A 230,686-nucleotide genomic window follows, 5' to 3' on the forward strand; every position below is an offset into this window, starting at 1 on the left:
AATTTTAAAATCAAACCAGTCTTGAAGAGGTAAATCAAACCCAATACCGTGCATGAAATTAAACAAGGATTTTTTTAATCCGAAACTAAACATGTTGTGGTCTATGCCTGTGTTATCGGAAAAATCGATATCGTTGTGCGCAAAGCTTATGTTTTTATAATGCGGGGTAATGTTATAAGCGTCTGGATTTTGACCAATAGGGCTATGAGCGGTAAGAGCAAACTGATGCCAGAAGCCAGATTGAATAATGCCAAGTTTAAACAATTGACGTACCATTTCTAAACTATCAATAGTTTCTTGAATGGTTTGTGTTGGGTAGCCGTACATGAGGTAACTGTGTACCATGATGTTTGCTTCGGTGAAGTTGCGTGTCACCTGGGCAACTTGCTCTACTGTAACTCCTTTGTCTATTAATTTTAATAGGCGATCGGATGCTACTTCCAAACCTCCCGATACAGCAATACAGCCAGAAGCTTTTAAAAGCTGACATAAATCGTGGGTGAAATTTTTCTCAAAACGAATATTAGCCCACCAAGTCACGGTCATTTTTCGTTTTAAAATTTCAAGTGCTAGAGCTTTCATGAGCGAAGGTGGAGCCGCTTCATCTACAAAATGGAATCCGTTTTCTCCAGTTTGATCAATGATTTGTGCCATTCGATCCACCAATAATTTAGCCGTGATAGGTTCGTAGATTTTAATGTAATCTAATGATATGTCACAAAAAGTACATTTCCCCCAGTAGCAACCATGTGCCATGGTAAGTTTGTTCCATCGGCCATCACTCCATAAACTGTGCATGGGGTTGGCGATTTCAATTACCGAAATGTATTGGTCTAGGTTTAAATCGGAATAATCGGGAGTCCCTATTTCAAGCTGTTTATAATCAGGTTTGGGGCTGTTGTTTTGATATGAAACCTTACCGTTTTCTAGTAAGAAGGTGCGTTTGTAAAGTTGGGGAGAATCGTTTCCAATGAGGTTGTGGTGTAATAATTCGATGGGTAATTCTCCATCATCCAGAGTGATGAAATCGAAAAACTCAAAAACACGAACATCGGTTAACGACCGTAATTCGGTGTTTGGAAATCCGCCTCCCATGGCAATCTTAATTTCAGGAAAATGAGTTTTAATATATTGAGCACAACGAAAAGCACTGTACAAATTTCCTGGAAAGGGAACCGAAAAACAAATTAACTTGGGTTGTGTAGCTTTTATGCAAGTTTTAAGAATGTCAAGTGTAATTTGATCGATGTAAGTAGGCTGCGCTTCTAAATTCGAATAGAGTTCATTAAAACTATGAGCACTCTGACCTAAGCGTTCGGCATATCGGCTAAATCCAAAATTATCATCGATGCATTCAATAATGAAATCGGATAAATCTTCGAGATACAAAGTAGCCAGATGTTTGGCTTTGTCTTGAAATCCCATGGAGCCAAAAGCCCAGTCCATATCATCTAACTGATTGAAACGTGAGGCACGAGGTAAATAATGATCGGTACAAATTTGTCGAGCTAAACTCTGGTTTTTGCCTTGAAGAAATTGGATGATATCTTCTAAAGGCTCTAAATAAGCCTCTCTTAGGGCGTAAATACGCTGACAGTTATCTGATACAATGCGTTGGTTTTCGGCAGCTAAATCAAATAATTCCGCGAAGGTTTTTTTATTGAATAATTCTAAAATAACTTCAATCCCTAAATCCATTTGAAAAGCACTAATGTTTTTCGTATTAAGGAAGCCTTTCAAGTATGCCGTAGCGGGGTAGGGCGTATTGAGTTGTGTAAAAGGCGGGGTAATAAGTAAGAGGTCTTTCAAAATTTATGCAATATATGGGCACAAAGATAATTGAAAAGGAATTAGGGATGTAGTTTTAAAAATAACAATAGATAGTTTCAAAAAGGAACCCTAGTATTTTGAATAGGAGCTGAAAAGTAGTGTTATTCCGAAAAGGAACTTTTAGACATGAATCTTTTTAATCTTCATAGCGTTCCATGTGTTGTCTATGGCGATTAATTTAGTGGGTTTTAAACGGTAATCGCCTAAAAAATCCCAGTCTAGTTCGATATGCAATTTCGAAATTTCACTAATAGAAGTATCATTAGGATAAAATACCCAAACTACAGAATGGTCTAACAACCTAGGGAATAAGGTGAGCATTTGATTGATAAATTCATCTTTGGTTTGTGAGAACACTAAAGCGCACTCCACACAGGAGGTGGTTACAATAGATTCTGAATAAGAAATGTCTTTGAAAGTATCATCAAAAGATTCCGGTTTGTTCAGAATATAAATATCGCTATACTGCTGTAACTTTAATTTTTTTGTTGTCTTGCTCATAAACTAAAAGTACAAAAAAATGAGATACAACAAAACCTAATTTTTATAAAATAGCAAGTCTTTAATTTATAAGCTTTTTAAGATCATTTCGAAGCTTTGGAGCTAAGGCTTTGTTATTTATGGCTTTTAGAAGCAGGTCTTGGTTTTTAGTTTTGTCAAAAATTAAATGGAAGAGTTCTGAGGTCGTTAGGCTGTTTTCTGCTGGCTTAACCAAAGTAAATGTATCTCCGTTTTGCACATGGCCTTCTTCTATTACTCGAATATAGGTACCACAAAAACCATGATGTATGAACTGTTTTAAAACCTCTTGTGTTTCAAACTTAACGCCCAATTTAAAACAAGGCTCTCGGTGTTCGCTAATCTGTACTAAAGCAGTTCCCACGCGGTAAACATCTCCAACCTGAATTTTAGTTTCATCTAAACCTTCTACAGTTAGGTTTTCGCCAAACATGCCGTAGTTCCAGTCCAAATTTGGATAAAGTCCTTTCCAGTACGGATAATGATCTTTTGAGAATAAATAACATGCTTTAAATTCACCTCCATGATACTTTCTGTCGGTTACAGTATCGTTTTTAACATCGCTTTGTCCTAAAAAAATAGGTGATGAAGTTGGGGTTTTATAAATGCCGGTAGTTACCTCCTTATTATTCCAAATAATAGTAGTTGGTTTGGCCGTATTGGTGGATGTAATTTTCATGAGGTAAAAATAACGAAATATGCCGTATCTAGTACTTGTTTTATCATTAAAGGGCTAATCGGTTACTTCTTCAAGTGGAATTAAATTATCATCTGGAATCATGTCAATCATTTTATTGTAGGGGTCAATTCCTGCTTTTATAGGAAGCTTGTTTGTTGTGAAAGTCAACGTCGATTTTCCAGGTTTAACCCATAACTTTTTAATTAAAAGCGGTTTTTTAACGGTCATACCTTTTTTGTTTTTTTCATCATGATCGAAAATGGCAATATCTAAAAGATTGGGTTCACTGCTAGTGGCTAGTAACTCACCATTACCGCCAAAATATTCTTTTTTACTTTCTACCTGCAGTGTGACTTCATAAGTTTTGTCATTTATTTTTTTGTATTTGGCTTCTGTTGTTTTATTGGAGTATAAGGTTATTTTTTCAAAACTATCTTCTAAATAATAGTGAATGGAATCAGGAGTGACCGATTTGATATAATCATACCATTCTATGGAGGTTGTAAAAGGGGATTCACTAAATTTAGTAGCGTCTGCATAAGCTTTAAATCCACTATTTAACTGAGATTCTCCTATGTAATCTTGTAAAGCATACAGTATAAGTCCGCCTTTTCTGTACCATACATAGGATTGGGTATCATTGTTTAGCAGGGTTTTTTCAAATTTACTTTCGTCAGCTCGGCCTATGAGATAGCCATCTAATTCTTCTTTTAAGAATTTTTGCATGGCATCAATGCCGTACTCTTTTTTCATAACCATTAAAGAACAGAATTCTGCCATTGATTCTGAAATTTGATTGGCACCTCTTGTCATGGAAGGTGTAATTTGATGGCCCCACCATTGGTGAGCTACCTCATGAGCAGTAACAGTATAAACATAGTCTAAATCATCAGGGTCGCTAAAGTCACCAACCCAACCAAAACTCTCGGCGTAAGGCACCGTATTTGGAAATGATTGTGCAAAAGTATCGTATCGTGGGAATTCTAAAACGCGAATCTGTTTGTATTGGTATGGTCCATAATATTTTGTGAAGTAGTCTAGGGAATTTTTCACACTTTTTACAAAACGATCAATATTATAGGTGTGAGAGGGGTGATGAAAAATTTCAATATTTATTTTTTCACCAGATGCTCCGTGCCAAACGTCTTTATGGACTTTATAGGAGGCGGAAGAAATGTTGTAAAAATAATCTAGTTTTTCTTTCATTTTATATGAAAAATACCTTCTTCCATTGGCAGTCCATTCTTTTTGTAAATACCCTGGCATAATAGCTATTTGGTCGGGAGCCGTACTCACGACCCCTTCAAAATTAATATAATCGCCATCTTTATTAAAAAGTAAATTATCCTTTCCCCACGGATTATTTTGGTCTGGAAAAATGTAGTCTTTAATTGGTAAATTATGCTTTTTTCGGTCTTTGTCGCTTGTAAGCTCTTTACTAATATCGTAACCGAAGGAAGGAAAAAAATCATTATTTATAAATGTACCGTTATAAACAATTTCCGACCCGTATCCTTCATTAGGAAACCCCTTGTATGAGCCCGTGACATCTAAAATCATTTCGATAGTATCGTTTGGTTTTAAAGGTTTTTTAAAAGCGTAAATTTCATAACCAAAATCGTCATAACGCTTTCCTAAAACAGGAGTAAAGCCGCCAATGGTGAAACTGTTAATTGCTTTTTTTAACAATGCTTCTTGGCCCCAATTAAGGTGTAGGGAGTCAATAGTTACGTTTGACATGTTCACCATAAGCATGGTTGTTTTTATTTTTGAAGTTCTGTTTTCTGGAAATAAATCGGCAACAACTTTAACGTCAATAACTTTTGGTTGAGGTAATTGGTGGTATTTGCTTAGTTGTTTTTCGTAAGCTGCAGTCTGGGCAATTTGTTGTTTCTCAGTACGGTAATTATTGAGCGTTTTGGTATTGTAATTAATAAAAATTCCAGACCCCAAAAAAGCTACAAATAATACAATAAGAGCCCCAATGGTTTTAATGTTCAGTCTTTCTTTAGCAATTTGCCATCGTGCTTTTCTTCCTGAATCTGTTCCGCGTTTCCAAAACAGGTAGCCAATTAAAAGTAAGACACCACCGAAACTTAACCAGTAAAATAAAAACCAGAATAATGCAGGGCCAAAATGTCCGAAACCATTCATGTCCGAAACGATATAGCGAGGTGTATAACCGTATAAATAGAGGTTGTTGTCTATATCTGCAAAGGAATTTAAAGCAAAAAGTGTTGCCCAAATGGCAATTGTTATAACATGACCTAAAAACTTTTTAGTCACTAACGAATGAATGAAAAAGGCTAGTAACGTGTAGATAATGTATTTAGGAAATTCAATTAGGTATAAATCGGTGAAATATTTTTGAAATTCATAATTAAAATACCCTTTAGCTGTTTGGGTTATCACACCACTTATGAGAACCAAGTTAACTAATATGAAACATATCATAACTATGGCTAAAAATTTAGAGGCGTAAATGAGTCGATTCGGTATCGGAAGTGCGCCAAAAATTTGGTTGTAATGCACGGTATGTTCCCTATGAATCACTTCCCCAGTCATAAATACGATAAGAATAAAAATGAGTACAACAAAGTTAAAGTTTTTCACTTCTAGCATATAATAGGTAAGAGGTAATGAGGGGGTGCCATACAAAGGAGCTCCGTAAAAAGCATCAAAAATTAAGAATACTACAGCTGCAATTAAAATGGCCTTAAAAAAATGATCTCGTACAATATTTTTAAACTCTAAAAAAGCAAGGCTAAAAAGGAGTTTAAAATTGAGACTATTAGAAAAAACTTGAGAGACTTTAGGGATTTTGATAAGTGCGGCATTCGGATTGGCTTTATCTAAGTTGAGATCCTTTTTTTGAGCTTTAAATTTATAGTTAGCAAATTTGATGAAATCAAACTTAAACAAGGTATATAAAAATATTATTAGACCAAGGCCTACCCAAATCAAACGATTCCATATAAGTGTTTTAGTTAAAGGAATAGTTAAAGTGTTTTGTTCTACTGGGGTCCAGTATCTTGTAATATTAATTTGTGTTGCGTAGCAAAAAGGATCAAAAAGGCTTACTGTTTTTCTAAACTCAATATCATCTAATAAAGTTAAACCTACTAGGTAAATGATAAATAAGATAGCGCCACCGGCATAGGCAAGCATGATGTTTTTTGTTAAATTTACTAGGGAAAAGAAAATACATCCAGCAAAGAAAAAGTTTGTCCATCCGATAAGAAGTGTTGGTTGAATGTAATGCCAAAGATTAAGCGATGTATAGCGTTCCGGTTCTATGATTCCAACAAAAGGCCCTATTTCAAAACCTAATATAAGTCCAAGGTTAAAACCTAAACTTACCATAAACAAAATAAACATAGATCCTAAGAAGCGACCAAGTATATACCCTTTTTCAGTAATAGGGTAAGTAAAATAATAGTTCATAGTTTTATGTTCAAGGTCTCGATACACAGGAACACCCATTATAGCGCTTGCCAGCATAATTCCAAAAATGCTTACAACGTTTATCATTCTGGCAATGGATAGCGGAGAGTTTACAAAGGCTTTCTCTGAAGTGGGAACATCACCACTTATTGAAAAAATGAGTCCAAAAACTAGAAGCATACTAAAATAAGCCCAAGTCGCAGGTCGTTTTAGTCTGTACTTCAATTCAAATAAAAATATTTCTTTAAACATAAATGATCGAATTTATTAAGTAGAATAAACCATTATACAGGCATGGCTTCCATGCGTGTTGTAATTTCAGAAAAGTAAACATCCTCTAAATTTGCAACAGAAGGTTTGAACGAGAGATCTGGTTGATTGTCACTTAAAACATGAATGACGGTTTGACCACTTTTAAGATAAGTTGAGATAACTTGAAGTTCTTTTTGGTAATTAACAAGATCTGCTTTTTCAATAGTTTTCTCCCAAATACGACCTTTTACAGCTTCGGTTAGGGTTATTGGATTTCCTTTAATAACCACTTCTCCTAAACAAATGATAGCCATACTGCTACATAAGTTTGAAATGTCTTCAACAATGTGTGTGGATAATATTATAATGGTGTTTTCGCCAATTTCACTTAATAAATTGTGAAATCTAACACGTTCGGCAGGGTCTAATCCAGCTGTAGGTTCATCCACAATAATCAATTTAGGATTACCAATTAGGGCTTGGGCAATACCAAAACGTTGTTTCATACCGCCAGAGTAGCTTCCCAGGCTTTTATTTCTAAATTGCCACAAGTTGGTTTTATTAAGTAGAGATTCTACCAAATCTTTACGTTCTGCTTTGTTAGAAACTCCTTTAAGAGTTGCAATATGATCAAGCATGTTGTAAGAACTAATTTTGGGATATACGCCAAATTCCTGAGGTAAGTAACCTAATATTTTTCTAACCTTTTCTTTCTCGTTCAATACATCAATGTCGCCTAAGGTTACCGTGCCAGAATCTGCTTGTTGAAGAGTAGCCAAGGTGCGCATTAATGACGATTTTCCTGCGCCATTAGGTCCCAATAAACCAAACATACCTGCAGGAATGTCAAGAGATACATTTTTTAAGGCTTGAACTCCATTGTGATAGGTTTTACTTAAATTACTGATTTGTAAATTCATATGTAAAGAGCTTGAGTGGTTAATACATTAATGTTGGTTTTAAAGTATTGAATTGGTGTGATTTGTGAAAATAAATGGGATGATTAGCTTTATTTTGTGGTTTAGAAGTTTAAATTGAGGTTTTTTTTAATTTTTCATAAAAAAAACCACCTTGTATAAACAAGGTGGTTTATGTTGTTAAATAGTAATTTATTTAAAAAAAACTTAATTAATCTTAACAAGTTCGACATCAAAAATAAGAACGGCTCCAGGAGGAATACTTCCTTGTCCTAGGTTGCCGTAAGCTAAATGAGCAGGAATGTATAAGGTTGCATTTCCACCTTCATTAAGCATGGAAATACCTTCTGAAAACCCTTTTATGAGATTAGCTAAATCGAAAGTCACTTCAGAAGCGCTTTTGTCAAATTCTTCACCATCTATAAAGTATCCGGTGTAAGTTACTGTAACGATATCATTATCTTCTGCTTTATCACCCATTCCTTGGTTGTGAATGGTATAGTATAAACCTGAGTACGCTCTAGTCGCGTTCTCAATATTGTTTTCTTCCAGGTAGTCTTTAATCTCTTGCTCGTTTTCGGTAGTATAGTTTACGTAAATGAGTTCGACATCAAAAATAATGACAGATCCTCTTGGAATATCCCCTTTGTCCTCATCGCCATAGGCCAAATGAGCAGGGATGATTAAAGTACCTTTTCCACCTTCTTTCATATATCCAAGTCCTTCAACCCAGCCTCTAATAAGGTAGTTTAGTGGAATAGATATGCCTTCTTCATTTTCTTCGAAAACGGTACCGTCGGTAAAATATCCTTTATAGGCAACCTTTACTCGATCGTCGGCTTGTGGTACTGCTCCTGTTCCTTGGTCTTCAATAATATAATATAAACCAGTACCACTTTTTTTAGCATCTAGGTTGTTTTCGCTGAGGTAAGCTTGAATTTCTGCATCATTCTCAGCCGAATAATCTTTTGGTGCCTCGTCTTTTTCACAGGCAGTAAAAAGTACAAGGGCACAGATAAATAGGAATTGTTTCATGGGGATTATTTTGTGTTATTAATTAGGGGGTATCTTAATTGTGGAATTATTAAACGTTTTAGTCTGCTTTATTAAAACGTAGGGTTTCACGACCTTCCGAATCATAAAAATAAAGCGTTAAACCGTCTCTTTTATAGGTTGTAGAAAGGGTTAAAGCTTTGCTAAAACGATCAGGAACTTCCATATTGGGACACATTTTTCTTGTCATGGCAATAGGGCCCAACGCTATGGTGTTCGTGTTAAGTTTTTTGATGCTTCCTGAGAAATTATTACAACCATCGGTACCTGAAATCATGAGTTTTGCGATGTTGATTTCTAAATAAGGCACCTCAATGTTATCGGTTTCAATGGCGTTGCCTTCAATATGTGTTGCTGCCCAAATGTCGTTTAATATCATTCTAGGGTCTGCTTTTTTTTCTAAAATTTTTATCAGTTTATATTTAATAGATGAAGCGTCGGCAGGAACATCTTTTGCTTCTAAATGGGTTTCAGAAACTTCAATTTTTTGAAGTAAACCAGGTTCAAAGTTAAAGCCTTCAATAGTACTATAGAAGTAGGTCCATTCGGCATTTTCAATATCCTCACCTTTATAAATTTGTAGACATTGTGCTTTTCCTGCGCCAGCATCACAGTCTGCTTTCATACCGTTTACCCAAAAGCTAGTGTTTTCAGTGTCGTTAGAGCTGCAAGACGTACTTAAAATAGTCAGTAGAATGACTGCAGAAATGGTTTTAATCAATTTCATAGATACAATTTTTTATTAGATGTTATATGTTGTAAAAGGTTGCGTAAAGATTGAAAAATTATTCCTTAATAAAATCATAAAAAAACCACCTTGCATCAACAAAGTGGTTTTTAGGGTTTTTTTTCCGCGAAAGCGTTAGAATGCTATTTTTAAATATAAAGAATTCTAGCTTCACAGCGATGTTATTTAATCATTTCGTAGCTACGTTTAATGAAGTTTGTAAGCTCTTCACCTTTTAGTAGGCCTTGCGATAAACGTGCTAAATCTAAACTCTGATTAATTAGGCGTTCTTGTTTCTTTTTTGTTTTAGTTTCAAGAATTTCGCTCACCAATTCAGAATTTGTGTTAACCACCAAGTTGTACATTTCCGGCATATTACCGAACATGTTCATACCGCCTCCGCCTGTAGCTTGCATTTCTTTCATACGACGCATAAATTCTGGTTGCGTGATGGTAAAAGGTGACTCAGCGCTGTCCATAGCTTCTAATTGTACGGTAAATTTTTCAGATGGAATCACTTCTTTTAATAACTCATCTAAAGTTTTCGTTTGATCTTCATCTAATTTAGAGATGGTATTTTCATCTTTCTTAATTAGATTATTGATATGATCGCCATCAACACGAGCAAAAGTAATGTTCTCTTTCGTTCCTTCTAATTTCTGAATTAAGTGAGAAATGATTGGTGAATCTAATAACAATACTTCGTAATCTTTGGCTTTAGCCGATTCGATGTAACTGTGTTGTGCGTCTTTATCTGAAGCGTAAAGAATCACTAACTTACCATCTTTATCGGTTTGATTAGCTTTAATTTTATTGAAAAGCTCTTCGTAAGTGTAGAATTTACCATCAACTGTTGGGTATAAAGCAAAGGCTTCAGCTTTTTCAAAGAATTTCTCTTCAGAAAGCATACCGTATTCAATGACGATTTTAATATCGTTCCATTTCGCTTCAAAATCTTCACGATTAGCATTGAAAAGAGACTTTAACTTATCGGCAACTTTTCTAGTGATGTAAGATGAAATCTTTTTAACAGCACCATCCGCTTGTAAATAAGAACGCGAAACGTTTAACGGAATGTCTGGCGAATCGATAACACCACGTAACATGGTTAAAAATTCTGGAACAATACCTTCAACATTATCCGTTACAAAAACTTGGTTTTGGTACAGTTGAATTTTGTCCTTTTGCATTTGCATATCGTTCGACAATTTAGGGAAGTATAAAATCCCTGTTAAGTTGAACGGATAATCAACATTTAAATGGATGTTGAATAAAGGCTCCTCGAATTGCATTGGGTACAATTCACGGTAAAATCCAGTGTAATCTTCTTCTTTTAAATCTGCTGGCTGCTTTGTCCAAGCTGGATTTGGGTTGTTTATAATGTTGTCAACTGTAATTTTTCTGTGAGGTTCGGTAGTTTCTTTACCGTCTTCACCTTTTACAGTTTGTGGTTCGTGCTCAGGATCATTAATTTCCTTAGTTCCAAATTTAATAGGCACTGGCATGAACTTGTTATATTTTAAAAGTAACTCGCTAATCTTGCTGTCTTCTAAAAACTCGGTTGAGTCTTCAGCGATATGAAGGATGATTTCGGTACCTCTATCGGTTTTATCAGCAGGTTCTAAAGTGAATTCTGGCGATCCGTCGCAAGTCCAATGTGCTGCAGGCTCGTCTTTGAAAGATTTGGTGATGATTTCAACTTTTTCAGCCACCATAAAAGCAGAGTAGAAACCTAATCCGAAATGACCAATAATACCTGAATCTTTAGCTGAATCCTTGTATTTGTCTAGAAACTCTTCAGCTCCAGAAAAGGCTACTTGGTTAATGTATTTTTCTACTTCTTCAGCAGTCATACCTAAACCTTGATCGATAATGTGAAGTTTTTTGCCTTCTTTATCAATTTTAACTTCAATTTTAGGGTTGCCATATTCAACTTTGGCCTCACCAATATTGGTTAAGTGTTTTAATTTTAAAGTGGCATCTGTCGCATTACTAATCAGCTCACGTAAAAAGATTTCGTGATCGCTGTACAAGAATTTTTTAATGAGAGGAAAGATATTCTCTACCGATACATTAATGTTTCCTTTTGTCATGATAAATAGTTTTAATTTTTATACCCTCGGAGGAGGGAATCTTTTGATTATTTTTTATTCCCTTTAAAAAAGGAATCTAATTCATTTATAGTTTTATTACTGTACTCCAACAGACAACAAAAATGCCAATTGGATAAATATGACAAACTGACACAATTTGGAAGGAAATAATAGCTTAACTCTGGTATTATATTCGAGAATCATGTTAATATTTTGTATTTTGCTTAGCAATACTAAGATTTTCGCTTACGCGGAAATGAAAAACTTTGCTAAATATGTACAACTCTAAAATAATAGGATTAGGAAAATATTTGCCTGAAAATGTGGTGACTAATCACGATTTGTCTAAACTCATGGATACCAATGACGAATGGATTCAGGAACGAACAGGTATAAAAGAACGTCGTTGGATTCCTGAAGGAAGCGAAGACACCTCGGCCGTCATGGGGGCGAAGGCCGCTAAAATTGCTATTGAACGTGCAGGTTTAACTAAAGATGATATCGATTTTATTGTATTTGCAACCCTTAGTCCAGACTATTATTTTCCGGGTTGTGGCGTACAAATTCAAGATATGTTAGATATGCCAACCGTAGGCGCTTTAGATGTTAGAAATCAATGTTCCGGATTTGTATATGCCATATCGGTGGCCGATCAATTTATTAAAACGGGCATGTATAAAAATGTACTGGTTATAGGGGCTGAATATCATAGTAATGGTTTGGATAAAACCACTCGCGGACGTGGGGTTTCAGTAATTTTTGGTGATGGAGCAGGGGCATGTGTGTTGTCTCGAGAAGAGGATAATTCAAAAGGTATTTTATCAACACATCTGCATAGTGAAGGTAAGTACGCCGATAAACTTATTGTAGAATCGCCAAGTATTGCACATTGGGTACCTGAAATTTTAGAATCTGAAGGCGAAGATATTTCATACTTCCCGTATATGGATGGTACTTTTGTTTTTAAACATGCCGTGGTACGATTTAGCGAAGTGATTATGGAAGGCTTGATTAAAAACGGTATGAAAAAAGAGGACATCGATTTGCTTATTCCGCACCAAGCCAATTTGCGTATTGCGCAATTTATTCAAGGTAAGTTCGGATTGCGAGATGAACAGGTTTTCAATAACATCATGAAATATGGTAATACTACAGCGGCTTCTGTAATTATTGCGCTTACCGAAGCCTGGGAAGCTGGAAAAATTAAAGCAGGTGATAATGTGGTGCTTGCTGCTTTTGGTAGTGGTTTTACATGGGCGAGTGCCATAATAAAATGGGCTTAACCACCAAAAATATAAAAGCCCGAACGGTGCATTCGGGCTTCTGTAGCTATTAATCAACTTCAATTAACACTTAAAGTGAAAAATCTTATTGCTTAGACGTAGAAATTGTTTGTTCATTTCGTAACATGTTGATTTTTAACGAATTTTAACATAAAAGAAAAGCTCGGAAATTTTTTCCGAGCTTTATTATACCAATCTTTTATGACGAATTTTAATATGTGTAGATGACTAACTCTAATAATTATATTTGACTCGCTGGTTAGATTGTATGTTTTGGTAACGTTTTTACGTCTTATTTATTGTAAAAATCCCAAAAAAAATACTTTAAATTATTGTTTTCTTGATTAACGGCTGTAAAACCTGTTTAAACGTATATTTTTAATAAAAATTAATTTCAAATGATGAGTAAAAAAACACTGGTAATAGGAGCTTCATTAAAGTCGACTCGCTATTCATATTTGGCTGTACAACGTTTAGCTTCAATGCAGGTTGAGGTTGTGGCTTTTGGATTGAAAAAAGGAGTGGTTTCGGGAGTAGAAATTGATACAGAATTAATGCCATATGAAAACATTCATACAGTCACCCTCTATTTAAACCCTACCAGACAAAAACCGTTTTACGATTACATCATTTCGTTAAAGCCAAAACGGGTTGTTTTTAACCCCGGAACAGAAAATCCAGAGTTTTATAAATTACTTCATGAAGCAGGTATTTTATACGAGGTTGCCTGTACTTTGGTCTTGCTTTCTACGAATCAATATTAAACCTAGGAAGGTTAATAAACCATTAACAATTAGAATCTCAAATCCTATCTGGTAACCATTTAGAAGTTTCATAGAATAGGCATTTATAAAATAAGATACGATTGGTGCGATTAATGCCACGATCCAAACATAACGGTCTTTAAGTTGTGTTTTAGTGAAAATGCCAAGTGCAAATAAACCTAGTAAAGGTCCGTAAGTATATCCTGCCGCTTTAAAAAGTTCCCAAATTACAGAAACATCCTTAAAAATAGCATCAAACAACACAATGACAAGTACTAGAATAAAACTGATTAGGATGTGTGTGCGTTTTCTTATGCGTTTCTGAACTTCTTTTGGTTTTTTGTCTAATTCGATAATGTCTATACAAAAGGAAGTTGTTAACGAGGTTAAAGCAGAATCTGCACTAGAGTAAGCCGCAGCGATTAAACCTAAAAGGAAAAACGAGGAAGTAACAATGCCTATTTCCGGTAGCATAGCAATGGTTGGAAATAAATCATCCTTTTTGGCGGTTATGCCATTTTGATTCGCATACTGAGTAAGTAGTAATCCTAAAACTAAAAAGAGAATATTAACAAAAATTAAAATGATACTAAAGGAAATCATATTTTTTTGAGCTTCTTTGAGGTTTTTGCAGGTTAGATTCTTTTGCATCATGTCTTGATCTAGTCCTGTCATGGTAATGGTGATAAACATCCCGGCAAGAAAACTTTTTATAAAATATTGAGCGTCGTTAGGATCGTCTAAAAAGAATGTTTTACTCATTGGGCTAGTTGAAACTTGACTATAGATTTCCGAAATGCTATTTAGATCTAGAGCATTGGCAAGAAATACGATAGTAACCACTACCGAAATAAGCATGAATAGGGTTTGTAAAGTATCTGTAAATATGATGGTTTTTATACCGCCCTTAAAAGTGTATAGCCATATTAAGGCTATGGTAATCATCACGGTTACCGTAAAAGGGATGCCATACTGGTCAAACACCAATAACTGCAAAACTTTAGCAACCAAAAACAAACGAAAGGAAGCGCCAACAACTCGTGAAATTAAAAAAGCTACAGCACCCGTTTTGTAGCTTACGCGTCCGAAACGATCTCTTAAATAGGTATAAATGGAGGTTAAGTTGAGTTTATAATAAATAGGAAGCAAAACATAAGCGATAACTAAATAGCCAAAAAAGTAGCCAAAAACCACCTGTAAATAGCCAAATTGTTTAGTTTCTACAGCTCCCGGAACAGATATAAAAGTAACTCCAGACAGTGAAGCGCCAATCATTCCAAAAGCAACCAGATACCAAGGCGCCGATTTATTAGCTTTAAAAAAAGCATCATTGCTATCTTCTTTTCCTGTGAAGTAAGATATTAATATCAAAACAACAAAATAAGCAAGTATAAGTAGAAGAATTTGAGTAGGCGTCATCACTATTTATTTTGAGCCAAAGTACAAAAAAGCATCAGATTTTATTCTTTTTTGACTTTGCTTTCAAATGTTTTAAAAAATGGTAAATTCGCAAACATGGAATTTTCATCTAAAATATTAGAGCGTGCCGTAAACGAAATGTCGCAATTGCCAGGAATCGGTAAGCGAACGGCCTTGCGCTTGGTTTTGCATATGCTAAAGCAACCCAAGGAGCAAACCACCGCTCTTGTTGAGGCTTTAAAAACCATGCGTGATGATATTAAATTCTGTAAATCTTGTCATAATATAAGTGATGTCGAACTTTGTGAAATCTGTTCAAATCCCAATAGAGATACTAGTTTGATTTGTGTTGTTGAAGATGTTCGTGATGTTATGGCTATCGAGAATACAAGTTCTTTTAAAGGCTTGTACCATGTTTTAGGAGGCAAAATATCGCCTATGGATGGTATCGGTCCTCACGATTTAAATATCGAGTCTTTAGTAGATAAAGTCAAGCAAGGTGAAATAAAGGAATTGCTTTTTGCGTTAAGTTCAACCATGGAAGGCGACACCACAAATTTCTATATTTATAAGCAAATTCAAGATTACAATGTTTTTACTTCAACCATTGCAAGGGGAATTTCAGTAGGAGATGAATTGGAATATGCCGATGAGATCACCTTAAGTAGAAGTATTATTAACCGTGTGCCTTTTGAAAATTCATTAAAATCATAAATGAAAGTCATAACATTAGACCATCATTCTTTTAAAAGGAAGTGTGCTGAGTTGCAATCTAAATTAGATTTTCAACCTGATTTAGTTGTTGGAATACTTAAAGGCGGAGGTTATGTAGTTAGTCATTTTGAAGCTGAGACTTTAATCTTACTTAAGTTGCAGCGTACGAATAATTATCTTAAAAAAAGTTTGTTTGTAGGGTGTCTTTTAAAGTTTTTGCCTTATGTTTTTACCGATAAGTTGCGTATTCTTGAATCGAATCGAGCCAAACGAAGCATACGAAATTTGAATAAGGATAGGTTGAAGTTAGAGAAGCTCACGTTTCATGTTTCTTCAAAACAGAATATAAAAAAGATATTAATAGTAGACGATGCTATAGATACAGGGAGAACAATGTATATTGTGAAAAATAATTTAGAACAATTATTTCCCGGTTCAAGTGTTAAGTCTGCGGTAATATCTTGGACTATAGAGAGTTCTGTTGTGAGTCCAGATTATTATCTGTATAAAAGTATTTTAGTTAGATTTCCATGGTCCAAAGATTATAGAGGTAAAGATTTTGAAGAAGAAAGTTATAGTTGTTGATTTAGACGGTACTTTATTTAAAATAAATACATTTCATTATTTTATTAAGTTTCTTATTAAAGAAAGTTTGCTACAACTTAATCTTTTATTTTTGTTGAGATTGGTCGCAGCGGTTTTAACAAGAAGTTATTGCTCTCACGCAAAAATGAAATACAGTATTTTAGCATTGCTACAAAATCGACAAGATTTTAATTATACTAAGTTTGTAGAGTCTCTACCAAAAAATAAGCGCACCGATATTCAGTGTTTAAATAATTCAAACAGTTTAAAAATATTAGCCACAGCAGCTCCTTTATGTTATGCTAAAATTATAGCGGAGAAGGAAGGTTTTAATTATTGTATCGCAACAGAATTTACAAATGTTCCTTTTAGTGGTGATTTTGAAAATGTAAGCCTAACAAAAAAGAGAAACGTCTTAGATTTTTTAGAAGCACAAGGCTTGAAAAAAATAGATGTTTTTATAACCGATCATTTAGATGATTTACCTTTAATTAAAGTTTCAAATCAAAATGTTGTAGTTCAGCCCTATAAGGAATTTTTGGAAGTTCTAAATCAGGAAAATATTTCGTTTAGAGTAATAAGCTGAAAACTCTAAGGCGTCATTCTAATGTGAAGCCTAAAAATGAAAGTCTATGTTTATTGCAAATAATTTAAAGAAATTCATGTGTTTTCAGTAATTTTGCAACTGAAAATTAAAAATACACTATTACGTTATTGATATGGCAAAGTTCGAGCTTAAGTTACCAAAAATGGGGGAAAGTGTTGCAGAAGCAACAATAACATCTTGGTTGAAAGAGGTGGGAGACTCTATTGAAATGGACGATCCTATTTTGGAAATCGCAACAGATAAAGTGGATAGTGAGGTGCCTAGTGAGGTTGATGGTGTTATTGTGGAGCGCTTTTTCGATGTTGATGATGTTGTGCAAGTAGGTCAAGTTTTAGCAATTATTGAAACAGAAGGAGATTCTGTTTCCGACCAAGATACAAATGAAGACGATGCACCTGTTGAAATTTCAGAAGATCAAGAAAAGGCTGTTGGAGAAATCACCCAAAGCATTACAAATGTTCAAGAATCTGTAAATCCTATTGTTTCTAGTGATAATAAATTCTATTCGCCTTTAGTTAGAAATATTGCTAAGGCTGAAAATATTTCACAATCAGAGTTAGATGCTATTGTAGGGACAGGAAGTGAAGGTCGTGTTACCAAAAATGATATTTTAGATTATATAAAAAATAAAGATACTAAGTCGGTTGAAGAAAAACCTGTGGTTCAAGCACCTGCTGCTGCGCAAAGTAAACCTGCCGCTAAAGCAACTCCTAAGGTAGCTCCTGTTATTTCTAGTGGTGAAGATGAAATCATAGAAATGACTAGAATGGGCAAACTGGTAGCAAATCACATGACCGATTCGCTTCAAACGTCTGCACATGTACAAAGCTTTATCGAGGCCGATGTGACTAATGTTTGGAATTGGAGAAAGAAAGTCAAAGATAATTTCATGAAGCAAGAAGGTGAAAACTTAACTTTTACACCAATCTTTATGGAAGTTATAGCCAAAGCACTTCGCGACTATCCCATGATGAATATTTCTGTAAAAGGAGATACCATTATAAAAAAGAAAAATATCAATTTAGGTATGGCAGCAGCCTTGCCAGATGGTAATCTTATTGTTCCTGTTATTAAAAATGCCGATCAGCTTAACCTTGTAGGCATGACAAAACAAGTTAATGATTTGGCTAATCGCGCCAGAGAAAATAAACTAAAACCAGACGAAGTTCAAGATGGAACCTACACGGTTACTAATGTTGGATCTTTTGGTAGTATTATGGGTACACCTATTATAAATCAGCCGCAAGTTGGTATTTTAGCCCTAGGTGCCATTAGAAAAGTGCCAGCAGTTATCGAAACTCCTGAAGGTGATTTCATAGGGATTCGTTATAAAATGTTCCTGTCTCATTCTTACGATCATCGCGTAGTAAACGGTGCCTTAGGTGGTATGTTTGTTAAAGCTGTTAAGGATTATTTAGAAGCTTGGGATGTTAATCGAGTGTTGTAAGAACGATTATAAATAAACTATTGAAAAACCTAACCGTTAAACGGTTGGGTTTTTTTATTTTTGTAGAGTACCCAATCGTATTTAAAATTACTATAGATAATAATTCATGGAATTAAACCTTAAAAAACCCATTTGTTTTTTCGATTTAGAAACAACAGGGATTAATATAACCTCCGACCGTATTGTAGAGATTTCAGTACTTAAAGTGTTTCCTAATGGAAATAAAGAAAGTAAAACCTGGTTGGTAAACCCTGAAAGACCAATACCTGCTGAGGTGACTGCCATTCATGGGATTTCCGATGAAAAAGTGGCTAACGAACCTACTTTTAAGGAATTAGCCAAGGAAGTTTATAATATGATAAAGGATTCCGATTTAGGAGGGTTTAACTCTAATCGCTTCGATATTCCGCTTTTAGCTGAAGAAATGTTACGTGCAGAAATCGATTTTGATATGCGAAATCGTTTAGCCGTAGATGTTCAAACGATATTTCATAAAATGGAGCAGCGTACATTAAGCGCCGCTTATAAATTTTATTGCGACAAAAATTTAGATGATGCACATAGTGCTGAAGCTGATACCAATGCTACCTACGAAGTCTTAAAGGCTCAGCTGTCAAAATACGACAGCTTAGAAAATGACACCAAGTTTTTGGCAGAATTCAGCTCTAGAAAAAAGTTTGCCGATTTTGCAGGTTTTATCGCTTTTAATAAAAATGGCGAAGAGTGCTTTTCTTTCGGAAAGCATAAAGGGAAATTGGTGACTGAAGTTTTAGAAAAGGAACCTGGGTATTTTGGATGGTTATTAAATGCCGATTTTCCATTGTATACTAAAAAGGTATTAACAGCCATCAAGCTTAGAAATTTTAACAACAAGTTGGGGTAGGAAATAATTAGCAATTTGACCTACACCATTAACAATAATCAATAATCAATAATTCATAATCAATAATCTGAGTGAAACTTATCTGCATCGGACGTAATTACGCCGAACACATCAAAGAATTGCAAAATGAAAAGCCTAGTGATCCGGTTATTTTTATAAAACCAGATACCGCCATTCTACTTAAAAAACAACCATTTTTTATTCCAGATTTTTCTGATGATGTACATCATGAAGTGGAAGTGTTGGTGAAAATAAATAGGGTAGGGAAGCATATCGATAAGAAATTTGCGCATAAATATTATAACGAAATAGGCTTGGGAATTGATTTTACTGCTCGAGATTTACAGAGTCAATTAAAAGCAAAAGGTTTGCCTTGGGAGAAAGCGAAATCCTTTGACGGGGCAGCTGTAGTGGGGCGTTGGATTCCAAAAGCCGAACTTCCAGATGTGAACAATATTGCATTTTGTTTAAAAAAGAACGAAAATATTGTTCAAAATGGAAATACAAACCTCATGCTTTGGGAAATCGATGAAATCATAGAATATGTCTCTAAATATTTTACATTAAAGATAGGAGATATTATCTTTACCGGTACCCCAGCAGGCGTAGGTAAAGTTTACGCAAATGATAAGTTAATAGGATTCTTAGAAGACAAAGAAATGTTTTCAATAACAGTTAAGTAAATGGAACAGCATTACAAATTATTTAGGGTACGAGAATTAGCAGACAATGATGAAGATTTTATAGCGGCTTTGGCAGATGCCTTTTTAGGTGAAGTGCCAGAGGATGCAGAAAGATTGAAGGTTGCTGTTACTAATAAAGATTATTACAATGCCTATCAGGCAGCTCATAAAATGAAGCCAACAGTCGATTTGTTCGAATTAGGGGTTTTAGAAACACTAATTGAGGTTCAAGATTGGGGCAAGTTTGAGAAAAAAGATCAAGATATCACTGAACAATTAAATATTGTCTTAACAGCTGTGGAAAATGCTGCGGCTGAATTAAAGGCAGATTTCAATTTATAAATGAATACATGCTAGCAGAAATAATAACCATAGGTGACGAGCTTCTTATAGGTCAGGTTATCGATACAAATTCTGCTTTTATAGCCAAGCAACTTAATAAAATAGGGGTTTCGGTATATCAAATCACCTCCATTCAAGATGATAAAGGGCATATATTACAAGCTCTTGAAGATGCTGAAAACAGAGTCGATATTATTATTCTTACCGGTGGGTTAGGGCCTACAAAGGACGATATTACAAAAAAAACCATAGCAGAGTATTTCAATGATACTTTGGTTTTAAATACTTCCGTTCTCGAAAATATAGAGTTGATTTGGAAACAACACGTTAGAACACAATTGCTTCAGGTTAATCGGGACCAAGCCTTGGTGCCATCAACGTCTAAAGTTTTAATGAACACGTTGGGTACTGCGCCTGGCATGTGGATGGAAAAAGGAGAAAAGGTTTTTATTTCCCTTCCTGGTGTGCCTTATGAAATGGAGTACCTTATTGAGCATGAGGTGGTTCCTTATTTAAAAAGTAAATACAATTGCCCATATATTCTTCATAAAACCTTATTGGTTTATGGTTTAGGTGAAAGTGCTTTAGCCGAACGTATTGAGGCTTGGGAAGATGCGCTACCGTCACATATAAGGTTGGCCTATTTACCAAGTTTGGGTTTAATGCGATTACGATTATCGACCAAAGGGTTTGATAAAAAAGTATTAATTCAAGACGTTCAAAGTCAAATTGATGCTGTTATACCACTAATCCAAGAGGAGTTTGCAGGTATCGAAGATGAAGAAGGGTCGGTAGAGATTATAATCGCTAAACAACTCACCAAGCAAGGCGAAACCTTAGCTATTGCCGAAAGTTGTACTGGAGGTGCTGTGGCCGAGAGATTTACGGTAAACCCCGGTGCTTCGGCTTACTTTAAAGGGGGATTGGTGACTTATTCAACGCAATCAAAAATTAATGTGTTAAAAGTTTCTGAAGAAGAAGTTAATACACATTCTGTTGTAAGTAAACAGGTTGCAGAAAGTATGGCGAGAAATGCACGCGAATTATTTCAGTCAGATTACGCGATTGCAACTACGGGTAATGCAGGACCTAAAAAAGGCGATTCAGAGGCCGAAGTTGGTACTGTTTTTATTGCTGTGGCGACTCAAAATGCCGTTTATTCTCAGGAATTTAACTTTGGAAATTTAAGAATTAAGGTCATAAATAAGGCGGTAAATAAGGCCTTGGAAATGCTTTTAAAAGAAATTTTTAAAAATTGATTAAGTTTCTGTTGTTAGAATATAAATTAGTTGTATATTTGCACCTCGATTTTAAGCAACAAAGAAATTAAAGTTATATAGAAATGTCAAGAGTTTGTGAACTAACAGGAAAGAAGGCGATGGTTGGAAACAACGTGTCTCATGCATTAAACAGAACTAAACGCAAGTTCAATGCGAATTTACTAAAGAAACGTTTTTACATTCCAGAAGAAGACAGCTGGATAACTTTAAAGGTTTCTGCATCTGCTTTAAAAACCATTAATAAAGTTGGTATATCTGCAGCGATTAAAGATGCGAAATCTAAAGGATTTTTAAAATAATAGCTGTATTTAAAAGTAAAAAGACATGGCAAAGAAAGGCAACAGAATACAAGTAATTTTAGAGTGCACAGAGCACAAAGAGTCTGGACAACCAGGAACTTCTAGATATATTACTACGAAAAACAAAAAGAACACGCCAGATAGAATGGAGATTAAGAAATTTAATCCAATTCTTAAGCGTATGACAGTTCATAAAGAAATTAAATAATTAGACATTTTTACATTGTTAAAAATGCCAAATAAAACCAAATAGGTCATGGCAAAGAAATCAGTAGCATCATTACAAACAGGATCTAAAAGATTAACTAAAGCAATAAAGATGGTAAAGTCTCCTAAAACTGGAGCTTACATGTTTGTTGAATCTATCATGAGTCCAGAAGAAGTTAACGACTTTTTAGCTAAAAACTAAAACGTAGCGTTTCAAGATATTATAAGCTGCTTTCTTTACGAAAGCAGCTTTTTTATTTTTATATTTGAAATGATTTTCGATGTTTTCTGACATATTAACAGTTTGTTTAAAATGGTAAGGAAATTGACAAGAGTACAGCAGGTAACATCAAAAGTGGATTTTAAAATAAGCTTTTTGTAGCCATCTAATTAATCAATGAACCGCAAAGCAATATGAGTTTTTTTAAAAAAATATTTTCCTCAGAAAAAAAAGAAACCTTAGATAAAGGATTAGAAAAGTCAAAATCTAGTTTTTTTGATAAATTAGGTAAAGCTGTAGCAGGGAAGTCTAAAGTCGATGATGATGTTTTAGATAACCTTGAAGAAGTTTTAGTTTCTAGTGATGTTGGTGTAAATACGACGCTTAAAGTTATTGAGCGAATCGAAGAACGTGTTGCTCAAGATAAATATTTAGGCACCGATGAGCTTAACAAAATATTGCGTGAAGAAATTGCGGGTCTTTTAAGTGAAACCAACTCTGGTGAAGATACAGAATACACCATTCCTAATCTTCCTAAACAACCGAATGGCTCCAAAACACCATATATTTTAATGGTTGTTGGTGTTAACGGTGTTGGAAAAACGACTACTATTGGTAAGCTGGCTTATCAGTTTAAAAAACAAGGTTTAAAAGTTGTTTTAGGTGCGGCTGATACCTTTAGAGCTGCAGCTATAGATCAACTACAAGTTTGGGCAGATCGTGTCGATGTGCCTATGGTACGTCAAGATATGGGAAGTGACCCGGCTTCTGTGGCTTTTGATGCTTTACAATCTGGTGTTAATCAAGATGCCGACGTTATTATTATCGATACAGCTGGCCGTTTGCATAATAAAGTAAACTTAATGAACGAATTGTCTAAAGTGAAACGTGTCATGCAAAAAGTGATTGGCGATGCGCCTCATGATGTTTTATTGGTTTTAGATGGTTCTACAGGACAAAACGCTTTCGAGCAAGCTAAACAATTTACGGCGGCTACAGAAGTGACTTCATTAGCAGTAACCAAACTAGATGGTACTGCCAAAGGTGGTGTCGTTATCGGTATTTCTGATCAGTTTAAAGTTCCAGTTAAATATATCGGAGTAGGCGAGGGTATTGAAGATTTACAAGTTTTCAATAAATTTGAATTCGTCGATTCTTTTTTTAAGTAACAAGATTCCTGCGAAAGCAGGAATCTCATCAGTTTTAGGTTTTAACACTAAGTTACTTTAAGGAAAACAGTTGTATGCCTTTAGCTTTATGCGTTATACCTAATGCCTACAGTATTTTCAGTCCCTGCATCTTTGTAACTCTGAGTCTTTGAGACTCTGAAACTTTGGCACTTTGCCACTCAATATCCTAAATCATTCCGTATCTTTGCGCCCTCATTTATTCAAGTTATGCGTACAAAAACTCTAAAGAAAAATAAAATAAACGTGGTTACTCTAGGTTGTAGTAAAAACGTTTACGATAGTGAAGTCCTAATGGGGCAATTAAAAGCTAGCGGTAAAGATGTTGTGCATGAAGAAGAAGGCAACGTTGTTGTAATTAACACCTGTGGTTTTATAAATAATGCCAAGGAGGAAAGTGTGAACACTATTTTAGAGTACATGCAGAAGAAAGAGGATGGTGAAGTCGATAAAGTTTTTGTTACAGGCTGCTTAAGTGAGCGTTATAAACCAGATTTACAGAAGGAAATTCCTAATGTAGATCAGTATTTTGGTACTACCGAATTACCTGGACTTTTAAAAGCTTTGGGTGCCGATTATAAGCATGAGTTGATTGGTGAGCGTTTAACCACAACGCCTAAAAATTATGCTTATTTAAAAATTGCCGAAGGTTGCGATAGACCATGTTCTTTCTGTGCTATTCCAATTATGCGTGGTAAGCACAAAAGTACGCCTATTGAAGACTTGGTTATTGAAGCTGAAAAATTAGCGGCAAACGGCGTTAAAGAATTAATTTTAATTGCTCAAGATTTAACGTATTACGGATTAGACTTATATAAAAAACGTAACCTTGCCGAATTACTTGAAGCCTTGGTAAAGGTTGAAGGTATCGAATGGATTCGTTTACATTACGCGTTTCCAACGGGATTCCCTATGGATGTGTTAGATATCATGAATCGTGAACCAAAGGTTTGTAACTATTTAGATATTCCATTACAGCATATATCAGATGATATACTGAAGAGTATGCGTCGTGGAACTACTAAGGATAAAACAACAAAGTTAATTCAAGAATTTCGTGCTAAAGTGCCTGAAATGACTATAAGAACGACATTGATTGTAGGTTATCCAGGTGAAACTGAAGCGAATTTCCAAGAGTTAAAACAGTGGGTTTCTGATATGCGTTTTGAGCGTTTAGGCTGTTTTACTTATAGTCATGAAGAGAATACACATGCTTATAATTTAGAAGATGATGTTCCTGAAGAAGTGAAAATTGATCGTGCTAATCAAATCATGGAAATTCAATCTCAAATTTCATGGGAGCTGAATCAACAAAAAATAGGGCAGGAGTTTAAAGTGGTTATCGATAGAAAAGAAGGTAATTATTTTGTGGGACGTACCGAATTCGATTCGCCTGATGTAGATAATGAAGTTTTAATTGATGCGACTAAAACCTATTTGAAAACCGGTGAGTTTGCTAAGGTTAAAATTATAGAAGCTGAAGATTTCGATTTATACGGCGAGGTAATTTCTTAGTAAATGCTTATGCGCTGTCATGCAGAATGAGGTACGACTGAAGCATCTTATCCCTAGAAGTTTACAAGGTCTTCCAGCGGAGTCGAGAAGTTTTGTTAAATTGAAGCTTTAATGTTTTTTACTCCGTACGAACACCCAATTAAAGGAGATGAATTTCTATCTGCATAACTCGCGGCTACTGTCATTTCGACATTAGGAGAAATCTTCTCGTTAACGAATATCCTAGTTTTAAAAGAGATTCCTCACTGCGTATCGGAATGACAACAACACTAGAAGTGTAGAGGGGTCACTTTAAATTTTTAATGGAAAACCTTTTGAGTTAGTTGAGTTTCGGTCAATACCTATTCCAAAACATCAAAATCGTAAATATTCTTATCCAAGAGATGAGAAGGCGAAACATTCTGCAAAGCATTTAGCATTACCGAACTTCTGTCAGGAAATTCATTTTCCCATTGACTAATCATTTCTTTTACTTTTTTACGCTGCAAATTTTCTTGAGAACCACATAAATTACAAGGAATTATAGGGAAGTCCATATGCTGGGCGTAAACTTCAATGTCTGATTCTTTACAAAGGGCTAACGGACGTAAAACAATTAAATCGCCAGCATCATTTTTAAATTTCGGAGGCATGGACTCTAGTTTGCCGGCAAAAAAGAAATTCAGTAAAAACGTTTCAATAATATCATTTCTATGATGGCCTAACGCTAGTTTATTGCATCCTAAATCTTTTGCGGCTTCATATAGTGTTCCACGTCGTAATCGGGAACAGAGGCTGCAGGTGGTTTTACCTTCAGGCGTCTTTTCCATTACCACCTTATAGGTGTTTTTTTCAATGATTTTATAAGGAACACCTAAATCCGTTAAATATTCAGGAAGTACATGTTCAGGAAAACCAGGTTGTTTCTGATCTAAATTTACAGCTATAATTTCAAAAGAAATGGGAGCCACCTTTTGAAAGTGCAACAACATTTGAAGCAAGGTGTAACTGTCTTTACCGCCAGAAAGACATATCATAATACGATCGCCATCTTCAATCATTGTATATTGTTTGATGGCCTCGCCTGTAGCGCGATGTAATTTTTTAGTAACCTGTTCTATACTTTCCATCTTGCAAAAGTATTACTTTATGTCATATTCTGGAATTATAAATAACAACTAAATTTTAGTAAAATATGATGTCAGCATCATCTTAACGTAGTGCTTTGATTTATGTAGCTAACTGATGATTTCAATGTGAAAAGCAGTATTTTACTTTGCTTATTTTTACAGAACTTCGCTTAAATTATAAATGCTAAAACAAATTGTGCTATCATGGATGTAAATGTTACAGAAGATATTATTAAACGGCTAGAGCAGCCTATAAAACTTTTTGAAGCTTCTAAATATGTACCTATAGATTTGTCGGTTACTAATAGTGCGTTTTCAAAAGTCAATTTGAATTCTGTTGAGGAATTTAGTGCTTATATCGATAACTTTCTTGCCAATCAAGGGGCTGAAATCGCTTATGGAGGTTATTTGGAAGTACGCAATATTTATAAACGCAGCACCTATTTTTTAGAAGATAACCGAAAAGCTCGAAATATACACTTGGGTGTGGACTTTTGGTGTCCCGAGAATACACCCGTGTTAGCACCTATTATTGGTAAGGTTCACAGTTTTAAAAACAATACCAATTTTGGAGATTATGGTCCAACGATTATTTTAGAACATGAGGTAGAGAAACATAAGTTTTATACACTTTACGGACATTTAAGCGAGGAAAGTATTTCTCAAATTCCAATCGGACAAACTTTCAATCCAGGTGATGTTTTAGGGCGATTGGGTGCTTCAGAAGTTAATGGTAATTATCCGCCACATTTGCATTTTCAAATCATAAAAGATATTCAGGGTCTTGAAGGTGATTATCCAGGAGTTTGTAGTAAACAAACTTTAGATTTTTATGAAAAGAATTGTCCGAATCCAGAACTATTGTTAAAGTTGTAACTATAACTTTCTTCTACTAATTTATTTTGAGATTAGAATTAGGTATATGTTTTTTTCGTACATTTAATACAGAACATTAATTATAAAAAACTTATGAAACATTTTAATCCATTAAACAGTTTTGGTGCTTTTAAAACTCCCTTATTTCAAAAAATAAGCTTTAGCGTTTTGGCTATTTTATTAGCGTTTTCTAGTTTGAACGCACAAACTGCTACCATTAAAACCGAAGAGGTTCATTTTGAAAAAGGAACGTCAGGAACTTTTATAGAGTCAAGCATCAAAGGTGAACAAATTGTCGATTATAAAATCAATGTGCGAAAAGGTCAATATATGAACGTGAGTATGGTAACTGATAATACGGCGAATTATTTTAATATTATGGAGCCAGGTGAAGAGTATGTTGCTATTTATAACAGCTCTATGGATGAGAACATGTATGAAGGTGAATTGGCAGAAAGTGGGGATTATACCATTCGTGTTTACTTAATGCGTAGTGCAGCAAGACGTAATGAAAAAGCAAATTTCAAGTTAGAAATAAATGTTAGCTCTGGAGACTAACAGCTTTGCACTTTAATTTCAAAGAATATCCTTTTATTCTAAATAAAAATCCCGATAGGAAATGCCTACCGGGATTTTTTATATGGTCTGAATTTTTTACTTATATCAATTCTGTATGACTTTTATTATTGCACCAATATTTTACTTGATGACATGTTGCCGTCTGCTGTTTTTATGGTCAATATATAAAGATTCGCCTTTAAATTAGGATCTAAATTTATATCTATAATATTACTTGTCTTTTTAAAATCGTATGATTTAATTTTTTGACCAACATTATTGTAAAGTGTTATTTCAGTTATTTCATTTTCGCCAACAGCAACCTTTATTTGATGGTTGTAAGTAGGGTTAGGGAATGTTTTAAATTGAAAATCCTTACTTTTTTCGTTAACCGAAAGTGATGTCTCGGGTAAATCGAATGGATGTTGAAATCCGGTAACACCACTAAAATCAATTTTATAAAAATCATTAGGAGTTGTTACATATAAAGTATTTAAACTAGCACCGCCAAAAGTACAATTGGTTGGATTTTCTGTAAAATTAATGGTGTTAATTAGAGTACCAGATGTGTCAAAAATTTGAATCGATTTTTTTGCAGCTACGTATAAGTTACCATCTGTATCTAGCGCCATACCATCAGCAAGCGATTTTGGTTCCGAGTTATCTGTATCTGTTAATGTGGCAAAAACCGATTTGTTACTAATAAGCCCTGTGTTTAAATCGATGTCAAATTTTATAATGTCATAGTTGTTTGAGTCACTTACAAATAAAGTCTTTCCGTCATTAGAAATAATGACCCCGTTAGGGAATTCAATACTATTATCAATTAAAGTTTTTGTTTTAGTTGTGCCTGGGCTTAAATAGTAGACTTCTTTTACATTTGGGTCTGTAACATACACGCCACCTTTTTTATCTATACATAAATCATTTGGGTTTGTAAAGCCAGTTGCATAGGTGTCTTGTAATGTGCCGCTAGTAGATTTTTCGGTTATTTGTCCGCCCTGAAATTCGCAAACAACTAAATTCATATTTTTGTCAAACATAAGCCCATTTGTTCTTACATTAGAAGTAAATGCCGTAGAAAAACTTTTTGTAGAAACGGTATAAACTTCTACTTTCCTTGTGCCTACATCAGAAAAATAAATATGATCATTTCTATCCCAAACAGGGCCTTCAATAAAATTAAATTGACCAGAACTTAATTTTACAGGGGGTTGAGAAAAAGATTGAATACTGCTAAAAAGTATTGTGACTAAGAGTAATTGTAATTTCATTGTGTTAGTTTTTTTACAAAACTATCTTTTTAACACCCTTAAAACTTGTCTTAATTTACCTTCTACTAATAGTCTTTTATCTGTTACTGTGCTTCATTTTAATTATTTCTTAGCAACTTTGTTAATACAGTCTTTCGATTTTGTTTAGGGAGGTGGAGTAACTCAAAACAATGAAGACAATTTTTAGTATGGTTCAAAATCCAAAGAATAGTTGCAATGTCATTCTGAACTCGCCGAAGACTTACCTTTAGTCTTTCAAATTGATATAGTATTTCAAACAAAAAAGCGGGTCTTGAAATTAATTTCAAGACCCGCTTTTCATTTATAAACTTCCTGCCATTACAAGAAATTAATCTTCAACAATAACCCATTCACCTTTAGCTAATAAAGGTTCAGCTTGTTTGAATTTCATGGTTTTGTTTTCACCATTCATAACGTTTTTAATCGTTACGCGATCATTTCGTCCAATTTTTGGAGCCGAACGTACAACAGTTTCCACAACTTCTGGTTGACGTTGCGTGTTACTTGCCGCTCTGCTTTGAGCAGAACGCTCATCTAAATTCGGGATTTCCTCTTTTTGAGTTTGCGTGTTTTCTTTTACACGTGTTTGTCTGGCCTCTTGAATGGTATTTTGTGTTTCTTGAGGTAATTCTCCTTTAAATAAGAATGAAATCACGTCTTTATTAACTTGGTCAATCATGCTTTTAAACAATTCAAAAGCTTCAAATTTGTAAATTAATAAAGGATCTTTTTGCTCATGAACCGCTAATTGTACCGATTGCTTTAATTCGTCCATTTTACGTAAATGCGTTTTCCAAGCATCATCGATAATGGCTAGAGCGATGTTCTTTTCAAAATCGGTGATTAATTGTTTACCGTTAGTTTCATAGGCCTTTTCAAGATCGGTAACCACGTTTAGTGATTTTATCCCATCGGTAAATGGTACTACGATACGTTTAAACTTATCGCGTTGCGTTTCGTACACATTTTTAATAACAGGGAATGCCATATCGGCATTACGCGCCATCTTTTCTTTATAATGATCGAAGGCTGCATGGTAAACTTTTGAAGTAATCTCTTGAGCCGATAATTTACCAAATTCAGCTTCAGTAACTGGAGCACCCATTGAGAAATAACGAATCAACTCAAACTCAAAGTTTTTATAATCGTTAGCGATTTTATTGTTTTCAGAAATAATTTCCGAAGTATCGAAAAGCATATTTGCTAAGTCTACACGCAAACGCTCACCGTGTAAGGCATGATGACGACGCTTATAAACCACTTCACGTTGTGCATTCATCACATCATCATATTCTAACAGACGTTTACGAACACCAAAGTTATTTTCTTCAACTTTTTTCTGAGCATTTTCAATAGACTTAGAAATCCAAGAGTGTTGAATAACTTCACCTTCTTTTAAGCCCATTTTATCCATCATTTTGGCAATACGTTCACTACCAAATAAACGCATCAAGTTATCTTCTAAGGATACGTAAAATTGTGAACTTCCGGGATCACCTTGACGACCAGCACGACCACGTAACTGTCTGTCTACACGACGCGAATCGTGGCGCTCGGTACCTACAATGGCTAAACCGCCAGCTTTTTTAACTTCTTCAGATAATTTAATATCGGTACCACGACCAGCCATATTGGTGGCGATAGTTACCTGCCCAGCATTACCAGCTTCGGCAACGATATCGGCTTCTCTTTTATGTTGTTTTGCGTTAAGGACATTATGAGGTATTTTTCTAATGCTAAGCATTTTTCCTAATAACTCACTAATTTCTACAGACGTTGTACCAATTAATACAGGGCGCCCTGCTTGTGATAATTGGGTAACCTCGTCAATAACTGCATTGTATTTTTCACGCTTTGTTTTAAATACTAAATCGTCTCTATCATCACGAGCGATTGGGCGGTTAGTTGGAATTTCAACCACATCTAATTTATAGATTTCCCAGAACTCACCAGCTTCAGTAACCGCAGTACCTGTCATACCAGATAGTTTGCGGTACATTCTAAAGTAATTTTGAAGGGTTACCGTTGCAAAAGTCTGAGTAGCATCTTCAATTTTTACATTTTCTTTAGCTTCAATCGCTTGGTGTAGTCCGTCACTGTAGCGACGTCCATCCATAATACGACCAGTTTGCTCATCAACAATCATCACTTTATTATCCATCACCACATATTGTGTGTCTTTTTCAAATAAGGCGTAGGCTTTAAGTAACTGGTTTAAGGTGTGAATACGTTCAGATTTCACCCCAAAATCTTTGTATAAATCTTCTTTAAGAGTCGCTTCTTCTTCCGCAGAAAGCCCTTGACTTTCTATTTTAGCAATTTCATCACCTATTTCTGGTAAAATGAAAAAGTCTGGATTGTCTTTACCTGAAATGTAATCAACCCCTTTGTCGGTTAATTCAACTTGATTATTTTTTTCTTCGATAACATAGTAAAGTTCCGCGTCCACCTTAGGCATTTCACGGTTGTTATCTTGCATGTAGAAGTTTTCAGTTTTTTGAAGCAGTTGTTTGATACCGTCTTCAGATAAAAACTTAATAAGCGCCTTGTTTTTAGGAATTCCGCGGTAAACACGTAACAATTGAAAAGCACCTTCTTTAGTATCACCTTCTTTAATTAACTTTTTAGCTTCTGCTAAAACACCTGTTAAATATTTACGTTGTACCGAAACAATATCATCAACTTTAGGCTTTAACTCATTAAATTCGTGATGATCACCTTTAGGGATTGGTCCAGATATAATTAATGGCGTACGTGCATCATCAACTAATACAGAATCGACCTCATCAACAATAGCGTAGTTGTGTGGACGTTGCACTAAATCTTCTGGAGCATGTGCCATGTTATCACGTAAGTAATCGAAACCAAATTCGTTGTTGGTTCCGTATGTGATGTCGGCATTATAAGCTTTTCTTCTTTCTTCAGAATTTGGTCTGTGGTAGTCAATACAATCAACACTTAAGCCATGAAATTGAAAAATTGGCGCCATCCAAGCGCTATCACGTTTCGCTAAGTAATCGTTTACCGTTACTAAGTGCACTCCTTTACCAGCCAGGGCATTTAAGTAAACAGGTAGTGTTGCCACTAATGTTTTACCTTCACCCGTTTGCATTTCGGCAATTTTACCTTGGTGCATAGCAATACCACCAATAAGTTGTACATCGTAGTGAATCATATCCCAAGTGATGGCTTTACCAGCAGCATCCCAAGAGTTTGACCAAACAGCTTGATCGTTTTCCAGAACAACATAATCCTTTTCGCTTGAAATTAAGCGGTCAAATTCGTTTGCTGTAACTGAAATAGAGGTATTATGAACAAAACGTTTTGCAGTTTCTTTTACAACAGCAAAAGCTTCAGGAAGAATGTCGTTTAAAACACTTTGAGTGACTTCGTAAGCTTCATCTTTAAGCTTATCGATATCCAAGTATATATCTTCACGTTTATCAATGTCTTCGGTGTTTTCTGCCTCTAAAGTAAGATTCGCGATTTTTTCATCGATGGCTTTATTAGCTTCGGCAATTTTAGCCTTAAACTCGGCTGTTTTTGCTCTTAATTGGTCGTGAGATAATGCTTCTAGAGCAGATTCAAAAGTTTTTATTTTGGAAACTATTGGCGTAATAGCCTTGACATCTTGTTTCGATTTGTCGCCAACAAAAACTTTTAATACAGAATTTAAAAGATTCATGAGAGTTATTTTATGTGTTACACCTAGAACGTACTAGGGTTGTCTAATATATTTTAAATGGTTCTTTTCAAGCATTTTTAAGTGCTTCCAAAGATACATCTTGTTTAAAGATATGGATAAAAAAAAGCCTCAAATTGAGACTTTTTTAACTATTCTTTATGTGTTTGTTTAATATTCATCCTCATTCCAAAGGTAATCTTCATCTGTAGGATAGTCAGACCAAATTTCTTCAATAGAGTCATAAGAGTCTCCTTCATCTTCAATAGATTGTAAGTTTTCCACAACTTCTAAAGGGGCCCCTGTTCTAATGGCGTAATCTATAAGCTCATCCTTTGTTGCTGGCCAAGGTGCATCACTTAAATAAGATGCTAGTTCTAAAGTCCAATACATTTCTTACGTGTTTAATTTTGTGCAAAAATAAATTTTTAGTTTAAACAAGCAAGAAAAAAATGAATTATTTCATATTCCATGAGTTTTTTTGTTTTTAAAGCTCAGAAGAATGGTGACTTTTGAATATAAAGGGCTCAACATGAGTAAAAACCTTATTAAAAATCATCTCAAATTTTTAGTAAGATTTTTTAAAATGCATTTATCATTAATTACAAGAACGTCTTTGTGTTTTGTGCATCGCCCATTAAAAATGGACGAGCTCAATAGCGCATGAAATTAAAGTCAATTAGCTTTCCTTTTTTTGAGGAATCCACTTAATTTCTTGTGCTCTTAAATCATAGGACAACTTCCGTGCCAACACAAAAAGGTAGTCAGATAGGCGGTTAAGGTAGGTTAAAGTGTTTGCTTCAATAGGTTCTGTTTCATTAAGTTGAGAAGCTAGTCGCTCGGCTCTGCGGCACACACAACGTGCTATATGACAGAATGACACAGACTGATTTCCACCTGGTAAAATAAAGTGAGTCATTTCGGGTAGGGCTTCATTCATCATATCCATTTCATGCTCTAGTCGCTCGATATCTTCAATAGCGATTCTGGGTATATTTAGTCGCTCTTTACCATTTTTTAATGTGGCTTTTTCAGGATCTGTTGCTAATTCGGCACCTACCGTGAACAAGCGGTCTTGAATACGAATAATTAAATCAATATAATCTTGATGAATAGGTTGATCGCGTATTAAACCTAAATATGAGTTGAGCTCATCTACAGTGCCATAACTTTCAATTCTAATATGGTGTTTAGGAACTCTTGTGCCTCCAAATAAAGCTGTAGTGCCTTTATCGCCTGTTTTTGTATAAATTTTCATGTTTTATGTGTTAAGTGGTTTTAGTAAAAACCAAGCTTGTGATATAAGAAAAAAGTTTGCGTTTAATAAGGTATGAAATGAAACCGACTTCCTAAATTCAATACATATAGGAAAAGTGGCGTTTTATAGAAAATTAGCTTTTTGTTAACACAAATATCCTATTTTAGCCACAAAATAAACAACAAACAATTAAAAACTTATGAAAAAAATTACTTTGTTACTATTGACGCTTAGTGCATCTATTTACATGCATGGTCAATCTTTTAATGGGTTTCTCACCGATAACTACAGCGGTGTGAATAGTGTCATCCTCAACCCAGCTAATATTGTAGACTCTCGTTTTAAAACCGATATCAATATTGTAGGTGCCAGCACATTTGTGGGTAACGACTACACTGGGGTTAATTTTATGGATGCCGTTAAAGGGGATTTCGATTTTGATGATGACGCAAACACGTATCCATCAGATAATAACAATGCCTTATGGAATACCGATATTTTAGGGCTTGCTTTCATGTTTAATCTTAACGAAAATAGTTCTTTAGCGGTAACTACTAGAGCTAGAGCTTTTGTAACAGCTCATAACGTTAACGGAAATCTTATCAAGAACTTTGATAGTGATGATAGTGAAGATGTTTATGTGGATGCTGGAAATTTAATAACAACAGGTCACGCTTGGGGAGAACTAGGCGTTACTTATGCGCGTGTTATAATAAACGATCGTACCAAGTTTTTAAAAGGAGGTTTAACGGTTAAGTATTTACAAGGTGGTGGATCGGCTCGTATCAATGGAAACAATGTTACGGCTAATTTGGTTGCCGATGGCGCTGGTCCAAATATGCCAACTCTCGAAACTACTGGTGAACTTACATACGCGGCTTTCGATACCTCTTTTGATGAAGATGGGTACGAGTATGAATTGCCAAAAGCTTCAGGTGTTGGATTTGATTTAGGATTTGTGTACGAATGGCGAACTAATTATCCAGACTACCAAAAAACAAATGCTAAAGGTGAAACTCACTATCTAAAAGATAAAAATAAATACAAACTGAAATTAGGTTTGTCTATTACCGATATAGGAAGCATCAATTATAAAGAAGGTGTTGAAGAAACTTATGATATAACTAGGGGAGCTGTAAGTGTAGAAGACATTGAAGATGAATTTGACAATGCTGATGACATTGAAGATTTTTTAAATAACTATTATAATATAGTAAATTCTAGTACCGGTTATAAGGTTAATCTACCTACGGCTTTACATTTTAATGCGGATTGGAGTTTTACGAATCGTTTCTATTTGAATTTAAACACCGATTTATCGCTTGTGGCTAAAGAAAAAGTAAGTGCAACCCGTGTGGCTAACACCGTGTCTTTAACACCGCGTTTTGAATCTAAGTTTTTTAGTTTTTATTTACCAATGGGTATAGTGCAGTATAGCGGATTCCAGGCTGGAGCAGGATTTAGAGCAGGGCCTTTATATATTGGTTCGGGATCTGTATTATCGGCTTTAGTGAGTGATAACAGCAAGGCAGCCGATGTGTATGCTGGTGTAAAAATTCCTATTTACCAAGGTCGTTCTAAAGATAGAGATGATGATGGTGTTATTGATAAACTTGATGAATGTCCTAAAGTAGCTGGTCCAGTTGAAAACAACGGTTGCCCATGGGGTGATGCTGATGCCGATGGTGTTCTTGATAACGTTGACGCTTGTCCTAAAGAGGCTGGCCCAGAAGAAAATAAAGGTTGTCCTTGGGGAGATGCCGATAATGATGCCATTCCTGATAATGAAGATGCGTGTCCAACAGTTGCAGGTCCTATTGAAAATAAAGGATGTCCATGGCCTGATACTGATGCAGACGGTGTTTTAGACAACGTTGATAACTGTCCGGAAGTCGCTGGAACGGTAGCAAATAATGGGTGTCCTGAAGCACCTAAGGTTACAGAAGCTGTAATGAAAACCTTAAACGCTTATGCTAAAACCATCTTATTCCATAATGGAAAATCAACGGTATTAGATGAGTCTAAGCAAGTTTTAGATAATATTGTGGGTATTTTACATGAGTATCCTGATTCTCATTTCTCGATTGATGGTCATACCGATAGTTCAGGATCTGAGGCATTAAACCAGAGATTGTCTGAAGAACGCGCAAGTACTGTAATGACTTATTTCATCGAAAACGGTATTAGTTCAGATCGTTTAACAAGTAAAGGTTATGGTGAGTCTAACCCTATTGATGATAATTCGACCGCAGAAGGAAGAAGAAATAATAGAAGGGTAGAAGTAACTTTAGTTAAACAATAATCCTTTTAGAATTATATATTTTAAAAGCCTGTAACGAGACACGTTACAGGCTTTTTTTATGATTTGTGCTTTCTGAAATTTATGAGGAAGCTCTTGTGTTACTTCTTCAAATTTTGAATCCTTTGCAGTAAGGTTGGGTGTGAGTAATGCATAAAAACATATGCAGGGTGCGGTGTTAAATTGCTTAAACTGTTTTTTGATAACTTTTTTAATGAGGATATTAAAGGTTCTGCTTTGAAAGTGTTTTTAGCATAATCATCCGCTTGGTATTCGAATTTTCTTGAAAATAAATTCATAATAAGCCCTGTTACTTCTGAAATTGGTGCGTACAGCAATCCGAAGGCAATTAAACCAATATGAAAGCTTGGGGTATCTACACCTAAGGCGTTTGATAGTAAGGGATTTGAGATGAATAAAGATAAGATGTACAATGTAATTCCTGTTAAAAGGATAGAAGCAAACAAATTAAAAATGATATGTTTCTTTTTATAATGACCAACTTCGTGTGCTAAAACAGCAACAATTTCATCTTCTTCTAAATCATTAATTAAAGTGTCGTACAATGTAACGCGCTTCTCACTTCCAAACCCCGAAAAATAAGCATTAGCTTTCGTGCTTCGTTTGGAGCCGTCAATAACAAATATTTTATCGAGTTTAAAACCTACGGTTTTAGCGTATTTTGAGATGCTATTTCTTAAACTTCCAGCTTCTAAAGGTGTTTGTTTATTGAATAGTGGCACGATTAATTTTGAATAAAACATATTCATAAATAATGTGAATATGGCCATAAGTCCCCAGGCATATAACCAAAACTGTGTGCCAGTAACTTGGTAAAACCAGATGATGAGTGCTAAAATACCACCGCCTAGTATGGTCATCATTAACCAGCCCTTTAGTTTATCCAAAAAGAAAAGCTTTTTAGAGGTTTTATTGAATCCAAACTTTTCTTCAATAACAAAGGTGCTGTAGTAGGAAAACGGTGTGGTTAAAATATCGCTGCCAATCATTATAATGCCGAAGAAAACAAGCGCAATAATGATAGGGTTTTCACTAATACCACGAGCTATTTGGTCTACATATGCAAATCCGTCAAGTCCCAAAAAAGCTAAGGTTAAAACAATAGAAAATGATGAGGTTAATAAATCAAACTTATAGTTGGTGGCTTTATATTTTTGTGATTTTTTGTAGGCCTCTTCATCATAAACATCTTCCAGTTCTTTCGGGAGTTTATCATTATAATGTTTGGCATTTAGAGCATCTAATATTTTATCGACAACAAAATTGACGATAATAATTGCAATAATGATGTAAAAAAGGATTTGTGAGGTCATATACAGAAGTGATGTTAGGTGCAGATTTGTTTCAATCTTTTTTGTGTGATAGATAAACTATTAACTCTAAAAGCGAGCAATTGTTGATATGTTTAATGGTGTAATCGGGAGATTAAAGTTTCAATTTGTAGTTTTCTTTTAGCTTTTAGCTTTTAGCTTTTAACTTTTAACTGTTCACCGTTCCATCAAACCCGCGTTGGCGTTTTGCTTCAAAAATTAAAATGCCTGCAGCAACCGATACATTCATGGAATCTATAGCACCTTGCATGGGGATAATGATGTTTTGTGTTGCATTTTCTCGCCATTCTTCACTTAGGCCAGTTGCCTCGGTGCCTACAACTATAGCTGTAGGTTTTGTGAAATCCTGCTTGTGATAGGGTTCTGACGCTTGTAGTGCAGCACAATAAATGTGAATGCCTATAGTCTTTAAAAACTTAATGATTTCAGTGGTATTTCCTGTTGCAATGGTGTTGGTGAATACACAACCAACGCTAGAACGTATGATATTCGGGTTGTATAAATCGGTTTTCGGATTGGCAATAATAACAGCGTCCACGTTAGCGGCATCAGCAGTTCGTAGTATAGCACCAATATTTCCTGGTTTTTCGGGAGCTTCAGCAATTAAAATTAAAGGACTTTTTGTGTTGAACTTTAAAGCATCTAGCTGATGTGACTTGGATTTAGCCACAGCTAAAATCCCTTCCGTAGTTTCCCTATAAGCCAGTTTTTGATAGACTTCCTTTGATATTTCTATCATATCAACGCCTTCAGCGTTAAGCGCTTCTACACGTTCTAAAGGGTGTAATTCAGGGTTGAATAGGATGGTTTCAATGTCATATCCGCCTTGTATGGCTAACATAATTTCACGAGCGCCTTCTATTAAAAAAAGGCCTGTTTTACGTCGTTCACGAGACTTTTCTTTTAATTGGAAAAGTTGTTTTACAAACGAATTTTGTATGCTGGTAATGGCTTTCATAATTGAACAACAAAAGTAAAGGATTTTATGTAATTAATCGGAAATGACCGCGTCAAAACAAGAAACCTATTAAAACATAACATGAAAAAAATTATTTACTTATTTGTAGCACTTGCTTTTTGGAACTGTAAAGATGTGAAAAAAGAAACTGTAGTAACACCTGTAGAGACAGAAACTAAGGAAATAGCTGAAGAAAAGAAATATCCTGAAGCTTTAGAAAAAATATTTGAAGCTCACGGAGGCTTGGATCTTTGGAAAAGTATGCGATTTCTAGAATTCACCATGGAGAAAAATGGTGTTAATGAGGTTACTTCAACCGATTTATGGAACAGAAAGTCCTTAATTGAAACTCCAGATCATGCCTTAGGTTATGATGGGGAACAAGTTTGGTTACAGAATAAGCATGATGCCGAATACAAAGGGAAACCTAAATTTTACTATAACTTGATGTTCTACTTTTATACCATGCCTTTCATTTTATCTGATGATGGTATTATTTATGGTGATATCGAACCTTTGGTTTTTGAAGGTAAAACCTATCCAGGCATAAGAATAGGATACCAAAGTGGTGTAGGGGAGTCTCCAGAAGATGAATATGCTATTTACTACAACCCTGAAACTTATAAAATGGAATGGTTAGGTTATACCGTAACCTTCTTTACTCAAGAAAAAGCTAAAGAATGGCATTTTAGAAAATACAGTGAGTGGATGAATGTGGACGGTTTGTTATTACCTAAAACAATTGTGAGGTATGAATATGAAAACAATTTACCTACTACCGTACATAGCGAAAACCATTTTGAAAACGTGAAAGTTTCAAAAGAAAAAGCGAATCAGGAATTATTTGCAATGCCTGAAAACGCTCAAGTTATAGAGTAAATTATAAACTGTTTTTTTCAAAATAGTTAACTAAAAGCGCAACGACATAGTTATAACTTTGCATGCCTTTACTTTGTTTATTGGCTATTAAAAAACCGTTGTAAAAAGATTTAAAAAGAGGTTCGGCTGGATTTTGGTGTTTATCCCAAAACTCACGAACCTCTTTGTAGTTTTTAAGAATACCAAGATTTACAGTTTTTTCCATCTTTTCAAATAAATCAGGGTCGCGCCTGTAAATTTCATTTAAGCAAAAACGCAGTCCAAAGGTATAACCTGAATACTGAATGTATGGATCAGGGTGCTTTATAGCCGCCATACTTCCGATAAAATTGGCTTCATTTTCGGCAGCATATCCTAATTGATGGGCGATTTCATGTGTGGTAGTTGTTGAAAGTTTATAAATAGGAATGAGTCCGTCTACCTGTGCTTCATTGGTAAACGGATTTAAATACCCGCTAAACCCCATATAGGTTAGTGGATAGCTGAATAAGGATTGTTTCACGCTTCGTGGATGATAAGCTAAATGCGGAAAAGTTTCCTTTAAATACTTATACCCTTCGGGAGCCTTTTTAAATAATTCCGATTTATTATAAGGCATCTCAACTTTTAAAGTGTCATTATTCGTGATCTTTATATGGATGGCATTCGACTTTGTGATGAGTCTTTCTGTAAAAATTATTAGTTGCTCTGTGGTGTAATCATGTTCCAATTCTAAGCTTTTGTGAAGTGGTTGTCGGTAGTAGTTTAAGCCCCAAAATACATGAAAGACAAAGTAAAAAATAGAGAGCGTTGCAAAAACATCAATAAGCCAATTTTTGGTGTCCAGGCGTAAACGTCTCCTGTTTAAAACTAACCAGCGTAACGCATAAATTATAGTTAAAGCATAAACCAAATCACCAAATGAAAAAGGAATCCACCCTAAAATATAACGTGATAGTTTGGAGATTAATGGGTAGAATGCTTTGCTGTAGTAGGTCTCAACAAAATCCGGATAATTGGAAAGTATTCTAACTATGATTATTTGAGGAAATAAAGCAAGTGCTATTATTGTTTTTTTGTCTTTGAGCATCATCAAAAATAGTAAAAAAATAGAGCATATAATTTTCAATTTTCAAAGTTTTTATAAGGTTAAACTTTGTTAAATCTTAAATATTACAGTATCATTAAGATGCTGAGGTCGCCCCATTTTTCTATCTTTGACGGATAAAATAATCACAAAATGAACACAGAAATAAGACAATTAGAACCTCAAGCCCTTTGGAATAAATTTGCAGATTTAAATGCGGTACCACGACCTTCTAAAAAAGAAGAAAGGATCATCGCTTTTATGAAAGCTTTTGGTGAAAATTTAGGTCTTGAAACACTGGTTGATGCCGTTGGTAATGTGATTATTAAAAAGCCAGCAACTTCAGGTATGGAAGATCGTGTAACTGTTGTGATGCAATCGCATTTAGATATGGTGCACCAAAAAAATAATGATACTGACTTTGATTTTGATACACAAGGTATTGACATGTATGTTGATGGCGATTGGGTACGTGCTAAAGGAACTACTTTAGGTGCCGATAACGGATTAGGTGTTGCTACTATTATGGCGATTCTAGAAAGTGATTCTATTGCTCATCCAGCTATAGAAGCTCTTTTTACTATTGATGAAGAAACCGGTATGACTGGTGCCATGGGATTAAAAGGCGGGTTACTTTCAGGAGGTATATTATTGAATTTAGATACCGAAGAAGACGATGAAATTGGAGTGGGCTGTGCCGGAGGAATGGATGTTACCGCGACACGACAGTATGAAGAAGAAGAAACTTCAGAAATAAAAATTGGCTATAAAATTGAAGTGAAAGGTTTGCAGGGTGGTCATTCAGGTATGCAAATTCATGAAGGTTTAGGGAATGCCAATAAATTGATGAATCGTGTTTTACACGATAAATTCGAAGCTTTTGGGTTGCGTATTTCATCTATTGACGGTGGAAGTTTACGTAATGCGATTCCTAGAGAAAGTACTGCTATTGTGGCTATTGACGCTATGAAAGAAGATGATTTTGTTGCTGAGATTAAAAACCTAGAAGCGATTATAAAAAAGGAGCTTAAAACCATGGAGCCCGATTTAAGTATCACAGCTTCAAAATGTGAAACGCCAGAAATGGTTATGGATTTAATGACCCAAGAGGGATTCACAAGAGCTATGTATGCGGCAATAAATGGTGTGTATCGTATGAGTGCAGATATTCCAGAACTGGTTGAAACGTCTAATAATATTGCTAGAGTTATTGTTGAAGATGGTGATATGCATATTGGTTGCTTAACTCGATCTTCTGTAGAAAGTTCTAAAATTGATTTAGTAAATGCTTTACAATCAACTTTCGAATTGATGGGGTGCGAGGTTGAGGCTTCAGGTGATTATCCTGGATGGACACCCAACATGGATTCAGCCATTTTAAAGGTGATGACTAAAGTTTACGAAGACTTAAATAATGAAAAACCTCATGTTGCTGCCTGTCACGCCGGATTGGAATGTGGTATTCTTGGTCAGAATTACCCAGAAATGGATATGATTAGTTTTGGACCAACCATTAAAGGTGCGCACTCTCCAGATGAAAGAGCACAAATTTCTTCAGTTCAAAAGTATTGGAAGTTTGTTTTAGAGATTTTGAAGCAGATTCCTGTGAAATAGGTTTATTTGTTTAGCTGTGGATTTGTTTAACCGTTAAACAGTGTATTCATTGAACTATTTCTGTCATACCGACGGTAGGAGGTATCTTTTTAAGTGTAAGTTTTTATTTAAAAGATGTCTCACTGTGTTCGACATGACAAGTGACACTCACAATTAAACGATTCAACAAATAAACAACAAAATCAAGGTACAGGATCATAACCCGAACCACCCCAAGGATGACAACTTAAAATTCGCTTTATAGCCAACCAACTGCCTTTAAAAAAACCATGTTTGGTTAAAGCTTCCTTGGCATATTGAGAGCAAGTAGGGTGGAATCTGCAAGTCGCAGGGGTTAAAGGGGAAATGAAAGTTTGATACACTTTTATTAAAAGTAAAAAAGGCGCTATCAGTATTTTTTTAAGCATGCTTATTTACTTTTAATAAAGTATCTTCTATAGAGTTTCTTTTTATTGAATTGAAAAAGTAGTGCCGTCTTTGCCGTCTTTGAGCTGAATACCTACTTCAGCTAATTCATCACGGATTTTATCTGATAAAGCAAAATCTTTATTTGCTCTAGCTTCTTGCCTAAGTTTAATTAAAACATCGACAGCTCCAGAAAGTTTATCAGTTCCAGAATTGTTGCTAGCGTTGTTTTCCAAACCAAGGACATCAAAAACAAAGGTGTTTAAAGTGTCTTTTAAAATGTTTAAATCTTCAGAAGTAAGGGTTTCACTGCCTTCCTTAAGCTGATTGATATATTTTGCTGCTTCAAATAAATGAGCGATTAAAATTGGCGAATTAAAATCATCGTTCATCGCATCATAGCATTTTTGTTTCCAAGATTCAATGTCTAATGATGATACTTTTGAAGCTTGTACACCACCTAGCAAATTCATGGCTTCCATCAATCTGTTAAAGCCTTTTTCGCTTGCTAATAATCCGTCGTCTGTTAAGTCTAATACACTTCGGTAAGATGATTGTGCAATAAAGAAACGAATCACACTTGGTGCATAAGCTTTACTGAAAAATTTATTGTCTCCTGAAAGTAATTCGTGAGGATTCACGGTATTTCCAGTGGATTTAGACATACGTTGCCCGTTTAACTCTAGCATATTGGCATGCATCCAGTAATTTACAGGCGATTTTCCTAAAGCGGCTTCATTTTGAGCTATTTCGCATTCGTGGTGTGGAAATTTTAAATCCATTCCACCACCGTGAATGTCAAATTGTTCGCCTAAGTATTTGGTACTCATGGCAGTACACTCTAAGTGCCAACCAGGAAATCCATCGCTCCAAGGTGAAGGCCAACGCATAATGTGCTGGGGTTCGGCTTTTTTCCAAAGCGCAAAATCTTGAGGATTCTTTTTATCGCTTTGTCCGTCTAAGGTTCGTGTATTGTGAATTAAATCGTCAAGTTTACGTTTACTCAATTTGCCGTACTTATTAGTTTCATTAAACTTATGGACATCAAAGTACACCGAGCCGTTTACGACATAGGCAAATCCGTTGTCAATAATGTTTTTTATGAGTTCAATTTGCTCGATAATATGTCCCGTAGCAGTAGGCTCAATACTTGGCGGTAAAAAGTTAAACGTGTTTAAAATATTATGAAAATCTACGGTGTATCGTTGTACGACTTCCATAGGTTCAATTTGTTCTAAACGCGCTTTTTTGGTGATTTTATCTTCACCAACATCAGCATCATTTTCTAAATGTCCTGCATCTGTAATGTTTCTAACATAACGCACTTTGTAACCCAAATGCTTCAAATAACGAAAAATCATGTCAAAAGACATAAATGTTCTCACATTACCTAAGTGTACATTACTATAAACCGTAGGACCACAAACATACATGCCAATATGGCCTTCATTAATAGGTTTAAATGTTTCTTTTTTTCCGGATAATGAATTGTAAATCTTTAGGGATTGCGATTGGTATAACTGCATGCGGATTTAGATAACAAGTTTTTTTGATGAATGAACTAAAAAGTAGTGTCTAATTTTATATAGTCTAAAAATTCACGACGGGTACCCATATCTTTAAATTTTCCTCCAAATTCTGAAGTTACGGTACTGCTTTCAATGTCGCGAATACCTCTTGAGTTTACGCATAAATGTTTAGCATCAATCACACAAGCTACATCTTTTGTTCCTAATACTCTTTGAAGTTCTCTAACGATTTGAATGGTTAAACGCTCTTGAACTTGTGGGCGCTTTGCGAAGTAATCTACAACACGATTCATTTTAGATAAACCAACCACGGTACCATTAGAAATATAGGCGATATGTGCTCTACCAACTATAGGAAGTAAGTGGTGCTCGCAAGTTGAATAAACCGTGATGTTTTTTTCAACCAACATTTCGCCATACTTGTATTTGTTGTCGAAAGTAGAAGCACTAGGCTTTTTAGAAGGGTCTAAACCTCCAAAAATTTCTTTAACAAACATTTTTGCTACACGGTTTGGAGTTCCTTTTAGGCTGTCATCGGTTAAATCTAAACCTAAGGTTTCCATGATATGACGCACATCATCTTTAATAATGTCTATTTTTTCTTCGTTAGACAGTTTAAAAGCATCATTTCGCATTGGTGTATCTTCCGAAGTACCAATGTGTTCTTCTCCTAAGGCGTCAAAATCGTCTAAATTACTATCGAATTTCATCTGTTAAAATCTATTGTTTTTTCAACAATCATAAAAGTCATTCATTGTTACTTCTTTGTTTATAAGAGTTTTATGTTAGAATGACGAATGATTTGTATTTCAAAAATTAGTTTGCAAAGATAAGCAATTCCGTTTTGTTATACTTGGTGTTGATAAAATATTAATTATTTGCTTTAGTCTGAATATTACCCTATTCATTACAAGCCGTTTTTTATATAAATTATGACTAATTCAAAAGACCATTTAAAACTGTATGGAGCTTTCAAATGGTCTTTAAATGTTGAGGTCTTTTTATATTATTAAATACTGAATCCTAGGGATATCGTAAAGTTTTGATTTTTTCTGTCAATTGAAGCAGAAGGGGATCCACCGCCATTTAGATTGTAAAGGTTATTTTGGTATGATCTATTTGCTTGATCGTACGTGAAATCTAGTTTGGTGTTTCCAAAATTTAAGCCGATACCGAAAGAATAACCGCTTAAATCACCTACTGTAACACCGTCTTTGTACGGACTATCTTCATAACGGTAGCCACCACGTAAACTAAGTAAATCTATGACTCTGTATTCTGCACCAACTCGATAAGTTGATACGTTGGTTAAAGAATTTTGGATGAATGCATTTTGATCCATAAAATAGGGGTCATACGTTGGTCCAAATTCTGTGTTGGCTAAATTTTGATTTGAGTAATCAAAGCTGATGAGTCCGCGTTTCGCAATAATATAAGCCAAACTAGCTGTTATTTTCGATGGTGTATGAAGTTGATATCTTGGTAGCACATTAATAATTCTTGGGTCTACAATTTGTGTGGTTGGTACACCCGAAACATCTCTTTCAGTACTAATATATTGTGTTGTTTCTTCGTCTATAGAGTACCATGTTGGTGAATCGTAAATCAAACCAACTCTAAGGTCTGGCGTGATATTGTAAATGCCTCCAAGTTGAAATGAAAATCCTGCACCTGTAGTAAGTAAACTGTTTCGGAAATTAATATGATTTACCACAGACCCAGTGTTATTGTTGTCTTCTAGTAATGCAGTAGTACGTTCATAATTAATAAAATGAGAATTTAGGTTTAGTCCTAAAGATAACTTGTCTTCAAACTGTGTTGCAAAGTTAAAGGTCATTTTACCATTATAGCCAGTAGCTACGTAAGTGTAGTCGTGGTAAAAATTCCCTGCAGCTACATTTGAAAAATAAGTAGTGTTGTCTGGTGAATTAGGATCGTCTGGAATTAGGATTTTGGATTCAATACCAAGAAATGCTTGTTGATTACCAAAACCATATTCATTTCCAATCCTTCTATAAGCGTCGCTAATCCATTCTCTATTTTGTTTAGATATTTCATTAAGTGGCACTCCATCGGCATAATCATAAAAATAGCTAGCTATCGAATTACTGAAATTTCCATCGTCATTGGTATTAAGTCCTCTGGCATTCCAAAAGTTATTAAAATTACTAGTTCTTTCGTAATTAAAGGACATGGCAAATTTGTTCCATTTCGAATAACTGTTTCTATTAACAAAAATTAAAGTCGCACCGCCTTGGTTAATGCTAAAATTAGAATCACTAGTGTTTGTGTATTCATTAAAGTAAAGGGTTTCATTTTTCACATTCGCATTAGACCCTGTAACTGTAATGTTACTATGACTAAATACAACGGAACCTGCAGGATTCAAACCTACAGCGCTCATATCTCCACCAAGAGCTCCAAAAGCCCCACTTAGTGCTCTAAAGCGAGCAGTTCCTTGAGGTTCATTTTGCGAATATCTTAAAGCATCAGTAATGTCTTGAGCATAAATACCTGTAAATGTGAAAGCGCTTAAGAGTAGTAAACTAATCTTTTTCATATATGTTATTGATTTTAGAGCATGAATTAACCAAATAAACCGATTTAAATCCTGTTTATTTGGTTAATTTCTATTGTTTTTAATGTTATCGTCTTCCTCCTCTAGATGAAGAACTTCGGCTCGAACCACCAGATGATCTCATGGAGCTTCCGCTACTTCGTGAACTAGAACTAGAGTTGTAACTCGAACTTCTTGAAGTAGACCTATTATAGTTTGTAGAATTTGATGTTCTTGAAGGTTGTTTGTAAACCGTACTCGAGCTTCTTCTAGTCGTAGCATTGGAAGACCTTCTTGTTGAGTTGTTAGAAGGTGTTCGCGTTACTGTTGAAGATCGTCTTGTAACACCAGTTTGAGATGGGTTTCTGTTGGTGGTATAACTTCTTCTAGTCGTTGTTTGTGAATTACCATTTGCGGTACTACTTCTACGGGTTGTGTTGTATTTTGAAGTAACTCCTGCCGAGCTGCGTCTTGTAGTGTTAGAAGCATTGATGTTGTTTCTCGTGTAAGAGCTTCTTCTTGTAGCATTCGTACCGGCGTAGTAATTTCTTCCATAGCTGCCTCTACGTGTAGCGCCATAAGAGTAATATCTGTTATTTCTATAATAGTTACCATATCCTGGGTACCCCCAACCATAACCGGGATAACCCCAGCCGTAATTTGGGTAGCCCCAACCGTAGCCAGGATAACCCCAGCCATAACCTGGGTACCCCCAACCATAACCAGGATAACCCCAGCCACCATAGCCATAACCCCATCCAGAGTAAAAGCCAAAGCCCCATCCGGTTCCCCAGTTATTCCAGCCATTGTCGATATAGTTCACTGTAACGCTACTGTTGTTTTGTCCCCAGCCAGCATAACCTTGATAGTCATCTACTAAAGAGTCATTTTCCACATAGGCAGAATTCTCGTAGGCATCAATGTCTGTAAAAATAGCTGGATCTTCAGTAAAGTTTTCAGCTTCTATTGATTTTGTTTTGAAGTAATTTTCATAGTAATTGTTATTCGTTGGAACTTCATTGGTTTGTTGTTGCGATTGAGCAACAGTGCCACCGTAAATACCATCATTGCTTGCGCCAACATATTCGTAAGAACCGCAAGAAGCAAATACAAGGGCTAACCCTAGTAGGCTTGCTAACGGCGCTTTTCTTTTTAAGTATTTAATAAATTGCATATCTCTAAATTTTATTGTTGGACATTACAAAAATAGTTAGTTTTGCTGAACTATTTTTATATTTAACTTAGGTACAACATTTGTGCCAAAAAAAACTTATGGGTAAAAAACTTACTAGTAGAGCAGAAGATTATTCGAAATGGTATAACGAATTGGTTGTCAAGGCTGACTTAGCGGAGAACTCTGCGGTTAGAGGGTGTATGGTTATCAAACCTTACGGTTATGCAATATGGGAAAAAATGCAAGCAGAATTAGATAAAATGTTTAAGGAAACAGGACATCAAAATGCTTATTTTCCTTTGTTTGTTCCTAAGAGCTTATTTGAAGCAGAAGAAAAAAACGCTGAAGGTTTTGCTAAGGAATGTGCTGTTGTAACCCATTATAGATTACAAAATGACCCAGATAAACCAGGAAAACTACGTGTAGATCCTGAAGCTAGGCTAGAAGAGGAGCTTGTTGTTAGACCTACAAGTGAAGCTATTATATGGAATACCTTTAGAGGATGGGTACAATCGTATAGAGATTTACCTTTATTAATTAACCAATGGGCTAATGTGGTGCGTTGGGAAATGCGAACCCGTTTGTTTTTACGTACCGCAGAATTTTTATGGCAAGAAGGACATACGGCTCACGAAACTAAAAAGGAAGCCCTAGAAGAAGCTGCTTTAATGAATAATGTGTATGCTAATTTCGCCGAGAATTTTATGGCTATTCCAGTAATTCAAGGTTTGAAAACTGAAAGTGAACGTTTTGCAGGGGCTGATGAAACCTATTGTATTGAAGCGTTAATGCAGGATGGAAAAGCATTGCAGGCAGGAACATCACATTTCTTAGGACAGAATTTCGCAAAGGCCTTTGATGTGAAGTTTGCGAATAAGGAAGGAAAGCAAGATTATGTTTGGGCAACATCATGGGGTGTTTCAACTCGATTAATGGGGGCCTTAATCATGACACATAGTGATGATAACGGATTAGTTTTACCACCAAGTTTAGCGCCAAACCAAGTGGTTATTGTTCCTATATATAAGAGTGAGGAAGATTTAAACAATATCACAGAAGTTGCTAACAGTATTTTAACCGACTTAAGAGCTAAAAATATTACGGTTAAGTATGACAACAGAGATACGCACAGACCGGGAGCAAAATTTGCTCAACATGAATTGCAAGGCGTACCTATTAGAATTGCTATTGGACCAAAAGATTTAGCGAATGGCACTGTTGAAATTGCCCGTCGTGATACTTTAACTAAGGAGGTGGTTAATCTGAATGTTTTAGCTGAAAAAATAGAAAGCTTATTAAAAGAGATTCAAGATGCTTTATTTAATAAAGCTTTAGATTTTAGAAATAGTCATATCACGGAGGTTGATACATTCGAAGACTTTAAAACTGTTTTAGAAACGAAAACAGGTTTTATTTCGGCACATTGGGATGGAACTACCGAAACAGAGGATAAAATAAAAGAATTAACTAAGGCAACAATTAGGTGTGTTCCTTTAGATGCTAAGGAAGAAACTGGAGTTTGTGTTTATTCAGGGAAACCTTCGGCACGTCGCGTGTTATTTGCAAAAGCTTATTAATCAATACTAAAGCAAGTGCTTGAAAATTTTTTTTAAAAAAAAGTTATTTAGCACTTGCGAAAGTGAAAATTAGTTGTACATTTGCACCCGCAATGGAAACATTGTGACAGTTATTTGAAAAATTATTGAGGAGTAAAAAAAATAAAATTTTAGTTGCAGATTTGTAAATTAGTTTTATCTTTGCACACTCAAAAAAAACAAATGGCCCGTTCGTCTATCGGCTAGGACGCCAGGTTTTCATCCTGGTAAGAGGGGTTCGATTCCCCTACGGGCTACAATATTTTAAAGAAAAAGAAAATGGCAAATCATAAGTCAGCATTAAAAAGAATAAGAAGTAACGAAGCTAAGCGCTTAACTAATAAGTATCATCACAAGACAACTCGTAATGCTATCAAGAAATTACGTGAGTTAAGTGATAAGAATGAGGCTGAGACTTTGTATCCTTCTGTGGTTTCTATGCTAGATAAATTAGCAAAGAAAAACATTATACATGCTAACAAAGCTGCTAACCTTAAATCTGGTTTAGCAAAACACGTTGCAGCTCTATAATTCTTTCGACTTAAGATTTTAAAATATATATGAAAACTTCTCAGAAATGAGAAGTTTTTTTTTGCACCATATTGAGCTGATTTTAATATAACTATAGGTGGAAAAAAAGCAATCAAAATGGAGTGATTTTTATTTTAATACTCTAAATTTGCAGTAATAAAAGTTAATAACACTCATAATATTACCTCTTTGGAAAATTCAAAAGCAATAAAATTAATAGATAAAATTCTTGTTGATTTAGATAACACAGGAATTAATACGGATACTTTAATAAATGATATTAAAGAATTAAGAACTTACGCTATAGAAGAAGAAGCCCCTTTAGTGGTTAAAGTATTAAGATATACTTACGAGCATATTGAAGAGCATGATTCATTTCTAATTCCTATGTTAGAAGATGATGATGAGTTATTAACAGAGGATGGTGAAGTTGCAGCCGTTGAAGAAGAAGCTGCTGTTGTAGATCCTGTAGAAAGTCTTAAATATGTTATTTCTTTAACTAGAAATCTTAAAAATAAAACGAATATTGCCGATTTAAGAGCATATAAAGAGCTCTTATTAGCGTATTAATTTTGGTTTAAGTTATATAATAATATTAAAAGCCCCTTAACGATTAGCGTTGAGGGGCTTTTTTATGTTTGTACTTACCTTAGGTTATTATCAAGATAGAACTCATTAAATAGTTTACAAATGCTGTTTTAGTAACCAGGTGTAAACTGCTTCATTATTGTAAGTTTCGGTCCAACTATCGTGAGTCGCATTTGGGTATAAAGTTAGTTTTGTATTTTGGTTTAGTTTTTTTAAGGTATTATAGGCTTCTTTAGTTTGTTCTACGGGAACAACAGCATCTTTCTCGCCATGAAAAAACCACACAGGAAGGTTTTTAGCCCATTTTAAATAAATCATTGGAATATCTGCGGCACACACCGAAATCATAGCGGCATAGGTGTTAGGATTATTTACAGCGATACGCCATATACCATCACCACCACGACTAAGTCCAGCGAGATAGATGCGTTTTTTGTCAATAGGTAGCGAGTCTGCTAAATTCATAGTCATGTTATGAATAGTTCTGTCGTCCCAAAGACCTTTTTTATTGGGGTTAAGTGGCGCAAAGACGTAAAAAGGAAAATCTTTGCCCTCTGCAATACGTTTTGGTATGCCGTGAGCTTTGGCGACATTTAAATCTTTATCACTTTCTGCACCACCATGTAAAAAAACAACAAGTGGCGACTGCTCGTTATTTTGTGGTGGTGTGTATAGTAAATATTGCATTTCTACTCGGTTAACCGCTTCTTTTTTATGAGAAGATAATTGAGCGAACATGGTCGTTGCGCATGTTAAGGTTAATAATAGTAAGCGTATTTTATTGGTCATGACTGATATTTAGTTTTTAAAGGGAGCTATAACTTCTAATATGATATTAGGAGTGTAGATTACTGAGATTCATTTGGTAATTAAAAAAGTAATAAATAGGCTTTCTTCTGATTAAATATAATCTAAATGAAGAACATAAAAAAGCCCTAACAGTTTTGTTAGGGCTAAACTATTTTATGTTTTTAAAATTTATCCGTTCATAGAAATTAAAAACTCTTCATTGTTTTTAGTCTGTTTGAAGCGTTCGTTAATAAATTCCATGGCTTCAACTGGGTTCATGTCGGCAAGATACTTACGCATTACCCACATACGTTGAACTGTTGTGTCATCTAATAAAATATCGTCACGACGCGTACTTGAAGAGGTTAAATCGATAGCAGGGAAAATTCTACGGTTAGAAATCTTTCTATCCAATTGAAGTTCCATGTTACCGGTTCCTTTAAATTCTTCAAAAATAACCTCATCCATTTTAGAACCTGTTTCTGTTAGAGCGGTAGCAATAATGGTTAATGAACCACCATTCTCGATATTACGAGCAGCACCAAAGAAACGTTTTGGTTTGTGTAAAGCATTGGCATCAACACCACCACTTAATATTTTACCAGAAGCTGGTTGTACGGTATTGTAAGCACGAGCCAAACGTGTTATGGAATCTAATAAGATCACTACATCATGGCCACATTCAACTAAGCGTTTTGCTTTTTCTAGTACGATGTTTGCAATTTTTACATGCTCATGTGCTTCCTTGTCGAAAGTAGAAGCAATGACTTCACCACGAACGTTACGTTGCATATCAGTAACCTCTTCAGGACGTTCATCAATTAATAAAATCATTTGGTAAACTTCAGGATGGTTGGCAGCAATAGCATTAGCCACATCCTTCAATAACATTGTTTTACCTGTTTTTGGTTGAGAAACAATCATACCACGTTGTCCTTTTCCAATAGGCGCAAACAAATCCATGATTCGCGTAGAAATGGTACTTTGTTTTTCAGCTATATTAAATTTTTCTTGTGGGAAAAGCGGGGTTAAGTGTTCAAACGATACACGGTCTCTAACGACATTTGGATTCTGACCATTAATTTTACTTACCTTAATCAAAGGAAAATATTTTTCACCCTCTTTAGGTGGACGTACATGACCTAAAACTGTATCACCTGTTTTTAAACCAAACAATCTAATTTGTGATTGAGACACATAAATGTCATCTGGTGATGATAAATAGTTATAATCGGAAGAACGTAAAAAACCATATCCGTCTTGCATGATGTCTAAAACACCTTCACTTTCAATGATGGCATCAAATTCGAAATCAGGCTCACGGTAACGGTTTCTGTTGTCTTTATTGCCTTTTTCAACATTACCATTTTTTTGGTTTCTATGTTGATTTTTATTTTGATTGTTCTGATTTTGGTTATTTTGATTTCTTGAAGCTTGTTTATTAGCCGGCGTATCGTTTTGTTTTTTTGGTTTCGGGCTATTGTCTTGTTTTGAAGCTTCTTTTTTGGGTTTAGGAGCTGTTTCAGTTTTCACTGGTTCTGAAACTGGAGCTTCTTCTTTTTTATCGGTTGGTGCAGCAGTGTTTTCTTCTGCTTTTTGAGGGGTATTTCTAACTGGTTTTTGAACACGTTGTCTAGGTTTTCTAGTCACAGGCTTTGCTGTTTTTGTGTCCTTTTCTTCTATATTTTTAGCTGGTTCAATAGGTTCTGTTGGTGTTACAGCTGCTTTAACCGCTTTAGGGTCTGCAGCTTGCTGATCTAATATTTGGTATACAAGATCTAATTTTTTTAATGAACGAAACTTTGGAACGTTCAATTTCTTAGCAATCTCCTGTAAATCAGCGAGCTTTTTTTCTTTTAATTGTGAAATTTCAAACATTGATGTTTAATTGAATATGTTGTTACTGAACACTAACTTGAGTTATTCTGAAAAAATGAGTTTAATCTGAAGATTTAATCGCTTGTATTTGCGACTGTTGAGAATTATTAATGCAATTATACAACTTTATTTTATTTTATTGCATTAATTCTTTTATTTTTGCCTTTCAGAGTAGAAAAAGCACATGTTACAACGTATACAAACCATATATTTATTATTAGCAGCTGGAGTTTCTGGCGGACTAATTTTTGCCTTTAACCTATGGGAAACTGTCGATGGGGTAAAAGTTTACGCCGATGACACTACATACATTTACTTTATGTTTTTAACCTCAGCGCTTTTTTCTATAACCTCTATCTTGCGTTACAAAAATAGGAAGTCTCAGTTTATGTTGGGACGTCTTAACATCATATTAAACTTTTTTTTATTAGGATTTTTTGTGTATTTATCTCTAAATGTATCTGGAGAAACGGCGGTTTCTGAGAAAGGTATTGGGATGCTTCTCCCTATTGTTTCTATCGTATTTTTGGCTTTAGCCAATAAGGCCATCAAGAAGGATGAAGATCTTGTAAAATCTGTAGATCGATTACGATAAACCTAACATCTTAGTAATATTAGTGCGTGAACCCAAGGTGAAGATCTTGGGTTTTTTTGTGCGAGATATTTAATTTCAGGCTTTAATCAGATTTTTTTAACTTTCCTAAAGCCTAAAGCCTAAAGCCTAAAGCCTAAAGCCTAAAGCTAACGCATCTTTTTATTAGCCTCACAAAGATTTATAATTTCAACTATCCTTTTCTGTTTGGTGGCTTCACGTTTAGCACTTTCGAGATAAAATAAATACGATTTTTGGTAACCTTTAGCGAAGTTCTTATAATTTTTATAGGCCTGTGGATTATTATTGAATGCATCTTGAAGTTCTATTGGAATAACGCCTTTTTCAACATCGTCCATAGCTGTCCAAGCTCCCGACTCTTTAGCTATTTCAATAGCTTTATATCCAGATTCCTGCATTAAGTTAGTCTCAATGAGTTCGTTTACATATTTTTTATTGATAGCGCTCCAGCTACTTTTAGGGTTTCTCGGACAAAAATATTGACGTCTTTTACCATCTCCTAAGCTTTGTACTTTGGAGTCTATCCAACCAAAGCATAAGGCCACTTTTACAGCTTCTTCCCAGCGCATTGTGGGGATGTTGGTTTCTAGCTTGTAAAAAATTAAATAGACGCCTTTTTCTTTGTTGTGATTTTTAAGAAGCCAATCAAACCAATCTGTATCCCTTGCAAAATATGCTTCCTGAATTGCATTCAAAACTTAAAGTTTTTTTGTGTTTACGTAGAAATTGTCATCAACTTTAAATGTCGAAATCGTTTTTTCGTTGTTTAAAGTTTTCCATTCCGAGTTAGGGTATAACCATTGTTCAATATTATTTATGGTAATTTGAATAGGCATATCAAAATCTTTAACAATATTAGTCCAACGATATTTTAAGACGCTGTCGTCTATACGGTATTCTAAAGTAGGGATTTGTATGGTTCTTAAATACTGATTAAAGAATGCCGTAAGATCGATACCAGAATTTTGACTTAAATAGTTTTCAATTTGCTGGGTTGTTACTGTTTGATGGTAGAAGGTTTTATTCATTCCAACTAGGATTTTTCGCCATTTCTCATCGTCTTCAATAAGTTGTCGAAGGGTGTGTAGCATGTTAGCGCCTTTGTAATACATATCTCCTGAGCCCTCATTATTTACATGGTATTCACCAATAATGGGTTTGTCATTTGAGATATTTCTTCGTGTGCCAATCATGTATTCCGAAGCGGCTTGTTTTCCGTAGTAATAATCTAAAAATAGTGATTCAGAGTATGCGGTAAAACTTTCATGGATCCACATATCAGCAATATCCTTATTCGTAATGTTATTCGCAAACCATTCATGCCCGGATTCATGAATGATAAGAAAATCAAATTTTAAACCCCAGCCAGTTCCAGACAAATCGCTTCCTAAATAACCTTGTTTGTAGTGGTTTCCATAAGTTACAGAGCTTTGGTGTTCCATACCCAGATAAGGGACTTCCACAAGTTTATAGCCGTCTTCATAAAACGGATAAGGGCCAAACCAATGTTCGAAAGCTTTCATCATTTTTGGTGCATCTTTAAAATGTACTTTGGCTTTTTCAAGGTTGTCTTTAAGCACGTAATAATCCATATCCAATTTTCCCTTTAGACCGTTATAAACTTCCGAAAAGTGCGCATAATCACCAATATTCACATTAACCCCGTAATTGTTAATTGGGTTTTTTACAAACCAAGTATATGTTTTTGTGTGGTCGAACTCTTTTACGCTTCTCAGTCTACCATTAGATACATCCATAAGGTGTTTTGGAACATTTACACTAATGAGCATGCTGTCTACCTCATCGTACATGTGGTCTTTGCATGGCCACCAAACGCTTGCACCCAATCCTTGGCAGGACGTCGCAATAAAATCATTACCATTTGTGTCTTTTTTCCATGAAAAACCACCATCCCAAGGTGCATTTTTTGCAGCCTTAGGGTGTCCCTCATAAAACACATCTACACTTTGTATACTGCCTATTTTTTGTTGGTCTTTTAAAGTAATAAAATGAGCGTTACCGTCATGTTTTATATTTAACTCTTTGTTGTTTTGAGTCGCTTTCGTGATTTTTAGAGGTTGTTGTAAATCAATTTGTAATACTTGATTTTCTTTTAAAACCTTATATTGAATGGTGTTTTTTCCAGAAATGAATTTATTATTTGGCTCTACTTTAATATCAAGATGGTAGTATGTTAAATCCCACCAAGCACGTTCGGGAGTAATGCTTCCCCTAAGGGTGTCTTGCCGTGTGAAGTTTTTGCTGTTAGAAAATAAATGCTGCGCTTCCGCGGAATAACAAGATAGGTATAAGCAGAGTATGAGCCAAGGTAAGCGTTGTTTCATTATAAATAAATTAGAATGTAAAATTATTAAATTTTAATGGTTTAAGATTGTGTTTTGAAACTAATACGACTTAATAATAACGAAAACAAAAAACGCCTCGAAATGAATTTTCGAAGCGTTTTTATAATTTGAGTTAGTCACTAAGAACTCATCTTTACTTTTTATTAGTAATTCGGAATAAATTTCAGAAGTACTTTTCTGGATAAATGTCATCTTATTTTCAGTTAAATAACAAAAGTAAAGATGAGTCTTAAATTAAAAATACTGATTATTTTTTTAAAAACAATATTTATTTTCCTTAATTACTTTTTCAGCAATAATATTTCTTAATTCAATGATGTTAGGCATGTTTACGTATTTGATGTAGCGTTTTAGTCCCATGAGCATCATGCGTTGTTCGTCACCAGACGAGAAAGATATGATAGAATGCTTACCAGCGGTTTCAATCACATCGATAGCGTGAAATAAGTTAAGTTTTGCCATAGCAATTTGTTCTTTGACTTTTTCTTCCCCATCCTTTTTGGCCATTTTTTCAGCACGTAGAATGGCTGATTCAGCTAGATAAATTTGAATTAAAATATCGGAAGCTGCTAGCATGAGTTGCTGTTGGTGCTCTATTTCTTCACCGTACTTTTGAAGTGTAGCGCCAGCAACCATTAAAAATAATTTTTTAAGATTTTTGACGATGTTTTTTTCTTCCGAAAATAACTCAGAATAATCGGGTGTTTCAAAAGAAGGTATTCCCATTAATTCTTCTTTTACAGCCATGGCAGGGGTGAGGACATCAACATGACCTTTCATAGCTTTTTTGATAAGCATACCTATAGAAAGCATACGGTTAATCTCATTGGTGCCTTCGTAAATTCGAGAAATTCGTGCGTCTCTCCAAGCCGATTCAATTGGGGTGTCTTCGGAAAAGCCCATACCTCCAAATATTTGAATGCCCTCATCGGTACATTTTTGGATAAATTCTGAAACAGCTACTTTTAAGATAGAACATTCAATAGCATATTCTTCAACACCTTTTAATTCGGCTTCCTGCTCAGAGTCCTTTCCATTACTTTTTCTAAGCTCAATGCGATCTTCGATGTCTTTTGCTGCTCTATAACTTGCTGCTTCACCTACCCAACAATTGGTTGCCATTTCAGCAATTTTTTGTCTCATGGCACCAAAACTTGAAATAGGCACTTTAAACTGAATGCGTTCGTTAGCATATTTTACAGACTCTGTAATAACACGGCGCTGGGCATCTAAACAAGCAGCTGCAAGTTTAATACGGCCTACATTTAAAGCATTCATCGCAATTTTGAATCCGTTTCCACGAGTGGATAACATGTTTTCTGTAGGAACAACGGTATCATTAAAAAATACTTGTCTTGTAGAAGAAGCACGAATACCAAGTTTGTGTTCCTCTTCACCTAAAGTAATGCCGTTAGGGTTTTCTGGATCGTATTCTACTATAAAACCTGTGATGTTTTTGTCGTCTTCAATACGTGCAAAAACAATCATTAAACTACAGAACCCTGCGTTAGAAATCCACATCTTTTGTCCTGTAATTTTATAGGATTTACCATCCTCAGAAAGTACGGCTTTAGTTTTTCCAGAATTAGCATCACTTCCTGCACTAGGTTCTGTTAAACAATAGGCTCCAAACCATTCGCCAGAGGCTAATTTAGGTACATATTTTTGCTTTTGTTCTTCAGTGCCGTAAAGGGTGATTGGCATAGTTCCAATACCGGTATGGGCACCAAAAGCGGTGCTAAAAGAGCCTGTTGCCCCAGAAATATAGTCACACACTAACATGGTGTCAACAAAGCCCATGCCCATACCTCCATAAGCTTCAGGTACAGAAATGCTTAAAAAACCTAAGTCTGCAGCTTTTCGCATACAGGATTCGGTAAGTGCATAATCTTTTTGTTCAAATTGTGCCTTTTTTGGCCAAACTTCACGATCTATAAATTCGGTTACAGCCTCTTTCATCATCAGCTGGTCTTCATTAAAATCTTCAGGTGTGAATATGTCTTCGCAGTTAATCTCTTTTACTAGAAATTGCCCGCCACGTAAAATGTCTTTTTCCATTTCTCTCATTTGTTTAGTGGTTTTATAGATTCAAGGTTCAAGACCCAAGAATCAAGATGCTTGTAGTCTAGATTTAAAACTTGAAATCATTTTTTGTATTTCCTTTATTTTTTGTTCCAATTCTTTAAACTTCTCTTCTGATATATAATTTTCATTAAATGCTACATTCAACTGGGTTTCCCATTCGAAAGCAGAGCCCAAACTATGTTCTAAAAAATTAGCAAAATATTTATTTGAGCTTTTGCTCGTCCCTTCTGAAATGTTCGAGGGTATTGAAACAGCGCATCTATTCATCTGACTCATTAACCCATAAGTTTCAAACTTTGGAAATGTTCTCGTTATTTTATAAGATTCTGAAACGAGCATCATACTTACATTCCAGATTTTTAATTTCTTGAAATTATGCATAGTCTTGTTTCTTGGTTCTTTCAATCTGTTTTCTTACTTCAAAAACTCAAAAACCCCACAAGCGCCTTGACCAGTTCCTACGCACATGGTGACGGCACCGTATTTTCCTGTCATATTTCTTTTGCGCATTTCGTCAAATAACTGAACAGAAAGCTTTGCACCTGTACAACCTAGCGGATGACCTAAAGCAATAGCACCGCCATTTACATTGACCAAATCTGGGTTAAGGTCTAGTTCACGAATTACAGCAAGGGCTTGCGATGCAAAGGCTTCGTTAAGTTCTATAAGCTCTAAATCTTTTTGTTGTAATCCCGCTTGTTTGAGTGCTTTTGGTATCGCTTTTACTGGTCCGATACCCATAATGCGTGGTTCAACACCTGCAGCGGCATAATTCACCAATCTAGCAATAGGTTCAAGGTTAAGTTCTTTTACCATGTCTTCACTCATAATCATAACAAAAGCAGCACCATCACTCATCTGCGACGAGTTTCCTGCTGTTACACTTCCGCCTTGAGCGAAAACAGGATGAAGTTTAGCAAGTGCTTCTAGACTTGTTCCGGCACGAGGCCCTTCATCTTTAGTAACTGAATATGATTTATTTGCTTTTTTCCCGTTGGCATCAATATACGTTTCATTAACTTCAATGGGCACTATCTGATCTTGAAAACGGTTCTCAGCTTGAGCTTTTAAAGCTTTCATATGTGAATGATAAGCGAATTCATCTTGGTCTTCACGAGACACATTAAATTGATTAGCCACAGCTTCAGCGGTATTTCCCATACCCCAGTAATAATCTTCGTGACCAGCTTTAACTATATCGTAATTCAATTCTGGTTTGTAGCCTGTCATTGGAACAGCACTCATACTTTCAGCGCCACCAGCAATGATACAATCGGCCATTCCAGCTTGAATTTTAGCGGTTGCAATACCAATGGTTTCGATACCTGAAGAACAAAAACGATTGACCGTAACACCAGGAACTTCAACAGAGTTTAATCCCATTAAGGAAATTAAACGTGCCATGTTTAAACCTTGTGAACCTTCAGGCATAGCATTACCTACAATAACATCGTCTATGCGATCTTTATCCAATTGAGGTAAGGCTTTCATCATGTACTGAATGGTTTCAGCAGCCAATTCATCGGTGCGTTTGAACCGGAAAACACCTTTCGGCGCTTTTCCAACGGCTGTTCTATATGCTTTTACTATATATGCTTGTTTCATATTAGCCCCCTAGCCCCCGAAGGGGGAATACCTATTAGGGGTCAATAGGATTTTATTAGTTATTTCTGATTATATTTTTCATGGTTACAAATTTTCATGCACCAGTTTTTAAGTTCCCCCATTTGGGGGTTAGGGGGCTCTTCTAATTTCTAAGAGGTTTCCCTGTTTTTAGCATGTGCTGAATGCGTTCTAAAGTTTTACGTTCGGTACATAAACTTAGGAAAGCCTCGCGCTCTAGATCCAATAAATATTGTTCGGAAACTAGAGCTGGTTCTGATAAGTCACCACCAGCCATAACATAGGCCAGTTTGTTAGCGATTTTTTGATCATGTTCACTTATAAAATTCGCAGCTTCCATTGAATCGGTTCCTACTAAAAACATTCCAAGAGCCTGCTTACCTAGAACTTTAACATCTTTACGTTTTACGGGTTTGGTATAGCCTGCATCGGCCATAATTCTGGCATGAGCTTTGGCTGTAGCTATTTGACGATCTTTATTCGTTACCACAATATCTTTTCCTTTTTGTAGAATGCCTAAATCGAAAGCTTCGTAAGCAGAAGTTGCTACTTTGGCCATACCAATAGTGAGGAAATATTCCTGTAATACATTCAATTCTACATCTCCTTTTCTAAAGCTATCTGAAGCACGAAGGGCCATTTCTTTAGATCCTGCACCTCCAGGAATGACACCCACACCAAACTCCACCAGTCCGATATAAGTTTCGGCAGCTGCCACAACTTTATCGGCGTGCATAGAGAGTTCACAAGCACCACCTAAGGACATACCATGAGGCGCAGAAACTGTTGGGATTGATGAATAGCGCATACGCATCATGGTATCTTGGAAATATTTTATAGCAGCATTAAGCTCGTCATATTCTTGTTCAACAGCCATCATGAAAATCATACCGATATTAGCGCCTACTGAAAAGTTGGCACCTTGATTTCCTATAACGAGTCCGTCGAAATCTTTTTCAGCTATATCTACAGCCTTGTTAAGTCCCGCTAAAACATCGCCGCCAATGGTATTCATTTTAGACTGAAATTCGCAGTTTAAAATACCATCACCTAAATCTTCAATAACAACACCTGAATTTCTGAATACTTCATTAGATTTTCTGATGTTATCTAGAATAATAAAAGCATCCTGTCCAGGAATTTTTTGTTGTGTTTTAGAAGGTATGTCATAAAAATAAGATGCCCCTTCTTTCACTGTATAAAAAGATGTGTTTCCTAGAGCTACCATTTCATTGACCCAAGGAGCAGGTTCTGAACCTTCAGATTTGATAAGTTCTAAACCTTTTTCAACACCGATAGCGTCCCAGATTTGAAAAGGACCGTGTTCCCAACCGAAACCAGCTTTCATGGCATCATCTATTTTGTAAATTTCATCTGAAATTTCAGGAATTCTATGTGATACATAAGCAAATAAAGCCGCAAAGGTTTTACGGTAGAATTCACCAGCTTTGTTTTTCCCATTCACTAATATTTTGAACCTATCGATAACTTTTTCAATAGGCTTAGTGAGTTCTAAAGTGGCAAATTTTGCTGATTTTTTCTTTCGATACTCTAAATTATTAAGGTCTAAAGATAAAATTTCGCTTTGACCTTCTTCATTTTTAATTTTCTTATAAAAACCCTGTCCCGTTTTACTACCTAGCCATTTGTTTTCCATCATAGAGGCTATAAAATCGGGGATTTTAAAAAGTTCATGGCGTTCATCATTTGGTACATTTTCAAACAAACCATTGGCCACATGAACGAGGGTGTCTAAGCCCACAACATCTACTGTACGAAAGGTTGCCGATTTCGGTCTGCCAATTACAGGACCTGTTAGTTTATCAACCTCTTCGATGGTTAAGTCCATACTTTTAACCGTATGAAATAAACTCATGATACTGAAAATACCGATTCGGTTTCCAATAAACGCAGGCGTGTCTTTTGCGATTACAGATGTTTTTCCTAAATACTTTTCGCCATATTGATTTAAAAAGTCAATTACAGAGTCTGCTGTTTTAGGACCAGGAATAATCTCGAACAATTTTAAGTAACGTGCAGGATTAAAAAAGTGTGTACCGCAGAAATGCTTTTGGAAATCATCACTACGACCTTCACTCATAAATTTTATTGGAATCCCAGAGGTATTACTTGTAATAAGTGTTCCAGGTGTTCTGTGTTTTTCAAGCTTTTCAAAGACTTGTTTTTTGATATCAAGTCGCTCCACGACCACTTCCATAATCCAATCGACTTGTGACACTTTTTCAATATCATCTTCTAAATTTCCGGTTGTTATTCTGCTGGCAAAACTTTTATGATAAATCGGAGAAGGAGAAGATTTTAAAGCAGCAGATAATGCCTCGTTAACGATACGGTTTCTTACCGATTTGTTTTCAAGTGTTAGTCCCTGTGCTTTTTCTTTAGCATTAAGTTCGTTAGGAACGATGTCTAGCAAAAGGACGTCAACACCAATATTGGCGAAATGACATGCTATACCGCTTCCCATGATTCCAGAGCCAATTATGGCTACCTTATTAATTCTTCTTTTGCTCATTATAGTTTAGCTATTGGGTTTAGTTGTAGATTTTTTTGTTGCACACCATTTGATTTATGACTTCGGCAACTTCGTAGAAATGATTTAATTGTTCTTCGGAAACACTTTTACGAATGGCTTCATTAAAGGTTAAAACCTTGTCTTTAGAGATTTCTCTCTTTTCTAGGCCATAGTCTGTGAGGGTAATAATTACCCCTCTGCCATCTTCTGGATTTGGTTTTCTTTCAATAAATCCTTTGGTTTCCATCGATTTTAATAGTCTCGATAAACTAGTTGCTTCCATGCCCATTCTAGGGCCTAAAGCCGTTGATGGTGTTCCTTTTTCTGGATCGATACTCAGTAGAGTAAAGCCTGTAGCCATGGTGCTGTCTATTTTTGCAGCTTCCTCATTATACATTTTTTGAACCGTTAACCAGGTCGTTCTCAATATATAATCAATGGTCTTGTCTTTCATGTTATATTTGGATCATTTTCCCAAATATAGCGAATTTTGCTATGCATGCATAACAAAGATGCGAGAAATTTAAGCTAATTTTTTATTAAAAAGTAAAAGATTACAGGACAAACATAAGTCTTGTTTAAATTGGAATGACTCGCATTTAAAATATGAATTAATTGTCCTTTATTCTAGAAAAGTCTAAGTCGGGGTAATTGTTACTTGGGTCTGTTATTGGAGATATGCCTTTCATTTTAAAACCTATAGATTTACCTTCTTCGTCCAATTGAAACATGACGAAGGCATCGGTGTCTGGCATACCAAAATCGGTCCATTTTACAGCAAAAGTATTGGCCTTGTAATAATGCATGGGACCAGATAGTTTTGGAGAACGCAAGGATTTGAACCAAAGTTGATTTTCTTTTTTTGAAATTTCTACTTGGCCAAGCCAAGGGTCTTTATATGTACCTGCATAATTATTTAAGTTGAGGTGTTTCGTTTCTGCAGCTTTTACTGTAGCCCAAACTTTATCCACAACAGCATCGGCTTCACTTGTATCGAAATTTAATCTGTCCTTGTATATTTTTATCCAATCAAATTCATCTAAACCTAAATATTTATCTAAAACGGCTTGAGTTACAGCATTTACTAGGCCATATCCATCAAAGGAGGTGTTTGTTAGCACTATAATACCAAGATTTAAGTCTGGAATTAAGGTGATTCTATTCCACATAAAACCACCCAAATGTGAAGCCTGTAAATGACCGTTAATATCCTGTAATCCCCAGCCTAGTCCAGCTCCTGAAAAATTTGAACGGTACCTTGGGTCTTTTGATCTTGTAGTAACCGTGTGGATTTTCCATATTTCTTGAAGATTTTTTTCAGAAAAAAGTTGCTGCTTTAAATCGGGTCCGTATTTTCCATTATTAAGATGAAGAAGCATCCAACTCGTCATATCATGGGCATTAGAGTAAACGAAGTCAAAGTCAAGAGCATCTTTTACTTTTTTATTATCCCAATTAGGAGTTTCTTCAATGTTTAATTTGTTTTCCTTGCTGATATGAAATTTTGAGACATTGGGTTTATTTAAAGTTTTGGAATAGCCATAACAGGAATTGTTCATTTTAAGTGGTTCTAAAATTCGTTTCTGAATAAATGCTCCGTAAGAAATACCACTAATTCTGGTAATAATTTCCCTTGCTACCAAAAAGAGAACGGTATTGTAAGCGGCCTCTGTTCTAAAAGCTGAAACAGGTTTAAAGTATTGGTAGTTAGTTAGAACATCATTCATTGTAAAATCTGAGCCTGTAGGCATCAGCATCAAGTCTCCAGCACCTTCTGCTAAACCACTACGATGCGTGATGAGGTCGATAATGTTGAAGTTGTTTGTAGCATAAGCATTATACATTTTAAATTCTGGAATATGCTTAATTACGGGGTCATTCCATGTTAGTTTACCTTCATCAACAAGAATAGCTAGGGCTGCTGCGGTAAATGCTTTTGTGTTTGAAGCAATGCCAAAAATGGTGTTTTTATCTACCTTTTGATGGGTTTCGATAGAGGTTACGCCGTATCCTTTTTGGATAATAATTTTACCATCTTTCACAACGGCAATGGAGGCCCCGGCTACTGTAAAGTTATCCATGGATTTTTTAACAATGGCATCAATTTCTTTATCAGAAACCTGGGAAGTGGAAACTTGAGACAAAAGTCCAAGTAAAAGTACTAGCACTAAAAATGTAAATTTATTATTCATGGTCCTTAATATTAAGGGGTTATGTAATAAATATACAAAAAATTAGTCCTATTAATTCTGCTAATGAGAAAAAATAAAGTCTAGCTATTCGTGGTATTAAGGCCTATAAATATTTTCAATAAGATCATGGTACATGTCTTTAATCACGGCTCTTCGCATTTTCATAGTAGGCGTAAGATGTCCAGATTTTATAGACCAAACATCTGGAGTTAACCGGAAAGTTTTAATTTGTTCCCATTTACCAAATTTTTTGTTGCAATGGTCTATTTCTTTTTGAATGCGATTTATGACGATTTCAGAATTAGCAACGGCTGTGGTATCGCGCGTATTAATATTATGTTTTTTACGTTCAATCCACTCGTTAATAAATTCAAAGTTTGGTTGAATAAGGGCGGCTGGCATCTTTTCGCCTTCGCCAATAACCATGATTTGTTCAATAAAGCGGGATTGTTTTAAATCGTTTTCAAGTAGGGTAGGAATTACGTATTTGCCACCAGAAGTTTTAAACATTTCCTTTTTACGCCCTGTTATTTTTAAAAAGCCCTCACCATCAATTTCACCTTTGTCTCCGGTATGAAAATAATCACCTGTCATAACTTCGGCCGTTCTTTCAGGGTCTTTATAGTAACCAAGCATCACGTTTGGTCCTTTTATTAGGATTTCACCATCTTCGGCAATTTTTACTTCAGTATTAGCTATAGGTTTTCCAACGGTGCCAATTTTAAACATGTTATTGGCGTACTTTCCAACCGATATCACGGGCGATGTTTCTGTAAGTCCGTATCCTTCCATAATTTGCATACCAGCAGCACAAAATATTCTAGCTAAACGCGGCTGCAGGGCAGCACTTCCAGAAACCATGGTATACAACTCACCACCTAAAGCTTCACGCCATTTACTAAAAATAAGTTTGTTGGCAATACTCAGTTTAAATTCATACCAAGCGCCATTTTGTTTATAAGGCTCCCATATTTCACCTAGGCTTACAGCCCAAAAGAATAGTGCTTTTTTAACACCGGTAAGCTCGGTGCCTTTAGCCATGATTTTGTCATAAACTTTTTCTAATAGTCTGGGGACTACACTCATAAGATTAGGCTTAATTTCCTTAGCATTATCGGCAATTTTGTCAAGACTTTCGGCGTAATAAATCGATGCTCCCGCATGCTGATAGATGTAAATCAATACACGTTCGAAAATGTGACAAATAGGTAAAAAGCTTAAAATTTTAGTTTTTTCGCCTCTTATAGGTAGCCTTGGAATACTGTTTAACACATTGCTTGTAATATTCCAGTGAGAAAGCATTACACCTTTGGGTTTACCTGTGGTTCCTGAGGTGTAAATAATCGTTGCGAGATCGTTAGGTGATACAGCATCTTTTCTGGTTTCAACATCGATTTGATTACTAGTATCAGCTCCAAGCTCTAGCAATTCAGAGTAGTGTTTACATCCCTCGATGATATTAAAGGAATAAATCTCTTTTAATTTTGTACGGTGTCTAACTTTATTGACTTTTTCTAAAACCTCTTCATCAGAAACAAAACAGTAAATCGATTCGCTATGATTTAAAATAAATTCATAGTCTTCAGCAGAAATCGTAGGATATATAGGTACATTTTGAGCACCAAGTTGTAAAACACCAATATCTACTATATTCCATTCGGTTCGATTAGAAGATGATATAACCGCTATTTTATCATCTTTATTGACCCCAAGTTTCAACAAAGCGCGGCTCATGGCATTGGCTTTATCAATATATTCTTGAGTTGATGTTTTAACCCATTCGCCGTTATATTTTGTAACTAAAGCAGAATCAGTTGGTTTATTTTCAAGTTGAAAATAAGGAAAATCAAATAATCTAGTGATTTCAGTCATCTTATGTTTCTAGTATAGTGTGGTATCGCGCAAAATATGAAATTAAATAAGATTATCAAATAAGACTTTACAAGATAAGATAAACATTTGTTAATTTTTTAGCCTTAGAATAAGATTAATGCATTTCCATGTTCAAAATATACACTAATAATAAAAAAAGATAAATTATAAAGCTTTTATGAATCTTCTAATGTTGAGGTTGAAATATTGAGGATTTCTAGTGTCTATGATGGAATTAAAATTACTCCTCTTTAAAAAGACTGAAAATATTGAAATAATTAAAGTCTAATAATTGAATTTCAAACGTTTTCGAGAGGTAAAAACCTCAGTTTAAACTGGAAACTGATAAATGTCAGTTTATTAGATGAGATCAGGTTATACCTTTGTATACACATCATGGATGCGAAATTATATTCAAAAGATTAATATAAAAAACATGGAAGTAAAACAGTTTAAAAACGGAATTTGGACGGAGAACATTAATGTTAGAGATTTTGTATTTCAAAACATCACACCGTACCATGGAACTCATGAATTTTTAGTTGGACCAAGCGAGAAAACTAACAAATTATGGGAAGTTTGTAAAGTTGCGACCCAAGAAGAGAGACAAAGAAACGGTGTTCGTGCCGTAGATACAGAAGTAATTTCTTCAGTAAACGCTTTTGAAGCGGGATATATAGATAAAGACAATGAAGTTATTGTTGGTTTACAAACCGATGAGTTATTAAAACGTGCTATGAAACCTTTTGGAGGTTTTAAAGTGGTTCAAAAAGCTTTACAGGAACAAGGTGTAAAACCTAATGATAATTTAACCGAATTATTTTCTAAATACGTTAAAACCCATAACGATGGTGTTTTTGATGCTTATAATGCTGAAATTAGAAAATTCCGTTCTTTAGGATTTTTAACTGGATTGCCAGATAATTATGCTAGAGGTAGAATTATTGGAGATTACCGTCGTGTGGCTCTTTACGGAATTAACGCTTTAATTGAAGCTAAAAAAGAAGATTTAGGCAACATCACTGGACCAATGACAGAAGCTGTTATTCGTTTACGTGAAGAAGTATCATCACAAATAAAAGCATTAAATGAAATGCTTGAACTAGGTGCTAAATACGATTTAGATTTAGGTCGTCCAGCTCAAAACGCTCAAGAAGCAGTACAATGGACGTACATGGCTTATTTAGCTGCTGTAAAAGAGCAAGATGGTGCTGCGATGTCATTAGGTAATGTATCTACCTTCTTAGATATTTATATTGAAAATGATTTAAAAGAAGGCTTAATTACAGAGGAACAAGCTCAAGAATACATCGATCAGTTCGTTATGAAATTACGTATGGTACGTCACTTAAGAATGGCGGCTTACGACGAGATTTTTGCAGGTGATCCTACTTGGGTAACCGAGGCTATTGGAGGTATGTTTGAAGATGGTAGAACGAAAGTTACTAAAACATCGTTCCGTTTCTTAAATACCTTATATAATTTAGGGCCTTCACCAGAACCGAATATGACGATTTTATGGTCTCAAGAGTTACCACAAAATTTTAAAGATTATTGTGCTAAAGTAGCGATTGATACCTCTTCAATTCAGTTTGAAAATGATAATTTAATGCGTGCACAACGTGGATCTGACGATTACGGAATTGCATGTTGTGTGTCTTACCAAAGCTTAGGGAAATCTATTCAGTTTTTTGGAGCACGTACCAACTTAGCTAAAACCTTATTGTTAGCTGTTAATGGCGGACGTTGTGAAAATACTGGAAAACCTATGGTTGAAGGTATTAAAGAATTGGATGGTGAGTATTTAGATTTCGATACTGTAATGGCGAACTTTAAAATCGCTATGAAAGAGGTGGCTCGTGTGTATAATGATTCTATGAATATTATTCACTACATGCACGATAAGTACTATTACGAAAAAGCGCAAATGGCTTTAATCGATACTAACCCAGGCATCAATATTGCCTATGGTATTGCAGGATTGTCTATTGTAGCCGATTCACTTTCAGCTATTAAATATGCTAAAGTTAAACCGATAAGAAATGAAGATGGGTTAACGGTTGATTTTAAAATTGAAGGTGAGTTTCCAAAATACGGAAATGATGATGACCGCGTAGATACTTTAGCTGCTAATGCTGTAGCCGATTTTAATAACGAGTTAAAACAATTGCCAGTTTATAAAGATGCTGAACCAACAATGTCTGTGTTAACCATCACATCAAACGTGTCTTACGGTAAGAAAACCGGAGCTACACCAGATGGTAGACCAAGTGGTATTGCTTTTGCTCCTGGAGCAAATCCAATGCACGGTCGTGATTGTAACGGTGCTATTGCTTCTTTAAACTCAGTTTCTAAAATTGATTATAAAGATTCATTAGACGGTATTTCAAACACATTCTCAATGGTGCCAAAATCTTTAGGATCTTCAGAAACAGATCGTATCGACAATTTAGCAACTATTATTGATGGCTATTTCAGTAGAAATGCGCAGCACTTAAATGTGAATGTTTTAGACAGAGAAATGTTAATGGATGCTATGGAGCGCCCAGAGGATTATCCTCAATTAACGATTCGTGTTTCTGGATATGCTGTGAACTTTGTTAGATTAACTAGAGAACAGCAATTAGAAGTGATTACACGTTCTTTCCACGAATCCATGTAGAGTTTTATTTATATTTTGAAAAAGCATCTGGAAATGAAGTATAAATACTGTATTTTTCAGATGCTTATTTTTTAATTTATATTTGAAGATAACTAACATGGCAAAAACTCAAGATCACATATTACATGTTCATTCCATTGAATCATTTGGAACCCATGACGGACCAGGCATTCGTTTTGTAGTTTTTTTACAAGGCTGTAAATTGAAGTGTCTGTATTGTCATAATCCGGATACGATTGAAACTTCTGGAGGTCAACCATACGAAATTGAAGAATTGGTTGAAAAGGTATTAAAAGTAAAGCCTTACTTCGGAAAAAAAGGTGGTGTTACTGTTTCTGGCGGCGAACCTTTATTACAATCGAAAGCGCTAGTGCCTTTTTTCAAGCGATTAAAAGAAGAGGGGATTCATACTAATATTGATACTAACGGTCGATTATTAAACAACTTCGCGAAAACTTTGTTAGACGATTATGCCGATTTAATCATGTTAGATATTAAACATATGACCGAAGCTGGTTATGAAGCTTTAACTGGGCAACGTAATATGGAAACGGCTTTAACTTTTGCTAAACATCGTGAGGAATCTGGAAAAGCGATGTGGTTGCGATACGTGTTAATTCCTGGCATTACAAACAAACCTGAATTGCTTCATGCTCTTGGCGAACATTTTAAGGATTATAAAACTATTGAAAAGTTAGAAATTCAGCCGTATCATAAATTAGGCATCCATAAATGGGAAGCCTTAGGTTGGGAGTATGAGTTGAAAGATGCTCGTGAAAATACGAAGGAGGAGATCGATGCTGCTGTAGAAATTTTAAATCAATATTTTAAAGAAGTTAAGGTGAATTAGTGTTCTCCTTAAAATTTATTACATCAATTATATCATGCACACCCCTAAAGAAGGTATAAAAATAGTGAATGAAATAGCCTTGAATAAAGAAGGTTATAAAGTTAGTAAAACATTAATTCTTGCATTTTTAGCAGGAGCTTACGTCGCTTTTGGAGGTTTATTAGCCATTATTATATCTGGTGGCTCTCCTGGAATAGCAGCTAATAATCCTGGGTTTGCTAAATTTTTATTTGGCGCGGCGTTCCCACTCGGACTTATTTTGGTGGTTATAGTAGGCGCCGAACTTTTTACAGGAAATAATGCCTATTTCATTCCTAATATTTTAACCAAAAGACAGCGTGCATACGCCATGTTAAGAAACTGGGGATTAGTGTACATAGGAAATTTTGTCGGCGCTTTATTTGTGGCTTATATCATAACTTATTTAACGCACCTAGTAGCAGATACACCGTATATTGATATGGTTCATAAAATAGCCAAAAGCAAAACAAGCAATACGTTTCTCGTGACTTTTATAAAAGGGATTGGGGCCAACTGGTTGGTGTGTTTAGCAATTTGGCAAGGTATTGCTGCTAAAAACACGATAGGAAAAATAGTAGCCATTTGGATTCCTGTAATGGCCTTCGTAACTATGGGCTTTGAACACAGTATTGCCAATATGTACTTTATTCCGTTATCTATTTTTGAAGGTGCCGATATTACTTGGAGTACTTTCTTTATTAAAAATTTAATTCCAGCAACTTTAGGTAATATTGTTGGAGGCGCCTTATTTGTAGGGATGCCGTATGGATATTTGTTTGGTAAAGAAGAGAATTAAGAGTTTTAAATTATCAGTTAATAACTGGAATAATTATAATAAAAAAGGGTGTTTTTCAATATATGAAAGACACCCTTTTTAGTTATTTTGTTTTAAGATTTATTCTCGAATAACTCTAAAGGTTTCACTTTTATCCTTATGGATTACTTTAATAATATAAACACCACTTGGTAAATCAGATAAATTAATACCTGTATTTTTTTTGCCTTGTTTAACTTGTTTTCCGGAAAAATCAAAAATTAAAAAATCATAATCTTCAAACAGCAGATTTTTGATGTTTACTTCTCCTTTTGTTGGGTTAGGATAAGCATAAGGTTTTTCGGCGAGTTTTGTAGTTTCAAAAGTTTCAGATGTTGTTTCTACTATTTGTTTTTCATCAACAACGTGTTCACAAGAATAATCAAGGTAGTCTTGTAAATCGTCACGGTCGAATGTTTTTTCGTAGCCCAGAGTTCTAGCTTTGGTTAATAATTCACAAGCTTTATTGTAATTGCCTAGGTCGAAGTAAATTTCACCTAAATTCCTATAGGCAAAAGAATTGTTGTTATTTATAATTAAGGCTTCTTCTAAATCGGCTATGCCTTTATCCGAATCACCCAATTTATGATATAATAAGCCCCGAATGGTTCTTAGGTCTCTTTCTGTATTTATTTCACCTCGCTTATATAAATTCGCTTCATTCTTAAAAGCGATATTTACACAAACCATGGCTTTATCGTATTCTCCTAAATCGGTATAAGCAGCTGAGAGTGCCCAATTGGCGAACGAATGGTTTGGCACCATTTCTATAGCTTTGTTTAAATATACTATGCCTAGTCGGTAAGATTTAACTGTTATTAGGTAAGAACCCAGATTATGGTAAAGCCTACTTTCTTTAGGCGAAGCTTTTATGGCTTTTAGTTTGTATTGAATGCAGTAGTCGTGCATTTCATAGTCTGCATAAATATTAGCCAAATTGTCGTAAAGACTTCCTAATATTTTCTCAGGAACTTTTTTGGTTTTTGAAATCTTTAATAGGTGTTTTTCTGCCTTTTTAAAATCATTAAGAGCTAATGTGTTGTTGCCAAGATATTTTCTTATGCTTGCTCTTTGAAATCTTAATTTTAGGCTTCTAGGTTCTTCCTTTATTTTAAGATTCAATTCTTTAAGACTTGCATGTGCTTTTAGTACTTTTTCTTCTGTTTTTTTATTAAATTCAATGATATGATCCGTTCTACTAATAAGTTCCCCATTGTCAAATTCCCAAGTGGTTATTTTTTTTCCAGCAGGGTTGTATTTAAATGATTTTCCTTGATATCTTCCATTGATAAAATAAAAGCATTCATCAAGTTTTCCGGATTTGTAGTATGTTTTCAGACTGTCTATTTTCTTGTCATCACCAAACCATTTTTCTCTAGCGATAACTTTATCATGGTAGAAGTAGCGTTTCGTAATGTTTGATTTTTCAGATTGAGCAATCAAATTCCCAATTGAAGTTAGAAACAGCAGGATAGTCAGTAAGTTTTTCATAAGTTGAAAAGTACATTTTTTTTAGATATAAAAAAAAAGCTCCAACAAACGTTGGAGCTTTTTAAATATATTAGAATTGTTTTATTTCTTCTCAATCCAAAGTCGTGCATTCACAAATGCTTCCAGCCATGGCGTTACTTCGTCTTTTCTGTTATCAGGATAGTTTGCCCAGTTCCATTGGAACGTAGAACGCTCAATATGTGGCATGGTTACTAAGTGGCGACCTGTTTTATCACAAAGCATGGCTGTGTTATAATCGGATCCGTTAGGGTTATTTGGGTAACCTTCATAACCATATTTTGCTACAATATTGTATTGGTCTTCTGCATAGGGTAAGTTAAATTTTCCTTCACCATGCGAAATCCAAACCCCTAAAGTACTTCCAGCAAGGCTAGAAAGCATTACCGAGTGGTTCTCTTGAATTTTTACAGAAGTAAACGAACTCTCGTGTTTTTGAGAATCGTTATGGTGCATTTTTCCGTGAATGTCATGTTCTGGATTAATTTCTTCCAGTTCCATAAATAACTGACAACCATTACAGATTCCTACAGAAAGCGTATCTTCTCTTTTAAAGAAATTCTTTATCGCTTTATTCGCTTTTTGATTGTATTTAATGGCGCCAGCCCAACCTTTAGCCGATCCTAAAACATCGGAGTTAGAGAAACCACCAACAGCACCTAAAAACTGAATGTCTTCTAAAGTTTCACGACCAGAAATTAAATCGGTCATGTGTACGTCTTTCACATCAAATCCAGCTAAAAACATAGCATTAGCCATTTCACGTTCTGAGTTAGATCCTTTTTCACGAAGAATAGCAGCTTTTGGACGTTTACCCACTGGGGCTGTATTTTTCACGATGTCTGCCATCACACCTGTAAAGTTTTCAGGGAAGGTGTATTGTAGCGGTTGATTTTTAAAATTATCAAAACGAGCTTGAGCTAAACCATTTGCCGTTTGCTTTTGGTCTAATAAGAAAGATGTTTTATACCAAACGTCTCTAGTTTCAGTAATGTTGAATGTGAACGTATCGTCGTTATTTTTAATGTTGAGGTTTCCAGTGTCATTAGCAGAACCAATGTTAAAGAACTCAATGTTGTTTTCAGCTAAAACCGTTTCTACCGAAGCATCCGCTTGGAAAACTAATCCGCTATTTTCAGCAAATAAAACCTTGATAGAATCTTCTTCGTTTAACGCAGAAAGGTCTAAATCGGCACCTAAATTTACATCAGCAAAACAAAGCTCTAATAAAGTGGTAATTAAACCACCAGAAGCCACATCGTGCCCCGCTTGTATTTTATCTGCTTTAATTAAATCTTGAATGGTGTTGAAAGCTGTCTTAACAAAAGCAGGATTCTTCACGTCAGGCGCATCGCTACCAATAGCATTTAATACTTGGTTGAAAGAACTTCCTCCTAGTTTAAAGTCATCTTGAGAGATGTTAATGTAGTATATGTTTCCGCCATTTTGTTTTAAAACTGGCTCTACCACCTTGGTGATATCATTACAGTTAGCTCCTGCAGAAATAATAACCGTACCAGGAGAAATCACATCACCATCAGGATATTTTTGCTTCATTGAAAGCGAATCTTTACCTGTTGGCACATTCACACCTAAATCGATCGCAAATTCTGAAACCGCTTGAACAGCTTCATACAAACGCGCATCTTCACCTTCATTTTTACAAGGCCACATCCAGTTTGCCGAAAGCGAAATGGATTGTAAGCCATCCTTTAATGGCGCCCAAACAATATTGGTAAGCGATTCGGTAATTGAGTTTCTACTTCCTGCTTGCGGGTTAATTAACCCAGAAATAGGGGAGTGCCCAATGGTTGTTGCAATACCTTCTTTGCCTTTAAAATCTAAAGCCATAACCCCAACATTGTTTAATGGGATTTGTAAAGGTCCAACACATTGTTGTTTCGCCACTTTTCCTCCAACACAACGGTCTACCTTGTTTGTTAACCAATCTTTACAAGCTACTGCTTCTAATTGTAAAACTTGATTTAAGTAGATGCTAATATTTTTGGTTTTGTATCTGGCGTTTTTATATTTTCTAGTAACTGTTTTGTCTGTTAAAACGGTTTTAGGAGAACTTCCAAACATATCCTCTAAAGCTAAATCCATAGGTGTGTTTCCTTTGGTTTTAGACTGAAACGTAAAGCGGTCATCTCCAGTTACGTCACCTACAGTATACATTGGTGAACGCTCACGATCGGCAATTTTGTGTAAGGTTTCAATATGTTTTTCGGCAATCACTAAGCCCATACGCTCTTGCGATTCGTTACCAATAATTTCTTTGTCTGATAAGGTTGGATCTCCAACAGGAAGCGCATCTAAATCGATTTTTCCACCGGTATCTTCAACCAATTCCGAAAGACAGTTTAAGTGTCCGCCAGCACCATGATCGTGAATAGAAACGATAAAGTTTTCATCGCTTTCCACCATACCACGAACGGCATTAGCAGCACGTTTTTGCATTTCCGGATTCGAACGCTGTACCGCGTTTAATTCAATTCCTGAAGCAAACTCTCCAGTATCGGCCGATGATACCGCAGCACCACCCATTCCAATTCGGTAATTTTCACCACCTAGAATAACTATTTTATCACCTGCTTTAGGCGTGTCTTTTAAGGCTTGATTTGCTTTTCCGTAACCAATACCACCTGCTTGCATAATCACTTTGTCAAAACCTAAACGTCTAGCAGCAGCATCGCTTGATGACTGATTTTCATTATGCTCGAAAGTAAGAACAGAACCTGTAATTAGTGGCTGGCCGAATTTGTTACCAAAATCGGAAGCACCATTGGAGGCTTTGATTAATATATCCATTGGGGTTTGGTATAGCCATTTTCTAGCTTCAAACTTTTGTTCCCAAGGTCTGTTTTCTTCTAATCTTGAATACGACGTCATATAAACTGCCGTTCCAGCTAAAGGAATAGAACCTTTTCCGCCGGCTAATCTATCACGAATTTCACCACCCGAACCAGTTGCAGCGCCGTTAAAAGGCTCAACAGTAGTAGGGAAGTTATGAGTTTCCGCTTTAAGCGAAATCACAGAATCGAAATCTTTAGTTTCGTAAAAATCAGGAATATCGGCACGTTTCGGTGCGAATTGTTCCACTTTTGGGCCTTTAATAAAAGCCACGTTATCTTTATAAGCAGAAACAATATCGTTAGGATGTTGTTTCGATGTTTCTTTAATTAACTTAAATAAAGAGGTTGGTTTTTCTTCTCCATCAATCACAAAGGTTCCGTTAAAAATTTTGTGACGACAGTGCTCTGAGTTCACTTGCGAAAATCCGAAAACCTCAGAATCGGTTAACGGGCGACCAATTTTTTTAGCCACACCTTCTAGGTAAGCCACTTCTTCATCACTTAAAGATAATCCCTCTTGCGTATTGTAAGCAGCAATATCTTCAATGTTTAAAATCGCTTCAGGCTGAATATCAATTGTAAACGAATCCTGGTTTAACCCCTTAAATTTTTCCGAAATCATCGGATCAAAATCTTTAAAGTTTTCAGCGACAGCTTGAAATTCTTCAATTCTAATAATGTCCGAAATCCCCATATTTTGAGTGATTTCCACAGCATTGGTACTCCACGGCGTTATCATTGCCGCACGCGGTCCAACAAAAAAAGCATCCAATGATGCTTGTTCTATTTTTGGCTGATTGCCAAATAACCATTCTAATTTAGAAATAGTTTCAGTTGATAATTCTTTTGTTGTTTGAACAGCGAAAACTTTGCTGGTTACGTTTCCAAAGAAATGAATCATTTTAGATGTATTATGTGTAAGTTTTAAAAAAGGCAAAAATACACAATTTTAATGATTTGTGTTTGGTTTTTTATTGGTGTTTTTTGAAACAGAAAGCGGAGCTAAAAATACTTACGTAGAATGTGCATAACATCGGTATAGTAGGAGTAGCCAAACATATTTAAATGCACTAAAAGAAAGTAGAGTTGATAAATTTCTATGCGTTTTTGATTGAAGCTTTCTCGTTCAGCTTCCTGCAAATAAGCTTCATAGAACTCTTGGTCAAAACCACCAAAAAGTTGGCTCATGGCAATATCAACTTCATAATGCCCATAATAAGCAGCAGGGTCAATGAGGAAGGGTACATCGTCATCAGAAATAAGATAATTACCGCTCCATAAGTCGCCATGAATTAAACTTGGCTTGATGTTTTCAAAAAGGGGTTTTAAAGTGAAAAGGATCTGGGCTTCGCTAGGTGTTTCATTGGCTTTTAATAAGCCCTTTTCTGTGGCTAGGTTTAGCTGAGGAAGTAAACGCTCGTAAGTGTAAAATTCTAACCAATTGTCGTGTTCGGTATTGCTTTGAGTGAGTTTTCCAATGAAATTATGCTGGGGAAAGCCAAAATTTTCCTGTGTGTTTTGGTGTAGTTGGGCGAGTTGTTTTCCTAAAGTTTTAAAATCGGAAGCATCAGCAGTTTTGGTGGGAATAAATTCCAACAGTAAATAGGCGCGGTTTTTAAAAGTCCCACAAGCTACAATTTCAGGTGTTTTTATGGTATTGGTATGCTTTATAGCACCTAATGAAGTCGCTTCATTCTGAAACATTTCTAAGGCATAAGCGGCTTCATTAGTTTTTAAAAAATAAGCACGGCCATCACTAGCAATTTTATAAGCATGGGAGATGTCTCCACCTTGTAAATCTGAGACATGATGGATGGGTTTGCCTATAATTTCAGAGATATGTGTCTGTAAGGTCGAATCCATATATTAAAAATACAAAGAATCGTATCGTTTCAAAATCTACAGGTGAAATTCTCTTGAAATTGATTTAGATTTAAAGAAAACGTAGTCGAATTGGTGTTTTATCACCGAAATTTATTTGACTATACCTGTCTGCGATAGGCAGATTTAGGTAGACATTTTTACCGAAGATATTATGCCTTACGCTCCAATAAAGCCATATAAAAACCATCAAACCCAGATTTATGAGCTGATACTTTTTTGTCTTTTATTAATGAGAAATTCGCTCCAGCTTCCGATTTTAAGAATTTTGCAACTTGCTCCTGGTTTTCAGAAGGTAGAACCGAACAAGTAGCATATACCATTTGTCCGCCAGCTTTAACCATTTTAGAATACTGTTGTAAAATCTCTTGCTGTGTTTTTCTTATTTTATCAAGAAATTCTGGTTGTAGCTTCCATTTAGCATCCGGATTTCTTCGTAAAACACCTAAACCAGAACACGGTGCATCAATAACCACACGGTCTGCTTTATCGTAAAGTTTTTTAATCACTTTTGTCGAATCGATAGCACGTGGTTCTATATTGTGAGCGCCATTACGTTTCGCACGACGTTTTAATTCATGAAGTTTATTGGCATAGATATCCATGGCAATAATTTGTCCCTTATTCTCCATAAGAGCAGCCAAGTGAAGTGTTTTACCACCGGCGCCAGCACAGGTATCTACCACACGCATGCCAGGTTGTACATTAGCAAACTCGGCAACCAATTGAGAAGAGGCGTCTTGAACTTCAAAATGACCATTTTTAAAAGCTTCAGTAGAAAAAACATTCGCACGTTCCTTTAGCTTTAAAGCGCTTGGATAGCCTTTAATAAATTCGGTTTCTATATTTAAATCGAATAATTCGGCTTGTAATTTTTCTTTAGTCGTTTTTAGAGTATTCACTCTTAAAATAACATCGGCTTGCTCGTTAAGGGCTGATATTTCTTTAGACCAAAATTCTGCTCCTAATTCTTTTTCGCCAACTTCATCAAGCCAATCTGGAATCGATTCTTTAAATTTTCTTATTTGAGAAAGTTCATCAAAACGACCTTTGATTTTACGGGTAGGTGTGTTTTCAAAATACTTCCAATCGGGTAAATTAATACCTTTTAAAGTTGCCCAAACGGCAAACATACGCCATAGGTTGTCGCGATCAAAAGGTGCTTTAACTTCTGCGATTTCAGCATATAAGCGTTTCCAACGTACAATGTCGTAGGTGGTTTCGGCAACAAAACCTCTGTCGCGAGATCCCCAACGTTTATCTCGTTTTAAAAGTTGTTGAATCACCTTATCGGCATATTTTCCTTCGTTAAAGATGAGTGTTAAACCATCAATAACCGCAAAGCTTAAATTTCTGTGTATTCGCATCGTATATTATAATAAGGGTGCAAAGTTACGTTAATTGCTACGAATTCACGACATTTTTAATTTTAACTATTTTATTAAGTAAATGGCTTTAGTTAGTTGGCCTAGATTCCTATTTTTATAAAAAATTTTTAGATGAAACATATTTTACCATTCCTCCTTGTATTGTTTGTATTTAGCTGTAAAAAAGGTCGTGATACATCAACCGAATCTTCATTAGAACCTATTGATGAAATGCCTGTTGTGATACACGACGATAGTTTGGCTATTTCTCCTATAACCGTTGAAGAACCTATAATTCTTAAAAATGTAAACGTTGTTGAGGTTGAGGGTATTTTTCGTGATGCCGATGTTAGTATCAGAACGCTTGAAATTTTAAAAGATAAAACTTTAGCTTTTGCTGCTAATAAAGGGATTTTTGGTATGAATGACCTTAAAACAGGTATGTGGCAAACCTCTATTATAGAGCGCGATACCTTGACACTAAACTTTAGAGCAACGGCACATACTTCATCAGATTTCTTTATGCTGAGTATTGAAAATCCTGCTTTGCTTTATAAAACTGGTGATAAAGGGCGTATGGTATTGGTGTATGAAGAACAGGGTGAAGGTGTTTTTTATGATGCGATGACCTTTTGGGACGACAAAGATGGTATTGCTATTGGTGATAGTGTGAATGGTTGTATCTCGATTATCATTACCAGAGATGGCGGTGCTACTTGGAAAAAACTGGATTGTTCACAATTACCAGAAGCCGAAATAGGTGAAGGCGCTTTTGCGGCAAGTAACACAAATATAAAAACCTTAGGTGATAAGGCGTGGTTTGGAACAACTCATGGTAACATTTATTATACTGAAGATCGCGGCCAAACATGGCAGGTTACTAAAACAGATATTTCTAGTGAAGGAGAAACCCAAGGTATTTACTCGATCGATTTTTATGATGAATTACATGGCTTTGCAATTGGTGGGGACTATAAACATCCCGAATTGAATGCAGCCAATAAAATTAGAACTTCCGATGGAGGCAAAACATGGGAATTAATAGCTCAAAATCAAAAGCCAGGATATAGCAGCTGTGTTCAATATGTGCCAAGAAGTGGTGGTAAGGCTCTAGTAGCAAGCAGTTTTCAAGGCATTTATTATAGCACAGATTCCGGAAACAGTTGGAAAGAGGTTACCGAAGCTGGGTTTTATGCCTTACGCTTTTTAAACGATTCGGTAGCTTATGGTACCGGGCCTGGTAAAATTGCTAAACTAACTTTTAAAGATAGTATTAATGTAACGTACTAACGTTTTTCGCCTCTACGTTTTTTAAACTCTTCAAACATTTTTCTTCTAAAATCTTCTTCCGAAACCTTAAGTAAAATTATTTTTTTCGGAGGAATGATTTTAGCAAGGTCCTTATTAAAATCCATGCGAAGCTGATATAATTGCATTTCAGCTTTATTTTCTTTTTCGATTAAGGCTTTCGCTTGATCATCGGTCATGGTATCGAAATTTGATTTAATCTCACTTCGAATTTGTCTTAATTCATCATGTTTAATTTGGCTATGTTTTTCTTCGTAAGCGTTGTAAACAGGCCAAAATTTTTGTGCTTCGCTAGGCGTGAAGTCTAGTTTCTCTGTGATATAAGCAACTTTCAAAGCTTTGATATGATCACGTTTGTTTTTTTGTGCTGTAACAGAAAGTGAACAGCAAAATAGGAGTATAAGAAGTATCTTTTTCATGTGTTTATTCGGTTAATAAAGTTTCAATATCAGAATAATCAAGGAGGTAATTCTCTATGTTTTCATCGTCTATATGGTCTTCAGAAAATATGGTTGCATTCAATTCTTCATCAGAAAAAAGCGAAGCCAATTCTGAAAAGCTTATGTTTTCATTCAAAATATAATTTTCAACAGATTGAGAATCCAAACTATCAAACGTTGGTTTGCTATTCGTATCAAACAACGATAAATTAAATAGTAATAGCACAGCAGCCGCGATACTTGTAGCGTATAAAATCATTTTTTTATTGAAAAGTGGAATGACTTTAGTTGTAGGTTTGTCACTTTCAATTTTCTTAATAATAGTATTGTCTAAAGTTTTAAAATAATCTTTAGGCACTTCAAAACCACTGGTTTTTATATCATGTACAGGCGATTCATTTTTAAGCTTATCCATGAGTTTGTCATCAAAAGCATCAAAATAATCCTGCGGGGCTTTAAAACCAGAAGACTTGATATTATGTATTTTATTTGTTTTCATCTTATTAATAAGACTTTGTTTTTTTGTAAAGGTTTAATCTTGGGTTAAATAGGCTTCAATTTTTTTTACGGCAATATGGTATGAAGCCTTTAATGCGCCTTCGCTTGTGTTTAATATTTCGGCCATATCCTTATATTTTAAATCTTGAAAGTATTTCATATTAAATACCAATTGTTGCTTTTCTGGAAGGGATGCAATGGCTTGCTGCAATTTTAATTGAATTTCGTCGCCTTCAAAATAAACATCTGAGATTAAATTGTTAATGGATGCAGTTTGTAGCTCTTCACTGGTAATTTGCATTTGCTTGGCTTTTTTGCTTAAAAAAGTTAAAGACTCGTTTGTTGCAATACGGTACATCCAAGAAAATAACTTACTGTCCCCTTTAAAATTATGTATGTTTTTATAAATTTTTATAAAGGTGTTCTGTAAAACATCATCGGCGTCGTCGTGAGATTTAACAATATGACGAATGTGCCAATACAGGCGTTCTTTATATTGGCTTAGCAACGTCTTAAAGGCTTGATCCTTTTGGTGTTCAGATTGTAGTTGTTCTATTAGTGTTATTTCGTCGGTCACTAAGTGATGTTTGCATATTGGACTCCTAAAATTACAAAAAGTTTAATGCCTTATACTATTTGTTTTACTCAGATTTTAAATGATTTGTAAATCAAAGGATTATAGATTGTTTTATCGACGAAACGTTCGTAAATGACGATTAACTGTGTTTTTCCTTGCTAAATTAAGGCTTGTAGTTTATTTTTGTTTCACAACCTAACTTATGTTGTTAGATGTCCCCAAGTCTGACAGGAACAGAAAAAAGGATAGAAACCCAAATCTCTATCCTTTTTCTAATTTTCTATTAAGTTAGGTTTATTTTTTTCTTCAAATACCAAGATTATTCGAAACTTTGCATAGCGACCAACTTTTGATAAACGCCTTTTTTATCCATAAGTTCACTGTGTTTGCCTTGTTCAACGATTTCTCCTTTGTTTAGAACTACAATTTCATCGGCTTTTTGTATGGTTGAAAGGCGGTGTGCGATAACAATAGAGGTTCTGTTTTTCATCATATTCTCTAAAGCATCCTGAACTAAACGTTCGCTTTCGGTATCGAGTGCTGAAGTCGCTTCATCCAAGACCATGATTGGCGGACTCTTAAGTACGGCACGGGCAATGCTTAAACGTTGTTTTTGTCCGCCAGACAATTTGTTTCCAGCGTCACCAATATTGGTTTCAATACCTTCAGGAAGTTCTTTAACAAACTCCCAAGCATTAGCAACTTTTAAAGCTTCAATGATGTCTTCATCAGAAGCTTGATCATTCCCAAGTTTTAAGTTGTTTTTTATGGTTTCATTAAAAAGAATAGCATCTTGAGTCACAATACCGAGTTGATCACGCAAAGATTTTGTTGCTATATTTTTAATATTAATCCCGTCCATAAGTATTTCACCTTTGTTCACATCGTAAAAACGGGTGATGAGGTTGGCAATGGTAGATTTTCCACTACCAGATTGCCCTACAAGAGCAACGGTTTTTCCTTTAGGAATGTTTAAACTGAAATTCTTTAAAACATAATCGTCTTTATACTTAAACCAAATGTTATCAAATTTGATTTCACTATCGAAACTTTCTTTTTCAATGGCGTTTTCAATATCCTTTAAAGGGTTAGGCGTATCAATAATTTCCTGGATTCTTTCCGCGGAAGCGCTACCTTGCTTTACATTATATATACCACGAGAAATGGCTTTTGCAGGCACCATGATATTGTAAGCCAGTCCCATAAAAGCAATAAAAGAACTGCCATCCAACGATTTGTCTATAAGTACCAACTGCCCGCCATACCAAAGTAAAATACCAATAACCAAAATACCTAAAAACTCACTGGTTGGAGAGGCCAGATTTTGTCGATTCAATAACTTGTTTGAAAAGTGATAAGACTTGTTGGATGAATTTTGAAAACGGGCATTAAATTTATCTTCAGCATTAAAACCTTTAATAATTCGTAAGCCTGTTAGGGTTTCTTCTAAAATAGAAAGAATGGTACCCTGTTCTCTTTGTACACGATCCGATTTTCTTTTTAGTGTTTTACCAATTCTAGAAATAATAAATCCAGATATAGGAATAAAAATAAACACGAATAGGGTGAGTTTAGCACTTAAAATAAACATGGTCCCGATGGTGAAAATAATCATTAGAGGTTCTCTAGCGATAAGTTCTAGCATGGGGAGCATCGAGTACTGTAAAGTCGATACATCGGAGGTTACCCTAGACATGATATCACCTTTTTTCTGCTCAGAAAAGTAGGCGAGTGGTAGGCTTACGGTTTTTTTATAAACAGCCGTTCTTAAGTCTCTTACCACGCCATTTCTTAGAAAAACCATGAAGTAGTTGGCCATATATCCAAAAATGTTTTTTAACAAGAATAGGATAATAATTAGGCTAACCACAAGAAATAGGGCTTTTTGAGGATCGCTACCAGCGTGTTGACTAACTTCGTATGCTAGTAGGTCCTTACCATAGTCGTCGATACTGCCAAGGCCTTCATAAACGGGCTTTACAGCAGGCGCTTCACTTAAGTCCTTAGGCTTAAAAAGAACATCAAGCATGGGGATGAGTGCAACGAACGATAAGGTGCCAAATAGAGCATAGAATATATTAGATATGACATGCCCAATAGCAAACTTTTTATATGGTTTGGCGTATTGTAAAAGGTTATAAAAATTATTCATTAAATAAGGTTCATGTCTTTTAAAATGGCTTCCGCCTTGTTATCAAGTTCCGTTTCGGTAGCTGCAAAATCGTTGACATTCGATAAAGCGGTGTTTACACTAACGTAGAACTTAATTTTTGGTTCTGTACCACTTGGTCGTAATGCCACTTGGCTACCATCCTCGGTATAGTAAATGATTACATTCGATTTAGGGATGTCAATTTTAGAGGTCTCACCGGTTAGCATGTTTTTGGCTTCAGATAAATCGTAATCTTCGATTTTTACCACTTTAGAGCCATTGATAATAGCAAGCGGGTTTTCTCTAGCGTCGACCATCATTTGTTTAATTTCTTCGGCGCCTTCAATACCTTTTTTAGTAAGAGAAACGAGTTTTTCTTTGTAAAAACCGTGCTCCGTGTACAATTGAATAAGTTCGTTAAAGAAAGAACTGCCATTAGATTTTGTTATAGCTGCAATTTCACAAGCTAAAAGGGTTGAAGTTACAGCGTCTTTATCGCGAACAAAATCACCTACCATATAACCAAAACTTTCTTCACCACCACCTATGAAATCTAATTCTGGGAAATCATGAATCAGTTTAGCAATCCATTTAAATCCAGTTAAAACTATTTTACTTTCTACCTCATATGATGCTGCTAATTTGCTAAGCATTGGGGTGGAAACAATCGTCGAAGCAATAAACTCTTTACCTTTAATACGGTCTTCGGCTTTCCATTGTTTAAGTAAGAAATCGGTCATCATCACCATAGTTTGATTACCGTTAAGCAGTTGTAATTCGTTTTCAGAATTACGAACGGCAACCCCTAAACGGTCACAGTCAGGGTCGGTACCAATAACGATATCGGCATTAACTTTTTCGGCAAGTTCTAAAGCCATTTTTAGAGCAGCTGGTTCCTCAGGATTTGGTGATTTAACTGTTGGGAAATCGCCATCTGGTACTTCCTGCTCTTTTACGATATGTACATTTTTATAACCTGCACGTTTTAAAGTTTCAGGAACAGCAGTGATTGATGTGCCGTGAAGCGAAGTGAAAACGATAGTAAGGTCATCTTTAGCTTTTTGAGTAGCACCAACACTTCCTTTTTCTACAGAGGCATCAATAAAAACATCATCAACATCCTTGCCTATAGTATGAATGAGTTGTTCGTTAGCATCAAACTTTATGTTGGCATAATCAACTGTGTTAATCACGTCAATAACACCTTTGTCGTGTGGTGGTACTAATTGTCCGCCATCTTGCCAATACACTTTGTAACCGTTGTATTCTGGAGGATTGTGTGATGCGGTTAAAACGATACCACAGTGACAATTTAAATGTTTTACAGCAAAAGATAATTCTGGTGTTGGACGTAAATCTTCGAATAAATAAACTTCAATGCCATTTGCAGAAAACACATCGGCAACTACTTTAGCTAAGGATTTACTGTTATGTCTACAATCGTAAGCAATTACAGCTTTAGGAGTTTCATTAGGAAATTGTTTATGCAAATAATCGCTAAGGCCTTGGGTGCTTTTTCCAAGGGTGTATTTGTTTATTCTGTTGGTTCCAACCCCCATGATACCACGCATACCTCCGGTTCCAAACTCTAAGTCTTTATAAAAGCTTTCTTGGATATCTTTAGGTTTGTGCGCGATGCTTTCTTTAATTGTGTTTTGTGTTTCTTCATCAAACGCTGGTGTTAACCAGCTGTTTATTCTCTCTAAAATTTTTGGTTCAATGTGTATCATAATGTTGTAAAGTATGGGATACAAAAATAGTTAATTCCTCTTTTTATTTAGTTGTTAATACAGAAAACATAAAGAAATGATCATACTGTAAATTGATATATTAATTTAAGTTTAACGCCCCTTTAATGGTATAGCGTTTTTTGTCTGATTTAGTTCGTAAAATAATCTCTCCTAAAAAGCCAGCCACAAAAAATTGTGTTCCTATAATCATGGTTGATAGTGAGATGTAGAATTGCGGACGCTCGGTTATGAGTCTGCCTTGTGGGTTGATCCAGAGTTTATCTAGTCCTAAGTAAAAAGCAAAAGCAAAACCTATGGCAATCATTATAAAACCTAAGGCTCCGAATAAATGCATGGGGCGTTTGCCAAAACGGGATAAAAACCAAATGGTAATGAGGTCTAGAAAACCATGTAAAAACCTATCGATACCGAACTTTGTAACGCCATATTTTCGTGCTTGGTGTTGTACCACTTTTTCACCGATATTGCTAAAACCTGCATTTTTGGAAAGTACAGGAATATAGCGGTGCATTTCACCATTGACATCAATATTTTTTACAACCTCTAACTTATAAGCTTTTAAGCCACAGTTAAAATCGTTTAATTTTACCCCCGAAGTTTTTCTGGCGGCCCAATTGAATAGTTTAGAAGGTAAGTTTTTAGACAATACAGAGTCGTAGCGTTTCTTTTTCCATCCCGAAACAAGATCGTAGCCTTCTGCTTTAATCATATGATAAAGCTCGGGGATTTCATCGGGGTTGTCTTGTAAATCGGCATCCATGGTAATTACGACTTCGCCCTGAGCTTTTTCAAATCCAGCGTGAAGAGCCTGTGATTTTCCGTAGTTTCTTAAAAATTGAATGCCTTTTACATGAATGTCTTGTGAAGCCAAATCGGTAATAACCTTCCATGAATCATCGGTACTGCCATCGTCAATAAAGATGATTTCATAAGAAAACTGATTGGATAGCATCACGCGTGCGATCCAATCATGAAGTTCGGTTAAAGAGTCTTGTTCGTTAAGTAGTGGAATTACTACAGATATGTTCATTTGGATATTTTCGAAATAATATTCAAAAATACAGAATTTATTCGGCCTCTGGGTTACTTTTTTTCATGGCTGCTGCAACTATTAAACCTATTATTGAAAAAACAACTAGATAACCAGCAAGCCCTTTAGCGATGTTACCTATTGAATATTGGTTTTGTGATTCAATTTCGGTTACCGCTTGGTCGATTGCTTCAACAGGCGTATTAAAACCTTCTAACATACTTACCGTTTTCTCTATAGTCTTTTGTTTCAATATATCGGCCGCGTCGGTATCAATAAAATTGAATAGTAAAAATGATACCAAAGTGCTAATCAATAATCCAATTAAAACGGTTATAAAGTAAGCTGTAAAGGCTTGTTTAAAGGAAGCAAATCCGTTTTGAGCTTGTTTTACTTTTGCTACTGAAATAATGCCGAAAACAATAATGGCTATCATAATAAATATGCCAACCCAAGTGTTTACAAGGAGTTCTAAATCTATTGCGTAAGCTAAAACAGTTATTAAAGCGAGTAAAGCGCCAAGGTATAGGCCGTAGTTTGTTGCAATTGATTTTAAAGAATTTTCCATAATGTTTTTTGATTAATTAATTTTTAGTGACTTCTCTTAGTATTCAAATATATTAAAACGTTACATTTGTTTTGTGAAAAAATTTTGACATTACGATTTGTTTTACAAGGAATACGTCATGTTCCTAAAACAGAAACAAATAAAAAGACAAAAAAATATAAAAAGTATTGCAGGTTTGTAAAAAATAACTAAATTTGCACTCCAAAATTGAAAGTAATAAAAAGCATTTAGCGATGAGAAAAGAGATACATCCAGAAAATTATAGAATTGTAGCATTTAAAGATATGTCTAACGAAGATGTATTCTTAACAAAGTCTACAGCAGAAACTAACGAAACTCTTGAAGTTGATGGTGTAGAGTATCCATTAATAAAAATGGAGATTTCTAGAACATCGCACCCGTTCTACACTGGTAAATCTAAATTAGTAGATACAGCTGGTAGAATTGATAAATTCAAAACTAAGTACGCTAAGTTTAAAAAATAATTTTAGCAAAAAAATATATTTTAAAAGCCTTTCTGTTAAAGAGAGGCTTTTTTTATTTACCGAATTAAGCTATTTTTGGATTGCAAAACATGAGTTAGGTATTTTTGAGAAAAAATCTCGAAGGCCTAATACCAATTCTTGTTTAAAATGATCTTAAAATAAAATTTTGATTTTTTTCTTTATAGAAAGAAGAAAAATAAAGCATAGCTGAGCTACGGTTTCTTTTTATTCTGAAATAGAAAGGAAATAAGAGCATTTTATTAAGGGTATTTTAAACAAGAATTGGTATGTCTCTTAATTTTATATCTAAAAATGAACTACATTCTTTTTGATGGTCCTTCCCGTAACAACCTGTTGCCTTTTACTTATACAAGACCTGTTGCCGATATTCGTGTTGGTATTTTAACCATTCGTGAGAAGTGGGAATCTTTTTTAGATTGCACTAGTACCACTGTTACCGAAGATTATTTAGCTGATAAGTTTCCGATGGTAGAAATGGAAGACAATGTGATGATTAATGCTTCCTACCTTCCCAGTCCAGAACTGGTGGAAATGATTAAAGATCTTCAAGAGAACCAGGCTATTTTTAATGGAGAGGATGTGATTGCTTTTTTTGCGAAAGAAGAGCAAGAAGATATTGATTTTGATGCCTACGAAGCCATAGAATTTGAAGCTGAAACCATTCAAATCAACCATACTTGGGATATTTTTTCCAAAAACGGCGAGGCGATTCAGGAAGATTTTGATCTCATTACTGAAGGTAGAAAATCTCAATCCATTCCTTCTAGTAATAATGTCATTGCACCAGAAAATATTTTTATAGAAGATGGTGCGCGTTTAGAGTTTGTGACTTTAAATGCTTCTAGTGGTCCTATTTATATAGGTAAAAACACTGAAATAATGGAAGGCGCCATCATTAGAGGGCCTTTTGCTTTATGCGACCATGCCACAGTGAAAATGGGTGCTAAAATATACGGACCAACAACGGTGGGACCTTATAGTAAAGTAGGTGGTGAAATTAATAATTCTGTTTTATTTGGTTATTCTAACAAAGGGCATGACGGCTTTTTAGGGAATTCTGTATTGGGTGAGTGGTGTAACCTTGGCGCCGATACCAATAATTCTAATCTAAAAAATAATTATGCCGAAGTGCGTTTATGGGACTATCAAACCGAGGCCTTTGCTAAAACAGGGTTGCAGTTTTGCGGACTTATGATGGGAGATCATAGTAAGTGTGGAATTAATACCATGTTTAATACAGGGACCGTTGTAGGTGTGAGTGCCAATATTTTTGGTAGCGGGTTTCCAAGAAACTTTGTGCCTAGTTTTAGTTGGGGCGGGAGCAGTGGATTTACAACCTATTTAACCAAAAAGGCTTTTGAAGTTGCCCATGTAGTGATGTCAAGGCGAAATATTGAACTTACCGAACAAGATAAGGCCATCCTAGAGCATGTTTTTGAAATTTCTAAAAAGTTTAGACGAGATTAAATACATTGACTTGGCGTTCTAAGCAATAACATGGTTTTGCTGTATGCTTTTTTTGTCATAATGTCCTTGGTATTTTTTTCAAAGGGCTAACATTTTTTTTGTAATTTGTGCACGGTTAAAATTAATTTATTTAGTTTTTACCCTAGCCACCCCAAACGAAATAATATGTTAACGATACTAAAGGATAAAAAAAAGTTTGCCTTGCTTTTTTTTGTGATGCTTATCATCGATACCATTGTTAAAACTAATTTTCCATGGCCTTACCGTTTTATCTCTAAGACGCCAACCATATTACTAATCGTTTTATATTATTACTATAATTATTCTCCTGCAGAGAACCGTAACTTTTTCTGGGTCATGTTGGCCTTGTGTTCCTTTTTTGTAGCCGATTTATTGATAATAAATAGAGAAAATCAAATGTTATTGGTTTCTAGTTTTGTGGTGTATACCCTTGCAAAGATATTTCTCTGTTTTCGGTTTTCACATAAATCCGATTTTAAAGTCAGTCGTTTAATTCCGTTTTCCATCGTTATATTTGTTTATACGGTTGTGTTAATTTTGTATATACACGACGGATTGGGAAGTTATTTTATCTTCGCGCTTATCAGTTATTTTATATCCTTACTCTTATGTCAGTTTGCTTATCTTCGAAAGGAAGTTGTAGATAAAAAGAGTTATCTTTTTGTGTTATCTGGGGTGTTGTGTTACATGGTTTCAGAAGGTATAACTATTATAAATACCTTTAAAACGGATGTGCTTTTTCAAGACTTTTCCATCATGTTTTTCTATGCTACCGGAGTTTATTTGATTATACACGGTATAATTACCGAGAAAAGAATAGAGCCAGAAAGCTATTTTTAATCCATTCTACAGAAAAAAGAATCCATCACAATCAAAATATAAAACTCATTCTTATGTTTTAATTAGTATGCCAAATACTAAAGTTTGCAATTTTTCTAAATATTAAATTGAATTTGTTTTTTTTGTAATTTGGCATTGAATAAAATAACAACCTAATCTTATTTAGGTGTTGTTGAAGAAAGGATCCAAATTAAACATTATGTTGAACATTATACGAGACAAAAAAAAGTTTGCGATCTTATTCTTTACAGTTTTAATAATTGATACTGCTGTAAAAATAAATTTGCCTGCAGTTCCGTATCGTTTTTTTTCAAAACCTTGGGTTTTAGGACTTCTTATTGCGTACTACTATTTTAATAATGAGGCTGCTATAAAGCGTAATTTTTCGTGGACCATGCTAGCCTTAGTGTGTTTTTTTTTAGCCGATTTTTTAATTATCAACCACGAAAACATGTATCTTTTAATGACTAGCTTGTTTATATATTCTGTGGCAAAATTGTTTTTATGTTTTCGGTTTTCTCACAAATCAGATTTTCAAGTGCGTCGTTTAATTCCTTTTTCTATAGCCATTTTTATTTATACTGTTGGATTAGTGAGTTATATTTATGAGGATTTAGGAAACTATTTTCTGCCGACTTTAATGAGTTACTTTATTTCATTACTCTTATGCCAGTTCGCTTACTTGCGTAAAGAAGTGGTTGATAGAAAAAGTTATCTTTCGGTGTTTTATGGTGTGATATGTTATATGATTTCTGAAGGAATTATGGTTATTAAAACCTTTAAAACAGATGTGCCTTATCAAGACTTTAGTATCATGTTTTTTTACGCCACAGGTGTCTATTTAATGGTACACGGAGTAATTATTGAAAAACGCTTAGAAGATGTTTAAAGCGTCTTTTTTACGTGTTTGAGATCGAGTAAATTGATAGGGTTAACTCCTAATCCTTTTACATTTTTTCTCGTAAAACGAATGACTTCATCGTAGTACAGTGGAACCATAAGTGCTTTATCCATAGCTATAGAATCCATGGTTGTGTATATTTTTTTTCTTTCCTCGATATCTGTTACTGTAAAAGCTTTATTGTACAATTGGTCGAAAGTGTCATTTTTAAAATGAAAATAATTAGAACCATGAGGAGCAAAGTTTTTACTGTAAAAAATGGATAAATAGTTTTCAGCATCCAAATAATCGGCTATCCATGAACTTCTAAACATATCCACCTTACCGTTAGAGCGTGCCGAGCGTAGAGATGCTTCAGGCATTACGTCAACCTGTAAATTTAGTCCAGTTTTTTCTAGTTCACGCTGTATAAACTCGCAAAAACTTAGGTAGTTACTAGTCGTTACTAAGGTTATTTTAGGATTGACAATTCCGGTTTCAGCTATGAATTGTGATACTAGCATTTTTGCCTTTTCAGGTTGGTAATCGTACCCAATGGTTTTGTTATATCCCGGTAATCCCATGGGGATAAAGCCACCGTTAGCAGGTGTGCCTATGCCGTTTCTTAAGTAAACAATCATTTTTTTTCTGTCAAAACCATAATTAATAGCTTTTCTTAAGAGTTCTGATTGTATTTCGGGCGTTTCAGAATCTAAATAAAAACCTAAATATTCCGTATTTAAGTAGGGTCCACGAATCATGTTTACCGATTCGGCATATTGTTTTTGGAGTTTTCCGTTAGCAGTTAATATTTCATCTTTATACGAAGCGTCTAAACCAGAAACATAATCGATATTTCCTTGTGCAAACTGTAAAAATTCACTCTGTTTGTCAGGGAGAAACGTAATAGCAACGGCTTCTAAATAAGGCAGTTTCCTGCCTTCTTGGTCGGTTTCAAAATAATTGTGATTTTTTCTAAAAACAAGTTTGATGTTCTCTTCCCAGCGTTTAAACTTAAAAGGTCCTGTTCCAATAGGGTGACTTCTAAATTCAGATCCATAAAAATCAGCAACTTCATGCGGAATGACCGAGCAGTACTTCATGGTTAAAAGTCCGATAAAAGCAGGGAAAGGTTGTGTAAGTTTAATTTCAAAAATACTGTCGTTTACAGCTTGAAAATCTTCTACTTTATTTAAAACCCAACTGCCTGGTGAGGCAATTTTTTCATCTCTAAGTCGGTTAAAGCTGTATTTAAAATCGTTAGCAACAACCGTTCTTGTAGAGTCTTTGCCAAATAATTCGTGGTTATGAAACCATACATCTTGACGCAGATTAAATTGGTAGGTCATTCCGTCTTCCGAAATGGTCCAATTCTTTGCAATACATGGTAGGATATTGAGTTCGTCATCCAATTGTACCAAGCCGTTAAAAAGCTGATTACAAACCGAGTTGTCTTGCAGTGTTCTCGAAAAAGCCGGATCTAAAGTATTGATATTAGCGTATTCGTTGTACCGAAAAACCAAATGATCTCTATTGATGCTATGGTCGGTCTTACAAGATAAAAAGAAAAGGGTGAGATAAGTAATTGATAAATAGCTTATTATTTGTTTAAGATTAGGTTTTATCATATAACTAATTAGTTGTAAATTTGCACCCTCATAATTTTTGAGCTTCAAGTGTGTCATTCTCTGTAAGAATGCTTTCTTTTTGTTCCTGTATGAGAAAAGGTAAAGATAATTTTTAAAAGATCTTGAAGCAAATTCAAGGTGACAAAATACCATGAATAAGAAAGTCGCATTTTATACTTTAGGTTGTAAATTAAATTTTTCAGAAACGTCTACCATTGCCAGAGATTTTAGTAAAGAAGGTTTTGATAGGGTTGATTTTTCTGAAAAAGCAGATATCTATGTGATTAATACTTGTTCGGTTACCGAAAATGCCGATAAGCGATTTAAAACCATTGTAAAACAAGCACAAAAAAACAATGAAAATGCTTTTGTGGCAGCTGTAGGGTGTTATGCGCAGCTAAAGCCGCAAGAATTGGCTGATGTTCATGGTGTAGATTTGGTGCTTGGTGCTACAGAGAAGTTTAAAATTACCGATTACCTTAACGATTTATCTAAAAACGATTTTGGAGAAGTGCATTCTTGCGAAATCGAAGAAGCCGATTTTTATGTGGGTTCTTATTCCATTGGCGATCGAACGCGTGCCTTTTTAAAAGTGCAAGATGGCTGCGATTATAAATGTACCTATTGCACCATCCCTTTAGCTCGAGGTATTTCTAGAAGTGATACCATGACTAACGTCTTAAAAAATGCACGTGAAATTTCGGAGCAAAATATTAAAGAAATCGTTTTAACCGGTGTTAATATTGGGGACTACGGGAAAGGTGAATTCGGCAATAAAAAACACGAGCATACTTTTTTAGATTTGGTCACCGAACTGGATAAAGTAGACGGTATTGAGCGTTTAAGAATTTCATCAATAGAGCCTAATTTACTTAAAAACGAAACCATCGATCTAGTTTCTAAATCAAGAGCTTTTGTACCTCATTTTCATGTGCCTTTACAGTCTGGTTCTAACGAAATTCTTAAAAAAATGAAACGTCGTTATATGCGTGAATTGTATGTAGATCGTGTTTCTAAAATTAAAGAGGTGATGCCTCATGCTTGTATAGGTGTAGATGTTATTGTTGGTTTTCCTGGTGAAACAGATGAGCTGTTTTTAGAGACCTATAATTTTTTAAGTACACTAGATATTTCTTATTTGCATGTGTTCACGTATTCAGAACGTGATAATACCGAGGCTGTTGATATGGATGGTGTTGTACCTAATAATGTGCGATCCAAACGTAGTAAGATGCTTAGAGGATTATCGGTTAAAAAACGTCGTGCTTTTTATGAAAGTCAGTTAGGAACGCAAAGAACCGTGTTATTTGAAAGCGAAAATAAGGAAGGCTACATTCATGGGTTTACCGAAAATTACGTTAAAGTAAAAACGCCTTGGAATCCAGAATTGGTAAACACACTTCATGAAGTGGTACTTACTGAAATCGATGACGATGGGTTAGTGCGATTTGATTTTGCAGAAGTACTCAATAATATATAAAAAAAAGCTGCCTCGGTTTAGAGACAGCTTCTTGTTTTATAGCGTTTTGTTTATGCTATTAAATTCTTACTCCTACAGGAAGCATTCGTTTGTACTTTCTGTTACTTCTCATGAATTTAGCGATTTCAGGACTCGTAGGTACCACGCTTAAATTACGTTCTTGAATTTGATCGAAAACAAGGGCTAAAAAATCTTTTTTAAATTCATCATTGGTAATACTTTCAGGAATTACTAATTTGGTTAAAAAAATTTTTCGTTCTTGTAAAGAGTATTCAATTTTCGCTAAATGATCGTCAATCTTAAGTTCATATTGACGTAAAAAATCGTTGTCAATTAATTCTGCAGCTTCCACCATTTTGTCTAAGTTTATGTTTCGGATTGTTAGTCTAGCGAGGGGGGTATTACTATAACTTTGTGCAAAAGTACGAAAAAAAATTGTTAACTGAAAGTAAATTAAAAGTTAATGCCTTATGATTCAGTCGCTAATACCTGTTTACTTTATGCCGGGCATGGCAGCAAGCTCACAAATTTTTGAATATATCGACCTGCCTAAAGACACTTTTGAAATGCATTTTTTAGAATGGATGTTACCTTTAAAAGATGAGCCTATTTCAGATTATGCTTTAAGAATGACCAAAAACATAAAGCATGAAAATCCAGTTTTAATAGGGGTTTCCTTCGGGGGTGTGTTGGTTCAAGAAATGAGTAAGCATATCCAGGTGAGAAAACTTATTATCGTTTCAAGTGTTAAGAGTAAATTTGAATTGCCTAAAACCATGCAATTGGCTAGAACCACAGGTGCTTATAAAATCGTACCTACGCAATTGGCAAGTAAGATTGATGTTTTAGAAAAATACGCCTTCGGAAAGGAGGTTACCAAGCGCTTGGCCTTGTATAAAAAGTATCTTTCGGTGAATGATCCTAAATATTTAAGTTGGGCTATTAAGGAAATGGTGTGCTGGGACCAAGAGTCGTACGACCCAAATTTAATTCACATTCATGGCGATAACGACCCTGTTTTTCCGATGCAATATATTAGCAATTGCATCCGTATTCCTGAGGGAACCCATATCATGATTATTAATAAATACAGGTGGTTTAACGCGAATTTACCTCAAATTATATTAGCAGAATAATCGAAATTTCTCTACCTTTAAGGTAAAATTAGAGCAATGAAAAGAATACAAAAAGGTTTTATATTTATAGGGCTATTAAGCTTGTGTGGGTTTTTTATTTATGCCGTTCAAGATGTGCCTACCGATGAAAATTACGAAAAAGAAAGGGTAAACGGTTATAATGTTTATGCTTTGCAAATTCCAGAACATTTAGATTTTGCAGGCGAGCCAGTTCCTTTAAAAAATCCAGATATCTACGAGCGTATGGATAGAGAGTTACTCGTCAATACGTACTGGCAATCCAATGGTTTACTCATGTTTAAGCGAGCCCATAAGTGTTTTCCTATTATAGAACCTATTTTAAAAAAGTACGGTGTTCCGGATGACTTTAAATATTTAGCTGTTATAGAAAGTGGCTTAGTCAATGTGGTATCTCCAGCAGGTGCTCGAGGTGTTTGGCAAATCATGCCAGCCACAGCAAAGGAATACGGTTTAGAAGTCAACGACAATGTTGATGAACGCTATCATCTTGAGAAATCTACTGAAGCGGCTTGTCAGTACTTATTAAAATCTAAAGATTTGTTAGGTAGTTGGACTTTAGCAGCAGCGGCCTACAATGCAGGGAATTCAGGAGTGTCACGCCGATTAAGTGATCAAATGGTTGATGATTATTACGATTTATTATTAGGAGAAGAAACAGGGCGTTATGTGTTTAGAATCATAGCTTTAAAAGAAATTTTATCAAATCCGAAGAAATACGGATTCAATTTTAGAGAAAAAGATTTATATAGCGAAGTGCCATCTTATACCGTTAAGGTTGATACCGCAGTAACCGATTTTGCGGTATTTGCTAAAAAGTTTGACATCAATTATAAGATTTTAAAAATTCACAACCCTTGGTTACGTGAACCTAAACTTAATAACAGCAGTCGTAAACTGTATCATATAGAAATCCCAATGAAAGGGGTATACCCTAATAAATAATATGCTGGTTTAAATCTTAGCAAGAAGATTTAGTCAATAAAAAAAGCTCAAAACTTAAAGTTTTGAGCTTTTTTTATGTGTGATTTATAAGTTTTTTAGCCGCGACGTTTTTGTGCTCTTAAAGAACCACCAGCGCCGTAATGCTGATTTGGCATTTGTGCACGTTTCATGTTGTCCTTCATCATTTTAATTTGATCGGTTAACATACCTTGTTTATCCAGTTTTGTCGCTTCAGAAAGTAGTTTTTGTGCTTCTTGTTTTCTGCGTTTAGAAAAAGCTATTCCTGCTAAATTCAATTTGGCCATGGCCAAATCATGATCCATAGAAAGTCCTAAAGCAATGGCTTTTTTGAAAAACTTTTCAGATTCATTCATATTAGTTTGAGAAACCATGATACCATGTAGGTAATTATAGTAGCCTTGTTGTTTTTTTACTAAAGCACCTTCTGGGTTTTTAATTTTATTGAGCCACCCTTTAGCGCCTTCAAAATCTTGCTTACGTAATTTTAAAAAGGCTAATAATATGAATTCATTCTTGAAATAAAGAAAAATGAATATCAATGATAATAGGATAAGCATAATACCGTTGCCGATATTACTTTCGGTAAATTGATACACGGCATAAGCAATAATCGCTACAGCTAAAACAAGTTTTATATTTTTGTTGAACATAATCTGTATTTTCGAATAATTTTTAGAAGTCGTTCTTAAAAAAACGACGTATTTTGGTCATTTAAGATTGCAAAGAAACTAAATTTTTATCAAATTTTATATATTAAGGAATAACAAAAGAAAGGTCTTAACCTTAATATATAAAGGACTTACATGCTATGGGTTACAAAATAAAAATTATTCAATTTTTTTTACATTTAGGTTTGCGGAAGTAAAAACTCTTTGTATATTTGCCCTCGGTTTTGAAGAAAGGCCAAAGGATTAAAAAAAACATACATTTTCAGAATTAAAGATATAAGACAATGAGTAAAAGAACATTTCAGCCTTCTAAAAGAAAGAGAAGAAACAAACACGGTTTCAGAGAAAGAATGGCTTCTGCTAACGGTAGAAAGGTATTAGCACGTAGAAGAGCTAAAGGAAGAAAAAAATTGTCTGTATCATCTGAAACTAGACATAAAAAATAATTGATGAATAATTGTTTATAAAAATAAAGGTGTTACTTAAGTGTAACGCCTTTTTTTATATCATCTTATTATTATTTTTGTAAATCATTAACATTCAATATTATAACTAGATCATAAAATGCCTAAAAATCCAAAATTAAAATCGATACTTATTATAGGGTCTGGGCCAATTGTAATTGGACAAGCGTGTGAGTTTGACTATTCAGGGTCACAATCTTTGAGATCTTTAAGAGAAGATGGAATTGAAACCATTTTAATTAATTCGAACCCTGCAACTATCATGACCGATCCTTCTATGGCCGATCATGTGTACTTGTTACCTTTAACTACAAAGTCGATTATTAAAATTTTAGAAGAACACCCTCAAATTGATGCTGTTTTACCAACTATGGGAGGACAAACCGCATTAAATTTATGTATTGAAGCTGATGAAAAGGGGATTTGGAAAGATTTTGGAGTAGAATTGATAGGTGTTGATATCAACGCGATTAATATTACAGAAGATAGAGAGCAATTTAGAGAGTTGATGAATAAAATTGGTGTAGCTATGGCACCTCAAGCTACAGCAACATCATTTTTAAAAGGTAAAGAAATTGCACAAGAATTTGGTTTCCCATTATGTATTCGTTCTTCCTTTACTTTAGGTGGTGCTGGAGCTGCTATTGTTTACGAAGAGAAGGATTTTGATAAACTTTTAAGACATGGTCTTGAAGTATCTCCAATTCACGAAGTTATGATTGATAAGGCCATGATGGGCTGGAAAGAATATGAGTTAGAGTTACTTCGTGATAGAAACGATAACGTAGTTATTATCTGTTCTATTGAAAATATGGACCCTATGGGGATTCATACAGGAGACTCTATCACCGTGGCACCAGCCATGACATTAAGCGATACCACCTTCCAGAAAATGCGTGATATGGCTATTAAAATGATGCGTAGTATTGGTGATTTCGAAGGTGGATGTAACGTGCAGTTTGCTGTAAGTCCAGATGAGAAAGAAGAAATTATTGCCATTGAAATTAACCCTCGTGTGTCACGTTCATCGGCATTAGCAAGTAAAGCTACAGGATATCCTATTGCTAAAATTGCTACTAAATTGGCTATTGGTTATACTTTAGATGAATTAGATAACCAAATTACAAAATCTACTTCAGCTCTATTTGAGCCGACTTTAGATTACGTTATTGTAAAAATACCACGTTGGAACTTTGATAAATTTGAAGGATCTGATCGTACTTTAGGTCTTCAAATGAAAGCCGTAGGTGAGGTTATGGGTATTGGACGTTCGTTCCAAGAAGCACTTCATAAAGCCACACAGTCATTAGAAATTAAACGTAATGGTTTAGGTGCCGATGGAAAAGGGTATACCGATTATAACCAAATCATCGATAAATTAACCAATGCAAGTTGGGATCGTGTATTTGTAATTTACGATGCCATTGCCATGGGAATTCCTTTAAGTCAGATTTACGATATCACTAAAATTGATATGTGGTACTTAAAGCAGTACGAGGAATTATTCCAATTAGAAAAAGAAATTTCTACATACACTATCGATACCTTAGATCGCGATTTACTTTTAGAAGCGAAGCAAAAAGGATATGGTGACCGTCAAATAGCACACATGTTGGGCTGTTTAGAAAGTCAGGTGTACAATAAAAGAGAAGAACTTAACATTCAACGTGTGTTTAAGTTAGTAGATACCTGTGCTGCAGAGTTTACGGCTAAAACACCATATTACTATTCAACTTTCGAAAATACGATTGAAAGCGCCGAAGGCGAAACATATGTACACAACGAAAGTGTGGTAACCGATAAAAAGAAGATTGTTGTTTTAGGTTCTGGACCAAACCGAATCGGACAAGGTATCGAGTTTGATTACTGTTGTGTGCATGGGGTTTTAGCAGCTGCCGAGTGTGGTTACGAAACCATCATGATTAACTGTAACCCTGAAACGGTTTCTACCGATTTTGATACGGCCGATAAATTATACTTCGAGCCAGTATTCTGGGAGCATATCTACGACATCATCCGTCATGAAAACCCAGAAGGTGTTATCGTGCAATTAGGTGGACAAACTGCTTTAAAATTAGCAGAAAAGTTAACCAAATACGGTATTAAAATTATAGGAACAAGTTTCGAGGCTTTAGATTTAGCTGAAGACCGCGGAAGTTTCTCTAAATTATTAAAGGATCACAATATTCCTTACCCAGAATTTGGAGTTGCTGAGAATGCTGATGAAGCTTTAAAACTAGCTGAAGAATTAGATTTCCCAATCTTAGTACGTCCATCGTATGTATTAGGAGGTCAAGGGATGAAAATTGTTATCAATAAAGAGGAGTTAGTAGAACACGTTGTTGATTTACTAAGAAAAATTCCAAACAATAAACTGTTATTAGACCACTACTTAGATGGTGCTATTGAAGCTGAAGCAGATGCGATTTGTGATGCCGATGGGAATGTTTATATTATTGGTATTATGGAGCATATCGAACCTTGTGGGGTACACTCTGGAGATTCTAACGCGACCTTACCAGCTTTCAACTTAGGTGATTTGGTGATGCAACAAATTATAGACCATACCCATACCATTGCTAGAGCATTAAATACGGTAGGTTTAATTAACATTCAGTTTGCTGTTAAAGATGATATGGTTTACATTATCGAAGCCAATCCAAGAGCTTCTAGAACCGTTCCATTTATAGCTAAAGCTTACAAAGAGCCTTATGTAAATTACGCGACTAAAGTGATGTTGGGAGCTAAAAAGGTAACCGACTTTAAATTTAACCCTCAACTTGAAGGTTATGCAATCAAACAACCGGTATTCTCTTTTAATAAATTCCCGAATGTAGATAAGCGTTTAGGACCTGAAATGAAGAGTACAGGTGAAAGTATCTTATTTATAGATAACTTAAAGGATGATCAGTTTTACGACTTATATGCAAGACGTAAAATGTACTTGAGTAAGTAATTTACTGAGGTATAGATATAAAAAAAGCCGCTCTTAGCGGCTTTTTTGTGTTTTATGGGTGTTTATTCCGATATTCTCTTCTTTAAATCCATTCTTTCGTGTAATATTCTTGTTATCTCAACATAATTCTCATTAAGAGTTCTGTAGAATATGATATGCCTATTTGCTTTCATTCCTAGAAGCTGCCTTGAAATTTCATCATAGTTTTTTCCTAATTCTGGATTTTCAGCGATTTCTTCACAAGTTGATATTAGTCCAGCGTAATATTGTCGGCTTGTTGTTCAGACCAAATCTCAAAAGTATAATCCCAAATTTTTGATAAGTCTTCTACAGCTTTGTTCGTCAACTTATATTTAGCCATTCGTGTGCTTTTTCGCCTTTAGAGCTTCAAGATGTTTTTTGGGGTCGAAGTCGTGAGCTATGCCGCTGTCAACTCCTTCTTGAATGGCGGTTTTTAAAGCCGTTATTCTACTTTCTTCTTCCTCTAAAAGTCTCAATCCTGCACGAATTACTTCACTAACGTTTTTAAATCTTCCTTCCTTTATTCGACTTTGGACGAATTGGTCAAAATAATTTCCGAGTGATATTGAAGTGTTTTTATTCATTTTGATTACTAATTTTATTAAATATACCAAAAATTGGTATAAGGACAAAATTTTTATCAAAGTGCCAGCAACTGTCGCCTTTGGCATATTTAATTTAAGTCAATATACTCAAGATTGACACATCCCTTAATCCCTTAATTTTTAAGGAAAAACTGTAATGCAAGAATTACCATAATTTTTGAGCATTTTTTTAGAGTATGAGTTTCCCTCCTAGAAAGGAGGGATTAAGGGAGGTGTTTAGTTAAGCATCAATAGAAAGATCTAAAATTTTTGAAGCGACTGTTTTAAAAGTTCATTTTACGTCAATCTGAATTTATTTCAGATTCACATCAATATTGAATCACCATGATGTGAGGTCCTGTGTCGCGCACAACATGGCGATCCTTTAAACTTCTAGGACAGGCTTTTTTTTATAATGCTATTTTAGCATTTTGATTTTTTAACAAGGCGAGGTGTTCTTCCATTATAAATTCTGATGCCTTGAATGTAGAGGTTCTAGATTTTGACTGCTCCTGTCTTGCAATACTTCTAGCAAAGCGTCGTATGCTTTGCTTATCGTCTAATATAAGTCCTGGTACAGGCACATTGTTTCCATTTTCGTCTTTAGCTACCATGGTAAAATAGGACGAATTACAGTGCTTTATCTCGCCAGATTGAATATTTTGTGATTCTACACGTAGGCCAACCACCATAGAGGTGTTACCTGTATAGTTTATAGAGGCTTTTAAAGTGACCAATTCACCAACTTCAATAGGATTTAGAAAATCCACTCGATTAACAGATGCCGTCACACAATAATGTCTCGAATGCTTTGAAGCACAGGCGAAGGCAATCTGATCCATTAAGCCTAAAATATGTCCGCCATGAATTTTACCACTAAAATTGGAGTGGGATGGAAGCATGAGTTGGGTAATTGAAACTTGTGATTCTGATGCGTGTTTAAACATAAAACTATTTATTAAGGAGTGTGTTTTTTTCGTGTTTTTTAATTTTTTCAACTTTGGTTACAAAGTATTTGGTATGACCAAGCCAAAAGAGGTTTCTGTAGCGTTCGAAATAGTGAAGTTTTACATATTCGCCTTGATAATTATTAAGGTCGTCTATAACAGCTTGTTCGCCTTTTTCAACCGAAAACTCAAAAAACTGAGATTCTGAAACGCCCTGACTTATTTGACCTTCCCAGGTTTTAATCACCATACCTTTTTTTGTGAATTTAACCAATTCGCCTGCCCGAACACCTTCGCTATAATGTGCAAAATAAATAAAGCAGAAATAGCCTGCAGCTACGATGATTAGGGCTATAATAATTTTAAAAATTACTTTTATCATGATATTTTCGTTTAAATATGATCTTCTTCGGCACGTTTAATAATGGCTTCAGGAAGTGCTTTTTTGGCCTTGGCTCCCATCTTTTTAAGCTTTTCAATGCTTGTAATGATATTACCTCTACCGTCTACTAATTTATTCATAGCTGCTGAATAATCACTCTTAGCAGCATCTATTTTTTTACCTACACCGGTTAAATCTGTTACTAGGCCTTCAAATTTATCATATAGCGCACCAGCTTGTCTAGCAATTTCTAAGGCATTGCGTTGCTGCTTCTCGTTATTCCACATGGTATCAATAGTACGTAATGTAGCAAGGAGGGTAGAAGGTGTTACAATAACAATATTCTTTTCAAAAGCTTTGTTGTAAATCGTATTATCTTCATGTACAACCACAGCAAAGGCAGGTTCTATCGGGATAAACATCAATACGAAATCCGGAGATTCCATATCGTATAAATCTTGATAGTTCTTTTCTGAAAGCTGGTCTACATGGCGCTTAATAGAATTAACATGGGCTTTCAGGTGAATGGCTTTGTCTTCGTCTTCGGCATTTACTAAGCGTTCGTAATCGGTTAGTGACACCTTGCTATCAATAATCATTTTTTTGCCATCTGGAAGGCTTAATACCACATCTGGTAACACTCTAGTGCCATCGGCTTTGGTGAAACTTTGCTGTACAAAATATTCACGATCTTTTTCTAAGCCCGATTTTTCCAATACGCGCTCTAATACCAACTCGCCCCAGTTTCCTTGCATTTTGCTATCACCCTTCAAGGCGCGGGTTAAATTGGTGGTTTCTTTGGTCATTTGTAGGTTTAAATCCTTCAAGCCTAGCAACTGTTCTTTAAGTGCCGAATGCATGATGAGGCTTTCTTTTTGAGAGCTATCTACTTTTTCTTCAAAAGTTTTAATTTTCTCTTGAAGCGGATTTAAAATATTCTTGATGTTTTCTTTATTCTGAATGGTAAATTTCTCAGATTTTTCGTCTAGAATTTTATTGGCAAGATTCTCAAATTCTTTGGTGAACTTTTCCTGAAGTTTTTCTACTTCAGCTTTTTGTTCATCATTTTTTATTTGAAGGTTTTCAAATTCAGAATTTTTACGTGTCAATTCGGTGTTTAAAAAATCCTTTTCACGTCGAATGGCTTCACGTTCGGTTTCAGTTTTAGAAATGGTCTCTTTTAAGGCATCCAACTGGCTGTTGAAGTGATTGACATCCTTTTGTTTGTCACTTTCTGTTTGTTGTTTAAAATCGGCTAATTGTTGTTGTAAATTATTATTACGTTCTTCTAAAGTACTTTTTTCGCTTTTACTTTTAAGGTTTGTAATCAGTTTACCAATATAAGCGCCAATGGCTGCAGCAATAATAATGGCTATAATTAATATGAGATTGTCGTTCATTTAAAAAAGAAATATATTCAAATATATATTTTTTAGATTTAAGAATTAATCTCAAGATTCAATTTAATAACATTTTTAGGAATTCCAGATTTTCTGTAAATTATTAAAATAAATTAAGCAGCTTATGCGCAATTTAATTATAAAATTGAATTGTTTATGGTAATGTCTGCATCCTTCCAAGCGTGATCGAACTCGGCTTTTATGGTCTTGGCCTCTGTTGTTTTTCCTTGAGCGATTAGGCTATTATACAAACCTATTAACGACCAACCATTTTGTCTCAATACGCTTAAATCTTCTTTGTAAATGTGTTCGGCTTCTTTATATTTCTTTGCTTTCATTAAAATAGCTCCTAAACTTTGACGGGTAGGAATGTGCCAAGCTGCGGGTTCAGTGTATACCAGGGCATCTTCATAAACAACAGCCTTTTGTAAATGTGTGATGGCCTGATTTAAATTCCCTTTTGCAGCCTCGAGCTCTCCTGAAACGACTTCAAAAGCAATATTAGCTGAATGTATGGAAGCATTATTAGCTGTGGCTACCAAGGTTTCTAATTCAGGATCATTTTTTAGAATTTCAATTTTATCTAGTTCTATTTGAGCCTTATCTATATTCCCTTTTCTTATAAATGCTATGCCTCGGGCATAGTGTCGCATCAGGTTAAGATGTTTGATTTTTGAACTAGGTACAGGAATGGTTAAAATGTCGTTCCACTTACCAAACCGTGTGTAAGCCAGTAATGGAGTGGCCGCAAAATCTTGCAAGAAGGGCATTTCTAAAAATTCGCCCATGGGTACTTTTTCGGCTGTTTTTTTGGCGGCATCAATGGCAATATCGCTGGCGCCTAATAAACTCGCCGATGACCATAAAAAATGAATGTTATGCGGATAATAACCAAGCGGATAAAGGCCTTGTGAAAAGCATTGTGAAATATAGTTTTCATCGGCCAATATGGCTTTTTGGTTCGTCGTTACAGCATCTTTGTATCTGCCAACGCGAATATAAATATGAGAAGGCATGTGTACAATATGTCCGGCTCCAGGCATTAGCGATGCAAGTTTATCTGCACTTGCCACGCCCATATCGGGATAAGGAAGTTCAACCATATGGATGAAATAATGGTGGGCTCCTGGATTTTCTGGTTCGAGAGTCATGGCTTTCTCTAAGGCTGCTTTAGCTTCTTTGATATTTGGTGAAGGCTCTCCATTTTTATCCCAATAATGCCACGGCACGGTATTCATAACTGAGGCAGCATATAGAATTTGAATATTAGCATCTTCAGGAAAATGTTTCAATACGGTTTCCATAGCTTTCATGTATGCCATGTTGAGTGAATCTGGATTCGCTTTGAAATCGTTACTATACCTTGACGAAAGCGCTTTTATGAGTTCTTGCTCTTTTTTACTGGCATTTGGTTTTAATAAAAGCGCTTTCGTAATGGCTTCGTTAATTTTTGTTTTGCGCTCATCGGTTGGTGTAGGATCATTTATATTGGGGCCTAAGGCAAATGCTTGTCCCCAGAAAGCCATAGCCATATTAGGGTCTAAACGAGCGGCTTCCATAAAGGAACGATGTGCTTCGGCATGATTAAAGGCATATGATAATTTCACTCCTTGGTTAAAGAAAGCTTGAGCTCTTTCGTTTTTGGTGGTCACTTCAAAATGGAGCTTTCCTAAATTATTAAATAAGGGTGAAATTTGCTTCGTGGAATCTATGTCTTCTAACAAATACTTTGCAGGTGTACATGATATAGTACTCATCACCAGTTTTGGTGGTTTAGGTGTTGCTTCAGATAAAGAAAAACTTAGTGCGCCATAGACCAGAACCAGTAATAAAGTACTGCTAATAGCTATTATGAATCTAGATTTCATTTGATTGAAAATTAAAAGTTATCAATGCCATTTTTTATCCCGAGGAGTGGCATAAAAATTCAGGTCTGCTTTAATTTTCTTAAGGAGAGAGTTTTGTAATGTTCAGTAAATCAAATATTTAAAGGTAGTTAATTTTGTTTAAAGCTGAAAATATTATTTTTTCACCCTAAAACTTCCCGTATTCGCATCAAAAGCAATTAAATCTTCAGGGAACAAGGTATCGAAGGTGCCTTTTGAAATCAGGTTACAAGGTTGATCTGAAACTACGGCGCCTTCAGTCATCACAATTAATTTGTCACATAGCTGGATGGCTAAATCGATTTCATGTGAGGAAAATAATATGGTTTTTTGGGTGTCTTTAGCCAATTTTTGAAGAAGTTTCAAAATATAAGCTTTGTGATACATGTCTAAATGTGTGGTAGGTTCATCTAGAATAATTAAATCGGTATCTTGAGCTAGGGCTCGTGCTATCATAACTTTTTGAAGCTGACCATCACTTAATTCAAAACATTTTTTGTTTATCATGTTTTCAATTTTAATGTGTGATAGCGCTTCATGAATCTTGGTTTTATCGTTTTCAGAAAAATTCCCAATCCAATTCGTATAAGGTTGTCTGCCTAAGGCAACAAGCTCAAAAACAGTTAAGTTTTTAGATGCTAGTTTCTCGGTTAGTACCAAGCTTAAAACTTTAGCAAGTTCTAAATTAGAATAGCTGTTTAAATTTTTATCATTTATTGCGATACTTCCAGATAGCGCAGGTTGTACATTGGTTATGGAGCGTAAAAGTGTCGATTTACCAATGCCATTAGCGCCAATTAAGCCTACCAATTCCCCTTTGTGTAACTCAATATTGATGTTTGAAGCGATAATATGATGCTCTTTTTTAGAAGTATATCCTATGGAAAGATCCTCGGCTTTTAAAACGATATGTGTAGTGGGCCTAGTCATTAAAACATCATTTTTCTTTTTCGAACCAATAACCAAATAACTACCGGCGCTCCTATTAAAGAAGTAATGGCGTTAATAGGTAAGGTGTAGTCGCTAGTAGGTAGTTGCGCAATACTATCGCAAATTAACATGATTATAGCACCAAATAAAAATACGGCAGGTAATAATATTCTATGATTTGAGGTACTAAAAACCTGTCTGGTTATATGCGGTATGGCGAGTCCGATAAAAGCAATGGGACCTGCAAAAGCCGTAATGGTACCTGCTAATAAACTGGTGGAAGTTATAATGATGAGTCTACTTTTTTTAATGTTTAACCCCAGACTTTTGGCGTAATTTTCGCCCAATAATAATGAATTTAAGCTCTTAATGGCAGCTAAGCTTAAAAGGATGCCTAAAGCATAAAGTACAAAAAGAATAAGTAGCTCTTGCCACGATAAATTGCCTAAACTACCAAAGCCCCAAAAGAAATATTGTTGCAATTCTTCGGCCGAACTGAAATAGGATAGGACGTTAACCAATGCAGCCGAAATACTACCAAACATAAGACCAATAATAAGAATGGCCATGGCATCACGAACCTTAGTCGATACAATTAAAACGGTAAGTAACACTAAAAAACTTCCTAACGTGGCAGCCATAACCAAAGTCCATTTTGAGGCTAAAACACCAAGAAGCACCCCGCCAAATAGGGAGGCACCCATGGTAACAATGGCCACACCTAAACTAGCTCCAGAAGTAATCCCCAATACAAAAGGCCCTGCTAAAGGGTTTCTGAATAAGGTTTGCATCATCAAGCCTGAAATACCTAGGCCAGATCCCACAATCATGGCGGTAAAAGCTTTTGGAAGTCTGTAATTTATAATGATGTGATGCCAAGATAAATTGTCGTTTGTTCCTAAAATGGTTTTAAGAATATCTTTATTGGGTATTGAAATAGACCCCAAACTGATATTTATAAAAAAACAAACAATGAGTAGCAGGATAAGTGCTATAAATATGAGCTGATATTTTTTAGGATTTTGCAACTAGTCTAAACGTTTAAAAAAGAAGTTTTCGTAATCTTTTAATAAATGAGGATGCGAAATATTGATGATATCTTTCAAAATGAGATCGGGGCGTAATGGACCTAATTCATAATACAATATGCCACCTTTCGGACCAATTTTTTTGGTGTACGAATAAATATTTTTGTTTTTGTAAGCCTCAAAATAAGTGTATCCTTTATGGCTTTTTTTCATGTCTTCAAGATTGTAAAAGGACCCGGCACCAATCCATAAATCTGCTTCACGCCCACGTTCTAAAACATTCTCGAAGTTGAGGTGTATACTACCGTTTGAAAGGTCGTCTTTCCAAATATAATTGGTATTAGCATCTTCGAAATATTTAGCGATATAACTTTTCCCTCCAGGCATATTCCATACATCGTTAAACATGGATCCTGAAATGATAACGGGTTTTTTATTGACCTTCATAGCTAATTTTTTAGCCTCTAAATAATCGGTTTCAATGGATTCAAAAATGGCATTAGCTTCACCCTGTTTGTTGAAAAGCGCTCCCATAAATTTAATCCATTCGGCACGCCCTAGAGGATGTTCTTCTGTCCACGATCCGTCTAAAATCACAGGGTAACCAAATTTTTCTATTTGATTTAAAGATTTATTGATTCCGTTTACGGAAAAGGCAATCACTAAGTCTGGCTGCAACTCCAAAAACAGTTCCATATTAATTTCTAAATCGTTATTCAAATCTTTAATATGGCCTTTATCGATAAGGGCTCTGGTTTTCTCTGATGAAATAAAATTTGTTGAAGGGAAACCAACCAAGCGATCTTCTACATTCAAATATTCCAGTGCAGGAATATTGGTTGTAGACATGGCCACAACTTTAGTGATAGGACGTTTAATGATAACCGTAGATTCTCGAAATTCAGGGATATCTTCATCGTTATCCACTAAAAGATATCTAAAAGCGTCCTGACTCCCAGGCCAAGGCGATGTGACGATAATTTCGGTATAATTTTTATAATTGGTGATGCTAAACCCCTTGGCGTACTTGATTTTTTCGGGTGTTGAAACAATTTCAGGGTTTGAAGGGTGGTTCTTTTTTTCATCCTTACAAGAGGTTAAAAAAAGAAAACTAAGGGAAAGGAAAATTAAAAAACGCATGGATTATAATTGAAATTCAAAGGTCATTATTTTTTTTGTATTACGGCATACTTAAGTTTACTTTTGAACAAATTAATTAAAATAATATGAGATTTTTGTGTTCATGGAGTGGTGGTAAGGATAGTTGTTACGCCTTTTATAAGGTTACAAAACTTGGTTTTGAGCCAACTGTACTTTTAAATGTTATGAATGAATTTGGAGACAGATCGCGGTCTCACGGTATTCCTAAAGACATCTTACAAGCGCAAGCTGAAGCCTTAGGCTTACCAATCCATTTTTTTAGTAGCACATGGACAGATTATGAGGTTAAATACATTGAAAATTTAAAGAAAATCACTCAGTCTTACCCTTTAACTCATGCTGTTTTTGGAGATATTGATATTGAATCGCATCGGGCTTGGGAAGAAAAAGTTTCAGCTGCAGCAGAGCTAGAGGCTATTTTGCCTTTATGGCAAGGGCATAGAAAACAATTGGTTTTAGAGATGATTGCTGCCGGCATTGAAGCCATCATTGTGTCTTGCAACCAAGAATTAGGTCCTGATTATCTTGGAAGGACAATGTCGTCTGATTTAGTGGAAGAGTTGGAAAATAAAGGAATTGATGCCTGTGGGGAAAATGGTGAGTTTCATACCTTGGTGGTTAATGCACCGTTTTTCAAGAATAAAATTGATGTTGACATAGAAAGCAAAGCTGTTTCAAGCAACTATAATTTTGCTAATTTGAAACTTGTAAGTCAACATCACTAATTAATTCAAAAGACTTACCCTGTAAACGGAGGTGAAACACATCGCCATAGTTTATTTTTATTTTGAATGAATCTTTTAATGGGATATCTAAAACGTGTGCAAGAAACGCACGAATTGGACCTGCATGGGATACAATAACGACGTTCTTCTGGGTTTTTAAAATTAATAAGGCTTGAAAAAAAGATCGTACTCGTGATGCTAGTTCACTGTAAGATTCTCCATTGGGAACGGCGGTGTTCACAAACTCTTGCATCCATGGATTCATTTCGGTTTCAGGAATGTCGTTCCACGGTTTTAGTTCCCAAGCACCAAAATTGAGTTCCTTCAAACGGTTGTCTAAAATGACTTGATTGCTTAAGGTATCAGCCAATTGGGTGCAACGTTTCAACGGACTAGAAAACACGCTGATATTTTCGTTTTGAGGAATTTTAGAAACTACGGTTTCAAATTCCGGTTGGAAATTTTCAATTAAATCCAAATCGGTTTGTCCGTAACAAATACCTTTCTCAACTTGTGGCGTGGTGTGTCTAATTAGATAAATTTCCATAAGGCTAAAATACTTAAATAAAAGATAACTTCTGAAAATTGTTGAACTGCTCCTGCACAATCGCCCGTTTGTCCGCCAAGCCATTTTTTAAACTTAGCTGCCAGATACATTTTGGCTAAATAACACGGGATTATGGTTGCGAAAACCCACCATGTTTTAAAAAAAAATAGTGGTAAAACACCAAAAATAGCGCTGCTGGCTAACATACCCATACTCATGCTTTTTGCTGCAGGCTTGGCCTTACTGTCTTCGGTATCGCGCACGTAGGGATGCGTATAAATAAGAGTCGTAGCTATAAATCGGCTTAGGCTATGTCCAGAAATAATGATTAGCGGAATGAGGTATACTGGCATATCAGTTAGCGCTAAAAATTTAATACCCAAAATTAAGCCTAGTCCTGCGGCACCATAAGTGCCCAATCGAGAATCTTTCATGATGAGTAAGATTTTCTCTTTGGTCCAGCCGCCACCTAATCCGTCGCAAACATCGGCAAAGCCATCTTCATGAAAGGCTCCTGTAGTATATATCGTGGCGACCATACTTAGGGCGATAGCAATTTCAGTTGAAAACACATAAGAAGCAGCATAGTAAACTAAGGCACCGATCGCCCCTACAATAATGCCGACTAAAGAAAAATATTTGGAACTCTTGGTTAAAAATTCAGGTTCATGATTGACCCACTTCGGACAAGGAATTCGCGTAAAAAACATGATGGCGGTAAGGAATATTTGGAGCTCTCTTTTCATATGTTTATATGTATTGTTTTTTAAGGGGCTCATGCGACACCCGTTTGATTATCGCCTTGGTTATCAATTTTTTTAAAGGGTGCTTCATGATTTTAGTTTTCAGACTCGCCACTAACACCAGCACTTTCAAAGCTAGCCATATGGTTTAAAAAATCTACTGAAGCTCTTAAAAGCGGAATTGCTAGAGCTGCTCCCGTACCTTCTCCTAATCGTAAACCTAGGTCTAAAAGAGGTTCAGCCTTTAAAAACGCTAACATATTTTTATGGCCTTGCTCATTGGAGTTATGGGCAAAAACAGCATGATCAATCACGTCGGGATTTATAGCTTTAGCGACTAAAAGTGCTGAGGTTACAATAAAGCCATCAATAACCACAACCATGTTTAATGCACTGGCTTTTATAATGGCCGCACAAATCATGGCGATTTCAAATCCGCCGAAAGTTGCCAGAGCTTCTTTAGGGGATTGTGGGGTATATTTTTGAAAAACGCTTTCAAGAATTTCAGCTTTTTTTGAGATACCTTGGGTGTCTAAACCAGTACCAGAGCCCACACAATCTTTAATTGGGGTTTTTGTGAAGTAACTCATTAACAAGGCTGCCGATGAGGTATTACTAATACCCATTTCACCAAAACCTATGGTGTTACAACCATTTTTATGAAGGTTCTCAACAATGGTTTCAGCCTTTTTAAACGCTTCTTCACACTGTTCCAATGTCATGGCTGGCTCATTTTGGTAATTCTTAGTACCAAAATCAATCTTGGCGTCAATAATACCTATTTCGCTATCAAACGTATGATTAACGCCAGCATCAACAACTTTTAAATCGATGTCGTTTGTTTTACTAAAAACATTGATTGCTGCACCGCCGTTTACAAAATTATAAACCATTTGTGCCGTTACTTCCTGCGGAAAAGGATTCACTTCACCTTTGGCAGCAATACCATGGTCTCCAGCAAAAACAACGATGGTTGGATTCGTGATTTTTGGGGTTTCAGTATTTTGAATACAGCCTATTTTAAAGGCTAGATCTTCTAATTTTCCTAAGGCACCAAGCGGTTTTGTTTTAGTGTCTATTTTGTGTTGAAGGGCTTGTTGTAAATCGGTTTTAACCATGATTAATTATTTTAGCGTTAGTGGTATTCCTGAAATCATTACGGTGGCTTTATCAGCGTTTTTGGCTATATATTGATTCATCCAACCTTGTAATTCGGTGAATTTTCGACTAATTTCGGTTTGGGCATGCACGCCCATTCCAATTTCATTGGAAATGATGATGATGGTAGCATCCAAATCTAAAAGTTTGTTGAATTCTACTTTAGCCAATTCTAAAGCTTTTTCAATATCGTTTTTTGTGTCGATAAAAAAATTGGTAAGCCATAAGGTTACGCAGTCTATAACAACAACATCTTTTGGGTTGATATGATTAGCAACTTCTTTTTCCTCTTCAATGGAAGTCCAGCGCTCATCACGATCGGCTTGATGTCGCTCTATGCGTTTTCTGTGATCACCGTCCCAAATTCGTGACGTTGCAATATATTTTGGACTGTTAGAAAAGGATAAAGCCAAGTTTTGGGCGTAACTGCTTTTACCTGAACGTTCGCCTCCTGTGATGTAGTAAATCATAATTCGATCTGATGTTAAGTAGCAAAGGTTAAAAACATTTCTTAAACAGGAAAGCTATATTAAAAGTATGTATTTTTGTTTTTTAATATTTGAAAATTATGATTATTTCTTCTTTTTTACCTGCAGTAACTCAAATGATTTATGACATGGGACTCCAAGATATGTTGGAGGGAATAACCTTTGAATGTCCTGCCCAGGCCTTAAATGAAAAGACACCTGTTGTAAGATGTGTTTTGGAAGGTAAAAATTATACGAGTAAGGAAATCGATACGTTATTTTCGAATAGTAAAAATAAAGGTGAAAGTTTATACTATGTAGATCAAGAAAAGTTAGAGCAGATTTTACCCGATGTCATTTTTACCCAAGATGTTTGTGAAGTATGCCAAATAGATACCGAATGTACTGCCGCTGCAGTTTCAATGTTGGAAAAAACACCAGAAATTATTGCTATTACACCACAGTCTTTAGATGATGTTTTTGATTCTGTTTTAACTATAGCAAAAGTACTTGGCCAAGAAAAAATAGGTAGAGCGCATGTTGATGCCTTAATGCAGCGCATAGATGACGTTATTGATATTCAAAGAAAAAATAGATTGCAACCTAAAAGTGTTTTGCTGTTAGAGTGGATAGACCCTTTATTTAATTGCGGGCACTGGATTCCTCATCAAATTGCTTATGCCGGAGGTATTGATATGATGTCACATCCATCAGGAGATAGTATTGTTATCCCTTGGGATAAAATTGTAAAATATAATCCTGAAGTTTTGGTTATCGCTCCATGTGGCTATACGGTAGCAAGAACATTAGAAGACATGAAGTTTTTGGAAGAAATGCCAGAATGGAACAGTTTAAGAGCCGTTCAAAATAATCAAGTATACATTGCAGACTTTGATATGTTTACACAACCTTCGGCGAGTACTTTGGTAAATGGTATTGAAAGTTTAGCAAAAATGATTCATCCAGACTACTATAAAACATCACCAGAACTCAATTCAAAATTTTATAATTATAAGGATCTATTAGTATCCAAATTATAAATAAAATACTATACATTTGCAGCGAATTTTGGTTCGATAGCAAATTTAGTATGCTTCACAATGAATAAGACTACTATCATTATCGATTAAAAGGGAATCTGGTTAAAATCCAGAACTGTTCCCGCAACTGTAAGCTTAGTACCCAATTTAATTGGGTATCTCTTTAAAAGAGATTCGTGTTACACTTTAATGTCACTGAGGTAAGAGATTGCCAAAGCAAATATAATTTGCTTCGCTATGATAACTTTGGGAAGACCAACACGGAGACGCAAGTCAGGAGACCTGCCATTTTCATAACAAAAAAATAAAACTTTCGGGATAAAGGTTTAGTTATTATGAAAAAAATCTTTTTTAAAACATTATTGTTTTTTGTCTGTTTTCATGGTGTTGCTCAAAACGATAGCCTGGTTAATCGTTTAGGTGAGGTCGTTATCGTATCAGATAGAAAATTAACAAATCATTCAGCAGGTTATAAAGTTGAAACATTAAACGATTCCATAATTGTAAATAATTTAGAATCCTTTAGCGCTTTGTTGCGTTTTAATTCTCCATTATACATCAAAGAATATGGGGCAGGAGGAACCAGTACGGCTAGTTTTAGGGGTACTAGCGCTTCCAACACTGCTGTTATTTGGAATGGTATTAATATTAACTCCATTAACAATGGGCAAACAGGGTTTAATTCTTTAACGGTTAGTTTATTTGATGCCATTGATATACGAAGTGGCGGTGGAAGTTTAGAATATGGTTCTGGAGCCATAGGTGGTACGATTCATTTGAACGATAATTTGAAATTTTCAAATGATGAGTTTGTCAGCAATCAGTTTATAGCTTCATTGGGGAGTTATGATACTTATAACGGCTTGTATAAATTAAAAATTTCAAATTCTAAATGGACTATAAACGCAGGACTATCCTATAATCAATCGGAAAATGATTATCCGTTATTAGGTACAGATTATAAAAACACGAATGGCGCATACGAAAACTTGGGTTTTAATGTTAGTGGTTCTTTCTTGCTAACGAAGTTTTCTAAACTAAATTTTTATAGTTCAAACTATTTTGGAGAGCGTTTGTTTTCGGGAGAATTACCAAATCCGACGTCTGCTAATGATAAGTATCAAGATATTAATTACAGGAATTTATTGGTATACACTTTTGACAATAAAAGGTTAAGCCATGAAGCCAAATTGGCTTACTTATTTCAAGAATATAGGTATTTTGATGATAAAGCTTCTGAGACCTTCAATTTTGGGTTATCAGATCGGTATTTGTTAAATTATAATGTGAGTTATCGTTTACCCAAGTGGCATGCAACCGTATCTTCTTATTCTGAATATGAATCTGCTTTTGGAAAAACAGATCAAATAACAGAGCGAAACAGAAAACAGTTTTCTCAGTCTTTTATTTACGACCAGCATATCAACCGAATCCTATATTTTGATGCTAAAATTAGAAAGGACTTTAACTCCGATTATCAAGTGCCGTTTACTTATGCTTTAGGATTAAAAGTAAAACCATTAAATCATTTTTTTATTAGAGCCAATGGGTCTAAAAATTATAGAGTGCCCACTTACAACGATTTATATTGGCCAGGTCAAGGGAACCTAGATTTAATTCCCGAAAGTGCTTTGCAATCAGAAGTGGGAGTGGGGTATAAAAACAACCAGTTTTCAATAGATGTTGGTGCCTTCTATATCCAGGCAAAAGATAAAATAATTTGGACGCCTAATGGCGATGCAAATAGACCAGGCGTTTGGGTGCCCATAAACTTATCGGAAGTCACTAATAAAGGGCTTGAGGTCGTTATGTCTTATAAAAAGAATCTTAATAAGCATCAATTAGTATTAAATGCCAATTATAATTACACCCTTGCCATTGATGGTGCCACCGATCTTCAGGTCATATTTGTGCCAAAGAATTTATTTAATGGAAATTTAGGCTACAACTACAAAAGATTCAGCTTTTTTTATCAGCAGTTGTTTAATGGTAAAGTGTATACTACAGCAAGTAATTCTGAAGATTTTGTAATACCTCATTACTTTGTTGCTAATACAGGTATAGATTTTAAGCTTTTAAATACTCAAAATCAGCAATTAAAAATGGGGATTAAGGTAAATAATGTATTTAATAAATACTATGTAACCCAGCCAAGACGCCCGATGCCAAATAGAAACTTTAATTTTAATATAAACTATATTTTTTAAATTATGAAAATCAATAAATTATTATCAGCACTTTTTATTTTTAGTGTTTTACTTTTTAATTCATGTTCTAACGACGATGATGGGAGTGACAACTTACCAAAAGGAGCATACGAAAATGGTATTTTAATTAGCGGTGAAGGTAGCGGAGCTGGAACCGGTTCTGTGTCTTTTGTTTCAGAAGATTTATCGTTTTCTGAAAATTTAATTTTTAAGAAAAATAACAACGATCTTGAACTAGGAACTTTTTTGCAATCTATAGCTTTTAATGATTCTAAAGCGTTTATAGTTGTAGATAATACCAATACCATTACAGTAGTGGACCGATATACTTTTGAATATGAAGGTGAAATTATAGAAGGTTTATCGGCGCCTAGATTTATGACTATTGTTGGAAACAAAGGTTATGTAACGAACTGGGGATCTACTTCGGATGATACTGACGATTTTGTGGCTGTAGTCGATTTAAGTACTTACGCTGTTGAAGGTACTATTAGTGTTGGTAATGGACCTGAAAGAATTATTGCAAAAGGCGGGAAGTTATTTGTGTCTCATAAAGGTGCATATACTACTAATAATATTGTTTCAGTTATTGATATAGCAACTGAAAACCTTCAAGAGATTACTGTAAAAGATAATCCTGATGAATTAGAGTTTAACAGTGCAGGTAATTTAGTTGTTTTATCTGAAGGAAGAACCATTTATGATGCCGACTGGAATGTGATTGGTAACACTGAAGGAAGTATTTCTACTATTAATACGAGCTCATTAGAAGTAGATTCAGAGATCGTTTTCGCAGAAGGTGAACATCCTTCATTAATGGTTGTTAATAATGGTGATATTTATTATGCTTCAAATGGAAAAGTGTATACTATTGATGAAAACGCTGGTTCTCTATCTACGACATCAATTGTGGAATCTCAAGGCTATTTATATGGATTAGAAGTAGAAAATGATAATATTTATTTGCTTGATGCTAATTTTTCAGATTTAAGTGAATTACATGTTTACGATTTAGGAACTCAAGCTAAAATAGAAACAGTAAGCGTGGCTTTAGGAGCTTCTAAAATATATTTTAATTAATATCATTTAGGTGTAAACCTTACTAATTAGAGGTTTTCTTAAAAGTTAAAACAAACGTCATTCTGTACGCGATACAGAATCTCCTGATATTGAAATTCAATGGTTATGAGAATCTGAAATAAATTCAGATTGACGTAAAATCGACTTCTAAGAAAGCCTCTTTTTTATGGAATCAAATCACAATACCAAACACCATATTTTTCCGAATCACTTTTGCAGATGTTATCATCGTTATCATCTGTTTTAGGTCGGTTATATTCTCTTAGGACTTTTTCACCAATGGTAAAGGGGATTGGTTTATTAAAAATAGGGCCGTCGAAGCAAAAGGTATGAAATTCACCGTTTTCTCCACAAGGATCAACGCCTTCTGGTAAGTTTGCAATAAAGTCTTTATCGATTACGGTACCCACAAAATCTTCGCTAAAATATTTAGAGTTGGCACAAACAATAATGGTTTTAAAACCCAAATCTAAAAACTCATTTAGTAGGGCTTTAGTGTCGCGTTTCCAAATAGGAAAAACAGCTTTAAACCCTTGTTTAGTCAATTGATTTTCTCTGTAAACACGTAGATCTTCTAAAAAAATATCGCCAAAAGCACTGTGTGTAAACCCTTCGTTTTTAAGTTGGGTAACTGTTTCTTTCATTTTTTGCTCATACACTTCCATGCTAGGCATTTCAGGAAGTTCAATAAGTCGCGCAGGAATGTTAATCGCATCAGTTTGAGCTTGTAAAAGTTCTTTTCTTAGGCCATGCATCGATACCCGATTATAATGACTGTTCACGGTAGTGATTAAGGCATCAACCGCGTAATTTTCATCTTGTAATAAATGATATAATGCTAAAGCTGAGTCTTTTCCAGAGCTCCAATTGAAGTAGGTTTTATGCGTATTCAAAATTTAAAATTTATTTGAGTATTGAAGACAATGGTTTATTCACATGCATACCTGGTTGAACAGTTTTAAAAGCGTCACTGCTATTAATCATTTCAAGTGGATAGGTTTTAGATGGTGCTTTTTTAGCTATTCCTGTAATGGTGGATAAGGCAGCAGATAGAAGCGGTTCGTTAACATCACCTAAAACCCCCATGTTAGTCACCTGTTCTCCCAATTCAATTGCAGGGGTTAGACCGTTAAAATAATCGGTTTCACCATCTGCATTTAAGGATTTGTAAATAAGGGGTTGCATGGCATAAGTATGTGCTGGATTGGCCCCTTGACGGCCAAAATCTGGAGAGTCATATAAAGTTGTTGATGCTTGATATTTTCCAGCGGTTGTCGTTCCTATTTGAATGACTTGGATGTAGGGCTTTAAACCATTTATCACCAATTCACTTGCCGAAGCACTTCTACCAGTGGTAAGCACATATACCTTAGAAAGGTTTAAACTATTAAGGGAAGAGCCGTTAAGGCTATTTACAAAACGATTGATGAGTTGTTCTGGAGCTTCCTGCTCAAAAGTAGCTTGGATTTCAGAATTCCATTGCTCGGTACAGAATATGTCTCCGTTAAACTGTCCTGTAATCATACTAGAAAGTAAAATGGCGCTATTTACCGAGCCACCAGAATTGTAACGTAAATCTAAAACTAAATCGCTTATACCTGCACTCTTAAAAGCACCAAAAGCTTGATTTAAAGCTTGATTATAAGCGTCGGTTCCAGTGAAGGCATTATACATTAAATAGCCAATTTTTCTTTGGCTTTGTTCTATAACTTTTTGAATATAAACAGGATTTTCATCGTACTGTGTCTTCGTTAGTGAAATACTTTTGTTTATTGGCGTGATGCTATCATCAGAGGTGTCGTCGGTATCATTGGTGTTATACTCACCAAGATCTATGGTGTAGCTTGACTGATTTAATAGCTGTAAATAATTGCCGGTATTAAGACTTGTGCCATCAACCGCATAAAAAATATCACCGCGGGTAACCCCCTTGCTTTGAGCATGGGTATCGGGTAGCACATAAGTAACCACTCCAAAAAGCGTCGAGGAAGCACTTGGAAAGCGATACAGCTGAAACTCCATTCCATTGGTGATGCTCACGCCTTGAAAAGACTCCTCTAAAGCAATAAAATCATCTACAATCCAACTAAAGCGATCTACAGTCGGGCGTTCATAAATTAAGTTTTCAAATAGGTCTTCAGGTCTAGAAAATCCATTTAAATAGTTAATGTATGCTTCATTATTTGCAAAACGGTTGTTTGCTAAATCGGGAACATCATCTTTATACAAATAAAAGAGATTCATACCGCTCCATACAAAATCATTTATTTCAGTAGTGGTAATCGGTTGATCATCTAAATCTTCAAAACAACTTACCGTTATTAGAGCGACTATGAATAGTGAAAGTAGGCCTTTTATTTGCTTCATTTACAAGTGTTTTATTTGGTTTTTAATGTGGTATACATACCTTTTCCTAAAGGTTTGAAGTCATTGCTTTCTGCAATGTGATCCACTTTTATACCCTTAACTGCTTTAAGATTTTCGTATGATTTTGTAGTTGTTCCGCTAATCAAAGAAAGCGCTTTGGCTAAAAAGGGATCTGTGTCTTCACCAAGTTCTCCTAGGTTTTCTATGTTCTCACCTTCAAAACTCGATCCCGAATTGGTTTGGTAAGTTATGATATGATCTGGGGTTAATCCGTTATCGTAATCAGAGACTCCATTTATATTTGAAGACTTATATACAAGAGGTTGCATAGCGTAGGTGTGGTTGGGGTTTGCATTATCTCTGCTAAAATCTGGCGCGTCATACAATGTAATCGATGCGGTATATTTACCAGCTGTGTTTGTGCCTATTTGCACAACATCGATGTAAGGATCTAATCCATTTATAACAAGTTCACTGGCAGATGCCGACCCACCAGTAGTAAGTACATAAACCTTATTTAGGTTTAATGTGGTAATAGGACTATCGTCTGTAAGAGCTTTAGGAAAACGGTTAATTAAAAAATCTGGATCTACTTGTTCAAAATATGCTTGGTATTTTGGGTTCCACTGTTCGGTAATAATAATGTCGTTTTCAAATTGTCCCGTTATCATGGAGCATAATGCTAGGGCTGAACTCACACGACCTCCTGGGTTATATCTTAAATCTAAAACCAATTCTGTAATCCCTTGAGATTTTAATTCGGCAATGCTATTGTTTAATTCTGAATCAAAATTAGCAATAAAACTATTGTACATTAAATAGCCTATTTTAGTGCCGTTAAGTTCAATAACTTTATTAATATGAATAGGGTTTTCTGTAAAATTTGTTTTCGTTAAAGTGACGTTTTTATTGGTTAATTCAATTTGGCTATTACTTATCGTAGCTATGCCAAGGGTGTAACTGCTGTTATTTCCAAACAATAGGTCGTAGTAGTTAGAAACAGTGAGTTGTTGACCATCAACTGTTAAAAATAATTCTCCTCTTTTGATGTCTTTTGTTGAGGCATCTGAACCATTTGCTACATATCTTACATAACCTAATACATCGTTAGTATTCCCTATGCGTACGAGTCCGAAGTCCAAACCATTACTAAGGGTTGTTCCTTGAAAGGAGTTTTCTAAAGCAATATAATCATTAACTAAAAAGCTAAATCGGTCAACCTCTCCTCTTCGATATAACAGGCTTTCAAATAAATCTTCTGGACTGTTATAGGTGTTTAGAAACGAGAAATAATCGTCGGTATTGTTAAATTTATTATCAGCCAAATTCGGTACTTTGTCCTGCCACAAATAAATTTCATTTAAACCTAACCAAATAAAATCATTCACTTCATTTTGTAATACAACAGGACCTTCCTCTTCTGGAGTAGGCAGTTCTTCTTCAGGTTCTGGAGTTGGAGGCGTATCTTCTTTGGAGCAGCTAGTGCATGCTAAGGTAAAGCATAGAATAAAAAATAAAAGTCGAGGGAAGTGTTTTAAAATGTACATAAAGTTTGGTAAATAAAATAGTTGGTAAATATTTAGCTAAATTACTTACAAAATCGAGTAATAAAAAATATAATGTTACTGTTACTTAAAATAATATAGCAAAAGTAAAACTAAATTAGATTTGAATAGAAACTAATAAAAGCTGATACTTATTGCTTAAGTTGAAGCTAATTTGACAGGAAATATTTTTGCTATGTAACAAAACGATCGTTAACTCGTCGTAATAACAGAAAGCATAAAAAAACTGTTTTTTCTGATAACGAAAACCAAAAATGAACCAAAAGGAGTTTTTAGATTTAGTATCACCATTTAAAGATAAGTTGTTTCGTATGGCTAAACGCTTATTGGTTTCTACGGAAGAAGCCGAAGATGCCACCCAGGAGGTTCTTATCAAATTATGGAATAATAAGTCTAAAATTCCAGCCTATAAAAATGTAGAGGCTTTTTCGATGACGATGACTAAAAATTATTGTTATGATAAGTTGAAATCGAAGCAGTCACAAAACCTAAAAATTGTGCATAGCAATTATGAAGACAAGCAGGTTGGGGTTCAAAAGCAAGTGGAGTTGAATGATAGTCTGCATTGGGTTGAAAAAATTATGGAACAACTACCAGAGCAACAACGTTTAATCGTTCAGCTACGGGATATTGAAGCTTACGATTTTGATGAAATTTCTAAAATACTAGATATGAATCCTACAGCAGTACGGGTAGCCTTATCAAGAGCAAGAAAAACAATTAGAGAAAAACTGACTAATACGCATAATTATGGTATTAAATAAGATACAAAAGTTACTAGAAAAATATGAAAATGGCGAAACCTCTATAGCCGAAGAGCAGGAGTTGAAACGTTTTTTTACCGAATCTGATGTTCCAGAACATTTAGAGGTTTATAAATCAATTTTCACCTATTTTTCGGTAAATCAGCAGGAAACTTTTAACAAAGTATTGCCTTTAAAAAAGACACCAGTTATTCCTTATAAATGGCTAACGGCTGTTGCTGCTACGGTAGTATTGCTTTTAGGTTTTTATCTGGGTAATCGAACTGAAAATCAAGACTTAGGTACTTTTAACGATCCAGAGTTGGCCTTTATGGAAGTGTCAAAGTCCTTAGAAATGATTTCAACAAAGTTTAATCAAGGCGCCTCAACAGTAGGTTATTTAGATGAAGTCAATAAAGGGACTTCAACTTTAAATTATCTGAATGAAATGGAAAATGCCACACAAATAATATTTAAAAAAGAGAAAAAATGAAAACTTCAAATCACATAAATACAAAAACTATGAAAAATAAATTTTTAGTACTGCTACTTGCGGTAGTGTTATGGCCATTATCAGGATGGGCGCAAAGCGATATTTTTGAAAAATATAGCGATAATACAGAGGTGACCTATGTTTCAATCAAGCCAAAAATGTTTCAGATGATTGCAAAAATGGGCATTAATGTCGATGACCCAGAGGCCGAAGCTTACATGGATATGGTTAAAAGTATCACCAGTTTTAAAACCATTATCACAGCTAATAAAGGTATTGCCGGTGATATCTCTAAATGGGTGTCTTCAAGATCAAACAGTTTGGAAGAGCTTATGGAGGTAAAGGAAGAAGGTACCGATGTTAAATTCTATGTTAAGGAAGGTAAAGATTCAGACCATGTTAAAGAACTTTTGATTTTTGTAAATGGCGTGGATAAAGTGCTTAAAAATCAAGGAGTAGAAGTTAATGGTGAAAACCGAGATATTGAAACTGTAGTGGTTTCGCTTACAGGTGATATCGATTTAAAGCAAATTTCTAAGCTTACCGATAAAATGAATATTCCTGCAGGGAAACATTTAGACAAGAAAAAATAATCGTAATCATCATGACCATGAAAAACATATTCAAAAACATCATGCCTTTGCTTTTAATTGCGGTTTTATTTACGAGCTGTAATAATAGTGAAAGTTTACAACGCTATTTTGTAGAGCACCAAGAAACTAAAGGTTTTGTGTCGCAGGATTTTCCTTTATCGATGATCGAGGTTGATCAATCCAATTTCACCGAAAAGCAGCAAGAGGCTTATCAGTCTGTTCAAAAACTAAACTTTTTAGGTTTTAAAGTAGATCCCGAAAATCAGTCGGTTTACGAAACGGAACTCGCTAAGGTTAAAACCATTTTAAGTAACGAAAAATACAATGAGTTAATCGACTTAAGCGATAAAGGCAAACATCTTTCCGTAAAATATTTGGGTGAAAATGATGAAGCCGATGAGTTTATCTTGTTTGGATATGCCAAAGAAAGAGGTTTCGCCGTAGTACGGGTTTTAGGTCATGATATGACGCCCGAAAAAATGATTAGTTTGGTTGAAGCTATGAAAAACGCGAATATTGATGAAGCGCAGTTTCAAAAAATTGGTGATTTTTTTAGGTAATCAATGTTATAGGCTATAAGCTGGATGCTTTATACTAAAAAAGCTGTCTAAAAAGTATTGCGCTCTGTGTTTAACAGGATGCTACTTTCTAGACAGCTTTTTTATTTTATTACAAGCTTAAATTACTTCTGCTGATTGTGTCGTGATTTTGTTTTCATGTAAATGATGTTAATCACAACGGCAGAAAAAATAAGTGTCATTATAGTTAAAACAATAAAATTATCTAGGATGTCTAGAATTCCGAATGAAAAAATTCCAGCTACCATCAACATGGTTAATCCTAATGATTGTTTATCGCTTAACATAAATATTATTAAATTCCAGTATAGTTACTAGGAGTAATACGTTTTAATTCAGCTTTTATTGTGTCAGACACCTCTAAAGTATCGATAAAACTAGAAATGGACTCTTGATTTATTTTGGCGTTTGTTCTTGTTAACCCTTTTAAAGCTTCATATGGATTCGGATAAGCCTCACGACGTAAAATCGTTTGAATAGCTTCAGCAACTACAGCCCAGTTATTTTCTAAATCATCAGCAAATTTACCTTCATTTAAAAGTAATTTGTTCAAGCCTTTTAAAGTAGATTTAAAACCAATAAGTGTATGTCCGAAAGGCACACCAACATTACGTAAAACGGTACTGTCGGTTAAATCACGTTGTAATCTAGAAATAGGCAATTTAGCCGAAAGATGCTCAAATACAGCGTTAGCAATACCTAAGTTACCTTCAGAGTTTTCAAAATCGATAGGATTTACTTTATGTGGCATCGCCGAGCTTCCTACTTCTCCAGCTTTAATTTTTTGTTTGAAATAATCATTAGACACGTATGTCCAGATATCTCTATTCAAATCAATAATAATTGTGTTAATACGTTTTAAGGCATCAAATAAAGCAGCCATAAAATCGTAATGCTCAATTTGAGTTGTTGGAAATGAATGGTGTAAGCCTAGTTTTTCTTCAACAAAATGGCTACCAAAAGCTTTCCAGTCATTATTTGGGTAAGCCACATGGTGTGCGTTAAAATTACCTGTTGCACCACCAAATTTGGCTGCGTTAGGAATGGTTTTTAAAACCTCAAATTGTGCTTCTAAACGCACTACAAAAACTTCAATTTCTTTCCCTAAACGGGTTGGAGATGCTGGTTGACCATGCGTTCTAGCTAACATAGAAATGGCTGACCAATCTTTAGCTAATTCTTTTAATTTATCTACAACCGTCGTATATTCTGGAATATAAACATCGTTTATAGCTTCCTTAATACTTAACGGAATAGCGGTATTGTTAATATCTTGAGAGGTTAAACCAAAGTGAATAAACTCTTTGTATTCAGACAATCCTAAGGCGTCAAATTTTTCTTTAATGAAATATTCAACTGCTTTAACATCATGGTTAGTAACACTTTCAATTTTCTTTATGGCAAGGGCATCTTCCGAAGAAAAATCTTTGTAAATCGCTCGTAAACTATCAAAAAGCGAAGCATCAACCGATTTTAACTGTGGTAACGGAATTTCGCAAAGTGCAATAAAGTATTCTATTTCTACTAAAACGCGGTATTTGATTAAAGCTTCCTCCGAAAAATAAGGAGCTAATTCGCTAACTTTACTTCTATAACGACCATCAATTGGTGAGATGGCATTTAATGCTGATAGTGACATAAATTTTTGATTTTAAGAAGTCGCAAAGATAGGTTTTTTAACGCGAATACAGAATATGAGAAGCTTAAGTTTTTGATTGTTGTTTTAAAATAGAGCTTGTGACTTAAGATGAAAAGACCGTTTCACTAAAAGACACAAGACTAAAGATTTGATTCTGCGTAAATGCAAATTAGAATAAATTAATTATTGCTTTTTAAGAAGTCAAGTAGGAAAAACTTTGAACCTTAGGAATATTATTTAAAATAAGCTTTTATGAGAAATTAGTTGGGTTATGATGAATAATAATAATTGAAGTTAAATTATTTATTCTTCAGTATTAATGTTGTTTTTGTCCGAGCTAGCTTTAGTGCAAACGATGTTTAAAATATAAGCAACTCCTTTGACTTCTTTATAGAGAATTTTATAATCTCTAACCACAATCCTTCGATATTCAGGGAAAATGTCATCTTTTTGGTATTGCTTTGAAAATACTATTTGCTTTGAAGCATCTATTATAGCTTTTCTCACAATACTTCTTGCCGATTGCAGATTTTTATAGCGATAATCTAAAATTTTAGTGAGGGATTCTCTTGCTTGACGTGTCCAAGCAACTTTGCTAACCTTATCTAGCATTTAAATGTCTTCTTGTTCAAATTCTTCTGCAGAGATATAATCGCCTTTAGTTATTTGCAATTCAGCGGTGTCTAAGGCTTTTTTGTAGTCATGACGAGACATGGGAGCTCCGTCAGGGTGATAAGCTACAGTTTCATTTTTAATGTAACCTTCATATAAAGCATCAACCAACTGTAAAAAACGATCATCGACCGTTTTTATAGATTTCTTCCACTTTTCTCTTAATTCGAATGCTTCCATAACAATAACTATTGCAATTAATATCTAATGCTGACTGAAAAGTCAATAATATTTATCAGTAAGTTGAAAATATATCAACAAGCTCAATAATACAGCATGTATGTTTTTCAGAAAAACTCTGATATAAACTGGAATAAAGATACAACAATTGCATTAAAAAGACTAAAATCTAACCTTGAACATCATGTGGTTTACCTTTAGAAAATGCGTTTACATAAAAATTGTCTCTTAATAATTGTTAACCATGGGGTGTTGATATTTAGTGTTTAAGCTTTTTCAAAATATGACGAGCACGCGCTTTAAAAGCAGCACTTTGGCTAGCAAAATCACGATCTAAAATGATTTTTAATTCAGGGTGCACCCAATCGTATTCTTTGCCAAGCATAAAAAGTGTCGTCATACCATAGGCTTTGGCGGCTACTTTTTCGTCGTTAATCATGTAATCAAAACAGGTTTCAATAATACGTTCTTTGTGGGTTGCTGTTAATGATGTTTTAACGGCATGCGGTTCTTTCCCCGTGTAGCTCAAGGCTATAAGTTCGCAGATTTTTGCCACCGGACGCACCGCTGAGTCGATATGTACCTTATGAATATTTTCAGTAAATAGACTCAAGTAGGGCAGAAGCGGTTCTAGATTTAATCTGCACACAGCCTCTAATACCCAACCTGCTTTTGATGAGATTTTATCGTCAACCACAAAAAGTACTTCTAAGAGTTGAGGTACCAGTTCGGGGTTGTCTAAAATTAAAAGGGCATAGTGTAAACGCTTTTCTTTGGAGTGGTCTACCTTATTTAATTCCTCGTAAAGTTGAGAAGTAGTCAAATGCTTTTCTTATTTTTAATGCCTAAAACTAATCAAAATGAAGATATTAAAAAAGATCCTGTTAGCCTTATTGGTATTATTTGTTATCGCTCAGTTTTTTGGGCCTAAAAAAAATGAAGGTGATTTAAAATCTATCGAACCTTTTTTGGCAGAGACCAATCCGCCAGCAGATGTAAAGCGTATTTTGGAAGAAACTTGTTATGATTGCCATAGTGATGTAACCCGTTACCCATGGTACAACAATATTACGCCTGTTAATTTTTGGTTGGCAAGTCATGTAAAAGACGGAAAAAAGCATTTAAATTTTTCTGATTGGGTAGATAATTCAACAAAGCGTAAAGACCACAAATTTGAGGAACTTATTGAAATGGTTGAAGAAAAAGAAATGCCTTTACCATCATACACATGGACGCATTCTGAAGCCAAACTTAGCGACGCTCAAATAGCTTCTGTAATTAATTGGGCAAAAACCGTTCGTATTAAATATGGTTTGGAGCCGAAAGCGGAATAATAATTAATAGTGAACAGTTAATAGTGAATAATTAACAGTTAACAAATAATAATGAAAAGTGAACAGTGTTTCTTTTTATAGGATAACGATATTTTTTGTTAGTAAGTTGTTGTTTCTTTTTTCAGCTTTTGTTTGGTATTTATATTGTGTTTGCCAAATTTTTAGTCAATAGTCAATAGTCAATAGTCAATAGTCAATAGTCAATAGTCAATAGTCAATAGTCAATAGTCAATAGTCAATAGTCAATAGTCAATAGTCAATAGTCAATAGTCAATAACCAATTGTCCAACCAACTACTCATCATCGGATTCGTATGGCCAGAACCTAAAAGTTCTGCGGCTGGTAGTAGGATGATGCAGCTTATTGAGGCGTTTCAAAAAGCGGATTATAGCATTACTTTTGCAAGTCCATGTGCTAAAAGTGATAACGCGTTTAATTTAGATAGTATCGGCGTTTCACAAGTGGCAATTGCACTTAATAATTCCAGTTTTGATGAATTTATAGCCAATTTAAATCCTGATGTGGTCTTATTCGATCGTTTTATGATGGAAGAACAATTTGGATGGCGTGTGTCTGAAAATTGTCCGAATGCTATAAAAATTTTAGATACTGAAGATTTACATTGCTTAAGAAAGGGTAGGCAACAGGCTTTTAAGGATAAACAGATTTTTGATACGTCCTATTTATTTAACGATGTGGCAAAACGCGAAATTGCCAGTATTTACAGGTGCGATTTGAGTTTAATGATTTCGGAAGTGGAGATGGATATTCTGAAAAATCAGTTTAAAGTCGATGGGTCACTCTTAGTTTATCTGCCATTTTTATTAGAGACTATTTCCGCGGAAGCGATAAAAAAACTTCCAACATTTGAAAACCGCGACCATTTTATAACCATTGGAAACTTTTTACATGAACCCAATTACAACGGCGTTTTGTACTTAAAAGAAACCATTTGGCCGCTTATAAAAAAACAATTACCACAAGCCGAACTTCATATTTACGGTGCTTATGCTTCTCAAAAAGTGACCCAATTGCATAACGAAAAACAAGGCTTTTTTATAAAAGGTTTTGCTGAAGATGTTCATGAGGTCATGCAAAAAGCCAAAGTGTGTTTGGCGCCTTTACGTTTTGGTGCTGGCTTAAAAGGGAAACTCATTGATGCCATGCAAAATGGTACGCCCTGTGTGATGTCTAGCATTGCTGCGGAAGGCATGTTTGGTGATTTTGAACCCAATGGTTTTATAGCAGATGATGCTCAAACGTTTGTAGGTAAAGCTGTTCAACTCTACAAAAATGAAACACTTTGGACTGAAAAACAACACCATGGTTTTCCGGTGATTAATGAACGGTTTAATAAGCAGCAGCACGTTAACCTGTTTTTTGAAGTTTTAGAAAACACATTAATACACCTTCACGACAAACGCTTGCATAATTTTACCGGACAGATGTTACAACATCATACCATGCAAAGTACCAAGTTTATGAGTAAGTGGATTGAAGCAAAAAATGCTTAATAATCTACATCCTTATAAATATGCTTTTTACTCCATATCGGGAGGTGTGCCAGGACTTACAGTCCCTTCTTTAAACCATACTTCTGTGTAGGCTCCGTTTTGATATTGTTTCGCAATATCACCATTAAAATGATCGGATCCTGTACTCCAAACCATATTGTCTTCCGGGTTTTTACCATTCGATTGGTTGTAAGCCCCTTGTTTAAAATATTGCATTTCGTTTGAGTAAGCCGTTTCACGCTCGACACCGTCACGACCAATACTAGCGTATAAAGTCCATATTTGTTTTGGAATATCGGCTTTTGTAGCAAAATCTGATTTTGTTAAATCTTTGGTGAATTTTACCGTTTCGTGGCCTTCACTTGTAAATGTTAAATACATGATGCCTTGATAAACGTTGATTTCGTATGTAAAGGTTTCTCCTAAAGCAATCCCGTCCTTTGGTTCTTCGGGGAAGGTGGTTGGGGTTTCTCCAACTACCGACATATCGTAACCCCAAACCGTGGTAGAATAATCCCATCGTTTCGAGTTATCGCCTTTCGTATTGATTTCATAGTTCCAAAAAACAGAGCCTTTCGTGTGGCCAGGAAATTTCTTGTAGAATATTTTTAGAGGTTCATTCTCGTGTCCTTCATCACTATGAATTTGTCCAACGACGGTTGAAAAAGAAGCCGCTACACGTGCATCTCCACTTGTAGAAACATGCATTACTTTTAAGGTTCCTGTTAGTTTGCCTCCCGTTTCTGGAGTCCAATGGGCTTTCTGACCTAATTCGGTTCTCGTGTTACTAGAGGTTCTAGAAGTAATTCCTGAATTTGGGGTTTTATAAACCACCCAATTAGTATCTTGATCGTTCGCTACATAAAAGAAATCTTCATGCTCGTAGTTTTTTAAATCTTTCGACGATTCGCCATTACCCAAAAGAATTTTCCATTGGTCCATAAAAGGAATCACATCACTAGGATAAACCTTGCTTTCTTCGGTTTTCACAATGGCGTTTTCGGTAGTTTTCTTTGCCTTATTAACGCAACTAGTTAATGACATGATAGCGCAAATAAGGGCTAAAGGGAATACTTTTCGACTTATGGAATTCATGATTTTTAGTATTTAGATTGTTCTTGTAAAGATACGAGTTAAGCTTGATGTGTATTAGAGTTCACTTTAATGATTTGCCTTTAAAATCGGCATTAATTTACGAACGCCTACGGTTGCAGTTTCAGCCATAACAATTAAGTTTTTTCTACTGCTGATATTCGGCTTAGGGTCTATAAAATAGGTTGGGGTGTTTTCGGGAACATAGTCTTTTAATCCTGCAGCGGGATAAACTTGCATGGACGTGCCAATAATCATTAAAATATCGGCAGTTTCACAAATATCAATGGCTTTGTCCATCATAGGAACGGCTTCTCCGAACCATACGATATGCGGACGTAATTGATGGCCTTTTTTGCAAAGATCACCTAGAAGAATATCGTTTTCCCATGGCATGATATCGTTTTCATCAAAGCAGCTTTTTACCTTTCGTAACTCGCCATGTAGGTGAATCACGTTACTGCTTCCAGCACGTTCGTGTAAATCGTCTACATTCTGAGTGATAATGCTCACTTTGAAATCTTTCTCTAACTCAGCCAAATCAAAATGCGCTTGGTTGGGTTCAACCTCAAACAATTGTTTGCGTCGCTGATTGTAAAAATTGAGCACCAATTCAGGGTTGGCAGCAAAACCTTCGGGTGTGGCAACCTCCATAACATCATGACCTTCCCACAAACCATTGGCATCTCTAAAAGTGTTTATACCGCTTTCGGCGCTAACGCCAGCTCCTGTAAGTACAACAAGGTGTTTCATCTGTTTGTATTTATTGTTTTAATAGTCAGATGTAGCATCCATATAATCATATTTAAGCTATTATATTAATTAATTGGATGTTTCATGTTATAAAGATAGTTTTTTGTTTCAGCGAAAGCCTTAATCTTTTATAGATTTAATTCATCATAATTAACGAGGTGCTTTATTCTGAAAAACAATACTCATGGATTAAAGTTTCAATCTCATTAGTATCATAAGTCTTATCATACTTATATTCGTTGGCCTTTGCTAAAGCCTCACAAGCTTTAACTTGGTCGTTTAGATCTTTGTAAATTATTGATAAACATCTGTGTGCGTATGAATTTGCAGGGTTTTCATCTAAGGCCCTTAATAAATCTTTAATCCCTTCGTCAGGCCGTCCTAATTTATAATATAATTCACCTCTTGTTGCCCAGATCGTCTTCTCTTCATGTATGTTTTTTTCGCTTAGTTTATGGCTTCTCTGATCTGCTATGGTTTTCTCAATAAAACTTAAAGCTTTTTGATAGTCGCCTGTTTCTAAATAAAGTTTTGCTTTATTAAAAAAAGCGTGATAATTATTAGGGTTTATTTCATGACACTTATCGAGGTATTTTAAAGCTAAATCATAATCTTTAACTTGTAACAACAAGTTGCCAATATTGTTTAACACAGCTTGGTTATCGTGTTCAATAGCTAAGGCCTTAAAGTTGTATTTGAGCGCATTTTCATAATCTTCTATAGCTATGTAATCTAATGCCATAGTATGGTAAATAGACCTCTCTGCAGATTGCCTAATCCATTCTGGGCTAACCTTGGACAATATGAGATTAAAATCCTCTAAAGCCTGATCGTGAAACCCAAGCTTTGAATTGAGTTTAGCCCGTCTATAGGTCCAAGATAAATAGTTTGGCCCGAAAGGTAAATTGGCGTTGCAAATTTTTAATTCTTTATAATCACGCTTTCCTTTAAGTTCTTTTCCTTCTAGCGAATAGTCTATTCGTTTTTTTACAATATCATTTTTATACTTCCAAATAGTTTTAATATTGCCATTAGGGAAATAGAAATTGGCGATGCTATCATGATGTCCTTTAGAATTAAAAACAAAGTTAGATTGTAAAGCGCCACTTTTATAGTAAGTTTTATACCCAAGAAGCTTTCCTTCTTCAAAATTACGTACTACCCTAATGTTACCATTTTTGTAGTAAGATTCAGTAGGAAATCCCATATATAATTTTGCTCTTTGAGAAAAGCTTGGAAGTGTATTTAGAAATATAAAGCATCCAATTATAATTTTAACCATATTTTTCTTCATTTTTCAAAAATACATTTTAAAACTAAATTTGGAAATTAAATTATAAAAACCTGTTAAGTATGTATTTAAATGCTGATAAAATTTAATTATATAATAATATAACCGCTTTTTTTGCTCACCTTGTGAAATATAATTTTATCATTTATAATGTCCTGCTTAGAAGAAAGTTGAGTTTTTTTCACAATGTTTGGTGCATCTTGGCTAGGTCACACCTGATAATTCTTTGTACTTCATTATTTTTACTTTATGATTGATTTAAAACTTCTTGAACACTTAGAGTCTTACCTCACCGAAAACCGCAAGCAACGTTTTGATACCGTACTACCACAGCGCACAAAACATTTTACCGTAGCCACAGAAGATGTATATCAACTTCACAATACAAGTGCTGTGATACGAAGTTGCGATGTTTTTGGCATTCAAGAGGTGAATATTGTTGAAGAGCGCAATTCTAAACGCATTGATAGAGAAATTGCTATGGGTGCCCAAAAGTGGGTCGATTTAAATCGCTATCATCATGTGAAAAGTTGTATTAGCGATTTGAAACAAAAGGGCTATCAAATTGTTGCCACAACACCGCATACAAACGATTGTGAATTGCATGATTTCGATGTGACTAAAAAATCTTGTTTTTTCTTCGGAAGAGAAACAGAAGGATTGTCTCAAGAAGTTTTAGATGAAGCCGATTGTTTTCTAAAAATTCCAATGGTGGGCTTTACTGAAAGTTTGAATATTTCGGTGTCTGCTGCTATTATTTTACAGCATGTGACTACAAAATTACGACGAAGTGATATCCATTGGGAACTCTCTGAAAATGAAATTAATGAAAAGCGCTTAGATTGGTGTAAGAAGACCTTGAAGAGCTATGATGATATTGTGGCTCGGTTTTATGAAAAGTTGTAAAATTTCAAAGTTTCAAAGTTTCAAAGTAACAAAGTAACAAAGTAACAAAGTTAAAAGGGAGGAATAACACTTCGACGAGCTCAGTGTGACAATGTTTGTTTTTAGGCTTAATCGTTGAAAGTAATTTGCATATAGCTTAAGGCCTTACGCTAAAACGAACAAGCGCTTAGTTTTTACCCGATTATACAGTTAAACACATCAACAATTAAACAGCAAAAAAGATTTAGATTTTACGATTTCTACCACGGCTCAGCACCTTGTACTCTTCGTAGCACTCGCTAATGGCGTCAAGAATTTGTAGGTCGTTTGCTGTTTGAATAAAACCTTTGGAGTAGTTACATTGACTCACAATTTCGTCCAAATCCACACGATCTACTTGTAGTAAAACGGTAAGCATTTCTCTGTCGAAACGTGACGCTAAGAGGTTTCTAATTTCATCATCCTCTTTCATTTTCTTTAATTTCTTAAGCTCATTTGGTTTTTTACCAAACATGCGGTGTAAGAAATCGGCAGGATTAAATAGAGATCCTACCACTTTGGTTAGACCAGATTCTTTACTGGCTTCGTAGCCTGTGCCTTCTAGTCCAGATATGCTGTATCGGTAATTGTCGTTAACAGCAGGAACTTGAGCAATATCGACTTCTAAATAGCCTGTAAGTTTTAATTGATTTACAACCACTTCCTCTAAAGCTAAAGCCAATTCGGTTAATTCGATATTCGAACTACCAAATTTTAACCAGTCATTGGTAACACGTACTTTAATAGATTTAAAACCCAGATATGAAAAGTGAAGGGTATCGTTAACTTTTGCAGAAATAGAGAACTCACCTTTACTATTAGTGGTAGTTCCAATCACCTGATTAAGGTTTACAATATTTACGCTTTCTAAAGGCTTATCGGTTGAAGCGTTAATAACCACACCTAAAACCCTGTCAGCTTCTTCTTGTGAGAAACCCACGGTAGAAATAAGTAGTACAGTTAATAAGATGAGGTAACGTTTCATAAATCCTTTTAGTTGATTATGGGATAAAAGTAATAAACAATAAGTTTGAAAGATAGGTATCTTTTTTATTTTGACTAAAAATTAACAAAATAGTTTAATTCGTTTAAGCTATAGGCTATGTGCAATATGCAGTAAGCCTAAAGCATATTGCTTATAGCTTACTGCCTACAGCTATATTTTATCTTCTAGAACGTCTTGGTCTATCGAAGTTTCCTCCGCCAGAATCCGAGCGTCTAGGTTTTGAACTTCCTTCGCTACGACGTCTTTCACTTCGGTTTCCCGAAGCACCTTTACGATCGTCACGTCTTCCTCCAGCGCGTTTTCCGCCATCACGACGTCCGCCGCCGCCGCCACGTCTGTCATTACGTCTTCCACCACCACGGTTTTCAGACACTTCAACGTTTACAAAACGACCTTCATGTTTAAAATCGGTGAAAAAAGATAATACCTTTTCTTTTGCTTCATTTTCAGTATTAAAGAAAGAAAAACTGTCTTTTACTTCAACTTTAAAGACATCATCTCTACCAAGTTCTAGTTTCTCTTTTAAGAAGTCTTTCAACTGCATCCAATCGAAACCATCTTTACTACCAACGTTTATAAAGTAGCGTGTCGAATCCGATTTTCCTCCTTTAAAATCTCTCCCGCCTTCACGACCACCATCTCTATCATAAGAACCTTCAGCAATATTTAGGTTTTTAGATTTGTTATAGTAATTGAAGAAACGTGTAAACTCAACCGAGAAGAATTTTTTAATTAATTCATCTTTAGAAGTATCAGCGAACTTTTCATTAATTTCCGTAAGGTACTTTTCAATTTCTGGGTTAACCTCAGTATTATGAATTTTATTGGCTAAAGACATCAACTGAACTTCGCAGATTTCCATACCATCTGGAATTTCTTTCTTATCAAACTGACGTTTAATAATACGCTCGATACTTTTAATTTTACGTACTTCACTTTTAGAAACAATGACCATAGAAACCCCTGTTTTACCAGCACGTCCGGTACGACCAGAACGGTGGGTATAGGTTTCAATTTCGTCTGGTAATTGGTAGTTTATAACGTGTGTTACATCATCAACATCAATACCACGAGCCGCAACATCGGTTGCAACAAGCATTTGAATTTGATTTTTACGGAAGGCATTCATGACTAAATCACGTTGATTCTGACTCAAATCGCCGTGTAAAGCCCCTGCATTGTAGCCATCTTCAATAAGTTGTTCGGCTACTTTTTGAGTATCACGTTTTGTTCTACAGAACACCACAGAAAAAATATCTGGGTTAGCATCTGCTAAACGTTTTAAAGCTTGGTAACGGTCTCTAGCGTTTACTAAATAGTATTCGTGAGATACATTACTGGTACTTTCATTTTTATTTCCAACGGTAATTTCTTGCGGATCGTGCATGAAGTTTTTTGCAATAGCAGCAACTTCTCTAGGCATGGTTGCAGAAAATAACCAAGTACTTTTGTCGGTTGGTGTGTGCGATAAAATATCGGTAATATCCTCCTTAAAGCCCATGTTTAACATCTCATCGGCTTCATCTAAAACCGCATATTGAATTTTAGAAATATCAACCATTCTTCGGCTAATCATATCTTTCATACGACCTGGAGTCGCTACAATAATTTGTGCGCCACGCTTAATATCTCTGGCTTGATCGGTAATGCTAGATCCACCGTAAACAGCAACCACATTTAAACCTTTACAATATTTACCATACAATTTCATTTCGTTGGCAATTTGTAAACAAAGCTCACGTGTAGGTGATAAAATTAAACCTTGGGTGGTGCGGCTATCAACATCGATTTTTTCTAACATTGGGAAACCAAAAGCGGCTGTTTTTCCTGTTCCCGTTTGGGCTAGGGCCACTAAATCGCCTTCAGATCCTAATAAAATAGGGATGGCTTTGGCTTGAACCTCACTAGGTTCTGTAAATCCTAAATCTGTAATAGCTTGTAATAGGTCGTTATTAAGACCTAATTCTTGGAATGTGCTCATTCTATATGTAAGTATTCGATTGTTTTATGTGGTGTTACATAAGAAGCGAATCGACATACTTAACCTTAAACTTCTAGTAACACATCCTCACTCTGAGGAATTTAAACCCATTTTTCTGAGTTTCAAGCGGCAAAGATAGTCTTTTATTTTAGAATGACATTAATTTGTGATATCCTTATGAATTAAGGCTGACTAAGCAGGAAGTTTATCGTCAACCTGAACTTGTTTCAGGTTCTCATAACTGCTGTGAATCAGTAGCGTGAGATTCTGAAACAAGTTCAGAATGACGTGATAAGGCCATTTAGGGACAGTTGCTATGAATTAAGTTGATTACTTTCGATAAAATCGGGTTGTTATTATCCTTTTTCCAAACCGCCGAAAGTGAGGTGCGCTGCGGAATCATATCCAAATCTATAAACTTAAGATTGCTGTTTTCTGAAGATTTTAAAGATTTAGGCACGATGGAAATTCCGAAGCCGTTTTCAACCAATTTATATATAGAATCGGCATGTATGGTGTTGTGCGAAGTAATGGGGGTGAAGCCGCTATCGTCGAAAATCCCCATAACTTTTTCATAATAGGCGGCACTGTATTCAGGATCAAATAAAATGAAGGATTCGTTTTTTAACTGACTCACACTTTTGAAGGTGTCGTGAGAAATGCTGTGGTTTTTGGGTAGCACTAAACAAAAGGGTTCTTTTAAAACCAGTTGACTGGATAAGCCTCGCGGAATACGTTCCAAACGCACAAAACCTATATCAATATCTTGAGCCAACAAACCATCTATTTGCTTGATATTATCCATTTCCTTTAAACTGAACAATACATTGGGGTGGTTTTTTGTAAACTTGATAAGCAATTCGGGGATAATTCGTTGCATGGCCGAACCCACATAGCCGAAATTCAGTTCACCATCCTTACCGTCTTCCAAAAGTTTGGCGTGATGTAAAATGTTATCGAGTTGCTTCAGGTTTTTGGAGAGCTCTTCTTGTAAATATTGGCCAGCAAGGGTGAGTTGCACATTTCGGTTGTGTCGGTGGAAAAGCGTTATGCCTAGGGCGTCCTCCATTTCTTTAATCTGTCGGCTTAACCCAGGCTGCGATATGTAAAGCCTTTCGGCAGCCTTTCGGAAGTGTAATTCTTCGGCAACAGCCAAAAAATATTTGATATGTCTTAGTTCTATTTGATAACTCATAGTTATTAATTGGTTAAACTAATGATCTTATTTGGTATCAAAATTATCGATAATTTTGTAATTGTACCACTATTTGATTGCGTGAGTTCGATATGTTAATGAAAATGTGTTTAATGGAAGTGCTTTATTTGTAGTTTGTTGTCATTTCGACAGAGGGAGGAACGACCGACGAGAAATCTCTAAACTAAGGGGTTATAGCCCAAATTTCTTCTGAATACCAAAACCTAATACCAATTTTATACCCATGAAAAAGATATTTAAATTCGGAATTGACACCTTAACGGTGAAAAAAGTACTAGCCATTGCTAACGGAAGCTTGGAAGCGGTTTTGTGTGAAGAAGCTATCGAACAAATTGAAATTTGTCGTGCTAAAGTTGAAAAAATGGCAAGCTCCAACAAAGCGGTTTATGGTATAAATACAGGGTTTGGTCCACTTTGTGATGTGCAAATTACACCAGAGGAAACCAATAAACTTCAAGAAAATTTACTCATTACGCACGCTGTTGGAGTAGGGAACCCTATAGATAAAAACTTGTCTAAAATCATGATGATTTGTAAAGTTCATGCTTTAAGTCAGGGGTACTCCGGAGTTCGTTTAGAACTTGTAGAGCGTATTTTATATTTCATTGAAAACGATTTACTACCAACGGTTCCAGAACAAGGGTCAGTAGGAGCTTCAGGTGATTTAGCACCCTTGTCGCATTTGTTTTTACCGCTTCTGGGAGAAGGCGAATTTTGGATAGGAGATACTATTAAATCCGCGAAAGCGATATTAAAAGAGCATAATTTAGAACCTATAGAGCTCCAAGCCAAAGAAGGTTTAGGCTTAATAAATGGTACACAATTTATTCTGGCTCATGCGATTGTAGGGTTGAATAAAATGGAATACTTATTAGATTTGGCTGATGTTTGCGGCGCCATGAGTATTGAAGGCTATCAAGGTAGTTCGTCGCCTTTTAGAGATGAGTTGCACAGAATTCGTCCGTTTAAAGGTTGTATCGAAGTGGCTGAGCGTATGACGATGCTGTTGTATTCTTCACAAAATGTAAACTCTCATGAAAACTGCGAGCGTGTTCAAGATCCGTATTCTATGCGTTGTATTCCGCAGGTTCATGGGGCTTCGCGAAATGCTTACTACCACTTGTTAGAATTGGCAGAAATTGAAATGAATTCGGTGACCGATAATCCTATTGTTTTAAGTGATACTGAGGCGATTTCGGGTGGAAATTTTCACGGACAACCCTTAGCGATGGCTTTAGATTATGGATCTATCGCTGCCGCGGAATTGGGTAATATTTCAGACCGACGTTGTTATTTACTCATTGAGGGTAAATTTGGACTGCCACGTTTATTAACCACAGGTGGCGGACTGAATTCTGGGTTTATGATTCCACAATACACCACGGCTGCTTTGGTTACTGAAAATAAATCGCTGTGTTTTCCACCCTCAGCAGACAGTATTCCAACCTCACTGGGACAGGAAGACCACGTGTCTATGGGTAGTATTTCTGGGCGTAAATTCAATCAGATTTTAGGCAATTTAGAAAAAATATTGGCCATCGAATTAATGTATGGTGCTCAAGCCTTAGAGTTTAGACGTCCGAACACCTTTTCAGATATTATTGAAGAAAACCACAGAATAATTAGAGAAAAAGTTCCGAAATTAGAGGATGATAGACTTTTAAAAGATGATATCAATAATATGATTGCCTTAGTGAGAACTCAAGCGTTTAATTTAAAATAGATGGCTTGTTGTCATTCCGACAGAAGGAGGTACGACTGACGAGGAATCTCACAGCAAAAAGATTCTTCCCCATGCTTCGTCAGAATGACATCCAAAAATGGAACGACTGAAGAATCTTTCAAATGGAAGAGATGCTTCACTGCGTTCTGCATGACAAAGCGTTTTAATTGTTTAACCGTGTAATCGGAAAGGTTTAACCGTTAATCGTGAAACGTGAAACGAATTATGAAAGAAGATCTCTGATTTGAAAACGAGAATACTATCCCCTTGAGGGGATTATAGGGGTGTTTATCCTTGAGGACTACCGAAATGAAAACATCGTTTTCGTTGAAGGTATATAGCACAGCTAATAGGGGGGGCTCGAGTCGTCAAGAGTCAAGAGTCAACCGTCAAAGGCCAACTGTCAACCATCAAAAAACAAAAAAAATGACATTCAAAGAACAAATTTTACAAGGCATTCCCACAAAAATGCCATCAAAATATACTTACCCTGAAGGTGCCAACCGTGCACCAAAACGTAAGGATATCTTATCCAAGGAAGAAAAACAATTAGCGATTCGAAATGCATTGCGTTATTTCCCTAAAGATTGGCATGAGGAATTGGCTTCAGAATTTGCTCAAGAACTTAAAGAATACGGTAGAATTTATATGTATAGATTCAAACCCAACTATAAAATATATGCGCGAGGCATTTCAGAATATCCTGCAAAATCAACGCAGGCAGCGGCTATCATGCTCATGATTCAGAATAATTTAGATCCTGCCGTGGCTCAGCACCCCGAAGAATTAATTACTTATGGTGGAAATGGCGCGGTGTTTCAAAATTGGGCGCAGTACCTGTTAACCATGCAGTATTTGGCTCAAATGACCGATGAGCAAACGTTGCATTTGTACTCTGGGCACCCTATGGGATTATTTCCATCGTCAAAAAATGCACCTCGTGTGATTGTAACTAACGGTATGATGATTCCTAATTATTCTAAACCCGACGATTGGGAAAAATTTAATGCCTTGGGTGTGACGCAATACGGACAAATGACAGCAGGATCGTTCATGTATATTGGTCCGCAAGGCATCGTGCACGGTACCACGATTACGGTTATGAATGCCTTTAGAAAAGTGTTAGAAAAAGGCGATACTTCCGAAGGAAAAATATTTTTAACTGCAGGACTAGGAGGTATGAGTGGAGCGCAACCAAAAGCAGGAAATATAGCAGGTTGTATTACCATTTGTGCTGAGGTGAATGCCAAAGCAGCCACAAAACGCCACGAACAAGGTTGGGTAGATGTGTTAATTGATAACATTGACGATTTAGTTACTAGAGTTAAACAAGCAAAAACATCAAAAGAAGTGGTTTCCATCGCGTTTATTGGCAACATAGTTGAAGTTTGGGAGCGTTTTGATGAAGAAAATATTTTTATTCACGTGGGGTCCGATCAAACTTCATTACATATTCCTTGGACAGGCGGTTATTATCCTGCAGGTTTAACCTATGAAGAATCCAACCGATTAATTCGCGAAGAACCAGAGGTTTTTAAAGAAAAAGTTCAAGAGTCGTTACGCCGTCATGCTCATGCTATTAATAATCATGTGGCCAAAGGCACGTATTTCTTCGATTATGGAAATGCCTTTTTATTAGAAGCTTCTCGCGCGGGTGCCGATGTGATGGCCGAAAATAATATCGATTTTAAATACCCGTCTTACGTTCAAGATATTTTAGGTCCGATGTGTTTCGATTATGGTTTCGGACCCTTCCGTTGGGTCTGTACTTCAGGAAAACCGGAAGATCTTGATAAAACTGATGATATAGCAGCTTCGGTTTTAGAAGACATTATGAAAACGGCACCAGATGAAATTAAATTGCAAATGCAAGATAACATCACATGGATCAAGGATGCCAAGAAAAATAAAATGGTGGTTGGTTCGCAGGCGCGCATCTTGTATGCCGATGCCGAAGGTCGTGCTAAAATAGCCGAAGCTTTTAATAATGCTGTGGCCAATGGCGACATTGGACCTGTGGTTTTAGGGCGCGATCATCATGATGTGAGTGGTACCGATTCGCCTTATCGTGAAACTTCTAATATCTATGATGGTAGTAAATTCACTGCTGATATGGCCATTCATAACGTGATTGGTGATAGCTTTAGAGGGGCTACCTGGGTGTCCATTCATAATGGCGGCGGCGTAGGCTGGGGCGAAGTAATGAATGGCGGATTTGGAATGTTACTCGATGGTACAAAAGAAGCCGAAGCACGCCTAAAAAGCATGTTGTTTTTTGATGTGAATAACGGTATTGCTCGTAGAAGTTGGGCCAGAAACGATGAAGCACTTTTTGCGATTAGACGTGAAATGAATCGTACTCCAAACTTAAAAGTAACTTTGCCTAACTTAGTCGATAATCAATTACTAGAAAACCTGTTTTAATGAAACATCCATTATTAAGCTTACCCACACAGCGAAATGATAATTGGGTGTTCCATGCGATCACTAAAAAACAATAAATATTAACAAATGAAAGTCCTATTTAAAAATATCAAGGAATTACTTCAAATTAGAGATGAAAACACTCGTTTTGTCTCAGGAAAAGCCATGAATGAGTTACCAACGATTAAAGATGCTTTTCTTCTCATAAAAAATGATGTGATTTATGATTTTGGTCCGATGAAAGTCTGTCCCGATGAAGCGGTAGACCATGTGATCGATGCTACAGGGAAAATGGTTTTACCAACTTGGTGCGATTCACACACACATTTGGTTTATGCGGGTCAGCGTGAAGGCGAATTTGTAGATAAAATAAAAGGTTTAAGCTATCAAGACATTGCTAATAAAGGTGGAGGGATATTAAACTCTGCTAAAAAAGTTCAAAATATTTCAGAAAGTGAACTGTATAAGCAAACCAAAGGCCGCTTAGATGAAATCATAGCCTTAGGTACAGGAGCTGTTGAAATTAAATCAGGCTACGGGCTAACTTTAGAAGCTGAATTAAAAATGCTTAGCGTGATTAAGCGCTTAAAGGAAAATCATCAAATCCCTATTAAAGCCACATTTTTGGGGGCTCATGCTGTTCCTGAAGAATATAAGAATAATAAGGCCGGTTATGTCGATCATATCATTAAAGAAATGATTCCTTTAGTTGCCGAGGCTAAGCTTGCCGATTTTGTAGATGTGTTTTGTGAAAAAGGGTATTTTACGGTTGAAGATACCAATCGCATCTTAGAGGCCGGAAAATTACATGGTTTACAAGCTAAAATTCATGTGAATCAATTTAACTCTATTGGAGGAGTACAAGCAGGAGTGAAACAAAAAGCATTATCTGTAGACCATTTGGAAGTTATGAAATATGAAGATATTGTCGTTTTAGAAAAATCTAAAACCATGCCCGTAGCCTTGCCAGGATGTTCCTTCTTTTTAAGCATTCCATTTGCACCAGGCAGAAAAATGATTGATGCCGGACTGCCTTTAGCACTTGCCACCGATTATAATCCAGGGTCGTCACCTTCAGGAAATATGAATTTCGCGGTATCGGCAGCCTGTATAAAAATGAAATTAACTCCAGAAGAAGCTATCAATGCTGCGACAATAAACGGTGCCTACGCCATGGGCTTAGAGCATAAAGTAGGGTCAATTACCAAAGGAAAACAAGCCAACTTGATCTTAACAAAAGCTATCAGTTCTTATCATTTTATACCATATTCATTTGGAAATCATCAAATTGAACGTGTTTATTTGAATGGGGTTGAGGTGGTTTAGTGTGGTTGTTTAATGAAGAAGCACATATATTAAAATAAAAACATACTTCTCGACTCCGCTCGAAGACCACTGAAAACATCAATCAAACTGGTGTTCGAGCGGAGTCGAGAACATTTGACATGCTCATAGGATTCTCAAATTTTTCAATTAATTGGTGTCATTTGTTTAATAAAAAAGCACATACATTTAAGATAAAGTCACACTTCTCGACTCCGCTCGAAGACCACTGAAAACATCAATCAAACTGGTGTTCGATCGGAGTCGAGAACATTTGACGAGCCAATAGGATTCTCAAATTTTTCAATTAATAGGTGTCATTTGTTTAATGAAAAAGCGCATACATTTAAAATAAAGTCACACTTCTCGACTCCGCTCGAAGACCTTTGAAAACATCAATTATGTTGGTGTTCGATCGGAGTCGAGAACATTTGACGAGCCAATAGGATTCTCAAATTTTTCAATTAATAGGTGTCATTTGTTTAATGAAAAAGCGCATACATTTAAAATAAAGTCACACTTCTCGACTCCGCTCGAAGACCATTGAAAACATCAATTAGGTTGGTGTTCGAGCGGAGTCGAGAACATTTGACATGCTCATAGGATTCTCAGTTTTTCAATTAATTGGTGTCATTTGTTTAATGAAAAAGCACATACATTTAAGATAAAGTCACACTTCTCGATTCCGCTCGAAGACCATTGAAAACATCAATTAGGTTGGTGTTCGAGCGGAGTCGAGAACATTTGACGAGCCAATAGGATTCTCAAATTTTTCAATTAATTGGTGTCATTTGTTAAATGAAAAAGCGTATACATTTAAAATAATAATCACACTTCTCGACTCCGCTGGAAGACCGTAAAAGGATCAATCAAACTGGTGTTCGAGCGGAGTCGAGAACATTTCATTGGTCAATATAGATTTCAAATTATAGAAATAAAAACATATATTAGTTGTAGTTAAATTATTACAAAAACTCGAATAGAAAGGGAGTAAGAGGTCTTGAGGTGGTTTGATTGTTGGAAATGTTTAATGAAAAAGCAGATACATTTAAAATAATAATCACACTTCTCGACTCCGCTCGAAGACCGTTGAAAATATCAATTAAGTTGGTATTCGAGCGTAGTCGAGAACATTTCTCAATACAAATACTATAACAAATGGCAGGATATTTATATATTTTGGAATGCTCAGATGGTACTTTTTATACTGGAAGTACTAAAAACTTAGAAATTAGATTAGGGCAGCATCAGTCTGGAGTTGGGGCTAATTATACAAAAACTAGATTGCCTGTAAAATTGGTTTTTCATCAGTACTTTATGAATATAGCTGATGCTTTTCTGTATGAAAAGAAGATTCAAAAATGGTCTCGAGCAAAGAAAAAAGCTATTATTGAAAATCAATGGGAATTATTACCTGCGTTATCAGAGTGCAAGAATGATACTAATTTTAGGAACAAAGAGTAAGAGTTCTCGACTCCGCTCGAACACCGGTTAAAAAAATACACTTTATAGCGTGTAATTTGGTGGGTTTTCGTGAATCCTAAGTGTATAGTTGGGCAACAGGAAGTCTCTAAAAATCAGAAGTAAAAAAAACGCATTAAAATAATTGTACTACACTAACAACGTATTACAAAATCCTCCTTAAGCTGTTCCTTTCTAAAGAACACAAATCCCCAGAAAAAAGTATCGATACTCACGGTGACTTTAGGATGTTTTTTTACGATTTCCCAGGCTTCAGTCATGCCTTCAGACCAGTAAATATCATCAAAAATAAAGACAGAATCATTGTTGGCGGTGGGTAATAAGGCTTCAAAATAGGCTAAAGTGACTTCCTTTTGATGATTGCCATCAAAGAAAATCAGATCGTAAGTATTTGAATGAAGTTTTTGTATTTCCGAAGAAAAATCTCCTGTAATAGCAGTAATGTTATTGAGGTTTTGGTCTTTAAATGCTGCTTTCGAGAACGCTGAAATATTCGTGCAACCTTCAATGGTGGTGATGTTGGCACTCGGATTTCCAAGGCTTAAAGCCTGCGTAGCAATCCCTAGGGAAGTCCCTAATTCAAGAATGTTTTGAGGTTTAAAATAAGCGCTTAAGCGGTATAAAAGCTTGGCGCGTTTGGTGGTAGATCCAGCGTTTTTGGCCATGCTAGAAACCTTACGCTCTTGGTGACTCATCACTTGGGAACCCGCACCTAAATCGGTGACTTTAATAAGCTCATGATTATGAAGTAGCTTTTTTCTATAATCTGAAATACGGTCATATGCCTCGTGCTGCTTACGATCATAAAAACATTTCGTCACTAAATCATACACAAAAGGCGAATGCACCCCATGCTGATTGGTAGATTTTAGGAGGAATTTAAAATATTGAATGATTTGGTAGGTCATTTTTTTAGTTTTCAGTCTCAGTCTCAGTCTCGGTTATCAGTTTCAGTTTACAGGCCTGAGTCAAGTTTAGAATGCTCTACATTAGCTGCGTCACACTTTATAACCTTATTACTTTATTACTTTATTACTTTATTACTTTGCAACTTTGATTCTCTGAAACTCTGCCACTTTGAAACTATCCATTTTTCATTATTAACTCTTCACTCTTCATTATTAATTATTCCCCCTCCAACTTAGCCGATAACTCAAACCAACGCGCTTCTTTCTCGTCCATGGTATCAATAATTTTCTGTAAATCCTCAGAGAGTTTATTTATTTGATCCTGTGTAAGGTCTGGATTGTTGAATTTATTTTCCAGTTCTTTTTTATCGTAGGCTAAGGAATTTAGCTTGCTTTCAATGTTTTTTAACTCCTTTTCTTCGTTATACGAGAGTTTGGCAGCTTCGTTTTGTTGTTTCGATTTGCTGTCTTTTTTGTCTTCTGTAGTGGTTGAAATAACAGGTTGACTGTCTTCATAAACGCGGTAATCTGTGTAGTTTCCAGGGAAATCTTCAATGACGCCTTCACCTCTAAAAACAAATAAATGATCGACCACCTTATCCATGAAATAACGGTCGTGAGACACCACAATGATACAGCCAGGGAAGTCTAGAAGAAAACTTTCAAGGACGTTTAGGGTGACTATATCAAGGTCGTTTGTAGGCTCATCAAGAATTAAAAAATTCGGATTCTGAATTAAAACCGTACATAAATACAAGCGTTTACGCTCGCCACCACTAAGTTTTTCAACAAAATCGTATTGCTTTTTTCTGCTAAATAAAAAACGTTCAAGAAGTTGTTGTGCACTAATCTGACGTCCTTTTTTTAAGGGAATATAATCGCCAAATTCACGAATCACATCAATAACCTTTTGCTCTGGTTTAATGCTAATACCACTTTGTGTGTAGTATCCAAATTTTACCGTTTCACCTTTAACAACTTTTCCGGCGTCTGGTTGCGCCGTTTGGGTAAGGATGTTTAAAAAAGTTGTTTTTCCTGTGCCGTTCTTACCTATTATTCCGACGCGTTCGCCTTTTTTAAACGTGTAATCGAAACCATTAAGAATCACTTTATCCTTAAAGGCTTTCCCCACTTTATGAAATTCTAGAATTTTACTTCCCAGACGTTCCATGTTGAGTTCTAACTGTACCTGATGGTCGTTTCTACGTTGGTGGGCGCGGTGTTTAATATCGGCAAAATCGTCAATTCTAGATTTCGATTTGGTGGTTCTCGCTTTGGGTTGGCGACGCATCCAATCCAGTTCCTTTTTAAAGAGTTGTTTGGCTTTACCGGTTTCAACGGCTTCACGTTCAATACGCGCTTCGCGTTTTTCGAGGTAATAAGAGTAGTTACCCTTGTAGCTGTACATCTGACCTTCATCCAACTCGATAATCTCGTTACACACACGTTCTAAAAAGTAACGGTCGTGCGTTACCATAAAGAGGGTGATGTTTTCCTTGGCAAAAAAAGCTTCAAGCCATTCTATCATCTCCAGATCCAAATGGTTTGTAGGCTCATCAAGAATTAACAAATCGGGTTTGTTAATTAAAGCATTGGCAAGTGCCAAACGTTTTTTTTGTCCGCCTGAAAGCACACTAACCTTTTGGTCTAAATTTTCAAGTTTAAGTTTGAAAAGAATTTGTTTATATAAGGTCTCAAAATCCCAGGCCTGATGACGTTCCATAGCTTCAAAAGCCGCTTGGTAAGCATCGGTGTCATTTGGGTTTAAAAGTGATTTTTCGTAATTAGAAATTACCTTCAAAATAGGATTGTCGCTGGCAAAAATGGTTTCTTCTACAGTGAGCGCCGGATCAAATTTAGGATCCTGAGACAAAAAGGACACTTTAATGTCTTTTCTGTAAATCACATTACCCGAATCGGCTTGATCATCACCAGAAAGAATATTTAAAATGGACGTTTTTCCAGTCCCATTTTTTGCTACAAAAGCGATTTTTTGATCTTTATGAACACTAAAAGAAATGTCTTCAAAAAGGACATGCTCCCCGTATGATTTTGATATGTTTTCAACCGTTAAATAATTCAAAGTCTATCTATTTTTTTGCAAATAACGGACAAAAAACTAAAAAGTCCTTATAAGGGTAGGTGGTTTTTGTTGAAATGGAGTGGGGAAGTGGATGTTACACCCCTGTGGTCCCCTCGAGGGGACAATGCCTCGCGTTTCCATTTGTAAAAATTCAAATCACGAAGCTCAGTTTTACCCTAAAGCCAAATTTAAAGCGAGAATCAATATCCCCTTGAGGATTATCGAGATGAAAATATTGTTTTTGTTGAAGATATCTAGCGTAGCTAATGGGGGGGTGTGTGTTTATATGCGTTACACCCCTGTGGTCCCCTCAAGGGGACAATGCTTACCTCTACCATTTGTATTAATTCAATGAACAAAGCACAACTTTAATCCAAAAGCGAAATCAATAACGCATACCAATATCCCCTAGAGGGGATCATAGGGGTGTTTTAAAGGTTGGGATATTACAGAGCGCAGCTAAGTGGTTAGTTTCTATGGGCTACATCCCTGCGGCCTCCTCCAAGGGACAAGGCCTTGCGTTTACCATTTGTGATAATTCAAAGAATAAATCGCCTTTTTATTTAAAAGCTAAATTAAAAACGAGAATCAATATCCTCTTGAGGACTATCGAGATGGAAACATCGTTTTTATCGAAAATACCTAACGTAGCTGATAGGGGTGTTTTTCAGATATTATAGTGGCGTGTTTATGTGGCGTTACACCCCTGTGGTCCCCTCGAGGGGACAATGCCTTGCGTTTACTATTTGTAAAAATTGAAAGCACAAACCATAATTTTACCCCAAAAGCAAAATTAAAAACGAGAACCAATATCCCCTTGAGGGGATCATAGGGGTGTATTTTAGAGGGTGTTTTAGGTGAGCTAAATTCAATGGTAAATACTATTACCATAATACAAAAACTTGCATCACAACAAATTTGAAGTATTTTTACTACAGAAAAATAAATCTAACCAAACTATTTTGAGAAATAAAATTATCCCCTATAATCCTGAATTAAAAGATTTAGCAAGACAACTTCGAAAAAACAGCACCTTACCAGAAGTTATTCTTTGGCAAAAAATAAAGAAACGAGCTTTTGGTGTTCAGTTTCATAGACAAGTGCCTATGTTAAAATACATCGTTGATTTTTATTGTCACGAAATAGGTTTAGTTATTGAAATTGATGGAAGTAGTCATGATCATAGTTTTTTATATGATGCTAAACGTCAGGGCGATTTAGAAGCGTATGGCATTCGGTTTTTAAGGTTTTCAAATTCAGAAGTGAAAAATAATTTGTTTAGCGTGTTATTGACAATCCAGGAAACTGTTGATGAGTTGAAGTAAGGTAACATTTCTGGACGTTACACCCCTGCGGTCCCCTCAAGGGGACAATGCCCCGCGTCTACGATCTGTGATATTTCAAAGCACAATTTTACCCCAAAAGCCAAATCAAAAACGCGAACCAATATCCCCTAGAGGACTATCGAGATGGGAACATCGTTTTTATCGAAGATACCAAGCGCAGCTAATAGGGGGCCATACGCTACACCCCTGTGGTCCCCTCGAGGGGACAATACTTACGTCTACCATTTGTATAAACTCAAAGAACAAAGCACAAATTTACCCCAAAAGCCAAATCAAAAACGCATACCAATATCCCCTAGAGGGGATTATAGGGGTGTTTTAGAAGTATGAGATATTACCAAGCGCAGCTAATAGGGGTGTTTTTCGAGGTTTGAGATATTACCTAGCGTTGCTAATAGGGGTGTAATCCCCCAACAAAACAAAAAAAACAGCATTAGTTTCATGGTTCATATCGAAAAGTTATATTTGTGTGAATAAAACGAACCCTGTATGAAGAAATGGTTTCTTGTGATTTTGGTCATAATAAACACTGTTTTCGTGTCCTGTATTACAAACAAAGATGTCGTGTATTTACAAGATCACGGCGATGGTACCGATAGTATCCCTGTATTACGAGAGTTGCCAAAACCGTATAAAGTTCAAGTTAACGACCTTTTAAGTATTAATGTTAAGGCCTTAGACGAAGAACTTACTAGAATTTTTAACCCTGTGCAAACGACTTCGACAGCAGGTGGAAATAATGGACAAAGTCAGGCTTCCTTATATTTTAATGGTTTTACAGTTGATGATCATGGTAAAATAAAGTTCCCAATTTTAGGGGAAATTACCGTTTTAGGGTATACCACCACTGAAATTGAAGAAATCGTAAAACAGGAATTATTAGATCAATATTTTAAAGAAACGGCTGAGTTATTTGTTACCGTGAGGCTCCCAGGAGTCACCTATACGGTAACTGGTGAGGTAAATGGAACCGGTATTTACACCATTTATGAAGACCGTGTAAACATTATTGATGCCCTAGCTAATGCTGGAGACATCAGTTTAACGGGAAATAGAAAAGATGTGCTTATTGTAAGGCAGTATCCCGATGGGCAGCGCATTCATCATATCGATTTAACCGATATTAAGGCTATGAATTCACCTTATTACTACATTCAGCCAAACGATATTATTTTAGTAAAACCATTAAAACGTAAAGTTATTGGTGCCGGACAAACAGTGATGCAAAATTTTGCTACTATCATGTCTATTTTAGCAGGAATGACGTCCATTTACGTATTAACCAAAAGTTTATAAAGCCAGACTATGACAGAAGAATTTGAAACTTCAGAATCATCGGCAGCGAGCTTTGACATAAAAAAGTTTTTATTTAGAGCCCTTAGTTATTGGAAGTTATTTGTGTTGCTTCTTGCTATTGGGATTTTCTTCGTATATCAAAAAAACATACGTGAAGAGTTTTCATACCGTTTAGGAACTAAAATTTCTATTGAGGACGATAGCAACCCGTTGTTCACATCCAACGCCAGTTTAACCTTTAACTGGGGTGGGGTTACGGCAAAGGTGCAAACCATGATTGTGACACTAAAATCCAGATCGCATCATGAAAAAGTGGTAGAACGCTTGGAATTTTATAAAACCTATTTAAAGGAAGGGCGCTTCAGAAAACAAGATATTTATAAGGCGGCTCCGTTTCGTTTTTATCAGGATAATAGTTTTCCGCAGCTTATTAATAATCCCATTAAAATCACCTTTTTAGAACAAGATGCTTTTGAGCTTGAAGTAGAATTTACAGGAACTACGTGCTCTGTTCAAAATTTTAATACCAAAGAAATTACTCATGTGGATGTGCCTTTGGGCGTGTTTAAGCAGCAATTTAAGTTGGGAGAATCTATTGAGCTGCCCTTTTTAAAAGGTGTTGTAAGGTTAGCCGAAAACCGTATTGCAGCCTCGGGTTCAACGTTTTTTATTCAGTTTAATAATTTTGATGGCGTTGTGGCAAGTTATAATGCGCGGCTGGGAATTTCAAACGAGCGTACGTCTCCAATATTAGACATCACTTTAATTGATAAAAACAAAGAAAAAATTGTTGACTACTTAAATACGGTTGTCGATGTTTTAAGTGAAGATGAGCTAAGCAGAAAAAACCAGTATGTAACTAATGCCATTAAGTTTATAGATGAACAAATTGCACGTGTTAAAGTTGAAATGACCGATAATGTGGAAGAACTCAACGATTACCGCAAGGAAAATAAAATCTACCAGTTAGATGACGATGGAACTTTGCTAAATACAAAGCTTTCTAAATATGAAGAAGAAAAGGAAGCTATAAACAAGCAGTTGGATTATTATGCAAATCTTAAAAATTACTTGCTAACTAGTAATTCTTTTACCGAGGTTCCGGCGCCTTCAATTGCAGGGGTAACCGACGGGAATATTTTATCTAACGTTTCTAAAATTAATGAGCTTTCGGTTCAAAAATCAAAATTACAATATTCGGTTAAAGAAGATGCTTCTATTTTTAGCGATTTAAACCGACAAATAGAAGGCTTGAAAAATGTGCTTTTAGAGAATATCAGTTCGGTATCCAGTGTATTACGTCGTGATCTGGAAAGCGTTTATGGTAATCTTCATAAATTGGAATCCGAATTCAGCAAACTCCCAGAAGATCAACAGAAGTTATTAACTATCGAACGCCAATATACCCTAAGCCAGCAAACCTATAACGTGTTTTTAGCGAAGCGTGGGGAAGCCGAAATCATTAAAGCCTCTAACGTTTCCGATATTTTGGTGGTTGACAAAGCTAAAAATACAGGAGCCATGGTTTTAGGTAGAAATTTAAATGTACGTTACGTTTTTGCGTTTTTTGCGGCTTTATTAGTACCAGTAGTTATAGCATTTATACTCACGTTTTTAGACCGCAATATCCACAGTCCGGTAGATATCGAAAAATTAACGTCTATCCCTCTATTAGGAGTTATTGGGAAGAATGTTTTAGATGATAATTTGGTAGTGCACAGAAAACCGAAATCGGCCGTTGCAGAGTCTTTCCGCGCCATTCGAAGCAATTTGCAGTATTATTACCGTACTAAAGATTTTGATAGCACCAAAACTCTAATGATCACGTCATCGGTTAGTGGTGAAGGAAAAACCTTTTGCTCCATTAATATGGCTACGGTTTTCGCTTTAAGCGGAAAGAAAACCATCCTGTTAGGGTTAGACCTTAGGAAACCTAAAATATTCGGTGATTTTAAGATTAAAAACGATTTAGGTGTTGTAAACTACTTGATTGGGCAAACTACTTTGGAAGAAGTGACTCAAAAAACAGATGTCGAGAATTTAGATTTGATCGTTTCTGGACCGATACCTCCTAACCCTTCCGAGTTATTGCTTGGCGAACGAATGAAAGCTTTAATTTCCGAATTAAAATCCAAATATGATTATATCGTTCTGGATACACCACCGGTAGGGCTGGTTGCCGATGCCCTAGAGTTACTCGATTTTGTGGATGCTTCCATTTATGTGGTGCGCCAGGATTATACCAAAAGAGACATGCTTAATTTTATTAATGAAAAGCATAAAAGCAAGCAAATTAAAAACATCAGTTTGGTGTATAATGGTTACGATCAAAAAGCCAAATACGGTTATGGCTACGGTTATGGCTATGGTTACGGCTATGGCTACGGAAATTATGCCAATGGATATCATGAAGAGGCGAAAGCTAAAGGTGGGATTTGGAATAAAATTAAAAAGATGTTTGTAAAGGGCTAAAAAGGACGTTTATTAGAATGAACATGTGATTTTTAAGTTGTTAATTAATAAATAAGCATAATATTGAATCAAAATAAAGACAAGTGGCTTTATACCATATCACCTAAAAGAAAATTAATAGAGCTAAATTTTGAAGAAATTTGGCGCTATAAGGATTTGCTGTTTCTTTTTGTTAAACGTGATATTATTACGGTTTACAAGCAAACCATTTTGGGGCCTTTATGGTATTTAATTCAGCCTTTATTTACAACCCTTACCTTTACCCTAATATTTAACAATTTAGCCAATATTCCCACCGGAAATGGTATTCCTGCGTTTTTATTTAATTTGGCAGGTTTAAGCTGTTGGGATTATTTTAGTACCTGTTTAACCAGTACGAGTAATACTTTCAAGTCTAATCAAGGTATTTTTGGTAAAGTGTACTTTCCAAGAGTAATAACACCGTTGTCGGTAGTCATTTCTAATTTGGTTCGTTTCGGAATTCGATTATTGGTGTTCACTGGGTTTTATGTTTATTTCGTGTTTTTTACAGATGCCGCGTCTAAGGCTTCACCAACATATGCCTTGTTATTACTACCTGTTTTAATAGCGCTCATGGCTTTATTAGGCTTAGGTATTGGGATGATCATATCTTCGTTAACCACAAAGTATAGAGATTTAACCTATTTGGTAGGTTTTGGAATGCAATTACTCATGTATGGCTCGGCTGTTATGTATCCCTTATCATACTTTAAAGAAAAATTACCAGAATACTCGTGGATTGTAGAGTATAATCCCGTTACCACATTTATCGAGTTGTTTCGTTATATGACTTTAGGGGTAGGGCAGTTTTCTGTGACTACTTTTTTATACGCCATAGGTGTGAGTGTAGTTTGTTTTTTACTAGGGTTAATCGTATTTAATAGAACAGAAAAAAGCTTTATAGATACCGTTTAGAAGGCGTGTGAAAAGGTTTAAAGTGAGGAGTGAACAAGTATTGAGTAGTAAGTAGTAAGTAGTAAGTAGTGAGAAGTGAAATTAAGAAATTAATTATGAATCATAAAGATTTAGATGTTTGGAAAAAGAGCGTGGACTTGGTTGAGTTAATTTATGATTTAACTGCTAAATTTCCTAAAGAAGAAAAATTTGGCCTCGTAAGTCAAATGAGGAGAGCCGCAGTATCTGTACCATCAAATATTGCAGAGGGAGCTGCCAGAAAAGGAGATAAAGAATTAGTTCAGTTTTTAATGATAGTTTTAGGTTCTTTAGCTGAGTTAGAGACACAATATTTAATATCAGTTAGGCTTAAGTTTAATAAAAGTATAGCGGATATTGAAAAAATAATGATTGAGGTAAAAAAATTGCTTTTAGGGTTTAGAAATTATATAGTTAATAAGAAGTAGTGCATGGTGAATGGTGAGAAAAGAATAGTGAATGGAGAAAAGTTAAAAGTGAAAACGAAACAGGTCTACTCACAAAAAACTATTCACTCCTCACTATTCACTAAAAATAAGCAATGAAAAAGAAAGACATAATTTTAAAAGCAGATAACATTTCTAAGCAATATAAATTAGGCTTAGTTGGTACGGGTTCTATTAACGACGACTTAAAACGGTGGTGGTACAAAATTAGAGGTAAGGAAAATCCGTTTTTAAAAATAGGAGAAAGTAATGACCGTAGTACCAAAGGGAGTTCCGATTATGTTTGGGCACTTCAAGATATTAATTTTGAAGTAGAACGCGGTGAAGTCGTGGGTATTATTGGTAAAAACGGTGCAGGGAAATCAACGTTGCTTAAAATCTTATCCAAAGTTACAAGTCCCACAACTGGCGAAATAAAAACTAAAGGGCGTATCGCATCGCTTTTAGAGGTGGGAACTGGTTTTCATGGCGAAATGACAGGGCGTGAAAACATATACCTTAACGGTGCTATTTTAGGAATGACCAAAAAGGAGATTGCCTCTAAAATAGATGAAATTATAGATTTTTCTGGTTGCCAACGTTATATCGATACACCTGTAAAAAGGTATAGTTCGGGTATGACGGTGCGTTTAGCCTTTGCAGTAGCGGCATTTTTAGAACCTGAAATTTTAGTGATCGATGAAGTGCTTGCCGTAGGTGATGCCGAGTTTCAAAAGAAAGCCATTGGAAAAATGCAGGATATTTCTAAAGGAGAAGGTCGAACTGTGCTTTTTGTGAGTCATAATATGGCTGCAGTGAAGAATTTATGCACAAGAGCTATTGTTTTGGAGCATGGGAAAACTGTTTTTGAAGGTGGTGTAGATGAAGCTGTGGATTTTTATATCAATATGAATGTTACCCCTAATTCGTTACCATTACATAAACGAAATGATAGAAAAGGGTACGGTGATTTTTTATTTTGGGATATAATTAAACAAAAAGAAGATGGTTCTGTAAGTAATATATTTCTAAGTGGTGATACAATTATATTTGTAATTCAAATAAAAAATAAATTTAAGAGAGAAATAAAAGATATAAGAGTTGATTTTGGCTTAAATAATTCAAGAGATATTAGGATATCTTGGTTTAGCACATCTATTTTTAAAGAAAGAATAGTACTGAATGAATCAAAAGAAGATATTGAAATTCATTTGGAAATCAATAACTTACCGCTTAAAGCAGGTAATTATAGCTTAACTGCAAATTTGATTGTAGATGGTGTTCCTCAAGATTGGATATCTAATGCTGTCTATTTTGATATTGAAAATGGAGATTTCTTTAAAACAGGTAAAATTATAAGTAGTAATCAAGGAGATTTTTTAATAAAACATAAATTTTTATTGAATGATGAATAGAGTTCGGAAGTTAAAAAAAATGATTTTAAATTTTGAAGAGCAGTTAACGCATCATAGAAAAAAAGGCGATGATATATATGCTATGAGTATATTGCAACCATTACTGTTAGGCAGAGCTTATTTACCCATGAATGGAGGTGCTTTACGCCCCCTAAGTTTAGCATATATTTTGAATGAAATTGTTCTTAATAATAGAAGATGTATATTAGAATTTGGCTCTGGCATATCGACATTGTTAATAGCTAGATTAATAAAAGAAAATAAACTCGAAGCTAAGGTCTTTAGTGTAGAACATAATGAGGAGTGGGCTTTAAAATTAGCTTCCATGTTGAAAAATGAGGGGTTAGATGGTTTTGTCAATATTATTCATACAGATTTGTTTAAGGTTGAAACAGAGTTGGGTAATATCAATTGGTACGATTTAAAGAAAATTAAAAGCGAAACAAATGACTTTGAAATTGATTTGATCATAGTAGATGGTCCACCAGCAAATAATGAAAAAATTAAATATTCAAGATATCCAGCTTTATTTGAATTTGGAGCAAGTTTAGCTGATGACTTTTGTCTAATATTGGATGATGTAAATCGAGAAGGTGAAAAAGTTCTATTGAGTAAATATCTGAATAAAAATAATGGTGTACATTGCGAGATAGTTAGTGAGTCCATGGCAGTCTGTAGGAATAAAAAGAATTTTAATCCAATACCAATCTATTATTCAAAATAAAAGATGAAAATTGCAATTTATACAGCGATTTTTGGAGAAAAAGATGTTTTCAGAGAACCTAATAATTTTGAAACAACTGAGAATGTTGATTGTTTTCTAATTACAGATAATCCTGATTTAAAAACAAAAAAATATCGGATAATATTAAAGGAACAGAAATTTGCTGATGTAACTAAGAATGCAAGATTCTATAAAATTTTTGGGATTGAAGGCTTCAATCAGTATGATTATGTTATATGGCATGATGGTAGTTTGCAAATGAACTTAGATAATTTAAATGAATTAATATTATGTTCAAAAAAATTCACTTTAACAACATTCAAACATCCTATTAGAAACAACTTTTACGACGAGGGTATTGCTTGTATAAAATTGAATAAAGACAATTCTCTTAAAATATTTGCTCAAATTGTAATGTATAATTTTATTAGAATTCCGAGAGATATAGGTATGTTTGAAACTAGTATTCTTGTGAAAAATAACAATAAACCATCGCCACTATTTTATAAATTGTGGTGGAGTCAAATAAATAGATTTTCTCGCAGGGATCAATTAGGTATAGTCTATGCCATATGGAAAACAAATTTAAAAATAGGGTTACTTGATGGTTATAGAGACGAAAATATATATTCGAAATTTACACCTCATGAATACAAGTATTATATTGCTCCAGTAACATTGTTAGAAAAAATAAACAGAAATAGAGTTAGATTATTGTGTGTGAAAATCATAAATAGGTTAAAGAAATGATGAAAACATTCGTCATTATAGTAACATACAACGGAATGCCGTGGATAAAACGTTGTTTGGAAAGTTGTGACAAATACTCTACTGTAGTCATTGATAATGATTCTAATGATGAGACGGTTGCTTTTGTTAAAAAGCAATTCCCTGAGGTTAAAGTATTGGTCCAGGATAAGAATTTAGGTTTCGGACAAGCAAATAATCTAGGAATAAGCTATGCTTTAAAAAAAGGTGCAGAACACGTTTTTTTATTAAATCAAGATGCTTATTTATTTCCAGATACTATTGAGGTTTTACTAGATTTTCAAAAACGTAATCCTCTATATTGGGTACTAAGTCCGTTGCACGTTCAAGGTGATGAGAAACGGTTAGATAGGAAATTTTCAAACTATATGAGTTTTGATAAAAATCCAGATTTTTATTCCGATTTTGTTTTAGGTAATACGTTAAAGGAGGTCTACCCTGTTCCTTTTGTCAATGCAGCAGCATGGTTGCTGTCTAAAAAATGTTTAGCAACTGTAGGTGGTTTCGATCCTATTTTTTATCATTATTGCGAGGATGATAATTATTGTCAACGTGTGCTTTATCATGGAGGTAATGTCGGTGTGGTTCCCACAACCAAAGTGATTCATGATAGAGAAAATAGAAAATCACAACTAATAAAACCGTTTTCTGAAGCTTATTATTCCAATAAAGTTAGACAATTTAAATATATACATGCAAACGTTAATTCCTTTAATGAAGCTGGGTTAAATAGAAAGTTGGAATTTTATAAAAAACTTTTAATTAAGGCTATCCTTAAAGGAAGTCTTTCTCAGTTTGTATATTTAAAACAAGAGTTAAAATTGATTAAACAAGCAAAACTTGAGATTGTAGAAAGTGTGAGAAAAAACAGAACGAAAGGGTTTACTTATTTAAGTTTTAGTGAGAATAAATAGCCCTTTTTTTAATTATTTGAGAGTTCATCAATGATCTTCTCTCCAGAACCTTCCTCTCTCAAATTTAATTTTTATTTTAGCTTCATATACTAAATCATGAGCGAACCCCTTGTTTCTATTATAATTCCCACATTTAACCGTGCCCATTTAATAAGGGAAACTTTAGATTCGGTACTGGCTCAAACTTACATCAACTGGGAGTGTGTTGTGGTAGATGATGGGAGTACGGATGATACAGATACTGTTATGGCAGAGTATTGTGCTAAAGATACTCGCTTCCAGTACCATCATCGACCAAAAGATCGTTTGCCTGGAGGGAATGCGGCTCGTAATTATGGGTTTGAAGTTAGTAAAGGGGAGTATGTGAATTGGTTTGATGATGATGATGTGATGCTGACAGGTTTTCTACAGCAGAAAATAAATGCCTTTATCGAAAATATACAATTTGTAGTATGTTCAGGAACTTATGTTAGTCACAATTTACAAAACCCGGAACCTATAAATTTGAAATTAGATACCTATTTATATAAAGATTATGTGCTTTGGAATTTTAAGATAGTTACAAATAATGTTACTTTTAAAAGAGAATTTTTTGAAGGCAAAAAGTTATTCGATATTAACTTACTAAGAGGGCAGGAAACGGAATTGCTTTCCAGATTGTTTTTCAATATTTCAGAAGAACAATATAAGATTATAAATGAGCCTTTATTTCTTTATAGACAACATGAATTTACAAAAACAACTTTAAACAAAAAATATGTACCTAAATTTAAATTCGCTCAGAGTCATATTAATATTGAAAATCTTAGACGTTCAATTGAATTAAAAGATTGTGAATTAGTAAATTACTGTTTTGAAACACTTGTGGTATTCTATTTTCAAAGTTTAGAATTTAAAGATTATAAAACCACAGGCTATATTTATAAGCGTTTATGTGAGATTTTAAAAACAATAAATAGATCAGTGTATTTGGAATTTAAGTTGTTGGGAGGAGGGCTTTTTATTTTTCAGGGTAATAGTTCTAGGTTATGTAAATATATGAAAAGTAGAACAATATGTTAAATACCTCTCTGGTTTCAATAATTATCCCGACATATGATAGTGCCGCTACTTTAATAGAAACCTTAAAAAGTGTAAGTAATCAGAGCTATCAAAATTGGGAATGTATCATAGTAGATGATGGAAGTATAGATTCTACACGAGAACTAGTGCGAAATGCAGTAATAGTAGATGAAAGATTTCAATTGTACGAACGCCCTAAGGTTTTAAAAAAGGGTGCAAATTCCTGTAGAAATTTTGGATTGACTAAATCAAAGGGAGGTTATCTTATGTTTCTAGATTCAGATGATTTGATTACTATAAATTGTTTAGAAAATAGACTTCAAGAATTTGTAAGGGATAAAAGTTTAGATTTTGTTATAACCAATACCTCATACTACAAAAATAACAAAAAGAGCAGCGTGGCGATATGTGAATTCCCTGAACAAACAGTCTCGAGCATATATCTTCATGAATTTTTGAGTAATGAATTACCGTGGACCATTATGGACGTTCTTTGGAAACGCGAGGCGATAGAGTCAGTTAAGTTTGACGAGTGTTTAGCACGTTTTCAAGATGATGATTTTCATATTAGGGTTTTATTAAACAAAGATTTAAAATGTTACCGCATAAATATAATAGATAGTTATTATCGAGTGGAAGATGAACAAGTGTCACTTTCTGATAAATATATTGATGAGGCTCTAAAAGATTATTATAAAATATTGATCAAATATGAACATTTAAATCTTGTGTTAAATTATAATACTTGTTTAAAGAGATTTAACTGTAAAGTTATTTTAGAGTTTATTTTGCCTTTTTTTGAATTAAATAAACGGAGGTCCAATAAAATATTAAAGTATAATTTAAAGAGCAAATTGTATACTTTAAATCAAAAATTATACATTGGTTTTTTAATACTGCTTCTAAATTTAGAATTGTTTAACATTAAAGGAATAGGTATTAACACCTTTAGACGTCAATTAAAAAAAGTTATACTAAAATAACTATGGATCAATCTTTAGTCTCAATTATAGTTCCCTGCTACAATCAAGCTCATTATTTAGAGGAGTCGCTTCAATCCGTATTAAATCAAACATTTACAAATTGGGAATGCATTATTGTAAATGATGGTAGTCCGGATAAAACAGAAGAAATCGCTAATAATTGGATAAAAAGAGATAAGCGATTTCATTATGTTTTTAAAAAAAATGGGGGATTATCTAGTGCTAGAAATTATGGTATTAATAAAAGCCATGGTATTTATATTTTACCACTTGATGCCGATGATGTGATCGATGCCTCTTTTTTGTCTAAGCTAGTTCCAGAACTAGAAACAAATGAATCATTGGGAATTGTTTCCTGCTATAGTAAATTTTTCTTCAAGAATTTAAAAAATATCGTTAATGAGTTAAAGCCTACAGGAAGTACAAGTATTAATTTGCTTTATGTTAATCAATTAATTGCTACATCCTTATATAGGAAAAAATGCTGGGAAGAAGTAGGAGGGTATGATGAAAACATGAAAACTGGTTTTGAGGACTGGGAGTTTTGGATTGCCATTACTAAAAGAGGTTGGAATTATAAAATTATACCCGATTTTCTGTTTTATTATAGAAAATCTAAGAAATCGATGTTAGTTGATACCATTAATAATCATTTTGAAACTAGTAAACATTATATAATTAAAAAGCATAGAGAGCTTTATATTGAAGATTTTGATAACTGTATGATAGTTATGTTTTATCATTTAAAAACATATAGATCAAGTGAGGTTAAAATAAAAAACTCGTTAGAATATAAAATAGGAAAACTGATTACGAAGCCCTTTAAAATTTTTCAAAACATAGTATCTAAATCATAATGATGATTTCAGTTATAATTAGAAATAAAAACCAGGATCAAGCACTTACTTTTCTGCTAAAAAATTTAACAGAAAGGTATTTAGAAGACCTTGGAGAAATTATAGTTATCGATAACTTATCTACAGATAAAAGTGAAGAAGTTGCGACACAATACGGAGCTAAATTTGTAACTATTGAAAAATTTAGTTACGGTGGGAGTGCTAATTATGCTGCTAAACAAGCTAACTTTCCCATTGTAGTTATGTTTAGTGCCCACTCTTACCCTGTAAGTCATGATTTTTTTAAACTTATAAAAAACAAGTTTAACGAAAATTCTAACCTAGCGGGAGTACGATGTTTACATAATCCTAACGATTATATAAATTATATAAATAAGGTTTCGGCAAATGAAGACCCTAATAAGTCGGGACTTATTTTTTCAGGGTCGGCATTTCGCAAAGCTGTTTGGGAAAAGCATCCTTTTCGAGAAGATGTTGCTACTTTCGAGGATAAAGAATGGACCGTTCGGGTATTAAAATTAGGCTATGAGATTGAATTTGTGCCTTCCATTTTTTGCTATCAGATTATACGAACTAAAAAACAACTCTTTTTTAGATTTAAAAATGATATGGTCGGTAATTATCAATTATGGCATAATGAAGTTCGTTTTTTAAGTGTCACTAAGGGGGTTGTTATGTCTGTTTTAAGACTTCTAAAAGGGGTTTTCGTAGATTTATGGTATACGGTTTTAAGGTATTTATATGCTTTAAAGTTTATGTTTAACAAACCTAAAAAATTTTAACGGTTAAAAAATTGTTCATCGACTGGAAGCGTAATCATGACTAAGTATAACAATTTTGATTTTCTACGATTTTTATTTGCCGTATTTGTGGTCATTACACATACGTTTGCGATATCTGGCGTTGGTGAAAATAATGAGTGGGTTATGCAGCTTTCAAATAATCAAGTCGCACTGTCTCAAATCGGTTTAAGTGGTTTTTTTTTAATAAGTGGCTACTTTATGATTCAGAGTCTGCAACGTAGTAAAAGTATTTTAGAATATTTTAAGAAACGTTTTTTACGACTTTTTCCAGCTTTAATGGTACTGCTCATAATTACCGTGTTGTTATTGCCATGTGTTTATGAGGGAGAAATACCGTTTTATGCGAATAAGCAAGTCCTTACATATATTCCTAACAACTTGTCACTTTATTTTTTTCAACCCGTTATAAAAGGCATATTTGATAATAATCCTTACCATTCCATCAATGGTTCTTTATGGACGCTCAGGTATGAATTCTCCATGTATATTGCCATTGGTTTACTTTATTTTATTAAAGACAATTTAAAATTAGTGAGAGTCCTAATAGGTACTGTTTTTATAGTAATGCTAATATGCTACAATTTTTTCATGCAAAGGTTTGGTGGTTCTTCGGTTTTAGGAATGCAAGGAAGTCCTATATTAAATTTAGGATTGTTTTTTGTTTGTGGAAGTTTTTTAGCAACCCTTAATTTTGAGCACATAAAAAATAAAAAGACTGTACTACTTATAGGAGTTATAGTATTACTGATTTCAGTTTACTTTAATTTTTACAGTCATATAAAACATGTTTTGCTACCTATTGTTGTTTTACTAATAGGTTTTATTCCTTTGCCTTTTTTTAGTTCATTTGGCAAATTAGGAGATGCGTCATACGGAGTTTATATTTACAGTTTTCCTGTGCAACAAGGGTTGATGTATTTTTTTGAGTTGAAATTGTATTCAATTATGTTTTTATCGGTTTTTATGTCCATTATTCTAGGTTACCTGTCTTGGTATCTAGTGGAGAAAAAGGCTTTAAAGTACAAGACAAGGACTGTAGGTGTTCCTATAAGGTTGTTGAGATGAATTCAGTTTTATAAATTTAAAAGTTAAGTGATAAAAAACTAATATGAAGCGTTTAAAAAAAATCAGGAAAATATATCGCATATTATTCCCCATAAAATTTACTGAAGATCAAGTTTTTCAAAACAAACTAGCATCAAACCCGGTTATTAACTCTTTTATTAAAAATGAAAATAACTATGAAATTACCTTAAGGGATGGAGAGAAATTAGTTTTAAGAAACCAAAATCATAGTGATTATGATGTTTTTAAACAGGTATTTAATGATGGAGAATATGATATCGTATTAAACATATTGCGTTTAAATCCTTGTTTTCAAAAAAAGAAAACAATCTTAGTAGATGCCGGGGCAAATGTGGGATATACTACAGCTTTTTTTTCTAGCAATTTAAATTCTTTGGATATATACGGGGTAGAGCCTTCCAAAGCGAATTGTGATATGTATATGAAAAACAGTAGTTTTTTAAAACACGCACACAATATAAAGTTATATCACAAAGCATTAAGTGAAAGTATAAATACAAATTATAAAATTGAAAGAAACTTTGGGGATAAGCGGGATTGGTCACTAACAACAACATTAGATGAAGAAGGAGAAATAGGAGGGGTAACGATAAACGAAATAATTGAAGAAAATAGATTAGAATATATTTCACTCTTGAAAATTGATATTGAAGGAGCTGAGAGGTTTATATTTAGAGAAAATAATGATTTTTCTTTCTTAAAAAAAACAGAAATTTTAGCTATTGAAATACATGATGAATTCGGTATTAGAGAAAGGATATATGATATACTGAGGAGGAATGATTTTTTTATTTTTGATGTTAGTGAAACTACTATTGGTTTGAATCAAAAAATATTACAAAGAAAATGAATGTTAAGCTAAGCATAATAATTCCTTGTTACAATTCACAATCGACTTTAGAAGAGACTTTAGTGTCCGTTGTTGATCAGGAATTTCAAGAATGGGAAGCATTAATAATTAATGATGGGTCTACCGACTTAACAGAAGAAATTGCTTTGAAATGGGTCAAAAAAGACATTCGAATTAAATATTATTCAAAACAAAATGAAGGACTCTGTAAAACTAGAAATTTTGGAATAGACAAGGCTAAAGGTGTTTATATATTACCATTGGATTCGGATAACATGATATTAAATGATTTTACCAAAGAAGCAGTTGCATTATTAGATAAAAATGACGAAATAGGAGTAATTCATGGGAATGCTGAGTTTTTTGGGGAAAAAACAGGTCTTTGGGAAATTGGAGATTTTTCTCTAGAAAAGATGCTTTTGGTTAATTATATTGATGCCTGTGCTGTTTTTAGAAAAAAATACTGGAAGGAAGTTGGCGGGTATGATGAGAATTTGCCTTTCAAAGGGTTGGAAGATTGGGAGTTGTGGTTAGCCTTTGGAGCAATTAACGTTGTTTTTTATCATCTAAAAAAGGTGACCTTTAGGTATAGGGTTTCGAGACATTCCATGATAGGTGTTTTTACAAAGGAAATGGCTGAGGGTACAAGTGAATATATAGCCAAAAAATATAGTAGTTTGTATCGGTATCATTTCAGTAAATATTATTCTGAATATGTGACTTTATCAAATAAACAAAGAAGTAAAAAATATGTAATTAATTCTTTTTGTAAATTATTTTTTGGTAAAACTATTTTTCAGGCTAAATAAAATGTATAATATAACAGTCAGCATTTTCATGCTCACCTACAATCAGGATCAATTTATAGCGCAAACTATAGAAAGTATACTGATGCAAAAAACTTCATTTAATTTTCAATTAGTGATAGGGGAAGATTGTAGTAGCGATAGCACAAGGCTTATATGTGAACATTATGCTTTAGAATATCCTGATAAAGTTAAATTATTACCCGCTTTAGAAGAAAATATTGGTTTAATCGCTAATTACATGAGAACTATAAGGGAGTGTAATGGCAAATATATAGCGATTTGCGATGGAGATGATTATTGGATTGATGAATTTAAACTTCAGAAGCAGGTTGATTTTTTAGAAGCGCATTCTGATTATTCAATTATTTATTCAGGATATAACAAACTCTATCCGGATGGAACATTAAAGAAAGCGGTTCTAAGTTTTACGCAACCAGAATCTAGTTTTTCAGATTTAATTTATGATAATTATATAGCGTCTGTTACCGTGCTTTTTCGAAATGATAAAAGTTTAAGCAAATTGCCAAACTGGATAACTAAATTACCTTATGGAGATTGGCCAACATATTTATGGCTGATAAAAGATAAAGGTAAAATTCATTTTTTGAATGAAGTAACCGCAGTATATAGAATGGGAATAGGTGTTTCTTCGTCAATTATAAAATATAATAGTGTTTTATTGAAAGTGAATTTAAGAATTTTAAACTTCATGTTGAATGATGCTAATTTTAAAAGTAAAGAAGCATTAATTCGAACCGTTATTTTGGGAAAGATGAAAAGTTTAATGATCAGCTATAATAGAGAGAAGAAATACTTAAAAGGATTAAAGCAACTTAAAATAAATTTTACAAAAAACGAAAACAAAGCAGCCTTAATAAAGTTGTATTTGTATTCAATATATAAAAATTTTGTATGAAAATCCTAATGGTAGCCATACCAAACCATCATTTTTTTCAGTGGGTAAACCAATTGAAAGACTCCGGCTTCGAAGTGTGTTGGTTTGACATTACAGATGGTGGACCGCCTTCAAATAAAATATCTTGGGTTAAACAAATTAAGGGATGGAAATTACGTTGGGATTATCCTTTACGAACACGAATAAAAAAAAACTACCCGAAATTAAATCGTTTTCTGCAACGTTTTAATGAGGTATCTGTATCCAAGTCTTTTGAGGCTACTTTTAAATCCTTTAAACCAGACGTAGTACATTGTTTTGAAATGCAATTATCGGGCTTACCTATATTATCTGTTTTGCAACGTTATAAGGTGCCTTTAATTTACTCGTCATGGGGAAGTGATATGTATCATTATAGCTATTTAGGAATGACCAATTTAGAGGTGTCATCTTTTTTAGACCGTGTCAACTATTTAATTACCGATTGTAATCGTGATGTCACCATTGCAAAAAATAATGGTTTTAAAGGGGAGTTTTTAGGTGTTTACCCTGGAAATGGCGGACTTTTTCTCCAACCGCAAGCCATTAAACCTCTAGACCAGCGTAAGATAATTATGGTAAAAGGTTATAATGATGGTATAGGCCAAGCTATTGTAGTTCTAAAAGCCATGGCATTATTGCCGCAATCTTATTTTAAGGATTATACCTTAACCATTTATAGTGCTGATAAAATAGTAGAAGACTTTATTGCCAAAACCCCATATTTTCACAAATTAAAAATTAAAATATATTCCCGATTTTCGTTTGTGGATAATCAAGTGCTATTAAATATCATGGGGGAAAGTATTTTACATATTGCTAGTAGTATTTCCGACGGTATGCCTAATGCCTTATTAGAGGCTATGGCTATGGGAAGCTTTCCTATTCAGTCTAATCCAGGTCGAGTTACTGAAGAGGTTATTACTCATGGGAAAAATGGTTTTCTAATTTCAGACCCTTTGAATGAACAAGCTATTAGTTTATTAATTGAAACAGCTTTAAATGATGTGTTGCTTCGACAGAACGCTCAGGAATACAATGTGAAATATATGAAAGCATACTATAATCGCAGTGCTTTGAAACCTCAAATTGTAGAATTGTATCAATCTATTTTAACTTAAGTTATGGAGTTGTCATTTTTAATTGTTACCAAAAATAGGCCTGCTGAGTTAAGTAAAACCCTTGATAGATTATATAAGTTGATAGACATATCGCGACATGAAGTTTTGGTTTTTATTGATGGATGCTCAGATACCGAGTTGCTAATAAAAAAATATAATTGGGTAAATTGGACCATTTCAAAACATAGTTTAAGCGCTTCTCCAGCAAGGGCTGTATTGTATAAAAGGGCTAAAGGGGTGATTTTTATTGGTTTAGATGATGATGCACATCCTATAGGAGATCGTTTCATTGATTCAATAAAAACAGAATTTGAGTCAAATAAAAATTTAGGAATTATTGCTTTTCAGGAAGTTCGAGGGATTTTTAAATCTGATGCAGAAGCGTTGTTAAAGGCAAAGCAAGTAGAATCTTATTTTACCAATGATTTTGTTGGCTGTGGTTTTGCTATTAAAAAGGAAGTTTATGATGCCACTAATGGCTTTCCTGTTTGGATAGATATTTATGGAGAAGAACCAGCATTGGCACTAGAAGTTATGGATTTGGGTTATCAGATTTTATATCAACCAAATATTAAAGTTAACCACCGTGTAGATATTGAAAAACGGAAATCGCAAGGGCGGAATTATTTTAGATTTGAACATCAATTAAAAAATAGTTTAAGGTATTACTTGGTTTATTTTCCAAATCCCATTTATAAAATTGCAAAATTGCTTTTTCATAATTTTAAAAAATATGCGATCACCGATATTCGTTATTTTAAGTCTTTTGTTTCTGTATGTTTTAAAACGCTCTTTAGTTTACCTCAAATATTAAAATACAGAAAACCTGTAAAAACAAAGACACTTACCTTGAAATCAAAATTAAAACTTTTAAACTATTCCGGATAAATGCTTTTTAATTCATTAGATTTTGCTGTCTTTTTACCAATCGTATTTGTGCTTTATTGGTTTGTTGTGAATAAAAATTTGAAGACGCAAAATGCTTTATTAGTTATTGCTAGTTATGTGTTTTATGGTTGGTGGGATTGGCGTTTTTTATTCTTAATACTTTGTAGCTCTTTAGTAGATTACACTATTGGACTCATGCTTGAAAAGGAACATGGTTTAATTAAACGTAAGGTTTTGTTATGGGGTAGCATAGGGGTAAACTTAGGTGTATTAGTTTTTTTTAAATATTATAATTTTTTTGTAGACAGTTTTACCGAAGTTTTTTCATTGTTTGGGGCAAAAATACAATCCAATACCTTAGATGTTATTCTTCCAGTTGGCATTAGTTTTTATACTTTTCAAACACTAAGCTATACTATTGATATTTATAAAAGAAAACTGAAGCCAACATCCAATCTTGTTGCTTTTTTAGCTTTTGTTAGTTTTTTTCCTCAATTAGTGGCCGGACCTATAGAACGAGCTTCTAATTTATTGCCACAGTTTTACAGTATGCGTAAATTTCATTATTCAAAGGCTGTAGATGGTTGTCGGCAAATATTATGGGGACTTTTTAAGAAGATTGTTATTGCTGATCAGTGTGCTGAATATGCCAATGAGATTTTTAACCACCCTGATGATTATTCAGGAAGTACATTATTGATGGGTGCGCTCTTTTTTACATTTCAGATTTATGGAGATTTTTCGGGATATTCAGATATTGCTATTGGAACTTCAAGGCTATTTGGTTTTAATTTAAAACAAAATTTTGCCTTCCCTTATTTCTCTAGAGATATAGCTGAGTTTTGGAGACGGTGGCATATAAGCTTGTCTACTTGGTTTCGAGACTATTTATACATTCCTTTGGGTGGCAGCCATGGTGGTACTTGGGTTAAAATAAGAAATATATTGATTATTTTTTTAGTAAGTGGTTTTTGGCATGGGGCTAATTGGACTTTTATTATTTGGGGTTTTTTAAATGCGCTCTACTTTTTACCATTAATGTTAACAAAACGCAATAGAAATAATTTAGATATAGTGGCTCAAGAAAACGTATTTCCAAATTTTATCGAATTGTTTAAAATGGGGCTGACTTTTATCTTAACAATAATCGCTTGGATCTTTTTTAGAGCCGAAAGTGTTACAGGCGCATTTTCTTTTTTAAAGGGAATGTTTTCTAGGAGTTTATGGTCTATTCCAACAATCAGACCTACAGATATATTGGTTTTAATTCTCTTTTTTCTGGTTGTTGAATGGTGTGGAAGAAGGCAAAAGCATGCTTTAGAGTTGTTATTCATAAAAAAAGCAAGACTGTTAAAATGGTCTTTTTATATGTTAGTGTTGGTGTTAATATTTGTTTTTAGTTCTGATACGGAGCAAACATTTATTTATTTTCAATTTTGATATGAAATTATTTTTAAAACATATTTTCATTTTTGGAATAGTCTTTTTTATAGCAGAAAAAACACTGTGCTATTTTGTTCAAAATGCACCTACGAAAGAAAATGATAGACGGCTAGAGTATGTGTTGGAAAGTCAAATGAATAAGGATATTATCATTTTAGGTTCCTCTAGAGGTGCACATGATATTATTGCAAGCAAAATAGAAGAAAATACAGGTTTAGAGACTTATAATTTATCCTATAGGGGATCAGATATTGACTTTCATGAATTTGTTTTAAGATCCCTGTTGAAACATAATAAAGCTCCCAAAATAGTGCTTTTGGTTATTGATCCTGTTTATGAGTTCATCCAAGAGCCTAGCCTTGGATTTAGGACAGATCATATAATTCCGTTAAAAAAGTATGATGATATAAACAACGAACTCATTAAAAGGGAGAAATTTACCTTTCTTTCTAAAATATTATGTGTTGCACGATTGAATAAAAAAGACTTTAGTTTTAAAAAAAAGGAGGCTTCACCTTTTGAGGTCTTATCCAGTCATGGCTCGCAGATTTTAGATGAGAAAAGGGAGTTGACTATAGTTTATAATAATGAAAATGTTGAGTATTCACAGGGAATAGAGCAAAATAAAAAATTAATTAAATTTAATAATATTAAGGCACTATGTAAGAATAAGGATATTGAATTAACTTTTATAATCCCTCCTAACTTTAGTAGATTCAATAGGAGTTTTTATAACCGATTTAAAGAACTTGTTGATGAAGATAATAAAGTTATGATATATGACACGTTAAATGTTAACTATACACAACCTCATTATTTCTTTGATGAATCACATTTAAACAAAGAAGGAGCTGAAATTTTCACCTCAGAAATAAGCTTGTTTATAAATGAAAATAAGTAAAGTTTAAAGCAGTAACCTTTTTGTTAAAAAACGTATTTTAGCATTAATAAAAAATATTCGATACGAACTTCATGAAAAAAATTGGATTCATTCCGCTTAGAAAAAATTCCAGAGGCATACCAAATAAAAATAAACGTAAAATGGTGGGACGACCATTGTTTACCTGGGTATTGGGGGAAGCCATTTTTTCTAATTTGGACGAAGTGTATGTGTTTACAGATGATGCATGGGTGATAAACTTTATAAAAAAGGAGTATCACTGGACATCTAAAGTAAAAGCAGTTTTAAGAAGCGATGAAAGTGCTACCGATACAGTGTCTACCGAGTTCGCTATGCTGGAGTTTTGTGAGTCCATAAACTATCAATTCGATATCTTTTGTTTGCTTCAAGCCACATCACCTTTTACAACACGAACCGATATAAATGCCTGCTTAGTACCATTAAATTACGATTACGATTCGGCTTTAACCGTGGTTAATACCCATCGTTTTTTATGGAATGAAGATGGCACCCCAATAAATTACGATCCCTTAAACAGACCACGACGACAAGATTTTAACGGACTTTTAGTTGAAAATGGCGCGGTTTACACAGCAACAAAGGCGGTGTTGCAAAAGCATAATAATAGATTGGGTGAATATACAGCTATTGTAAAGATGCCTGAAGATTCTCTATTGGAAATTGATAGTGAATCCGATTGGATTGCTGTAGAGAGTTTGCTCATCGAGCGTCAAAAACGATCTAAAATATCAGCAAAAATCACTCATGTGGTTTTAGATGTCGATGGCGTTTTTACCGATGGAACCATTACATACACCAAAGATGGCGAACATACTAAAGGATTCGACATGCGTGATGGTATGGGACTTGAAATTTTGAGGCAGTTTGATATTCAGGTGATGATTATGACTTCTGAAAATTCCCAGCTTGTGGCAAAACGCATGGAAAAATTAAACATAGACCATGTGTTTTTAGGTGTGAAAGATAAATATACCCTGCTTCATAAATTGGTATTAGAGCACGGGATAAGCATGAACAATGTGGCTTATGTTGGCGATGATGTCAACGATTTAACCAATATTTGTAGTGTGGGTTGGTCCATAGCACCTAATAACGCTACTGATATTGTTAAAAGTCATGCCGATGTGGTGCTTTCCAAACCTTCTGGTGCTGGCGCTATTCGAGAAGCTTGCCAGTTTATCATGAATTACAATAAAAGATTTTAACACATTACTTATTTACTCTTAGATTAATTAATGACTTCATATAAAAAACCATACGTTATTGCAGAAATAGGCTGCAATCATAAAGGCGATATAACTATTGCCAAAGAACTTATTAAAGTGGCAAAAATATTTTGTGATGCCGATGCTGTAAAGTTTCAAAAACGAAATAACAGAGAGCTTCTAACGGAAGACCAATACAACCAACCCCACCCAAATCCTGCAAATTCATATGGTGATACTTATGGGGCGCATCGTGAGTTTTTAGAGTTTGATGTAGCACAACATCAAGAATTAAAAAACTATTGTGAGGAAATTGGGATTACCTATTCCACATCGGTTTGGGATGTAACTTCAGCTAAAGAAATTACATCTTTAAATCCAGAATTTATTAAAATTCCGTCGGCTTGTAATAACAATGAAGCCATGTTGGTATGGTTGTGTGAAAACTATAAGGGTGAACTGCATATTTCAACTGGAATGACGACTAAAGATGAAATTGAAAATTTAGTCACGCTTTTTAAAAAACACAAAAGAAATAAAGATTTAGTGCTTTATAACTGTACCTCAGGCTATCCCGTACCTTTTGAGGATGTTTGCCTGTTGGATATCAATTTACTAATTGAAAAATATAAAGATGACGTTAAGCATATAGGGTTTTCGGGACATCATTTAGGCATCGCAGTAGATGTTGCTGCTTATACCTTAGGCGCGAATATTATTGAACGCCATTATACCATAGACAGAACCTGGAAAGGCACCGATCACGCAGCCTCATTAGAACCTATGGGATTACGTAAATTAACAAGAGATTTGAATGCCGTTTATCAAGCACTTAGCTATAAAAGTCAAGATGTCTTACCTATTGAGCAAGTGCAACGTGACAAATTAAAAAATAAAAAAGGCTAGAAAATTAATGAATAAGAAGGTTTTTATATTTTTCCCCGATGGTGTTGGTTTAAGAAATTTTGCCTTTACCGATTTTAAGGAAATTGGAGAACAGATGGGGTTCGATATAACGTATTGGAATAACACCGTTTTTTCTTTAAAAGATAATTTAGGGTTCCAGGAAGTAAAAATAGAAGACCATACAGCACACCCCTTACTACCTTTTTATTCTAGAGCAAGGAAAAGAGTAGAATTAAATATTTCTCGTGATAAATTCAACGATGAAGTTTATCCCACTTATAAATTTCCTTTTAATTACTCAGGTATTAAAAACAGTTTAAAAAGTTTGTATACCCAAGTGTTAATTGGCCTTTATAATTGGGATAAAGGGCTCGTTAAATTACGACATAAAATAAACAGATTAGAACGTTCAACCTCAAAATACAGCTATTGCAAAGCGCAATTAGAAAAGTATAAACCTGATGTTGTATTTTGTACCACACAACGAGCTACCCAATCCATAAGTGCTTTATTGGCAGCCAAGGATTTAGGGATTCCAACCGTGGCTTTTGTGTACTCTTGGGATAACGTGCCCAAAGCCATGCAGGTGGTTGAAACCGATTATTACTGCGTTTGGAGTAATTTAATGAAGGAAGAGCTTTTAAAATATTATCCTTTTGTTAAAGAAAAACAGGTATTTGTTACCGGAACGCCACAGTTTGAACCGCATTTTGATACGCGTTTAAAACAAACTAAAGCAGAATTTTTTAATCAGTACGGCTTAGATTCTAACAAAAAATACATTTGTTACTCTGGTGATGATGAAACCACATCACCATTAGATCAATTTTATTTGGAAGATTTAGCCCATGCGGTAAGACGTTTAAATGATAAGGGATACAACTTGGGGATTATTTACAGGAAATGCCCGGTCGATTTTACTACAAGATACGATGCCGTAATTGAAGCTAATAAAGATATTATAAACGTTCTAGATCCTTTATGGAAACAAGTGGGCGAACAATGGAACCAAGTCTTACCTACTCCTGAAGATTTTAAAATGCTGTATAACGTTTGTGAGTATAGTGAATTGGTAACCAACGTATGTTCTTCCACAGTATTCGATTTTGTGGCGCATAACAAACCGTGTATTTATTATAACTACGAACAACCACAATTAAAAAAAGGTATTCGAGATATTGGTCAGAATTATAAATATGTGCACTTTAGAAGTATGCCTAGTGATCGCGCCGCTGTTTTCTGTAGAGATAAAAAGGAACTGGAAGGGTTGCTTAAACAAATATTAGACGGGAAACTTTCTAATGTTGAGGAAGGAAAGCAATGGTTTAAAATAGTTGCGGGTGAAACACCTAAAGAGGCCTCAAGGCACATTTGGGCTGTTATGAATAGAATATTAAAATAGTCTCATGTTAAGATTTGCTAAAGTCATAATAGGTCTAATTATAGCATGTATTTTGTTCGCTTTCGTCTTAGACGAAATTTATAATAGGATGTATCGCAATGGAAAAAGAGTAAATAGAGTTAAATTTCTATTAGATCAAAAAGACAAGCACTATCATTTAATTTTTATTGGTTCGTCAATAGTTGTAAATATATTAACCTTGAAGGTTGTATTATAGATTATAATCATAAATAAATGGAACTAATGCTAAATAAAAATCAAACAAATAATGCTATTTAATTCATTTACATTTCTCTTGTTTTTTGTGGTTGTCTTTAGTATCTATTGGACTTTAAATACTAATTTAAAAATTCAGAATGCATTTATTCTAATTACAAGTTATGTGTTTTATGGATGGTGGGACTATAGATTTTTAGCACTAATAATTTTTAGTACTTATGTTGATTTTTATGTAGCAAAAAGAATTCATTCAGCAAACCTGAAAAAAACTAAAAAAAGATGGCTCTTGTTAAGTCTTTTTTCAAATTTAGGAATGTTAATAATATTTAAATATTATAATTTTTTTGTTGATAATTGGGTGTTGCTATGGGAGTCTTTAGGTGTTCAAACGTCTGTGCATACTATGAATATTATACTACCTGTAGGAATTTCATTTTACACATTTCAAACTTTGAGTTATACCATTGATGTATATAGAGGGCAATTGAAACCAAGTAAAAATATAATTAATTTTGGGGCTTATGTTGCTTTTTTTCCTCAATTAGTAGCAGGACCTATCGAACGAGCCACTCATTTATTACCTCAGTTTAGTATAAAACGTAATTTTAATTATAATCAGGCTGTTTCTGGAGTAAACCTATTTATTTGGGGATTGTTTAAAAAAGTGGTAATCGCAGATTCCTGTGCGGTATATGCTAATACTATTTTTGAGAATTATGAAAGTTTAAATTCATCTACTTTAGTTTTAGGTAGTATTTATTTTGCTTTTCAGATTTATGGAGATTTTTCAGGCTATTCGGATATGGCTATCGGATTGGCTAGAATGTTAGGCTTCGATTTGAGAACAAACTTTAGATACCCTTATTTTAGTAGAGATATAGCCGAGTTCTGGAGGCGATGGCATATTTCCCTGTCAACTTGGTTTAGAGATTATTTATATATTCCTTTAGGGGGATCGAAGGGGCGTATTAGTAATCAAATTCGAAATGTGTTTATTATATTCATTGTAAGTGGCTTTTGGCATGGGGCTAATTGGACTTTTATTTTTTGGGGCGTATTAAATGCTTGTTATTTTTTACCTTTACTTCTGTTTAAATTAAATCGCAAAAATTTAGATGAAGTTGGCGAGGATAAAACTAAAAGTTTGTTTATTGAATTACCAAAAATTTTAATCACTTTCAGTTTAACTTGTTTTGCATGGATTTTTTTTAGAGCGTCTAATATAAGTGAAGCTTTTAACTACATCGATAGAATTTTTGAGTTAAAAGTTGGCATAGAATATTTGTCTATTGAACGTTATTCTGTAGAACTTTTACTTTTAATCGGGGTGTTTGTTGTTGTTGAGTGGTTTAATCGATTAAGGGAAGAGCCTATTTCAGGAAAATGGTCGTTATTAAAATTATGCATGATATTAATTGGAATTATGGTATTTGGAAGTTATTCTAACCCTCAGGATTTTATTTATTTTCAATTTTAAATGGATAAATTTTTAAAATACATGCTTTTAATTGTTTTTATTAGCATAGTTTCTTTGTATTTGTTAGATACGTTGTATACTAACGTGTATTCTAATGCTGTTCCACGAAATAAAACTCAATTTATATTAAGCCTTGATGAAGGTGAAACTATAGATTATGTGTTTTTAGGAAGCTCAAGAGTTGAGAATTTTATTATGAGTTCAGAAATAGAACGGATAACGGGAAAACGAGTATTAAACCTGGGATCTCAAGGAGCAAGACTAGATGATCTAAATATTTTTTTAAGACTTTTGGTGTTTAAAAAGGTTAAAATAAAAAGGATGTTTGTTCAAGTTGATTATATATATAATTTCGACTGGAACTCAGAAATTGTACGAACTCAAGTTTTACCTTTTATTAAAGGTAATTCAGTCATTCAGGATTATTTTCATAAGGTAGATAAAGATTTTAACATTAACTATTACATTCCATTTTATAGGTATGCTACTAGTGATTTTCGGTTAGGGTTTAGGGAGCTAGTGGCAAGTGCCGTTGGTAAACAACCTAAAATAAATTTTTATGACGGTTTTTCACCGCTTAGTGGACAAATGAATGCTGATGATACAAACGGTTTTGATTTACCTAAAACCATTCTTGAAAGCAATAGGAATATTGAAGAAATGGTTGCGATTTGTAAGGATAGCGGTGTGGAATTAACTTTCTTTTGCGCACCATTTTGTTCTAATCTAAATTCAAATAATTATTTAGAAAAATTAAAAATGAAATTACCAAACTTTACAGATTTATCGAGGGTATTAACAAAGCCTTCAATGTTTAAGAATTGTGGTCATGTAAATGGGAAAGGCGCTAAAGTTTTTACGGATACTATTATATCACGTTTTAATTTATGAACTTAGCTTTCCTAACCCCAGAATACCCACACCCTAAAGTAAATCACGCTGCAGGGCTAGGAACAAGTATCGGTAATTTAACAAAGGCCTTAGTCAGGCATGGGCATGCTGTTTATGTATTTGTATATGGACAAAAACAAACGGAAGACTTTATAGAAGATGGGATTCATTTTTATTTAATAGCTGATAAAGACTTTGCTTTTGCAAAATGGTATCACTATCGTAAATACATTCAAAAAGAAGTTCAGAACATAATATCCAAGGAGCACATCCAACTTTTAGAGGTTCCCGATTGGACAGGGATTTCTGCTTTCATGAAGTTTTCGGTGCCTGTGGTGATGCGTTTTCATGGTAGCGATACCTATTTTTGTCATTTAGAACAACGCTCTCAAAAACTTAAAAACAAGTGGTTTGAAACTTTAGCTGTTCGCGGGGCTCAAGCCTACATAGCCCCCACTAATTTTGCAGGAGAACAATCTAAAATGCTGTTCAATATTAAAAACAAGCCCATTAAAACCATTCACTATGGTTTACAGTTAGAGGGGTTCACGAATACTCATCCAGAAATGTATACACCATACAGTATTTTGTATTTAGGGACACTTATACGCAAAAAAGGGGTTCTTGAACTGCCTGAAGTTTTTAAAAAAGTTAGGCAGGAATACCCTCAAGCAACGTTAAAACTTATTGGTAGTGATGCTTCCGATATTCAGACAGGGAACCATTCAACATGGAATTTACTAAAGGAAGGTTTTTCTAAAGAAGATTTAAATCATGTGCATTATTTAGGAAGGTTACCCTATAATGTCATTCAAAAACACATTCAAGACGCTCATGTTTGTGTGTTTCCTACCTACGCAGAAACTCTTGGCATGGTGACTATAGAATCTATGGCCATGCTAAAACCTGTGGTGAACAGTAATATTGGCTGGGCACAGGAACTTATGGAAGATGGTCAAAGTGGTTATTTAGTCCATCCCAAAGCCCATGGTGATTACGCTGAGAAAACCAAAGCACTTTTCAATAGTAAATCGAAATGCTTGGAAATGGGAAAGGCAGCAAGAGCGTATGTTGAAGATCATTTTGATATGGAGAAACAAGTGGTTAAGAATGTTGAGTTTTATAAGAAATTTATAAAATCATGATAGTTCTGACCCACAATAACCAAAAGGCAGTTAGTGTTGAAGATATTAGTACGAGCACCGAGATTGATTTTAAAGCAACAGATTCTATTTTAAATGTAATGTATGCTTTGGCCGAGCAGTTCCCGAACCACGTTTTGGTATGGCAGCATGTGTCAGCAGTTTCATATGTCGATTTCGATTATATTGCAAGGATCCCAGCTTTAGATAGAAAATGTCTATCCTACTGCTCACAATCTTTTTTTCCAGATGCTATTGGTTATGTAGAACAATCCCCCTTTATTAATATCAAGAAAGAGGTATGTTATCCTACATGGCAAATGTCTGGACTGATTGGTGTCATCAAAGCTAGTAATTTGTTACAGTTTAAAAATGAAGTGAGTTCGATAAACTTTTCCTATGCCTTAAATGCGATAGCTAAATTGGGAATGCCTCAAGGTTTGCGGTGCTATTCTGAGCCTAGTTTACTAAAAAAAGAACTGCCTTCTCACGAGAAACAGGCTAGTGAATCTTTACTTTTTAAGTTTGTCAAACAACATTATAAATGGGTTTGGGTGTGGTTACTATTTTTAAATAAATGGATTTATGAAAGAAAGTTTTCTTTATATGCCTTGTGTCATACGTTTACAACCAAACGGACTCATGTGTTATTCAAATCACAATCAATTTCAATAAAAAAGGGAAATCAAGAAGGTGATGGTCCATCGTCCATCGACGTTATCATTCCAACCATAGGTCGTCCCGATTATTTATATGATGTGCTTTTTGATTTAAGGAATCAAAGCCATTTACCAAATCGGGTTATAATTATTGAGCAAAACCCCGAACCTGAAAGTGTTTCTGATTTAAATTATTTACATTCTGAAATCTGGCCTTTTGAAATAGATCATACCTTTACGCATCAAACAGGGGCTTGTTTTGCAAGGAACCTAGCTTTAAGTAAAGTGGAAAGTGAATGGGTGTTTTTTGCAGATGATGATATTCGAATTGAAAGCAGTTTTTTGGAGAAAGTAATGAATAATTTGAAGGGGTATGGTGTTCAAGCCGCCATGCAAAGTTGTTTGTTAAAAAATCAAAAGAAAACATATAAAATCATACATCAAACTTCTATTTTTGGGTCAGGTTGTTCCATTGTTAGTTCATCTTTTGCTAAGAAATTAAAATTTGATGATCATTTAGAATTTGGTTTTGGCGAAGATACTGTATATGGTATAGAATTAAGGAGGTTGGGAGTAGATGTTGTCTATTTTCCAGAACCTAATATCTTGCATTTAAAAGCACCACGAGGCGGATTTCGATCAACATTTGTTCAACCTTGGGAACATGAAAAAATTCAGCCCAAACCCTCACCAACCATCATGTATTTAAAACAGAAATATTATACAAATGAACAGCTTAACGGTTATAAAACAATACTTTATTTTAAAATGTACAAGTTTAATCTTTTCAAGTTAAAAACATTTATGAAACGTTGGAAACAAAGTGAAAAATGGGCAAAATTTTTGTCAAATAAAGGAGCTCTAAATAATGCTTAAAATCTACACCAACAAAACATTTTTAACGGAAGCCTATCGTAAAAAGGTTTTCCCTTTACTATTTGATCTGTCCTACTTAAAGCATAAGTGTTTATTAGGATACTACCGCTTAGTGGAGGAAGCGAAGGAATGTGATGTCATAATCATGCCCATAGATTATGCCGAGTTTATAAAGCATCAAAATGAATTTGATACCTTACTTCAGCTATCTAAAACTTATGATAAGCCCTTATGGATTTATACAGCTGGGGATTATGGTTTTACCAATTCAATTGAAAACGCGTATACGTTTAGGTTAGGCGGATTTAAAAGTCAGCTACCAGAACACACTTTTGTGATGCCGTCATTTATAAACGACCCTTATGACAAAGTTTTGGAATGTAGAGGATTTGTTTCCGTGAAAAGGGCTGAAAAGCCCTCGATTGGTTTTGTTGGTCATGCACAAGCTGGCCTTTTGAAATACATAAAGGAAGTGGTGAGTCATTTAAAATTTCACGTTAAAAGACAAACCAAAAAGCTAACAGCAGACGACCAAACCTTTTACCCTTCAAGTATAAAACGGGCCAAATTGCTTCGAAAGCTAGAGCAGAGTCAGTGTCTAAAAACAAATTTTATTTTAAGAAATAAGTATCGTGGTGATTTAAGCACTGAAGAAGGAAAAAAACAAACAGAAAAAGAGTTTTTTCAAAATATTTATGTGAATGCGTACACGTTTTGCATTAGAGGCAGGGGGAATTTTTCGGTGCGTTTTTATGAAACCTTGGCTGTTGGTCGTATTCCAATATTATTAGATACCGACTGTAAATTACCCTTAGAAGATAAAATCAATTGGAATAAACATGCGGTAATTTTGGATAGCCAAAGTTCAGTAAGCTTAGAAGATCAAATAATCAATTTTCATAATAGTTTATCGGCAGAAGAATTTGAGTCCTTGCAAGCCTCAAACCGACAACTATGGCTTAATTTTCTAAAAAGAGAGCGTTATTTTATGGAGATTTACAAGATATTTGTAAACGAGAAAAGGGATGTTGTCTAATTGTTTAACTGTGAATATGTTTGTTACGCAGAGCTTGTCGAAGTGCAGTTTTTATGAATGTTAAATTGTTTTTTCGTGTAAGCGTGTAACTGATAATATCGAATGTCACGCTGAGCCTGTCGAAGCGCAAGCAGTAATAGCGTTAAATGTTTATTTGAAATATAAGATCAGCTAGTGGCCCAAAGACCACAACATACAGCATAAAAATAAAATAAATGAATTTCACTTTAATCGTTTGTACCTACATGCGCCCCGATGCATTATTGACACTCTTGCAATCGGTAGTGACACAAACCTTGTACCCTAATGAAATTTTAATTATCGATGGTTCTACGGATACGCGTACCGAAAAGGTTTTACTCGAAAATCATTTTAGTAATTTAAAATATTTCAAAGTAGGAGAACATCAAAGAGGTTTAACCAAACAACGAAATTTTGGGATTAATCAAGTTGAAGCCACTACTGAAGTGGTTTGCTTTTTAGATGATGATGTGGTTTTGGAAAATAATTACTTTGAAGCCTTAATGTCAACTTATAAAACGCATCCAGAAGCTTTAGCAGTAGGTGGTTATATAACTAATGAGGTGCTTTGGAGTATAGCAAGTTTTCCAGTAAAGAGTGATTTTTATTATTATGATGGTTTCATGCGCAGTGAACCTTCCCGTTTTAAAATACGTCATACATTTGGTTTGACACCCGATGCGCCTCCAGGGTGGATGCCTAGTTTTTCACACGGACGTTCTATTGGCTTTTTTCCTCCGAGTGGTAAAACTTACCCCGTAGAAATGATCATGGGGGGCGTGGCTTCTTACCGCTTAAGTGTTTTCAAAACCCTAAAATTTTCAAACTATTTTGAAGGTTACGGTCTTTATGAAGATGCCGATTTTTCATTGCGTGTAGCAAAGCAAGGGAAATTATTTGTCAATACTGCAGCTCAACTAGAACATTTTCATGACGTTGCTGGTCGCCCCAATCAGTACAAATATGGCACAATGGTTATTCGAAATGGTTGGTATGTGTGGCGAGTAAAATATCCGAATCCTAAATTAAAGGCTAAATTTAAATGGCATGCCACGGCATTTTTACTTATTTTAGTGCGCTTTACCAATGTTTTTAATACAGATAAAAAACAAGAAGCGCTTACTGAAAGTTTAGGTAGAATAGTAGGTTGGTGGAGTTTGTTTTTTTATAAACCATTGTTATAATGTCTAAACCTGTTGTTTTTTTGTCTTTTTCATTACGAGAATCATCAGTGTCAGATTATTTTTTATCCTTGAGTTTGCAATTTATCAGCAATGGCTACGAGGTTGTAATTTTTTCTGATCTTAGAAAACTACCATCAATTGAAATTCACCAAAAAGTGATTTTAAAATATTTATCACTAAAGAATTCAACTAGGTTGGAAGTTGCAAAATTTGTATATAAACAATTTAAATATTATAAGCCTGTTTTAACTATTTCGGTGTTTAGTTCAGTTAATTTATTTGTGTTGATAGGTTACTTGTTAGGTGTTAAAAATAGGGTGGCGTGGATTAGAACACTATCTTCTCAATTTCCTCAAAAATTATACTTGATTAGAAGAAAGAGGTTAATTTACAAGTTCGCGACTTGCATAATTGCAAACTCAGAGGCAACTAGACTAGATGCATTAAATGTTTATGGCATTAGATGGGATAAATTAAAAGTTTTACCAAATTCAGTTGCTGATAATAATGATTCAATTGAAGAAACTAAGAGTGAAATTTTAAAAATAGTTTATGTAGGGAGATTATATGAAACAAAAGGGGTGGATATTTTAATAAAAGCATTTGATTTAGTTTTAGTAGATTATCCCGACTGTAAATTAGAAATAATTGGTTCTGGTGAAAATCTAGGAAAATTAAAAGAACTAGTTATTAAACAGGAAAATCAGAACAGTGTTTTTTTTAGAGGAAATGTTTCAAAAAAAAACGTCCTAAAAGCTTTCAAAGCTAGTTATATAGCTGTTGTGCCAAGTAAAACTGAAGCATTTGGTTATACAGTAATAGAAGCTATGAGTATGAAAACTTTGGTTATCGGAGCTAATAATACTGGAATTAAGGAAATCATTATTGATAATAAAACAGGACTATTGTTTGAAACTGATGACATTGAAGATTTAGCAGAGAAAATAAAATCAGTATTGAAAGATAAAATAAAAAGAAATCATTTAGCGGAATGTGGATATGAACATTTCTTGAATAACTATGAGAATGCAAATGCAGTAATAAGAGATTTTAAATATTTTAATGCCCTAGTTAATCATGCTTAGTATAAATACAAGGTATTCTCTAGCTAAAATAATTTGTAGATTATTACCTCCTATTTTTTCACAGAAAATCCGTGATATTTTAATATCAATTGAAGAAGGTGAGAATTTAGGTGTAGAATTTAAAACAAAGAGTTTTACCGGAAGTTTTTTTTATGGAAATACTTCGGATTTTCATGCGTTTAAATATAGTGTTCACTCTTACTTTGATTGGAGAAATATAATAATCTCAAACGAAGTTTTAAAGTTGTATCCAGGAGATATTATTGAAGTGGGAGCAAATATAGGAACAGAAACTATATCATTTGCTGATATTGCAAAAAAATGCAATAAACAAGTTTATGCATATGAACCGTTACCTGTTAATTTTAAAACGTTAGAAAAAAATAAAAATAAAAACCAACTCCAAAATTTAGAAATTTTTGAAATATTGGTATCTGATGAACCAGGTAAGGGAAAATTAAAAATACCAAATAAAAAAAATTCGGGCTCTGGTTATATTGAAAAAAACACGAAGGAAGGAACCCTTGAATGTAAAGTCATAACTTTGGATCAATTTTTATCTGACAAAATTATTTCTTTTCTATGTATTGATGTTGAGGGGTTTGAATTTCAGGTTATTTCAGGTGGAGCTAAATTAATACGAGATCATAGACCTATTATTGTGACTGAAGTAAATCAGAATTATTTAAGGAATAGAGGAAGAGTCGATTTGGAGGTTTTTTATCAATATTTCCGAAATTTGGATTATAATTGTTATTATGTCACAAAAACAGGTATAAAACAAGTTGATATTTCTATGTTTAAAAATAGAAATAATAAAAATTGGGTTTGCATACCTAAGGAAAAAGAAAATTTAAATTTTAAGATCAAAAAAAGTTTGTTTTTTAATGCGTTTAATCCATTTTTCTGTATTAATCACTTTTGAAAACTTATAGAATGAACTTAGGTGTTTTTACTTTAGTGGAACATAGTATTAAAGGTGAAAAATTGTATGGCTATGCACCCTATGTAAACGAAATAAATTTATGGAGTAACAATGTTGATGACATCATTATTGTTGGCAATGTCAAAGTTGATAATATAATTAGTGCGATTGATATTGCTTATACTTCTGATAAATTAATGTTTGTGGCTATACCTAGCTTTAACGTAACTTCTCTTAAAAATGTATTGAAAGCGATATTCGTTATACCTAAAATTGTCATTTCAATTTTTAAGGTTATGAATCGAGTTGACCACATTCACTTACGATGCCCGGGAAACATAGGGTTACTAGCCTGTTTCGTTCAAATGTTTTTTCCGTCGAAACCTAAAACTGCTAAATATGCTGGAAATTGGGATCCTAATGCTAAACAACCCATAACTTATAAATTACAAAAGTGGTTGTTGAGTAATACTTTCTTAACCAAAAACATGCAAGTGTTAGTTTATGGCGATTGGCCAAATCAAAGTAAAAATATTAAGCCTTTTTTTACGGCATCTTTTTCAGAAACCGAAGTTAAAAATGTACAACCTAAAGAGTTTTCAGGCCCGCTAAATATGGTGTTTTTAGGAAGCTTGGTTGAAGGAAAGCAACCATTAGAAGCTATTAAGATTGCTGAAGCGCTTTCACAAAAAGGAGTGCATGTACAATTAGACCTTTACGGTGATGGGCCACAAAGAAAGCGTTTACAACAGTATATTATCGAAAACAAACTAGAATCTATAGTAAGTTTAAAAGGGAATCAACCAAAAGAAGTCATTAAGGAGGCTTTAAATAGAGCACATTTTTCCATTTTACCTTCTAAATCTGAGGGATGGCCAAAAGCCATAGCCGAAGCTATGTTTTTTGGAGTTATTCCAATCGCCACACCAGTATCTTGTGTGCCTAATATGTTGGATTCAGGAAAACGAGGAATTTTATTAACTAATGATTTTACAGCCGATATTAATAAACTAAGCGCTTTGATTCAGGATAAAACTACTTTAAATAAAATGTCCAAAGCCGCAGTAACCTGGTCTCAGCAATACACTCTAGAACGCTTCGAGGCTGAAATTGCTAAGATTTTGCAGTAATTTTGTAAAAGAGCTGAACAGGAAACGTTACTCATTCCCCCTCGAGGGGGCAGGGGGGTGTTATTCCAACAGAAGCTCCACTACATTTTGCATGACAAGTGTACTCAACATTTACACAATGCATCACAAAGCAACACACACAGACACACAAGGGCTTTAGTTTAATCAGCACAATCGAGCTGAATTGGAAACGAAACTCATTTCCCCTTTGAGGGGGCTGGGGGTGTTCCAAGGCAAAGGTGTACCGAATAGATATGTTTTTATTACTTGAGAAGCTTGAAGAGAAGGATGCTTCACTGCGTTCTGCATGACAGGTGCTTTCAGTATGACAGACATGTTCATATTAAGAACATACTATATTTTCATAAAAAGTTTGTGACTATTAAAAAAATCACATGTCTAAATTCAAAAATACTATTGGAAATCATGCCCTTTTCCAGAATACAAGTATATTTATTCCCTAAAAGACAAGCGTGAGAGTATTACAACTCATAGATACATTAAACACAGGTGGCGCCGAACGCATGGCGGTAAATTTTGCAAATATGCTTTCAACCCAAATTGAAGGTTCTTATTTGTGTACCACTCGTGCTGAAGGACTTTTAAAAGAAAGTGTTTTAAATGAAGTATCCTGTTTGTTTTTAAATAAAAAGTCAGCTATAGATTTTAGAGCCATAAAAAAACTGAATCGCTTTATAATCGAAAATAAAATTGATGTGATTCATGCTCATGCGACATCCTTTTTTTTAGCCACTATTATGAGGTTGTTAAACCCGAAACTCATCGTGATTTGGCATGATCATTACGGAAATAGTGAGTTTTTAGAGCAACGACCTCGATTTGTTTTAAAAAAATGCTCAAAGTTTTTTAATCATGTGTTTACGGTGAATAAAACTTTAGAGGCTTGGGATAGACAAAACCTTTTGGCAAAAAAGGTTACATTTTTGTCAAATTTTGTGTCACCAGACAGGAACTTGGCGACCACTAAACTACAGGGAGTGCTCGGTAAGCGTATCGTTTGTTTGTCGAATTTAAGGCCTCAAAAAGATCATATCAATTTATTAAAGGCTTATGAAATAGTTGTAGAAAAACATCAAGATTGGACTTTGCATTTGGTAGGGAAGGATTTTGAAGATGATTATGCTATGGCGGTTAAAAATCATATTTTTGATCATCAGTTAGATCAAAAGGTTTTCATTTATGGGAGCTGTAAGGATGTGAGTCAAATTTTACAGTCTTGCGATCTGGGGGTTTTGTCTTCAAAGTCGGAAGGCTTACCTTTGGCATTATTAGAATATGGCATGGCAGGCTTACCGGTAGTTGCTACAAATGTGGGCGATTGTGATAAGGTAATTGCTTCAACCGAAGAAGGTGTTTTAGTCGCACCTGAAAATCATGAAGCCTTAGCTTCTGCTATGTTAAGTCTGATTGAAAATAACAGTTTACGTCAACAATTAGCTGAAAATTTGAAGCATAAAATACAAAACGATTTTTCAGGAAAAAAAGCAATCAAATCGGTAATCGAGGTTTATAAGAGCTACAAAAAATGAAGTTAACTCTATACTACAAACTTATCATATTTCATGTAGTTCTGGCAGTTATGGTGTTTGCTTTTAAGCCATTGGCCTTAATGTACTTTTTATTCACCACAGTTTTTTTTAGTTATAAAATTGTAAAGGCCTCTAAAAAGTATAAGTCATTTTATGTTTTGGTGGCCTGTGCTTATGTGGTGGGAGTTGAGGTTTTTTTACGAATGAACGGAGGGACGGTGTTTTATGAAGCTAGTAAATACCTTGTGATTCTTTTTTCTTTAATCGGAATTTTTAGCAATGGTTTCTCTAACCAGGCGCTAATTTATATGCTATACATCTTACTACTAATTCCTGGGATTTTTGTAGCCGTTACCGAAATGGGCTTTGAAACCAATATTCGTAAAGCCATTGCCTTTAACCTAAGTGGCCCTGTGTGTTTGGGTATTGCCGCTGTATTTTGTTATCGGCGAACGGTTACCATCAATCAGATGAAAATTATTCTTTGGGCTTTTTTACTGCCCTTAGTGAGTATTACAACCTATTTGTTTTTGTATACCCCAGATTTAAAAGAGGTCATTACAGGAACTGGTTCAAATTTTGCCACATCGGGAGGCTTTGGTCCCAATCAGGTGGCCACCGTATTGGGGATTGGCATTTTTGTTTTAGCGGTGCGCTTTTTTATTTCTAAAGAAGGGCTATGGCATAGAGCTTTCGACTTGGCGCTTTTAGGTTTGCTGGCCTTTAGAGCCTTAGCGACCTTTAGTAGGGGAGGCGTGATTACTGCTGTTATTATGATTTTAGCCTTTTTAGGCATGTACTATTTAAAGGGCAACCTTAAAACAAAGTTTAAAATTAAATTTTTAGGACTCATTTTTATGGGAGCGATTATCCTTATTTGGTTGGTAAGTTCTATTCAAACTAGTGGGTTTTTAGATAAGCGTTATGCCAATCAAGATGCTGCTGGACGGGAGAAGGATGATGTTACAACGGGCCGTGTCGATTTATTTGCTCAAGAGTTTAGCGAGTTTTTAGACCATCCTTTTTTTGGTGTGGGTGTCGGTAAAATAAAAGAAATTCGATTTAACGAAACAGGAGTTTTAGCTGCTTCTCATAACGAAATGAGTCGCATAATCTCAGAGCATGGCCTCATGGGTATTTTGGCCTTTTCAATTTTATTATTTGCACCACTCCTTTATAGAATTAGAAACCGAAATAACCTGTTTTTCTTTTCGTTTTATTTCTTCTGGCTGCTAACCATTAATCATTCAGCCATGCGTATTGCAGCTCCTGGTTTTTTATATGCTTTATGCTTACTGAATATCAGTTATAAAACTCCAGAAAAGCCTAAAAAGATAGAAATAGAGGCTGCTTAAATCCTTATGAAAAAAATACTGTACATAGGAAATCAGTTAGCGCAGAGCCAAAAAACGGTTACAACTATCGATACGCTGAGTAACTTGTTAAGAGATTCTGGGTTTGATGTGATTACGGCTTCTAGTAAAGTAAATAAAGGGTTACGCTTATTAGACATGCTTAATCTTATTTTTAGATACAGAAAAAGCTTAGACTATGTGCTTATTGATACCTACAGTACACAAAATTTCTATTTTGCTTATAGCTGCGGAAGGCTATGTCAATGGTTGAATCTTAAATACATGCCTATATTGCACGGCGGAAATTTGCCTAAGCGCTTAAAGCAATCTCCGAAGCTTTCAAAAATGTTGTTTGATCATGCGCATGTTAATGTGGCACCTTCACAGTACACGAAATCGAATTTTGAAACGCACGGTATTCATAATGTCATATGCATTCCAAACACCATTACTTTAGAAAACTATCCCTTTGCTTTAAAAGAATATAAGAGTATCAAATTGCTTTGGGTGCGTTCCTTTTCTGAAATTTATAATCCGAAATTAGCTGTAGATATTTTAAAATCACTTTTAAATCAAGGTTTGCAAGCCGAATTATGTATGGTGGGCCCCGAAGGTGATGGCAGTCTTCAAGAAACGAAAGAATATGCGAAAGGTTTAAATGTTGAAGTGCGTTTTACAGGGAAACTGTCGAAGGTTGAGTGGATAGAATTATCAAAAACATATAACTTTTTTATAAACACCACTCACATTGATAATATGCCTGTTAGTGTTATAGAAGCTATGGCTCTGGGCTTGGTTGTGGTGTCGACAAATGTTGGTGGGATGCCTTATCTTATTGACAACGGTGTAGATGGTGTTTTGGTGAAGCCTAATTCAGCGTCCTCTTTTGTTGAGGAGTTATTAGAACTGATAGATAACCCCAAAAAAGCTCAGAAAATCAGTCAAAATGCTAGGAATTTTGTTGCCCAATTTGACTGGCAACATGTTAAAAACAAATGGATCAAACTATTTAACGAAAATAAGGTGTAGTAGAATTTACTTAGTATCTTTAACCTCCCTCAAAAGTTTGATTATGGCGAAAAGCAATATACATTTTAATATTTCCGAGCGTAAGATCTTGTTACGATGTTTTGATCTGATTTCAGTGCTTTTAGTGTTATATTTTGTAGGACGTATATTTCATTTTGATTATTTTACCATCAGCAACCAGAACTGGACCTGGGTGTTTGTATTACTATTATATCTTTCGGTATTCGGTTCTATTTTTGAACTTTATGATTTGCAAAAATCCAGTAAATTGGAGCGCATTTCATTTGGAATTATCATGACGGGATCGGTTACGGTTTTGTTTTATTTGTTAACCCCTTTTTATACCCCCGTTTTACCGGGCAACCGACTACAAATTCTATACTTTTATTTTGCTATACTTTTAGCACTTTTTATTTGGCGCTTTGCCTATATCACATTTATTGCATCACCAAGATTTCATAAAAAGGTATTAATCATAGGGGAGGGCAGCATGATTGAAAATATTGTTGATGCTTTCAACGAAACCGATCCGAATTATAAAATAGTGGCTTTTGTAAATTGTGAAGCTTCTCAAGAAATGTCTCATATAAAGTTAGATGGTATTACTGAATACCAGCCCAAGGACATTGAAGACATCATCAATAAAGAAGGGATTTCTGAAGTAGTTGTGGCAAGTTATAATTCGGAAACAATCACATCAGAAACCTATGTGACGCTTATTAAATTGCTAGAAGCCGGATTTCCTATTAATGAATATACCAATGTGTATGAGGAAATGACCGAACGTGTTCCGGTGCAGTTTGTGGGTAAAGATTTTTACAAGTACTTCCCTTTTAGTAGGAATAATAAAAATAAATTGTATCTGTTTTTTAGACGGGTTTTCGATTTGATTTTAGCCAGTTGCGGATTACTAATAGGAGTATGTTTATTGCCGATTGTTTTAGTTGGAAACCTTTTGGCTAATAGAGGTCCTTTATTTTATACCCAAGAGCGTGTTGGGAAAAATGGTAAGCTATTTAAGATTATCAAATACCGTACGATGATTAAAAATGCAGAAACAACAAAAGCGATTTGGGCGACTAAAGATGATCGTAGAATAACGCCGTTTGGAAAGTTTATGCGCCATACAAGGTTGGATGAATTTCCTCAGTTTCTTAATGTTTTAAAAGGCGAAATGAGTTTTATAGGACCTAGGCCTGAACGTGAAGTATTTGTAAAAGAACTCTCTAAAGAATTACCTTTTTACGAAACGAGACATATTGTAAAACCTGGTTTAACCGGATGGGCACAGGTTAAAACGCGCTATGCTTCATCTGTAGATGACAGTTTGTTAAAACTTCAGTATGACCTATACTATATTAAACATCGTGGCTTTTTTCTTGATATTATTATTCTAGTCAAAACCATGAGTACGGTCATATTTCTAAGAGGACAGTAGCCTTTTCAGCTTAAAAACTGATAAAATTTAGCGGTTGTAATTCCAAACCAGGAATACATACCTAAGCATTAGGGCTATTAATATCGGAATTAATCCAATAGCAAAAACTTGAACTCCGATAATCCAATGTAGTGTCAATAAGCACAAAAGGATTATGAGTAGCTTAAGGTATTTAACAAACCATACAGCAGGCTTGGCTTTGAGGAATTGTCCGATTACAAAAAGGTTTAAAGCAAAGGCCCATAGTAAATTATAGTTTTGATGTGTGCCTTTATGATCGGTGGCAAACCAAAGCAATAGGATAAGTACACCTATAACGCCAGTAATTGCGAAAATCAAGACATCCAACCATTTACTTTGTTGTTGGTTTTTATAGTCTTTAAAGGTGATAAAAAGGATTAAACACCCTATGATGCCTAAAAGGAATAAGGGGCTGGTTAAAAAGTTATTTTTCGCAGGAGGTTGTTGCTGACTATATAAAATACGGCTGCTGCTTACCAACGGTTTGTTTTTGCCAATAGTGGCAGTTTCAAAGAATTTGTAGATGTTTTTAGGTAAAAACATATGATCCTCGGCAGGCGCTTGTCTGTCAATAACCGACCCTAAGCAAATATCGATACCTAAACTTCCCCAGCTATTTCTGTTTAATTCGTTTTGGATTAAAGTACGAAAACTGGCATTTTTAAAATCCTTAGGTTCGTGAAATTCAATCGTGTTATTTACGGCAATATTGGTAACATCTTTAATTTTAGTAGCACAATTATCAAAAAAGAAATCGTACAGATAACCACGGTTTTCAGGTTTGTAATTGTTTATTAAATAATCGTAGAGTTTTTGTTTTTCGGCCTGGGTTAGGTTTAAAACCTGCTCACGAATGGATCGGTCGTAATAGCGATAAACCTGGTAAAACCTGTTGTATTCGGTTTTACTGATGAGGTAATTCAGTTTACCTTGAGCAAATTTCAGATAGAAGTTTGGCGTGTCAAAATCGTATTCACCATAACCATAAACCACATCAAGACCAGATAAACGGTCTTTTATTCTAAAGCCACTATGACCAAAAGCATCGTTTAAATGATTACCAGGTCCAACGGTAAGCACGCTCACAGTAGCGGTTTCCGATAACTGGTGCTGCTGTGCAATGGAAAAGTGAATCGTAAAAAAAAGGAGAATAAAAAAGCTAAGTTTTTGCATCATCTAAAAATACTAAAATCCAGTTTTAAGGAAAATACGTTGGAATAAAGCGCCACACTTTGATCGCCAATATCGGTAAAAGCATAATCCACCTGAATACCCCGATAATTAAATCCGACACCAAAAGTAGGCTGAAAGCTTATTTGCTCAGAATTATCGATTTGTAATTCATTTTGAAAATTACCCATACCACCACGTAAATACACCATATCGATATAGCCAAACTCAAAACCTAAAGCGGGATTGATACTCGCCACCGATGTTGAAATAATATCGTTATTCTCTTCAAAACGCACGTTTAAATTAACAGAAGTGAGTAGGCTATAGTCATAATGAAAATCTACTTTTTTAGAAATCCCAATTTGTAATTTCGGAATAGTGATTTCAGTAGTTTCAGGAAGTTCTTGATTTTGCCCAGGAATGGCATCCTGAATGGTTTTAAATTCATCCTCATCAATAGCCCAAGCATTAAAAGTGGTGGTGATGTCACGAGCCATGATTCCAAATTTCCAGTTATTCTGTGTTTGAAATTGCATACCAAAGTCGAGTCCGAATCCCCACGACGACGCAAAATCGCCAATTATTCTTCTAATCACTTTGGCATTAACACCATAATTTAAACCTTGAACAGGCATGTGCCTGGCGTATGAAAACGTAAAGCCGTAATCGGCTGTAGAAAACAAACTAATACGGTCGTAATTGATGTTGCCTTGGGCATCTATAAGTTGTGTGGTATTTAAGATATCATCTACACCAAAACGGATCAGTGAAAACCCCATAGCACTTCTATCGTCAATAGGCATGGCAAAAGCAGCATAATCGTAATTAGCAATATTCGCAAAGTAACTGGAGTGCATAAGTGAGGCTTGGTTGTCCTTCAACTTTAATAGCCCTGCAGGATTCCAATACCCCGAATTAACATCGGCAGTATGGGCGGTTACGGCGTTACTCATGCCTAAAGCAGCGGCATCTACACCAATATTCATGAACTCATTAGAGTACTTTCTAACAGCTTGTCCGAAGGCAGAAAGGGATAGAATTAAAATGAATACGGTTAGGTTGGTTTTCAAATGTAAATTTTTTACAAATATGCACATAAATTATAAACCTATAAACTGCAATTTAGGGTAGATATTGTTTATTCGCTATTACAGACTAAATTTGTTTGTTATTTTTACTAAAATTTTGAGACCCTGTTTAAAAGAGGTGTTGTTTTGATTCTTGGAATTAGATGGTGAGAGGCGGCGTGTTTTGTGAGGAGCGAGACGTCAGCCTGAGCCTCTCGAAGGCTATCATCAGCATGGTGTAAGTTGTGCTTGGACAAGCTCAGCGTGACAGAGGATCAAAGCATGAATGACGCTTTAACAGCATATAACTAAAACGATTTCATTTATATTATGAAGAAACATATACCTAATGCGCTAACACTTTTAAATTTATTCTGCGGAAGTATAGCGGTAATTTTCGCTGTAAATGACCAATTTGTGTACGCAGCCTTTTTTGTGTTTCTCGGCATCTTTTTCGATTTCTTTGATGGATTTGCAGCTAGAAAACTGAAAGTATCTAGTGAATTAGGTTTGCAATTAGATTCTTTAGCAGATATGGTAACTAGTGGGTTAGTGCCGGGAATTGTCATGTACAAACTCTTAGAATTGTCTTTGCCTGCATGGGGGGATTTGGAAACTGTAGCACAAGAATCGCTTGAGGTATCAGATTTAGAATTTAATATGATTTTTCCATTTTTCGGACTCCTTATTACTTTAGGATCGGCATATCGTTTGGCGAAGTTTAATATAGACGATGAGCAGCAATCATTTTTTAAAGGCTTACCAACGCCTGCCAATGCCATTTTAATATTGGGTCTGCCTCTAATTTTAGAGTTTCAAAACAGTGATTTTATACAATCTGTTATTTTAAATACGTGGTTTTTAGTAGGTATGACTCTTTTAAGCTGTTATGTTTTAAATGCTAATATTAAATTATTTGCTTTAAAATTTAAAGACTTCCGTTTCAAGGGAAATGTGATTCGTTATATTTTCTTGATTATGAGTGTGGTATTTGTGATGGTTTTAAAGTTTATCGCCATTCCTGCTATCATCTTATTTTATATCCTTTTATCTGTAATAGACAATTCAACTTCAAAATAAAATAAATGGCATCAGGTTTTTTTGCATTATTAGATGATATCGCCAGCTTAATGGACGATGTTGTGGTTATGAGTAAAGTGTCTGCTAAAAAAACAGCAGGGATTTTAGGGGATGATTTGGCAGTGAATGCCGAAAAAGCCACTGGTTTTTTAGCTTCACGAGAGCTGCCTGTTTTGTGGGCTATTGCCAAAGGTTCTTTACTAAACAAAGTGATTATTTTGCCTATAGCTTTTTTATTGAGCGCCTTTGCGCCTTGGGGCGTGACTCTGGCTCTAATTTTAGGAGGTGTTTATTTGGCTTTTGAAGGTGTTGAAAAAATAATACATTATATTTTTCCGCATAAAGAAGATGAACACCCTGAAGTTCATGTGGAAAAACAAAATCTTACTGCAGAGGAAAGAGTAGAAACTGAAAAAAAGAAAATTAAAGCGGCCATTGTAACCGATTTCATCCTTTCGGTAGAAATCGTAATTATCGCTTTAGGCTCTGTAGTTGAAGAACCTTTACTAACTCAGATTTTAGTGGTTTCGGTGGTAGCGTTGATAGCAACTATTGGGGTGTATGGTATAGTGGCTTTAATTGTTCGTATGGACGATTTCGGGTTTAAGCTGATTAGTCTTAACGATAACAAAAAAAGTGTCACCCATGTGCTGGGAGGCGTACTCGTTAAAACCTTGCCTTGGGTGATAAAAATCTTAGCTGTAGTTGGTACTATCGCCTTACTTCTTGTTTCAGGCGGCATTTTTGTACATCACATTGATTATTTTCACCACTTTCTAGAAGATTTCCCTTTTGTTGTCAGAGAATTTATCTTAGGCCTACTCATAGGTGCATTAGCCTTTTTGATTTTTAAAGGTATAGTAGGTATTAAGAAACTGGTTTCTAAGTGATCTTAGGAATGAATTAAAGAAACCTGTTAAAGGTTTAAATAAAAAAGATCTCAAGCCTTGTTTTTGGGGTGTTTTTTTAACTAGATATAGGATTAATTTGAATTTGTCCTCCGATTGCTTTTAATACTTTCATAATTGTCGCAAATTGTGGTTTTGCACCATCAGATAATGCTTTATATAAACTTGGTCTACTCAAACCAGTTTCCTCTGAAATTTTTGTCATTCCTATAGCTTTTGCGATATGTCCGATGGCATTAATGATATCTGCATTTGTCCCCTCTTCTAAAACAGTATTGAGGTATTCTGCAATCATTTCTTTGCTTTCTAAATAATCTGCTATTTCAAATCTTGAAGTTCCCATTTTTTAATTGTTTAAATTTCTCCAAATTTCTTTTGCTTTTGTAATGTCTTTTTGTTGTGTAGATTTATCCCCGCCTATAAGCAGTACAATTATTTTTCTGTCTTTTTCTTTGAAATAAACCCTATAGCCTTTAGCGAAATTTATTCTCATTTCTCGAATACCATCACCAACAATTTTACAATCTCCAAAATGTTCGTCGGTTTCTAATTTTTGAATTCTGAATAAAATTTTAGCTTTCGCTTTTAGGTCTTTTAGCTTTCTAAACCATTTGTCAAATTCATTTGTTTTTTCAATAAAGAACATAAAAACGTATCTACTTGGATACAAATTTAAAAGAAATATTTGAAATAATTCAGTAAAATTAAATTTATAACATGTTGAGGTTTTATTTGAAGTTAGCAGTAGCTAAAATACGAATCAAAAGCCCTTCAACAGGTTTTGGCTAGTTACACGAAAACAATTTAACGCTTCACATTGGTAACGCCTAAACAATCGAAATATGGAGCTTTTATGTTTAGAGATTAAAAATGGTTATATTAGCATTATGGATTTGAAGGAATCAATAAAATATAAAATGACAGAGTTTTTATCATTATGCAAATCTCATAATGTTAAAACTTTGTATGCTTTTGGGTCTTCTGTAACCGATCAATTTAATGACGATTCTAGTGATATCGATTTATTGATAGAAATTGAAAATCAAGATCCCATTGAACGAGGAGAGTCGCTAATTAGTATTTGGGATAAATTTGAACTCTTTTTTCAAAGAAAAGTAGACTTGTTAACTGATTCATCTATTAGAAATCCTATTTTAAAAAGAAATATTGATGCTACTAAAATTTTGATCTATGACGGACAAAAGCAAGAAATATCTATCTGATATTTTAATCGCTATTGAATTAATAGAAAAGTTTACAGTAGACGTTTTGGATTTTAAGGCTTATCAAGAAGATTTAAAAACACAAAGTGCGGTAGAACGACAACTATCAATTATTGGGGAAGCGCTAAATCAATTCAAAAAAGCAGAACCAGATATTTCAATTGAAAATGCTGCACAGATCATTGGTTTTAGAAACAGATTGGTTCATGCTTACGGTAGTATAGATAACGCAATTGTTTGGGCCATTATTAACATCCATATCCGTAAATTAAAAACAGAAGTGGAAAATAAATTTGGTGTACGTTAGTCTGAATGCGCTTGGAAAAATTCCTTCCACGACATTTTGATAAATGTTGCCTTCGGTACACGATTAAACCATTAAACGTATCAACATCATTTCAAAAACTTAAAAAGGATTTTCTTAGTTTGTTTTGAATTTTTACTTCTAACTCGGATTGCACTCATCAAGCCCAGCGTGACAAACCTAGCTCTCAGTTACACGATTAAACAATTAAACGTTTCAACAGTATTGTACTCCCAATAATCAATAGTAAATAATAAATAAACAATCAAAAGGAAGAAGACGTTTCGCCGTCATTCAGTAGGAGGTAGGACTGAAGAATCTGTTTAAAAGTAATTTGTTGGGACAATAGTTTTTTTTATTTCTAATATCTACTATCTAACTTTTAATATTTATAGTCTTTTATCAAGCCCAGCGTGACAAACGTTATTCACGATTACACAAATACACAATTAAACGTATCAACAATATTTAACTCCCAATAATCAATAATCAATAATCAATCCCGAATGATCACTCTCGAATCTTCTTCTTTCTAAGCTCGAAATTCTGTCCTAGGTACACCTTTCTTACCATTTCGTCGTTGGCTAATTCTTCGGGTTCACCAGCTTTTAGGATGCTACCTTCAAACATTAGGTAGGTTCTATCTGTAATGGCTAAAGTTTCTTGTACGTTATGATCGGTAATTAAAATACCAATATTCTTTTTGGTGAGTTGTGCTACGATGCGTTGAATGTCTTCAACGGCCACGGGGTCTACACCAGCAAAAGGTTCATCTAATAAAATAAAGTTAGGATCGGTTGCTAAAGCACGTGCAATTTCGGTACGTCTACGCTCACCACCAGACAATAAATCGCCACGACTTTTTCGAATATGCCCTAAGCTAAATTCATCAATAAGGGCCTCCATTTTGTAGTTTTGCTCCTTTTTTGAGAGTTTGGTAAGCTGAAGAACACTTAAAATATTGTCTTCAATACTCAGTTTTCTAAAAACAGAAGCTTCTTGTGCCAAATAACCAATACCATTTTGGGCACGTTTATACATGGGATAATTTGTGATTTCAGTATCCTCCAAGAAAATATGGCCGCCATTAGGTTTAATCAAGCCAACAATCATGTAAAAAGACGTGGTTTTTCCAGCACCATTAGGGCCTAGAAGTCCAACGATTTCACCTTGTCTCACTTCAAGGGAAACGTCTTTTACAACTTTTCGTCCGCTATAGGACTTCATTAAATTCTGAGCTTTTAAAATCATAATGTTATCATCTGAAGGCTAAAATTAGTAAAATGATACTAATGGAATAGGCAAATTTAAGATTTATATTTTCTTTAACTTTGAGATTCTAGGTCGTCCCAAAACTCATAGGCACGGCGTAAATGCGGAATAACAATAGTGCCACCCACTAAGGTAGCGATGCCTAAAGCTTCAACCACCTCTTCTTTTTTCAATCCTAACTTATAAGATGTTTCTAAGTGATACTTAACGCAATCATCGCATCGTAGCACTGTAGAAGCTACCAATCCTAGAAGTTCCTTTGTTTTTACATCTAAGGCGCCTTCCGCGAAAGCGTTAGTATCTAAATTAAAGATGCGCTTTATAATTTTGTTGTTATCGGCTAAAATCTTGTCATTCATTTTAGCTCGGTAGTCGTTGAATTCCTGAACGCTATTTGACATGCTGTTTTTCTTTTCGTTTTTGATTTCTAACTACAATTCTAGAAATTAGAATACTTACTTGATATAAAATTAAAATAGGAATGGCTACGATTACCTGACTCGCAATATCTGGCGGGGTAATAACGGCCGACAAAATAAGGACGATTACCAAGGCGTATTTTCTGTATTTCTTTAAAATTTCTGGCGTTACTAAGCCTATTTTGGTAAAGAAATAAATAATGATAGGAAGCTCAAAAATGAGTCCGGAAGCCAATGCCGACGAGCGCACCAAAGCTATGTATGAGCTGATGTCAATTTGGTTGTCTACCATATCGGAAATGCTATAATTAGCCAAAAAATTGATTGAAAGTGGAGTTACAATGTAATAGCCAAAAAGGACGCCAATAAAAAACAAGAGTGACGAAATAATGATAAAACCTCTTGAATGTTTACGCTCGTCACTATGTAAACCCGGACTAACAAATTTCCATAATTGGTAAATAATATAAGGAAATGAAATGATAAAACCTCCTAGAATAGCGGTCCATATATCGGCAGAAAATTGCCCGGCCATGGTTCTGTTCTGTAAAATTAGAGGTATTTTTTCATTACAAAACGTGGTGTCCAAATTCATTAAGGTCGCCATCTTACATAAAAAATCATAAGTTGGGAAACTCATGTGTAAAGGGGCGAAAATGATGGAATTGAAAATAAATCGGCTAAAAATAAAAGCCAGAGTTCCCACAATTATTATGGAGCCACAAATGCGGATAAGATGCCATCGTAAATCTTCGAGATGGTCTAAAAATGACATCTCATCAATGTTCTTTTTAGCCATTATATGATGCCTTCTTTAATTAAATCATGTAAGTGTACGACGCCAGCGTAAAGGCCTTCATCTTCAACGAGAAGTTGTGAAATTTCATGACCTTCCATAACCTCTAAAGCTTCAATAGCCATGGCTTTGGCTTCGATACGCTTAGGATTTGCGCTCATGATATCTTTAGCCGTTAGATTTGAGAAATCGTCAACTTTAGATAACATTCTACGTAAATCACCATCGGTAATAATACCTATAATTTTATTGTTTTCAACCACAGCGGTAACCCCGAGCATTTTTTCCGTAATTTCAATAATGACATTTTTTATGCTTGTATTAGGTTCTACTTTTGGTTTTTCGTTTACCGAAGAAATATCATTAACAGTTAAATACAATTTCTTACCCAAAGCACCTCCAGGATGGTATTTTGCAAAGTCGTTGCTTGTAAATCCGCGTAACTCCAACAAACAAATGGCAAGGGCATCACCTACAACCAATTGTGCTGTTGTACTTGTGGTTGGTGCTAAATTATTAGGGCAAGCTTCTTTTTCAACATAGGCGTTTAAGACATAATCGGCATGCTGACCTAGAAAAGAGTCTTTGTTACCTGTAATGGCGATAAGTTTGTTTTTAACACGTTTTATAAGTGGGACAATCACTTTAATTTCTGGGGTATTTCCGCTTTTTGAAAGGCAGATAACCACATCGTCTTCTAGAATAAGTCCTAAATCACCATGAATCGCGTCGGCTGCATGCATAAAAACCGCAGGAGTACCTGTAGAATTTAAAGTAGCCACTATTTTATTGCCAATAATAGCACTTTTACCAATTCCTGTAATAATAACGCGCCCTTTTGAATTGTAAATTAAATCAACGGCGCTAGCAAACTCATCGGTTACCAGACTAGACAAATTTGAAATAGCCTGACTCTGCATTTCAATGGTCTGCTTTGCAATGTTAATAATAGACTGTTTGTCTTTCAAAATTTTGTATTTTTGATTTGATTTTTAAAGATTTTAGTATCTTTAAGTAATAATCAGAATTGAATATTAATTGTAATTTGAATTTTCGTTACAAAACTAACGAAAAAATAAATGAGGGATCTTGAAATTACACGAATTAATTAATGCTTCAGTTTTGATTGTTTTTTAAAAAGAAGAAGCAAGTAAATTAATTATTTTAAACTGATGTTAATAGCAAAACAAGACATTCAGGCAGCTTTGAAAAAGTACTTTGGATTTAATCAATTTAAAGGACTTCAAGAAGATGTTGTTGAAAGTATATTATCAGGGCAACACACTTTTGTGATTATGCCCACAGGAGGTGGTAAATCACTTTGTTACCAATTACCGGCTTTAATGCAGGAAGGTACAGCTATTGTGGTTTCACCTTTAATTGCATTAATGAAAAATCAAGTAGACGCCATTCGAGGTGTTTCGAAAGAGGAAGGTATTGCTCACGTATTAAATTCATCCTTAAATAAAACAGAAATAAAACAGGTTAAATCGGATATCACCAATGGTATTACGAAACTCCTGTATGTTGCTCCAGAATCTTTAACTAAAGAAGAAAACGTCGAGTTTTTAAGGTCGGTGAAAATTTCTTTTTTAGCCATTGATGAAGCCCATTGTATTAGTGAATGGGGACATGATTTTAGACCCGAGTATCGAAACCTTAGACATATTATTAAGCGTATTGGCGACAATATTCCAATTATTGGTTTAACAGCAACAGCCACGCCTAAAGTACAGGAAGACATTATTAAAAACTTAGGGATTGGTGATGCCAAAACCTTTAAAGCGTCTTTTAATAGACCAAATTTATATTACGAGGTAAGGCCAAAAACCAAGCAGGTTGATGCCGATATTATTCGTTTTATCAAACAAAATGATGGTAAATCGGGTATTGTGTATTGTTTGAGTCGAAAACGTGTTGAAGAATTAGCACAAGTTTTACAGGTTAACGGTATTAATGCTGTGCCTTATCACGCTGGTTTAGATGCTAAAACCCGTTCTAGCCATCAAGACAAATTCTTAATGGAAGATGTCGATGTTGTGGTTGCTACTATTGCCTTCGGAATGGGGATTGATAAGCCCGATGTGCGCTTTGTAATCCATCATGATATTCCGAAAAGTATAGAGAGTTATTACCAAGAAACGGGCCGTGCCGGTCGTGATGGTGGTGAAGGCCACTGTTTGGCGTTTTATAACTACAAAGACATTGAAAAGTTAGAAAAATTCATGTCTGGTAAGCCTGTTGCCGAGCAAGAAATCGGACAAGCGTTGTTGCAAGAGGTTGTCGCTTTCGCGGAAACATCCATTTCGAGAAGAAAATTTATTCTTCACTATTTTGGCGAAGAATTTGACAATGAAACTGGTGAAGGTGGCGATATGGATGATAACGTTCGTCACCCTAAAAAGAAAACGGAAGCCCAAACTGAAGTCAAGCTGATTCTTGAAGTGATTCGCGATAGTAATGAAAAGTATAAGTCTAAAGATTTAGTAAATGTGCTTGTTGGGCAAGAAAATGCCATGATTAATTCACACAAAACCAATGAACAACCGTTTTTTGGTTCTGGGAAAAATCACGATAAGAAATATTGGATGGCTTTATTAAGACAAGCTTTAGTGGCAGGATTTCTTAAAAAAGACATTGAAACTTACGGCGTTATTAAATTAACTCCCGAAGGACACGATTTTATTAAAAATCCGAGTTCATTTCTTATGACCGAAGATCATGTTTTTGAAGGCGAGCAGGAGGATGGTAGCATTGTGACTTCACAAAAAGTAAGTGGTGCGGTTGCTGATGCGGTTCTTATGGGCATGCTTAAAGATTTACGTAAAAAGAACGCGAAGAAATTAGGAGTGCCTCCTTTTGTTATTTTTCAAGATCCTTCTCTAGAAGATATGGCCTTAAAATACCCTATAACTTTAGCAGAATTGGCTAATGTTCATGGTGTTGGCGATGGGAAAGCGAAGAAATATGGAAAAAGCTTCATCGATTTAATCGCGAAATATGTTGAAGAAAATGATATAACACGCCCCGAAGATTTGGTAGTGAAGTCTACAGGAACAAATTCGGCTAATAAGTTGTATATCATTCAGAATATAGATAGAAAATTACCTCTTGATGATATTGCCGCTTCTAAAGGCATGACCATGGAAGAGTTTATCAAAGAAATGGAAGCTATTGTTTATTCCGGAACCAAACTGAATATCGATTATTGGATTCATGATATTTTAGATGAAGACCAACAAGAAGAAATTCACGATTATTTTATGGAATCGGAATCAGATAATATCACAGCTGCTATTGATGAGTTTGATGGCGATTACGACGATGAAGAACTGCGTTTGTATCGTATCAAGTTTATTAGTGAAGTAGCGAATTAGAATTTAGAAACATAAGTTTAAAAGGCTGTGAGGTGTGTTAATCATCTCATAGCTTTTTTTATTTGCCGTATGCCTTATGCCGAAGGTATGGGTTTGTTGAGGTTGTCCTCTCTTTTAAACCTAATAACCATCAACAAACAACCGTTATTAAGCAACTTCTTTAGATTCATATTTCTTGATATCATCTAATTCAGACTTTTTCTTATCTCGTTCCTCTTCGATATCATAATCATCTTGAAGGCCTAACCAGAATTTGGCAGAATTTCCAAAATATTTGCTTAAACGAAGCGCTGTGTCGGCTGTTATTCTACGTCTTCCTTTTATAATTTCAGAAATCCTTGTTTGAGGTATTTTTAAATCTTTAGAAAGTCGGTAAGCCGAAATTTTAAGCGGCTCAAGAAATTCAAAGTTTAAAACTTCTCCAGGGTGTATATTTGCTAATTTTTCCATTTTTCTAATTTTTTAATGATAGTCCATTATTTCAACATCACTTGCGTTTCCATTTTCCCATTGAAATATAATACGCCATTGCTTGTTAATTCTAATGCTATAAAAATCGCTTAGTTTTCCAGTCAGTTTTTCCAATCTGTTGGAAGGTGGAATCCTCAAATCCGAAATGTCTTGGGAGTTGTTGAGCATTCTTAATTTTCTGCGTCCAATATTCTGGATTTCAATTGGCATTTTCTTAACACGGCTACCGTTCCATATTTTTTCGGTCGCTTTCGAACCAAATGATATTATCATAATAACTTTTTACGTTACTAACGTCAAAGATAAGTATAATGTTTTAATTTAACTATTAAGGCTGACTCCAAATTTCATACAGCCATAATGTCTTAATCAGAAATCATTCGTTATCTTTGCACTTTCTTAAAAAATAGAACAATGCAAGACGGATTATACGCAAAATTTAATACGACAAAAGGAGAAATTCTTGTGGCTTTAGAATTTCAAAAAACACCAGGAACGGTAGGTAACTTTGTTGCTTTAGCTGAAGGAAATTTAGAAAATTCGGCGAAACCTCAAGGAAAACCTTATTATGATGGATTAAAATTCCACAGGGTTATTCCAGATTTTATGATTCAAGGTGGTTGTCCTCAAGGTACAGGTTCTGGAAATCCAGGATACCAGTTTGATGATGAGTTTCACCCAGATTTAAAGCATGACGGACCAGGAGTTTTATCGATGGCTAATGCAGGACCAGGAACAAACGGGAGTCAGTTTTTTATAACACACGTAGAAACAGCTTGGTTAGATAACAAACACACTGTTTTTGGAAAAGTGATTGAAGGTCAGGATGTAGTTGATGCTATTGCTCAAGGTGATGTTATTGAATCTTTAGAGATTGTTCGTGTTGGAGCAGAAGCAGAAGCGTTTAATGCTATTGAGGCTTTTAGAACTTTTGAAGGATCTAGAGAAAAACGTTTAGCAGAAGCCAAAGCACAAGCTGAAGCTGAATTAGATAAACTTGCTACAGGTTTTAATAAAACGGAAAGCGGCTTACGTTACCAAATCATCCAAAAGGGAGATGGCGCGAAAGCTGAAAAAGGTAAAACAGTTTCTGTACATTATAAAGGGCAATTGTCTGACGGTACAGTTTTCGATTCGTCATACAAACGTAATTCACCAATCGATTTTCCTGTTGGCGTAGGACAAGTGATTTCAGGATGGGATGAAGGTATTCAGTTATTACAAGTAGGCGATAAGGCACGTTTCGTAATTCCTAGCCACTTAGGTTACGGAAGTAGAGGTGCTGGAGGTGTTATTCCACCAGATGCTACTTTAGTATTTGATGTTGAGTTAATGAGCGTGAAATAAACCGCTTTTAAAATAAGTATAAGAGGCTGTTTGACAATTCAAATGATATTGACTTTTCTTACAGCCTCTTTTTTTTTGTTGTAACTATTTATTGTGTAATTTCATAATCCATTTAATTGCCATTAAAAATGACTAATGCAGAGCTTGAAAAATTACGTTACCCTATTGGAAAATTTGAATGCCCAAAATCGATTTCTAACTCAGATTTAAACACGTGGATTTCTGTTTTGGAGCAGTTTCCAAAGCGCTTAGAGTCATTAGTAGAAAATTTGAATGACGCCCAATTAGATACTGAATACCGTCCTGGAGGGTGGACCATCAGGCAGGTTGTTCATCATGTTTCTGATAGCCATCATCATAGTTATACACGATTTAAATGGGCTTTAACGGAAGATAAGCCGCTTATAAAAGCGTATTACGAAGACCGCTGGGCAGAACTTTCAGATTCTAAATTCGCACCTATTGATATGTCTCTGCAGCATATTAAGGCCATTCATTTTAAGTTGGTCTATTTATTAAAATCCTTAACGGAAGCTGATTTAGAGCGCTGTTTTATTCATCCTGAAACGAACAGTGAGGTGAAGCTGAATTTCCAAATAGGCAACTACGCTTGGCATAGTAATCATCATTATGCACATATTGAAAATGTCATGAAACAAAAAGGTTGGTTGTAAAATGATTAGAGAATTAAAGCCCGAGGACATTCAAGCCTTATTGGATATTTATAATTATTACGTGTTAAATTCGGTAGCGACTTTCGATATTGATGCACTAACTTTGGATGATTTTCAACATAAAATAGATGGTATCAAAAAAGATTACCCATTCCTAGTTTACGAAGAAAATAATGAAATTTTAGGCTATGCTTATGGCAGTCGATTTCGTCCTAAACCTGCATACAGCCATGTTGTGGAGTCTACGGTTTATGTAAAGCATGGCGCTCATGGTAAGCAAATTGGTACAAAGCTTTATGCTGATTTACTCAAAAGACTAAAACAAAACAATTTTCATACGGTATTAGGGGTGCTTACTATTCCTAATGACGCCAGTGTTAAACTACATGAACATTTTGGTTTTGAAAAGGTGGCGCATCTTAATGAGGTCGGATTCAAATTTGATACCTGGCAGCATGTAGGGATTTGGCAATTAAAACTGAAGTAAAAGTAATAATTAGTATTATTAAGACTTCCACTTTATATTACAACCAATACTAGGTTTTTGTATCGCTTCATTTTCCTTTCCTGATAATAAACAATCTAAGGCCAGTTTTAAATCGGCTCCAGTAACGGGCTTTCCGTTTCCAGGACGCGAATCGTCTAATTGTCCACGATAAACAAGAGATAAATTTTTATCGAATACATACAAGTCTGGGGTGCAGGCCGCATCATAGGCTTTAGCTACGGCTTGACTTTCATCATAAAGATATGGAAAAGGGTAGCCTTCATTTTTAGCATGAATTCGCATTTTTTCTGGGCCATCCTGTGGGTAGTTTGCTGCATCATTACTTGAAATGGCAATAAAAGCAATACCATTTTCCGCGTAAGCGTTTGCAATGTCAACTAGGGCCTTGTTGATATGAATTACAAAAGGGCAGTGGTTGCAGATAAATAGGATGACTGTGCCGTTTTTACCTTTCAGATCATTCAAATTTAAAGTGTTGCCACTCACGGTATCTGGTAGCTCGAAAAATGGTGCTTTTGTGCCTAAGGGCAACATGTTTGAAGGGGTGTTTGCCATGATAAAAAGTTTAACCAAAGTTCGGTAATATTTGTATTTTTAAAAAATGAAAGCGACAATTACTTTTGAAGAATTTACTAAAGTTGACCTTCGGGTAGGTACCATTATGGAAGTGAAAGACTTCCCTGAAGCAAGAAATCCGGCGTATCAACTGTTTATCGATTTTGGTGATCTTGGGATTAAAAAAACTTCGGCGCAAATTACAACACTTTACAAAAAAGAAGACTTGATTAACAGGCAAATCGTTGCCGTTGTTAATTTTCCGAAAAAACAAATTGCTAGATTTATGAGTGAATGTTTGGTAGTTGGCGCTGTAAACGGGAAAGATGTAGTACTTTTGAACCCTGAAAATCCAGTTAAAAACGGTACTACCGTAAGCTAGATTTAAATCACATTTCGGATACATCTGAGATGCACCATACATCAACCAGAAGTAATAACCTAAACAAGTTTGAAATATATTTTTTTAAGGGCTATTAGGGGGTATATGAAGATTGGCATGTTTTTCTATTTTAAGAAAATAACGGTCTTTAATAAGGAACGCCTACCTAAAAACAAGCCAACACTCATTTTATGTAATCACCAAAATGGTTTAATTGATCCTTTGTTGATAGCCGTGACAATCGATCGCTTTTTACATTATTTAACCCGTGCAGGAGTTTTTACCAAACCTTTCCTAGCGAAGTTGTTTCATTGGTTTCAAATGCTACCTGTTTACCGTATTCGCGATGGTTGGGGGAATCTAACAAATAATAATGCTATTTTTGAAACCTGTACCAAGTTGATTAGTCAAGGGGAAACTGTGGTTATTTTTCCTGAAGGCGGACATGATTTAAGGCGTACCGTAAGGCCGTTAAGCAAAGGGTTTACTCGAATTGTATTGGATACGCTTGAAAAATATCCCGAAACAGACCTACAGTTGCTACCTCTAGGTTTAAATTACGAGGGCATTTTAAATTTCCCTGATAAAGCCACCATCCACTTTGGTGAGTCTATACCAGCCAAAAGTTTGTATACGGGACAGAGAAACCAAGATGTTATAACGCTTAAAGCCAGAATTCAAGCTGAAATGTCTAAGCTTACGACAGTAATACCAATAGAGGGGTATCAGGAAACGCTGGATAAACTAGAGTCTTTAAAAGTAGATTTTTTAAAACCACAGGCCGTAAATGCTTGTATTAAAAATAATTTTGAAGCCCCTGTAAAACGCCCTAAAGCTCGATTTGTCTGGTTAAAAAAGCTCTTTCGTTTCTTATTAATTGTGAACTACATCATGCCTTATGTGGTATGGAAATATTATGCGCAACCAAAAATTAAAGAGCTTGAGTTTGTAGCGACTTTTCGTTTCGCGGTAACTATTGTGTTGGGGCCGTTTTGGTTGCTTTTAACAGCGTTTGTAGTAGGAGGTTTGTTTGGTTTTACAGCCGCCTTGTATTACGTGGTAATGAGTTTAGTACTGGTATTGGTTGCAGTGAAATTATAGCATAAAAAAACCGCTAAAGGAGTTTAGCGGTTCTTGATTTGTTATTTGGCTATTTTAAATATCGTCAAAACTAATATCAGTAAAACTTTCAGGAGTTTTTAATTCATCTTCCGTAACTCTACTTGTAGGGTCGTATTCTTTTTTGAAGTCCTTTTGGTGACGCTCGCTAATCACTTCGTCTCCTTTTTCGTTAATGATATAATCGGTCATTTCTGTTAAAATCTCTTTAAACTCAGCGAAATCTTCCTTATAAATATAAATTTTATGTTTTTTATAATGAAATGATCCGTCGTCATTAGTGAATTTTTTACTTTCTGTAATAGTTAAGTAATAATCATCTGCTTTCGTAGCTCTTACATCAAAAAAATAAGTGCGTCGTCCTGCTCTCAAAACTTTTGAAAAAATTTCCTCTTTCTCCATCATACCGTTATTATTCATAGTCGAATTAAAATTAATATATAATCATTTTGTATCAAAAATCTAAAAAAAACCGATAATAAGCAACAAATTTTGAGGTTTCTTTTTGAATTCTGAAGTTTTGTTGCATTTAATTAAATTTTACAAGCTGAGGTTTCGTTTTACTGTAAAGATTTACAGTGGGTTAGCTGTGTTTTCACTCAGTTGTTTTAAATAGAGTTCCTTGTAATATCCATCAATATTTATCAAAGTATCGTGGGTGCCTTCCTGCACAATTTTACCATCGTCTAACACTATAATTTTATCAGCATTTTTAGCTGCTGATATACGATGACTTACAATAATACTCGTTTTTCCTTTCGATATTCTGTTAATGTTATTTAATATTTTCTCTTCAGTTTCGGTGTCTACAGCCGATAAGCAATCATCAAACAATAATATTTTAGGTGATTTGATTATGGCTCTCGCAATGGAAACCCTTTGTTTTTGTCCTCCAGAAAGTGTTATACCGCGTTCACCCAAAATGGTATCATAACCCTTATTAAATTTCATGATGTTTTTATGTACCTGAGCATTTTTAGCCGCTTCGATAACATCGTCATCGGTAGCATCATGTTTACCGAATTTTATATTGGTTTTAATGCTGTCTGAAAACAGAAAAGCATCCTGAGGCACGTAGCCTATACTATTTCTTAAATCGACTAAGTTTAAGGCGGCTATTTCAGTGTCATTAATAAGGATGGAACCTTGATCGATATCATAAAGACGTCCTACTAAATCTAAAACCGTTGATTTACCCGAACCTGTTTTTCCTAAAATGGCTAAACTGTCGCCAGGTTTAATATGAAAACTAATGCCTTTTAAAGCTTGAATATTAGTATCGTCGTATGTAAAATAAACATCTTTAAATTGAACATCTCCTGTAATTTCAGAATGATTGGCGTTGTTGTTTTTTATTTCTGGTACGATTTTTAAAAACTCATTAATCCGTTTTTGAGATGCTTCTGCCTGTTGGACGATGGAGGTCACCCATCCTACGGTAGCCACTGGCCAGGTGAGCATATTCACGTAAATGATAAATTCGGCAATGGTACCTATACTTTTTATTTCACCGTTAATGTATTGCATGCCTCCAACATAAATAACCAAGAGGTTACTAGCGCCAATAAGAAGTACCATCATGGGGAAAAACCAAGCTTGTACTTTATTTAAATCTATTTGTTTGTCTTTACTTTCCTTAGCAAGCGTATTAAAATTTGAAGCTGTTTGTGGTTCAATACCATAAGCTTTTATTACCGATATACCACTAAACGACTCTTGTGTGAAAGTAGAAAGCTGCGATAAATATTCTTGTACAATGGTACTTCGTTTGTGGATCTCTTTACTTAGTTTATAAATGATTATTGATAAAATAGGTAAAGGTAAAATGGTGTACAGAGTTAATTTAGGCGATGCATTAACCATGTAAATAATAACAATAACGAAAAGGGCTATGGTATTGATGCTGTACATAATGGCCGGACCAGCATACATACGAACACGTCCCACATCTTCTGTAATACGATTCATTAAATCGCCTGTTCTATTTTTTTTATAAAAATTTAAAGACAGTTTTTGGTACTGCTCGTAAATTTCATTTTTTAAATCGTACTCAATATAACGAGACACATTAATAATGGTCTGTCTCATAAAAAAGGTAAGAATACCGCCTATAAAAGCAGCACCAATAATATATAAAATGGCCTCTGTTAGATCTGCTTTAACGGCTGCTTCAGTAGCGTTGTTTTTAAAAGCATCTTCGATAATTACAAAAATCTTTTTAACATATCGCGGCGTGAATAATAGAAATATTCTAGCAACTATGGTAATAACAATACCTAATAATAGATGTGTTTTATATTTATAAAAGTATTTGTTAAGGTGCTGTAATTCTTTCATTCAAAAATTAAAATAGTAGGGCAAATATAGGGGATAATTGATAATTACCACCTTTAAGCTAGGGCTCTAATTGTTAAATATCGTTAAAGCCTATTTTAAATTATTTAGGATTATTTTTTTATTTAACTACAGCTTAAGGCCATGTACCCTGAAGGTTTTATTTTTAAGAATGCATTCGGATTTTACTATAATATATTGATGCTGAAAATTACGACTACACAACAAGAACTCAAGTGTCTTTTAAATACATATTGCTTATAATAAATACGTGAATAGTATATTTCTTTTTAAATATAGTGTTATTTTTGCGGCGTGAAAACAATGGAAACCTTCATCTATTTAAATTAAAGTTCTTTGTAATGATGTTAAGCAGAAGACATATTCGTGTAAAAGTAATGCAAACCATGTATGCTTTCAAAGGCAGTGAAAGTGATGATTTTAGTAAAGATCAAAAATTTCTAGTCTATAGTATTGAAAACATGTACAATTTGTATCTATTAATCATTTCTTTATTGATTGAGGTACAAAAGAGAGCAGAAGATGATTTGCAAAAAAAGCAAAACAAACATCTGGCTACTAAAGAAGATAAGGATCCTAATAGAAAGTTTGTAAACAATGAACTTCTAAAACTTCTGAAAGATAACATCCAACTAGAAGATGAAATTAAAGGCAATGGTCATATAAATTGGGAGCTTGATAATGAGTATGTCGATGTGATCTTTAAAGCCATTACATCAAGTGAATTATATGCTGAATATATGAAAACGCGTGTTTCCGACTTTAAAGAAGACCGCGCTTTTATAGTTGATGTGTTTAAAGACATTATTGCACCTAACGATAAGTTATACGATTATATCGAGGATAAAAATTTAACGTGGTTAGACGATCTTCCAACGGTAAATACAACGATATTAAAGCTGCTTAGAAAAGCTAAAGCGACATCACCAGAAAAACATTTTACACCAAAACTTTATAAGGATATCGAAGATAAACAGTTTGCGGTAACCTTGTTTAAAAAGACCTTATTAAATAGAACAGCTATTAATAAGGAAATAGAACAAAAAACTAAAAACTGGGATGCCGAGCGTATTGCGAGTGTCGATTATGTGCTATTACAAATGGCCATTTCTGAAATTAAAAATTTCCCGTCAATTCCTGTAAAGGTAACCATGAATGAATATTTAGAAATTTCTAAAGAATATTCAACACCTAAAAGTAGCATTTTTATAAATGGGATTTTAGATAAATTGGTTAAGGAGTATGAAGCTGAAGGCACCTTAACAAAAGTGGGCCGTGGCCTCATGTAATCTACTACATGTTAATATCTGTTAAGAAAATAGCAAAAATTTTTAATAGTTTAAATAATTGCTATTTTTACGCACCAAACCTAATAAAAACAACGCACTATGAAAAAAGTAATTTTAGGATTAACCACATTATGTTTAATCGCATTTACATCATGTAAAGATAATGCCGCTGCTAAGATTGATGAATCTAATGTTACTGCCGCTGCAGAGCGCGATGCTAATGCTTCGGATTTTCCAGTATTAGAATTTGATAAAAAAGAGCACGATTTTGGAGAAATCGTAGCAAAAACTCCAGTTGAAACTGTTTTTAAATATAAGAATACAGGTAATGCTCCTTTAGTAATTACCGATATTAAAAGTTCTTGTGGTTGTACAGTGCCTCAAGATTGGAGTAGAGAACCTTTAGCACCAGGAGAAAGCGGACAGTTTACTGTGAAGTTTAATGGAAGTGGCGATAATAAAGTGTCAAAATCTATTACGGTAACAGCAAATACTGAAAAAGGAACAGAAATTGTTAAAATTTCAGCGTTTGTAAAACCAGCACCAGAGAAGAGTTAATAACAGCTAATAAGCTAAATCTATTATAAATTATGGGAGAAGGTCTAGGTAGTTTACTACCATTTGTATTAATGTTTGTTGTTGTGTATTTCTTTATGATTGCACCACAAATGAAACGTGCTAAGAAAGAAAAGAAATTTGCAGCCAATTTAAAACGTGGCGATAAAGTGATTACCAGAAGTGGTTTACACGCTAAAGTTTTGGAATTAAACGACAAAGACGGAAGTTGTATTTTAGAAACCATGTCTGGAAAATTAAAATTCGATAAGTCTGCAATTTCTATGGAAATGAGTGAAAAACTTAATGCTCCCGAAAAGAAATAAAACCTATTAATACGGTTTAAAAAGCTCCCTTAATAAGGGGGCTTTTTTTTGTTTTAAACTTTTCATGTCGTGTCAATTCTAACAAAAGAGAAAGGGGATTAAAATTATCTTAACGTTCCAAATTTGCTATTGGGGGTTTATTTACGTAAATTTGTGAAATGAGACAAGGAATACATGAAAATAAAAATTTTAGAATATTTAACTTCAATTTTTTAGTGTTTAGAATCCAATCCGATAAATTCATCCCTCCTTCTACCTAGCGTAATCGCTTTATCAATTTCATTTTAAACAGTTTACCTTTTAAATATTTTTGTATGGAACAAGATATTATTTAATAGGTATATTTTTTTATTCAAAACATTGCTTGTTGTATCTTGTAATTTAGATGTAACTATAACTTATGCCCGAAACTAAATCTATTACAATAAAAAATTTTGATGCCTTTACAAGGTTATCCATGAATGATATTAACCGTACTGCCAATTTCATTCACGAACATTCAGGAGATTTTAAAGACCCTATAAGTGCTATAAGAAAGTCGTTGTTGTACGCAGCAAAGGAGATAGCGGGTCTAGGGGGCTATGTGTTTCTTATGGAGCATAAAGATGAGATTATTGGAGCTGTTGTTGTCAATAAAACAGGCATGAATGAATATTTATCTGAAAATATTTTGGTTTACATTGCCGTAAATGAAGCATATCGCGGACAAGGTATTGCAAGTCAATTGATAAAACATACCAAGCGTTATTGTAGAGGTGCTATAGCTACGCACATTAATAAAGATAACCCCATTATTAAGTTGTTTGAAGATGAGGGGTTTGAAGCTAGAAATATTGAAATGCGATTAACTAGAAAATAATAATTAATTGCAATAAATTTAAAACAGAACACATGAAAATTTTATATATTAAACGTCGAACGCAATACGAAAAGCGTTACAGCATAAAAATGGGTGAACTCATAACAAAAGTAACATCAATTAAAAAGTATCTTTTTGGTTTACCTGTTAAAACACTTCACTTAAATAAAGAAACATATTATAAAGAAACAAAGCACCCTAAGGATGGGATGCTATTTGTTTAAATTATACTAACTATACAAAACATAATAATTAACCAAAACATACACATGAAAGTACTAGTAATCGGAGCAGGGAATATGGGGTTAACCTATGCCGAAGGGATGTCTACATCTAAACTTCTTAACAATAATAATATCATGGTTCTTGATAATAGCGAGGAAAAGCTAAAGGAACTTGATGAAATTCCATATTTTGATGCTTGTCGAGATTTAAAAGACTGTGTGCCACAAGCTGATATCATTTTTATAGCAGTGAAACCATTTCACGCCGAAAGTGTTTTTGAAAACTTAAAGCCTTTAACCAACAAAAATCAAATTATAGTTTCGGTTATGGCAGGGGTAACCATAGCAGCCATGAAAAAAATGTCAGGATTAGACAAAATAGTTCGAGCTATGCCAAACCTACCAGCACAAATCGGGAAAGGTTTAACATCTTTTGTGGCTTCAGCTGAAGTTTCAGAACAAGAAGCTAGCGATATTGAGTCGTTATTAAGCACCACAGGAAAATCTTTAAAAGTAGCTTCTGAAAATTATATCGATGCTTCAACAGGTATTTCTGGTAGCGGACCAGCTTATGTATTTTTCTTTATGGAAAGTATGATGAAGGCAGCGCTTGAAATGGGCTTTTCAAATGAAGATTCAAGAACTTTAGTAACACAAACCTTTGCTGGAGCCGTAGAACTTTTTAACCAGTCGGATCTCACGCCAAAAGAGTGGATGGATCGTGTAGCTTCAAAAGGAGGGACAACACGCGCTGCTTTAAACTCTATGGAAGCCAATAAAGTAGATGTGTTAATTAGAGATGCCGCTTATGCCGCATTTAATCGTGCAATTGAACTTGGAGAAGAACATTAATTATGTATAAAGAAAGAGTAGTTATAAAAGTTGGTACAAATGTCATGACCAACAAAGACAATAGAATTGTTAGACCTGTTTTAAGGAATTTAGTAAGACAAATTTCTGAACTTTACGAAAGAGATATCATGGCAGTTTTAGTCTCTTCAGGTTCTGTAATAGCAGGTAAAGAAGTATTAGGAAAATCTAAAATTAAAAATAAAGCACAACGACGTCAGGTGTATTCTTCTATCGGGCAACCAAGAATGATGCGTCTGTATTACACCATTTTCTATGATTATGGTATGAAATGTGCCCAAGTACTGCCTACAAAACGTGATTTCACACCGGGAGTTCATAGAGAAAATATGATTAATTGTGTGGAAGGTTTAATGCAAGAAGGTGTAATACCTATTGCTAATGAAGATGATGCGGTGTCGGTTAAGACATCTATGTTTTCTGATAATGATGAGTTGGCATGTTTAATCGCACAGCTGATAAATGCTGATAAATTGATTATTTTAACGGATATCGACGGACTTTACTCTGGCCATCCAGAAGCTAAAAACAGTAGTTTGATTTCTAATGTAGATCCTGATGATGATTTACAAAAGTATATTAAAGAAAGCGGTAAGGCTGAAGGTGAAGGCCGTGGAGGCATGGGATCTAAACTAGATTACGCTCAAGAGGCGGCTGCTAGAAACATTCCAACCTATATTGCTAACGGAACAAATCCGAATACCATTATTGATATTATAGATGGAAAAGATGTCGGTACTAAAGTGTCTTTATAAGCGTAGCATTATAATTTAAATAAAAAAGAGGCATTCTAGAAAGTTATTTTTTCGTCAATCTGAATTTATTTCAGATTCTCATAATTATTGGATTTCAATGTTATGAGATTCTGTGTCAAGCACAGAATGACGATTGTTTTACCTTTTCAGAAAGCCTCTTTTTTATATAACAATAACAAAAACGTATTATGGGTTTAAAAGCCCCTCTATAGAAAGGTAGCGTTCACCTGTATCGTAATTCATAGTTAAAATAACAGCATCTTCTTCAACATGTGAAAGTTGTTTTCTCACTGCTGCCAATGAAGCACCTGTGGAAATTCCAACCAAAATGCCTTCTGATTTTGCGATATTTTGCACTTCAGCGAAAGCTTCTTCTTTAGTAATTCTAACCGCACCATCGATAATGTCTTTATTAAAAACTTCTGGGAAAAAACCTGGTCCAATACCTTGTAATGGGTGAGGCCCCGGTTCGCCACCAGAAATAATAGGCGAATCGTTTGGTTCGACAGCAAGCACTTTTAAATTAGAGAATTTTTTCTTTAAAACTTCTGCAACACCTGTGATGTGTCCGCCAGTACCAACACCAGTAATGTAATAGTCTAAACCATCAGGGAAATCTTTTTCTATTTCTAAAGCGGTTGTTTTTTTATGAATTTCGGGATTTGAAGGGTTGGTAAACTGCGATGGCATCCATGAATTTTTGTTGTTTTCAACCATCTCATTGGCCTTAGCGATTGTTCCTCCTAAACCTTCTTCTTTTGGAGTAAGCACCAAATTAGCGCCATAGGCGGCCATTAAAGCACGACGTTCAACACTCATGGATTCAGGCATAACTAAAGTTAACTTGTAACCTTTTATAGCACAAACCATGGCTAGACCAACACCTGTGTTTCCGGACGTCGGTTCTATGATATCGGTGTCTTTAGTGATGAGGTTGTTTTTTTCGGCATCTTCAATCATAGATAGTGCAATACGATCTTTAATACTTCCTCCTGGATTCGCTTTTTCAAGCTTCATCCAAACGTTGTTATTTGGAAATAAATGACTCAATCGTACCACCGGTGTGTTACCAATGTTTTCTAAAATATTATTAATTTTCATGTTCTTATCTATTTGATGATTTTAGTTTTAACAATTTTTGTACTTATCATTTAGCCCTATACCTTTTAAAATCATAGGTTGTATTTTTTCTAAGCGTGCTTGCTTTGTGGCATCTCGTTTAGCTGTAAGAATGTGTTCGCAATATTCGCGTTGCTTATAAGGCGCTAGGTTTTCAAATTGAGACTTTAATGCTGTGTTTTTTTGTAATACATCCTGTAATGCTTCTGGAATAATGAGTTCCTTGGTCATTTTTTTGGGTTTTACATTGTTACCACGCTTCTCGTTTTCTATAGCTTCTTTAATATAGGTAAGCACCAAAGATTTGTTAATGGCGTCATGAACCTCAAATCGCATTTGACGAAGGGCTTTATTAGCATCTTCTTCTTTAGAAAAAAGCTGATGTTCATCCTTTAGGCTTAAACCGTTGTAAAACCAAATACAACAGTGGTTATTAAAAGCTGCTATGGATAACACATTCTTATTGTTTATGGTATAGGTAGGCGCATTCCATTTTATGGTTTCCTCAAGAGGCGTAGAAAGTATAAGCGCTCGTAAGGTTTCTAACATATCACGAAACGCGTCATGGTTTTCTAGGTATTCTTCAACCGAATTAACTTTTTTCACAACAAATTATTTTATAATAGCTGTTTGTTCAGCATCACCTCTAGACCAAATATGATAGCGCACTTCATAGCCTTTAGGTGTGTAAATTATAACTGGGAGCTTACTGTTATACCTTATAGTTTCACCATTAGATTTTACAAATTCTTGATGTTTAGAATTATCGGGACACATTTTTCTTGTACTAATAATTTGGCCGTTAGTTACGAAGTTATAGTAAGAATATCCCCAACCAGAAACCGTTTCTTCTTTAAATGTCCCTACTAAACTAGCTTTATTACAATCGACTTCGGCAATTTTACCAACATAAACTTCTACTTTAAAAGCATAATCATCTTCCGTTACGGGTAAATTAATAATATGCCTCAATTGATCATCTGAAGCTTCAGGATACATGCTAATGTCGTGCGTTTTAGCGGTAGTAGTCATTTCTGTTTTACTGTTTTTGGTGGTAGTCGTATTATTTTGAGCTTTACAGCTGAAAAGCACGATTAAGGCTGACAAGATTAAAAAATTAAATTTCATAATTATTATTTTAAATGTTATTGTGTATTCTCTTTTACTACGACTACGACTAAAATTATATTTAGGCTTTAATAGCGGTGATTTCAGCAATTTTACAAATCACTTCAGTCGCTTTTATCATGCTTTCCACTGGAACGTATTCAAAGCGTCCGTGAAAATTATGTCCGCCTGCAAAAATATTCGGACAAGGTAAACCCATATAACTCAGTTGAGCCCCATCAGTTCCACCTCGAATGGCTTTAATGATTGGTTTTACACCGGTTTGTTTCATGGCCTCTTCAGCAATGTCTACAATATGCATTACGGGTTCTATTTTTTCAAGCATATTAAAGTATTGATCTTTAATTTCGGTGACGATTACCTCATAACCATATTGATCATTTAACTCATTAGTTAATTTGGTCATCACTTCTTTTCGAGCTTCAAAATGCCCTTTATCATGATCGCGAATAATGTACTCCAATACTGTTTCTTCAACATCACCTTTTATATTATGTAAGTGAAAAAAGCCTTGATATCCTTCGGTGTGTTCTGGAGTTTCCATGCGGGGAAGGGAATTGATAAACTCGGTAGCGATGTACATGGAATTGATTAATTTTCCTTTGGCATACCCTGGGTGTACAATTTTTCCTTTTACTTTAACTACAGCTCCTGCGGCATTGAAGTTTTCGTATTCGAGCTCTCCAATTTGACTCCCATCCATGGTGTAAGCCCAATCGGCTCCAAATTTTTCAACATCAAATTTATGAGCACCACGACCTATTTCTTCATCAGGTGTAAAACCTACTTTAATAGGACCATGTTTAATTTCAGGGTGATTTATAAGGTATTCCATGGCCGAAATAATTTCACAAATTCCAGCTTTATCGTCGGCACCCAAAAGCGTAGTCCCATCGGTTGTAATTAAGGTTTGACCGACGTATTGTTTTAAATCTTCAAAATAATCGGGTGATAAAATGATGTTTTCAGCTTCATTTAGTACAATATCTTTACCATCGTAAGATTCAATTATTTGCGGATTAACATGAGCGCCAGTGAAATCTGGAGAGGTATCAAAATGTGAGACAAACCCAATGCTAGGTACATCGTGATCCACATTACTTGGCAAAGTTGCCATAATATACGCATGCTTATCAATACTCACGTCCTGCATCCCAATGGCTTTAAGTTCTTCAACCAACTTATTGGCTAAATCCCATTGTTTTTCCGTGCTAGGGGTGGTGTTCGAGTTTGGATCGGATTCTGTATCTACGGTTACGTAACTCACAAAACGTTTTATAATGTGTTCTTTTGATATCATGCTATTAATTTTTCGTGGAAATTTAGTTGTAAACATATTGGTTTACAGAGTTATAAATGTTTTAGTCAATGAGGATCTAAATTACGAATATTAATTTTTTTTGGCTTAAGAAATAGTTGATTTTTTATTTAGATGAATAAGCAGTATTTTTGCACAAATAATAAAGATGTACAAACTTTTACTTCGCCCGTTATTTTTCTTGTTCGATCCAGAAAAAATTCATCATTTTACCTTTTCATTAATTAAAATTTCATCTAAAATCCCTGGTGTTTCAGCCATTTTTAGAGGACTTTATATGATCGAAGACAAGCGTTTAGAACGTCAGCTTTTTGGTCTTACTTTTAAAAACCCGGTTGGATTGGCGGCCGGATTTGATAAAAATGCCGTGTTGTATAATGAATTGGCTAACTTCGGATTTGGTTTTATCGAAATAGGAACGGTGACTCCAAAAGGACAAGCTGGAAATCCGAAGAAAAGATTATTCCGTTTGAAAGAAGACCAAGGCATTATTAACCGCATGGGCTTTAATAATGAAGGTTTGGAAGCAGCCATATCACAACTAAAAAAGAATCAAGGAAAATTAATTATAGGAGGAAATATTGGTAAAAACACGAATACAAAGCCTGAAGATTACACCAAAGATTATTTAGAGTGTTTTAACGCTTTACATCCTTATGTCGATTATTTTGTACTAAATGTAAGTTGCCCAAATGTAGGCAGTCATGCCAAATTAAATGATAAAGATTATTTGTTAGAGTTAATAGGTGCGGTACAAAAGGCCAACAAAACTTTTGAAAAGCAAAAGCCTATCGTTTTAAAAATTGCTCCAGATTTGAATAACGTGCAACTGGATGAAATTATTGAAATTGTAAATCAAACCCAGTTAGACGGTGTAATTGCTAGTAATACGTCTACTGATAGAAGCGGATTAAAAGCCACACCAGAGCAGTTAGAAGCTATTGGTAATGGTGGTTTAAGCGGCCAACCTGTTAAAGATAAAAGTACAGCAGTTATTAAATATTTGGCTGAAAAAAGCAATAAAGCCTTTCCTATTATTGGTGTTGGTGGTATTCACTCGGGAGCCGATGCCTTAGAAAAGTTAGAGGCTGGAGCCGATTTGGTTCAAATTTATACAGGCTTTATTTACGAAGGTCCTAGCTTAATTAAAGAGATCAACCAGGCGATTCTCAACAAATAAATTTTAATTTTTCTGATCAATAGATATTCTGAATACTTAAAAATTAATCTTAATTTTAGCCTTCATTTGGAAATTTATGTCTGCACCCATTAAAATTATTGAATGCCCACGTGATGCCATGCAAGGTATAAAGCAATTTATACCCACGGCTCAAAAAGTGCAGTACATTCAATCGTTATTGCGTGTTGGTTATGATACCATCGATTTTGGTAGTTTTGTTTCCCCAAAGGCCATTCCTCAAATGGTAGATACGGCTGAGGTATTATCACAGCTAGATCTAAGTAAAACGACTAGCAAGCTTTTGGCCATCATTGCAAATACCCGAGGGGCATTAGATGCCAGTCAGCATAAAGAAATTAATTACTTAGGATATCCGTTTTCTATTTCAGAAAATTTTCAAATGCGTAATACGCATAAAACCATTGCACAATCTGTAGAAACGCTTTCTGAAATTTTAGAAATTGCAGATACATCCAATAAAGAGGTTGTGGTTTATATTTCTATGGGCTTTGGTAACCCTTATGGTGATCCTTGGAGTGTGGATGTTGTAGGGGAGTGGACCGAAAAATTGGCTAGTATGGGGGTTAAAATTTTATCCTTGAGTGATACGGTTGGCACTTCGACACCCGAAACCATTGATTATCTTTTTTCTAATTTGATTCCAGCGTACGAACATATTGAATTTGGAGCACATCTACACACCACTCCAAATACCTGGTTTGAAAAAATTGATGCGGCTTATAAGGCAGGATGTACGCGTTTTGATGGTGCTATTCAAGGTTTTGGTGGATGCCCAATGGCCAAAGATGAACTCGTAGGAAATATGCCTACCGAAAAACTACTTTCTTATTTTACAACCCAAAAAAGAAATGCATTGAACGCTTTAAGTTTTGAAAGCGCCTTCAATGAAGCCTCCAAAATCTTTAAGGTTTTTCATTAATTCTCGTGTTATTTCAATTAAATCTAAATAAACTTTGAGTTTTTAATATTGCGTTATATATTTGCGCCTGAAAAAGACGACAGTTTAAAATAAGTCTAAATAAAACTAACATTCAAATAAAGTACTAATGAAAAAAGTAATTCTAAGCCTATTTGCTATATCTGCATTGTTTCAATCGTGTTCAAATGATGACGACGGAGGAAGTTCAAACAACAATGTCACTGCACCAGATACCTATGTGTTTACAAGAAATGGGAATTCAACGGTAAGCTTTAGTGGGCAAACGACTCGTATTCAAATGGCTGAAGAGATTGTTTCTGCGTTAAAAGATCCATTATCTACAGAAGTTCAAATCGATGCCATGTTCAATCATGCTCAAGGTGAAGATAATTTCTTAGAAGCAGGATTAAACGCTTCAGATAAAAACGTAAGAAGCAAAGTAGCTGCTTCAACCGATTATTTTTCGGCAAATTCAACCGATGCTGCTGCAATAAAAGCAGATTTTGACACATGGATTGAAGAACAAGTTAATATTGTTTTTCCTGCTTGGAATCTAACAGCATCAGCAGGTGTTGCTGGAGCTATTCAGCAATCTAGTGGTACAGTACGTTATGTAAATGCTAAAGGTTTAGAGTACAACCAAGCCTTTGCTAAAGGTTTAATAGGAGGTTTAATGTTAGATCAAATTTTAAACAACTATTTAAGTACTGCTGTTTTAGATGCTGGAACTAATGTTGATGATAACGACAATGAAGTTTTAGAATCTGGTAAAGATTACACAACTATGGAGCACAAATGGGATGAGGCTTATGGTTACTTATTTGGTAATGAAGACAACCCAGCTGAACCAGAATTAGGAGCTGATCAATTTTTAAATGAGTATTTAGATAGAGTTGCTCAAGATCCAGATTTTTCTGGAATTGATGTTGAAATTTATAACGCCTTTAAATTAGGTAGAGCTGCAGTTACCGAAGGAGCATATGCACTACGTGATGATCAAGTTGATATCATTAGAGAAAAATTATCTATTGTTCCTGCAGTACGTGCCGTTTACTATTTACAAGCCGGAAAAAATAATTTAGATGCCGATCCAGCAGCTGCTTTTCATGCCTTATCTGAAGCCTACGGATTTATCTATAGCTTACAATTTACTAGAGATATTGAAACAAATGAGCCTTATTACTCTAAAACAGATGTTGATGTTATGCTAGATATTTTAATGGCAGGTGAAGGTTTCTGGAGTGTTTCTGAAACAGTTTTAGATGACATGTCAGAAGAAATCTCTGCTAAGTTTGGTTTCTCTGTTGAAGCTGCAGCAGATGCTTCAAACTAAATAAATAAATTTTATTAACAGCAAAGGTATCAATTGAGATACCTTTTGCTGTTTTTCTATATTTGAAAATATTTTAAGTTATGTTTACCTTACGAAAAGTTGTTTTAGCCCTAGTTTTAGTTTCATTATGTGCTGCTTGTAGTTCTTCATCTTCTGATGATGGATCTTCTGAAAACAAAGATTCTTATGATCGAGGCGACTTATTGGTTAATTTAGCCGATAACATTATTATACCTGCTTATCAAGATTTAAATACAAATCTTAAGACTTTAAAAGCAGATAAGGATGCCTTTGTTGCCTCTCCAGATCAGGCACATTTAGATGCTTTAAGAACTTCTTGGTTAGCATCTTATAAGGTATGGCAATCGGTTGAAATGTTTAACATTGGGAAAGCCGAATCCTTACTTTATGGTTTTCAAATGAATGTGTATCCAACTTCAGTTCAAGAAGTTGAAGCCAATATCGCTTCAGGTTCTTACGATTTAACGCATCCTAATAATAATGATGCTGTTGGTTTTCCTGCAGTCGATTATTTACTTTTTGGGGTAGCTGCCGATGATGTTGCGATTGTAAATGTTTATAACGATGCCAAATACACAAAATATTTATCTGATCTAATTGATCAAATGCAGGCCTTAACCGAAACGGTGTTAAATGATTGGACATCATCTTACAGAGATGTTTTTGTAAGTGAAACAGGGAATACGGCAACTAGTGCTTTAAATAAATTCACCAACGATTATGTTTTTTATTTTGAAAAAGGACTAAGAGCTAACAAAATAGGAATTCCTGCTGGTAATTTCTCCTCTACACCATTACCAGAAAAGGTGGAAGGATTTTACAGTAAAGTATATTCAAAAACATTGGCTTTAGATGCTCTTGATGCTTCTCAAAATGTTTTTAACGGGAAAGCTTATGCAACAAGTACTACAGGAGAAAGTTTTAAAACTTATTTGCAGTTTTTAGATCGTCAAGATTTAGTTACTCAATTTGAAACTCAATTTGATGAAGCGCGTGAGAAACTAAATATGTTAAACGACGATTTTTACACTCAAGTAACAACAGATAATACAAAAATGACTGAAGCTTATGATGCGTTACAAAAAATAGTCGTTTTATTAAAAGTAGACATGCTTCAAGCTTTCAATATTAGTGTAGATTATGTAGATGCCGATGGCGATTAGTAATCATATAAAACTATAAATTTAAGGTTGCCTTTTTAGGCAGCCTTTTTTGCATTTATGCCTATAACATTAAGACCATATATTAACCGAAAAACAAACGCTGCACCCTTAGCGGTTTTTCGTATGTTATTTGGTTTTATGATGTGTTACGGCATGATACGTTTTTGGTATCATGGTTGGATTGAAACCTTATATATTCAGCCTAAATTTCATTTCTCTTATTATGGTTTCGAATGGGTAAAACCACTTGGTAATTATACCTATTTATTATTTGTTATTTGTGGCCTCTCCGTTTTTTTTGTGGCTATAGGTTTAAAATATAGAATGGCCATGATTACCTTTTTCTTGAGTTTTACTTACATCGAACTCATGGATAAAACCACCTATCTCAACCATTATTATTTTATAAGTTTAATGGCTTTTTTAATGATTTTCCTTCCTGCAAACGCACAATTGTCAGTGGATAATCTATTACGAAAAAAAGCCTATCAAAACATCCCACAATGGACTATTGATAGCGTGAAGCTTCTTTTAGGCATCGTTTATTTTTATGCTGGATTAGCCAAGCTTAATAGTGATTGGTTGTTTCGTGCCATGCCTTTAAAAATTTGGCTGCCATCAAAATACGATTTGCCATTAATTGGCGATACTTTAATGCATCAAACCTGGTTTCAATACGCTATGAGTTGGAGTGGTATGCTTTACGATTTAGCCATTCCGTTTTTATTGCTGTATAAACGTACTCGCGGTTTTGCATTTGTTTTGGTGGTTATTTTTCATGTGTTTACACGTGTTTTATTTCCTATTGGGATGTTTCCGTTTGTTATGATTGTTTCAGCACTTATTTTCTTCGATGCTAGTTTTCATAAAAAAATAGTCCGTTTTATTAAGGATATTTTTCAGGGTTTCACTTCAAAAATAGCTGTTAGAACAGAACCCTGTTACAGATATACTTTTAAAAAACCAATCGTGCTTTTAATAGGGCTGTTTTTTGTTTTTCAATTGGCATTTCCATTTCGATATTTGCTATACCCCAATGAATTGTTTTGGACTGAAGAAGGCTACCGCTTTTCATGGCGCGTCATGCTAATGGAAAAAATGGGTATGTCTACATTTAAGATTGTAAACGGCAAAACAGGTGACTTTTTTTATGTAGATAACACCGATTTTTTAACGCCATTTCAAGAAAAACAAATGAGTTTTCAGCCCGATTTCATACTAGAATACGCACATTATCTTGGTGATCACTTTACTGCACAAGGCCATAAAAACGTCCAAGTTTTTGTTGAAAGTTATGTGGCATTAAATGGACGACTTAGTCAGCCATATTTAGATAAAACCGTAGATTTGTACCAAGAAAAAGAATCTTTAAAACCCAAACACTGGATCTTACCTTTTAACGATGACATTAAAGGCTTATAACTTCATTTTGGCACTTATTTTTAGTGTCTCAATATATGCACAAAACACTGTAAGTGGTGTTGTTGTATTTTCAAATTCCAATAAAACTATTGAAAATGTTGATGTTTACGATAAAGACTCTGGCATAGTTGCAAAGACTAACGAAGAGGGCTATTTTGAATTTGAAACGTCTAAACCAGAAATGACTTTGGTGTTTTTTTCTTACGAATATGCATCTAAGGACATTAAAATTAACACTGTAGCAGCTAAGGATTTAAAAATTGAGTTGCAAGATTTAACCACGCAGTTGTCTGAAGTTGAAGTCACAGCAAGGAAACAACGAATTTTTGAGTTGAAGCGGTTAAAAGATGTAGAGGGTACAGCTATTTACGCTGGAAAAAAGACAGAGGTTATTTTAGTCGATCAGTCTATGGCAAACTTAGCATCTAACAATGCTCGCCAAATTTTTAGTCAGGTAGCAGGCTTAAACATTTATCAAAATGATGATGCCGGTTTACAATTAAATATTGGTGGTCGCGGTTTAGATCCTAATAGAACGGCCAATTTTAATACGCGTCAAAATGACTACGATATCAGTGCCGATGTTTTGGGTTATCCAGAAAGTTATTACACACCAGCTTCCGAAGCCTTGTCTGAAATTCAAGTAATACGTGGTGCAGCTTCTTTACAATACGGAACCCAATTTGGTGGTTTGATAAACTTCAAAATGAAATCGCCAAACCCCAACAAACCTATAGAACTAATCACCAGAAACACCTTAGGGAGTTTTGGTTTATATACCAATTTTACAAGTTTAAGTGGTACCAAAGATAAGTTTAGTTATTATACTTTTTTTAATTACAAAAAAGGGGATGGGTTTAGACCTAATTCGGCGTTTGAATCGAAAAATGTTTTTGCGCATTTAGGGTATGCTTTTAGTGATAATACCAAATTAGAAGGTGAATTCACTTATATGAATTATTTAGCCAAACAATCGGGAGGTTTAACAGATACGATGTTTGAAGAAGATCCCTTGCAAAGTAACCGAACACGCAATTGGTTTGAGGTTAATTGGTTATTGTACAACATAAAATTAGATCATAAGTTTTCAGAAAAAACGAACTTTACCTTTAGCTTTTTTGGATTAGACGCTTCTAGAAATGCTGTAGGTTTTAGAGGTGATCCCTATCCAACAGGATTAAATAAAAACCCTATAACAACTCCAGATATTCAAAATAGTGATGGTACCTTTTTCTATAACCGTGATGTAATTAAGGGCGATTTTAATAACTGGGGTGCTGAAGCCAGGTTGTTAACCAAGTATAACTTTTTAGATGAAGAGTCTGCTTTTTTAATTGGTACCAAATATTATCACGCGAACAATTCTAGTGTCCAAGGTGCAGGAAGTAAGTTTTCTGATGCCGATTTTACTATTTACAGTTCCGATTTTCCAGATTATCCTAACGAGTCTAGTTTTAATTACCCGAATAGAAATTTAGCTGTTTTTGGAGAAAATATTTTCAGGTTGTCTGATAAGTTTACGATAACCCCTGGCTTTAGATTTGAATACATTAAAACTGAGAGTGATGGTGTTTATTATCAGAAGAATTATGATAACGCCAATAATATAATCGCCTCCGAAGCTTTTGATGATGATAGAGTTTTTGATCGCGCTTTTATTTTATTAGGTGTGGGAACAAGCTATAAACCTACCAATGCTTTAGAATTATACGGCAACCTTTCACAGAATTATAGATCGGTTACCTTTAGTGATATTAGAAGCGTAAGTCCTACCTTTATTATTGATCCTGATATTACAGATGAAGAAGGCTTTACCTTAGATATTGGTCTAAGAGGTAAGTATAACAACGCTTTTTCTTATGACGTAGGCGTTTTTACCGTAAATTATGATGGTAGAATTGGGAATGTTCTTGATGATAGAGCGAATTGGGTGCGTACTAACGCTGGTGATGCTTTGATTTATGGTGTTGAAAGTTTTATAGATTGGAATGTGTTGGATTTATGGGATGCAAATTCAGATTATAAGTTGAATTTAGGACTCAATTTGGCCTATATCAATTCGGAATACACCGAGTCACAAACAAATGGGGTTAAAGGAAATAAGGTAGAATTTATTCCAGAAATTAATTTAAAAACGACCTTGCGTTTTGGGTATAAAAACTTACTTGGAAGCATTCAGTACACGTATTTATCCGAGCAATACACCGATGCTTTTAATTCTAAAGCAGATGATCCAGGCGGCTTAAGAGAAGGCGTAATAGGCGAAATTCCAGCTTATGATATTTTAGATGTGTCTTTGTCGTATAACTATAACCGCTTTAAGTTAGAAACAGGTATTAATAACCTTCTCGACAATAGTTATTTTACACGTCGTGCTACGGGGTATCCAGGTCCTGGTATTATTCCTTCGGCTCCAAGAAACTGGTATGTAACTTTACAAGTGAAAATATAATAGAATGTTATATTTTTAAGACTTAAACACAAAACGCTTATGCGATTATTGCTCTTAGTCTGTTTTATTTGTTTTAGTACGCTAGGGCATGCTAAGGAGTGGAAGTCTTTAAGAGCTTACGAGAAGGAAACGGGGCAACGTCAATTAAAGGCATCAGATTGGTTAAAATCTGATAGAAAACAGAACACAACGGCGTGGCAAAATGCCAATGTTTATAACCTGAAGCATAACCGTCCTTTAGAGTATGAAACTATAAAACAGCGTCGCGATTTTTATGTTTGGTATAATACCACCATGAAAACAAGGGATTGCCAGGTTGTTTGGCCAAAAATGGCCCACTTTGTATCCATAAAATTGCAGCTCATTTATACATTCCCTTTTTGTTTATTCACCACTAAAAACATTAAAACCTTCGCTTACCAAGGAAGTGAAACCGTTTTTGTGCACGCTTTTGAACCTATGAAAGCCTTGTATGAAAATAATAGCGTACTACTTGATGAAGGGGCTTTAAAATGGGATGAAGCCGTAGTGTATAAAGAGCAATACATTTGGTTGGAGGAGGTTTATAGTAATATAGATGAACGTAGCCTTAAAACCATTGAGCGTATAGCCAAAGGCAAGGGGTTTTATAAAATATTGGTTCCCAAAGCGATTCGGTTTACAAACGATATTGATGTGACTCAAAACCGATACGATTACGCTCTAAATGTTTTACGTGATTATTGCAAAAATCATTATAAATAATTTAACGCTTCTAAAAACTTTAATGTTATTAAAAGCCGTATATTTGCATGCAATTAAATGACAAATTTATTGCACATGTCTACATCAAAGATAATCAATGAAGGATTAACATACGATGACGTACTTTTAGTACCAGCGTATTCCGAAGTATTGCCAAACACGGTAAATATTACCTCAAAATTTTCAAGAAACATTCCATTAAACACGCCTATTATTTCTGCGGCGATGGATACGGTAACAGAAGCGGCAATGGCAATTGCGATGGCTCGTGAAGGTGGTATTGGTGTTTTGCACAAAAACATGTCAATAGAAGAACAAGCTTTAGAAGTTAAAAAAGTAAAGCGTTCTGAGGCCGGAATGATTTTAGAGCCGGTAACTATTAAACCTCATAACACTGTTTTAGATGCTAACAATCTTATGTTTGAACATAAAATTGGTGGTATTCCTGTAATAAATGATGACAATGAATTAGTTGGTATTGTTACCAATCGTGATTTACGTTTCGAAAAGAATGAAAAGCGATTAATTTCGGAGGTTATGACTTCTGAAAAACTAATTACTGTAAAGGAAGGGACGTCTTTAAAACAAGCTGAAGACATTTTACAAGATAATAAAGTTGAAAAACTACCTGTAGTTAATGATAACAATAAATTAGTTGGTTTAATTACCTTTAGAGATATCATTAAAGTAAGAGAAAATCCAAGTGCAAATAAAGACGAATACGGGCGATTAAGAGTTGCTGCCGCTATTGGTGTAACTCAAGATTGTTTAGATCGAGTAAAAGCTTTAGTTGCTGCTGGTGTTGATGCTGTTGTGTTAGATTCTGCTCACGGACACTCCATAAATATTTTAAATAAATTAAAAGAAGTTAAAGCTGAATTTCCAGATTTAGATGTCGTTGCTGGTAATATTGTAACCGAAAAAGCTGCATTAGATTTAGTAGCTGCAGGTGCTGATGCTGTAAAAGTAGGTATTGGTCCTGGGTCTATTTGTACTACCCGTGTGGTGGCTGGTGTTGGATATCCGCAATTATCTGCCGTTATGAATGTGGCCAGTGCTTTAGAAGGATCTGGTGTTCCAGTGATTGCAGATGGTGGAATTCGTTATACAGGTGATATCCCTAAGGCCATTGCTGCAGGAGCCGATTCAATTATGTTGGGTTCTTTATTAGCAGGTACTAAAGAAGCTCCAGGTGAAGTTATTTTATTTAACGGACGTCGTTTTAAGTCTTACCGTGGCATGGGGTCTGTAGAGGCTATGAAAAATGGTTCGAAAGATCGTTACTTCCAAGGAAAAGAAGATGATACCTTAAAATTAGTTCCAGAGGGTATTGAAGGTCGTGTACCTTATAAAGGTGAATTATACGCTACCATGCATCAATTTATTGGTGGTTTAAGAGCTGGTATGGGCTACTGTGGTTCTGCAACTATTGAAGCACAAAAAACGAATGCTGAATTTGTAAAAATAACAGCTTCAGGAATTGCCGAAAGTCATCCTCATGATGTAACGATTACTAAAGAAGCTCCGAATTATTCAAGGTAATAAATGACAATATTTAAATAATAAAAAAAAGAGGCCATAAGCCTCTTTTTTTTATCTGTATATACAACAAAATAACCCCAAATTATTATTGTACTGTAATAGGAAATGTGACTTCAACATCTGTGCTTCCTCCAGCATCATCAGGCGTACCGTTATTCGGTTTGTTTGGTTCGTGCTTTAAAATGATAGTAAGCGATCCCGTTCCAGCATCTCCTGTAGTTAAGCTTGTTTCGATGCCAACTGGGTTACCGTCTTCATCCTGGTCTAATTTAGAGATAGTGATATCATCTAGAGAAGAAACATAGAAAAACTCGTGTTCATCGCCTTCATGTTCTACTTCTTCAGTAATATCTTCCGCAGGGTTTTCAGTTTCATTTAATAAAGCTGTTGTTCCAGAATACGTTGTATTGGCCGCTAAAGGTCCAGAAACAACATAAGTACCGTCTGCTCCACCAGGACCGTCTAAATCTTGAAAAGTTAAGGTTACGATGTCGTTTCCGTGGTATAAAGTATATATAACGGTCGTAATCAGTTCTTCTTCGTGATCGTGATCATCATGACCGTCATCATCGCTAGAACAGCTTACAAAAGCTAGGTTTGCCACAAAAAATAGGGCTAATAATTTTACTGTTTTCATAGTTTTTAATTTTGAATACTTCATAATATTAATTTTTTTTAATAATTTATTTTAACTTTTAAATTAATGTTCCTTCCTAATTCATCACTAAAGTATCGAAGTCTATTTAAGTAGTCTCTGTAAGAGGTATTGAAAATATTTTCGATATTAAATTCTAGCTTTAAAGTACTTTTTTTAAATACCTTAAAATATGCAGAACTCGTAAAACTAAATAATGTATAGGCAGAAGGAGGGGTACTAATATCAACATAATCATAACTGTCGGTAATAGCGTTGTAGGTGTAAAAATTATAATCGGGGTAATTTTTTTGTTGTAATACAGTTTTATTTATTAAACTAACAGACAGTTGGTTTAAATCTTCATTGTAGTAGGAAATACTATTGGTAAAGTTTCCTGCAGGCATATTTATAAGCGGTATATCCTCGGTTTGATTTGTGCCTTGTAACCAACCAAAACTTCCTTTATAACTAAGTTGTTTGTTAATTCTCACGTCTAAATCTAAGTCTACGCCATAAATGGTAGCATCAACCTGATCGTATTCCCAAACAGGAAAAGCGCCTCTAATGGTAGTGGTAATGCCCGTAGGAATAAGCTGCATATAGCCTTTAATAGAATTGACATATGGGCTAAGGGTGAATCCGAAATACTGATTATTTCTCTGTAATGAAGCAACCAGCTTATTCGAAATCTCTTTGCCAAGGGTTAGACTTCCAATTTCAATTCTTGCTGCACTATGATGCAATCCGTCACTAAATAACTCGGAAGGATTTGGCATTCTAGATGCTAAGCCATAATTTAAAAACAATTCAAAATCATCGCTAAAATGTCTCATATAGCTCAAATTAGCAGAGAAATTAGAAAACGAAAATTCAGGATAGGTTAACGTTTTAGAATTATTTGTGATTCCAGATTCAAATTCTGGGAATAATTCATCATAATTATAAGTCTCTTCCCAATCGGTGGTATTGTACCATTTTCTTGCTTTAATTTCAGAAAAGTCAAATCTAAAACCAGCACTGATTTCACTAAATAAATTCAGCTTATAATTTCCAGTAGCATAGATACCCGCATCATATTTTTCGTAATCTGGAATTATAGGACTCACCCCAGTTCCTGAAACGGCATCATTTTCTTGAAAACGCACCAGGAAACCGGTATTAATTTCTGCTTTATCAAAGACGTCTATTTGCAAATTAGGTTGAAACGACGTGGTAAATAAACGAAGGTCTATTACTGGTGTATTAGCATCATCACCGCGTCGTAAATCGAATTCTTTTCTTCTATTAATTTGAAAATCGTATTGCATCGATAATTTCCCCAACCTTTTAAAGCGCTTATAAGCTTCAGCCTTACCTAGCTGATGTGACACTTGCTGCTTGGGATATCCAATGTTATACGAGAAATCATCTTTAATTCGAGGTTCTTGGCTATTTATGGCTGTAACCAAATCGTTTACATTCCCAATATGGGAGGCTGCTAAAATGCCTAATTCATTATCAACAAAACTATAATAGGCATCAAATCCCTTTTCAAAACTGGTATAGCCCACATTGGCTGAAACATTAGCGTTTTTTATCCCACTATTCGTTAAATAGTAATCGGGAGCTTTAAAGTCGCCAAATTGCTTGTAGCTACCTTGTATTTTAGCATAATATCCCGATTTGTATGTTTTAACGAGTTCTGAATTCACATTTCCACCAAATCCATTTGTGTTCAACGAAAGTGAAGTGCTACCAAAAATACTGTCTTTAGAGGCGTACTTTTTTGGTTTAACAAGAATTAATCCGCCTATGGCATCGCTACCGTACTTTAACGTGTTGGCGCCCTTGATCACTTCTAATTGATTACTTGTATTGATATCAATATTAGGCGCATGCTCGTCTCCCCATTCCTGATCGAACAGTCGTACATTGTTATTTACAATAATTAACCGACTACTATGTAAGCCATGAATCATGGGTTTTACAATGGTGTTTCCCGTGTTTAAAGAGGATACGCCGCTAAGTGTGTTTAGGGCATCACCTAAAGATTTATCGGTGAAGGCTTCTATTTGTTTTTTATGAACTGTTTGTTGGATGGACGTTTTTTCTTCCTTAGTAGTACCCGTTATTAAAACTTCATGTAGTGCTTCTATATGGTGTTCCATATGAATATCTATATGTAGTTTTTTAGGAATCTCTACCTCTAAACGTTTGGGATCGCAACCCACATGAGTAACAACCAGTACAATAGTGCCTTCACATACATCGGAAAAAGAAAACTTACCATCTATATCTGCAGCAGTATAGGTGTTAGCGGTTTCATTATGAATGGTAGCTCCCGATAGAGGAGTGCCGTCATGAAAATCGCTTACCGTTCCATTTAGGGTATGTGTACAGTTTTGGGTGTAGACTAGGCTATAAAAGCAAAGTGCTACAATCCATAAATATTGTTTCATTGAATTTTGTTTTAGTTTAAAAAATGAATTTTAAACTAAAACAGGAGGTCCTCTTAAAGAAAAAGAAAGTGGTTTGTGATTTTTGAGCGTTTTATAACTTGTAATAGATACATTAGCAGGAGGATTGGTTTTAAACCAATAGGCCATAGTATCAATTAAAAGTATATGTGTGTGTAAAGGAAACTTTTGAAACTCACAATCTAAATCAACCTGATGAAAGTGTGTGGAATCGTCGCCAGAGCATACTTTGTGGTTATGATGTTCTAAAACATGCGCGAACTTTGACGCAGCAGGAAACAACAACGTAGCCACAACACATAGAGTGAGTATTCTAAAAATGATATGTTGCTTTTTTGCAATCATTTAATCTACAAAACGTTTTAATCCAATTCTACGAAGCATTTTCTTTTCGAAGTTCCAGAAAAATTTATATTGACCAAAAAGCCACCCAAAAAAGACAAGCATGAATTGATACATCACAAATAATAAAAGAATTCTAATAGTCCAATACCCAAAACTTCCAAGGTTTTCGCTTGTAATATGTAAGTAATTTAGAATAGGTTTTCCAATGAAGGATGCCGTAGAGCCTGTAATAGAAAACACTACAAGTATGACAATAACTTCCCAGTTATGTTCAATGTCCCAACGTTCTTTTAGTTTATTCACAAATTTCATTTGGCTGCAAAAGTATTAATTCTATTTTAAATTCTAGGAACATAAGGTCCTAATCTTTGTTTGTAGGTAAGTTGGAAGTAAACAAAATAATTATAAAGAAGATAATTTACTTCGTATCCATAATCGATACCTTGGTTATAATTAATTTGTAATTCATATAAATTTGGAGAGTAGCGTTGTGGTTGTAATACGCGCTGATTCCACTCGATAACGTATTGAAAGTTTCTATTTTCCAAAAAACTTTGAGAGTAATACCCTCTTGGTTTCGCTGTGCTAGCCACCCAAAAATTAAAACCAGGTTCTATTATAATAATTTCATAACCAGCTTCCTCGTTAGCGATTGTAACCGTGTCGATTTCTTTTAGTGCTTCCAAACGTTCATCATTTACAGTAGAGCCCGATTTTATTGAATGACAACCCATAATGAATATGGGGATTAGTAGACCGTATAAGTACTTTTTCATAAATACATTTTCATAAGTTGTTTTAAGCTTGCTTGATTAAATTGTTGCCTTTTAAAGATAAAAACAGAATCTTTTTCTAATGTAATTTATGATTAAGATACAAAAAGTGTTTTAAATATTAAGCTGATATTGAAGTTACTCCGAAGGATGGTGTTCCTAATTAATATGAATTACAACTTTTAAAAAAAATGTATTGACAATAGTATCCAAAAGATTGAATTTATATCTTGTAATACTTTTAAACAAAACCCTATGAAAAGTATTTTATCCTTTATAAAAACAACCTTAATTGGCGGATTGTTTTTTATCATTCCCATCTTTTTAGTGATTTTCTTAATTGAAAAAATATTACATGCTTTTGGAAAAGTTGTAGGACCTATTGCAGATAAAATTGATTTTACTTTTTTCGGCGGACAAATAACATCTAAATTTATTGCTGTAGTGCTATTATTTATTTTATGTTTTATTGCTGGGGTGTTTGCAAGAACCAATAATGCTACACGTTTTAAGGATTGGATAGAGAACAATATTTTGTCTAACGTTCCTGGATATTCATTACTAAAAGGCATGACGGAAGCTGCAGCAGGATTGGATTCCAAACATTTAAAAGATGTAGTACTTGTTGATATTGAAGAAGTTTGGCAAATTGGTTTTTTAATGGAGCGCATAGATGATGAGCTTAATGCCGTATTTATTCCTGGCTCACCAAACCCTATGGCGGGTGATGTTGTTATTGTGAAATGGGATCGCTTAAAAAAGATAGATATTGAAGAAATTAATGTTATGAAATTTTATAGAAAGTTAGGAGTAGATTCTAATAAAATTATCGAAGGTAAATTCGATAATTCAAC

General features: G+C 34.8%; 212 protein-coding genes, 1 tRNA gene, 1 pseudogene and 1 riboswitch (2 of these 215 running past the window's edge). Of the genes and pseudogenes, 116 read left to right on the forward strand and 98 right to left on the reverse strand.

All coding sequences use genetic code 11. The features are described 5' to 3' along the window. From JJL45_RS07490 to htpG, 8 genes are all read right to left on the reverse strand, one after another. On the reverse strand, positions 1–1,809 hold the 5' portion of the coding sequence (locus JJL45_RS07490) for a B12-binding domain-containing radical SAM protein (RefSeq protein WP_202664362.1). Its footprint begins 381 nt before the window's first position; the window shows 1,809 of its 2,190 coding nt (coding positions 1–1,809); it begins with the start codon at positions 1,807–1,809; its stop codon lies beyond the left edge, outside the window. Between the two features lie 141 nt (positions 1,810–1,950). Then, positions 1,951–2,331 carry a hypothetical protein gene (locus JJL45_RS07495; RefSeq protein ID WP_067148745.1) on the reverse strand — a complete coding sequence of 127 codons (381 nt, stop codon included), beginning with the start codon at positions 2,329–2,331 and terminating at the stop codon, positions 1,951–1,953. 61 nt (positions 2,332–2,392) lie between these two features. Beyond that, positions 2,393–3,028 carry an MOSC domain-containing protein gene (locus JJL45_RS07500; protein WP_068603052.1) on the reverse strand — a complete coding sequence of 212 codons (636 nt, stop codon included), beginning with the start codon at positions 3,026–3,028 and terminating at the stop codon, positions 2,393–2,395. Between the two features lie 54 nt (positions 3,029–3,082). Then, positions 3,083–6,724, reverse strand: a complete 3,642-nt coding sequence (locus JJL45_RS07505; protein WP_068603051.1) for an ABC transporter permease/M1 family aminopeptidase — start codon at positions 6,722–6,724, stop codon at positions 3,083–3,085. A gap of 32 nt (positions 6,725–6,756) precedes the next feature. Beyond that, entirely contained in the window at positions 6,757–7,644 is an 888-nt protein-coding gene (locus tag JJL45_RS07510; protein ID WP_068603050.1) for an ABC transporter ATP-binding protein, read from the reverse strand. A gap of 204 nt (positions 7,645–7,848) precedes the next feature. Next, positions 7,849–8,676, reverse strand: a complete 828-nt coding sequence (locus JJL45_RS16280; protein ID WP_068603049.1) for an FKBP-type peptidyl-prolyl cis-trans isomerase — start codon at positions 8,674–8,676, stop codon at positions 7,849–7,851. 58 nt (positions 8,677–8,734) lie between these two features. Further along, positions 8,735–9,421, reverse strand: a complete 687-nt coding sequence (locus JJL45_RS07520) for a DUF4377 domain-containing protein (RefSeq protein ID WP_068603048.1) — start codon at positions 9,419–9,421, stop codon at positions 8,735–8,737. Positions 9,422–9,603: 182 nt separating this feature from the next. After that, entirely contained in the window at positions 9,604–11,514 is a 1,911-nt protein-coding gene (gene htpG, locus JJL45_RS07525) for a molecular chaperone HtpG (RefSeq protein WP_068603047.1), read from the reverse strand. Between the two features lie 275 nt (positions 11,515–11,789). On the opposite strand from htpG, the gene JJL45_RS07530 reads away from it, so the two are divergent. Together JJL45_RS07530 and JJL45_RS07535 are read left to right on the forward strand one after the other, a co-directional pair. Beyond that, positions 11,790–12,797 carry a 3-oxoacyl-ACP synthase III family protein gene (locus JJL45_RS07530; protein ID WP_068603046.1) on the forward strand — a complete coding sequence of 336 codons (1,008 nt, stop codon included), beginning with the start codon at positions 11,790–11,792 and terminating at the stop codon, positions 12,795–12,797. A gap of 401 nt (positions 12,798–13,198) precedes the next feature. Further along, positions 13,199–13,561 (forward strand): CoA-binding protein, encoded by a 363-nt coding sequence (locus JJL45_RS07535; protein ID WP_068603045.1) that lies wholly within the window; start codon positions 13,199–13,201, stop codon positions 13,559–13,561. On the opposite strand, the gene JJL45_RS07540 is transcribed toward JJL45_RS07535, so the two are convergent. Then, positions 13,511–14,980, reverse strand: coding sequence for a sodium:solute symporter (locus JJL45_RS07540; RefSeq protein ID WP_068603044.1), 1,470 nt, complete (start codon positions 14,978–14,980; stop codon positions 13,511–13,513). The genes JJL45_RS07535 and JJL45_RS07540 overlap by 51 nt on opposite strands. A gap of 96 nt (positions 14,981–15,076) precedes the next feature. Between JJL45_RS07540 and recR the strand changes: the two genes are divergently transcribed. The 13 genes from recR to rimO all read left to right on the forward strand — a co-directional run bounded on the left by recR (position 15,077) and on the right by rimO (position 24,949). Then, positions 15,077–15,694 carry a recombination mediator RecR gene (recR, locus tag JJL45_RS07545; RefSeq protein WP_067148716.1) on the forward strand — a complete coding sequence of 206 codons (618 nt, stop codon included), beginning with the start codon at positions 15,077–15,079 and terminating at the stop codon, positions 15,692–15,694. Beyond that, entirely contained in the window at positions 15,695–16,279 is a 585-nt protein-coding gene (locus JJL45_RS07550) for a phosphoribosyltransferase (RefSeq protein ID WP_068603043.1), read from the forward strand. Further along, entirely contained in the window at positions 16,254–16,865 is a 612-nt protein-coding gene (locus JJL45_RS07555) for an HAD family hydrolase (protein WP_202664363.1), read from the forward strand. The genes JJL45_RS07550 and JJL45_RS07555 overlap by 26 nt, the downstream gene beginning before the upstream one ends. A 133-nt stretch (positions 16,866–16,998) precedes the next feature. Then, complete coding sequence (locus JJL45_RS07560) at positions 16,999–18,333, forward strand: dihydrolipoamide acetyltransferase family protein (RefSeq protein ID WP_068603041.1); 1,335 nt, start codon at positions 16,999–17,001, stop codon at positions 18,331–18,333. Positions 18,334–18,439: 106 nt separating this feature from the next. Further along, positions 18,440–19,216 (forward strand): 3'-5' exonuclease, encoded by a 777-nt coding sequence (locus JJL45_RS07565; protein WP_067148708.1) that lies wholly within the window; start codon positions 18,440–18,442, stop codon positions 19,214–19,216. A gap of 71 nt (positions 19,217–19,287) precedes the next feature. Then, positions 19,288–19,899, forward strand: coding sequence for a fumarylacetoacetate hydrolase family protein (locus JJL45_RS07570; protein ID WP_067148706.1), 612 nt, complete (start codon positions 19,288–19,290; stop codon positions 19,897–19,899). Beyond that, entirely contained in the window at positions 19,900–20,241 is a 342-nt protein-coding gene (locus JJL45_RS07575) for a hypothetical protein (protein ID WP_067148704.1), read from the forward strand. It begins immediately after the preceding gene. A gap of 8 nt (positions 20,242–20,249) precedes the next feature. Next, entirely contained in the window at positions 20,250–21,500 is a 1,251-nt protein-coding gene (locus tag JJL45_RS07580) for a competence/damage-inducible protein A (RefSeq protein WP_068603040.1), read from the forward strand. An 83-nt stretch (positions 21,501–21,583) separates the two neighbouring features. Then, positions 21,584–21,820, forward strand: a complete 237-nt coding sequence (rpmB, locus tag JJL45_RS07585; RefSeq protein ID WP_067148698.1) for a 50S ribosomal protein L28 — start codon at positions 21,584–21,586, stop codon at positions 21,818–21,820. 25 nt (positions 21,821–21,845) lie between these two features. Then, positions 21,846–22,028 carry a 50S ribosomal protein L33 gene (rpmG, locus tag JJL45_RS07590; RefSeq protein ID WP_007648529.1) on the forward strand — a complete coding sequence of 61 codons (183 nt, stop codon included), beginning with the start codon at positions 21,846–21,848 and terminating at the stop codon, positions 22,026–22,028. A 48-nt stretch (positions 22,029–22,076) separates the two neighbouring features. After that, a complete protein-coding gene (locus JJL45_RS07595; protein ID WP_067148695.1) occupies positions 22,077–22,229 on the forward strand; it encodes a DUF4295 domain-containing protein in 153 nt (50 codons plus the stop codon). Between the two features lie 212 nt (positions 22,230–22,441). Continuing rightward, positions 22,442–23,416 carry a signal recognition particle-docking protein FtsY gene (gene ftsY, locus JJL45_RS07600; RefSeq protein WP_068603039.1) on the forward strand — a complete coding sequence of 325 codons (975 nt, stop codon included), beginning with the start codon at positions 22,442–22,444 and terminating at the stop codon, positions 23,414–23,416. Between the two features lie 228 nt (positions 23,417–23,644). Next, positions 23,645–24,949 carry a 30S ribosomal protein S12 methylthiotransferase RimO gene (gene rimO / locus JJL45_RS07605; protein ID WP_068603038.1) on the forward strand — a complete coding sequence of 435 codons (1,305 nt, stop codon included), beginning with the start codon at positions 23,645–23,647 and terminating at the stop codon, positions 24,947–24,949. 341 nt (positions 24,950–25,290) lie between these two features. Here rimO and ttcA read toward each other — a convergent pair whose 3' ends face one another. Further along, positions 25,291–26,058 (reverse strand): tRNA 2-thiocytidine(32) synthetase TtcA, encoded by a 768-nt coding sequence (gene ttcA / locus JJL45_RS07610; RefSeq protein ID WP_068603037.1) that lies wholly within the window; start codon positions 26,056–26,058, stop codon positions 25,291–25,293. Between the two features lie 204 nt (positions 26,059–26,262). On the opposite strand from ttcA, the gene JJL45_RS07615 reads away from it, so the two are divergent. Further along, positions 26,263–26,934 carry a peptidoglycan DD-metalloendopeptidase family protein gene (locus tag JJL45_RS07615; protein ID WP_068603036.1) on the forward strand — a complete coding sequence of 224 codons (672 nt, stop codon included), beginning with the start codon at positions 26,263–26,265 and terminating at the stop codon, positions 26,932–26,934. A 93-nt stretch (positions 26,935–27,027) separates the two neighbouring features. Then, positions 27,028–27,492, forward strand: coding sequence for a hypothetical protein (locus JJL45_RS07620; protein ID WP_082935907.1), 465 nt, complete (start codon positions 27,028–27,030; stop codon positions 27,490–27,492). A gap of 125 nt (positions 27,493–27,617) precedes the next feature. Here JJL45_RS07620 and JJL45_RS07625 read toward each other — a convergent pair whose 3' ends face one another. The 4 genes from JJL45_RS07625 to JJL45_RS07640 all read right to left on the reverse strand — a co-directional run bounded on the left by JJL45_RS07625 (position 27,618) and on the right by JJL45_RS07640 (position 33,727). Next, on the reverse strand, positions 27,618–28,766 hold the full coding sequence (locus tag JJL45_RS07625; RefSeq protein ID WP_068603035.1) for an SMP-30/gluconolactonase/LRE family protein: 1,149 nt from the start codon (positions 28,764–28,766) through the stop codon (positions 27,618–27,620). A gap of 349 nt (positions 28,767–29,115) precedes the next feature. Continuing rightward, positions 29,116–32,472 (reverse strand): preprotein translocase subunit SecA, encoded by a 3,357-nt coding sequence (gene secA, locus JJL45_RS07630; protein ID WP_068603034.1) that lies wholly within the window; start codon positions 32,470–32,472, stop codon positions 29,116–29,118. A gap of 168 nt (positions 32,473–32,640) precedes the next feature. Further along, positions 32,641–32,862: a DUF2795 domain-containing protein gene (locus JJL45_RS07635; protein ID WP_019387375.1), complete on the reverse strand. Its 222-nt coding sequence runs from the start codon at positions 32,860–32,862 to the stop codon at positions 32,641–32,643. Between the two features lie 286 nt (positions 32,863–33,148). Then, positions 33,149–33,727 carry a cob(I)yrinic acid a,c-diamide adenosyltransferase gene (locus JJL45_RS07640; RefSeq protein WP_068603033.1) on the reverse strand — a complete coding sequence of 193 codons (579 nt, stop codon included), beginning with the start codon at positions 33,725–33,727 and terminating at the stop codon, positions 33,149–33,151. A gap of 199 nt (positions 33,728–33,926) precedes the next feature. On the opposite strand from JJL45_RS07640, the gene JJL45_RS07645 reads away from it, so the two are divergent. Continuing rightward, positions 33,927–36,029, forward strand: a complete 2,103-nt coding sequence (locus JJL45_RS07645; protein WP_068603032.1) for a DUF5723 family protein — start codon at positions 33,927–33,929, stop codon at positions 36,027–36,029. A gap of 98 nt (positions 36,030–36,127) precedes the next feature. Here the strand turns inward: JJL45_RS07645 and JJL45_RS07650 are convergent, their stop codons facing one another. Then, positions 36,128–37,360: a M48 family metallopeptidase gene (locus tag JJL45_RS07650; protein WP_068603031.1), complete on the reverse strand. Its 1,233-nt coding sequence runs from the start codon at positions 37,358–37,360 to the stop codon at positions 36,128–36,130. A gap of 166 nt (positions 37,361–37,526) precedes the next feature. Beyond that, complete coding sequence (locus JJL45_RS07655) at positions 37,527–38,336, reverse strand: TrmH family RNA methyltransferase (RefSeq protein WP_068603030.1); 810 nt, start codon at positions 38,334–38,336, stop codon at positions 37,527–37,529. Between the two features lie 81 nt (positions 38,337–38,417). Here JJL45_RS07655 and JJL45_RS07660 point away from each other — a divergent pair, with 81 nt between their 5' ends. Next, on the forward strand, positions 38,418–39,215 hold the full coding sequence (locus JJL45_RS07660) for a DUF6503 family protein (RefSeq protein WP_068603029.1): 798 nt from the start codon (positions 38,418–38,420) through the stop codon (positions 39,213–39,215). A gap of 1 nt (position 39,216) precedes the next feature. Here JJL45_RS07660 and JJL45_RS07665 read toward each other — a convergent pair whose 3' ends face one another. Beyond that, on the reverse strand, positions 39,217–40,287 hold the full coding sequence (locus JJL45_RS07665) for a DUF3810 domain-containing protein (protein ID WP_317191995.1): 1,071 nt from the start codon (positions 40,285–40,287) through the stop codon (positions 39,217–39,219). Positions 40,288–40,434: 147 nt separating this feature from the next. Here JJL45_RS07665 and JJL45_RS07670 point away from each other — a divergent pair, with 147 nt between their 5' ends. Next, the gene (locus JJL45_RS07670; protein ID WP_068603027.1) at positions 40,435–41,895 is read left to right on the forward strand and encodes an aminoacyl-histidine dipeptidase; all 1,461 of its coding nucleotides are present in this window, start codon (positions 40,435–40,437) and stop codon (positions 41,893–41,895) included. Between the two features lie 182 nt (positions 41,896–42,077). On the opposite strand, the gene yidD is transcribed toward JJL45_RS07670, so the two are convergent. The 5 genes from yidD to JJL45_RS07695 form a co-directional block, all read right to left on the reverse strand. Beyond that, the gene (gene yidD / locus JJL45_RS07675) at positions 42,078–42,302 is read right to left on the reverse strand and encodes a membrane protein insertion efficiency factor YidD (RefSeq protein WP_068603026.1); all 225 of its coding nucleotides are present in this window, start codon (positions 42,300–42,302) and stop codon (positions 42,078–42,080) included. Positions 42,303–42,344: 42 nt separating this feature from the next. After that, the gene (gene cysS / locus JJL45_RS07680) at positions 42,345–43,826 is read right to left on the reverse strand and encodes a cysteine--tRNA ligase (RefSeq protein ID WP_068603025.1); all 1,482 of its coding nucleotides are present in this window, start codon (positions 43,824–43,826) and stop codon (positions 42,345–42,347) included. Between the two features lie 35 nt (positions 43,827–43,861). Further along, positions 43,862–44,539 carry a GTP cyclohydrolase I FolE gene (folE, locus tag JJL45_RS07685; RefSeq protein WP_068603024.1) on the reverse strand — a complete coding sequence of 226 codons (678 nt, stop codon included), beginning with the start codon at positions 44,537–44,539 and terminating at the stop codon, positions 43,862–43,864. Positions 44,540–44,838: 299 nt separating this feature from the next. Next, the gene (locus JJL45_RS07690) at positions 44,839–46,389 is read right to left on the reverse strand and encodes an OmpP1/FadL family transporter (protein WP_068603023.1); all 1,551 of its coding nucleotides are present in this window, start codon (positions 46,387–46,389) and stop codon (positions 44,839–44,841) included. 85 nt (positions 46,390–46,474) lie between these two features. Further along, positions 46,475–47,560 (reverse strand): hypothetical protein, encoded by a 1,086-nt coding sequence (locus tag JJL45_RS07695; RefSeq protein WP_068603022.1) that lies wholly within the window; start codon positions 47,558–47,560, stop codon positions 46,475–46,477. 98 nt (positions 47,561–47,658) lie between these two features. Between JJL45_RS07695 and proS the strand changes: the two genes are divergently transcribed. The 4 genes from proS to JJL45_RS07715 all read left to right on the forward strand — a co-directional run bounded on the left by proS (position 47,659) and on the right by JJL45_RS07715 (position 50,256). Next, positions 47,659–49,137 (forward strand): proline--tRNA ligase, encoded by a 1,479-nt coding sequence (gene proS / locus JJL45_RS07700; protein WP_068603021.1) that lies wholly within the window; start codon positions 47,659–47,661, stop codon positions 49,135–49,137. 203 nt (positions 49,138–49,340) lie between these two features. Continuing rightward, positions 49,341–49,412: transfer RNA gene (locus JJL45_RS07705), tRNA-Glu, on the forward strand. 22 nt (positions 49,413–49,434) lie between these two features. Further along, positions 49,435–49,686 (forward strand): 30S ribosomal protein S20, encoded by a 252-nt coding sequence (gene rpsT, locus JJL45_RS07710; protein ID WP_067148634.1) that lies wholly within the window; start codon positions 49,435–49,437, stop codon positions 49,684–49,686. A gap of 189 nt (positions 49,687–49,875) precedes the next feature. Next, positions 49,876–50,256: a hypothetical protein gene (locus JJL45_RS07715; RefSeq protein WP_067148631.1), complete on the forward strand. Its 381-nt coding sequence runs from the start codon at positions 49,876–49,878 to the stop codon at positions 50,254–50,256. A gap of 114 nt (positions 50,257–50,370) precedes the next feature. Here the strand turns inward: JJL45_RS07715 and JJL45_RS07720 are convergent, their stop codons facing one another. Together JJL45_RS07720 and rho are read right to left on the reverse strand one after the other, a co-directional pair. Next, on the reverse strand, positions 50,371–51,063 hold the full coding sequence (locus JJL45_RS07720) for a prolyl oligopeptidase family serine peptidase (protein WP_068603020.1): 693 nt from the start codon (positions 51,061–51,063) through the stop codon (positions 50,371–50,373). Positions 51,064–51,252: 189 nt separating this feature from the next. Continuing rightward, positions 51,253–52,941 carry a transcription termination factor Rho gene (gene rho / locus JJL45_RS07725; RefSeq protein WP_068603019.1) on the reverse strand — a complete coding sequence of 563 codons (1,689 nt, stop codon included), beginning with the start codon at positions 52,939–52,941 and terminating at the stop codon, positions 51,253–51,255. Positions 52,942–53,125: 184 nt separating this feature from the next. On the opposite strand from rho, the gene JJL45_RS07730 reads away from it, so the two are divergent. Further along, the gene (locus JJL45_RS07730; RefSeq protein ID WP_067148622.1) at positions 53,126–53,536 is read left to right on the forward strand and encodes a DUF4293 domain-containing protein; all 411 of its coding nucleotides are present in this window, start codon (positions 53,126–53,128) and stop codon (positions 53,534–53,536) included. A 146-nt stretch (positions 53,537–53,682) separates the two neighbouring features. On the opposite strand, the gene JJL45_RS07735 is transcribed toward JJL45_RS07730, so the two are convergent. From JJL45_RS07735 to JJL45_RS07775, 9 genes are all read right to left on the reverse strand, one after another. Next, a complete protein-coding gene (locus JJL45_RS07735; protein WP_068603018.1) occupies positions 53,683–54,249 on the reverse strand; it encodes a YdeI/OmpD-associated family protein in 567 nt (188 codons plus the stop codon). Positions 54,250–54,252: 3 nt separating this feature from the next. Next, positions 54,253–55,899 (reverse strand): M1 family metallopeptidase, encoded by a 1,647-nt coding sequence (locus tag JJL45_RS07740; protein ID WP_068603017.1) that lies wholly within the window; start codon positions 55,897–55,899, stop codon positions 54,253–54,255. 276 nt (positions 55,900–56,175) lie between these two features. Beyond that, entirely contained in the window at positions 56,176–57,978 is a 1,803-nt protein-coding gene (locus tag JJL45_RS07745) for an acyl-CoA dehydrogenase family protein (RefSeq protein ID WP_082935927.1), read from the reverse strand. A gap of 51 nt (positions 57,979–58,029) precedes the next feature. Continuing rightward, a complete protein-coding gene (locus JJL45_RS07750) occupies positions 58,030–58,386 on the reverse strand; it encodes a four helix bundle protein (RefSeq protein WP_068603148.1) in 357 nt (118 codons plus the stop codon). A gap of 33 nt (positions 58,387–58,419) precedes the next feature. Then, positions 58,420–59,610 carry an acetyl-CoA C-acyltransferase gene (locus tag JJL45_RS07755; protein WP_068603015.1) on the reverse strand — a complete coding sequence of 397 codons (1,191 nt, stop codon included), beginning with the start codon at positions 59,608–59,610 and terminating at the stop codon, positions 58,420–58,422. Positions 59,611–59,752: 142 nt separating this feature from the next. Continuing rightward, positions 59,753–62,161 (reverse strand): 3-hydroxyacyl-CoA dehydrogenase/enoyl-CoA hydratase family protein, encoded by a 2,409-nt coding sequence (locus JJL45_RS07760; protein WP_068603014.1) that lies wholly within the window; start codon positions 62,159–62,161, stop codon positions 59,753–59,755. Between the two features lie 19 nt (positions 62,162–62,180). Then, positions 62,181–62,615: a MarR family winged helix-turn-helix transcriptional regulator gene (locus JJL45_RS07765; RefSeq protein ID WP_068603013.1), complete on the reverse strand. Its 435-nt coding sequence runs from the start codon at positions 62,613–62,615 to the stop codon at positions 62,181–62,183. 157 nt (positions 62,616–62,772) lie between these two features. Then, a complete protein-coding gene (locus tag JJL45_RS07770; protein ID WP_068603012.1) occupies positions 62,773–64,353 on the reverse strand; it encodes a serine hydrolase in 1,581 nt (526 codons plus the stop codon). Between the two features lie 96 nt (positions 64,354–64,449). Further along, positions 64,450–66,225 (reverse strand): AMP-dependent synthetase/ligase, encoded by a 1,776-nt coding sequence (locus JJL45_RS07775; protein ID WP_068603011.1) that lies wholly within the window; start codon positions 66,223–66,225, stop codon positions 64,450–64,452. A gap of 436 nt (positions 66,226–66,661) precedes the next feature. Between JJL45_RS07775 and pflB the strand changes: the two genes are divergently transcribed. The 3 genes from pflB to JJL45_RS07790 all read left to right on the forward strand — a co-directional run bounded on the left by pflB (position 66,662) and on the right by JJL45_RS07790 (position 70,554). Then, positions 66,662–68,887, forward strand: a complete 2,226-nt coding sequence (gene pflB, locus JJL45_RS07780) for a formate C-acetyltransferase (RefSeq protein WP_068603147.1) — start codon at positions 66,662–66,664, stop codon at positions 68,885–68,887. A 97-nt stretch (positions 68,888–68,984) separates the two neighbouring features. Further along, positions 68,985–69,737: a pyruvate formate-lyase-activating protein gene (gene pflA / locus JJL45_RS07785; RefSeq protein WP_202664364.1), complete on the forward strand. Its 753-nt coding sequence runs from the start codon at positions 68,985–68,987 to the stop codon at positions 69,735–69,737. A gap of 34 nt (positions 69,738–69,771) precedes the next feature. Then, positions 69,772–70,554: a formate/nitrite transporter family protein gene (locus tag JJL45_RS07790; RefSeq protein WP_067148592.1), complete on the forward strand. Its 783-nt coding sequence runs from the start codon at positions 69,772–69,774 to the stop codon at positions 70,552–70,554. 99 nt (positions 70,555–70,653) lie between these two features. Here JJL45_RS07790 and JJL45_RS07795 read toward each other — a convergent pair whose 3' ends face one another. The 4 genes from JJL45_RS07795 to JJL45_RS07810 form a co-directional block, all read right to left on the reverse strand. Next, positions 70,654–72,063: a tetratricopeptide repeat protein gene (locus JJL45_RS07795; RefSeq protein ID WP_068603010.1), complete on the reverse strand. Its 1,410-nt coding sequence runs from the start codon at positions 72,061–72,063 to the stop codon at positions 70,654–70,656. An 81-nt stretch (positions 72,064–72,144) separates the two neighbouring features. Beyond that, positions 72,145–75,837: a phosphoribosylformylglycinamidine synthase gene (gene purL, locus JJL45_RS07800; RefSeq protein WP_068603009.1), complete on the reverse strand. Its 3,693-nt coding sequence runs from the start codon at positions 75,835–75,837 to the stop codon at positions 72,145–72,147. Positions 75,838–75,938: 101 nt separating this feature from the next. Next, a complete protein-coding gene (locus tag JJL45_RS07805; protein ID WP_068603008.1) occupies positions 75,939–76,799 on the reverse strand; it encodes a fructosamine kinase family protein in 861 nt (286 codons plus the stop codon). Between the two features lie 170 nt (positions 76,800–76,969). Next, positions 76,970–78,184 (reverse strand): RsmB/NOP family class I SAM-dependent RNA methyltransferase, encoded by a 1,215-nt coding sequence (locus JJL45_RS07810; protein WP_068603007.1) that lies wholly within the window; start codon positions 78,182–78,184, stop codon positions 76,970–76,972. Positions 78,185–78,316: 132 nt separating this feature from the next. On the opposite strand from JJL45_RS07810, the gene JJL45_RS07815 reads away from it, so the two are divergent. Continuing rightward, positions 78,317–79,474 (forward strand): oxidoreductase, encoded by a 1,158-nt coding sequence (locus tag JJL45_RS07815; protein WP_202664365.1) that lies wholly within the window; start codon positions 78,317–78,319, stop codon positions 79,472–79,474. On the opposite strand, the gene JJL45_RS07820 is transcribed toward JJL45_RS07815, so the two are convergent. From JJL45_RS07820 to JJL45_RS07850, 7 genes are all read right to left on the reverse strand, one after another. Beyond that, a complete protein-coding gene (locus tag JJL45_RS07820; protein ID WP_068603006.1) occupies positions 79,471–79,911 on the reverse strand; it encodes a hypothetical protein in 441 nt (146 codons plus the stop codon). The two genes, JJL45_RS07815 and JJL45_RS07820, sit on opposite strands and share 4 nt — an antisense overlap. A gap of 4 nt (positions 79,912–79,915) precedes the next feature. Then, positions 79,916–80,431 (reverse strand): hypothetical protein, encoded by a 516-nt coding sequence (locus JJL45_RS07825; RefSeq protein ID WP_068603005.1) that lies wholly within the window; start codon positions 80,429–80,431, stop codon positions 79,916–79,918. A gap of 33 nt (positions 80,432–80,464) precedes the next feature. Further along, a complete protein-coding gene (locus JJL45_RS07830) occupies positions 80,465–81,007 on the reverse strand; it encodes an RNA polymerase sigma factor (RefSeq protein WP_068603004.1) in 543 nt (180 codons plus the stop codon). A gap of 319 nt (positions 81,008–81,326) precedes the next feature. Beyond that, positions 81,327–83,159: an ABC transporter ATP-binding protein gene (locus tag JJL45_RS07835; RefSeq protein ID WP_068603003.1), complete on the reverse strand. Its 1,833-nt coding sequence runs from the start codon at positions 83,157–83,159 to the stop codon at positions 81,327–81,329. Beyond that, positions 83,159–84,889: a phospho-sugar mutase gene (locus JJL45_RS07840; protein WP_202664366.1), complete on the reverse strand. Its 1,731-nt coding sequence runs from the start codon at positions 84,887–84,889 to the stop codon at positions 83,159–83,161. The genes JJL45_RS07835 and JJL45_RS07840 overlap by 1 nt, the downstream gene beginning before the upstream one ends. A 100-nt stretch (positions 84,890–84,989) precedes the next feature. Then, entirely contained in the window at positions 84,990–85,940 is a 951-nt protein-coding gene (locus tag JJL45_RS07845) for a glycosyltransferase family 2 protein (protein WP_068603002.1), read from the reverse strand. A gap of 37 nt (positions 85,941–85,977) precedes the next feature. Then, positions 85,978–86,508 carry a DUF4199 domain-containing protein gene (locus tag JJL45_RS07850; RefSeq protein WP_068603001.1) on the reverse strand — a complete coding sequence of 177 codons (531 nt, stop codon included), beginning with the start codon at positions 86,506–86,508 and terminating at the stop codon, positions 85,978–85,980. A gap of 233 nt (positions 86,509–86,741) precedes the next feature. Here JJL45_RS07850 and JJL45_RS07855 point away from each other — a divergent pair, with 233 nt between their 5' ends. From JJL45_RS07855 to JJL45_RS07870, 4 genes are all read left to right on the forward strand, one after another. Then, entirely contained in the window at positions 86,742–86,993 is a 252-nt protein-coding gene (locus tag JJL45_RS07855) for a type B 50S ribosomal protein L31 (RefSeq protein WP_067148552.1), read from the forward strand. 312 nt (positions 86,994–87,305) lie between these two features. Further along, positions 87,306–88,481 (forward strand): GlmU family protein, encoded by a 1,176-nt coding sequence (locus JJL45_RS07860; RefSeq protein WP_068603000.1) that lies wholly within the window; start codon positions 87,306–87,308, stop codon positions 88,479–88,481. Positions 88,482–88,646: 165 nt separating this feature from the next. Then, on the forward strand, positions 88,647–89,342 hold the full coding sequence (locus JJL45_RS07865; protein ID WP_068602999.1) for a lysoplasmalogenase family protein: 696 nt from the start codon (positions 88,647–88,649) through the stop codon (positions 89,340–89,342). A gap of 199 nt (positions 89,343–89,541) precedes the next feature. Continuing rightward, entirely contained in the window at positions 89,542–90,231 is a 690-nt protein-coding gene (locus JJL45_RS07870) for a lysoplasmalogenase family protein (RefSeq protein WP_068602998.1), read from the forward strand. Here JJL45_RS07870 and JJL45_RS07875 read toward each other — a convergent pair. After that, entirely contained in the window at positions 90,228–91,850 is a 1,623-nt protein-coding gene (locus JJL45_RS07875) for an ABC transporter substrate-binding protein (protein ID WP_068602997.1), read from the reverse strand. The two genes, JJL45_RS07870 and JJL45_RS07875, sit on opposite strands and share 4 nt — an antisense overlap. Before the next feature lie 151 nt (positions 91,851–92,001). Here JJL45_RS07875 and mtaB point away from each other — a divergent pair, with 151 nt between their 5' ends. Then, a complete protein-coding gene (gene mtaB / locus JJL45_RS07880) occupies positions 92,002–93,330 on the forward strand; it encodes a tRNA (N(6)-L-threonylcarbamoyladenosine(37)-C(2))-methylthiotransferase MtaB (protein ID WP_068602996.1) in 1,329 nt (442 codons plus the stop codon). A 58-nt stretch (positions 93,331–93,388) separates the two neighbouring features. Here mtaB and JJL45_RS07885 read toward each other — a convergent pair whose 3' ends face one another. Then, positions 93,389–93,685 carry an N-acetyltransferase gene (locus JJL45_RS07885; RefSeq protein ID WP_067148535.1) on the reverse strand — a complete coding sequence of 99 codons (297 nt, stop codon included), beginning with the start codon at positions 93,683–93,685 and terminating at the stop codon, positions 93,389–93,391. A 115-nt stretch (positions 93,686–93,800) separates the two neighbouring features. Here JJL45_RS07885 and JJL45_RS07890 point away from each other — a divergent pair, with 115 nt between their 5' ends. Together JJL45_RS07890 and JJL45_RS07895 are read left to right on the forward strand one after the other, a co-directional pair. Continuing rightward, on the forward strand, positions 93,801–94,466 hold the full coding sequence (locus JJL45_RS07890; RefSeq protein ID WP_068602995.1) for an alpha/beta hydrolase: 666 nt from the start codon (positions 93,801–93,803) through the stop codon (positions 94,464–94,466). Between the two features lie 36 nt (positions 94,467–94,502). Further along, positions 94,503–95,429 carry a lytic transglycosylase domain-containing protein gene (locus JJL45_RS07895; protein WP_068602994.1) on the forward strand — a complete coding sequence of 309 codons (927 nt, stop codon included), beginning with the start codon at positions 94,503–94,505 and terminating at the stop codon, positions 95,427–95,429. A gap of 95 nt (positions 95,430–95,524) precedes the next feature. On the opposite strand, the gene JJL45_RS07900 is transcribed toward JJL45_RS07895, so the two are convergent. After that, positions 95,525–96,100, reverse strand: a complete 576-nt coding sequence (locus JJL45_RS07900) for a hypothetical protein (RefSeq protein WP_067148526.1) — start codon at positions 96,098–96,100, stop codon at positions 95,525–95,527. Between the two features lie 302 nt (positions 96,101–96,402). On the opposite strand from JJL45_RS07900, the gene rpmH reads away from it, so the two are divergent. Beyond that, complete coding sequence (gene rpmH / locus JJL45_RS07905; protein ID WP_027878648.1) at positions 96,403–96,564, forward strand: 50S ribosomal protein L34; 162 nt, start codon at positions 96,403–96,405, stop codon at positions 96,562–96,564. A gap of 118 nt (positions 96,565–96,682) precedes the next feature. After that, a complete protein-coding gene (gene carB, locus JJL45_RS07910; protein ID WP_068602993.1) occupies positions 96,683–99,538 on the forward strand; it encodes a carbamoyl-phosphate synthase large subunit in 2,856 nt (951 codons plus the stop codon). A gap of 62 nt (positions 99,539–99,600) precedes the next feature. On the opposite strand, the pseudogene JJL45_RS07915 reads toward carB, so the two are convergent. From JJL45_RS07915 to JJL45_RS07955, 9 genes and pseudogenes are all read right to left on the reverse strand, one after another. Next, positions 99,601–99,899, reverse strand: a pseudogene (locus tag JJL45_RS07915) (type II toxin-antitoxin system RelE/ParE family toxin). Then, complete coding sequence (locus JJL45_RS07920) at positions 99,892–100,143, reverse strand: type II toxin-antitoxin system ParD family antitoxin (protein WP_068603143.1); 252 nt, start codon at positions 100,141–100,143, stop codon at positions 99,892–99,894. Before JJL45_RS07920 ends, JJL45_RS07915 begins: the two are co-directional and overlap by 8 nt. Positions 100,144–100,553: 410 nt before the next feature. Further along, positions 100,554–101,090, reverse strand: a complete 537-nt coding sequence (locus tag JJL45_RS07925) for an acyl-CoA thioesterase (protein ID WP_067148959.1) — start codon at positions 101,088–101,090, stop codon at positions 100,554–100,556. A 4-nt stretch (positions 101,091–101,094) separates the two neighbouring features. After that, positions 101,095–101,472 carry a 6-phosphogluconate dehydrogenase gene (locus tag JJL45_RS07930; protein WP_068602992.1) on the reverse strand — a complete coding sequence of 126 codons (378 nt, stop codon included), beginning with the start codon at positions 101,470–101,472 and terminating at the stop codon, positions 101,095–101,097. A gap of 11 nt (positions 101,473–101,483) precedes the next feature. Beyond that, positions 101,484–102,872 carry a DNA recombination protein RmuC gene (gene rmuC, locus JJL45_RS07935; RefSeq protein ID WP_068602991.1) on the reverse strand — a complete coding sequence of 463 codons (1,389 nt, stop codon included), beginning with the start codon at positions 102,870–102,872 and terminating at the stop codon, positions 101,484–101,486. Positions 102,873–103,009: 137 nt separating this feature from the next. Next, on the reverse strand, positions 103,010–104,740 hold the full coding sequence (locus tag JJL45_RS07940) for a tetratricopeptide repeat protein (RefSeq protein ID WP_068602990.1): 1,731 nt from the start codon (positions 104,738–104,740) through the stop codon (positions 103,010–103,012). 153 nt (positions 104,741–104,893) lie between these two features. After that, positions 104,894–105,688 (reverse strand): ABC transporter ATP-binding protein, encoded by a 795-nt coding sequence (locus JJL45_RS07945; protein WP_068603142.1) that lies wholly within the window; start codon positions 105,686–105,688, stop codon positions 104,894–104,896. Further along, positions 105,688–106,716 (reverse strand): FecCD family ABC transporter permease, encoded by a 1,029-nt coding sequence (locus JJL45_RS07950; RefSeq protein ID WP_068602989.1) that lies wholly within the window; start codon positions 106,714–106,716, stop codon positions 105,688–105,690. The genes JJL45_RS07945 and JJL45_RS07950 overlap by 1 nt, the downstream gene beginning before the upstream one ends. Next, positions 106,717–107,856, reverse strand: coding sequence for an ABC transporter substrate-binding protein (locus tag JJL45_RS07955; protein WP_068602988.1), 1,140 nt, complete (start codon positions 107,854–107,856; stop codon positions 106,717–106,719). An 86-nt stretch (positions 107,857–107,942) separates the two neighbouring features. Between JJL45_RS07955 and JJL45_RS07960 the strand changes: the two genes are divergently transcribed. Beyond that, entirely contained in the window at positions 107,943–108,602 is a 660-nt protein-coding gene (locus JJL45_RS07960; protein WP_068602987.1) for a diphthine--ammonia ligase, read from the forward strand. On the opposite strand, the gene cobC is transcribed toward JJL45_RS07960, so the two are convergent. From cobC to JJL45_RS07980, 4 genes are all read right to left on the reverse strand, one after another. Next, positions 108,571–109,149, reverse strand: a complete 579-nt coding sequence (gene cobC / locus JJL45_RS07965; RefSeq protein WP_068602986.1) for an alpha-ribazole phosphatase — start codon at positions 109,147–109,149, stop codon at positions 108,571–108,573. The genes JJL45_RS07960 and cobC overlap by 32 nt on opposite strands. Then, the gene (locus tag JJL45_RS07970; protein WP_067148496.1) at positions 109,134–109,895 is read right to left on the reverse strand and encodes an adenosylcobinamide-GDP ribazoletransferase; all 762 of its coding nucleotides are present in this window, start codon (positions 109,893–109,895) and stop codon (positions 109,134–109,136) included. Before JJL45_RS07970 ends, cobC begins: the two co-directional genes overlap by 16 nt. A 92-nt stretch (positions 109,896–109,987) precedes the next feature. Further along, on the reverse strand, positions 109,988–111,010 hold the full coding sequence (gene cobT, locus JJL45_RS07975; protein ID WP_068602985.1) for a nicotinate-nucleotide--dimethylbenzimidazole phosphoribosyltransferase: 1,023 nt from the start codon (positions 111,008–111,010) through the stop codon (positions 109,988–109,990). Positions 111,011–111,016: 6 nt separating this feature from the next. Beyond that, positions 111,017–111,520: a bifunctional adenosylcobinamide kinase/adenosylcobinamide-phosphate guanylyltransferase gene (locus JJL45_RS07980; RefSeq protein WP_068602984.1), complete on the reverse strand. Its 504-nt coding sequence runs from the start codon at positions 111,518–111,520 to the stop codon at positions 111,017–111,019. A 98-nt stretch (positions 111,521–111,618) separates the two neighbouring features. Here JJL45_RS07980 and JJL45_RS07985 point away from each other — a divergent pair, with 98 nt between their 5' ends. The 3 genes from JJL45_RS07985 to JJL45_RS07995 all read left to right on the forward strand — a co-directional run bounded on the left by JJL45_RS07985 (position 111,619) and on the right by JJL45_RS07995 (position 115,844). Beyond that, positions 111,619–112,557: an ABC transporter substrate-binding protein gene (locus JJL45_RS07985; protein WP_068602983.1), complete on the forward strand. Its 939-nt coding sequence runs from the start codon at positions 111,619–111,621 to the stop codon at positions 112,555–112,557. 34 nt (positions 112,558–112,591) lie between these two features. Beyond that, positions 112,592–112,862, forward strand: a riboswitch (cobalamin riboswitch). A 30-nt stretch (positions 112,863–112,892) separates the two neighbouring features. Further along, entirely contained in the window at positions 112,893–114,764 is a 1,872-nt protein-coding gene (locus JJL45_RS07990) for a TonB-dependent receptor plug domain-containing protein (RefSeq protein ID WP_068602982.1), read from the forward strand. A 3-nt stretch (positions 114,765–114,767) separates the two neighbouring features. Continuing rightward, the gene (locus tag JJL45_RS07995; RefSeq protein WP_068602981.1) at positions 114,768–115,844 is read left to right on the forward strand and encodes a YncE family protein; all 1,077 of its coding nucleotides are present in this window, start codon (positions 114,768–114,770) and stop codon (positions 115,842–115,844) included. Positions 115,845–116,008: 164 nt separating this feature from the next. On the opposite strand, the gene JJL45_RS08000 is transcribed toward JJL45_RS07995, so the two are convergent. The 3 genes from JJL45_RS08000 to JJL45_RS08010 are packed head-to-tail and all read right to left on the reverse strand — an operon-like array spanning position 116,009 to position 119,758. Next, the gene (locus tag JJL45_RS08000) at positions 116,009–116,737 is read right to left on the reverse strand and encodes a diphthine--ammonia ligase (protein ID WP_068602980.1); all 729 of its coding nucleotides are present in this window, start codon (positions 116,735–116,737) and stop codon (positions 116,009–116,011) included. A gap of 10 nt (positions 116,738–116,747) precedes the next feature. Further along, complete coding sequence (locus JJL45_RS08005) at positions 116,748–118,211, reverse strand: S41 family peptidase (protein WP_068602979.1); 1,464 nt, start codon at positions 118,209–118,211, stop codon at positions 116,748–116,750. A gap of 11 nt (positions 118,212–118,222) precedes the next feature. Then, positions 118,223–119,758, reverse strand: a complete 1,536-nt coding sequence (locus tag JJL45_RS08010; protein WP_068602978.1) for a S41 family peptidase — start codon at positions 119,756–119,758, stop codon at positions 118,223–118,225. A gap of 272 nt (positions 119,759–120,030) precedes the next feature. Here JJL45_RS08010 and JJL45_RS08015 point away from each other — a divergent pair, with 272 nt between their 5' ends. From JJL45_RS08015 to JJL45_RS08030, 4 genes are read left to right on the forward strand one after another with little or no spacing between them, the layout of a single operon-like run. Further along, positions 120,031–120,540, forward strand: a complete 510-nt coding sequence (locus JJL45_RS08015; RefSeq protein ID WP_067148469.1) for an RNA polymerase sigma factor — start codon at positions 120,031–120,033, stop codon at positions 120,538–120,540. After that, the gene (locus JJL45_RS08020; RefSeq protein WP_068602977.1) at positions 120,527–121,012 is read left to right on the forward strand and encodes a hypothetical protein; all 486 of its coding nucleotides are present in this window, start codon (positions 120,527–120,529) and stop codon (positions 121,010–121,012) included. Before JJL45_RS08015 ends, JJL45_RS08020 begins: the two co-directional genes overlap by 14 nt. 29 nt (positions 121,013–121,041) lie before the next feature. Beyond that, positions 121,042–121,605, forward strand: a complete 564-nt coding sequence (locus JJL45_RS08025; protein ID WP_068603141.1) for a DUF4252 domain-containing protein — start codon at positions 121,042–121,044, stop codon at positions 121,603–121,605. A 17-nt stretch (positions 121,606–121,622) separates the two neighbouring features. Beyond that, a complete protein-coding gene (locus JJL45_RS08030) occupies positions 121,623–122,165 on the forward strand; it encodes a DUF4252 domain-containing protein (protein WP_068603140.1) in 543 nt (180 codons plus the stop codon). A gap of 122 nt (positions 122,166–122,287) precedes the next feature. Here the strand turns inward: JJL45_RS08030 and JJL45_RS08035 are convergent, their stop codons facing one another. The 5 genes from JJL45_RS08035 to JJL45_RS08055 all read right to left on the reverse strand — a co-directional run bounded on the left by JJL45_RS08035 (position 122,288) and on the right by JJL45_RS08055 (position 125,497). Further along, positions 122,288–122,470, reverse strand: coding sequence for a hypothetical protein (locus tag JJL45_RS08035; RefSeq protein WP_068602976.1), 183 nt, complete (start codon positions 122,468–122,470; stop codon positions 122,288–122,290). An 8-nt stretch (positions 122,471–122,478) separates the two neighbouring features. Beyond that, on the reverse strand, positions 122,479–123,822 hold the full coding sequence (gene purB / locus JJL45_RS08040) for an adenylosuccinate lyase (protein WP_068602975.1): 1,344 nt from the start codon (positions 123,820–123,822) through the stop codon (positions 122,479–122,481). 303 nt (positions 123,823–124,125) lie between these two features. Then, positions 124,126–124,434: a type II toxin-antitoxin system RelE/ParE family toxin gene (locus JJL45_RS08045; RefSeq protein WP_068602974.1), complete on the reverse strand. Its 309-nt coding sequence runs from the start codon at positions 124,432–124,434 to the stop codon at positions 124,126–124,128. Continuing rightward, entirely contained in the window at positions 124,435–124,674 is a 240-nt protein-coding gene (locus tag JJL45_RS08050) for a hypothetical protein (RefSeq protein ID WP_068602973.1), read from the reverse strand. It abuts the gene before it with no gap. 259 nt (positions 124,675–124,933) lie between these two features. After that, complete coding sequence (locus tag JJL45_RS08055) at positions 124,934–125,497, reverse strand: adenylosuccinate lyase (RefSeq protein ID WP_068602972.1); 564 nt, start codon at positions 125,495–125,497, stop codon at positions 124,934–124,936. Between the two features lie 37 nt (positions 125,498–125,534). Between JJL45_RS08055 and JJL45_RS08060 the strand changes: the two genes are divergently transcribed. Next, a complete protein-coding gene (locus JJL45_RS08060) occupies positions 125,535–126,008 on the forward strand; it encodes a heme-binding domain-containing protein (RefSeq protein WP_068602971.1) in 474 nt (157 codons plus the stop codon). Between the two features lie 281 nt (positions 126,009–126,289). Further along, positions 126,290–127,522, forward strand: coding sequence for a glycosyltransferase (locus JJL45_RS08065; RefSeq protein WP_068602970.1), 1,233 nt, complete (start codon positions 126,290–126,292; stop codon positions 127,520–127,522). A gap of 27 nt (positions 127,523–127,549) precedes the next feature. Here JJL45_RS08065 and JJL45_RS08070 read toward each other — a convergent pair whose 3' ends face one another. From JJL45_RS08070 to JJL45_RS08080, 3 genes are all read right to left on the reverse strand, one after another. Continuing rightward, positions 127,550–128,617 carry a polysaccharide lyase family 7 protein gene (locus JJL45_RS08070; protein WP_068602969.1) on the reverse strand — a complete coding sequence of 356 codons (1,068 nt, stop codon included), beginning with the start codon at positions 128,615–128,617 and terminating at the stop codon, positions 127,550–127,552. Positions 128,618–128,683: 66 nt separating this feature from the next. After that, positions 128,684–129,367, reverse strand: a complete 684-nt coding sequence (locus tag JJL45_RS08075; protein WP_068602968.1) for an SIR2 family NAD-dependent protein deacylase — start codon at positions 129,365–129,367, stop codon at positions 128,684–128,686. Between the two features lie 163 nt (positions 129,368–129,530). Continuing rightward, positions 129,531–130,574, reverse strand: a complete 1,044-nt coding sequence (locus tag JJL45_RS08080; RefSeq protein ID WP_202664367.1) for a tetratricopeptide repeat protein — start codon at positions 130,572–130,574, stop codon at positions 129,531–129,533. Between the two features lie 333 nt (positions 130,575–130,907). Here JJL45_RS08080 and JJL45_RS08085 point away from each other — a divergent pair, with 333 nt between their 5' ends. After that, positions 130,908–131,564: a TrmH family RNA methyltransferase gene (locus JJL45_RS08085; protein ID WP_068602966.1), complete on the forward strand. Its 657-nt coding sequence runs from the start codon at positions 130,908–130,910 to the stop codon at positions 131,562–131,564. 223 nt (positions 131,565–131,787) lie between these two features. On the opposite strand, the gene JJL45_RS08090 is transcribed toward JJL45_RS08085, so the two are convergent. The 3 genes from JJL45_RS08090 to JJL45_RS08100 form a co-directional block, all read right to left on the reverse strand. After that, positions 131,788–132,567, reverse strand: coding sequence for a carboxypeptidase-like regulatory domain-containing protein (locus JJL45_RS08090; RefSeq protein WP_067148441.1), 780 nt, complete (start codon positions 132,565–132,567; stop codon positions 131,788–131,790). A 178-nt stretch (positions 132,568–132,745) separates the two neighbouring features. Next, complete coding sequence (locus tag JJL45_RS08095) at positions 132,746–134,569, reverse strand: DEAD/DEAH box helicase (RefSeq protein ID WP_068602965.1); 1,824 nt, start codon at positions 134,567–134,569, stop codon at positions 132,746–132,748. A 301-nt stretch (positions 134,570–134,870) separates the two neighbouring features. Beyond that, a complete protein-coding gene (locus JJL45_RS08100; RefSeq protein ID WP_068602964.1) occupies positions 134,871–135,764 on the reverse strand; it encodes a LysR family transcriptional regulator in 894 nt (297 codons plus the stop codon). 244 nt (positions 135,765–136,008) lie between these two features. On the opposite strand from JJL45_RS08100, the gene hutH reads away from it, so the two are divergent. The 4 genes from hutH to JJL45_RS08120 all read left to right on the forward strand — a co-directional run bounded on the left by hutH (position 136,009) and on the right by JJL45_RS08120 (position 142,719). Continuing rightward, positions 136,009–137,508, forward strand: a complete 1,500-nt coding sequence (gene hutH / locus JJL45_RS08105) for a histidine ammonia-lyase (RefSeq protein ID WP_068602963.1) — start codon at positions 136,009–136,011, stop codon at positions 137,506–137,508. A 426-nt stretch (positions 137,509–137,934) separates the two neighbouring features. Next, positions 137,935–139,932: a urocanate hydratase gene (locus tag JJL45_RS08110; protein ID WP_068602962.1), complete on the forward strand. Its 1,998-nt coding sequence runs from the start codon at positions 137,935–137,937 to the stop codon at positions 139,930–139,932. A gap of 87 nt (positions 139,933–140,019) precedes the next feature. Further along, the gene (gene hutI / locus JJL45_RS08115; RefSeq protein WP_068602961.1) at positions 140,020–141,258 is read left to right on the forward strand and encodes an imidazolonepropionase; all 1,239 of its coding nucleotides are present in this window, start codon (positions 140,020–140,022) and stop codon (positions 141,256–141,258) included. Positions 141,259–142,413: 1,155 nt separating this feature from the next. Continuing rightward, positions 142,414–142,719: a GIY-YIG nuclease family protein gene (locus tag JJL45_RS08120; protein WP_068602960.1), complete on the forward strand. Its 306-nt coding sequence runs from the start codon at positions 142,414–142,416 to the stop codon at positions 142,717–142,719. Positions 142,720–142,871: 152 nt separating this feature from the next. On the opposite strand, the gene JJL45_RS08125 is transcribed toward JJL45_RS08120, so the two are convergent. Beyond that, positions 142,872–143,645: an O-methyltransferase gene (locus JJL45_RS08125; protein WP_068602959.1), complete on the reverse strand. Its 774-nt coding sequence runs from the start codon at positions 143,643–143,645 to the stop codon at positions 142,872–142,874. 217 nt (positions 143,646–143,862) lie between these two features. Beyond that, the gene (locus JJL45_RS08130) at positions 143,863–145,728 is read right to left on the reverse strand and encodes an ABC-F family ATP-binding cassette domain-containing protein (RefSeq protein ID WP_068602958.1); all 1,866 of its coding nucleotides are present in this window, start codon (positions 145,726–145,728) and stop codon (positions 143,863–143,865) included. Positions 145,729–146,690: 962 nt separating this feature from the next. Between JJL45_RS08130 and JJL45_RS08135 the strand changes: the two genes are divergently transcribed. The 37 genes from JJL45_RS08135 to JJL45_RS08315 all read left to right on the forward strand — a co-directional run bounded on the left by JJL45_RS08135 (position 146,691) and on the right by JJL45_RS08315 (position 187,330). Beyond that, positions 146,691–147,053 (forward strand): endonuclease domain-containing protein, encoded by a 363-nt coding sequence (locus JJL45_RS08135; RefSeq protein ID WP_082935925.1) that lies wholly within the window; start codon positions 146,691–146,693, stop codon positions 147,051–147,053. 510 nt (positions 147,054–147,563) lie between these two features. Continuing rightward, positions 147,564–148,370 carry a polysaccharide biosynthesis/export family protein gene (locus JJL45_RS08140; protein ID WP_068602956.1) on the forward strand — a complete coding sequence of 269 codons (807 nt, stop codon included), beginning with the start codon at positions 147,564–147,566 and terminating at the stop codon, positions 148,368–148,370. A gap of 9 nt (positions 148,371–148,379) precedes the next feature. Continuing rightward, positions 148,380–150,842: an exopolysaccharide transport family protein gene (locus JJL45_RS08145; RefSeq protein WP_068602955.1), complete on the forward strand. Its 2,463-nt coding sequence runs from the start codon at positions 148,380–148,382 to the stop codon at positions 150,840–150,842. A gap of 60 nt (positions 150,843–150,902) precedes the next feature. Then, positions 150,903–151,778, forward strand: coding sequence for an ABC transporter permease (locus JJL45_RS08150; RefSeq protein WP_068602954.1), 876 nt, complete (start codon positions 150,903–150,905; stop codon positions 151,776–151,778). 95 nt (positions 151,779–151,873) lie between these two features. Further along, positions 151,874–152,224 carry a four helix bundle protein gene (locus JJL45_RS08155; protein WP_068602953.1) on the forward strand — a complete coding sequence of 117 codons (351 nt, stop codon included), beginning with the start codon at positions 151,874–151,876 and terminating at the stop codon, positions 152,222–152,224. A 113-nt stretch (positions 152,225–152,337) separates the two neighbouring features. Beyond that, positions 152,338–153,636, forward strand: a complete 1,299-nt coding sequence (locus JJL45_RS08160) for an ABC transporter ATP-binding protein (RefSeq protein ID WP_068602952.1) — start codon at positions 152,338–152,340, stop codon at positions 153,634–153,636. Further along, on the forward strand, positions 153,626–154,360 hold the full coding sequence (locus tag JJL45_RS08165) for a class I SAM-dependent methyltransferase (RefSeq protein ID WP_068602951.1): 735 nt from the start codon (positions 153,626–153,628) through the stop codon (positions 154,358–154,360). Before JJL45_RS08160 ends, JJL45_RS08165 begins: the two co-directional genes overlap by 11 nt. A 3-nt stretch (positions 154,361–154,363) precedes the next feature. Beyond that, complete coding sequence (locus JJL45_RS08170; protein ID WP_068602950.1) at positions 154,364–155,110, forward strand: glycosyltransferase domain-containing protein; 747 nt, start codon at positions 154,364–154,366, stop codon at positions 155,108–155,110. Beyond that, positions 155,107–156,042: a glycosyltransferase family 2 protein gene (locus JJL45_RS08175; RefSeq protein WP_068602949.1), complete on the forward strand. Its 936-nt coding sequence runs from the start codon at positions 155,107–155,109 to the stop codon at positions 156,040–156,042. The genes JJL45_RS08170 and JJL45_RS08175 overlap by 4 nt, the downstream gene beginning before the upstream one ends. A 96-nt stretch (positions 156,043–156,138) precedes the next feature. Then, positions 156,139–157,104: a glycosyltransferase family 2 protein gene (locus tag JJL45_RS08180; protein ID WP_068602948.1), complete on the forward strand. Its 966-nt coding sequence runs from the start codon at positions 156,139–156,141 to the stop codon at positions 157,102–157,104. Next, positions 157,098–158,087 (forward strand): glycosyltransferase family 2 protein, encoded by a 990-nt coding sequence (locus tag JJL45_RS08185; protein ID WP_068602947.1) that lies wholly within the window; start codon positions 157,098–157,100, stop codon positions 158,085–158,087. The genes JJL45_RS08180 and JJL45_RS08185 overlap by 7 nt, the downstream gene beginning before the upstream one ends. A 2-nt stretch (positions 158,088–158,089) precedes the next feature. Continuing rightward, entirely contained in the window at positions 158,090–158,944 is an 855-nt protein-coding gene (locus JJL45_RS08190) for a glycosyltransferase family 2 protein (RefSeq protein ID WP_068602946.1), read from the forward strand. A gap of 2 nt (positions 158,945–158,946) precedes the next feature. Further along, entirely contained in the window at positions 158,947–159,726 is a 780-nt protein-coding gene (locus JJL45_RS08195) for a glycosyltransferase (RefSeq protein WP_068603138.1), read from the forward strand. Between the two features lie 36 nt (positions 159,727–159,762). Then, a complete protein-coding gene (locus JJL45_RS08200) occupies positions 159,763–160,812 on the forward strand; it encodes an acyltransferase family protein (protein ID WP_068602945.1) in 1,050 nt (349 codons plus the stop codon). Positions 160,813–160,855: 43 nt separating this feature from the next. Further along, positions 160,856–161,683, forward strand: coding sequence for an FkbM family methyltransferase (locus JJL45_RS08205; protein ID WP_068602944.1), 828 nt, complete (start codon positions 160,856–160,858; stop codon positions 161,681–161,683). Then, complete coding sequence (locus JJL45_RS08210; RefSeq protein ID WP_068602943.1) at positions 161,680–162,492, forward strand: glycosyltransferase family 2 protein; 813 nt, start codon at positions 161,680–161,682, stop codon at positions 162,490–162,492. The genes JJL45_RS08205 and JJL45_RS08210 overlap by 4 nt, the downstream gene beginning before the upstream one ends. Position 162,493: 1 nt before the next feature. Continuing rightward, entirely contained in the window at positions 162,494–163,408 is a 915-nt protein-coding gene (locus JJL45_RS08215; RefSeq protein ID WP_068602942.1) for a glycosyltransferase, read from the forward strand. Then, positions 163,405–164,547 carry a glycosyltransferase gene (locus JJL45_RS08220; protein ID WP_068602941.1) on the forward strand — a complete coding sequence of 381 codons (1,143 nt, stop codon included), beginning with the start codon at positions 163,405–163,407 and terminating at the stop codon, positions 164,545–164,547. The genes JJL45_RS08215 and JJL45_RS08220 overlap by 4 nt, the downstream gene beginning before the upstream one ends. Positions 164,548–164,550: 3 nt before the next feature. Beyond that, complete coding sequence (locus tag JJL45_RS08225) at positions 164,551–165,435, forward strand: glycosyltransferase family 2 protein (protein ID WP_068602940.1); 885 nt, start codon at positions 164,551–164,553, stop codon at positions 165,433–165,435. Continuing rightward, the gene (locus JJL45_RS08230) at positions 165,436–166,875 is read left to right on the forward strand and encodes an MBOAT family O-acyltransferase (protein WP_068602939.1); all 1,440 of its coding nucleotides are present in this window, start codon (positions 165,436–165,438) and stop codon (positions 166,873–166,875) included. It begins immediately after the preceding gene. Position 166,876: 1 nt separating this feature from the next. Next, complete coding sequence (locus tag JJL45_RS08235; RefSeq protein WP_068602938.1) at positions 166,877–167,779, forward strand: hypothetical protein; 903 nt, start codon at positions 166,877–166,879, stop codon at positions 167,777–167,779. A gap of 71 nt (positions 167,780–167,850) precedes the next feature. Next, positions 167,851–169,005, forward strand: a complete 1,155-nt coding sequence (locus JJL45_RS08240) for an acylneuraminate cytidylyltransferase (RefSeq protein ID WP_068602937.1) — start codon at positions 167,851–167,853, stop codon at positions 169,003–169,005. A gap of 30 nt (positions 169,006–169,035) precedes the next feature. After that, complete coding sequence (locus JJL45_RS08245) at positions 169,036–169,911, forward strand: N-acetylneuraminate synthase family protein (protein ID WP_068602936.1); 876 nt, start codon at positions 169,036–169,038, stop codon at positions 169,909–169,911. Between the two features lie 7 nt (positions 169,912–169,918). Next, positions 169,919–171,313, forward strand: coding sequence for a CDP-glycerol glycerophosphotransferase family protein (locus JJL45_RS08250; protein WP_068602935.1), 1,395 nt, complete (start codon positions 169,919–169,921; stop codon positions 171,311–171,313). A gap of 268 nt (positions 171,314–171,581) precedes the next feature. Then, positions 171,582–173,009 (forward strand): MBOAT family O-acyltransferase, encoded by a 1,428-nt coding sequence (locus JJL45_RS08255; RefSeq protein WP_068602933.1) that lies wholly within the window; start codon positions 171,582–171,584, stop codon positions 173,007–173,009. After that, positions 173,010–173,900: a hypothetical protein gene (locus tag JJL45_RS08260; protein WP_068602932.1), complete on the forward strand. Its 891-nt coding sequence runs from the start codon at positions 173,010–173,012 to the stop codon at positions 173,898–173,900. After that, on the forward strand, positions 173,897–175,045 hold the full coding sequence (locus JJL45_RS08265; RefSeq protein ID WP_068602931.1) for a glycosyltransferase family 4 protein: 1,149 nt from the start codon (positions 173,897–173,899) through the stop codon (positions 175,043–175,045). The genes JJL45_RS08260 and JJL45_RS08265 overlap by 4 nt, the downstream gene beginning before the upstream one ends. Then, entirely contained in the window at positions 175,042–176,577 is a 1,536-nt protein-coding gene (locus JJL45_RS08270) for a glycosyltransferase family 2 protein (RefSeq protein ID WP_068602930.1), read from the forward strand. The genes JJL45_RS08265 and JJL45_RS08270 overlap by 4 nt, the downstream gene beginning before the upstream one ends. Beyond that, the gene (locus JJL45_RS08275; protein ID WP_068602929.1) at positions 176,570–177,613 is read left to right on the forward strand and encodes an exostosin family protein; all 1,044 of its coding nucleotides are present in this window, start codon (positions 176,570–176,572) and stop codon (positions 177,611–177,613) included. Before JJL45_RS08270 ends, JJL45_RS08275 begins: the two co-directional genes overlap by 8 nt. A gap of 215 nt (positions 177,614–177,828) precedes the next feature. Beyond that, the gene (locus JJL45_RS08280; protein ID WP_068602928.1) at positions 177,829–178,818 is read left to right on the forward strand and encodes a glycosyltransferase family 2 protein; all 990 of its coding nucleotides are present in this window, start codon (positions 177,829–177,831) and stop codon (positions 178,816–178,818) included. Beyond that, positions 178,818–179,903, forward strand: a complete 1,086-nt coding sequence (locus JJL45_RS08285) for a glycosyltransferase family 4 protein (protein WP_068602927.1) — start codon at positions 178,818–178,820, stop codon at positions 179,901–179,903. The genes JJL45_RS08280 and JJL45_RS08285 overlap by 1 nt, the downstream gene beginning before the upstream one ends. Then, a complete protein-coding gene (locus JJL45_RS08290; RefSeq protein WP_068602926.1) occupies positions 179,896–180,828 on the forward strand; it encodes an FkbM family methyltransferase in 933 nt (310 codons plus the stop codon). Before JJL45_RS08285 ends, JJL45_RS08290 begins: the two co-directional genes overlap by 8 nt. 11 nt (positions 180,829–180,839) lie before the next feature. Then, positions 180,840–181,958, forward strand: a complete 1,119-nt coding sequence (locus tag JJL45_RS08295) for a glycosyltransferase family 4 protein (RefSeq protein WP_068602925.1) — start codon at positions 180,840–180,842, stop codon at positions 181,956–181,958. Positions 181,959–182,431: 473 nt separating this feature from the next. Further along, positions 182,432–183,508, forward strand: a complete 1,077-nt coding sequence (locus tag JJL45_RS08300; RefSeq protein ID WP_068602924.1) for a glycosyltransferase family 4 protein — start codon at positions 182,432–182,434, stop codon at positions 183,506–183,508. Beyond that, positions 183,505–184,863 carry an O-antigen ligase family protein gene (locus tag JJL45_RS08305; protein ID WP_068602923.1) on the forward strand — a complete coding sequence of 453 codons (1,359 nt, stop codon included), beginning with the start codon at positions 183,505–183,507 and terminating at the stop codon, positions 184,861–184,863. Before JJL45_RS08300 ends, JJL45_RS08305 begins: the two co-directional genes overlap by 4 nt. A 6-nt stretch (positions 184,864–184,869) precedes the next feature. After that, the gene (locus JJL45_RS08310) at positions 184,870–185,892 is read left to right on the forward strand and encodes a glycosyltransferase family 4 protein (RefSeq protein WP_068602922.1); all 1,023 of its coding nucleotides are present in this window, start codon (positions 184,870–184,872) and stop codon (positions 185,890–185,892) included. 43 nt (positions 185,893–185,935) lie between these two features. Further along, positions 185,936–187,330, forward strand: a complete 1,395-nt coding sequence (locus JJL45_RS08315) for a sugar transferase (RefSeq protein WP_068603137.1) — start codon at positions 185,936–185,938, stop codon at positions 187,328–187,330. A gap of 27 nt (positions 187,331–187,357) precedes the next feature. Here JJL45_RS08315 and JJL45_RS08320 read toward each other — a convergent pair whose 3' ends face one another. Both JJL45_RS08320 and JJL45_RS08325 read right to left on the reverse strand, forming a co-directional pair. After that, entirely contained in the window at positions 187,358–188,527 is a 1,170-nt protein-coding gene (locus JJL45_RS08320; protein ID WP_068602921.1) for a DUF4105 domain-containing protein, read from the reverse strand. Further along, positions 188,524–189,510 (reverse strand): PorV/PorQ family protein, encoded by a 987-nt coding sequence (locus JJL45_RS08325; protein WP_242521428.1) that lies wholly within the window; start codon positions 189,508–189,510, stop codon positions 188,524–188,526. The genes JJL45_RS08320 and JJL45_RS08325 overlap by 4 nt, the downstream gene beginning before the upstream one ends. A gap of 411 nt (positions 189,511–189,921) precedes the next feature. Here JJL45_RS08325 and JJL45_RS08330 point away from each other — a divergent pair, with 411 nt between their 5' ends. Together JJL45_RS08330 and JJL45_RS08335 are read left to right on the forward strand one after the other, a co-directional pair. Beyond that, the gene (locus tag JJL45_RS08330; protein ID WP_068602919.1) at positions 189,922–190,671 is read left to right on the forward strand and encodes a CDP-alcohol phosphatidyltransferase family protein; all 750 of its coding nucleotides are present in this window, start codon (positions 189,922–189,924) and stop codon (positions 190,669–190,671) included. A gap of 5 nt (positions 190,672–190,676) precedes the next feature. Next, positions 190,677–191,561 carry a DUF808 domain-containing protein gene (locus JJL45_RS08335; protein WP_068602918.1) on the forward strand — a complete coding sequence of 295 codons (885 nt, stop codon included), beginning with the start codon at positions 190,677–190,679 and terminating at the stop codon, positions 191,559–191,561. A gap of 76 nt (positions 191,562–191,637) precedes the next feature. Here JJL45_RS08335 and JJL45_RS08340 read toward each other — a convergent pair whose 3' ends face one another. Beyond that, the gene (locus tag JJL45_RS08340) at positions 191,638–191,922 is read right to left on the reverse strand and encodes an addiction module antidote protein (RefSeq protein WP_068602917.1); all 285 of its coding nucleotides are present in this window, start codon (positions 191,920–191,922) and stop codon (positions 191,638–191,640) included. 3 nt (positions 191,923–191,925) lie between these two features. Next, positions 191,926–192,225 (reverse strand): type II toxin-antitoxin system RelE/ParE family toxin, encoded by a 300-nt coding sequence (locus JJL45_RS08345; protein ID WP_068602916.1) that lies wholly within the window; start codon positions 192,223–192,225, stop codon positions 191,926–191,928. A 196-nt stretch (positions 192,226–192,421) separates the two neighbouring features. Between JJL45_RS08345 and JJL45_RS08350 the strand changes: the two genes are divergently transcribed. Together JJL45_RS08350 and JJL45_RS08355 are read left to right on the forward strand one after the other, a co-directional pair. Beyond that, entirely contained in the window at positions 192,422–192,802 is a 381-nt protein-coding gene (locus tag JJL45_RS08350) for a nucleotidyltransferase family protein (protein ID WP_242521376.1), read from the forward strand. Next, positions 192,771–193,109 (forward strand): DUF86 domain-containing protein, encoded by a 339-nt coding sequence (locus tag JJL45_RS08355; protein ID WP_068602915.1) that lies wholly within the window; start codon positions 192,771–192,773, stop codon positions 193,107–193,109. Before JJL45_RS08350 ends, JJL45_RS08355 begins: the two co-directional genes overlap by 32 nt. A 507-nt stretch (positions 193,110–193,616) precedes the next feature. On the opposite strand, the gene lptB is transcribed toward JJL45_RS08355, so the two are convergent. The 4 genes from lptB to JJL45_RS08375 all read right to left on the reverse strand — a co-directional run bounded on the left by lptB (position 193,617) and on the right by JJL45_RS08375 (position 196,513). Continuing rightward, the gene (lptB, locus tag JJL45_RS08360) at positions 193,617–194,357 is read right to left on the reverse strand and encodes an LPS export ABC transporter ATP-binding protein (protein ID WP_067150611.1); all 741 of its coding nucleotides are present in this window, start codon (positions 194,355–194,357) and stop codon (positions 193,617–193,619) included. Positions 194,358–194,431: 74 nt separating this feature from the next. Beyond that, positions 194,432–194,779, reverse strand: coding sequence for a carboxymuconolactone decarboxylase family protein (locus JJL45_RS08365; protein WP_068602914.1), 348 nt, complete (start codon positions 194,777–194,779; stop codon positions 194,432–194,434). Then, positions 194,769–195,596 carry a twin-arginine translocase subunit TatC gene (tatC, locus tag JJL45_RS08370; protein WP_068602913.1) on the reverse strand — a complete coding sequence of 276 codons (828 nt, stop codon included), beginning with the start codon at positions 195,594–195,596 and terminating at the stop codon, positions 194,769–194,771. Before tatC ends, JJL45_RS08365 begins: the two co-directional genes overlap by 11 nt. Next, a complete protein-coding gene (locus JJL45_RS08375) occupies positions 195,596–196,513 on the reverse strand; it encodes an SIS domain-containing protein (RefSeq protein WP_410529952.1) in 918 nt (305 codons plus the stop codon). The genes tatC and JJL45_RS08375 overlap by 1 nt, the downstream gene beginning before the upstream one ends. Before the next feature lie 252 nt (positions 196,514–196,765). Here JJL45_RS08375 and recQ point away from each other — a divergent pair, with 252 nt between their 5' ends. Then, complete coding sequence (gene recQ, locus JJL45_RS08380; protein ID WP_068602911.1) at positions 196,766–198,970, forward strand: DNA helicase RecQ; 2,205 nt, start codon at positions 196,766–196,768, stop codon at positions 198,968–198,970. Positions 198,971–199,117: 147 nt separating this feature from the next. Here the strand turns inward: recQ and JJL45_RS08385 are convergent, their stop codons facing one another. Together JJL45_RS08385 and JJL45_RS08390 are read right to left on the reverse strand one after the other, a co-directional pair. Next, on the reverse strand, positions 199,118–199,420 hold the full coding sequence (locus JJL45_RS08385; protein ID WP_068602910.1) for a HigA family addiction module antitoxin: 303 nt from the start codon (positions 199,418–199,420) through the stop codon (positions 199,118–199,120). Between the two features lie 12 nt (positions 199,421–199,432). Further along, the gene (locus JJL45_RS08390; RefSeq protein WP_068602909.1) at positions 199,433–199,714 is read right to left on the reverse strand and encodes a type II toxin-antitoxin system RelE/ParE family toxin; all 282 of its coding nucleotides are present in this window, start codon (positions 199,712–199,714) and stop codon (positions 199,433–199,435) included. A gap of 141 nt (positions 199,715–199,855) precedes the next feature. On the opposite strand from JJL45_RS08390, the gene JJL45_RS08395 reads away from it, so the two are divergent. From JJL45_RS08395 to JJL45_RS08405, 3 genes are all read left to right on the forward strand, one after another. Further along, positions 199,856–200,788: a peptidylprolyl isomerase gene (locus JJL45_RS08395; protein WP_067150626.1), complete on the forward strand. Its 933-nt coding sequence runs from the start codon at positions 199,856–199,858 to the stop codon at positions 200,786–200,788. A 128-nt stretch (positions 200,789–200,916) separates the two neighbouring features. Beyond that, positions 200,917–201,462, forward strand: coding sequence for a YfiT family bacillithiol transferase (locus JJL45_RS08400; RefSeq protein ID WP_068602908.1), 546 nt, complete (start codon positions 200,917–200,919; stop codon positions 201,460–201,462). A 1-nt stretch (position 201,463) separates the two neighbouring features. Next, complete coding sequence (locus JJL45_RS08405; RefSeq protein ID WP_068602907.1) at positions 201,464–201,949, forward strand: GNAT family N-acetyltransferase; 486 nt, start codon at positions 201,464–201,466, stop codon at positions 201,947–201,949. An 18-nt stretch (positions 201,950–201,967) separates the two neighbouring features. Here the strand turns inward: JJL45_RS08405 and JJL45_RS08410 are convergent, their stop codons facing one another. Continuing rightward, a complete protein-coding gene (locus JJL45_RS08410) occupies positions 201,968–202,525 on the reverse strand; it encodes a thioredoxin family protein (RefSeq protein ID WP_068602906.1) in 558 nt (185 codons plus the stop codon). A gap of 46 nt (positions 202,526–202,571) precedes the next feature. Between JJL45_RS08410 and JJL45_RS08415 the strand changes: the two genes are divergently transcribed. Together JJL45_RS08415 and JJL45_RS08420 are read left to right on the forward strand one after the other, a co-directional pair. Next, positions 202,572–202,907 carry a tRNA-binding protein gene (locus JJL45_RS08415; protein ID WP_068602905.1) on the forward strand — a complete coding sequence of 112 codons (336 nt, stop codon included), beginning with the start codon at positions 202,572–202,574 and terminating at the stop codon, positions 202,905–202,907. A 69-nt stretch (positions 202,908–202,976) separates the two neighbouring features. Next, a complete protein-coding gene (locus JJL45_RS08420; RefSeq protein WP_242521377.1) occupies positions 202,977–204,008 on the forward strand; it encodes a lysophospholipid acyltransferase family protein in 1,032 nt (343 codons plus the stop codon). Between the two features lie 54 nt (positions 204,009–204,062). Here JJL45_RS08420 and JJL45_RS08425 read toward each other — a convergent pair whose 3' ends face one another. Together JJL45_RS08425 and JJL45_RS08430 are read right to left on the reverse strand one after the other, a co-directional pair. Beyond that, on the reverse strand, positions 204,063–204,446 hold the full coding sequence (locus JJL45_RS08425) for a PUR family DNA/RNA-binding protein (RefSeq protein ID WP_068602904.1): 384 nt from the start codon (positions 204,444–204,446) through the stop codon (positions 204,063–204,065). 153 nt (positions 204,447–204,599) lie between these two features. After that, the gene (locus JJL45_RS08430) at positions 204,600–206,363 is read right to left on the reverse strand and encodes an ABC transporter ATP-binding protein (protein ID WP_068602903.1); all 1,764 of its coding nucleotides are present in this window, start codon (positions 206,361–206,363) and stop codon (positions 204,600–204,602) included. A gap of 359 nt (positions 206,364–206,722) precedes the next feature. Between JJL45_RS08430 and nusB the strand changes: the two genes are divergently transcribed. The 7 genes from nusB to proB all read left to right on the forward strand — a co-directional run bounded on the left by nusB (position 206,723) and on the right by proB (position 211,259). Further along, positions 206,723–207,670, forward strand: a complete 948-nt coding sequence (gene nusB, locus JJL45_RS08435) for a transcription antitermination factor NusB (protein WP_082935903.1) — start codon at positions 206,723–206,725, stop codon at positions 207,668–207,670. 99 nt (positions 207,671–207,769) lie between these two features. Then, positions 207,770–208,228: a DUF1573 domain-containing protein gene (locus JJL45_RS08440; RefSeq protein WP_068602902.1), complete on the forward strand. Its 459-nt coding sequence runs from the start codon at positions 207,770–207,772 to the stop codon at positions 208,226–208,228. A gap of 32 nt (positions 208,229–208,260) precedes the next feature. Continuing rightward, entirely contained in the window at positions 208,261–208,551 is a 291-nt protein-coding gene (gene yajC, locus JJL45_RS08445; protein WP_067150649.1) for a preprotein translocase subunit YajC, read from the forward strand. 400 nt (positions 208,552–208,951) lie between these two features. Further along, positions 208,952–209,410, forward strand: coding sequence for a GNAT family N-acetyltransferase (locus JJL45_RS08450; RefSeq protein ID WP_082935902.1), 459 nt, complete (start codon positions 208,952–208,954; stop codon positions 209,408–209,410). Between the two features lie 32 nt (positions 209,411–209,442). Continuing rightward, positions 209,443–209,634 carry a hypothetical protein gene (locus JJL45_RS08455; RefSeq protein WP_068602901.1) on the forward strand — a complete coding sequence of 64 codons (192 nt, stop codon included), beginning with the start codon at positions 209,443–209,445 and terminating at the stop codon, positions 209,632–209,634. 45 nt (positions 209,635–209,679) lie between these two features. Continuing rightward, positions 209,680–210,486 (forward strand): pyrroline-5-carboxylate reductase, encoded by an 807-nt coding sequence (gene proC / locus JJL45_RS08460; RefSeq protein ID WP_068602900.1) that lies wholly within the window; start codon positions 209,680–209,682, stop codon positions 210,484–210,486. A gap of 2 nt (positions 210,487–210,488) precedes the next feature. Next, positions 210,489–211,259: a glutamate 5-kinase gene (gene proB / locus JJL45_RS08465; RefSeq protein WP_067150658.1), complete on the forward strand. Its 771-nt coding sequence runs from the start codon at positions 210,489–210,491 to the stop codon at positions 211,257–211,259. A gap of 186 nt (positions 211,260–211,445) precedes the next feature. On the opposite strand, the gene cysK is transcribed toward proB, so the two are convergent. The 4 genes from cysK to pepT form a co-directional block, all read right to left on the reverse strand. Further along, positions 211,446–212,360, reverse strand: coding sequence for a cysteine synthase A (gene cysK / locus JJL45_RS08470; protein ID WP_068602899.1), 915 nt, complete (start codon positions 212,358–212,360; stop codon positions 211,446–211,448). A 27-nt stretch (positions 212,361–212,387) separates the two neighbouring features. Continuing rightward, positions 212,388–212,984, reverse strand: a complete 597-nt coding sequence (locus JJL45_RS08475) for a YdeI/OmpD-associated family protein (RefSeq protein WP_068602898.1) — start codon at positions 212,982–212,984, stop codon at positions 212,388–212,390. 6 nt (positions 212,985–212,990) lie between these two features. Further along, positions 212,991–213,506 carry a serine protease inhibitor ecotin gene (eco, locus tag JJL45_RS08480; RefSeq protein WP_082935901.1) on the reverse strand — a complete coding sequence of 172 codons (516 nt, stop codon included), beginning with the start codon at positions 213,504–213,506 and terminating at the stop codon, positions 212,991–212,993. Between the two features lie 61 nt (positions 213,507–213,567). Further along, on the reverse strand, positions 213,568–214,806 hold the full coding sequence (gene pepT, locus JJL45_RS08485) for a peptidase T (protein ID WP_068603132.1): 1,239 nt from the start codon (positions 214,804–214,806) through the stop codon (positions 213,568–213,570). A gap of 166 nt (positions 214,807–214,972) precedes the next feature. Between pepT and JJL45_RS08490 the strand changes: the two genes are divergently transcribed. The 8 genes from JJL45_RS08490 to guaB all read left to right on the forward strand — a co-directional run bounded on the left by JJL45_RS08490 (position 214,973) and on the right by guaB (position 225,621). Further along, entirely contained in the window at positions 214,973–216,004 is a 1,032-nt protein-coding gene (locus JJL45_RS08490; protein ID WP_068602897.1) for a quinone-dependent dihydroorotate dehydrogenase, read from the forward strand. Positions 216,005–216,080: 76 nt separating this feature from the next. After that, positions 216,081–216,944 (forward strand): hydroxymethylglutaryl-CoA lyase, encoded by an 864-nt coding sequence (locus tag JJL45_RS08495; protein WP_068602896.1) that lies wholly within the window; start codon positions 216,081–216,083, stop codon positions 216,942–216,944. A gap of 127 nt (positions 216,945–217,071) precedes the next feature. Beyond that, positions 217,072–218,277, forward strand: a complete 1,206-nt coding sequence (locus JJL45_RS08500; protein ID WP_068602895.1) for a DUF4856 domain-containing protein — start codon at positions 217,072–217,074, stop codon at positions 218,275–218,277. 80 nt (positions 218,278–218,357) lie between these two features. Then, on the forward strand, positions 218,358–219,461 hold the full coding sequence (locus tag JJL45_RS08505) for an imelysin family protein (RefSeq protein WP_068602894.1): 1,104 nt from the start codon (positions 218,358–218,360) through the stop codon (positions 219,459–219,461). Positions 219,462–219,518: 57 nt separating this feature from the next. Next, on the forward strand, positions 219,519–220,883 hold the full coding sequence (locus tag JJL45_RS08510; protein ID WP_068602893.1) for an HTTM domain-containing protein: 1,365 nt from the start codon (positions 219,519–219,521) through the stop codon (positions 220,881–220,883). Then, positions 220,864–223,335, forward strand: coding sequence for a TonB-dependent receptor domain-containing protein (locus JJL45_RS08515; protein ID WP_068602892.1), 2,472 nt, complete (start codon positions 220,864–220,866; stop codon positions 223,333–223,335). Before JJL45_RS08510 ends, JJL45_RS08515 begins: the two co-directional genes overlap by 20 nt. A gap of 39 nt (positions 223,336–223,374) precedes the next feature. Continuing rightward, a complete protein-coding gene (locus JJL45_RS08520) occupies positions 223,375–224,079 on the forward strand; it encodes an Insecticidal toxin complex protein (protein ID WP_068602891.1) in 705 nt (234 codons plus the stop codon). Positions 224,080–224,154: 75 nt separating this feature from the next. After that, positions 224,155–225,621, forward strand: coding sequence for an IMP dehydrogenase (gene guaB, locus JJL45_RS08525; RefSeq protein WP_068602890.1), 1,467 nt, complete (start codon positions 224,155–224,157; stop codon positions 225,619–225,621). 85 nt (positions 225,622–225,706) lie between these two features. Here the strand turns inward: guaB and JJL45_RS08530 are convergent, their stop codons facing one another. The 5 genes from JJL45_RS08530 to JJL45_RS08550 are packed head-to-tail and all read right to left on the reverse strand — an operon-like array spanning position 225,707 to position 229,835. Beyond that, positions 225,707–226,258, reverse strand: coding sequence for a type 1 periplasmic binding fold superfamily protein (locus tag JJL45_RS08530; RefSeq protein WP_068603131.1), 552 nt, complete (start codon positions 226,256–226,258; stop codon positions 225,707–225,709). Positions 226,259–226,296: 38 nt separating this feature from the next. Beyond that, positions 226,297–228,696 (reverse strand): TonB-dependent receptor, encoded by a 2,400-nt coding sequence (locus JJL45_RS08535; RefSeq protein WP_068602889.1) that lies wholly within the window; start codon positions 228,694–228,696, stop codon positions 226,297–226,299. A gap of 30 nt (positions 228,697–228,726) precedes the next feature. Further along, a complete protein-coding gene (locus tag JJL45_RS08540) occupies positions 228,727–229,059 on the reverse strand; it encodes a hypothetical protein (RefSeq protein WP_068602888.1) in 333 nt (110 codons plus the stop codon). Then, positions 229,060–229,371: a DUF6787 family protein gene (locus JJL45_RS08545; protein ID WP_410529916.1), complete on the reverse strand. Its 312-nt coding sequence runs from the start codon at positions 229,369–229,371 to the stop codon at positions 229,060–229,062. A 26-nt stretch (positions 229,372–229,397) separates the two neighbouring features. Beyond that, positions 229,398–229,835 carry a DUF6146 family protein gene (locus JJL45_RS08550; RefSeq protein ID WP_068602887.1) on the reverse strand — a complete coding sequence of 146 codons (438 nt, stop codon included), beginning with the start codon at positions 229,833–229,835 and terminating at the stop codon, positions 229,398–229,400. A 252-nt stretch (positions 229,836–230,087) separates the two neighbouring features. On the opposite strand from JJL45_RS08550, the gene JJL45_RS08555 reads away from it, so the two are divergent. After that, positions 230,088–230,686: the 5' portion of a DUF502 domain-containing protein gene (locus tag JJL45_RS08555; protein ID WP_068602886.1), read on the forward strand. Its footprint extends 16 nt past the window's final position; only the first 599 of its 615 coding nucleotides appear in the window; its start codon is at positions 230,088–230,090; the stop codon falls past the right edge of the window.

Source organism: Tamlana sp. s12 (genome assembly GCF_016767215.1).
Lineage (GTDB): Bacteria > Bacteroidota > Bacteroidia > Flavobacteriales > Flavobacteriaceae > Pseudotamlana > Pseudotamlana agarivorans.

What these genes read in the sequence shown, in the direction of transcription:
- JJL45_RS08495 (WP_068602896.1), top strand. Translation starts at nt 216,081, where the DNA reads ATGTCTGCACCCATTAAAATTATTGAATGCCCACGTGATGCCATGCAA.
- JJL45_RS08500 (WP_068602895.1), top strand. Translation starts at nt 217,072, where the DNA reads ATGAAAAAAGTAATTCTAAGCCTATTTGCTATATCTGCATTGTTTCAA.
- JJL45_RS08355 (WP_068602915.1), top strand. Translation starts at nt 192,771, where the DNA reads ATGACGGACAAAAGCAAGAAATATCTATCTGATATTTTAATCGCTATT.
- secA (WP_068603034.1), bottom strand. Translation starts at nt 32,472, where the DNA reads ATGAATCTTTTAAATTCTGTATTAAAAGTTTTTGTTGGCGACAAATCG.
- JJL45_RS08505 (WP_068602894.1), top strand. Translation starts at nt 218,358, where the DNA reads ATGTTTACCTTACGAAAAGTTGTTTTAGCCCTAGTTTTAGTTTCATTA.
- JJL45_RS08395 (WP_067150626.1), top strand. Translation starts at nt 199,856, where the DNA reads ATGCAAGACGGATTATACGCAAAATTTAATACGACAAAAGGAGAAATT.
- JJL45_RS08190 (WP_068602946.1), top strand. Translation starts at nt 158,090, where the DNA reads ATGGATCAATCTTTAGTCTCAATTATAGTTCCCTGCTACAATCAAGCT.
- rho (WP_068603019.1), bottom strand. Translation starts at nt 52,941, where the DNA reads ATGTTTGAAATTTCACAATTAAAAGAAAAAAAGCTCGCTGATTTACAG.
- lptB (WP_067150611.1), bottom strand. Translation starts at nt 194,357, where the DNA reads ATGATTTTAAAAGCTCAGAATTTAATGAAGTCCTATAGCGGACGAAAA.
- JJL45_RS08230 (WP_068602939.1), top strand. Translation starts at nt 165,436, where the DNA reads ATGCTTTTTAATTCATTAGATTTTGCTGTCTTTTTACCAATCGTATTT.
- JJL45_RS08330 (WP_068602919.1), top strand. Translation starts at nt 189,922, where the DNA reads ATGAAGAAACATATACCTAATGCGCTAACACTTTTAAATTTATTCTGC.
- JJL45_RS08200 (WP_068602945.1), top strand. Translation starts at nt 159,763, where the DNA reads ATGACTAAGTATAACAATTTTGATTTTCTACGATTTTTATTTGCCGTA.
- JJL45_RS07535 (WP_068603045.1), top strand. Translation starts at nt 13,199, where the DNA reads ATGAGTAAAAAAACACTGGTAATAGGAGCTTCATTAAAGTCGACTCGC.
- purB (WP_068602975.1), bottom strand. Translation starts at nt 123,822, where the DNA reads ATGTCACTATCAGCATTAAATGCCATCTCACCAATTGATGGTCGTTAT.
- JJL45_RS07955 (WP_068602988.1), bottom strand. Translation starts at nt 107,856, where the DNA reads ATGCGTTTTTTAATTTTCCTTTCCCTTAGTTTTCTTTTTTTAACCTCT.
- proB (WP_067150658.1), top strand. Translation starts at nt 210,489, where the DNA reads ATGTATAAAGAAAGAGTAGTTATAAAAGTTGGTACAAATGTCATGACC.
- JJL45_RS07665 (WP_317191995.1), bottom strand. Translation starts at nt 40,287, where the DNA reads ATGATGCTCAAAGACAAAAAAACAATAATAGCACTTGCTTTATTTCCT.
- hutH (WP_068602963.1), top strand. Translation starts at nt 136,009, where the DNA reads ATGAAAAAGATATTTAAATTCGGAATTGACACCTTAACGGTGAAAAAA.
- JJL45_RS08160 (WP_068602952.1), top strand. Translation starts at nt 152,338, where the DNA reads ATGAAAAAGAAAGACATAATTTTAAAAGCAGATAACATTTCTAAGCAA.
- JJL45_RS08345 (WP_068602916.1), bottom strand. Translation starts at nt 192,225, where the DNA reads ATGTTCTTTATTGAAAAAACAAATGAATTTGACAAATGGTTTAGAAAG.
- JJL45_RS08140 (WP_068602956.1), top strand. Translation starts at nt 147,564, where the DNA reads ATGAAGAAATGGTTTCTTGTGATTTTGGTCATAATAAACACTGTTTTC.
- JJL45_RS07650 (WP_068603031.1), bottom strand. Translation starts at nt 37,360, where the DNA reads ATGACCTCACAAATCCTTTTTTACATCATTATTGCAATTATTATCGTC.
- JJL45_RS08520 (WP_068602891.1), top strand. Translation starts at nt 223,375, where the DNA reads ATGCGATTATTGCTCTTAGTCTGTTTTATTTGTTTTAGTACGCTAGGG.
- JJL45_RS08515 (WP_068602892.1), top strand. Translation starts at nt 220,864, where the DNA reads ATGACATTAAAGGCTTATAACTTCATTTTGGCACTTATTTTTAGTGTC.
- tatC (WP_068602913.1), bottom strand. Translation starts at nt 195,596, where the DNA reads ATGGCTAAAAAGAACATTGATGAGATGTCATTTTTAGACCATCTCGAA.
- pflB (WP_068603147.1), top strand. Translation starts at nt 66,662, where the DNA reads ATGGAAGTAAAACAGTTTAAAAACGGAATTTGGACGGAGAACATTAAT.
- proC (WP_068602900.1), top strand. Translation starts at nt 209,680, where the DNA reads ATGAAAGTACTAGTAATCGGAGCAGGGAATATGGGGTTAACCTATGCC.
- JJL45_RS08270 (WP_068602930.1), top strand. Translation starts at nt 175,042, where the DNA reads ATGATAGTTCTGACCCACAATAACCAAAAGGCAGTTAGTGTTGAAGAT.
- JJL45_RS07890 (WP_068602995.1), top strand. Translation starts at nt 93,801, where the DNA reads ATGATTCAGTCGCTAATACCTGTTTACTTTATGCCGGGCATGGCAGCA.
- JJL45_RS07720 (WP_068603020.1), bottom strand. Translation starts at nt 51,063, where the DNA reads ATGACCAATAAAATACGCTTACTATTATTAACCTTAACATGCGCAACG.
- JJL45_RS07540 (WP_068603044.1), bottom strand. Translation starts at nt 14,980, where the DNA reads ATGACGCCTACTCAAATTCTTCTACTTATACTTGCTTATTTTGTTGTT.
- JJL45_RS07960 (WP_068602987.1), top strand. Translation starts at nt 107,943, where the DNA reads ATGAGATTTTTGTGTTCATGGAGTGGTGGTAAGGATAGTTGTTACGCC.
- JJL45_RS08120 (WP_068602960.1), top strand. Translation starts at nt 142,414, where the DNA reads ATGGCAGGATATTTATATATTTTGGAATGCTCAGATGGTACTTTTTAT.
- JJL45_RS07925 (WP_067148959.1), bottom strand. Translation starts at nt 101,090, where the DNA reads ATGTTTAAACACGCATCAGAATCACAAGTTTCAATTACCCAACTCATG.
- JJL45_RS07865 (WP_068602999.1), top strand. Translation starts at nt 88,647, where the DNA reads ATGTTAACGATACTAAAGGATAAAAAAAAGTTTGCCTTGCTTTTTTTT.
- JJL45_RS07550 (WP_068603043.1), top strand. Translation starts at nt 15,695, where the DNA reads ATGAAAGTCATAACATTAGACCATCATTCTTTTAAAAGGAAGTGTGCT.
- JJL45_RS07895 (WP_068602994.1), top strand. Translation starts at nt 94,503, where the DNA reads ATGAAAAGAATACAAAAAGGTTTTATATTTATAGGGCTATTAAGCTTG.
- JJL45_RS08145 (WP_068602955.1), top strand. Translation starts at nt 148,380, where the DNA reads ATGACAGAAGAATTTGAAACTTCAGAATCATCGGCAGCGAGCTTTGAC.
- JJL45_RS08090 (WP_067148441.1), bottom strand. Translation starts at nt 132,567, where the DNA reads ATGAAACGTTACCTCATCTTATTAACTGTACTACTTATTTCTACCGTG.
- JJL45_RS07875 (WP_068602997.1), bottom strand. Translation starts at nt 91,850, where the DNA reads ATGATAAAACCTAATCTTAAACAAATAATAAGCTATTTATCAATTACT.
- JJL45_RS07980 (WP_068602984.1), bottom strand. Translation starts at nt 111,520, where the DNA reads ATGATTTACTACATCACAGGAGGCGAACGTTCAGGTAAAAGCAGTTAC.
- JJL45_RS08250 (WP_068602935.1), top strand. Translation starts at nt 169,919, where the DNA reads ATGAATAAGAAGGTTTTTATATTTTTCCCCGATGGTGTTGGTTTAAGA.
- JJL45_RS08075 (WP_068602968.1), bottom strand. Translation starts at nt 129,367, where the DNA reads ATGAAACACCTTGTTGTACTTACAGGAGCTGGCGTTAGCGCCGAAAGC.
- JJL45_RS07740 (WP_068603017.1), bottom strand. Translation starts at nt 55,899, where the DNA reads ATGAAACAACGCTTACCTTGGCTCATACTCTGCTTATACCTATCTTGT.
- JJL45_RS07885 (WP_067148535.1), bottom strand. Translation starts at nt 93,685, where the DNA reads ATGGTGGAAGCTGCAGAATTAATTGACAACGATTTTTTACGTCAATAT.
- cobC (WP_068602986.1), bottom strand. Translation starts at nt 109,149, where the DNA reads ATGGAAATTTATCTAATTAGACACACCACGCCACAAGTTGAGAAAGGT.
- JJL45_RS07505 (WP_068603051.1), bottom strand. Translation starts at nt 6,724, where the DNA reads ATGTTTAAAGAAATATTTTTATTTGAATTGAAGTACAGACTAAAACGA.
- pflA (WP_202664364.1), top strand. Translation starts at nt 68,985, where the DNA reads ATGGCAAAAACTCAAGATCACATATTACATGTTCATTCCATTGAATCA.
- JJL45_RS08195 (WP_068603138.1), top strand. Translation starts at nt 158,947, where the DNA reads ATGATTTCAGTTATAATTAGAAATAAAAACCAGGATCAAGCACTTACT.
- JJL45_RS07845 (WP_068603002.1), bottom strand. Translation starts at nt 85,940, where the DNA reads ATGAACATATCTGTAGTAATTCCACTACTTAACGAACAAGACTCTTTA.
- JJL45_RS08240 (WP_068602937.1), top strand. Translation starts at nt 167,851, where the DNA reads ATGAAAAAAATTGGATTCATTCCGCTTAGAAAAAATTCCAGAGGCATA.
- JJL45_RS08030 (WP_068603140.1), top strand. Translation starts at nt 121,623, where the DNA reads ATGAAAAACATATTCAAAAACATCATGCCTTTGCTTTTAATTGCGGTT.
- JJL45_RS08255 (WP_068602933.1), top strand. Translation starts at nt 171,582, where the DNA reads ATGCTATTTAATTCATTTACATTTCTCTTGTTTTTTGTGGTTGTCTTT.
- JJL45_RS08335 (WP_068602918.1), top strand. Translation starts at nt 190,677, where the DNA reads ATGGCATCAGGTTTTTTTGCATTATTAGATGATATCGCCAGCTTAATG.
- JJL45_RS07625 (WP_068603035.1), bottom strand. Translation starts at nt 28,766, where the DNA reads ATGAAATTACAATTACTCTTAGTCACAATACTTTTTAGCAGTATTCAA.
- yidD (WP_068603026.1), bottom strand. Translation starts at nt 42,302, where the DNA reads ATGCTTAAAAAAATACTGATAGCGCCTTTTTTACTTTTAATAAAAGTG.
- JJL45_RS07835 (WP_068603003.1), bottom strand. Translation starts at nt 83,159, where the DNA reads ATGAATAATTTTTATAACCTTTTACAATACGCCAAACCATATAAAAAG.
- JJL45_RS08225 (WP_068602940.1), top strand. Translation starts at nt 164,551, where the DNA reads ATGGAGTTGTCATTTTTAATTGTTACCAAAAATAGGCCTGCTGAGTTA.
- JJL45_RS08060 (WP_068602971.1), top strand. Translation starts at nt 125,535, where the DNA reads ATGAAGATATTAAAAAAGATCCTGTTAGCCTTATTGGTATTATTTGTT.
- JJL45_RS07990 (WP_068602982.1), top strand. Translation starts at nt 112,893, where the DNA reads ATGAAAAAAATCTTTTTTAAAACATTATTGTTTTTTGTCTGTTTTCAT.
- JJL45_RS08400 (WP_068602908.1), top strand. Translation starts at nt 200,917, where the DNA reads ATGACTAATGCAGAGCTTGAAAAATTACGTTACCCTATTGGAAAATTT.
- JJL45_RS07695 (WP_068603022.1), bottom strand. Translation starts at nt 47,560, where the DNA reads ATGCAATTTATTAAATACTTAAAAAGAAAAGCGCCGTTAGCAAGCCTA.
- JJL45_RS08415 (WP_068602905.1), top strand. Translation starts at nt 202,572, where the DNA reads ATGAAAGCGACAATTACTTTTGAAGAATTTACTAAAGTTGACCTTCGG.
- JJL45_RS08110 (WP_068602962.1), top strand. Translation starts at nt 137,935, where the DNA reads ATGACATTCAAAGAACAAATTTTACAAGGCATTCCCACAAAAATGCCA.
- JJL45_RS07855 (WP_067148552.1), top strand. Translation starts at nt 86,742, where the DNA reads ATGAGAAAAGAGATACATCCAGAAAATTATAGAATTGTAGCATTTAAA.
- JJL45_RS07945 (WP_068603142.1), bottom strand. Translation starts at nt 105,688, where the DNA reads ATGACTAGGCCCACTACACATATCGTTTTAAAAGCCGAGGATCTTTCC.
- JJL45_RS07995 (WP_068602981.1), top strand. Translation starts at nt 114,768, where the DNA reads ATGAAAATCAATAAATTATTATCAGCACTTTTTATTTTTAGTGTTTTA.
- JJL45_RS08175 (WP_068602949.1), top strand. Translation starts at nt 155,107, where the DNA reads ATGATGAAAACATTCGTCATTATAGTAACATACAACGGAATGCCGTGG.
- JJL45_RS07920 (WP_068603143.1), bottom strand. Translation starts at nt 100,143, where the DNA reads ATGAATAAAAACACTTCAATATCACTCGGAAATTATTTTGACCAATTC.
- JJL45_RS08180 (WP_068602948.1), top strand. Translation starts at nt 156,139, where the DNA reads ATGAGCGAACCCCTTGTTTCTATTATAATTCCCACATTTAACCGTGCC.
- JJL45_RS08310 (WP_068602922.1), top strand. Translation starts at nt 184,870, where the DNA reads ATGAAAAAAATACTGTACATAGGAAATCAGTTAGCGCAGAGCCAAAAA.
- JJL45_RS08095 (WP_068602965.1), bottom strand. Translation starts at nt 134,569, where the DNA reads ATGAGCACATTCCAAGAATTAGGTCTTAATAACGACCTATTACAAGCT.
- JJL45_RS07970 (WP_067148496.1), bottom strand. Translation starts at nt 109,895, where the DNA reads ATGAAAAGAGAGCTCCAAATATTCCTTACCGCCATCATGTTTTTTACG.
- JJL45_RS07620 (WP_082935907.1), top strand. Translation starts at nt 27,028, where the DNA reads ATGAAACATTTTAATCCATTAAACAGTTTTGGTGCTTTTAAAACTCCC.
- JJL45_RS08260 (WP_068602932.1), top strand. Translation starts at nt 173,010, where the DNA reads ATGGATAAATTTTTAAAATACATGCTTTTAATTGTTTTTATTAGCATA.
- JJL45_RS07730 (WP_067148622.1), top strand. Translation starts at nt 53,126, where the DNA reads ATGTTACAACGTATACAAACCATATATTTATTATTAGCAGCTGGAGTT.
- JJL45_RS08235 (WP_068602938.1), top strand. Translation starts at nt 166,877, where the DNA reads ATGAAATTATTTTTAAAACATATTTTCATTTTTGGAATAGTCTTTTTT.
- rpmB (WP_067148698.1), top strand. Translation starts at nt 21,584, where the DNA reads ATGTCAAGAGTTTGTGAACTAACAGGAAAGAAGGCGATGGTTGGAAAC.
- eco (WP_082935901.1), bottom strand. Translation starts at nt 213,506, where the DNA reads ATGAAATTTAATTTTTTAATCTTGTCAGCCTTAATCGTGCTTTTCAGC.
- JJL45_RS08430 (WP_068602903.1), bottom strand. Translation starts at nt 206,363, where the DNA reads ATGAAAGAATTACAGCACCTTAACAAATACTTTTATAAATATAAAACA.
- JJL45_RS08510 (WP_068602893.1), top strand. Translation starts at nt 219,519, where the DNA reads ATGCCTATAACATTAAGACCATATATTAACCGAAAAACAAACGCTGCA.
- JJL45_RS08275 (WP_068602929.1), top strand. Translation starts at nt 176,570, where the DNA reads ATGCTTAAAATCTACACCAACAAAACATTTTTAACGGAAGCCTATCGT.
- JJL45_RS08070 (WP_068602969.1), bottom strand. Translation starts at nt 128,617, where the DNA reads ATGAATTCCATAAGTCGAAAAGTATTCCCTTTAGCCCTTATTTGCGCT.
- JJL45_RS07660 (WP_068603029.1), top strand. Translation starts at nt 38,418, where the DNA reads ATGAAAAAAATTATTTACTTATTTGTAGCACTTGCTTTTTGGAACTGT.
- JJL45_RS08320 (WP_068602921.1), bottom strand. Translation starts at nt 188,527, where the DNA reads ATGATGCAAAAACTTAGCTTTTTTATTCTCCTTTTTTTTACGATTCAC.
- JJL45_RS07775 (WP_068603011.1), bottom strand. Translation starts at nt 66,225, where the DNA reads ATGACTGAAATCACTAGATTATTTGATTTTCCTTATTTTCAACTTGAA.
- proS (WP_068603021.1), top strand. Translation starts at nt 47,659, where the DNA reads ATGGGTAAAAAACTTACTAGTAGAGCAGAAGATTATTCGAAATGGTAT.
- JJL45_RS08165 (WP_068602951.1), top strand. Translation starts at nt 153,626, where the DNA reads ATGATGAATAGAGTTCGGAAGTTAAAAAAAATGATTTTAAATTTTGAA.
- JJL45_RS08530 (WP_068603131.1), bottom strand. Translation starts at nt 226,258, where the DNA reads ATGAAAACAGTAAAATTATTAGCCCTATTTTTTGTGGCAAACCTAGCT.
- JJL45_RS07530 (WP_068603046.1), top strand. Translation starts at nt 11,790, where the DNA reads ATGTACAACTCTAAAATAATAGGATTAGGAAAATATTTGCCTGAAAAT.
- rmuC (WP_068602991.1), bottom strand. Translation starts at nt 102,872, where the DNA reads ATGAACGACAATCTCATATTAATTATAGCCATTATTATTGCTGCAGCC.
- cysS (WP_068603025.1), bottom strand. Translation starts at nt 43,826, where the DNA reads ATGCAGTTATACCAATCGCAATCCCTAAAGATTTACAATTCATTATCC.
- rimO (WP_068603038.1), top strand. Translation starts at nt 23,645, where the DNA reads ATGCGTACAAAAACTCTAAAGAAAAATAAAATAAACGTGGTTACTCTA.
- JJL45_RS07755 (WP_068603015.1), bottom strand. Translation starts at nt 59,610, where the DNA reads ATGAAACAAGCATATATAGTAAAAGCATATAGAACAGCCGTTGGAAAA.
- JJL45_RS07765 (WP_068603013.1), bottom strand. Translation starts at nt 62,615, where the DNA reads ATGAAAGACAAGACCATTGATTATATATTGAGAACGACCTGGTTAACG.
- JJL45_RS08350 (WP_242521376.1), top strand. Translation starts at nt 192,422, where the DNA reads ATGGAGCTTTTATGTTTAGAGATTAAAAATGGTTATATTAGCATTATG.
- ftsY (WP_068603039.1), top strand. Translation starts at nt 22,442, where the DNA reads ATGAGTTTTTTTAAAAAAATATTTTCCTCAGAAAAAAAAGAAACCTTA.
- JJL45_RS07850 (WP_068603001.1), bottom strand. Translation starts at nt 86,508, where the DNA reads ATGGAAAATTCTTTAAAATCAATTGCAACAAACTACGGCCTATACCTT.
- folE (WP_068603024.1), bottom strand. Translation starts at nt 44,539, where the DNA reads ATGAAATTCGATAGTAATTTAGACGATTTTGACGCCTTAGGAGAAGAA.
- JJL45_RS07825 (WP_068603005.1), bottom strand. Translation starts at nt 80,431, where the DNA reads ATGAAAACAAATAAAATACATAATATCAAGTCTTCTGGTTTTAAAGCC.
- JJL45_RS07495 (WP_067148745.1), bottom strand. Translation starts at nt 2,331, where the DNA reads ATGAGCAAGACAACAAAAAAATTAAAGTTACAGCAGTATAGCGATATT.
- JJL45_RS08220 (WP_068602941.1), top strand. Translation starts at nt 163,405, where the DNA reads ATGAAAATCCTAATGGTAGCCATACCAAACCATCATTTTTTTCAGTGG.
- JJL45_RS07645 (WP_068603032.1), top strand. Translation starts at nt 33,927, where the DNA reads ATGAAAAAAATTACTTTGTTACTATTGACGCTTAGTGCATCTATTTAC.
- JJL45_RS08305 (WP_068602923.1), top strand. Translation starts at nt 183,505, where the DNA reads ATGAAGTTAACTCTATACTACAAACTTATCATATTTCATGTAGTTCTG.
- JJL45_RS08025 (WP_068603141.1), top strand. Translation starts at nt 121,042, where the DNA reads ATGAAAAATAAATTTTTAGTACTGCTACTTGCGGTAGTGTTATGGCCA.
- JJL45_RS08535 (WP_068602889.1), bottom strand. Translation starts at nt 228,696, where the DNA reads ATGAAACAATATTTATGGATTGTAGCACTTTGCTTTTATAGCCTAGTC.
- mtaB (WP_068602996.1), top strand. Translation starts at nt 92,002, where the DNA reads ATGAATAAGAAAGTCGCATTTTATACTTTAGGTTGTAAATTAAATTTT.
- JJL45_RS07690 (WP_068603023.1), bottom strand. Translation starts at nt 46,389, where the DNA reads ATGAAAAAGATTAGTTTACTACTCTTAAGCGCTTTCACATTTACAGGT.
- JJL45_RS07670 (WP_068603027.1), top strand. Translation starts at nt 40,435, where the DNA reads ATGAACACAGAAATAAGACAATTAGAACCTCAAGCCCTTTGGAATAAA.
- cysK (WP_068602899.1), bottom strand. Translation starts at nt 212,360, where the DNA reads ATGAAAATTAATAATATTTTAGAAAACATTGGTAACACACCGGTGGTA.
- rpmH (WP_027878648.1), top strand. Translation starts at nt 96,403, where the DNA reads ATGAGTAAAAGAACATTTCAGCCTTCTAAAAGAAAGAGAAGAAACAAA.
- JJL45_RS08410 (WP_068602906.1), bottom strand. Translation starts at nt 202,525, where the DNA reads ATGGCAAACACCCCTTCAAACATGTTGCCCTTAGGCACAAAAGCACCA.
- JJL45_RS07810 (WP_068603007.1), bottom strand. Translation starts at nt 78,184, where the DNA reads ATGCGAATACACAGAAATTTAAGCTTTGCGGTTATTGATGGTTTAACA.
- JJL45_RS08340 (WP_068602917.1), bottom strand. Translation starts at nt 191,922, where the DNA reads ATGGGAACTTCAAGATTTGAAATAGCAGATTATTTAGAAAGCAAAGAA.
- JJL45_RS08155 (WP_068602953.1), top strand. Translation starts at nt 151,874, where the DNA reads ATGAATCATAAAGATTTAGATGTTTGGAAAAAGAGCGTGGACTTGGTT.
- guaB (WP_068602890.1), top strand. Translation starts at nt 224,155, where the DNA reads ATGTCTACATCAAAGATAATCAATGAAGGATTAACATACGATGACGTA.
- JJL45_RS07940 (WP_068602990.1), bottom strand. Translation starts at nt 104,740, where the DNA reads ATGAAATCTAGATTCATAATAGCTATTAGCAGTACTTTATTACTGGTT.
- recR (WP_067148716.1), top strand. Translation starts at nt 15,077, where the DNA reads ATGGAATTTTCATCTAAAATATTAGAGCGTGCCGTAAACGAAATGTCG.
- rpsT (WP_067148634.1), top strand. Translation starts at nt 49,435, where the DNA reads ATGGCAAATCATAAGTCAGCATTAAAAAGAATAAGAAGTAACGAAGCT.
- hutI (WP_068602961.1), top strand. Translation starts at nt 140,020, where the DNA reads ATGAAAGTCCTATTTAAAAATATCAAGGAATTACTTCAAATTAGAGAT.
- JJL45_RS07565 (WP_067148708.1), top strand. Translation starts at nt 18,440, where the DNA reads ATGGAATTAAACCTTAAAAAACCCATTTGTTTTTTCGATTTAGAAACA.
- JJL45_RS08390 (WP_068602909.1), bottom strand. Translation starts at nt 199,714, where the DNA reads ATGATAATATCATTTGGTTCGAAAGCGACCGAAAAAATATGGAACGGT.
- JJL45_RS07520 (WP_068603048.1), bottom strand. Translation starts at nt 9,421, where the DNA reads ATGAAATTGATTAAAACCATTTCTGCAGTCATTCTACTGACTATTTTA.
- JJL45_RS07560 (WP_068603041.1), top strand. Translation starts at nt 16,999, where the DNA reads ATGGCAAAGTTCGAGCTTAAGTTACCAAAAATGGGGGAAAGTGTTGCA.
- JJL45_RS07900 (WP_067148526.1), bottom strand. Translation starts at nt 96,100, where the DNA reads ATGTTCAACAAAAATATAAAACTTGTTTTAGCTGTAGCGATTATTGCT.
- JJL45_RS08050 (WP_068602973.1), bottom strand. Translation starts at nt 124,674, where the DNA reads ATGGAAGCATTCGAATTAAGAGAAAAGTGGAAGAAATCTATAAAAACG.
- JJL45_RS07580 (WP_068603040.1), top strand. Translation starts at nt 20,250, where the DNA reads ATGCTAGCAGAAATAATAACCATAGGTGACGAGCTTCTTATAGGTCAG.
- JJL45_RS08280 (WP_068602928.1), top strand. Translation starts at nt 177,829, where the DNA reads ATGAATTTCACTTTAATCGTTTGTACCTACATGCGCCCCGATGCATTA.
- JJL45_RS08290 (WP_068602926.1), top strand. Translation starts at nt 179,896, where the DNA reads ATGCTTAGTATAAATACAAGGTATTCTCTAGCTAAAATAATTTGTAGA.
- JJL45_RS08425 (WP_068602904.1), bottom strand. Translation starts at nt 204,446, where the DNA reads ATGAATAATAACGGTATGATGGAGAAAGAGGAAATTTTTTCAAAAGTT.
- JJL45_RS08455 (WP_068602901.1), top strand. Translation starts at nt 209,443, where the DNA reads ATGAAAATTTTATATATTAAACGTCGAACGCAATACGAAAAGCGTTAC.
- JJL45_RS08010 (WP_068602978.1), bottom strand. Translation starts at nt 119,758, where the DNA reads ATGTACATTTTAAAACACTTCCCTCGACTTTTATTTTTTATTCTATGC.
- JJL45_RS08245 (WP_068602936.1), top strand. Translation starts at nt 169,036, where the DNA reads ATGACTTCATATAAAAAACCATACGTTATTGCAGAAATAGGCTGCAAT.
- JJL45_RS07615 (WP_068603036.1), top strand. Translation starts at nt 26,263, where the DNA reads ATGGATGTAAATGTTACAGAAGATATTATTAAACGGCTAGAGCAGCCT.
- JJL45_RS08185 (WP_068602947.1), top strand. Translation starts at nt 157,098, where the DNA reads ATGTTAAATACCTCTCTGGTTTCAATAATTATCCCGACATATGATAGT.
- JJL45_RS07795 (WP_068603010.1), bottom strand. Translation starts at nt 72,063, where the DNA reads ATGAAAAACTTACTGACTATCCTGCTGTTTCTAACTTCAATTGGGAAT.
- JJL45_RS07575 (WP_067148704.1), top strand. Translation starts at nt 19,900, where the DNA reads ATGGAACAGCATTACAAATTATTTAGGGTACGAGAATTAGCAGACAAT.
- JJL45_RS07930 (WP_068602992.1), bottom strand. Translation starts at nt 101,472, where the DNA reads ATGATAAAAGTAATTTTTAAAATTATTATAGCCCTAATCATCGTAGCT.
- JJL45_RS08170 (WP_068602950.1), top strand. Translation starts at nt 154,364, where the DNA reads ATGAAAATTGCAATTTATACAGCGATTTTTGGAGAAAAAGATGTTTTC.
- JJL45_RS07595 (WP_067148695.1), top strand. Translation starts at nt 22,077, where the DNA reads ATGGCAAAGAAATCAGTAGCATCATTACAAACAGGATCTAAAAGATTA.
- ttcA (WP_068603037.1), bottom strand. Translation starts at nt 26,058, where the DNA reads ATGGAAAGTATAGAACAGGTTACTAAAAAATTACATCGCGCTACAGGC.
- JJL45_RS08295 (WP_068602925.1), top strand. Translation starts at nt 180,840, where the DNA reads ATGAACTTAGGTGTTTTTACTTTAGTGGAACATAGTATTAAAGGTGAA.
- JJL45_RS07815 (WP_202664365.1), top strand. Translation starts at nt 78,317, where the DNA reads ATGAAACATATTTTACCATTCCTCCTTGTATTGTTTGTATTTAGCTGT.
- JJL45_RS07750 (WP_068603148.1), bottom strand. Translation starts at nt 58,386, where the DNA reads ATGCATAATTTCAAGAAATTAAAAATCTGGAATGTAAGTATGATGCTC.
- JJL45_RS08005 (WP_068602979.1), bottom strand. Translation starts at nt 118,211, where the DNA reads ATGAAGCAAATAAAAGGCCTACTTTCACTATTCATAGTCGCTCTAATA.
- JJL45_RS08540 (WP_068602888.1), bottom strand. Translation starts at nt 229,059, where the DNA reads ATGATTGCAAAAAAGCAACATATCATTTTTAGAATACTCACTCTATGT.
- JJL45_RS07655 (WP_068603030.1), bottom strand. Translation starts at nt 38,336, where the DNA reads ATGAAAGCCATTACCAGCATACAAAATTCGTTTGTAAAACAACTTTTC.
- JJL45_RS07640 (WP_068603033.1), bottom strand. Translation starts at nt 33,727, where the DNA reads ATGAAAATTTATACAAAAACAGGCGATAAAGGCACTACAGCTTTATTT.
- JJL45_RS08045 (WP_068602974.1), bottom strand. Translation starts at nt 124,434, where the DNA reads ATGCTAGATAAGGTTAGCAAAGTTGCTTGGACACGTCAAGCAAGAGAA.
- JJL45_RS07840 (WP_202664366.1), bottom strand. Translation starts at nt 84,889, where the DNA reads ATGATACACATTGAACCAAAAATTTTAGAGAGAATAAACAGCTGGTTA.
- JJL45_RS07500 (WP_068603052.1), bottom strand. Translation starts at nt 3,028, where the DNA reads ATGAAAATTACATCCACCAATACGGCCAAACCAACTACTATTATTTGG.
- JJL45_RS08325 (WP_242521428.1), bottom strand. Translation starts at nt 189,510, where the DNA reads ATGAATATTGGTGTAGATGCCGCTGCTTTAGGCATGAGTAACGCCGTA.
- JJL45_RS08365 (WP_068602914.1), bottom strand. Translation starts at nt 194,779, where the DNA reads ATGTCAAATAGCGTTCAGGAATTCAACGACTACCGAGCTAAAATGAAT.
- JJL45_RS08015 (WP_067148469.1), top strand. Translation starts at nt 120,031, where the DNA reads ATGAACCAAAAGGAGTTTTTAGATTTAGTATCACCATTTAAAGATAAG.
- JJL45_RS08215 (WP_068602942.1), top strand. Translation starts at nt 162,494, where the DNA reads ATGTATAATATAACAGTCAGCATTTTCATGCTCACCTACAATCAGGAT.
- JJL45_RS07790 (WP_067148592.1), top strand. Translation starts at nt 69,772, where the DNA reads ATGCACACCCCTAAAGAAGGTATAAAAATAGTGAATGAAATAGCCTTG.
- JJL45_RS08265 (WP_068602931.1), top strand. Translation starts at nt 173,897, where the DNA reads ATGAACTTAGCTTTCCTAACCCCAGAATACCCACACCCTAAAGTAAAT.
- JJL45_RS08550 (WP_068602887.1), bottom strand. Translation starts at nt 229,835, where the DNA reads ATGAAAAAGTACTTATACGGTCTACTAATCCCCATATTCATTATGGGT.
- rpmG (WP_007648529.1), top strand. Translation starts at nt 21,846, where the DNA reads ATGGCAAAGAAAGGCAACAGAATACAAGTAATTTTAGAGTGCACAGAG.
- JJL45_RS08210 (WP_068602943.1), top strand. Translation starts at nt 161,680, where the DNA reads ATGAATGTTAAGCTAAGCATAATAATTCCTTGTTACAATTCACAATCG.
- JJL45_RS08080 (WP_202664367.1), bottom strand. Translation starts at nt 130,574, where the DNA reads ATGGGATTTCCTACTGAATCTTACTACAAAAATGGTAACATTAGGGTA.
- cobT (WP_068602985.1), bottom strand. Translation starts at nt 111,010, where the DNA reads ATGGTTAAAACCGATTTACAACAAGCCCTTCAACACAAAATAGACACT.
- JJL45_RS08385 (WP_068602910.1), bottom strand. Translation starts at nt 199,420, where the DNA reads ATGGAAAAATTAGCAAATATACACCCTGGAGAAGTTTTAAACTTTGAA.
- JJL45_RS08100 (WP_068602964.1), bottom strand. Translation starts at nt 135,764, where the DNA reads ATGAGTTATCAAATAGAACTAAGACATATCAAATATTTTTTGGCTGTT.
- purL (WP_068603009.1), bottom strand. Translation starts at nt 75,837, where the DNA reads ATGATTCATTTCTTTGGAAACGTAACCAGCAAAGTTTTCGCTGTTCAA.
- JJL45_RS07805 (WP_068603008.1), bottom strand. Translation starts at nt 76,799, where the DNA reads ATGGATTCGACCTTACAGACACATATCTCTGAAATTATAGGCAAACCC.
- JJL45_RS08205 (WP_068602944.1), top strand. Translation starts at nt 160,856, where the DNA reads ATGAAGCGTTTAAAAAAAATCAGGAAAATATATCGCATATTATTCCCC.
- JJL45_RS08450 (WP_082935902.1), top strand. Translation starts at nt 208,952, where the DNA reads ATGCCCGAAACTAAATCTATTACAATAAAAAATTTTGATGCCTTTACA.
- JJL45_RS07870 (WP_068602998.1), top strand. Translation starts at nt 89,542, where the DNA reads ATGTTGAACATTATACGAGACAAAAAAAAGTTTGCGATCTTATTCTTT.
- recQ (WP_068602911.1), top strand. Translation starts at nt 196,766, where the DNA reads ATGTTAATAGCAAAACAAGACATTCAGGCAGCTTTGAAAAAGTACTTT.
- JJL45_RS08490 (WP_068602897.1), top strand. Translation starts at nt 214,973, where the DNA reads ATGTACAAACTTTTACTTCGCCCGTTATTTTTCTTGTTCGATCCAGAA.
- JJL45_RS07510 (WP_068603050.1), bottom strand. Translation starts at nt 7,644, where the DNA reads ATGAATTTACAAATCAGTAATTTAAGTAAAACCTATCACAATGGAGTT.
- nusB (WP_082935903.1), top strand. Translation starts at nt 206,723, where the DNA reads ATGATGTTAAGCAGAAGACATATTCGTGTAAAAGTAATGCAAACCATG.
- JJL45_RS08125 (WP_068602959.1), bottom strand. Translation starts at nt 143,645, where the DNA reads ATGACCTACCAAATCATTCAATATTTTAAATTCCTCCTAAAATCTACC.
- JJL45_RS07745 (WP_082935927.1), bottom strand. Translation starts at nt 57,978, where the DNA reads ATGGAAAAAGACATTTTACGTGGCGGGCAATTTCTAGTAAAAGAGATT.
- JJL45_RS16280 (WP_068603049.1), bottom strand. Translation starts at nt 8,676, where the DNA reads ATGAAACAATTCCTATTTATCTGTGCCCTTGTACTTTTTACTGCCTGT.
- JJL45_RS08315 (WP_068603137.1), top strand. Translation starts at nt 185,936, where the DNA reads ATGGCGAAAAGCAATATACATTTTAATATTTCCGAGCGTAAGATCTTG.
- JJL45_RS07635 (WP_019387375.1), bottom strand. Translation starts at nt 32,862, where the DNA reads ATGTATTGGACTTTAGAACTAGCATCTTATTTAAGTGATGCACCTTGG.
- carB (WP_068602993.1), top strand. Translation starts at nt 96,683, where the DNA reads ATGCCTAAAAATCCAAAATTAAAATCGATACTTATTATAGGGTCTGGG.
- JJL45_RS07860 (WP_068603000.1), top strand. Translation starts at nt 87,306, where the DNA reads ATGAACTACATTCTTTTTGATGGTCCTTCCCGTAACAACCTGTTGCCT.
- JJL45_RS07770 (WP_068603012.1), bottom strand. Translation starts at nt 64,353, where the DNA reads ATGAATAATAAATTTACATTTTTAGTGCTAGTACTTTTACTTGGACTT.
- JJL45_RS08440 (WP_068602902.1), top strand. Translation starts at nt 207,770, where the DNA reads ATGAAAAAAGTAATTTTAGGATTAACCACATTATGTTTAATCGCATTT.
- JJL45_RS07820 (WP_068603006.1), bottom strand. Translation starts at nt 79,911, where the DNA reads ATGAAAAAGATACTTCTTATACTCCTATTTTGCTGTTCACTTTCTGTT.
- JJL45_RS08020 (WP_068602977.1), top strand. Translation starts at nt 120,527, where the DNA reads ATGGTATTAAATAAGATACAAAAGTTACTAGAAAAATATGAAAATGGC.
- JJL45_RS08375 (WP_410529952.1), bottom strand. Translation starts at nt 196,513, where the DNA reads ATGCAGAGTCAGGCTATTTCAAATTTGTCTAGTCTGGTAACCGATGAG.
- JJL45_RS08545 (WP_410529916.1), bottom strand. Translation starts at nt 229,371, where the DNA reads ATGAAATTTGTGAATAAACTAAAAGAACGTTGGGACATTGAACATAAC.
- yajC (WP_067150649.1), top strand. Translation starts at nt 208,261, where the DNA reads ATGGGAGAAGGTCTAGGTAGTTTACTACCATTTGTATTAATGTTTGTT.
- pepT (WP_068603132.1), bottom strand. Translation starts at nt 214,806, where the DNA reads ATGATATCAAAAGAACACATTATAAAACGTTTTGTGAGTTACGTAACC.
- JJL45_RS07985 (WP_068602983.1), top strand. Translation starts at nt 111,619, where the DNA reads ATGATTATTTCTTCTTTTTTACCTGCAGTAACTCAAATGATTTATGAC.
- JJL45_RS08405 (WP_068602907.1), top strand. Translation starts at nt 201,464, where the DNA reads ATGATTAGAGAATTAAAGCCCGAGGACATTCAAGCCTTATTGGATATT.
- JJL45_RS08085 (WP_068602966.1), top strand. Translation starts at nt 130,908, where the DNA reads ATGATTGATTTAAAACTTCTTGAACACTTAGAGTCTTACCTCACCGAA.
- JJL45_RS07760 (WP_068603014.1), bottom strand. Translation starts at nt 62,161, where the DNA reads ATGAGCAAAAGAAGAATTAATAAGGTAGCCATAATTGGCTCTGGAATC.
- JJL45_RS08285 (WP_068602927.1), top strand. Translation starts at nt 178,818, where the DNA reads ATGTCTAAACCTGTTGTTTTTTTGTCTTTTTCATTACGAGAATCATCA.
- JJL45_RS08035 (WP_068602976.1), bottom strand. Translation starts at nt 122,470, where the DNA reads ATGTTAAGCGATAAACAATCATTAGGATTAACCATGTTGATGGTAGCT.
- htpG (WP_068603047.1), bottom strand. Translation starts at nt 11,514, where the DNA reads ATGACAAAAGGAAACATTAATGTATCGGTAGAGAATATCTTTCCTCTC.